Source organism: Enterococcus sp. AZ088, from assembly GCF_051714845.1.
Taxonomy (GTDB): domain Bacteria; phylum Bacillota; class Bacilli; order Lactobacillales; family Enterococcaceae; genus Enterococcus; species Enterococcus faecalis.
Genome location: NZ_JBIOSQ010000001.1, coordinates 1,391,161 through 1,621,846 on the forward strand (window position 1 = coordinate 1,391,161; position 230,686 = coordinate 1,621,846).

General features: G+C 37.8%; 215 protein-coding genes, 3 pseudogenes and 2 riboswitches (2 of these 220 running past the window's edge). Of the genes and pseudogenes, 32 read left to right on the plus strand and 186 right to left on the minus strand.

All coding sequences use genetic code 11. The annotated features are described in order from the left end of the window. Positions 1 to 38: the end of a catalase gene (locus tag IGL17_RS06865; RefSeq protein ID WP_016618373.1), read on the plus strand. The gene continues 1,399 nt to the left of window position 1, outside the view; only the last 38 of its 1,437 coding nucleotides appear in the window; its start codon lies off the left edge, out of view; the stop codon is at positions 36 to 38. Between the two features lie 213 nt (positions 39 to 251). On the opposite strand, the gene IGL17_RS06870 is transcribed toward IGL17_RS06865, so the two are convergent. The 4 genes from IGL17_RS06870 to IGL17_RS06885 all read right to left on the minus strand — a co-directional run bounded on the left by IGL17_RS06870 (position 252) and on the right by IGL17_RS06885 (position 6,590). Then, positions 252 to 1,685: a cryptochrome/photolyase family protein gene (locus tag IGL17_RS06870; RefSeq protein WP_016618372.1), complete on the minus strand. Its 1,434-nt coding sequence runs from the start codon at positions 1,683 to 1,685 to the stop codon at positions 252 to 254. A 132-nt stretch (positions 1,686 to 1,817) separates the two neighbouring features. Then, positions 1,818 to 2,699, minus strand: a complete 882-nt coding sequence (locus IGL17_RS06875) for a helix-turn-helix domain-containing protein (RefSeq protein ID WP_002394463.1) — start codon at positions 2,697 to 2,699, stop codon at positions 1,818 to 1,820. Between the two features lie 272 nt (positions 2,700 to 2,971). Next, on the minus strand, positions 2,972 to 4,900 hold the full coding sequence (locus tag IGL17_RS06880) for a sucrose-specific PTS transporter subunit IIBC (RefSeq protein WP_016618371.1): 1,929 nt from the start codon (positions 4,898 to 4,900) through the stop codon (positions 2,972 to 2,974). 16 nt (positions 4,901 to 4,916) lie between these two features. Then, on the minus strand, positions 4,917 to 6,590 hold the full coding sequence (locus tag IGL17_RS06885; RefSeq protein WP_016618370.1) for an alpha-glucosidase: 1,674 nt from the start codon (positions 6,588 to 6,590) through the stop codon (positions 4,917 to 4,919). Positions 6,591 to 6,832: 242 nt separating this feature from the next. Between IGL17_RS06885 and IGL17_RS06890 the strand changes: the two genes are divergently transcribed. After that, positions 6,833 to 8,293 carry a sucrose-6-phosphate hydrolase gene (locus IGL17_RS06890; protein WP_016618369.1) on the plus strand — a complete coding sequence of 487 codons (1,461 nt, stop codon included), beginning with the start codon at positions 6,833 to 6,835 and terminating at the stop codon, positions 8,291 to 8,293. An 18-nt stretch (positions 8,294 to 8,311) separates the two neighbouring features. Next, on the plus strand, positions 8,312 to 9,292 hold the full coding sequence (locus IGL17_RS06895) for a LacI family DNA-binding transcriptional regulator (protein WP_016618368.1): 981 nt from the start codon (positions 8,312 to 8,314) through the stop codon (positions 9,290 to 9,292). 59 nt (positions 9,293 to 9,351) lie between these two features. On the opposite strand, the gene IGL17_RS06900 is transcribed toward IGL17_RS06895, so the two are convergent. From IGL17_RS06900 to cls, 4 genes are all read right to left on the minus strand, one after another. Next, positions 9,352 to 9,513 (minus strand): hypothetical protein, encoded by a 162-nt coding sequence (locus IGL17_RS06900; protein ID WP_002361843.1) that lies wholly within the window; start codon positions 9,511 to 9,513, stop codon positions 9,352 to 9,354. A gap of 108 nt (positions 9,514 to 9,621) precedes the next feature. Continuing rightward, positions 9,622 to 11,031 carry a glycoside hydrolase family 1 protein gene (locus IGL17_RS06905; protein WP_010707573.1) on the minus strand — a complete coding sequence of 470 codons (1,410 nt, stop codon included), beginning with the start codon at positions 11,029 to 11,031 and terminating at the stop codon, positions 9,622 to 9,624. Next, positions 11,031 to 12,911, minus strand: coding sequence for a beta-glucoside-specific PTS transporter subunit IIABC (locus IGL17_RS06910; protein WP_010707572.1), 1,881 nt, complete (start codon positions 12,909 to 12,911; stop codon positions 11,031 to 11,033). The genes IGL17_RS06905 and IGL17_RS06910 overlap by 1 nt, the downstream gene beginning before the upstream one ends. A gap of 282 nt (positions 12,912 to 13,193) precedes the next feature. Then, entirely contained in the window at positions 13,194 to 14,654 is a 1,461-nt protein-coding gene (gene cls, locus IGL17_RS06915) for a cardiolipin synthase (protein ID WP_002381891.1), read from the minus strand. A gap of 180 nt (positions 14,655 to 14,834) precedes the next feature. Between cls and IGL17_RS06920 the strand changes: the two genes are divergently transcribed. After that, entirely contained in the window at positions 14,835 to 15,386 is a 552-nt protein-coding gene (locus IGL17_RS06920; RefSeq protein ID WP_002361848.1) for a DUF2179 domain-containing protein, read from the plus strand. Positions 15,387 to 15,444: 58 nt separating this feature from the next. On the opposite strand, the gene IGL17_RS06925 is transcribed toward IGL17_RS06920, so the two are convergent. The 29 genes from IGL17_RS06925 to IGL17_RS07065 all read right to left on the minus strand — a co-directional run bounded on the left by IGL17_RS06925 (position 15,445) and on the right by IGL17_RS07065 (position 44,808). Further along, positions 15,445 to 16,329, minus strand: coding sequence for a DUF1803 domain-containing protein (locus IGL17_RS06925; protein ID WP_016618367.1), 885 nt, complete (start codon positions 16,327 to 16,329; stop codon positions 15,445 to 15,447). A 71-nt stretch (positions 16,330 to 16,400) separates the two neighbouring features. Then, on the minus strand, positions 16,401 to 17,327 hold the full coding sequence (locus IGL17_RS06930; RefSeq protein WP_002360265.1) for a manganese-dependent inorganic pyrophosphatase: 927 nt from the start codon (positions 17,325 to 17,327) through the stop codon (positions 16,401 to 16,403). Between the two features lie 95 nt (positions 17,328 to 17,422). After that, the gene (gene pflA / locus IGL17_RS06935) at positions 17,423 to 18,187 is read right to left on the minus strand and encodes a pyruvate formate-lyase-activating protein (protein WP_002357530.1); all 765 of its coding nucleotides are present in this window, start codon (positions 18,185 to 18,187) and stop codon (positions 17,423 to 17,425) included. Between the two features lie 76 nt (positions 18,188 to 18,263). Next, positions 18,264 to 20,510 carry a formate C-acetyltransferase gene (gene pflB, locus IGL17_RS06940; RefSeq protein ID WP_002357529.1) on the minus strand — a complete coding sequence of 749 codons (2,247 nt, stop codon included), beginning with the start codon at positions 20,508 to 20,510 and terminating at the stop codon, positions 18,264 to 18,266. 289 nt (positions 20,511 to 20,799) lie between these two features. Next, positions 20,800 to 23,262, minus strand: coding sequence for a DNA topoisomerase IV subunit A (gene parC / locus IGL17_RS06945; protein ID WP_010823694.1), 2,463 nt, complete (start codon positions 23,260 to 23,262; stop codon positions 20,800 to 20,802). Between the two features lie 12 nt (positions 23,263 to 23,274). Continuing rightward, positions 23,275 to 25,332: a DNA topoisomerase IV subunit B gene (gene parE, locus IGL17_RS06950; protein WP_016618366.1), complete on the minus strand. Its 2,058-nt coding sequence runs from the start codon at positions 25,330 to 25,332 to the stop codon at positions 23,275 to 23,277. Between the two features lie 204 nt (positions 25,333 to 25,536). Then, positions 25,537 to 25,965 carry a CoA-binding protein gene (locus tag IGL17_RS06955; RefSeq protein WP_002365680.1) on the minus strand — a complete coding sequence of 143 codons (429 nt, stop codon included), beginning with the start codon at positions 25,963 to 25,965 and terminating at the stop codon, positions 25,537 to 25,539. An 87-nt stretch (positions 25,966 to 26,052) separates the two neighbouring features. Then, entirely contained in the window at positions 26,053 to 26,496 is a 444-nt protein-coding gene (locus IGL17_RS06960) for an ethanolamine utilization protein EutQ (RefSeq protein ID WP_002357522.1), read from the minus strand. Between the two features lie 2 nt (positions 26,497 to 26,498). Beyond that, positions 26,499 to 27,608, minus strand: a complete 1,110-nt coding sequence (eutH, locus tag IGL17_RS06965) for an ethanolamine utilization protein EutH (RefSeq protein WP_016618365.1) — start codon at positions 27,606 to 27,608, stop codon at positions 26,499 to 26,501. 12 nt (positions 27,609 to 27,620) lie between these two features. After that, on the minus strand, positions 27,621 to 27,884 hold the full coding sequence (locus IGL17_RS06970) for a EutN/CcmL family microcompartment protein (RefSeq protein WP_002369365.1): 264 nt from the start codon (positions 27,882 to 27,884) through the stop codon (positions 27,621 to 27,623). Positions 27,885 to 27,896: 12 nt separating this feature from the next. Next, positions 27,897 to 28,496, minus strand: a complete 600-nt coding sequence (locus tag IGL17_RS06975; protein WP_010707565.1) for a TIGR02536 family ethanolamine utilization protein — start codon at positions 28,494 to 28,496, stop codon at positions 27,897 to 27,899. Between the two features lie 14 nt (positions 28,497 to 28,510). Continuing rightward, entirely contained in the window at positions 28,511 to 29,146 is a 636-nt protein-coding gene (gene eutD, locus IGL17_RS06980; RefSeq protein ID WP_002357516.1) for an ethanolamine utilization phosphate acetyltransferase EutD, read from the minus strand. Positions 29,147 to 29,149: 3 nt separating this feature from the next. Beyond that, positions 29,150 to 29,719 carry a hypothetical protein gene (locus IGL17_RS06985; RefSeq protein ID WP_016618364.1) on the minus strand — a complete coding sequence of 190 codons (570 nt, stop codon included), beginning with the start codon at positions 29,717 to 29,719 and terminating at the stop codon, positions 29,150 to 29,152. A gap of 67 nt (positions 29,720 to 29,786) precedes the next feature. Further along, entirely contained in the window at positions 29,787 to 30,077 is a 291-nt protein-coding gene (locus tag IGL17_RS06990) for a BMC domain-containing protein (protein WP_002357513.1), read from the minus strand. Positions 30,078 to 30,200: 123 nt separating this feature from the next. Beyond that, on the minus strand, positions 30,201 to 31,679 hold the full coding sequence (locus tag IGL17_RS06995; RefSeq protein ID WP_002357511.1) for an acetaldehyde dehydrogenase (acetylating): 1,479 nt from the start codon (positions 31,677 to 31,679) through the stop codon (positions 30,201 to 30,203). Continuing rightward, positions 31,670 to 32,188: a BMC domain-containing protein gene (locus IGL17_RS07000; RefSeq protein ID WP_002366723.1), complete on the minus strand. Its 519-nt coding sequence runs from the start codon at positions 32,186 to 32,188 to the stop codon at positions 31,670 to 31,672. The genes IGL17_RS06995 and IGL17_RS07000 overlap by 10 nt, the downstream gene beginning before the upstream one ends. Positions 32,189 to 32,201: 13 nt before the next feature. Beyond that, positions 32,202 to 32,855, minus strand: a complete 654-nt coding sequence (eutL, locus tag IGL17_RS07005) for an ethanolamine utilization microcompartment protein EutL (protein ID WP_002357509.1) — start codon at positions 32,853 to 32,855, stop codon at positions 32,202 to 32,204. A gap of 13 nt (positions 32,856 to 32,868) precedes the next feature. Then, positions 32,869 to 33,780 carry an ethanolamine ammonia-lyase subunit EutC gene (gene eutC, locus IGL17_RS07010; RefSeq protein WP_002363986.1) on the minus strand — a complete coding sequence of 304 codons (912 nt, stop codon included), beginning with the start codon at positions 33,778 to 33,780 and terminating at the stop codon, positions 32,869 to 32,871. A 17-nt stretch (positions 33,781 to 33,797) separates the two neighbouring features. After that, entirely contained in the window at positions 33,798 to 35,162 is a 1,365-nt protein-coding gene (locus IGL17_RS07015) for an ethanolamine ammonia-lyase subunit EutB (protein WP_002357506.1), read from the minus strand. A 17-nt stretch (positions 35,163 to 35,179) separates the two neighbouring features. After that, complete coding sequence (eutA, locus tag IGL17_RS07020; RefSeq protein WP_016618363.1) at positions 35,180 to 36,628, minus strand: ethanolamine ammonia-lyase reactivating factor EutA; 1,449 nt, start codon at positions 36,626 to 36,628, stop codon at positions 35,180 to 35,182. A 66-nt stretch (positions 36,629 to 36,694) separates the two neighbouring features. Then, complete coding sequence (locus IGL17_RS07025; RefSeq protein WP_002357504.1) at positions 36,695 to 38,128, minus strand: sensor histidine kinase; 1,434 nt, start codon at positions 38,126 to 38,128, stop codon at positions 36,695 to 36,697. Next, positions 38,129 to 38,701 carry an ANTAR domain-containing response regulator gene (locus IGL17_RS07030; protein WP_002357503.1) on the minus strand — a complete coding sequence of 191 codons (573 nt, stop codon included), beginning with the start codon at positions 38,699 to 38,701 and terminating at the stop codon, positions 38,129 to 38,131. Positions 38,702 to 38,728: 27 nt separating this feature from the next. Further along, positions 38,729 to 39,076: an ethanolamine utilization microcompartment protein EutS gene (gene eutS / locus IGL17_RS07035; protein WP_002345864.1), complete on the minus strand. Its 348-nt coding sequence runs from the start codon at positions 39,074 to 39,076 to the stop codon at positions 38,729 to 38,731. A 159-nt stretch (positions 39,077 to 39,235) separates the two neighbouring features. Next, on the minus strand, positions 39,236 to 40,366 hold the full coding sequence (locus tag IGL17_RS07040) for a 1-propanol dehydrogenase PduQ (RefSeq protein ID WP_002363992.1): 1,131 nt from the start codon (positions 40,364 to 40,366) through the stop codon (positions 39,236 to 39,238). Positions 40,367 to 40,658: 292 nt separating this feature from the next. Beyond that, positions 40,659 to 40,808: riboswitch (adenosylcobalamin (AdoCbl) riboswitch) on the minus strand. 44 nt (positions 40,809 to 40,852) lie between these two features. Continuing rightward, the gene (locus tag IGL17_RS07045; RefSeq protein WP_016617361.1) at positions 40,853 to 41,434 is read right to left on the minus strand and encodes a cob(I)yrinic acid a,c-diamide adenosyltransferase; all 582 of its coding nucleotides are present in this window, start codon (positions 41,432 to 41,434) and stop codon (positions 40,853 to 40,855) included. Continuing rightward, a complete protein-coding gene (locus IGL17_RS07050; protein WP_002363995.1) occupies positions 41,431 to 41,874 on the minus strand; it encodes a EutP/PduV family microcompartment system protein in 444 nt (147 codons plus the stop codon). Before IGL17_RS07050 ends, IGL17_RS07045 begins: the two co-directional genes overlap by 4 nt. A gap of 141 nt (positions 41,875 to 42,015) precedes the next feature. After that, positions 42,016 to 42,783 carry an ABC transporter ATP-binding protein gene (locus IGL17_RS07055; protein ID WP_010707556.1) on the minus strand — a complete coding sequence of 256 codons (768 nt, stop codon included), beginning with the start codon at positions 42,781 to 42,783 and terminating at the stop codon, positions 42,016 to 42,018. Further along, on the minus strand, positions 42,780 to 43,787 hold the full coding sequence (locus tag IGL17_RS07060) for a FecCD family ABC transporter permease (RefSeq protein WP_002360246.1): 1,008 nt from the start codon (positions 43,785 to 43,787) through the stop codon (positions 42,780 to 42,782). Before IGL17_RS07060 ends, IGL17_RS07055 begins: the two co-directional genes overlap by 4 nt. Beyond that, a complete protein-coding gene (locus IGL17_RS07065; protein ID WP_002384486.1) occupies positions 43,780 to 44,808 on the minus strand; it encodes an ABC transporter substrate-binding protein in 1,029 nt (342 codons plus the stop codon). Before IGL17_RS07065 ends, IGL17_RS07060 begins: the two co-directional genes overlap by 8 nt. A gap of 118 nt (positions 44,809 to 44,926) precedes the next feature. After that, positions 44,927 to 45,086, minus strand: a riboswitch (cobalamin riboswitch). Positions 45,087 to 45,291: 205 nt separating this feature from the next. Between IGL17_RS07065 and plsY the strand changes: the two genes are divergently transcribed. Further along, the gene (gene plsY / locus IGL17_RS07070; RefSeq protein ID WP_002360243.1) at positions 45,292 to 45,921 is read left to right on the plus strand and encodes a glycerol-3-phosphate 1-O-acyltransferase PlsY; all 630 of its coding nucleotides are present in this window, start codon (positions 45,292 to 45,294) and stop codon (positions 45,919 to 45,921) included. Between the two features lie 41 nt (positions 45,922 to 45,962). Here plsY and IGL17_RS07075 read toward each other — a convergent pair whose 3' ends face one another. The 12 genes from IGL17_RS07075 to IGL17_RS07130 all read right to left on the minus strand — a co-directional run bounded on the left by IGL17_RS07075 (position 45,963) and on the right by IGL17_RS07130 (position 58,964). Continuing rightward, on the minus strand, positions 45,963 to 46,838 hold the full coding sequence (locus IGL17_RS07075) for an aldose 1-epimerase family protein (protein ID WP_002363997.1): 876 nt from the start codon (positions 46,836 to 46,838) through the stop codon (positions 45,963 to 45,965). 33 nt (positions 46,839 to 46,871) lie between these two features. Beyond that, positions 46,872 to 47,654: a GTP-sensing pleiotropic transcriptional regulator CodY gene (gene codY, locus IGL17_RS07080; RefSeq protein WP_002357492.1), complete on the minus strand. Its 783-nt coding sequence runs from the start codon at positions 47,652 to 47,654 to the stop codon at positions 46,872 to 46,874. Positions 47,655 to 47,674: 20 nt separating this feature from the next. Beyond that, positions 47,675 to 49,078, minus strand: coding sequence for an ATP-dependent protease ATPase subunit HslU (gene hslU, locus IGL17_RS07085; RefSeq protein ID WP_002408464.1), 1,404 nt, complete (start codon positions 49,076 to 49,078; stop codon positions 47,675 to 47,677). 14 nt (positions 49,079 to 49,092) lie between these two features. Then, positions 49,093 to 49,641 carry an HslVU peptidase proteolytic subunit gene (hslV, locus tag IGL17_RS07090; RefSeq protein WP_025193364.1) on the minus strand — a complete coding sequence of 183 codons (549 nt, stop codon included), beginning with the start codon at positions 49,639 to 49,641 and terminating at the stop codon, positions 49,093 to 49,095. Positions 49,642 to 49,669: 28 nt separating this feature from the next. Beyond that, positions 49,670 to 50,569 carry a tyrosine recombinase XerC gene (gene xerC / locus IGL17_RS07095; RefSeq protein WP_002357488.1) on the minus strand — a complete coding sequence of 300 codons (900 nt, stop codon included), beginning with the start codon at positions 50,567 to 50,569 and terminating at the stop codon, positions 49,670 to 49,672. A gap of 211 nt (positions 50,570 to 50,780) precedes the next feature. Next, a complete protein-coding gene (trmFO, locus tag IGL17_RS07100) occupies positions 50,781 to 52,088 on the minus strand; it encodes an FADH(2)-oxidizing methylenetetrahydrofolate--tRNA-(uracil(54)-C(5))-methyltransferase TrmFO (RefSeq protein ID WP_002357486.1) in 1,308 nt (435 codons plus the stop codon). A 107-nt stretch (positions 52,089 to 52,195) separates the two neighbouring features. After that, the gene (gene topA / locus IGL17_RS07105) at positions 52,196 to 54,274 is read right to left on the minus strand and encodes a type I DNA topoisomerase (RefSeq protein WP_002357484.1); all 2,079 of its coding nucleotides are present in this window, start codon (positions 54,272 to 54,274) and stop codon (positions 52,196 to 52,198) included. 184 nt (positions 54,275 to 54,458) lie between these two features. Next, a complete protein-coding gene (locus IGL17_RS07110) occupies positions 54,459 to 55,112 on the minus strand; it encodes a CPBP family intramembrane glutamic endopeptidase (protein WP_016617358.1) in 654 nt (217 codons plus the stop codon). Between the two features lie 90 nt (positions 55,113 to 55,202). Further along, positions 55,203 to 56,066: a DNA-processing protein DprA gene (gene dprA, locus IGL17_RS07115; RefSeq protein ID WP_002393384.1), complete on the minus strand. Its 864-nt coding sequence runs from the start codon at positions 56,064 to 56,066 to the stop codon at positions 55,203 to 55,205. A gap of 60 nt (positions 56,067 to 56,126) precedes the next feature. Then, positions 56,127 to 56,894 (minus strand): ribonuclease HII, encoded by a 768-nt coding sequence (locus IGL17_RS07120; RefSeq protein WP_010823704.1) that lies wholly within the window; start codon positions 56,892 to 56,894, stop codon positions 56,127 to 56,129. Between the two features lies 1 nt (position 56,895). After that, positions 56,896 to 57,747: a ribosome biogenesis GTPase YlqF gene (gene ylqF, locus IGL17_RS07125; RefSeq protein WP_002357480.1), complete on the minus strand. Its 852-nt coding sequence runs from the start codon at positions 57,745 to 57,747 to the stop codon at positions 56,896 to 56,898. A 275-nt stretch (positions 57,748 to 58,022) separates the two neighbouring features. Further along, positions 58,023 to 58,964 carry a 2-dehydropantoate 2-reductase gene (locus IGL17_RS07130; RefSeq protein ID WP_002374778.1) on the minus strand — a complete coding sequence of 314 codons (942 nt, stop codon included), beginning with the start codon at positions 58,962 to 58,964 and terminating at the stop codon, positions 58,023 to 58,025. 176 nt (positions 58,965 to 59,140) lie between these two features. Between IGL17_RS07130 and IGL17_RS07135 the strand changes: the two genes are divergently transcribed. Then, on the plus strand, positions 59,141 to 60,031 hold the full coding sequence (locus tag IGL17_RS07135) for a LysR family transcriptional regulator (RefSeq protein ID WP_010775861.1): 891 nt from the start codon (positions 59,141 to 59,143) through the stop codon (positions 60,029 to 60,031). Between the two features lie 8 nt (positions 60,032 to 60,039). Here the strand turns inward: IGL17_RS07135 and IGL17_RS07140 are convergent, their stop codons facing one another. From IGL17_RS07140 to ptb, 8 genes and pseudogenes are all read right to left on the minus strand, one after another. Then, positions 60,040 to 61,092, minus strand: coding sequence for a PTS sugar transporter subunit IIC (locus IGL17_RS07140; protein WP_002384478.1), 1,053 nt, complete (start codon positions 61,090 to 61,092; stop codon positions 60,040 to 60,042). 143 nt (positions 61,093 to 61,235) lie between these two features. After that, a pseudogene (locus tag IGL17_RS07145) lies at positions 61,236 to 62,171 on the minus strand (dihydrolipoamide acetyltransferase family protein); the annotation flags it as partial. 192 nt (positions 62,172 to 62,363) lie between these two features. Then, positions 62,364 to 62,534 (minus strand): annotated as a pseudogene (locus IGL17_RS07150) (biotin/lipoyl-containing protein); the annotation flags it as partial. A gap of 23 nt (positions 62,535 to 62,557) precedes the next feature. Then, positions 62,558 to 63,544 (minus strand): alpha-ketoacid dehydrogenase subunit beta, encoded by a 987-nt coding sequence (locus IGL17_RS07155; RefSeq protein ID WP_002357475.1) that lies wholly within the window; start codon positions 63,542 to 63,544, stop codon positions 62,558 to 62,560. A gap of 21 nt (positions 63,545 to 63,565) precedes the next feature. Further along, positions 63,566 to 64,558 carry a thiamine pyrophosphate-dependent dehydrogenase E1 component subunit alpha gene (locus IGL17_RS07160; RefSeq protein WP_016618359.1) on the minus strand — a complete coding sequence of 331 codons (993 nt, stop codon included), beginning with the start codon at positions 64,556 to 64,558 and terminating at the stop codon, positions 63,566 to 63,568. 10 nt (positions 64,559 to 64,568) lie between these two features. Continuing rightward, on the minus strand, positions 64,569 to 65,978 hold the full coding sequence (gene lpdA / locus IGL17_RS07165; protein ID WP_010713372.1) for a dihydrolipoyl dehydrogenase: 1,410 nt from the start codon (positions 65,976 to 65,978) through the stop codon (positions 64,569 to 64,571). 5 nt (positions 65,979 to 65,983) lie between these two features. After that, on the minus strand, positions 65,984 to 67,066 hold the full coding sequence (buk, locus tag IGL17_RS07170) for a butyrate kinase (protein WP_002360224.1): 1,083 nt from the start codon (positions 67,064 to 67,066) through the stop codon (positions 65,984 to 65,986). 18 nt (positions 67,067 to 67,084) lie between these two features. Beyond that, positions 67,085 to 67,906: a branched-chain phosphotransacylase gene (gene ptb / locus IGL17_RS07175; protein ID WP_016617354.1), complete on the minus strand. Its 822-nt coding sequence runs from the start codon at positions 67,904 to 67,906 to the stop codon at positions 67,085 to 67,087. A gap of 282 nt (positions 67,907 to 68,188) precedes the next feature. On the opposite strand from ptb, the gene IGL17_RS07180 reads away from it, so the two are divergent. Then, positions 68,189 to 69,223, plus strand: a complete 1,035-nt coding sequence (locus IGL17_RS07180) for a YdcF family protein (protein ID WP_016618358.1) — start codon at positions 68,189 to 68,191, stop codon at positions 69,221 to 69,223. A 59-nt stretch (positions 69,224 to 69,282) separates the two neighbouring features. On the opposite strand, the gene IGL17_RS07185 is transcribed toward IGL17_RS07180, so the two are convergent. Then, a complete protein-coding gene (locus IGL17_RS07185; RefSeq protein ID WP_002357468.1) occupies positions 69,283 to 70,005 on the minus strand; it encodes a TraX family protein in 723 nt (240 codons plus the stop codon). Positions 70,006 to 70,109: 104 nt separating this feature from the next. After that, positions 70,110 to 70,862 (minus strand): DUF7006 family protein, encoded by a 753-nt coding sequence (locus IGL17_RS07190; protein WP_016618357.1) that lies wholly within the window; start codon positions 70,860 to 70,862, stop codon positions 70,110 to 70,112. Between the two features lie 196 nt (positions 70,863 to 71,058). Here IGL17_RS07190 and IGL17_RS07195 point away from each other — a divergent pair, with 196 nt between their 5' ends. The 4 genes from IGL17_RS07195 (at position 71,059) to IGL17_RS07210 (ending at position 73,998) form a co-directional block, all read left to right on the plus strand. Next, entirely contained in the window at positions 71,059 to 71,853 is a 795-nt protein-coding gene (locus tag IGL17_RS07195; RefSeq protein ID WP_002360217.1) for an SDR family NAD(P)-dependent oxidoreductase, read from the plus strand. 128 nt (positions 71,854 to 71,981) lie between these two features. Further along, the gene (locus IGL17_RS07200) at positions 71,982 to 72,410 is read left to right on the plus strand and encodes a MarR family winged helix-turn-helix transcriptional regulator (protein WP_002374757.1); all 429 of its coding nucleotides are present in this window, start codon (positions 71,982 to 71,984) and stop codon (positions 72,408 to 72,410) included. Between the two features lie 10 nt (positions 72,411 to 72,420). Then, positions 72,421 to 73,383: a ring-cleaving dioxygenase gene (locus tag IGL17_RS07205; protein ID WP_033596522.1), complete on the plus strand. Its 963-nt coding sequence runs from the start codon at positions 72,421 to 72,423 to the stop codon at positions 73,381 to 73,383. 12 nt (positions 73,384 to 73,395) lie between these two features. Beyond that, positions 73,396 to 73,998, plus strand: coding sequence for an alpha/beta hydrolase (locus IGL17_RS07210; RefSeq protein ID WP_002361880.1), 603 nt, complete (start codon positions 73,396 to 73,398; stop codon positions 73,996 to 73,998). A gap of 220 nt (positions 73,999 to 74,218) precedes the next feature. On the opposite strand, the gene IGL17_RS07215 is transcribed toward IGL17_RS07210, so the two are convergent. The 12 genes from IGL17_RS07215 to IGL17_RS07270 all read right to left on the minus strand — a co-directional run bounded on the left by IGL17_RS07215 (position 74,219) and on the right by IGL17_RS07270 (position 83,316). Then, positions 74,219 to 75,187, minus strand: a complete 969-nt coding sequence (locus tag IGL17_RS07215; protein WP_002394481.1) for an NADP-dependent oxidoreductase — start codon at positions 75,185 to 75,187, stop codon at positions 74,219 to 74,221. Between the two features lie 113 nt (positions 75,188 to 75,300). Continuing rightward, entirely contained in the window at positions 75,301 to 76,032 is a 732-nt protein-coding gene (locus IGL17_RS07220; protein WP_002357455.1) for a hypothetical protein, read from the minus strand. A 1-nt stretch (position 76,033) separates the two neighbouring features. After that, positions 76,034 to 76,888 (minus strand): ATP-binding cassette domain-containing protein, encoded by an 855-nt coding sequence (locus IGL17_RS07225; protein WP_016618354.1) that lies wholly within the window; start codon positions 76,886 to 76,888, stop codon positions 76,034 to 76,036. Continuing rightward, positions 76,885 to 77,253: a GntR family transcriptional regulator gene (locus IGL17_RS07230; RefSeq protein WP_002357453.1), complete on the minus strand. Its 369-nt coding sequence runs from the start codon at positions 77,251 to 77,253 to the stop codon at positions 76,885 to 76,887. Before IGL17_RS07230 ends, IGL17_RS07225 begins: the two co-directional genes overlap by 4 nt. 148 nt (positions 77,254 to 77,401) lie before the next feature. Beyond that, complete coding sequence (locus tag IGL17_RS07235) at positions 77,402 to 77,851, minus strand: hypothetical protein (RefSeq protein WP_016618353.1); 450 nt, start codon at positions 77,849 to 77,851, stop codon at positions 77,402 to 77,404. Between the two features lie 114 nt (positions 77,852 to 77,965). Further along, on the minus strand, positions 77,966 to 78,520 hold the full coding sequence (lepB, locus tag IGL17_RS07240; RefSeq protein WP_192190024.1) for a signal peptidase I: 555 nt from the start codon (positions 78,518 to 78,520) through the stop codon (positions 77,966 to 77,968). An 18-nt stretch (positions 78,521 to 78,538) separates the two neighbouring features. Continuing rightward, positions 78,539 to 79,981, minus strand: a complete 1,443-nt coding sequence (locus IGL17_RS07245; RefSeq protein ID WP_016618352.1) for a S41 family peptidase — start codon at positions 79,979 to 79,981, stop codon at positions 78,539 to 78,541. Between the two features lie 87 nt (positions 79,982 to 80,068). Further along, a complete protein-coding gene (locus tag IGL17_RS07250; RefSeq protein WP_002364020.1) occupies positions 80,069 to 80,287 on the minus strand; it encodes a YozE family protein in 219 nt (72 codons plus the stop codon). Between the two features lie 5 nt (positions 80,288 to 80,292). After that, positions 80,293 to 80,808 carry a peptide-methionine (S)-S-oxide reductase MsrA gene (gene msrA, locus IGL17_RS07255; protein ID WP_002357448.1) on the minus strand — a complete coding sequence of 172 codons (516 nt, stop codon included), beginning with the start codon at positions 80,806 to 80,808 and terminating at the stop codon, positions 80,293 to 80,295. Between the two features lie 16 nt (positions 80,809 to 80,824). Next, positions 80,825 to 81,478 carry a YpmS family protein gene (locus tag IGL17_RS07260; RefSeq protein WP_016618351.1) on the minus strand — a complete coding sequence of 218 codons (654 nt, stop codon included), beginning with the start codon at positions 81,476 to 81,478 and terminating at the stop codon, positions 80,825 to 80,827. After that, a complete protein-coding gene (locus tag IGL17_RS07265; RefSeq protein WP_002365717.1) occupies positions 81,471 to 82,370 on the minus strand; it encodes an SGNH/GDSL hydrolase family protein in 900 nt (299 codons plus the stop codon). The genes IGL17_RS07260 and IGL17_RS07265 overlap by 8 nt, the downstream gene beginning before the upstream one ends. Positions 82,371 to 82,473: 103 nt before the next feature. Beyond that, on the minus strand, positions 82,474 to 83,316 hold the full coding sequence (locus tag IGL17_RS07270; RefSeq protein WP_002357444.1) for a DegV family protein: 843 nt from the start codon (positions 83,314 to 83,316) through the stop codon (positions 82,474 to 82,476). A gap of 131 nt (positions 83,317 to 83,447) precedes the next feature. Between IGL17_RS07270 and trhA the strand changes: the two genes are divergently transcribed. Together trhA and IGL17_RS07280 are read left to right on the plus strand one after the other, a co-directional pair. After that, a complete protein-coding gene (trhA, locus tag IGL17_RS07275) occupies positions 83,448 to 84,101 on the plus strand; it encodes a PAQR family membrane homeostasis protein TrhA (RefSeq protein ID WP_002357443.1) in 654 nt (217 codons plus the stop codon). Positions 84,102 to 84,294: 193 nt separating this feature from the next. Then, positions 84,295 to 84,492 (plus strand): hypothetical protein, encoded by a 198-nt coding sequence (locus IGL17_RS07280; protein ID WP_002360203.1) that lies wholly within the window; start codon positions 84,295 to 84,297, stop codon positions 84,490 to 84,492. 106 nt (positions 84,493 to 84,598) lie between these two features. Here IGL17_RS07280 and IGL17_RS07285 read toward each other — a convergent pair whose 3' ends face one another. The 9 genes from IGL17_RS07285 to IGL17_RS07325 all read right to left on the minus strand — a co-directional run bounded on the left by IGL17_RS07285 (position 84,599) and on the right by IGL17_RS07325 (position 92,125). Next, positions 84,599 to 85,111 (minus strand): adenine phosphoribosyltransferase, encoded by a 513-nt coding sequence (locus IGL17_RS07285; RefSeq protein WP_002357441.1) that lies wholly within the window; start codon positions 85,109 to 85,111, stop codon positions 84,599 to 84,601. Between the two features lie 2 nt (positions 85,112 to 85,113). Beyond that, entirely contained in the window at positions 85,114 to 87,426 is a 2,313-nt protein-coding gene (gene recJ, locus IGL17_RS07290) for a single-stranded-DNA-specific exonuclease RecJ (protein WP_010707541.1), read from the minus strand. Between the two features lie 154 nt (positions 87,427 to 87,580). Beyond that, positions 87,581 to 88,048 (minus strand): LapA family protein, encoded by a 468-nt coding sequence (locus IGL17_RS07295; RefSeq protein WP_002357439.1) that lies wholly within the window; start codon positions 88,046 to 88,048, stop codon positions 87,581 to 87,583. A gap of 16 nt (positions 88,049 to 88,064) precedes the next feature. After that, positions 88,065 to 88,853, minus strand: a complete 789-nt coding sequence (locus IGL17_RS07300) for an SDR family NAD(P)-dependent oxidoreductase (protein ID WP_010823712.1) — start codon at positions 88,851 to 88,853, stop codon at positions 88,065 to 88,067. Continuing rightward, positions 88,854 to 89,795 (minus strand): ribonuclease Z, encoded by a 942-nt coding sequence (rnz, locus tag IGL17_RS07305; RefSeq protein ID WP_002360200.1) that lies wholly within the window; start codon positions 89,793 to 89,795, stop codon positions 88,854 to 88,856. A 214-nt stretch (positions 89,796 to 90,009) separates the two neighbouring features. Beyond that, complete coding sequence (locus IGL17_RS07310) at positions 90,010 to 90,576, minus strand: hypothetical protein (RefSeq protein WP_002357436.1); 567 nt, start codon at positions 90,574 to 90,576, stop codon at positions 90,010 to 90,012. A 120-nt stretch (positions 90,577 to 90,696) separates the two neighbouring features. Then, a complete protein-coding gene (locus IGL17_RS07315) occupies positions 90,697 to 90,942 on the minus strand; it encodes a KH domain-containing protein (protein WP_002357435.1) in 246 nt (81 codons plus the stop codon). 11 nt (positions 90,943 to 90,953) lie between these two features. Further along, the gene (gene rpsP / locus IGL17_RS07320; protein ID WP_002357434.1) at positions 90,954 to 91,229 is read right to left on the minus strand and encodes a 30S ribosomal protein S16; all 276 of its coding nucleotides are present in this window, start codon (positions 91,227 to 91,229) and stop codon (positions 90,954 to 90,956) included. 146 nt (positions 91,230 to 91,375) lie between these two features. Continuing rightward, a complete protein-coding gene (locus IGL17_RS07325; protein ID WP_438760101.1) occupies positions 91,376 to 92,125 on the minus strand; it encodes a GNAT family N-acetyltransferase in 750 nt (249 codons plus the stop codon). A 141-nt stretch (positions 92,126 to 92,266) separates the two neighbouring features. Between IGL17_RS07325 and IGL17_RS07330 the strand changes: the two genes are divergently transcribed. Continuing rightward, positions 92,267 to 92,821 (plus strand): NADPH-dependent FMN reductase, encoded by a 555-nt coding sequence (locus tag IGL17_RS07330; protein WP_002357432.1) that lies wholly within the window; start codon positions 92,267 to 92,269, stop codon positions 92,819 to 92,821. Positions 92,822 to 92,938: 117 nt separating this feature from the next. Next, positions 92,939 to 93,694, plus strand: coding sequence for a MerR family transcriptional regulator (locus IGL17_RS07335; protein ID WP_016618348.1), 756 nt, complete (start codon positions 92,939 to 92,941; stop codon positions 93,692 to 93,694). A gap of 74 nt (positions 93,695 to 93,768) precedes the next feature. Here the strand turns inward: IGL17_RS07335 and ffh are convergent, their stop codons facing one another. The 3 genes from ffh to IGL17_RS07350 form a co-directional block, all read right to left on the minus strand. Beyond that, a complete protein-coding gene (gene ffh, locus IGL17_RS07340) occupies positions 93,769 to 95,187 on the minus strand; it encodes a signal recognition particle protein (RefSeq protein WP_002360194.1) in 1,419 nt (472 codons plus the stop codon). 4 nt (positions 95,188 to 95,191) lie between these two features. Continuing rightward, entirely contained in the window at positions 95,192 to 95,530 is a 339-nt protein-coding gene (locus IGL17_RS07345) for a putative DNA-binding protein (protein WP_002357429.1), read from the minus strand. An 83-nt stretch (positions 95,531 to 95,613) separates the two neighbouring features. After that, positions 95,614 to 96,078, minus strand: a complete 465-nt coding sequence (locus IGL17_RS07350; protein ID WP_002357428.1) for a DUF523 domain-containing protein — start codon at positions 96,076 to 96,078, stop codon at positions 95,614 to 95,616. 162 nt (positions 96,079 to 96,240) lie between these two features. Here IGL17_RS07350 and IGL17_RS07355 point away from each other — a divergent pair, with 162 nt between their 5' ends. Continuing rightward, positions 96,241 to 96,951, plus strand: coding sequence for a response regulator transcription factor (locus IGL17_RS07355; RefSeq protein ID WP_002360193.1), 711 nt, complete (start codon positions 96,241 to 96,243; stop codon positions 96,949 to 96,951). Beyond that, a complete protein-coding gene (gene pnpS / locus IGL17_RS07360) occupies positions 96,948 to 98,723 on the plus strand; it encodes a two-component system histidine kinase PnpS (RefSeq protein WP_010713362.1) in 1,776 nt (591 codons plus the stop codon). The genes IGL17_RS07355 and pnpS overlap by 4 nt, the downstream gene beginning before the upstream one ends. 41 nt (positions 98,724 to 98,764) lie before the next feature. Here the strand turns inward: pnpS and IGL17_RS07365 are convergent, their stop codons facing one another. The 4 genes from IGL17_RS07365 to IGL17_RS07380 form a co-directional block, all read right to left on the minus strand. After that, positions 98,765 to 99,655, minus strand: a complete 891-nt coding sequence (locus IGL17_RS07365) for a phosphate ABC transporter substrate-binding protein PstS family protein (protein ID WP_002357425.1) — start codon at positions 99,653 to 99,655, stop codon at positions 98,765 to 98,767. Between the two features lie 110 nt (positions 99,656 to 99,765). Next, positions 99,766 to 100,944 carry a pyridoxal phosphate-dependent aminotransferase gene (locus IGL17_RS07370; RefSeq protein ID WP_002365726.1) on the minus strand — a complete coding sequence of 393 codons (1,179 nt, stop codon included), beginning with the start codon at positions 100,942 to 100,944 and terminating at the stop codon, positions 99,766 to 99,768. Between the two features lie 161 nt (positions 100,945 to 101,105). Continuing rightward, a complete protein-coding gene (locus IGL17_RS07375; RefSeq protein ID WP_016618347.1) occupies positions 101,106 to 103,796 on the minus strand; it encodes an alpha-mannosidase in 2,691 nt (896 codons plus the stop codon). Between the two features lie 11 nt (positions 103,797 to 103,807). Next, a complete protein-coding gene (locus IGL17_RS07380; protein ID WP_002357422.1) occupies positions 103,808 to 105,097 on the minus strand; it encodes a glycoside hydrolase family 125 protein in 1,290 nt (429 codons plus the stop codon). Between the two features lie 156 nt (positions 105,098 to 105,253). Here IGL17_RS07380 and IGL17_RS07385 point away from each other — a divergent pair, with 156 nt between their 5' ends. Beyond that, positions 105,254 to 106,300: a GntR family transcriptional regulator gene (locus IGL17_RS07385; RefSeq protein WP_016618346.1), complete on the plus strand. Its 1,047-nt coding sequence runs from the start codon at positions 105,254 to 105,256 to the stop codon at positions 106,298 to 106,300. 156 nt (positions 106,301 to 106,456) lie between these two features. On the opposite strand, the gene IGL17_RS07390 is transcribed toward IGL17_RS07385, so the two are convergent. The 16 genes from IGL17_RS07390 to IGL17_RS07465 all read right to left on the minus strand — a co-directional run bounded on the left by IGL17_RS07390 (position 106,457) and on the right by IGL17_RS07465 (position 123,996). Beyond that, the gene (locus tag IGL17_RS07390) at positions 106,457 to 107,386 is read right to left on the minus strand and encodes a LysR family transcriptional regulator (RefSeq protein ID WP_002361904.1); all 930 of its coding nucleotides are present in this window, start codon (positions 107,384 to 107,386) and stop codon (positions 106,457 to 106,459) included. 18 nt (positions 107,387 to 107,404) lie between these two features. Then, positions 107,405 to 108,118: a carbonic anhydrase gene (locus IGL17_RS07395; protein WP_002394492.1), complete on the minus strand. Its 714-nt coding sequence runs from the start codon at positions 108,116 to 108,118 to the stop codon at positions 107,405 to 107,407. 182 nt (positions 108,119 to 108,300) lie between these two features. Then, complete coding sequence (gene pyrE, locus IGL17_RS07400) at positions 108,301 to 108,933, minus strand: orotate phosphoribosyltransferase (RefSeq protein ID WP_002357418.1); 633 nt, start codon at positions 108,931 to 108,933, stop codon at positions 108,301 to 108,303. A gap of 1 nt (position 108,934) precedes the next feature. Further along, positions 108,935 to 109,648: an orotidine-5'-phosphate decarboxylase gene (gene pyrF, locus IGL17_RS07405; RefSeq protein ID WP_002365730.1), complete on the minus strand. Its 714-nt coding sequence runs from the start codon at positions 109,646 to 109,648 to the stop codon at positions 108,935 to 108,937. Beyond that, entirely contained in the window at positions 109,638 to 110,576 is a 939-nt protein-coding gene (locus IGL17_RS07410; RefSeq protein ID WP_016618345.1) for a dihydroorotate dehydrogenase, read from the minus strand. Before IGL17_RS07410 ends, pyrF begins: the two co-directional genes overlap by 11 nt. Continuing rightward, positions 110,573 to 111,364 (minus strand): dihydroorotate dehydrogenase electron transfer subunit, encoded by a 792-nt coding sequence (locus IGL17_RS07415; protein WP_016618344.1) that lies wholly within the window; start codon positions 111,362 to 111,364, stop codon positions 110,573 to 110,575. The genes IGL17_RS07410 and IGL17_RS07415 overlap by 4 nt, the downstream gene beginning before the upstream one ends. A 107-nt stretch (positions 111,365 to 111,471) precedes the next feature. Further along, positions 111,472 to 114,654 (minus strand): carbamoyl-phosphate synthase large subunit, encoded by a 3,183-nt coding sequence (carB, locus tag IGL17_RS07420; protein WP_025193363.1) that lies wholly within the window; start codon positions 114,652 to 114,654, stop codon positions 111,472 to 111,474. Then, on the minus strand, positions 114,654 to 115,733 hold the full coding sequence (locus tag IGL17_RS07425; protein ID WP_025190545.1) for a carbamoyl phosphate synthase small subunit: 1,080 nt from the start codon (positions 115,731 to 115,733) through the stop codon (positions 114,654 to 114,656). Before IGL17_RS07425 ends, carB begins: the two co-directional genes overlap by 1 nt. Before the next feature lie 2 nt (positions 115,734 to 115,735). After that, entirely contained in the window at positions 115,736 to 117,019 is a 1,284-nt protein-coding gene (locus tag IGL17_RS07430) for a dihydroorotase (RefSeq protein WP_016618342.1), read from the minus strand. Between the two features lie 8 nt (positions 117,020 to 117,027). Beyond that, positions 117,028 to 117,954: an aspartate carbamoyltransferase catalytic subunit gene (locus IGL17_RS07435; RefSeq protein WP_002357411.1), complete on the minus strand. Its 927-nt coding sequence runs from the start codon at positions 117,952 to 117,954 to the stop codon at positions 117,028 to 117,030. A gap of 13 nt (positions 117,955 to 117,967) precedes the next feature. Then, on the minus strand, positions 117,968 to 119,248 hold the full coding sequence (locus IGL17_RS07440; protein WP_002357410.1) for a solute carrier family 23 protein: 1,281 nt from the start codon (positions 119,246 to 119,248) through the stop codon (positions 117,968 to 117,970). Positions 119,249 to 119,264: 16 nt separating this feature from the next. Continuing rightward, positions 119,265 to 119,804 carry a bifunctional pyr operon transcriptional regulator/uracil phosphoribosyltransferase PyrR gene (gene pyrR, locus IGL17_RS07445; RefSeq protein ID WP_301280621.1) on the minus strand — a complete coding sequence of 180 codons (540 nt, stop codon included), beginning with the start codon at positions 119,802 to 119,804 and terminating at the stop codon, positions 119,265 to 119,267. Positions 119,805 to 120,142: 338 nt separating this feature from the next. Continuing rightward, on the minus strand, positions 120,143 to 121,048 hold the full coding sequence (locus tag IGL17_RS07450) for an RluA family pseudouridine synthase (protein WP_002371061.1): 906 nt from the start codon (positions 121,046 to 121,048) through the stop codon (positions 120,143 to 120,145). Continuing rightward, positions 121,035 to 121,511 carry a signal peptidase II gene (lspA, locus tag IGL17_RS07455; protein WP_002360174.1) on the minus strand — a complete coding sequence of 159 codons (477 nt, stop codon included), beginning with the start codon at positions 121,509 to 121,511 and terminating at the stop codon, positions 121,035 to 121,037. Before lspA ends, IGL17_RS07450 begins: the two co-directional genes overlap by 14 nt. Before the next feature lie 5 nt (positions 121,512 to 121,516). Further along, a complete protein-coding gene (locus tag IGL17_RS07460) occupies positions 121,517 to 122,221 on the minus strand; it encodes a CBS domain-containing protein (RefSeq protein ID WP_002360173.1) in 705 nt (234 codons plus the stop codon). A 104-nt stretch (positions 122,222 to 122,325) separates the two neighbouring features. Beyond that, positions 122,326 to 123,996 (minus strand): formate--tetrahydrofolate ligase, encoded by a 1,671-nt coding sequence (locus IGL17_RS07465; protein WP_010828819.1) that lies wholly within the window; start codon positions 123,994 to 123,996, stop codon positions 122,326 to 122,328. Positions 123,997 to 124,174: 178 nt separating this feature from the next. On the opposite strand from IGL17_RS07465, the gene IGL17_RS07470 reads away from it, so the two are divergent. Then, a complete protein-coding gene (locus IGL17_RS07470; RefSeq protein ID WP_002357404.1) occupies positions 124,175 to 124,381 on the plus strand; it encodes a cold-shock protein in 207 nt (68 codons plus the stop codon). A 104-nt stretch (positions 124,382 to 124,485) separates the two neighbouring features. Here the strand turns inward: IGL17_RS07470 and IGL17_RS07475 are convergent, their stop codons facing one another. Beyond that, on the minus strand, positions 124,486 to 124,947 hold the full coding sequence (locus IGL17_RS07475; protein ID WP_002357403.1) for an EbsA family protein: 462 nt from the start codon (positions 124,945 to 124,947) through the stop codon (positions 124,486 to 124,488). A 100-nt stretch (positions 124,948 to 125,047) separates the two neighbouring features. Between IGL17_RS07475 and IGL17_RS07480 the strand changes: the two genes are divergently transcribed. Continuing rightward, on the plus strand, positions 125,048 to 125,455 hold the full coding sequence (locus tag IGL17_RS07480) for a ribonuclease HI family protein (RefSeq protein ID WP_002357402.1): 408 nt from the start codon (positions 125,048 to 125,050) through the stop codon (positions 125,453 to 125,455). A 129-nt stretch (positions 125,456 to 125,584) separates the two neighbouring features. Here the strand turns inward: IGL17_RS07480 and ybaK are convergent, their stop codons facing one another. The 8 genes from ybaK to IGL17_RS07520 all read right to left on the minus strand — a co-directional run bounded on the left by ybaK (position 125,585) and on the right by IGL17_RS07520 (position 133,192). Beyond that, the gene (ybaK, locus tag IGL17_RS07485; RefSeq protein WP_002382387.1) at positions 125,585 to 126,100 is read right to left on the minus strand and encodes a Cys-tRNA(Pro) deacylase; all 516 of its coding nucleotides are present in this window, start codon (positions 126,098 to 126,100) and stop codon (positions 125,585 to 125,587) included. Beyond that, the gene (gene aroD / locus IGL17_RS07490; RefSeq protein ID WP_010820865.1) at positions 126,097 to 126,858 is read right to left on the minus strand and encodes a type I 3-dehydroquinate dehydratase; all 762 of its coding nucleotides are present in this window, start codon (positions 126,856 to 126,858) and stop codon (positions 126,097 to 126,099) included. The genes ybaK and aroD overlap by 4 nt, the downstream gene beginning before the upstream one ends. A 155-nt stretch (positions 126,859 to 127,013) precedes the next feature. Further along, complete coding sequence (locus tag IGL17_RS07495; RefSeq protein ID WP_016618341.1) at positions 127,014 to 128,798, minus strand: ABC transporter ATP-binding protein; 1,785 nt, start codon at positions 128,796 to 128,798, stop codon at positions 127,014 to 127,016. Continuing rightward, positions 128,798 to 130,549, minus strand: coding sequence for an ABC transporter ATP-binding protein (locus tag IGL17_RS07500; protein ID WP_016618340.1), 1,752 nt, complete (start codon positions 130,547 to 130,549; stop codon positions 128,798 to 128,800). The genes IGL17_RS07495 and IGL17_RS07500 overlap by 1 nt, the downstream gene beginning before the upstream one ends. A gap of 197 nt (positions 130,550 to 130,746) precedes the next feature. After that, positions 130,747 to 130,965, minus strand: a complete 219-nt coding sequence (locus IGL17_RS07505; RefSeq protein ID WP_002357397.1) for a YneF family protein — start codon at positions 130,963 to 130,965, stop codon at positions 130,747 to 130,749. A gap of 193 nt (positions 130,966 to 131,158) precedes the next feature. Continuing rightward, positions 131,159 to 132,052 carry a deoxyribonuclease IV gene (locus IGL17_RS07510; RefSeq protein ID WP_033624266.1) on the minus strand — a complete coding sequence of 298 codons (894 nt, stop codon included), beginning with the start codon at positions 132,050 to 132,052 and terminating at the stop codon, positions 131,159 to 131,161. Positions 132,053 to 132,062: 10 nt separating this feature from the next. Next, positions 132,063 to 132,530: a DUF1801 domain-containing protein gene (locus IGL17_RS07515; RefSeq protein WP_016618338.1), complete on the minus strand. Its 468-nt coding sequence runs from the start codon at positions 132,528 to 132,530 to the stop codon at positions 132,063 to 132,065. After that, positions 132,530 to 133,192 carry a YdeI/OmpD-associated family protein gene (locus IGL17_RS07520; protein ID WP_016618337.1) on the minus strand — a complete coding sequence of 221 codons (663 nt, stop codon included), beginning with the start codon at positions 133,190 to 133,192 and terminating at the stop codon, positions 132,530 to 132,532. The genes IGL17_RS07515 and IGL17_RS07520 overlap by 1 nt, the downstream gene beginning before the upstream one ends. A gap of 436 nt (positions 133,193 to 133,628) precedes the next feature. Between IGL17_RS07520 and IGL17_RS07525 the strand changes: the two genes are divergently transcribed. Continuing rightward, complete coding sequence (locus tag IGL17_RS07525; protein WP_002393362.1) at positions 133,629 to 133,919, plus strand: hypothetical protein; 291 nt, start codon at positions 133,629 to 133,631, stop codon at positions 133,917 to 133,919. Between the two features lie 255 nt (positions 133,920 to 134,174). On the opposite strand, the gene tyrS is transcribed toward IGL17_RS07525, so the two are convergent. Then, positions 134,175 to 135,437: a tyrosine--tRNA ligase gene (tyrS, locus tag IGL17_RS07530; protein ID WP_010707516.1), complete on the minus strand. Its 1,263-nt coding sequence runs from the start codon at positions 135,435 to 135,437 to the stop codon at positions 134,175 to 134,177. A 184-nt stretch (positions 135,438 to 135,621) separates the two neighbouring features. On the opposite strand from tyrS, the gene IGL17_RS07535 reads away from it, so the two are divergent. Further along, complete coding sequence (locus IGL17_RS07535) at positions 135,622 to 138,036, plus strand: transglycosylase domain-containing protein (RefSeq protein ID WP_016618336.1); 2,415 nt, start codon at positions 135,622 to 135,624, stop codon at positions 138,034 to 138,036. A gap of 104 nt (positions 138,037 to 138,140) precedes the next feature. Here the strand turns inward: IGL17_RS07535 and ccpA are convergent, their stop codons facing one another. After that, positions 138,141 to 139,142, minus strand: a complete 1,002-nt coding sequence (ccpA, locus tag IGL17_RS07540) for a catabolite control protein A (protein ID WP_002357319.1) — start codon at positions 139,140 to 139,142, stop codon at positions 138,141 to 138,143. 214 nt (positions 139,143 to 139,356) lie between these two features. On the opposite strand from ccpA, the gene IGL17_RS07545 reads away from it, so the two are divergent. Then, entirely contained in the window at positions 139,357 to 140,460 is a 1,104-nt protein-coding gene (locus IGL17_RS07545) for an aminopeptidase P family protein (RefSeq protein ID WP_016618335.1), read from the plus strand. Between the two features lie 120 nt (positions 140,461 to 140,580). Here IGL17_RS07545 and IGL17_RS07550 read toward each other — a convergent pair whose 3' ends face one another. From IGL17_RS07550 to hprK, 6 genes are all read right to left on the minus strand, one after another. Beyond that, complete coding sequence (locus IGL17_RS07550) at positions 140,581 to 141,168, minus strand: YtxH domain-containing protein (RefSeq protein ID WP_002381831.1); 588 nt, start codon at positions 141,166 to 141,168, stop codon at positions 140,581 to 140,583. A 15-nt stretch (positions 141,169 to 141,183) separates the two neighbouring features. Further along, positions 141,184 to 141,615, minus strand: coding sequence for a DUF948 domain-containing protein (locus tag IGL17_RS07555; protein ID WP_002357316.1), 432 nt, complete (start codon positions 141,613 to 141,615; stop codon positions 141,184 to 141,186). Positions 141,616 to 141,792: 177 nt separating this feature from the next. Further along, positions 141,793 to 142,689: a UTP--glucose-1-phosphate uridylyltransferase GalU gene (gene galU, locus IGL17_RS07560; RefSeq protein WP_002357314.1), complete on the minus strand. Its 897-nt coding sequence runs from the start codon at positions 142,687 to 142,689 to the stop codon at positions 141,793 to 141,795. 11 nt (positions 142,690 to 142,700) lie between these two features. Next, a complete protein-coding gene (locus tag IGL17_RS07565) occupies positions 142,701 to 143,723 on the minus strand; it encodes an NAD(P)H-dependent glycerol-3-phosphate dehydrogenase (RefSeq protein ID WP_016618334.1) in 1,023 nt (340 codons plus the stop codon). A 68-nt stretch (positions 143,724 to 143,791) separates the two neighbouring features. Further along, a complete protein-coding gene (gene lgt / locus IGL17_RS07570) occupies positions 143,792 to 144,625 on the minus strand; it encodes a prolipoprotein diacylglyceryl transferase (RefSeq protein WP_016618333.1) in 834 nt (277 codons plus the stop codon). Positions 144,626 to 144,642: 17 nt separating this feature from the next. Then, entirely contained in the window at positions 144,643 to 145,578 is a 936-nt protein-coding gene (gene hprK / locus IGL17_RS07575; RefSeq protein ID WP_002357309.1) for an HPr(Ser) kinase/phosphatase, read from the minus strand. Between the two features lie 209 nt (positions 145,579 to 145,787). Between hprK and IGL17_RS07580 the strand changes: the two genes are divergently transcribed. After that, positions 145,788 to 146,750: a GIY-YIG nuclease family protein gene (locus IGL17_RS07580; protein ID WP_002365747.1), complete on the plus strand. Its 963-nt coding sequence runs from the start codon at positions 145,788 to 145,790 to the stop codon at positions 146,748 to 146,750. 34 nt (positions 146,751 to 146,784) lie between these two features. Here IGL17_RS07580 and IGL17_RS07585 read toward each other — a convergent pair whose 3' ends face one another. The 16 genes from IGL17_RS07585 to IGL17_RS07660 all read right to left on the minus strand — a co-directional run bounded on the left by IGL17_RS07585 (position 146,785) and on the right by IGL17_RS07660 (position 162,916). Further along, positions 146,785 to 147,141, minus strand: a complete 357-nt coding sequence (locus IGL17_RS07585) for a phage holin family protein (RefSeq protein WP_002357307.1) — start codon at positions 147,139 to 147,141, stop codon at positions 146,785 to 146,787. Further along, on the minus strand, positions 147,141 to 147,464 hold the full coding sequence (locus tag IGL17_RS07590; RefSeq protein ID WP_002357306.1) for a PspC domain-containing protein: 324 nt from the start codon (positions 147,462 to 147,464) through the stop codon (positions 147,141 to 147,143). The genes IGL17_RS07585 and IGL17_RS07590 overlap by 1 nt, the downstream gene beginning before the upstream one ends. Positions 147,465 to 147,538: 74 nt before the next feature. Further along, positions 147,539 to 149,140: a daptomycin-sensing surface protein LiaX gene (gene liaX, locus IGL17_RS07595; protein ID WP_002360155.1), complete on the minus strand. Its 1,602-nt coding sequence runs from the start codon at positions 149,138 to 149,140 to the stop codon at positions 147,539 to 147,541. Between the two features lie 209 nt (positions 149,141 to 149,349). Beyond that, positions 149,350 to 150,027 (minus strand): phosphate signaling complex protein PhoU, encoded by a 678-nt coding sequence (gene phoU / locus IGL17_RS07600; protein ID WP_002357304.1) that lies wholly within the window; start codon positions 150,025 to 150,027, stop codon positions 149,350 to 149,352. A gap of 14 nt (positions 150,028 to 150,041) precedes the next feature. Further along, the gene (gene pstB, locus IGL17_RS07605) at positions 150,042 to 150,800 is read right to left on the minus strand and encodes a phosphate ABC transporter ATP-binding protein PstB (protein WP_002357303.1); all 759 of its coding nucleotides are present in this window, start codon (positions 150,798 to 150,800) and stop codon (positions 150,042 to 150,044) included. Between the two features lie 10 nt (positions 150,801 to 150,810). Next, positions 150,811 to 151,620, minus strand: coding sequence for a phosphate ABC transporter ATP-binding protein PstB (gene pstB, locus IGL17_RS07610; protein WP_002357302.1), 810 nt, complete (start codon positions 151,618 to 151,620; stop codon positions 150,811 to 150,813). Between the two features lie 16 nt (positions 151,621 to 151,636). Further along, positions 151,637 to 152,521, minus strand: coding sequence for a phosphate ABC transporter permease PstA (gene pstA, locus IGL17_RS07615; protein WP_002357300.1), 885 nt, complete (start codon positions 152,519 to 152,521; stop codon positions 151,637 to 151,639). Beyond that, positions 152,521 to 153,441 carry a phosphate ABC transporter permease subunit PstC gene (gene pstC, locus IGL17_RS07620; RefSeq protein ID WP_002357299.1) on the minus strand — a complete coding sequence of 307 codons (921 nt, stop codon included), beginning with the start codon at positions 153,439 to 153,441 and terminating at the stop codon, positions 152,521 to 152,523. Before pstC ends, pstA begins: the two co-directional genes overlap by 1 nt. A 122-nt stretch (positions 153,442 to 153,563) precedes the next feature. Next, complete coding sequence (locus IGL17_RS07625) at positions 153,564 to 154,418, minus strand: phosphate ABC transporter substrate-binding protein PstS (RefSeq protein ID WP_438760109.1); 855 nt, start codon at positions 154,416 to 154,418, stop codon at positions 153,564 to 153,566. 175 nt (positions 154,419 to 154,593) lie between these two features. Then, positions 154,594 to 155,478 (minus strand): permease-like cell division protein FtsX, encoded by an 885-nt coding sequence (gene ftsX / locus IGL17_RS07630; RefSeq protein ID WP_002360154.1) that lies wholly within the window; start codon positions 155,476 to 155,478, stop codon positions 154,594 to 154,596. Beyond that, positions 155,471 to 156,157 (minus strand): cell division ATP-binding protein FtsE, encoded by a 687-nt coding sequence (gene ftsE, locus IGL17_RS07635; protein ID WP_002361935.1) that lies wholly within the window; start codon positions 156,155 to 156,157, stop codon positions 155,471 to 155,473. The genes ftsX and ftsE overlap by 8 nt, the downstream gene beginning before the upstream one ends. Positions 156,158 to 156,262: 105 nt before the next feature. Continuing rightward, positions 156,263 to 157,364 (minus strand): peptide chain release factor 2 gene (prfB, locus tag IGL17_RS07640; protein ID WP_438760111.1). Its coding sequence is split into 2 segments (ribosomal slippage): positions 156,263 to 157,291 and positions 157,293 to 157,364, totalling 1,101 coding nucleotides; the frame shifts between segments, so codons are not numbered across the junction. 76 nt (positions 157,365 to 157,440) lie between these two features. Continuing rightward, positions 157,441 to 159,978 carry a preprotein translocase subunit SecA gene (gene secA, locus IGL17_RS07645; protein WP_002381826.1) on the minus strand — a complete coding sequence of 846 codons (2,538 nt, stop codon included), beginning with the start codon at positions 159,976 to 159,978 and terminating at the stop codon, positions 157,441 to 157,443. Between the two features lie 255 nt (positions 159,979 to 160,233). Then, entirely contained in the window at positions 160,234 to 160,785 is a 552-nt protein-coding gene (hpf, locus tag IGL17_RS07650) for a ribosome hibernation-promoting factor, HPF/YfiA family (RefSeq protein WP_002357293.1), read from the minus strand. Positions 160,786 to 160,923: 138 nt separating this feature from the next. Then, positions 160,924 to 161,610: a ComF family protein gene (locus IGL17_RS07655; protein ID WP_016618332.1), complete on the minus strand. Its 687-nt coding sequence runs from the start codon at positions 161,608 to 161,610 to the stop codon at positions 160,924 to 160,926. Continuing rightward, positions 161,600 to 162,916 carry a DEAD/DEAH box helicase gene (locus IGL17_RS07660; RefSeq protein WP_016616882.1) on the minus strand — a complete coding sequence of 439 codons (1,317 nt, stop codon included), beginning with the start codon at positions 162,914 to 162,916 and terminating at the stop codon, positions 161,600 to 161,602. Before IGL17_RS07660 ends, IGL17_RS07655 begins: the two co-directional genes overlap by 11 nt. Positions 162,917 to 163,187: 271 nt before the next feature. Here IGL17_RS07660 and IGL17_RS07665 point away from each other — a divergent pair, with 271 nt between their 5' ends. Beyond that, entirely contained in the window at positions 163,188 to 163,904 is a 717-nt protein-coding gene (locus IGL17_RS07665; protein WP_010707508.1) for an AAA family ATPase, read from the plus strand. Between the two features lie 324 nt (positions 163,905 to 164,228). On the opposite strand, the gene IGL17_RS07670 is transcribed toward IGL17_RS07665, so the two are convergent. Both IGL17_RS07670 and IGL17_RS07675 read right to left on the minus strand, forming a co-directional pair. Continuing rightward, positions 164,229 to 164,564: a PTS sugar transporter subunit IIB gene (locus IGL17_RS07670; protein WP_025193362.1), complete on the minus strand. Its 336-nt coding sequence runs from the start codon at positions 164,562 to 164,564 to the stop codon at positions 164,229 to 164,231. Between the two features lie 120 nt (positions 164,565 to 164,684). Next, the gene (locus IGL17_RS07675; protein ID WP_002357286.1) at positions 164,685 to 164,972 is read right to left on the minus strand and encodes a DUF7662 domain-containing protein; all 288 of its coding nucleotides are present in this window, start codon (positions 164,970 to 164,972) and stop codon (positions 164,685 to 164,687) included. 69 nt (positions 164,973 to 165,041) lie between these two features. On the opposite strand from IGL17_RS07675, the gene IGL17_RS07680 reads away from it, so the two are divergent. From IGL17_RS07680 to IGL17_RS07695, 4 genes are all read left to right on the plus strand, one after another. Beyond that, complete coding sequence (locus IGL17_RS07680; protein ID WP_002410598.1) at positions 165,042 to 165,776, plus strand: YigZ family protein; 735 nt, start codon at positions 165,042 to 165,044, stop codon at positions 165,774 to 165,776. Next, the gene (locus IGL17_RS07685) at positions 165,766 to 165,999 is read left to right on the plus strand and encodes a DUF2829 domain-containing protein (protein WP_002357284.1); all 234 of its coding nucleotides are present in this window, start codon (positions 165,766 to 165,768) and stop codon (positions 165,997 to 165,999) included. The genes IGL17_RS07680 and IGL17_RS07685 overlap by 11 nt, the downstream gene beginning before the upstream one ends. Positions 166,000 to 166,061: 62 nt before the next feature. Next, positions 166,062 to 166,847 (plus strand): 3-oxoacyl-ACP reductase, encoded by a 786-nt coding sequence (locus tag IGL17_RS07690; RefSeq protein ID WP_016618330.1) that lies wholly within the window; start codon positions 166,062 to 166,064, stop codon positions 166,845 to 166,847. A 145-nt stretch (positions 166,848 to 166,992) separates the two neighbouring features. Further along, positions 166,993 to 167,514: a QueT transporter family protein gene (locus IGL17_RS07695; protein WP_002385866.1), complete on the plus strand. Its 522-nt coding sequence runs from the start codon at positions 166,993 to 166,995 to the stop codon at positions 167,512 to 167,514. Between the two features lie 39 nt (positions 167,515 to 167,553). Here IGL17_RS07695 and IGL17_RS07700 read toward each other — a convergent pair whose 3' ends face one another. The 14 genes from IGL17_RS07700 to IGL17_RS07765 form a co-directional block, all read right to left on the minus strand. Then, positions 167,554 to 168,288, minus strand: a complete 735-nt coding sequence (locus tag IGL17_RS07700; RefSeq protein ID WP_010775890.1) for a TIM44-like domain-containing protein — start codon at positions 168,286 to 168,288, stop codon at positions 167,554 to 167,556. A gap of 20 nt (positions 168,289 to 168,308) precedes the next feature. Continuing rightward, complete coding sequence (locus IGL17_RS07705) at positions 168,309 to 168,638, minus strand: DUF1648 domain-containing protein (protein ID WP_010713335.1); 330 nt, start codon at positions 168,636 to 168,638, stop codon at positions 168,309 to 168,311. Positions 168,639 to 168,766: 128 nt separating this feature from the next. Continuing rightward, complete coding sequence (gene purD, locus IGL17_RS07710; RefSeq protein ID WP_016618328.1) at positions 168,767 to 170,014, minus strand: phosphoribosylamine--glycine ligase; 1,248 nt, start codon at positions 170,012 to 170,014, stop codon at positions 168,767 to 168,769. Between the two features lie 18 nt (positions 170,015 to 170,032). Continuing rightward, entirely contained in the window at positions 170,033 to 171,619 is a 1,587-nt protein-coding gene (gene purH, locus IGL17_RS07715) for a bifunctional phosphoribosylaminoimidazolecarboxamide formyltransferase/IMP cyclohydrolase (RefSeq protein WP_016618327.1), read from the minus strand. After that, positions 171,571 to 172,143 (minus strand): phosphoribosylglycinamide formyltransferase, encoded by a 573-nt coding sequence (gene purN, locus IGL17_RS07720; RefSeq protein WP_016618326.1) that lies wholly within the window; start codon positions 172,141 to 172,143, stop codon positions 171,571 to 171,573. Before purN ends, purH begins: the two co-directional genes overlap by 49 nt. Next, positions 172,140 to 173,171: a phosphoribosylformylglycinamidine cyclo-ligase gene (gene purM / locus IGL17_RS07725; RefSeq protein WP_016618325.1), complete on the minus strand. Its 1,032-nt coding sequence runs from the start codon at positions 173,169 to 173,171 to the stop codon at positions 172,140 to 172,142. The genes purN and purM overlap by 4 nt, the downstream gene beginning before the upstream one ends. Before the next feature lies 1 nt (position 173,172). After that, positions 173,173 to 174,612, minus strand: coding sequence for an amidophosphoribosyltransferase (gene purF / locus IGL17_RS07730; protein ID WP_016618324.1), 1,440 nt, complete (start codon positions 174,610 to 174,612; stop codon positions 173,173 to 173,175). Next, positions 174,588 to 176,807: a phosphoribosylformylglycinamidine synthase subunit PurL gene (purL, locus tag IGL17_RS07735; RefSeq protein ID WP_016618323.1), complete on the minus strand. Its 2,220-nt coding sequence runs from the start codon at positions 176,805 to 176,807 to the stop codon at positions 174,588 to 174,590. The genes purF and purL overlap by 25 nt, the downstream gene beginning before the upstream one ends. Next, positions 176,804 to 177,478: a phosphoribosylformylglycinamidine synthase subunit PurQ gene (purQ, locus tag IGL17_RS07740; protein ID WP_016618322.1), complete on the minus strand. Its 675-nt coding sequence runs from the start codon at positions 177,476 to 177,478 to the stop codon at positions 176,804 to 176,806. Before purQ ends, purL begins: the two co-directional genes overlap by 4 nt. Beyond that, positions 177,479 to 177,730 (minus strand): phosphoribosylformylglycinamidine synthase subunit PurS, encoded by a 252-nt coding sequence (purS, locus tag IGL17_RS07745; RefSeq protein WP_002357271.1) that lies wholly within the window; start codon positions 177,728 to 177,730, stop codon positions 177,479 to 177,481. Between the two features lie 13 nt (positions 177,731 to 177,743). After that, positions 177,744 to 178,457: a phosphoribosylaminoimidazolesuccinocarboxamide synthase gene (gene purC / locus IGL17_RS07750; RefSeq protein ID WP_016618321.1), complete on the minus strand. Its 714-nt coding sequence runs from the start codon at positions 178,455 to 178,457 to the stop codon at positions 177,744 to 177,746. 151 nt (positions 178,458 to 178,608) lie between these two features. Beyond that, a complete protein-coding gene (gene purK, locus IGL17_RS07755) occupies positions 178,609 to 179,733 on the minus strand; it encodes a 5-(carboxyamino)imidazole ribonucleotide synthase (protein ID WP_016618320.1) in 1,125 nt (374 codons plus the stop codon). Next, a complete protein-coding gene (gene purE, locus IGL17_RS07760; protein WP_002365766.1) occupies positions 179,726 to 180,214 on the minus strand; it encodes a 5-(carboxyamino)imidazole ribonucleotide mutase in 489 nt (162 codons plus the stop codon). Before purE ends, purK begins: the two co-directional genes overlap by 8 nt. A 172-nt stretch (positions 180,215 to 180,386) precedes the next feature. Then, the gene (locus IGL17_RS07765; RefSeq protein WP_002366818.1) at positions 180,387 to 181,253 is read right to left on the minus strand and encodes an SPFH domain-containing protein; all 867 of its coding nucleotides are present in this window, start codon (positions 181,251 to 181,253) and stop codon (positions 180,387 to 180,389) included. A gap of 149 nt (positions 181,254 to 181,402) precedes the next feature. Between IGL17_RS07765 and IGL17_RS07770 the strand changes: the two genes are divergently transcribed. Next, a complete protein-coding gene (locus tag IGL17_RS07770; RefSeq protein ID WP_438839742.1) occupies positions 181,403 to 182,278 on the plus strand; it encodes an NAD(P)H-hydrate dehydratase in 876 nt (291 codons plus the stop codon). Between the two features lie 97 nt (positions 182,279 to 182,375). Here IGL17_RS07770 and IGL17_RS07775 read toward each other — a convergent pair whose 3' ends face one another. From IGL17_RS07775 to IGL17_RS07790, 4 genes are all read right to left on the minus strand, one after another. Next, positions 182,376 to 184,016, minus strand: coding sequence for a peptide ABC transporter substrate-binding protein (locus IGL17_RS07775; protein ID WP_010819432.1), 1,641 nt, complete (start codon positions 184,014 to 184,016; stop codon positions 182,376 to 182,378). A 62-nt stretch (positions 184,017 to 184,078) separates the two neighbouring features. Continuing rightward, a complete protein-coding gene (locus tag IGL17_RS07780) occupies positions 184,079 to 184,399 on the minus strand; it encodes a cupin domain-containing protein (RefSeq protein ID WP_002365769.1) in 321 nt (106 codons plus the stop codon). 133 nt (positions 184,400 to 184,532) lie between these two features. Beyond that, positions 184,533 to 185,552: a branched-chain amino acid aminotransferase gene (locus tag IGL17_RS07785; RefSeq protein WP_010707490.1), complete on the minus strand. Its 1,020-nt coding sequence runs from the start codon at positions 185,550 to 185,552 to the stop codon at positions 184,533 to 184,535. A 190-nt stretch (positions 185,553 to 185,742) separates the two neighbouring features. Beyond that, the gene (locus IGL17_RS07790) at positions 185,743 to 186,195 is read right to left on the minus strand and encodes a DUF2188 domain-containing protein (protein ID WP_002361962.1); all 453 of its coding nucleotides are present in this window, start codon (positions 186,193 to 186,195) and stop codon (positions 185,743 to 185,745) included. A 178-nt stretch (positions 186,196 to 186,373) separates the two neighbouring features. Between IGL17_RS07790 and IGL17_RS07795 the strand changes: the two genes are divergently transcribed. Then, the gene (locus tag IGL17_RS07795) at positions 186,374 to 186,985 is read left to right on the plus strand and encodes a lipoprotein (protein ID WP_002382413.1); all 612 of its coding nucleotides are present in this window, start codon (positions 186,374 to 186,376) and stop codon (positions 186,983 to 186,985) included. A 46-nt stretch (positions 186,986 to 187,031) separates the two neighbouring features. Here the strand turns inward: IGL17_RS07795 and IGL17_RS07800 are convergent, their stop codons facing one another. The 17 genes from IGL17_RS07800 to IGL17_RS07880 form a co-directional block, all read right to left on the minus strand. Next, a complete protein-coding gene (locus tag IGL17_RS07800; protein ID WP_010825302.1) occupies positions 187,032 to 187,676 on the minus strand; it encodes a DUF998 domain-containing protein in 645 nt (214 codons plus the stop codon). A 120-nt stretch (positions 187,677 to 187,796) separates the two neighbouring features. Further along, positions 187,797 to 188,951 (minus strand): AI-2E family transporter, encoded by a 1,155-nt coding sequence (locus IGL17_RS07805; RefSeq protein WP_010708161.1) that lies wholly within the window; start codon positions 188,949 to 188,951, stop codon positions 187,797 to 187,799. A 240-nt stretch (positions 188,952 to 189,191) separates the two neighbouring features. Beyond that, on the minus strand, positions 189,192 to 193,166 hold the full coding sequence (locus IGL17_RS07810) for an endo-alpha-N-acetylgalactosaminidase family protein (protein WP_438760120.1): 3,975 nt from the start codon (positions 193,164 to 193,166) through the stop codon (positions 189,192 to 189,194). A 150-nt stretch (positions 193,167 to 193,316) separates the two neighbouring features. Then, positions 193,317 to 193,724, minus strand: coding sequence for a PTS sugar transporter subunit IIA (locus IGL17_RS07815; RefSeq protein ID WP_002419866.1), 408 nt, complete (start codon positions 193,722 to 193,724; stop codon positions 193,317 to 193,319). Between the two features lie 19 nt (positions 193,725 to 193,743). After that, entirely contained in the window at positions 193,744 to 194,553 is an 810-nt protein-coding gene (locus IGL17_RS07820) for a PTS system mannose/fructose/sorbose family transporter subunit IID (RefSeq protein WP_002357254.1), read from the minus strand. Next, positions 194,540 to 195,439 (minus strand): PTS mannose/fructose/sorbose/N-acetylgalactosamine transporter subunit IIC, encoded by a 900-nt coding sequence (locus IGL17_RS07825; RefSeq protein WP_078126752.1) that lies wholly within the window; start codon positions 195,437 to 195,439, stop codon positions 194,540 to 194,542. The genes IGL17_RS07820 and IGL17_RS07825 overlap by 14 nt, the downstream gene beginning before the upstream one ends. 13 nt (positions 195,440 to 195,452) lie before the next feature. After that, positions 195,453 to 195,932 carry a PTS system mannose/fructose/N-acetylgalactosamine-transporter subunit IIB gene (locus IGL17_RS07830; RefSeq protein ID WP_002361968.1) on the minus strand — a complete coding sequence of 160 codons (480 nt, stop codon included), beginning with the start codon at positions 195,930 to 195,932 and terminating at the stop codon, positions 195,453 to 195,455. After that, a complete protein-coding gene (locus IGL17_RS07835) occupies positions 195,929 to 197,743 on the minus strand; it encodes a glycoside hydrolase family 35 protein (protein WP_016618312.1) in 1,815 nt (604 codons plus the stop codon). Before IGL17_RS07835 ends, IGL17_RS07830 begins: the two co-directional genes overlap by 4 nt. Positions 197,744 to 197,775: 32 nt before the next feature. Continuing rightward, positions 197,776 to 198,717: a hexose kinase gene (locus tag IGL17_RS07840; protein WP_078126751.1), complete on the minus strand. Its 942-nt coding sequence runs from the start codon at positions 198,715 to 198,717 to the stop codon at positions 197,776 to 197,778. A gap of 15 nt (positions 198,718 to 198,732) precedes the next feature. Next, positions 198,733 to 199,728, minus strand: coding sequence for a tagatose-bisphosphate aldolase (lacD, locus tag IGL17_RS07845; RefSeq protein WP_002357245.1), 996 nt, complete (start codon positions 199,726 to 199,728; stop codon positions 198,733 to 198,735). 22 nt (positions 199,729 to 199,750) lie between these two features. Next, complete coding sequence (gene agaS, locus IGL17_RS07850; RefSeq protein WP_010707482.1) at positions 199,751 to 200,923, minus strand: SIS domain-containing protein; 1,173 nt, start codon at positions 200,921 to 200,923, stop codon at positions 199,751 to 199,753. Between the two features lie 11 nt (positions 200,924 to 200,934). Beyond that, positions 200,935 to 201,666 (minus strand): GntR family transcriptional regulator, encoded by a 732-nt coding sequence (locus IGL17_RS07855; RefSeq protein ID WP_002360115.1) that lies wholly within the window; start codon positions 201,664 to 201,666, stop codon positions 200,935 to 200,937. A 385-nt stretch (positions 201,667 to 202,051) separates the two neighbouring features. Beyond that, a complete protein-coding gene (locus tag IGL17_RS07860; RefSeq protein WP_016618310.1) occupies positions 202,052 to 202,954 on the minus strand; it encodes a glycosyltransferase family 8 protein in 903 nt (300 codons plus the stop codon). Continuing rightward, the gene (locus tag IGL17_RS07865) at positions 202,944 to 203,789 is read right to left on the minus strand and encodes a glycosyltransferase family 8 protein (protein ID WP_010823749.1); all 846 of its coding nucleotides are present in this window, start codon (positions 203,787 to 203,789) and stop codon (positions 202,944 to 202,946) included. Before IGL17_RS07865 ends, IGL17_RS07860 begins: the two co-directional genes overlap by 11 nt. Positions 203,790 to 204,289: 500 nt before the next feature. Continuing rightward, positions 204,290 to 206,350, minus strand: a complete 2,061-nt coding sequence (locus tag IGL17_RS07870) for an LTA synthase family protein (protein ID WP_002361977.1) — start codon at positions 206,348 to 206,350, stop codon at positions 204,290 to 204,292. Positions 206,351 to 206,391: 41 nt separating this feature from the next. Then, positions 206,392 to 207,780 carry an MFS transporter gene (locus tag IGL17_RS07875; RefSeq protein WP_002391405.1) on the minus strand — a complete coding sequence of 463 codons (1,389 nt, stop codon included), beginning with the start codon at positions 207,778 to 207,780 and terminating at the stop codon, positions 206,392 to 206,394. Positions 207,781 to 208,161: 381 nt separating this feature from the next. Further along, positions 208,162 to 209,016, minus strand: coding sequence for a LysR family transcriptional regulator (locus IGL17_RS07880; protein ID WP_016618306.1), 855 nt, complete (start codon positions 209,014 to 209,016; stop codon positions 208,162 to 208,164). A gap of 391 nt (positions 209,017 to 209,407) precedes the next feature. Between IGL17_RS07880 and IGL17_RS07885 the strand changes: the two genes are divergently transcribed. Continuing rightward, a complete protein-coding gene (locus tag IGL17_RS07885; protein WP_002360106.1) occupies positions 209,408 to 210,238 on the plus strand; it encodes an MBL fold metallo-hydrolase in 831 nt (276 codons plus the stop codon). Positions 210,239 to 210,385: 147 nt separating this feature from the next. On the opposite strand, the gene sprE is transcribed toward IGL17_RS07885, so the two are convergent. From sprE to IGL17_RS07950, 13 genes and pseudogenes are all read right to left on the minus strand, one after another. Continuing rightward, positions 210,386 to 211,240 (minus strand): serine proteinase SprE, encoded by an 855-nt coding sequence (sprE, locus tag IGL17_RS07890; RefSeq protein ID WP_002364098.1) that lies wholly within the window; start codon positions 211,238 to 211,240, stop codon positions 210,386 to 210,388. Between the two features lie 48 nt (positions 211,241 to 211,288). Then, positions 211,289 to 212,821, minus strand: a complete 1,533-nt coding sequence (gene gelE, locus IGL17_RS07895; RefSeq protein WP_080008737.1) for a gelatinase GelE — start codon at positions 212,819 to 212,821, stop codon at positions 211,289 to 211,291. Between the two features lie 234 nt (positions 212,822 to 213,055). Next, positions 213,056 to 214,399 (minus strand): sensor histidine kinase FsrC, encoded by a 1,344-nt coding sequence (gene fsrC / locus IGL17_RS07900; protein WP_016618304.1) that lies wholly within the window; start codon positions 214,397 to 214,399, stop codon positions 213,056 to 213,058. Next, positions 214,396 to 215,124 (minus strand): quorum-sensing system protein FsrB, encoded by a 729-nt coding sequence (fsrB, locus tag IGL17_RS07905; RefSeq protein ID WP_002377181.1) that lies wholly within the window; start codon positions 215,122 to 215,124, stop codon positions 214,396 to 214,398. Before fsrB ends, fsrC begins: the two co-directional genes overlap by 4 nt. Positions 215,125 to 215,212: 88 nt before the next feature. Beyond that, positions 215,213 to 215,944 (minus strand): response regulator transcription factor FsrA, encoded by a 732-nt coding sequence (fsrA, locus tag IGL17_RS07910; RefSeq protein ID WP_078126749.1) that lies wholly within the window; start codon positions 215,942 to 215,944, stop codon positions 215,213 to 215,215. 418 nt (positions 215,945 to 216,362) lie between these two features. Next, a complete protein-coding gene (locus IGL17_RS07915) occupies positions 216,363 to 218,312 on the minus strand; it encodes an amidase domain-containing protein (protein WP_016618301.1) in 1,950 nt (649 codons plus the stop codon). Between the two features lie 81 nt (positions 218,313 to 218,393). Then, positions 218,394 to 224,021, minus strand: a complete 5,628-nt coding sequence (locus tag IGL17_RS07920; RefSeq protein WP_438760127.1) for a TIM-barrel domain-containing protein — start codon at positions 224,019 to 224,021, stop codon at positions 218,394 to 218,396. A 504-nt stretch (positions 224,022 to 224,525) separates the two neighbouring features. After that, positions 224,526 to 224,921, minus strand: a complete 396-nt coding sequence (locus IGL17_RS07925) for a hypothetical protein (RefSeq protein ID WP_016618299.1) — start codon at positions 224,919 to 224,921, stop codon at positions 224,526 to 224,528. Positions 224,922 to 224,968: 47 nt separating this feature from the next. Then, positions 224,969 to 225,985 (minus strand): alcohol dehydrogenase AdhP, encoded by a 1,017-nt coding sequence (gene adhP, locus IGL17_RS07930; RefSeq protein ID WP_033624264.1) that lies wholly within the window; start codon positions 225,983 to 225,985, stop codon positions 224,969 to 224,971. Between the two features lie 208 nt (positions 225,986 to 226,193). Continuing rightward, positions 226,194 to 227,174 (minus strand): DUF916 and DUF3324 domain-containing protein, encoded by a 981-nt coding sequence (locus IGL17_RS07935; RefSeq protein WP_016616293.1) that lies wholly within the window; start codon positions 227,172 to 227,174, stop codon positions 226,194 to 226,196. Between the two features lie 98 nt (positions 227,175 to 227,272). After that, positions 227,273 to 227,824: a hypothetical protein gene (locus IGL17_RS07940; protein ID WP_002357217.1), complete on the minus strand. Its 552-nt coding sequence runs from the start codon at positions 227,822 to 227,824 to the stop codon at positions 227,273 to 227,275. Further along, the gene (locus IGL17_RS07945; protein ID WP_016618298.1) at positions 227,817 to 228,176 is read right to left on the minus strand and encodes an LPXTG cell wall anchor domain-containing protein; all 360 of its coding nucleotides are present in this window, start codon (positions 228,174 to 228,176) and stop codon (positions 227,817 to 227,819) included. The genes IGL17_RS07940 and IGL17_RS07945 overlap by 8 nt, the downstream gene beginning before the upstream one ends. Beyond that, positions 228,152 to 230,686 (minus strand): annotated as a pseudogene (locus tag IGL17_RS07950) (bacterial Ig-like domain-containing protein) (it continues 125 nt past the right edge of the window). Before IGL17_RS07950 ends, IGL17_RS07945 begins: the two are co-directional and overlap by 25 nt.

Sequence of the window (230,686 nt, forward strand, 5' to 3'; positions counted from 1 at the left end):
GAGCACGTGTCGCACAAGCAATTAATCAACAAGCATAATTTATATAACGTACGTGACAAAACCAGTCTAGATAAACTAAGGACTGGTTTTGTTTGCTTTTCAATGCTTTTTACTCTACTTTGTATAATGTATATTATGTAAACTAGAATAAAATAAAAAAACTTTAGCCGATAAATTGCACCTCTCTTTCGACTAATTAATTTACCCAACTAACCTTACAAGTTGTTTGCTAAGCTAGTTGGGTTTACTGTTTATTTAAACCTTGGATTGTTCATTTCTTGATGAATTTCTTTGCTCGCTTCATATAGAAACAATGTTTGTTTTTTACTTGATGCATAATCGACAATGGGTTTTGGATAATTTTCTCCTAAATGTACATGATATTGCGTTTGTAAAGCTTCGTTCATTAGATTTGGTTGATGAATATACTTTTGTGGCACTTGCTTAAGTTCTGGAACATATTTTTTGATGAACTGGCCGTCATTATCAAATTTTTTTGACTGGATAATTGGATTAAAAATCCGAAAATACGGGACAGCGTCCGTTCCTGTCGAAGCAGCCCATTGCCAGCCACCGATATTATTGGCGGCATCATAATCAATCAACATTTTTTGAAAGTATTTTTCACCCCAACGCCAATCGATGTGTAAATTTTTAACTAAAAAAGAGGCAGTAATCATTCTTAAGCGGTTGTGCATCCAACCAGTTTGATTCAGTTGTCGCATTGCGGCATCAATTATAGGGTACCCCGTCTCCCCTTTTTGCCACTTGACAAACATTTCTGGGTCATTTGTCCATTGAATATAACGAAATTTTTCTTGAATAGCTTCCTCTTTTTGTTGTGGAAACGCACTATAGATCATATTGTAAAAGTCACGCCAAGCTAATTCTTTTTTGAAGGTTTCTTTACTTAAGCTAGAAGGCGCAGATGCAAGCTCTTGCCAAATGGTGCGAATCGAAAGCTCTCCCGTTCTTAAAAAAGTAGACAGATGACTCGTTTGATCCTGATAAGGAAAATCACGCTTATTTTCATAGGATTGAAGTTTTTGATCAATAAAAGTATTTAAGCACCTTCTGGCTGTTTTTTCGCCGATACTATAGTGTTTTAAAGGAATCCTCGCAATCTGTTCACGATAAGCTGCCTCCTCTTCTGGAAAAAGACACGCACTAAAAATTTTTTCAGCTGTATAGGAAACAGGAATCGGTGTTTCTTTAGGCGCCTCTTTCCATTTATTGTAATAGGGCGTAAACACTTGGTACTTACTGCCATCGTTCTTCTTAATTTCTTCAGAGCCATGCAAATAGGCATCTTGAAAAGAGAAAGACTGAATATTATTTTCTTCAAAAAAGCGCATAGCTTGCTGGTCCCGCTTTGCCCCAAAGCCACAAGTATCTTCATTAAAATAAATGGCCTGCCAATCGGGTAATTTGCGTTTCAAACGTGAAAATAAATCTAATGGTTCGCCGACCATGATTTGTAAATGTGCCTCTTGATCGATTCGTTCTTTAAACGAGGCTAAACTTGCAAAAAAAGCGTTATGATTAGCACTTTCTTGAATAAATTGTTGAGGATTCATTTGGAATAATAAAATCAATTCATCAGCTGCAGAATTTTGTAACGCGTGTGCTAATGCTTTATTATCTTGTAATCGTAAATCACGTCTAAACCACATTACTCTTTTCATTTTTAAATCCTCCTAAATACTTCGTCTTGCTTATCGTAACCGTGACTGCTGATTTTTAAAAGCAACTTGCCTAGACTTTTCAAAAAGCCGATAAAAACTGGGTTTTCAGCTTTTATCGGCTTTTTGATTAAATTAATAGGAAATATTAAAAGCTTTCATATCTTTCTCAATATATTGTAGGACTTCTGTATTGCCAAAAAATTGTGTAAAATAATAGGCTTGACGATAGTCATCGGCTGTGTCTTCCCCGAGCATTTGTTTGTTAAAGGCTTTTTCATATAAAAGATAATCTAGCAAATAAATGGAGTGTTTGTCACGACAAATCTGAATCCCTTTTTCGCTTAAAATGACACTTTTTTGGTAATCTTTTATTTCCGAGTAGAATTTAGCAGAATTATAATAAATTCTACAGCGCTCCAAGGAACATTCTAATTTAAATTGTTCCAATTCTTGTAATGATTTTTCGTAATACACTTGCGCTTTTCTCATATCTTTTTCCAGTTCATATAGCGTACCTAGCGCATTCAGGCTTAAAATGTTGTAAATATTGACTTTACGGTCAATTTCCGCGCCCCGGTATAGGTAAAACAAGGCCTCTGCTTTATCTTTTTTTCCTAATAAACAAGTAATTCCCTTATAATATAACAATTTAGTCGTTAGTTCATTATTAGATAAGATAAGACCTTCAGGCACTTCTTGTAATAAATTGTAGGCCTCTAAGTGAAATAACCGTAAAGATAAATCCTCGACTTTGTTTAGTAGATTTTCAATTTTCTTTTCTTCAGAAATCATCATACATTCTTCTACTTCTAAATCTAATCGGAGGCAAATAGATGAGAAAATATCTAAACTGTCACATAGATTACGGTTTTCAATATTACTAATTGTTGCTTGCGTACAGATGCCGTTAGCCAGCTCTGATTGTGTGATTTTTTTAAGTTTTCTCGCTTGTTTTATTTTGTCTCCTGCTACCTTCACGAACAGACCTCCACTTGTATTATTATGTAAATTCATTAAAAAATGTTATACTTTGATTATCAATTAAAGGAGGTACATGCTATGTTTGATTTACTTGCATTATTGACTGGAACATCAACTTATGGCAACGTTCCCCATGTTTAATTAGTCAATGCGTGTCAAGTATGGTCTTCCATACTTGGCATGTTTCCTTTAAAACTGACTCAATCATACTACAAACGGATAGACAAATACAACCGAAAATCATTGGTTTTTTATTAAGAAAAAGAACAGCAAGAAGTGATAACTACTTCTTGCTGTTCTTTTGTTTAGTTAGGTGTATTTAGATTTAAAATGATTTGTTCCGGCGTAATTTCATTATGATCTGACATCATTGGCTCTACGCTTAAATAACTTGAAGTATTTGTAATGATAACCATGACAGTTGAGTCAAGCCCAGCTTCTTTAATGGCTTTTCGATCGAACGTTCCTAAAAGATCTCCTTTTTTAACACGGTGACCTTGGGTTACTTGTGTCTGAAAGACCTCCTGCCCCAATGTGACAGTATCAATTCCTATATGAATTAATACTTCAGCTCCTGCGTCCGTTTGGATACCATAAGCGTGCCCAGTTTCTGCAACCAAGTTTAATAAACCATCTGCAGGCGCGTAAACCTTGTTCGCTGTTGGCATGATTGCTAAACCTTTGCCCATCATCTCGCTTGAAAATACTGGGTCATTAACAGCAGTAAGATTCATGGCGTAACCAGTTACCGGAGAAAAAAGTTGTTCATCTAAGGTGTTATGTTGCATTTCAAAGACTTCGCGTTCTTCCTCTTCGATTACTTTATCTGAAATTAAAACCTCTTGTGGAATTGCAAATAGACTGGTTAATGCATAACATACACCGACAGATAAAAGTGCGACTAATAAATAGATCACTAATTGATGTGCACTATAGATATACATTAAGAAAGAAGGAATAACGGCTAATCCATAAGAATTTGATTGAATATGAAAAATAGCTAAGATTGCTCCGCCTAAACCTGACGTAAACAAGACACATAGCAGCGGTTTTAAGTTCCAACGAATAAGTAATCCAAATAACACAGGCTCACTAACTCCAAATAATTGAGACAACATAGAACCAATGGCTGTCGACTTCACTTTGCTATCTTGCGCTTTTTTCGCAAAGGCTAAACAACTGCCAACGTTGGCAAACCCATACATGGCACATATTGTAATCAATGCATTAAATCCTGTATTTGCTAATAATGATGTTTCTACCATAGTTAGTGTATGATGAATACCAATCAAAACCATTAAAGGATATGAGGCACCAATCACGAAACCACCTAGTCCTAAGGGCAACCCAATCAACCATTGGACAACATCTACCATGCCTAACTCAACGGTGTGCAAAATTGGGCCAATACCGAGAATCATGATTAAAAAAGTAATTAACATAGTCATAAAAGGTGTAAAAATTTGATCGAGAATATTCGGCATCTTTTTTCGGAAAAAAAGTTCAATCTTTGCGCCAATTATACCAGCAGCAATTGCACTTAAAACGGAACCTTGTGCACCGACAACTGGGATAAAACCAAAAGCCATAATAGCTTTCACGCCAGAATCTGGTGTTGCAACTGCATAAGCGTTTGGTAAAATGGGTGATACCATCATTAAACCAATAACAATCCCGATTACAGGCGTCGCATTAAATGCTTTAAAGGTAGACCAAACAATCAAAGCTGGCAAAAAGGCAAAGACGGTATCTGTAATGACAGAGACAATTTGTTGAAAGCTTTCAGGAATATTGGCTACACTTGCTCCGAATAATTGTAAAAAAGTGTCGTTAAAAATAACACCTTTTAACCCTAGGAACAATCCTGTTGCTGCAATTACTGGAACAATTGGAATGAATATTTCACTTAAAATGCGCATTGTTTTGCGCATGCCCGTTTCATTATTTTTTAAAATTGCTGTTTGCTCTGCTTTTGACACAACATTGATTCCAAGTTTTTCTAGTTCATCATACACTTTAGTCACAATACCAGTTCCTAAAATCACTTGGTATTGACCACCATTATAAAAAACACCCTTGACTAAATCGATTTTTTCTAGTTGTTTACCATCTACTTGTTCGTGGTCCTTCAAAATAAAACGTAACCGCGTTTGACAATGGGTGACCGATATAATGTTATCCATACCGATTAATTGAATAATGTCTTTGGCTGCCTGCTGATAATTTTCTGCCATGTTATACTCCTCCTAGCTACTCATTTATAGTAATCAATAGTCCTTGATAGTTTTTTAATAATGTTCCCTGCTGAACTAACTGCTCTCGTTCTTCAGACTGTGTATCAAAAATAACTGTGCCCTTAACTAAATAATGAGGGATTGGAGCCGCCTCACCAAAATTAAAAAAGGCGTAAATCGTTTTTTCATTTAATTTGCGTTTATAAGCAATAACATTATCTGGAAGATTTGATAGTCCCTCAAATGTTCCATAAAGTAAGATGTCTGTATAGGGACTCTTTTGACGAAATGCAATCATCCGCTTATAGAAATGAAAAATACTTTGACTATTTTTTATTTCTGCTTTGGCATTGATTTCTTTATAATTATCCACCATTCCTAACCAAGGTTTGACGCTTGAAAAACCGCCATACATAGAATCATTCCATGGAAAAGGCGTGCGGGCATTGTCTCGACTACGCAAATTGACAAGTGACAAGGCTTCTTTGGGCGTAAATCCTTCTTTTATTGCTCGATAGTATTGATCAATGCTAGAAATATCATCGAATTCATCAATCGAACCCCTTTCAAAATTGGTCATTCCTAATTCTTGTCCTTGGTAAATAAAAGGAGTGCCCCTTAAAAAGAAATACATGGCGCCGAATGTTTTAACCGCATTTGGCTGTTGAGCCTGTTCTTTTAAATATTTCGTTGTCGCTCGAGGTTGATCATGATTTTCGATAAAATTTGCACTCCAACCAGCCTCTTGCATGGCTTCTTGCTGTTTGAAAATTAATGTGCGTAAATCATTCCAAGACCAATCGATTCTATAAAACCATTCGCTTCCTGATTTCACATCCAAATCAGCCCATTTGAAGTCAAAAATCATGTCGAAATACCCTGTTTCTCCAATAAATTCTGATAAATTTGGATAATTGACGCCGGCCGCTTCAGCAACTGTGACAATATCAAAACCAGCAAAAGCTTTTTCTTTTAACTCGTTCAGAAAGTCACTCATTCCTGGCATATTTCTACTCGCTTTTGTTACTTTGGCTAATTGATCTGCCCCATCAGCAGGTAAGTTTGTCCAAGTCAAATCTTTCTTAATAAAATTAATCGCATCTACACGAAAACCAGCAATTCCTTTGTTTAACCAAAAACGGATCATTTGATAGATTTCTTTGCGTAGTTCAGGATTTTCCCAATTTAAATCCGGCTGTTTTTTATGAAAGGCATGAAAGTAGTAGGCATCTTCCCCAGGTAATTTTTCCCAAACACTACCACCGAAGTTAGAACGCCAATTTGTAGGTGCTTCTCGTCCTTCTTTTATAATATAAAAGTCTCGAAAACGACTTTGAGGATTTTTTAAAACATCTTGAAACCAAGCATGCTCATCAGATGTATGGTTTACCACCAAATCTAAAATAACTTTTATGTTTCGTTTTTTTGCTTCTTCAATGAGTTCATCGAAGTCTGCCATTGTACCAAAATCGCTAGAAATACCATAATAGTCTGAAATATCATATCCATTGTCAGCCATTGGCGACGGGTACATTGGACTCAGCCAAATCAGCGTAATTCCTAAATTTTCTAAGTAATCCAGTTTTTGAATAATGCCTTGTAAATCACCAATTCCGTCATTATTACTATCCGAAAAGCTACGTGGATAAATTTGATAGGCCACTTCTTTTTGCCACCAATTTCTGTTCATTCTGGTTCTCCTCACTCTTAAACTAGTCCTGTTAATTTTTTCTGTAACCGTTTTTACATTTTGTATGATACTCGTTTTTGCGTAATATGTCAAACGTTTATCATAAATAAATGTAAATTATAATATTATTTTGATTTAAATAGATTTATATATGTTATACGTTTGACTTTTTTCTAATTTGTTTATACTATTAGACTAACTACTATTTTCTAATAAAGGAGACATTACTTATGTCAAGCATCATGAACCAATGGACTGATGAATTACGTTATGCGCCTTATTCTTCTTGGACATCTGCTCACCTCGAAAATCTAACTTCTATTATCGCGCAATCTAGTTGGCGTTTTAAGTATCATATTCAACCACAGACAGGACTACTAAATGATCCCAACGGTTTTTCGTATTTCAATAACCAGTGGCATTTATTTTATCAAGCGTTTCCTTTTGGGAGTGTTCACGGACTAAAAAGTTGGGCCCACTTAACTTCCTCCGACTTAATTCACTGGGATTATGAAGGAATTGCCCTTTCTCCCGACTCTGAATATGATTCTCATGGCGTCTATTCAGGCTCAGCTTTACCAATAGATAACCAACTATGTTTATTTTATACAGGAAATGTTCGTGATCAAACTTGGCAACGATTTGCATATCAAAATATTGCATGGCTGAATTCTTTAGGTGCGATCACAAAGGAATCAACACCATTCCTACCAATTGACCCCAATTATTCTTCCCATTTTCGTGATCCGATGGTATTTCCTTATCAAGAAGGACTTGTTTTATTAATTGGTGCTAGTGATTTAAATGGACAAGGAAAAATTGTGGTCTATTTTTCTAAAGATCGAAACGTACACAATTTTCATCAACTTGGCGAATTGACGTTCACCGACCAAGAATTAGGCTACATGGTTGAATGCCCCAATTTGGTATTTATTGATGGCCAGCCTGTCTTATTATTTTGCCCACAAGGTCTATCTCCATCTGTAAAAAGTTATCAGAATATCTATCCGAATATGTACACATTGGCTGAAACGTTTGATTTGGAGAATCTTTCTTTAGTTCAGGCTGGACCTTTTGAAAATTTAGATGAAGGGTTTGATGTCTACGCCACTCAAGCCTTTAATGCGCCAGATGGTCGTGCACTTGCGGTCAGTTGGATTGGGTTGCCAGAAATCACTTACCCAAGTGATGTGGAGGGTTGGGCAAATGGCTTAAGTCTGGTTAAAGAACTCACAATTCACAACGGGAAACTATTTCAATATCCAGTTTCTGAAACAGAAATGCTTCGTCAATCCGCCACTACTTTATCAAATGGCTGCCATTTTTTATCTACTGCTTCTTTTGAATTAGAAGTGGATATTCCCAAAAATGAGATTGCTTTTATTCGGCTTTTAGCGAACGAAACGGGTTCAAAAGGACTTTTAATTACAATTGATACGATTCATGGTAAAATAACCCTTGATCGAACATTTGCTGGCCAACCTTTTGCTGAAAAGTATGGCACAATTCGTGAAACTAAAATTAGGAAAAATAAGTCAGTTCAGTTAACTATTTTTGTTGATTGCTCTGTTGCAGAAATCTATGTAAATAAAGGTGAAAAAACGATGACTGGTCGCTTCTTTCCAGATAAAGCGCAACAGTATCTTCATCTATCCAAGACGGCAAAAGCTTGTTTTTATGAGCTGGAAAATACGAATAATTAGGAATGATGGTGAATTTTGATGGTGGTTAAATTAACGGATGTAGCAAAGCTTGCTGGGGTGAGCCCGACAACGGTAAGCCGCGTGATTAATAATTATGGTTATCTTAGTCAAAAAACAATTGATAAAGTTCATCAAGCGATGGAAGAATTAAATTATCAACCTAATGGATTAGCCAGAAGCCTCCAAGGAAAAAGTACGCAGCTGATTGGTTTAGTCTTCCCTTCTGTTAGTCATCCATTTTTTGGTGAATTAATTGAAACACTGGAAAGAAAGCTCTTTGTTCAAGGATATAAAGTGATTTTATGTGATAGTGAAAAAGATCCAGAAAAAGAGCGCGCCTATTTACGAATGCTCGCTGCAAATAAAGTGGACGGTGTAATCACTGGTAGCCATAACTTAGCTATTAACGAATATGAAAATGTTTCACTACCTATTGTTTCCTTTGACCGTTTCTTGGCACCTGGCATTCCAATTGTCTCTTCGCAAAACTTTCAAGGGGGCCAAAAAGCCACTGAAGCCTTATTTGCAAGTGGTGCACAAAAGATTGCAATTATTACTGGTGCTAATAACACAGGCGCACCTAGCGATTATCGATTGGCTGGTTATAAACAAACAATGGAAAAATATGGCGCAGAAAAAACGATTCTACAAATTGATAATGGGACCTCAACAACATTAAAAAATCTAGAAATCGAACGTTTGCTTCAAAATAAAACTGTAGACGGCATCTTTTGTACAGATGATTTGACAGCAATTACAGTTATGAATATTGCTCAAAAATTGAAGATATCCATTCCTGAAGAATTAAAAGTAATTGGTTATGATGGGACAAAATTAATCAAAAGAATTGCCCCTCAACTATCAACCATTGTGCAGCCGATCGACGAGATGTGTGACGTTATGATTGACTTACTGCTTCGTAGAATGATGGATCCTGATGTTGCACTCGAGGAAAATTATCCTATTCCGATTCAGCTATCATTGTCTGAATCCTGTTAAAAAAGACACCTGAAAAGGTGTCTTTTTTTATTCTTAATTCCTCATTTGCCTATTTTCCCTTAATTCCAAAGCACAGAGATTAAATAATACAACAACATGATCCCTACAAATACACCGAGCATTAGTAAAACATACCACCAATTTTTGGCGCTATAGGTTTCATTTTTATCTTTTTCGGTTCGTTTCCCGGCAGCCCATTTCCATAAATCGTAATTATTCATCTCTCTCACCACCTTTAATGGGTTTATTAACTTAAATCTAACACGGAATGAGAGAACTTGAAAACAAAAGGATCACCCACTTATGCAATGGATGATCCTTTTTGTGCACTATTCTTCTGGTAACCCATTATTTTTAATCACTGATTGGTACCAATAAAAACTATCTTTTTTAATGCGTCGTAAATCTTTTAACTCATGGTCTTCACGATTGACGTAAATAAAACCGTAGCGTTTTTTGAATCCTTGATGAGAACTTAAAATATCCATGACCGACCAAGGGCAATAGCCAAACAACTCAACACCGTCAGAAATAGCCGCATGACAAGCAGCAATATGGTCATGCAAATACGCAATTCGATAGTCATCATGAACTTTTCCGTCCTCTGTTAGGCGATCTGGTGTGCCTAAGCCGTTTTCTGTAATGATTAACGGTAAACGGTATTGACGATAATAATCATTTAAAACTAAACGTAGACCAGTTGGATCAATTTGGGCACCATACTTAGAGGTTTTTAAATGTTGATTTTTTTCGATTTTGAAATAACCGTATAGATCAAAATCAATGTCCTTTTCTTTCGTACCCAATGGGTGTTGCTCATCTGTCGGTAAATAGCTAGCAACTAACGTCCGATAATAATTAAGGGCGATAAAATCTGGTTTAGCGGCTTTCAGAATTGCTTGATCTTCTGGCTGTGTTTCGGGATAAATGCCGCATTTGGTTAAATACTCTTGATAGTAACCAGGGTATTCGCCAAAACAATACATTTCTAGAGCATAATTCGTTTTAAAGTTATCATTCATACGAGCCGCCCAAACATCTTCAGGCTTATTGGAACTAGGATAAGTCATCGTTGAGGAAACAGAGGGACCGACTTTTCCCCCAGCGACCAATTGGTGACAATCATTCGTCGCTAGCGCATGGGCAACAAACATATGGTAATCCATTTGTGCACGAATTTTTTCAACATTTTCTGGTGCAACATCGTACATATTCATTCGTTCATCAACACGAATCATTAAGTTTTGTTCGTTTGTAACTTGCCAATTTTTGACTCGATCACCAAACGCTTGATAACAGACTTGCGCATAGCGTTGAAATGCAGAAACGCAGCGACGATCAACCCAACCATTGTATTTTTCCACCAATGCAAAAGGTAAATCAAAATGATAAAGTGTGACAAACGGCAAAATATCGTTTTCTAAAAGTGTATCAATGACGGCATTATAAAAATCGATGCCGGCTTGATTGATTTCGCCATCACCTGTTGGAATGATTCGTGCCCATGAAAGAGAAAAACGATAGGTTTTTAAGCCTAATTCTTTCATTAACGCAATGTCCTCTTTGAAATGATGGTAAAAATCGCTGGCGACTTTCGTGTCTGCTTGTACAGCTGACTTTTTAAAAGAATTGTAATCAGCGACTGTTAGGCCTTTGCCGTCCTCATTCCAAGCGCCCTCAATTTGAAAAGCGGAGGAAGAAGCGCCCCATAAAAAATCGTTCTTAAATTGTTTAACCATTAGTTTTGCTCCTTTACTTGCATGAAAAATAAATTTGTTTGTGGTGTAATCTCTGTTTGTTTGGTTGTCTCAATTACAGCCATTTCCGCAGTATTTGTTACGATGACTAAGACGGTTGGATCATAACCAGCAGCTTGGATGATTTGTTTATCAAAAGAGAGCAGTTTTTGTCCTAGTCTGACCCTTTCTCCTGCTTTTACGAACCTCTCAAATCCTCGTCCTTTTAATTCGACTGTATTGATTCCAATGTGAAGGAGGATTTCAGCACCATTGTCTAACTTTAAGCCAATTGCATGATGAGTTGGATATAAAGCCGTCACTTGCCCATTTCCTGGTGAAACAATTTGTTCCTCTGTCGGATAAATAGCTAGCGTTTTTCCCATTTGTTGAGAAGCAAAGACTTCATCGTTGATTTGGTCTAAAGATACGAGTTGTCCTTGAACAGGTGCTTGAATCCGTTGTTTTTCTTTGACTGTCCCTGCCTCTGCCTTTAAGCCGGGTTCTTGACGTGACTCGTCAAGCGGTAAATCATTAAAGCCTAGAAAAATCGTTAATAGAAATGCACCAAAAAAAGCAATGCCACAACCTAATAAATAACAAATAAAGGCTTTACTTCCTGCTTCTGCGTAAACTGGGATGGTCAAGAGTCCTTGATTAGCGAAGGCTGTCCCATAGGAGCCGCCCCAGCCCATTAAGGCCCCACCTGCTGCTCCGCTAGCCACCGCATAAATCATCGGTTTTTTTAGCCGCAAGTTTGCACCATAAATGGCTGGTTCTGTGATACCAAATAATGCAGTCACTGTTGCAGAGGCAGCAACAGCTTTCAAGTCTGTATTTTTTGTGCGGACAAACACGCCAAATGCGGCGCCCGCTTGAGAAAAGTTTGCTGCACCAGCAAACGCTAGCAAATTTTGCCGTCCTGTTCGAGCGACATCATTAATCCCAATTGGCACAAGCCCACGGTGAGCCCCAAAAATGACTAAGACACACCAAATTCCGCCGATAAAACCGCCTAACAAGATGGGACTCAAATTCATTATATAATAATACAACCAATTCACGCCGTCACCTAAATAAATCCCTATCGGTCCAAATAATAATAAAGTGGCTGGAATCATTAAAAGTAATGATAGCGTAGGAACCATAATAATTTTTAGAACTTCTGGAATAACTTTTTCCAAAAAGCGTTGCACATAAGCTAACATAAAAATTGCAAGAATAATAGGAATTACTGTGGAAACGTAATTGGCTTTGGTCACATGTAATCCAAACAAGGTAACCGCTGATTCTTCAGTCATTAATGAAACGATGGTTGGATAACATAAGGTGGCACCAATTACCATGGCGATATATTCGTTTGTTTTGAAAACCTTAGCAGCTGAATAACCTAAAATAACTGGCATAAAATAAAAAAGTGCATCGGAAGCGGCGCTTAAAATAATATACGTATTCAAAGGTTTTAAATCGACCTGGTAAAAATTGTTTGCGACCATCACAGCAATAGCTAGAATTCCTTTTAACATGCCAGAAGCGGCAATTGCTGGTACGACAGGCGTGAAAATCGCGGCAACAGTATTTAAAATTCGATTGCCTAATGAATTTTTTTCTTTTGTAGATGTTTTGGTCGTAAGTTGCTGAGCCAACAAAGGTTCTAGAGCATTATAAACATGCGCGACTTTATTGCCTAAAACCACTTGATACTGCCCGCCACTTTCAACAACAGAAATGACACCTTCTGTTTGTAGTAAGGCTTCTTTGTTCGCTTGTTTCGTATCTTTCAATATGAAACGCAATCGTGTATAACAATGTGTGACATCCACGATATTGTCTTTGCCACCTACGTCTTTCAAAATTTCTTTTGCTATTGCTTGGTAGTCCATGATGACCACTCCTTATCTATAAAATAACAGCTCAATAAAAAAGATCAAATCACACATGCACGTTTCAGCAAACACACTCAATATTTGCTCGTCGTGAATGTCCCTTTGATCTGATCTACGTAATAACTATGTTTCTCACGATAGAATAGCTGATTGAATTTATTTTTAATTTACCATTATTTAGAGGGATTATCAATGAATTAGGTAGACAAACTCAGTGTTTTGTTACTAAAATCAGCAGTGAAAATAGTAGTTTACTACATTCACTGCTGATTTATTTGATTACAAGACTGGGGACAACAAGCGTGAAAAGTTTTGCTTGAAGCGTAGCCAGTACCCTTGTTTTTTAATTATCTCGTCGGTTAGTAAGACACTTTTTTCTATATCTTCTTCAAAGACTTGCGCTAACATCCACGCAATGTCAGGATTGTAAATAAACGTACTTACCTCAAAATTCAATGAATAACTGCGAATATCTTGGTTTGTTGTGCCAACCATAGCTAATTCATCATCAATCACCATTGTTTTTGCATGAATAAACCCACTATCATAAATATAAATTTTAATGCCGCGTTTGTGTAAGTAATTCGCGTAATATTGTGTTGCGCGGTAAATAAAGGGATGGTCAGGCATACAAGGAATCATAATTCGCACGTCGACACCTGAACGAACCGCCACTAACAACGCATTAATCATACTATCGTCAGGGATTAAATACGGTGTTTGAATCCAGACACTCTTTTCTGCAGAAAAAATCATCCGAACAAACCCGCTTTTCAAAATTTCTTCTTCTGAATCAGGACCATCTGAAACAACTTGTAAGGACAAATGCTCCACTTCATGATCTTCTGGTAATTTAAAATATTTTTCATGATACGTCATACGTTCTTCAGGATATTTGACTGAAGCATTCCAATCCATGATAAATATCTCTTGCAATGAAAATACGGCCGTCCCGACCAAACGAATATGGGTATCTCGCCAGTAACCAAATTTTTCGGTGACATTCAAATATTGATCCCCAACATTGAACCCGCCGGTCCAGCCAATTTTCCCATCGATGACAACAATTTTCCGATGCAAGTGATAATTTAGACGTGTTTTACGGATCATATCGCGAGAAGTAATAAAGGGAGCTACTTTTCCTCCAGCGTCAACGTAACGAGCAAAAAACTTTTTATTTGCGCCGGGTGAACCCCAAGGATCGTAAATTAAGTAAACTTCCACGCCTTCATGCAACTTTTCGATTAATACATCTAAAAATTGATTGCCAATCGTGTCATTAAAAAACGCATAATATTCCACATGAACGGTTTCTTTCGCTGCACGAATATCTTCAAATAATGCTTGGAATTTTTCTTGGCCATCTGTGAATAATTGTAAACTATTTCTTTTGGCCAACGGTGATGCGTCCATATTCCGGAAATAACGATTTAAAACTTTCGCATCATAAAGTAAATCATAACGTTTATCGCGCCCTGCTTTTTTGTTATCGATGTCCACTTTTTCTTTAATTCGTTGAACCATTTGTTTTTCATCATCAGACAATTTAAAAACTTCTTGTCCATCGATACCCCGCCCACAGAATAAGTAAATAATAAATCCGATACCAGGCAAGAAAATCAACGTCATCATCCATGCTAAAACGCTGGAAATACTACGAGGTTTTCTAAAAACAGTAATTAAGGCAGCAATAACGTTAATTACTAATAAAAATAACAAAATCCAAACAAAAATTTTCATCGCTTACCTCCTTCTTACTTCATACTAAGATTATATCAAATAACAGTTAAATTAGGCGAATAATATGAGCGAGTATTCAAAAAAGAATTCATTTCTATAAGTGTTTCGCCTTTGATTCTCAGTTTTTCTGTACTATAATGAGGGCTAGATGTAAAGATTTTGAAAAGAGGTACTTATTTTATGGTCGTTGATTTGAAAATGTTAGCTATGATTTTTATCATTAATTTTGCATATATTACCTTAAATACTATTCGTTTTATGTTAACGATGAAAGGTTATCGGGTTATTGCACCGCTGGTTAGTATGGCTGAAATAACAATTTATGTCTTAGGGCTAAGTATGGTTCTGAATCGGTTAGACAATCCTTTAAATTTACTTGTTTATGCGCTTGGTTACGCTGTTGGCATTAGTGTAGGAATTAAAATCGAAGACTATTTGGCCTTGGGTTATATTATGGTATCGGTTATCCTCCCTTCTACTACTGAACAATTTCATTTACCAGAAACACTTCGTGAACACGGCTATGGTGTTACACAAAGTGTCGCCTACGGACGCGAAGGAGAACGAATGGTTTTAGAAATCCTTTCCCCAAGAAAAAACGAACGTACATTGTACAAATTAATCAATCAATTAGAGCCGAGAGCATTTATCATTTCCTATGAGCCTAAGTTCATTTCCGGTGGTTTTTGGACGAAAAAAGTTCGCAAAAGAAATGACGCCATTTCTCACTAAGAAGCGGCGTCATTTCTTGTTATTGATTTTTAGTTTACATAATAAAATTATCGTAACTTTAATTTATTCTAAGATAACTTAGAGAGTTCGTACCTAGTTGCTCAATCAATTGTTGCATAAAAACTAAGCGTTCGATGGCCGATCGGTTAGCAATTTTTTCATAATAAAATGCTAGAATATCCGACTGTGCTTCTAAAGGCTCAGCTTGTTCCGTTGCTACTGGTAAAAGGAGTTTTAAGTGGTCCTGGTCAATCGTAATCACTTGGGTCAAGTGCAAACTTTCTTGAAAAATATTAGGCACAGTAATGACTTTGCGGCCTCGCAGAGCTTGTTTAATGACTCTTCTCGCTTGCGAAAGATAGTATTCAAGATTTACGTCCCCTAGCAAGTCATATAAAGCGCTGAAGGCTTCTGGCAAGGATTGCTCTTTGCCCAAGTAATCAAAATAACGAGGCATTGTTGGAACCTCTGTCTTTTCTTTTTCAAGCGTAATTATAGATAGTTGTGCCGAGGCCAATCTTTGTTTTTGATAAAATGAGGGGCCACCGCTCACGCCAAAAAAATAGTCTTCCTCTTCTGGAAACACTTGTGGCCAAAAAGATTCAGCTAGCCAAAATAATTGCTCTGTTACAGTTCCTTTAAACTTAGGAAGTTCGTCTTCAGCCAAGGTCAAACTCGCAACTTCAGCTGCCGTATAAATAGGAAAATTCAAACGATATTGACGATTTTCCCGAATGATTAACTGACAATCAATCATTTCTGATAAAAATTGTTCTAACTTGGCTTCTGTTGCAAAGGCCGCTTTTAATTGTCTTAAAATGATTCTTTCTTCCCGATGTTCATACATAAAAGTAACAAGAGGGAAAAAAAGTGATTGGTTGAGCAAATGATTGTATTGTTTCGTTTGTTGCGGAGAATGATAGTAAATTGCTAAATCATTCATGTTAACGCCCCTTTACTAGTGAAGCGCCTAAGCAACAAGGAATTTATCGCGTTGCTTAGGCGCTTACGGTTTTAGTTAAAGACTTCTGTTAATTGTGGTACTACTTGTTTTTTACGAGAAACAACGCCGGGTAAGAACGCACGATTGTTAACTAATGTTACATTGAACGCTGCTTCAATTTTGGCTTGTTCCGCACCAATCGCTAATAATTCAGAATCACTGTCTAGGATATTCGTAATAATTAAGACAAACAAGTCATAATTATTGGCTGCATTTTCTGCGGCCATAGCTGCTTCTAATTCAGCTTGACGATCTAAAACTTCTGCTAAGTCGACGGTATTTACTTGGGCAACGCGAACTGTTTTGCCGTTCATTGGGAAGCTCTTAGCATCTAAATCTAAAAGAACTTCAGCTGATTTATCGCTTAAGTTTGTTCCTGCTTTTAATAAGTCAAGACCATAGCCTTCTAAATTGATTTCAGCAATATCAGCTAGGGCGTGCGCTGCATCGATGTCTTCTTGTGTGCAAGTTGGTGATTTAAATAATAATGTATCAGAAATAATCGCTGAGACCATCATACCAGCAATTTGAGCTGGAATTGTCACGTTATTTTCTTTAAACATTTTATAGATGATTGTACTGGTACACCCTACTGGTTCTGCACGATAATACAATGGATCTGCTGTTTCGAAGTTGGCAATCCGGTGATGATCCACTACTGCTAAAATGTTTACTTCAGCGATATCTGAAATGCTTTGTTGGAATTCGTTATGATCCACTAACATGACTTGGTTTGTTTCGCTAGCTGCTTCAGTGACAACACGTGGTGCTTCAATATTGAAGTAATCTAAGGCATATTGAGTTTCTTCACTTGGTGTTCCTAAAGCGACAGCTTCTGTCTCTTTTCCTAATTCTTTTTGTAAGTAAGCAAAACTAATTGCTGCTCCGATAGCATCTGTATCAGGATTTTGGTGTCCAAAAACTAAAATTTTTGACATAATACACACTCCTTGGTTTTGATTCACTCTTAATGATAACAAAAAATAGAAAAGAAACAACAAAAAAATTGTCTTCTTTTCTATTTTTTCGTTTGTTAACGTGCTAGATAACCTTGATAGTCCTCGACATGTAGTAGTTTTTTCGCATTTTCAACACGGTCATTTTTAGGAGGCTCAATTCCTTCTAATGGATAAGGAATACCTAGTTCTTCCCATTTGTACTTGCCCATCGTATGGTAAGGAAGCACTTCAACTTTATCTACATTGTTTAATGTTTTTATGAAGGCATCCAGACGGATTAAATATTCGTCGTAATCACTACGTTGAGGCACCAATACGTGGCGAATCCAAACAGGTTTGTCAATTTCAGATAAATAGGTAGCCATCTCTAAAATATTATCATTTGATTGCGTTGTTAACAGTTTATGCTGCTCGTTATCAATATGTTTGATGTCGAATAAGAGTAAATCTGTGTACTTCATCAATTCATCAAATTGACTAATGAAGGGTTCTTCCCGAGTAAAAGGTTTGCCACACGTATCTAAGGTGGTATGAATGCCTTGTGCTTTGGCTTTTTTAAATAAATCGATTAAAAAGTCCATTTGCAATAGCGGCTCACCACCACTGACAGTGATACCACCCTTTTCGCCCCAATAAGAGCGAAAACGTAATGCTTCCTCTAATACTTCGTCAGTCGTCACCACACGACCACCGGAACCAATTTTCCAAGTATCTGGATTATGACAGAATTGACATCTCATGCGACACCCTTGTGTAAATACGATAAAACGGACACCTGGGCCATCAACGGTACCAAAATTTTCTGTTGAATGAATTCTACCTGTAACTGGTGTTGTCATAATGATCCCTCTTCTTTCAAACGAAAAGGATGACACGTTAAATGTCACCCTTTCAGTTAAATAATGTAAATGTTTTTTATAGTCTGTCGTGTGAAGTTCTTGAAATAACGTCTGCTTGTTGTTCAGGAGTTAAGTCACGGAATTTCACGGCATATCCAGATACACGGATAGTTAAGTTTGGATATTTTTCTGGATGTGCTTGTGCATCTAATAATAATTCGTTTGTAAATACGTTTACGTTTAAGTGGTAACCACCTTTATCGAAGTAGCCATCTAATACGTTACGTAAGTTGTTAATTCTTGTGTCGTCGTCTTTACCTAAACCATTAGGGTTGATGGTTTGTGTATTAGAAATACCATCTAAAGCGATTGTATATTCTAAACGAGCTGTTGAGTTTAATGAAGCTAACAAGCCATTTTTCTCACCTAAGAATTTACCGTCTTGATAACTTGGGTTCGCACCTGGTGCAAGAGGTTTGCCGGCACGACGTCCGTCAGGCGTGTTCCCTGTTGCTTTACCATAAACAACGTTTGAAGTGATTGTTAATAATGAAGTCGTTGGTTTAGAGTTACGGTATGTGTGTTGACGTTTAATTTGTGTCATAAAGTAATCTAAAATCCAGTTAGCCATTGCATCGGCTTCTTCGTTATCATTTCCGTATGTTGGGAATTCTTTTGTTGGTACATAATCAATTGCCATACCATCTTCGTCACGGATTACTTCTACTTCACCGTGTTTAATTGCCATGATACTATCAGTCGCATGAGAGATTCCGGCAATACCAGTTGCGAATGTCCGTTGTAAATCAGTATCCATTAAAGCTAATTGTGGTGCTTCATATGCATATTTATCATGCATGTAATGAATAATGTTTAATGTGTTAACGTACAATTCAGCTAACCAGTCTAAGATGTCTTTATAGCGTTCCATGAATTCGTGGTAATCTAATTTGTCACCAGTCATTGGACGATATTTTGGTGCTACTTGCATTTTAGTTTTTTCATCGACCCCGCCGTTAATTGCATAAAGAACAGCTTTCGCTAAGTTCGCACGAGCGCCGAAGAATTGCATATCTTTACCCATAACTGTTGCAGAAACACAACATGCGATTGCGCAGTCGTCAGAACCCCAGTTTTCACGTAATAAGTCATCGTTTTCAAATTGGATAGATGAGCTTTCTTTCGCGATTTTAGCTGCATATGTTCTGAAGCCTTCTGGTAAGTGAGAAGAATATAATACAGTTAAGTTAGGTTCTGGAGATGGTCCCATGTTTGTTAAGGTGTGTAAGATACGGAAGTCATTTTTGGTAACTAATGAACGACCGTCAATACCCATACCAGCAATAGATAATGTTGCCCAAATTGGATAACCAGAGAATAATTGGTTGTATTCTGGTGTCCGTGCAAATTTAACCATACGTAATTTCATGATTAAATGGTCAATCATTTCTTGTGCTTCAAATTCAGTGATTAAACCTGCTTCTAAGTCACGTTGGATATAGATATCTAAGAATGCTGAGATACGACCAATTGACATTGCCGCACCATTTTGAGATTTAATGGCACCTAGGTAACCAAAGTATAACCATTGGATTGCTTCTTGCGCATTTGCAGCAGGACGAGAAATATCGAAACCATAAGAAGCAGCCATTTGTTTTAAGTCATTTAACGCACGGTATTGTTCAGAAATTTCTTCACGTAAGCGAATAACATCGTCTGTCATTTCTTTGTTACCAGTGTTATCATGATCTTTTTTCTTTTGTTCCATTAAGTAGTCGATACCGTATAATGCGATACGACGATAGTCACCGATAATACGGCCACGGCCATAAGCATCTGGAAGACCAGTAATGATTTTGTTTTTACGTGCTAAACGCATTTCAGCTGTGTAGGCATCAAAAACACCTTGGTTATGTGTTTTTCTGTATTCTGTGAAGATTTTTGTCATTTCTTCGTCAGTTTCATAACCATTTGAAACTAAGGCATTGTTCGCCATTTTAATACCACCGAATGGCATAAATGCTTGTTTTAATGGTACATCTGTTTGTAAACCGACAATTTTTTCTTCTTCTTTGATTAAGTAACCAGGTTCATGTGACGTAATAGTTGCTGGGATATCGCTATCCATGTCATAAACGCCATTTTTTTCATGTTGGATTTCAAATAATTCTTGTAGTTTTGTCCATAATTTGTCAGTGCTCGGAGCGATTGGTTCTAAGAAACTGTCGTCGCCTTTGTACTCTGTGTAGTTGTTTTGAATAAAATCACGAGTGTCAACGCTTGTTCTCCATTTGTCGCCTTTAAAGCCTTCCCATTGTTTCATGAAGTGTTTGCCTCCTTAGTTAACTGCTACTTGATTGTATGTAACAGCTTTATGTGATTAGTATAACACATAACCTTTTAGATGCAAGCGTTTTTTTATTATTTATTGCACTTTCTTAATAAATAAATGGGGAGAAAAGATTCTAAATGCTGATATATAAACATTTATACTTGTGAAAATAAGAACGATTTATAGTTGTTATCACTTGTGAAAAATGTACTTCTGTATTAAAAACAGCAGCCATCTGTATTAATACAGATGGCTGCTGTGGAGTTATTTATAACACAGTTTAGTTTGTTTGTTCTTCTTCAATCACTGCAGAATGCATCTCGTGGACTTCCATTACTTGGCCATCTTTTTGTTCATCGATGACAAAGGAACCGTTGGATGTTCGTTCACTGATTGGATAGTTTTTCGACTGAATAACTTCTTGTGTGCCTTTTTGCGTAGTAACTAATAAATCTAAATCGGTACTTTCAGACATAAAGACAACACGATGTGGATTTTTCTTCAATTCCCGTAAGACCATTAATCCACGTTTTGCTCGTCCTAATTGTGTTAATTCTTGGGCTAACATGCGTTTAACACCGCCACGTTGGGTAACGATGACAATCGGTGTATCCCCTTCAGAATGAACCAGCAAACCATTAACGACATAATCGTCTTCTTTGAGGTTCATTGATTTAACTCCAGCCGCTTTACTACCCACGACTGGTACTTCATATAATGGATAACGTAAGCCAAAACCGCGATTGCTAACGAGGAAAACATCCAATAAGTCTTGATCATTTGTTAAATAAACATTGGTAATTTCATCTTGGTCTGATTTTAATTTCATACAAGATGTCGGGCGGCTCTTATAAGTGCGCCAAGGCTCAAAATCAGCCATTTTGGTTTGTTTAATCATGCCAGCTTTTGTAATGAAAACAAAGGTTTTTGTCGGACTTAACTCTTTATAAGGATATACAGCAATAATCGATTCATCGATAGCAAGATTTAAAATGGTTTGAGAAATATGTTCGCCAATTTCTTTCCAGCGTAAATCTGGCAACTCATGGACGGGGCGATAGATCATATTCCCTTTATTTGTTACTAGTAAAAGATGATCTAATGTATTGACTTCGCCAGCATATAGTAAAAAGTCGCCTTCTTTCATGCCGATTTCTTCTGGTTTTGATGCTGTATAAGAACGAATACTACTCCGCTTGATATAGCCTTCGTGCGTCACGGTTACGACCACGTCTTCCTGCGCAACTAACACGGCTGTTTCAATCTTGATTTCTTGGATTTCCTCTTCAATTTGAGTTAAGCGTGGATTACCATATTGCTTTTTAACTTCGCGAAGTTCTTTTTTCATGACTGAGAATAGTTCTTTTTCATTGTTTAAAATGTTCAATAACTCAGCAATTTGTTGTTCTAAAGTTTTCGCTTCTTCTTGTAAATCAGTAATATCCGTATTGGTTAAACGGTATAGCTGTAAAGTAACGATTGCTTCAGCTTGTTCTTCAGTAAACGCATAGTCGGATACTAAGTTCTTCTTCGCATCTTTTTTATCTTTACTGCCACGGATTGTTGCAATCACTTTATCTAAGATAGACAATGCTTTAATTAAACCAGCAACAATATGCTCACGTTTGCGAGCTTTGTCCAACTCAAATTGACAACGGTTAATGATAACTGATTTGCGATGCGTAATGTAACTTTCTAAAATCCGTTTTAGTCCCACTTGTTGCGGGGTCATGTTGTCGATGGCTACCATGTTAAAGTTGTAATTGATTTGCAATTCAGTGTTTTTAAATAGATAATTTAAAATACCTTCTGCATTGACATCTTTTTTTAGTTCAACAACAATTTGCAAGCCAGTTCTGTCACTTTCGTCACGAACTTCGGCAATGCCATCTACTTTTTTATTTAAACGGATTTCATCCATCTTCTTCACTAGCGTTGCTTTGTTGACTTCATAAGGAATTTCAGAAATGACAATTTGTTGTTTGCCGCCTTTTAAGGGCTCAATCTTTGTCTTCGCACGTAAAATTACTTTACCACGGCCGGTTTCGTAGGCTTTTTTAATTTCTGCTTTTCCTTGTAGGATCCCACCTGTTGGGAAATCTGGTCCTGGAATGTATTCCATTAATTTCTCTAAACTTGCATTAGGATGATCAATTAAATACACAGTTCCATCAATGATTTCCGCTAAATTATGCGTAGGAATTTCTGTTGCATAGCCTGCTGAAATCCCCGTTGAGCCATTTACCAATAAATTAGGATATTTGGCTGGTAAAACAGTGGGTTCTTTTTCTGTATCGTCAAAATTCCAGACGAAATCGACGGTACTTTTGTCGATATCTTTTAACAACTCACCACTTAACTGTGATAAACGAGCTTCTGTATAACGCATCGCCGCTGGTGGGTCGCCATCCATACTTCCGTTGTTTCCATGCATTTCAATTAGTACTTCCCGTAATTTCCAGTCTTGACTTAGACGCACCATCGCTTCATAAATACTGCTGTCGCCATGGGGATGATAATTCCCCATAATGTTTCCGACAGATTTTGCTGATTTACGAAAGCCTTTATCAAAGGTATTGCCATCTTTATTCATTGAAAAGAGAATGCGGCGTTGTACTGGTTTTAGCCCATCTCGAATATCTGGTAGGGCCCGTTCTTGAATGATGTATTTGGAATATCTTCCAAAACGATCGCCCATTACTTCTTCAAGGGTTAATTCTTGAACTTCTTGGCGTTTTTCCAAAATTGTCACTCCCTACTCTATGTCAAACAAACTGATTTCAGTGTCATCGGTTTGTTCTGCTTCTTTTGTTTTTTCCGCATCTAAAAGACTTTCTCCTGTTGGTGCAGAAGTGTCTTCTTCTGAACGATCTAAAATACTGCCATCTTCTTCCAACGTAAATTGAACATGTTGCTCAATCCATTTTCGACGAGGTTCGACTTTGTCGCCCATTAATGTGGTCACACGGCGTTCTGCTTGAGCTGCATCATCAATCCGAACACGAATTAAGGTTCTAGTTTCAGGATCCATCGTTGTTTCCCAAAGTTGTTCTGCATTCATTTCCCCCAGACCTTTATAGCGTTGGAGCATATAGCCTTTACCAACTTTATCAATCACTTCTGCCAATTCACCATCGGTCCAAGCATACTCAATGACTGATTTTTTTCCAGTTCCTTTAGAAACTTTATAAAGAGGTGGTAAGGCAATATAGACTTTGCCGACTTCAATTAATGGTTTCATATAACGATAGAAGAACGTTAATAGCAACACTTGAATATGGGCACCATCGGTATCCGCATCGGTCATGATGATGATTTTATCATAATTACAATCTTCAATTGAAAATTCAGGACCAACGCCTGCGCCAATCGTATAGATCATAGTATTGATTTCTTCATTTTTCAAGATGTCTTGCATTTTCGCTTTTTCCGTATTAATGACTTTTCCTCGTAGCGGTAAAATGGCTTGAAATTTCCGGTCGCGTCCTTGTTTTGCTGAACCACCGGCCGAGTCTCCTTCGACAAGATATAATTCATTTTTCTTAGGATTTCTGGATTGAGCCGGGGTTAATTTTCCAGAAAGTAACGATTCGCCTTTTTTCCGTTTTTTACCGTTCCGGCTTTCTTCACGAGCTTTGCGAGCCGCTTCGCGGGCTTCACGGGCTTTAATCGCTTTCCGAATTAATGATTGACTCATTTCACTGTTTTCTTGTAAATAGAAGCCCATTTGTTCGCCTACGACGTTATCGACAACGGTTCTTGCTAAAGGTGTGCCTAATTTCCCTTTGGTTTGACCCTCGAACTGTAGTAAGTTTTCTGGTACTCGAATTGAAAGGACAGCTGCTAAGCCTTCACGGAAGTCGCTACCTTCTAAATTTTTATCTTTTTCTTTTAATAGTCCTACTTTACGTGCATATTCATTGTACGCCTTCGTCATTGACGTTTTCATACCGACTTCGTGGGTACCGCCATCTTTTGTGCGGACATTGTTAACGAAAGATAAAACATTTTCAGAATAGCCATCGTTGTATTGGTAAGCTAATTCAACTTCAATACCTTCTTTGGCTCCTGAAAAATAAACAACGGGTGTTAATGTATCTTTTTCTTCATTTAGATAGGCAACAAATTCTTTAATGCCTTCTTCGTAGTGGAAGACTTCTTCTTTGGGTTCTTCCCCACGTTCATCCGTTAAAGTAATTTTGACGCCTTTTAATAAGAAAGCTGATTCTCTCAAACGTTCTGCTAAAATTTCGTAAGAAAAATTTGTCGTAGAGAAAATGGTGTCGTCAGGTAAAAAAGTAACGGAGGTGCCGTTGCGTTTTTTTGTTTTGCCGATTTTTTTTAAGGTACCAAGTGGTTTACCGCCGTCCTCAAATCGTTCCATGTATTCTACGCCATCACGAACAATATGAACTTCTAACCACTTAGATAAGGCATTAACAACACTGGCACCCACCCCATGGAGTCCGCCTGAAGTTTTATAGCCACCTTGGCCAAACTTACCACCCGCATGTAAGACAGTAAAAATTACTTCTACTGTTGGGATACCAGAAGCATGCATCCCTGTTGGCATTCCGCGGCCAGAGTCTGCAACACAAATACTATTATCTTTTTGGATAGTTACGTTGATTTCATTCCCGTAGCCAGATAACGCTTCATCGACTGCGTTATCGACAATTTCATAGACTAAGTGATGGAGTCCACGGCTATCGGTTGAACCGATATACATACCAGGTCTTTTCCTCACTGCTTCCAATCCTTCTAGGACTTGGATAGAGGCATCATTGTACTCATTGTTAATTTTTTTAGCCAAAGAAAAAACTCCTTATACTTAGATTCTCGTTTAGTTAATAAGCGTACATTAACTATTTCTTAAAGAATTAGAAGAAGAGTGAGCGGGTTTCTTGCGTTTTCCGTTCGCTCCTTCTAAAACCATCATTACAATAATACTCTATCTGGGTCAAAAAAAAAAGAGCTTTCCGTTCAGGACGCTCTTTCTTTATAAAATTACACGTGTTTATTCAGCATCTGCCATTTTTGCCAATTCAATTTTAATACAACGGTCCATAATAACTTGACGACCTTCATTTAATAACAAGTTCGCTGCCTCTTCGTTTTCCAAACCTAGTTGGGCCCAAAAGACAGGCGCTTCTGTTTTCAATGTTTCTGCGGCCACTTCTGGCAAAAATTCACTCCGCCGAAAGACGTCAACAATATCAATCTTTTCAGGAATCTCTGTTAATGTCCCATAAACCGTTTCGCCAAGCACCGTTTCACCTTTTAAAACTGGATTGACAGGTAATACACGATAGCCATGTTGCTGTAAAATTTCCGCAATTTTGTAACTCGTGCGGTCGGGCTTGTTACTCAAACCAACCACCGCAATATTTTTTGCTTGTTTTAAAATATCAAAAATTTGATTTTGACTTGGATTCTCAAATGTCATTCACTCAACCCCTTTTTTCGTTCTTATTTATTATAACGCTGAGTAAAGGGTTTTGGCAAAATTATTCTCTGACTGCCGGTAAAATAATTATTGGCTTTGCCAATCTGCTGGATAAGTCACGTAGACAAAGCGGGCATCACCCGTCACTGAAAATTGAATTTTGCTACTTTTCGGGATTAAAATAATTTCGCCGGCTGTTGCAGAAATTTTACGTCCGTCAATCAGTATATCTAGTTGTCCTGAAATAATATAATCAATTTCATCGTATTCCAATGTCCAGTCGAAGGTAGTATCTTTCATCACCATTAAACCGCAACCAAGGCGCGGGCTTTCTTCTAAAGAAAACAGATCTTTTGTGTAAACAATGTCCGCTGGGTTGCCTGTATCTAAACGATCGTCTTCTGTTACGTCAATTTCGGGTAATTTGATGGACATAATTCCACTTGGATCCACTTGTTTAGTCGGCATTAATTTTTCTGTGACAATTTGTCGAACAAGCGTTTCAATCATTTCACGATTTAATTCTGTCATATTTACACCTCATTATTCACTTCTGTTTCGGGTTTTCCTAGCATTCGGTTTGCCATAAAGATAGCCACAAAAATGGCGGTAATCCCTCCAACTAATTTTCCAACAATCATTGGAAAAATCATTTCTTTTGCTACGCCTGCAGTAAAACCAAGGTGGTCACCTAAAACGAAAGAAGCCGAAACAGCAAAAGCGATATTAATAATTTTTCCTCGATTATCCATGTCTTTTAACATTTGGAACATGGGAATATTGTTAGCTAATGTAGCAACCATTCCTGCAGCCGCTACTTCATTCATTCCTAAAACTTTTCCTAGTTTCATCAATGGTTTATTAAAGACTTTCGTAATCACAGCTACTAAACAGAAAGCGCCAGCTAAAGTTAAAGCAATCCCGCCAACGACTTCAATTCCTTCAGTAACTGGTGCAATGCCAGGAATCACTGTAATTCCTAATAATAGTTGAATCGCCCCGACAACTAAACCAAAGATAGCGACAATCACTACGCCTTGACCAAAAATTTGGAAGCCTTTAATCATGCCTTTTGGCGCTAACCATAAACCTAAAATAATTAAAGCGGCAACAATAATAATTGGAATTAAGTTAGGAATAATCAATGACAATGGCATGCCAGCTGTTAAACCACCTGCTAATAAACCAAAAGGAATTGTAATAATCCCGCTCAAAACACCTGTTGCTAAGAATTGTTGGTCGTCTTTTTGGATAATGCCAAGCGCTACTGGAATTGTAAAGACTAACGTTGGCCCCATCATTGCGCCTAAGATTGCCCCCGCAAATAAACCAGCTTGTGGATCATTGGCTAATTGTTGCGCTAACGCAAAGCCACCCATATCATTAGCCAATAAGGTTGTGGCAAACATTGCTGGATCAGCCCCTAGTAATTCATAGACAGGAACGACAATCGGACTTAAAAGATTGGCTAAGACAGGCGCTAAAGTGATAATCCCTACCATAGAAAGCGCTAGAGAACCCATAGCCATAATCCCTTCCTCAAATTGCTCCCCTAAACCTAGTTTGTTGCCAATACATTTATCGATTCCTCCAATAATCATGAAAAGAACCATAATATACATAATAATTTCATTAATGCTCATGTCTCGTCCTCCCTATTCTTCCTCTGTAGAATCAATGACACCAACAATCATTGCATCAATTGGGACATTTGAATCTTCTGCCGAAATACGGGCAGCATTGCCTTGACTAATTAACACTTTGTCCCCGACACCAGCTCCAGCGTTGTCAGCAGCAATTAGAAATCCTTGCTTTTCGTCCTCTTGATTCAAAATATCAACCATCATAAATTTCCAGCCATTTAATTTTTCATCTTTTCTTGTTGACCAAAGGCTACCAGTCACTTTTCCTAAAAGCATCGTTTTTCCTCCTTACGTCAGCAATTGATGTTTCCGAGCATAATCTGTCGCTAACGGGGTTAAATAGGCATTTTTACTTAAAGAAACACCTGCTTCTGTCATTCTTATCAATTGTTTTTCAGTAATGTAGGTTCGTTTGGTCTCCGCCAAAGAACGAAGTTGTTTTTGACAGGCCGCCTGAAACACAGCGTAATTTTCTGAATCATGATAAAAAATCAGCCCAAACTGTTGGCACATGTCCACGTTTTCCTGAATCGTTTGTTTCAAACGATACTTCAATCGGGAATTTTTAGTCACTGAAGGTATTGGGGTTAAAACCAATACCGGCTTACCTTCAAATAAGAATGCTAAGATGTTTTTGACTAATTCATCCGTTTCCTGTAAATGCGCAATCGCGTTTACTTGGGAAATCGTTAGCCTCTTTACAACCAAACCTCGTGCTAGCTTCTGCTCCTTGGTTACCCAATTTACATCAGGAAAACGAACAAACATTTCTTCAGGAAATGCTTCTTTTGCTTCTGCTAAAGCCACTGAATAAGACGACGACAGCAATTGTTGGCAAATTCGATCAGTAATCTGTTGAATCAAATTTTCCATTTCAGAAACGTTCATTGTCCTTCCTCCTTTTACTTAAGAATATAGCCACGAGCTCCTTTGGTTAAGCCGCAAGCGTTGGCTTCATCGTAGTCAATATGCATGTACGTTGCAAATCGCGGACTGATTCGCACAACTACATCATCAAAGATTAACGGACGTGTGCCTTCCACTTTGACTTGCACAATTTGGCTATTGCTTACTTTATTTTTCAAGGCGTCTTCGGGTGTCATGTGAATATGACGTTTGGCAACAATTAAGCCGTGACTTAATGTCACAACTGCTGATCCGTTCATCAGCGTGACACCTGGTGTCCCTTCTGTCTTGCCACTCTCTCTAACTGGGGCGTTAATTCCTAAAATACGTGTATCCGTCATAGAAACTTCAACTTGTGATTCGCTACGTTCAGGGCCTAAAATAACCACATTTTGAAAAAGTCCTTTAGGTCCAGCAACCGTAATTCGTTCTTTACAAACGAACTGTCCAGGTTGTGATAAATCTTTCACTTTTGTTAGTTGATATCCTGGTCCAAATAATGCATCAATCTCTTGACGAGACAAATGAACATGTCGGCCAGAAGCTTCAACTTCAAAAGTATTTTGTTGTTGTTGCTGAATTCGTTTAACAACTTCTTCAACAATTTCATTCATTGAATCCAATTTGTTCATCTCCTAGTTTCGTGATATTTCAGCCATGGTGCTAATTAATTCTGTAGCCCAAGATTGAAAAAGGCCGAACAGTTGTGATTCTCCTTTTAACTGGAGAATAATTTTATCTAGTTGTAATTGAATTTCTTTTGAGGAATAGCGCCATTGTCTCTGTTGGTTAGTTAGAATAGTTACCTTTGATTCCAAAATGACTGGTTCCATTACAAGCGACTGTTCTAAAATAAATTTCTCTAACCACAGTTGTTGTTGTTCGAAATATAACCAACCTTCTGTTGATAACGCTTCATTCGTTAAGAAAGGCAAATACAATAGATGGCTTAAGTGCCGAATCTCATAAATTGTTTCTTTTGATAAATGTTCTTGTTTTTGTTTTTGTGAGGAGGCCTTCACTGAATGAACCTCAGAAAGCAATGGGATTGTTGAAGAGAAGCTGCTATTAATCCGATGCTCGCGTAGATAGCTTTTGGCGGCTGGCGTCAGAAAACTGCCTACAGGAAACACAAAATCCGTGCCATCTTCTAGTTCTTTTTTTAGCCTTTTGATGCGAAGCATATCTTCTGTAATAACTGTCATAACACCCCTCCTCAATGAAAGTTTAGGACAGAAGTAATGAACCTACCTCTGCCCCAAAAAATCAAAATTATAATTCAGTTGTTGCGTGTGGTAAAATAGCGTCTACTTCTGTATGTGGACGTGGAATTACATGGACAGATAATAATTCGCCAACACGTTCTGCTGCGGCAGCACCAGCATCTGTTGCTGCTTTCACGGCACCAACGTCACCGCGAACCATTACTGTAACTAAACCGCCACCGACTTGTTCTTTTCCAATTAAAGTAACGTTTGCCGCTTTCACCATTGCATCGGCTGCTTCAACAGCACCTACTAAACCACGAGTTTCGATCATTCCTAAAGCATTTGTACTTGACATTATAATTTCCTCCTAAGATGTATGTTTTATTTTTAAAAATTTGGGACAATTAGCAATTTGACTTAGGTCCCAAACCCTAAATCCAATAATTCATTTGTTTTACTCTTACTCGCTCGTTTCTTGTTAGTTTAAGCGAGCTAAAACTTGAGCCACCACGGCATTTACTAGTTCTTCTTGATTGGTTGTTTCGCAAGAAGTAGCCACAGATGTGGTTGATGTTTGACCAAATTCTTGACGAATCTCTTCTAAATCACGCACGCCATATGCAACACGACGTAAATTGAACAGATTTTCAACCCCAATATTATCAGAAGTTGAGCTGCCACCAACTGCGCCACAGCCAAGTGTTAATGCTGGCACTAAGTTAGTTGAAGCACCAATGCCGCCAAGTGTACCAGAGGTGTTAACAAGCAAACGAGAGACGGGTTTTCTTAAGCCAAATTCACGAATGACTTCTTTGTTTTCTGTGTGAATACCCATCGTATGACCCGCACCTTCACCTTTCAAAATTTCAATTGATAACGCGCAAGCTGCTTCCCAGTTTTCAACTGTATAGAAAGCAATAATCGGTGCCAATTTTTCTCTTGAAAATGGATATTTCAAGCCTACATGTGTTTCCTCGGCAACAATTAAGCGGCGATCTTTTGGAATAGATAAACCAACTAATGAAGCAATATGTTGAACGGAACGACCCACGATTTGCGGGTTCATTGTACCGTTTGGTCGTAAAATAAACTTAGCTAATTTGTCGGCTTCGGCTGGACTTAAGAAATACGCGCCCTGCTTAATTAACTCTTCTTTGACCGCTTCACGGTTGACAGTTTCAACAATAATTGATTGTTCCGATGCACAAATTGTACCGTTATCGAAAGTTTTTGAATCCATTATTTGTTTCACTGCATGAGGAACATTTGCGCTTCGTTCGATGTAGGCTGGTCCATTACCAGGCCCAACACCGATTGCTGGTGTTCCAGAAGAGTACGCTGCTTTAACCATTGCGTTTCCACCAGTAGCTAAAATTAAATTTGTTTCTTTATTTTTCATTAATTCGCTGGTCGCTTGCATGGTTGGCGTTTTGATGACCGAGACACAACCTTCTGGTGCCCCTGCAGCAATAGCCGCTTTTTGGATAATTTCTACTGTTTCAATAATCGATTTCAACGCATTGGGATGTGGTGAAAAAACAATGCTGTTGGCAGCTTTTAATGAAATTAATGCTTTGTAAATGACTGTTGATGTCGGGTTGGTAGAAGGAATTAATCCTGCAATTACACCAACTGGGACAGCAATTTCAGTGACTTTTTTGGCAGCATCATCATGGATCACACCAACTGTAGCTTTGTCCTTCATTTCGTCATATACTACTTTTGAAGCGAAAGCATTTTTGATGATTTTATCTTCATAGATACCAAATCCTGTTTCTTCATTGGCCATTTTCGCTAACTTTTCTCGTTGGTTAAACGTAGCCTCTGAAACTGCTTGGACAATCGCATCGATTTGTTTTTGCGAAAATGTTGCTAATACTTGCTGTGCCTCTTTGGCTTTTCTGATTAAATTTCTTGTTTCTTGGATGGAACGTAAGTCTTTATCTACTAATTCCACTCGTCTTCACTTCTTTCTATTTCCGCCATGATTGCTTGAATTAAAGCTTCTTTATTGGCAAATTTAATCTCACTTTTCTTTAAACTACTTAGGTTCATTTTGTAGGCTTGTTTGCGTAAATCAACCACGCGTTGTGTTTCTAATTTTTGGCGTATGCCAGTGTGTTCTTCCGAATCTGGTGTTTCAATCTCTTCTTCAATTACTTCTACTTGTTCCATCGGTTCAGGTGCTGACTTGGGTTCTGGATCTGATAAAATCACTTCCGTTTGAGCATCAACCCGTGAGATCACATGATGAGCAATTAAACAATTTAATTCTTTAGCTACTTCCGTTCCTACTTCAACGGCAGCTTGAACCGCGGCAACGTCACCAATCAGTTCCACAGTTGTTAAACCGCCATTAATAATTTCAGCTTTTAACAAAGTAACGTCGGCGGCTTTCAATGCCGCATCGGCCACACTAATGGCACCTAAAAATCCTTTGACTTCGACCATTCCTAATGCTTTCATTCAGGTCACATCCTTAATAACTCAACGGATTGTCAGCGATATTTTGAATGACTTGTTCAAACGCACTGCAAGCAGCTTTACATGCAGATTGACTACCTGTCAATAAGGCACCGCCAAAGTTCGTTTCAGAAGGTGGGCCATAAAAGACACCCATTTGAACATCGGCAGCTTTCATTGCTGCATCTAAGCCAACCATTGCTTCTAGCGGTGGTGCAATCAGATAAGCAATCGCTTCACCTTCAGGAATATTCGCTTGTTCAGATAAAAAGCTACCCGTTCTTGATACTACATGTGCAAAATAAACAATACTGTCATCTTCGTTAGCACTATAGAAGCTGGCTTCTTCTTCAATGACTTGCGTAATGACACTCAAGCCACTATTGACTTCAGCAGGACTCGGACCAGCAATAATGCCAATCACTTCACCGGCTAATTTGGTTGAAGCATTTGCTGCGCCAGCATACATACTTTTACCGTAAACTACAGTAACATCGGCGGCTTTGGTTGCTTCATCTAATGCAACATAAGTGACATCATCACAATCGGAAGTAACAATTCCTAATGAGCGATGTTCTGGTTTCAATGATAATTCTTTTGCTAATGCCGGATCGACATTGGGAATGACTTTCATACTTAGGACATTTGCGCCTAGACGATCATTTTTCATGAGAAATCCTCCTTTATTCAGCTTCTTTTAAATCAATACCAGATTTTTTCTTGTCTAACATTTTTTTGATAATTTCGGCAATGTAGGCCCCTGCTTCAACAGCCGGTGTCCCACCTTTGTGAATATTTGAAATAACTGTCCGCCGTGCTTCTGGCATACCGACAGTTGGTTTGTAAGCAATGTAGGCACTCATAGATTCAGCTGTTACTAAACCAGGACGTTCGCCAACTAGCAAGCAAACAACATCAGCGTCAGTGATTTCACCAATTTTATCCATTGCTGGCACGCGACAATATTTAACAAAAACTACATTGTCGAAATCTAAGTTGTACATGTTTAATCCTTGTTTAATTGCTGGCAGGACTTCTTTAATATTCGCTTCGATAGCAGCTGAACTAAGGCCATCCCCTACGACCATTTGGATTTTGGCTTTTGGTGTCGTATTTTTCCGAATGATTTCACTATTTTCTTCATCAAATTGACGACCATAATCTGGACGTGTTAAATATTCATCTTTACTGTTACAGATTGTTTTTGTAGAAATAAAATTCATTTCTTTTACCAAGTCTTCACTTACGTCTGAAAAGACCGCATCTTGTGCTGCCGCATGGTCTGCTCGGAAACGTAATGTTGAACTAGTCATATAACGCGTCCCTGCACGACCAACGCCTAAACGAGCTGGCGAGAAAGCTTTCATTTTTAATAGTGCTTCAGGATCTACGGCATTTTTCAATAGTAATTGTTTACGTAAATCTACTTCAGTAATGTCAGGAATTAGGCCTTCTTCAATTTCTGTCGTTTCAGTGACGTGTGTTGTGACTGGTTTTTCTTCAGCAGTCACAGTGGCAGTCGAAACCGCTTGATTGTCAGCGACCATTTCTGTTAAAATTCCGGCAATCATTTCTTTTAATTCTTTTTCGTTCATTTGTATTCTCACCTCGTTTATTTAATAAATACAGATGCATCGCCAGCGCGACTTGTTAATTTTCCGTTTTCCATTAAGCCCATTTTTTCCATCCATTCTTCAAATTCTTTAATTGGACGTAAGCCTAATGTTTCACGAATCGTCGCAGTTTCATGGAACCCAGTTGTTTGATAATTTAACATGACATCATCGCCATGAGGAATCCCCATGATATACGTACAACCAGCTGTTGCTAATAACATTGCTAAGTTTTCCATATCATTTTGATCAGCTTTCATATGGTTGGTGTAGCAGACATCACAGCCCATTGAAATTCCAGTTAATTTGCCCATGAAATGATCTTCTAAACCAGCGCGGATGACTTGTTTTGAATCGTAAAGATATTCTGGTCCAATAAAGCCGACAACGGTATTTACAATATACGGATCAAATTTTTTGGCTAAGCCATAACAACGCGCTTCCATTGTCACTTGGTCTGCGCCAAAGTTCGCTTCAGAAGAAAGTTCTGAGCCTTGACCTGTTTCAAAATACATCACATTAGGACCAGCTGCTTGACCACTGTGAAGCGCTAAATCTTGTGCTTCAGCTAAAATTTCTGCATTTAAACCAAATGCTGTGTTCCCTTTTTCTGAACCAGCGATGGATTGAAAGACTAAGCCAGTTGGCGCGCCTTGTCGCATGGCTTCCATTTGTGTCGTTACGTGAGCAAGCACGCAAGTTTGTGTTGGAATTTCCCATTCACTGCGGAACTCTTCAAATTTGTTTAAGATCCGTTTAACACTTTCTGTAGAATCATCAACAGGATTCAAACCAATTAAGGCATCACCGGCGCCATAAGAAAGACCTTCCATAACTGATGCCATAATGCCATCGACATTATCGGTTGGATGGTTCGGCTGTAAACGATTTGAAAAAGTTCCGGGACGGCCAATTGTTGTGTTGGCGGTTTTTTCAATATTGATTTTTTTTGCGCCAACAATTAGATCCATGTTGGACATTAATTTACAGACAGCAGCAATCATTTCAGAAGTGAGTCCACGGGAAATTCGTTTGATATCAAAATCGGTTGTTTCCGAAGATAAGATAAATTCGCGTAATTCTGCAACTGTCCAATGTTTAATACTTTCAAAAATTCGCATATTGACTTGGTCAATAATAATGCGTGTCACTTCGTCTTCGTCATAATCAACAACGGGATTGTTAAACAAGTCATTTAAGGACAATTCCGATAAAACGACTTTCGCTGCCACGCGTTCTTCGGCTGAATTAGCAGCTACGCCAGCTAACTTGTCGCCAGACTTTTCTTCATTGGCTTTGGCTAAGACTTCTTTAACGGATGTAAATTGATAGACTTTGCCAAATAGTTTGGTTTTTAAAATCATCTTTGTGTCGCTCCTTTTTAATTAAATACTAAGGTCTTAACAATGACTGGAAGGACGGCTCCTTCTGCCACTGGTAAACCGATATCTACATAATCACCGTTTTCTACTTTGACCGAATCAAGACAGATAAACGGATAGTCTTTTGGCAGATGGGCACTTAAGGCATGCCCTAAAGCTTTCGCCATGTCTTCATCCACCATAACAATAATGGGAATTTGTTCAGCAACTAAACTAGCTAATCCTTCCACAATCCCTTGACCATAGCGTTGAATATCAGCAAATGTTGGATTGCTCATGCCTCTAATTGCTAGGGCAATCTGGGGTGTTTCTTCAATACGATGCCAATTGAGTTTTTCTTGGATTCGCTGGCCTAATTCTGTCACAGTAAGGGTTTCATCCTCTTGCGCTAATTTTAGAATTGGGATATTTTTTATCGGCAAAATTTGCTCACGATAAGCGATCGTGCTTCCGCTAATTTCAGCAGTATGTGAACCTGCTCCGACGACCGTCGCTCGGATTGTTTCTGCGCTTTCTAAGACTTCTTTTTCCGAAAAAATCAGTGACTTTCTCAAGTATTTCCCTAAAAGTAAGCCGATGTCCCCATATTTAAAGAGATTCGTACTTGTCGTATTTAAGCAATCAGCCACACCACCAGAAAATGTTACAATTGGTAATTCCTCACCTTTTCGTAGTGGATGGTTGGTTACTAATAACTGGTAGAACGGACTTTGTGTCCCCAAGCCAATGCTATTTTCTAACACGGCAACTAATTCCGAAATAATTGGCAGTAAGTTTTGTTCGGTGGCTTGGTCACCAAGGTGCAAGGTTAGCCCTTTTTTATTTATAATTTCTTGAATCTTCGGAGCTATATAGGTGATTTTTTTTTGTTGATCTAATTTAATTAAGCGTCCGCCAATGTCAAAACAAGCCGTGTCAATCACTTCACCATCTTTAAAGACAGCTAAATTTGTCGTTCCACCACCAATGTCTAAATTAACCACTGGTTTGCGTTTCGTTTCAGAATAAGTTTGAGCACCAGCGCCTTTCCCGGCAATGATACTTTCTAAATCAGGTCCAGCCGTAGCAACGACAAAATCACCTGCATAGCCACTAAGTGCTCGTAGCACATTGTTGGCATTGCTTTTTCGAGCAGTTTCACCTGTGATAATTACCGCACCCATTTGAATATCTTGTTTATGAATGTCTGCTTGGCGATATTGCTCCGCTACAAACGCTTTGATAGGTTCAGCATCAATTTCTGATTGGTTAAGTAAGGGTGTAAAGATAATGTCACTTCGGTAAATGACTTTTTTATCAGAAATGCTGATACGTGGTACTGTAAACGCAGAGGCAAAATTTTCAACAGTTAATTCTGACAAGACTAATTGGGTTGTAGACGTCCCTAAATCAATCCCCACGGTTAAAAGTGTTTCTTTCGACATCGCCTGACTCGCCTCCTTTTGCATACAAAAAGGCACTTAAAGAATCGTTAGAAAATTTCTTTCTACTTTTCTTTAAGCGCCTTTGCTTAATCAATGAACAACATCACTGGTGTTCTGTTCGAAATAGAAACAGGTTTTAGTTCCCTGTTTATTGGATTCAATTGTAATTTTTCCTTTTAATTTATCTTTTACGTAGCTTTTGACAATCATCAAACCTAAACTGGTCTCGTTACTTTGATGAACGTCATAGCCTTTACCATTATCTGTAACAGTAATGGTAATCATTTTATTATCTAATGTTCCACTAAGTTTAACAACGCCACTTGTTTGTGGCTCAAATGCATGATCAAAAATGTTTTGTAATAGTTCGTTGACAACAAGGGAAATGGTGACCATTTGTTCGCTAGAAACCATAATGGCTGGATCAACATCCATCATCATCTCAATGGGTTGTGCGCCTTGAAAAAGATGTCTAAAATTATACATCACTGCTTCCAATGTTTGCCGTAAAGCAACGTCATCTTTGACTTGTTTTGACAGCAATTCATGGGTGGCTGCAATCGCCATAATTCGATTGACACTTTCATGAAGGACTTTCTTTGCTTCGGGGCTTTGCGTTCGCCGTTCTTGAATACGCAATAAGGAAACCACCGATTGCAAGTTATTTTTAACACGATGATGAATTTCACGAATCGCAACAGATTTGGAAATAATTTCCGCTTCTTTTTCTTTAAATTCTGTATTGTCTTGAATAATCATAATCAGTTGTTCTTCTGATGCCAACCACACTTTCCGAACCTTAAAATAATAATTAAGGTAAGTCGTTTTGCTTTCAATTGGTTGATTACTCATTTTATATTTCATTTGATACAACACATATTCAAAAGTTGTATAATCGATGGACAAATTGTCATAGCTCATTCCAATGATATTGTCCCGATAACCAAGTTTGCGATAAAGCTCTTGTGCATTGTGATTGGTAATTAATAAGTGACCCGCCGCATCAAAAATTAAAACGGCTTCTGCCAATTGATCAATAAATAATGCGTCGACTTGACTAGTTGATTTCGCTACTTTTGCTAACTGGCAGTTATTTAGCTCCTCTTTTTGTAAGTCCGCTTGAATCTCTTCATCTGCCGCAATCTCGACAATGATGACACCAATCGTTCGATGTTCATTGCGAATGGGATAGATATTTTGCTTAATCAAACGATTTTCCTGAGTCACTGCTAACAAACCAATGCTATTTAAGCTAGTCTGCATGGTACGCAGAACACCAGGTTCATTTTTTAATAAAGCTTCCATCCCGACGACATCTCCGCTATATAAAGAAGTTGTCTTCGCAGGCGGCTTATGATAAACGACTAGTGCTTGCTGTGACATTTCCTTATACACATCAATAAAAACATCTGCACTTTGATAGAGTGTCGTCGAAGAAAGATAACGTGCTGTACGTTGTAATTCTTTAATGTCTGATTCTGAAAGATTGGTATATTGGTGACATAATTGCTCTAATCGTTTCATTTATTCATCATCCATTACAATCAATTCTGCAATTTCACTCATACGTGCGCGTTTGTTCATACTTAACGTACGCAACATTTGGTAGGCTTCTTCTTCCGATATATGATTTTCTTTTACAAGAATACCTTTGGCTTTTTCGATAATTTTACGTTCTTCTAATTTTAAACTTAATTTATCGATTTGATTTAGTAACAGCTGCGTTTGTTTGCCTCGTTCAATGCTCATTTCAATTGTAGGTATTAATGATTTTTCGTCTAGAGGTTTAACTAAATAACCCAGTGCACCTAATTTTTTAGCCTTGTCCGTATTTTGTACGTCACTGTATGCAGATAAAAAGACAATACTACTGGCTAGTTGGTCTTGAACAATTTTTTTACCTGCTTTTAGACCATCTAAAATTGGCATTTGAATGTCCATTAATACTAGGTCAGGTTGTGTTTTTTTACATACTTCAATTGCTTCAAAACCATCAGCTGCTTCACCGACTACTTCGTACCCTGCTTCTATCACAATATCACGAATATCGAGTCTCGTAATAGGTTCATCATCGACTATTACAATTCGTCCATCCATTTTCTTCACGCCCTTGTCCTTTCAACGCTATGTTCTGGTAATTTTACAAGTTACAGAAAAGTTTAAAATCTGTTGTAAACCTTCAATCACCGCTTGTAAGGCTGCTTCCACTGAGCTTACGTCACCAGAAATGACTACCGATCCAGAAAAACGATCAATAAAACCGATTTGGATATCTCCGCTTTTAGTCGCAATATCAACAGCGATAATTGCCGCTTCGCTCGGAGTGATTGTCAAAATACCTAGTGCATTGCTGGTGCCTTCTGGCAATCCTAATTTTGTATAAATTTCTTTATTAGGACTAGCAATGATGTGCGCTAACGTTACTTGTTTCCCAGGAACATATTCTTGAATCATTCGTTGTTTTTCTTCCAACCAGACTCGCTCCTTTAATTTAGCAAATAAAAAATCCTCAATAAAAAACGTAAAGGTTCCACTTTCGCTTTCTACTAAGGAGCTTCTTTGCTCTTAAATTTTGAAGCACGCCGTTGTGCTACCCACATTATATGTTATCGATTTCATCCTGTCAATCGCTTATAAGATAGAATTTAAAATTTTTGTCACTTCTGCTGCTGTTGGTTGGACAGGATTTGTTTTGGTGCAGCCATCCATCAATGCGCCTTCAGCTATTTTTGGGATCGCAGCTTGGACTTCTTCTTTTGGTAAACCATAGTCACTAAAAGTGGCAGGCATGTTTAATTTTTGACGGAGTTGCTTGATTTGTCGAATAAATTGTTGAACACCAATCCGTGCATTAGTTGTCTGTGTATCATTTAGACAATTTGCTAACTGCGCATAACGTTTAGCTGTTGGTTCGTTGGTGACTTTGCCATTCGCTAAGCCACTGTTATATGCAATGACTTCAGGTAAGAGCATTGCATTCATTCGTCCATGTGGCACATGTAAACGCGCACCTGCCGCATGAGCAATGCCGTGATTCAAGCCTAACGAAGTAACATTAAACGCCATCCCTGCCATACATGAAGCTAAATGCATATTTTCACGAGCTTGTTGGTTGCTACCCTCATTAAAGGCTATTTCTAAATTGTCGAATACCAGGCGAACGACTTTTTCGCACAACGCATCTGAAATCGGATTTGCTTCTGTTGAAACATACGCTTCAATAACATGCGTTAAGACGTCCATTCCTGTATCCGCTGTGATTTTTGGTGGCACACTCATCACTAAATTTGTATCTAAAATCGCAATTTCTGGTTGAATTTCATCCGTTACAAGCGGGATTTTGGTGCCAGTTTCTGCAACCGTAATCACTGAAAAATTCGTAACTTCTGAACCAGTTCCACTAGTTGTAGGAACCGCAATAAACTCAGCAATCTGAGTTTGCAAAGTACGTTTGCCAAAAAATTTCATTGCTTTGGCCGCATCAATAGCGGATCCCCCACCTAAAGCTAATATCGTATCTCCTTGAAATGCCGCTAACTGCTTAATTCCCGCAGCAATCTTATCAATTGGTGGATCGGGGATGATGTCACTAAAAATTTGCCATTCACTTTTTGTTAAATGCTTTGTCACTTCATTCACAAATCCAGAGTCAACCATGAATGGATCTGTGACAATGAAAACACGTCTATCATGAAGTGTTTCCAAATTGGCTAATGCGCCTTCTCCTACCCATAGTTCGGTAGGGAAATGAATTGTTTTCATCTCAATTCCTCCTTAATAAAATACAAAAAGACACTTCAAACAAACGAAAAATCATCTGTCTGAAGCGTCTTTGCTTCCTTATGTATACGCCATTGTACACGAAACCTTATCCATAGAGTACAACGCCTTTAATTAATTGTCAATAAAAAAAGGGAATATAGCAGTACGTCATTGTACCTGAAATCTCCTTCAACATTGAAAGACCAGCCCAAAATTCCCAAAAGCACTTCCTCGTGCCATTAATTGGATTAATACAAATATCTTGGGCTGGATTTTCAACACAAGCGTTGTTAAGAAACATCCTGTTTTGCCTCGAAACAGCATGCCCAATAATGAAAAAATGAAAAGACCTGACTTAAAAGCAACCTTGCTTCTTCACAGTGGCGGGACCGTGCCAGATTCTCACTGGCTTCCATTCATATTTTTCATAAAATATTCGTTTAATCTATCTGAAATTTACCATAAGTTTTTTAGAAAAGCAACTGTTTACAATCCATCTTCTTTAATTTTGTGGAAAACTTTTTCGCTTCGTTCATAAAAAACATCAGGTCGTTGTGCTTGAACATTTAAATAGCGAGCCAACGCATAAAAATAATCTGATAAACGATTGGTAAAAATCAATACCTCTTCGTTAATTTTGGCTGTCCAATTTAAACGAACAATGATGCGTTCTGCGCGCCGTGCAATCGTCCGAGCCACATGAACCATACTGGCTGCTGGGGTTCCGCCAGGTAAAATAAAACGATCAATATCTGGTGATTGTGCAGTGTAGAAATCAATCCGCTGTTCTAGCCAATGCACACTTTCCTTTTGTAATTTAAATGGTCGTTGTGCTTCAATCGGTGTTGACAAATCTGTTCCCGCATCAAAAAGTAAATGTTGTAAAGCTTCTAGTTCTCCTTTAATTTCTTGATTTTCTTGTGGAAGTTGGCTGATAATATAGCCGACCCAAGAATTCAATTCATCAATCGTTCCATAACTTTCAACTCGATCAGAATCCTTAGCGACGGTTGAGCTGCCGACTAATTTCGTCATTCCCTTATCGCCAGTTTTTGTATAAATTTTCATTCTGCTTCATCCTCCTCTAAATAATCTACTAATTCTTGCAAGCCAATTTTTTCAACAGAAGAAATTTCAAAAATTCTTGTTGCACCCGCACTTTTTAATTGTTGCCGAACAATCTCTAACTGCTGAGAATCTTGTGCTAAATCAATCTTGGTTAAAATACCAATGATTTCTTTCGGGAAAATACTACCAAATCCTGGTGAAAAAACTTGTTGTGTTTCTACAGCACTTTGAACCAAACCAATCACATCTGCTTCTGCCGCTGTGACGTTTAACGCATTATAATATTGTCGATGCAAAATAAACTCGCCCGGTGTATCAATCATTTCTGTATGAAATTCCACCGCCTGTGTTTTATCATAAATTAATTCTTTGCCTTGCAGAGCTTGACATAACGTGGTTTTGCCACAACCGATAGCTCCCATTAAAATGATTCGTTTCATCGCTACCTCCATAAAAAAGGAGCCCAAAGCAAGTACCATCACGTACTTAGTCTTGGGCTCCTTTGCCGATTTGTTAAAACACGCCATTGTGTTTCTGATTCTTTGCCTTTATCTTACCTGTTTCCAAAAAACTTGTCAAAATTATTGAATAGTTTCCCAAACTTTATGTTGTTTCTGAAAATAGGAGACAATATCTGTTTCAAAAATTGTTTGTAAAAATTCTTTGGAAGCCAACGTTTGAAAATCACCTTGCGCGGCCACTTTCCCTTGCTTCATAAACACAATTTTTTCACTTAGCGTTAACGCTAAACGGATATCATGAAACACCCCGATTAACGTTTTCCCTTCTTGCGCACTCCACTCATTTAACTGCTGAATCAATTCTTGTTGATACCGAATATCCAAATGATTATTGGGTTCATCCAATAAAATAATTTCTGGATCTTGTACAAATAATTTAGCCAAAAATACTCGTTGTTGTTGTCCTCCTGAAAGCTGATTGACAACTTTATCTTTTAAAGGCAATAAACCCGTGCGTTCTATATAATAAAGGACTCGTTCTTTTTCTTGTTTAGAAACAATAGGTAAAAAACGTTTTGCTTGTTGTCGATACGCCCCCATCAAAACTGTTTCGTAGACCGTATAATCAAAAGCAACTGTCGTGAATTGACTCATCATCGCTACTTTCGTTGCCAATTCCTTCCGCTTTTGTCCATGAACTTCTTGACCATCAATTAAAACAGAACCACTATAAGGGACAAGTCCGGCAATCGTTTTTAAAAGTGTCGTTTTACCGCAACCATTTGGACCTAAAATACAAGTTTTACTACCTGTCGGAAAAACGAGGGAAATATCTTTTAAAATGGGGGTTTGTTGGAGTGTTACAGCTGTTTTTTTTAATTCAATCATGCAGCAACGCCCCTTTTTTTAAAGTAAATATACAAGAAGAATGGCGCTCCAATCAAGGCTGTTACGGCCCCGATGGGAATTTCTCTTGGTGATAAAATCGTGCGGGCAATTGTGTCCCCTAGTACCATGATGGTCCCACCTAAGATTGCTGAACCGGGAATCAGCCAGCGATGAGTCGCCCCTAGATAGCGACGGACAATATGTGGCGCTATTAAATCAACAAAACCAATCACACCGACAAATGAAACCGCACTTCCTGCTAGTAAACTAGCCAAAAGAATAATGCGTAGTTTTGCTGTTTTGACTTCTACTCCCGCTAACATCGCATGTTCTTCTCCTAAGCCAAGAACATCCAATGCGTTGGCATCAAACCAAAGAAACAAACTGCTGACAAGCAAGATTGGACAATAAATAGCAATTTTTTGCCAATTACTGCCAGAAAAACTACCCATTTGCCAAAAGACTAATTGTTTCAAATAATCTTGGAAAAGTGCTGTAATCAACGTCAAAATAGCACCGACAAACAAGGTCATAATCATCCCCACTAAAACAACTGTTTGATTAGACATTTGACTATCCATTGTTTGCGTAAATAACAAAACTAAAAAGACCGTTGCTAAGCCAAAGATAAAACCAGTTAAAGGCAATAAAAATGCCCCTAAAATCGAAGCAGTTACTCCAGTTACCATGATTAACGCAGCGCCTAAGGATGCTCCCGCTGATACGCCCAAAGTATATGAAGAAGCTAAAGGATTACCTAAGAGTGATTGCATCACCGTGCCACTTACTGCTAAGCCTGCGCCCACGAGATAGGCCATCACGACACGCGGTAACCGTACATTCCAGATGATTCCCTCTAAAATCCCGTCTTCTGAAACCGTCTTTTTCACTAAAATTTGAAGCAAATCCGTTAACGAAATCTGAACACTTCCAATTTTAATACCCAAAAAGAGCATGCTCATACTGATCAAGAGCATCAGTATGAGACACGTTTTTTTACTCATCTTTTAAATCCTTGTATTCCTCTGGATAAACAGCTTTTGCCATTTGTTTTAATGCTTTGGTAATGTGGTTATTTGGTAAAGAGCTAGACATGTTATCGATTTCGAAAACTTCTTTGTTTTGAACTGCAGGAACGTTTTCCCAGTTTTTACGAGCTAAAATTTCTTTGGCGGGATCTTTCATATAGTTAACATTGGTTAAAATGACTTCTGGTTTTGCAGCAATGGCCGCTTCTTCTGTCACTGGTAACCAGCCTTTTTCATTTGCCAAAACATTTTTTGCCCCAATTGTTTCAATCATTTCATTTAAAAATGTCCCATTACCAAAACTATAAATGTCTGGTAAGGCAGCCACTTCAAACAAAACAGTTTTTGGTTTTTTAATAGTTTTCCCAATTTTCGCTACTTCGTCGATTTCTTGATCCATTGTTTTGATTAACTTTTGTCCTTTTTCATGTTCAGATAAGCTATCCGCGATGAATTGGACGTCTTCTTTGATTGCTTTGATACTTGTACTAGTGGGGATATTAACGACTGTAATTCCAGCATCTTCCACTTGTTTCCAAACACTTTCTGAGCTAGCTAAATTGATGTCATTCACATAAACAATTTGTGGTTTCAAGGCAATCAATTTTTCGGCATCGACAGCCATCATATCCATTTGTGGTAATTTTTTTAAATCAGTCATCATTGTACTACTTTGAGTATCAACTGCGATTAATTGGTCGGTTTTACCTAAGTCTTCAATCACTTCTGTTGTTGATGGTACTAGGGAAATAATTTTGGTTGCTTCTTTGGGTAAAGTAATTTCTTTGCCGCTACGGTCTTTGGTTGGTAACGTTACTTCTGTTTTTTCAGAAGAGGTAGTTGCTTTCTTTTCCTGTTTACCACATCCTGCTAAGCCAAGTGTTGCTACTAAACCTAAAGTCATCATTGTTAAAGTAAATTTTTTCATTTTTTCATCCTCGCATTCGTCTATTTTATTTTGGGGAAAATTTTCTGAAATGAACCTCCTTTGTCTCAACGTCAAAACAATACAAAAAAACCACTTTTTTCTCCAATAGAAAAAAAGCAGTCACTTAACTATGCTAATGATATACTCAGCCAGTTATCTTCAAAGCCCCTTCTTTTTCCTACAAAAGAATGATTAGACTTATCAAGCCGGTATCCTGACTTAGCTTCTTCTTACTCCCAATCCTTCCAGAATAATCTGTGGTCTTATTGGTTTCATCCACCATACAGTAGGTAGGTCTGTAGAGGATTCGCACCTCTTTCCCTGACACTTCATAAGTACATATATATTGTATCTTCGTTGATAACTAATTTTCAAACCAGTGATTAGACGTCTTTGTCTAATGACACACATTTATTATAACGGTTATCAACCATTTGTCAACGCTTCCTCAAGCAAAAGAAAAACTTTTCTTGTTTTAGTTATTAGACGTTGTTCCGTTTTTCTATTCATGATAAAATAAATCCTAGTTTGAATAAGAAAGAGGTTAACTTGATGAAAATCGTCATTTTGTTACTTGTTGCCTATTTATTAGGTTCGATTCCCTCAGGTGTTTGGATTGGTAAACTTTTCTTTAAAAAAGATATACGCCAATTTGGGAGTGGGAATACAGGAACAACCAATACATTTCGTGTCTTAGGGAAACCTGCCGGAATTACGGTATTATTAATGGATATCTTGAAAGGAACGTTAGCCACTTCATTACCCTATTTGTTTGGTTTACAAGGCGTGAACCCACTCTTCTTTGGGGTAGCAGCTGTTTTAGGGCATACCTTCCCTATTTTTGCCAATTTCAAAGGTGGTAAAGCCGTAGCCACTAGCGCTGGCATGTTATTAGCATACAGCCCCACATTTTTTATTTATTCTGCTCTTATTTTTGTGATTTGTCTGTATCTAACCAGTATGGTGAGTTTAACAAGTATGATTAGCGCTGTACTAATTACACTTTCTACTATTATTTTGCCTTTCACTGTCCCAGCTATTTTACCAACATTTAACTGGTTATTAACCGTGATTGCGATTGCTTTGACTACTTTTATCTTTGTCCGTCATCGTGAAAACATTCAGCGAATTAAAAATGGAACAGAAAGTCGCCTCTCTTTTGGCTTACGTGCAAAAAAATAAAGAAAAAGGCTGTGAACAAATAATGTTCACAGCCTTTTTCTTTATTTTACACTAATCATATACTGTGTTTTAAATAGTTCGTTAGCTGGTAACTTATTGATGCCAAATTTTTCAGCAAGTTGGCCAGTTGCGTCGACAGCATCAGCAATCCCGCACCAAGGTTCGATACAGACAAAAGGCGCTTCTTTCGGTGTCGGTGACCAAATCCCCACAAAAGGCATTTCTGGATAACTCAAAGTGACTTGATGGTCACTTTCGTCTGTGGCAATCGTAATTGCTGTTTGACCTTTTGTTTCAAAAATCATTGCATCATTTTCAAATAATTGATGCGTTAAGTCAAAGCTGGTATTCGTTTGGGCTAGCGTTTTATTCGCTAAATCAATAAACGGGCCTGCTAAGGGAATTTGTGTCCGTGATTTTTTAGGTGAAAAACTTAGATAATAATCTTCAAACGTTAGTGAAGATTCTAAAGGTACATTAAAGGCTGGATGACCACCAATCCCAAAATACATCTCTTCTTTCCCTGTATTTTCTACTTGGTAGTTTACAGTCAATTCTTGGTGTTCTAATGTATAAGTAATCACTAGTTCAAAATCAAAAGGATACTTCTTCTTGGTTTCTTTTGTTGATTTTAGTGAAAAAGAAACTTCTTCTCCACCTTTTTCAATCACATCAAATACTTGATCACGAGCAAAACCATGTTGAGTTAAATGATACGCTTGATTTTGGTACATATACGTATCTTCTTTTAGACGACCGACAATCGGAAAAAGTACGGGCGCATGGCGGGCCCAAAATTCAGGATTTCCTTGCCAAATATATTCAATGCCGGTTTCTTTTGATTGTAAACTTACTAATTCTGCTCCTTCTTCAGCAAATGTTGCGATTAGAAATTCATTTTCAATTTGTACAGTCATTGCGTTGTCCTCCTAGTTGATACGAGCAATTGCTTATTTTTCCAATTCTTTAATAAATTGTTGATTTAACACTTTTAAATAAGTCCCTTTCATACCAAGAGAACGTGATTCAATAATTCCAGCTGATTCTAATTTTCTTAAGGCATTCACAATTACGGAACGAGTAATGCCTATTTCATCTGCAATACTTGAAGCAGTTAAACGACCTTCTTCGCCATCTAAGGCTTCAAAAATGGCATGGACGGCTTTTAATTCACTATAGGAAAGAGTGTTGATGGCCATTTGCACGGCAGTCGCACTGCGAACTTCTGCTTCAATTGTTCTGGATTGATGATACAAAATTTGCATGCCGACAACGGTCGCACTATATTCAGCTAACACTAAATCATCCTCGTTAAAGGATTTTTCAACACGCGCTAAAATAATCGTACCCAAGCGTTTGCCAGCACCGTACAAAGGCACAATAGTGGTTAACCCAAACGGATACAGCTCTCGTGATTCAAAAGGAAATGCAGTTAAATCACTATCTATTGGAATATTGGCTTCGGTTACTTTGAGCATATCCACGGCCTCGGTGTATCCTTGAGGAAATTTTTTCTCTTTAAACATATTTTTGATACGGGCATTATTAACATCTAATTTTTCAGTATACCCCAACAAATCCCCTGAACTGCTAATAATATACGCATTACTTTCTAAAATATCCCCTAAAATCATTGCCATTTTGTTGTACGGAAGTTCTGCTTGTACGTCAAACAAATTATTTTTTTGCAAAAGCTCGTTCACTTGACGTGTTTTTTCTAATAATGTAGCCATCTTTTCTCCTCCAGCCTTTTTTATAAGATGTAACGACTTAAATCTTCATTTTGAACAATGTCATTCAATTTTTCATTGACATATGCTTCGGTAATCGTAATTTCACCCATTTGCATATCTGGTGCTTCATATAATAAATCTTCTAATAAACGTTCTAAAATTGTGTGTAAACGACGCGCCCCAATATTATCTGTATCACGGTTTACATCATAAGCGATGTGTGCTAACCGTTCAATTGCTTCTTTTGTAAAGATGACTGAAACATTTTCTGTGCCAATTAATGCTACATATTGTTTAATTAAAGCATTGTTTGGCTCGGTTAAGATACTTACGAAGTCATCCGCCGTTAAATCATCTAATTCAACTCGAATTGGGAAGCGACCTTGTAATTCTGGAATCAAGTCACTTGGTTTTGACAAGTGGAAAGCACCTGAAGCGATAAATAAAATGTGATCTGTTTGTAAAGGACCATACTTCGTGTTAACTTGGGAGCCTTCAACAATCGGCAAAATGTCTCTTTGTACTCCTTCACGAGAGACTTCGCCCGAATTTTGTTGGCTTTTAGAGGTGATTTTATCAATCTCATCGATAAAAATAATTCCGCTTGATTCAGCTAAACGAATCGCTTCACTATGAATATCAGCATCATTGACAATTTTTGCTGATTCTTCTTTCACTAATAAGTCTTGTGCTTCTTTCACCGTTACAGTACGTTCGATTTTTTTCTTCGGTGACAGAGCGCCTAACGTTTCATTTAAGTCGATGCCCATTTGTTCTAGGCCATTGTTCATAGCTGGCATCGTTTTCTTCGGTTCTTCAATTTCAATTGTTACTTCACGATTATCTAATAGACCTTTTTCCAGCTGTTCCAAAATTGTTCGGCGATTCGCTCGAATATCTTCCGTTACTTCTTCTTGTGCTTCTTGCTGTTGCTGAGCCATGTTAAACATGTTCATCATTTGTTCAAATTGATTACCGCCAGCCTGTTTTTGTTCTTTTTTAATTCCAGGCACTAATACTTTGACTAAACGTTGATTGGCCTTTTTCAACGCTTGCGCATACACGCGACTGTATTGTTGTTTTTCAACAATTTGAATCGCATTTTCTACTAAATCCCGAACCATTGATTCGACATCCCGACCGACATAGCCTACTTCTGTAAATTTGGTTGCTTCAACTTTTACAAAAGGCGCATTGACAATTTTTGCGAGACGACGAGCAATCTCAGTTTTACCAACACCTGTTGGTCCAATCATTAGTAAGTTTTTAGGCGTAATATCTTGTTGCATATTTTCTTCTAATTGCAAGCGACGATAGCGGTTACGTAAAGCTACCGCCACTGATTTTTTGGCAGCTTGCTGTCCAACAATATATTGATCTAGTTCTTTGACTATTTCTTTTGGTGTTTTGTTTAATTCATTCATGGATTTTCCCTCGCTTATAATTCTTCTACAATGATATTATGATTCGTAAATACACAGATATCTGCAGCAATATTTAAGGCATTTTTAGCAATCTCTTTCGCTGGCATTTCTTTATCACCAAAGTTTTTCATGGCTCTTGCAGCGGACAAAGCAAAATTACCGCCAGAACCAATTGCTAAAATACCATCGTCTGGTGTGATGACTTCCCCAGTTCCTGAAACTAAGAGCATTTCTTCCTTATTCATCACAATCAGCATAGCTTCTAATTTTTGCATAGACTGTTGTGTCCGCCACTCTTGGGCTAACTCAACCGCAGCTCTCGTTAAGTTTCCGTTGTATTCATTTAATTTTCTTTCAAACTTTTCTTCTAATGTAAAGGCATCTGCCACACTTCCTGCAAAACCGACAACGACTTCATCATTGTAAATACGGCGCACTTTTTTGGCTGTACCTTTCATAACGACAGATTCGCCCATTGTTACTTGGCCGTCACCAGCCATTGCAAATTTTCCATCTTTTTCGACTGCACAAATTGTTGTAGAGTGAAATTGTGATTCAACCATTATTGTTCCTCCTAGACGTTTACCTCCATTATGCACGAGGATGAAACGTTCGATAATTTTTTTGTAAACTTTCTTTTGTCACATGCGCATATATCTGAGTTGTTGATAAATTAGCATGTCCTAATAATTCTTGAACTGTCCGCATATCGGCGCCATTATTTAATAAGTGTGTCGCAAATGTATGGCGTAACATGTGGGGATGAATTTCCGCATTTAATGAACTTTTTTTAATTAGTTGGTTTAAGACATATTCAATCCCTGTTGGCGTGATTTGTTCACCATGATGATTAACAAAGACATACGGATGCTTTTTTTGATATTTTGTCATTAATAGCGCGCGGCCATTCTCTAAGTAATCCTTTAAGGCGTCTTGTGCAAATGAACCAAAAGGCACATAGCGATCTTTATTTCCTTTTCCGTGAACCAATAAAACAGAAGCTTGAAAGTCAACTGCGTCCACCGTTAAGTTCGCACATTCACTGACCCGAATGCCAGTCCCATAAAGAACTTCTAGCAACGCTTGATTTCTCAAATCAAGAGGTTGCTCCCCTTGTGCGCTCTCAAATAATGCATCCATTTCTTTTTCATAAAAAAAACGGGGCAACCGTAACTGTTTCTTTTTCATATGAACATAGGAAAAAGGATTCTCTTGGATTGCTTCATTTTTTAATAAGAATTGATAAAAAGAACGCAAACTGGCAATTTTTCGACTAATCGAATTACGGCTATATTCCTGATCGTACAATTCGCTCAAATAAGCCCGAACATCCAAATGTTCCACAGTCAAATAATTGTCATTACCTGAAGTCTTTAAAAACGAAAAAAAATGTTGTATATCTTCTTGATATGCTTTTTTTGTTTTTTCTGAATAGCCTCTTTCGACAATAAGATAACGAGCAAATAACTCAGGCCAATTCTTTTCTTCCATGTGATAGCCCTCCTCATTCGATTACAAAGTAACTTTAGCATAACCTTTTTCAAAAGACAATTAAGTTGTCAGAATTTAATCAATATTTCTAAATATGTTCACAATTTTAACTATTCTTTAGCTTTTGTTATTTTTTTCTAAAAATTAAAAGACTGAGTATCATCGCATTTCTTAGCAATGATGCTCGGTCTTTTCTCATATTTTTTCTAATTTAGTCTAAAGATTGGATAACTTGAGCTTGGACATCTAAGGCCCGATTAGCAATTGCTTCATAGCGTTCTTTTTTGTCACGAATTCGTTCAGGTAACTCTGGGAAAAGCCCAAAGTTTGCATTCATTGGTTGGAAATGTTTGCCTTCTGCATGTGTAATATAATAAGCCATACTTCCTAAAGTCGTTTCGCGAGGGAATTCAATCGGCTCTTCCCCTTTGGCAAGACGAGCTGCGTTAATACCTGCAAGTAAACCACTTGCCGCGCTTTCAACATATCCTTCAACACCAGTCATTTGTCCAGCAAAAAACAGATCGTCACGTTTTTTTGATTGGTAGGTTGGTTTTAGCAACTCTGGAGAATTCATAAAACTATTACGGTGCATGACGCCATAGCGAACAAATTCAGCATTTTCTAATCCCGGAATCATACGGAATACTCGTTTTTGTTCACCCCATTTTAAATGCGTTTGGAAACCAACAATATTGTATAAAGAAGCTGCAGCATTGTCTTGACGTAATTGAATTACAGCATAAGGGCGTTTACCTGTTTTAGGGTCTTCTAGTCCGACAGGTTTCATTGGGCCAAACAACATGGTTTTAATGCCACGTTGCGCCATTACTTCGATGGGCATACAGCCTTCGAAAAACTTCTCTTTTTCAAACGTGCGTAAAGGAACCACTTCTGCATTGACTAGTGCTTCATGAAAAGCATTGAATTCTTCTTCAGTCATCGGACAGTTTAAGTAAGCCGCTTCGCCCTTGTTATAACGAGATTTTAAATAAACTTTATCCATGTCAATTGTTGATTTATCAATAATTGGTGCTGCTGCATCGTAAAAATAAAAGCCTTCAGAACCATTAAATTCTTGAATTTTTTGAGATAAGCTTTCAGAGGTTAAGGGCCCCGTTGCAATAATTACAATCCCTTCCGGAATATCAGTGATCTCTTCATTTTTGATTGTAATTAATGGATGACTTTTAATTTTTTCAGTGATTGTTTCAGAAAAAGAATCACGGTCAACTGCTAAGGCGCCGCCAGCTGGTACAGCGGTTTGATCTGCACTACCAATAATGATTGAATTTAAACGGCGCATTTCTTCTTTCAAAACACCTACCGCATTGGTTAAACTATTTCCACGTAATGAATTAGAACAAACTAACTCTGCAAAATTTTCTGTTTGATGCGCTGGTGTCTTTTTGACAGGGCGCATTTCATATAAATCAACTGGTACGCCAGCATTGGCCACTTGCCATGCCGCTTCACTTCCGGCTAAACCGGCACCAATAATTGTGACTTTTTTTGTCATGTATAAAAATTCCTTTCTATGTCAAGAAGTTAAGAGCTGTCTCTTACAAACTCAATTCATTTTACTAAAAGAGAAGACCGAAGTAAATTCTTCGGTCTCAATTTTTCTTATTTTTGGACGTTTTCTTCATAATCGCCATTGATACAAACGACTTGTTTGCCGCCTTTAACTTTTTTCTCTACTAAATATTGCCCACATTTTGGACATGGCCGGCCTACTGGTTTGTCCCAAGAAGTGAAGTCACACTCTGGGTACCGACTACAGCCATAGAAAATTCGATTTTTCTTTGATTTGCGTTCGATAACTTGTCCTTCGTGACACACAGGACACGTCACGCCAATTTCTTTGACAATCGCTTTTGTATTCCGACAATCTGGGAAATTACTACATGCATAAAATTTCCCGTAGCGACCCAGTTTAATCACCATTGGATGTCCACATAGTTCGCAGTCAAAGCCTGCTGGTTCATCTTTAATTTGGATTTTTTCAATTTTTTCTTCGGCATTTGTTAATTCTTTTTCGAAGGGCTTGTAGAAGCGATCGACAACTTCAACCCATTTTTCTTGGCCTTCACCGACTTTATCTAGGTCCGTTTCCATTGTCGCTGTAAAATGTGTATCGACAATTTGTGGGAAAAACTCTGAAACTAGGGAATTCACAATTTCACCTAATTCCGTTGGTTCAAACCGTTTATTGGTTAGCTTCACGTAATAACGCCGTTGAATGGTTTCTAATGTTGGCGCATATGTTGATGGTCGGCCCACACCATTTTCTTCTAAAGTCCGGATTAACGTGGCTTCACTAAAACGAGCCGGTGGTTGAGTAAAGTGTTGTTTCGGTTCGATATCGACCGATTTAACAACGTCACCTTCCACTAATTCAGGTAAAATATTTTCCTTGTCTTCTTTACCATCATCGCGTCCTTCAACATATACTTGCATAAACCCTTTAAATTTCACTTTAGAGCCATTGGCAATAAACGTTACGCCGTTTTGTTGAAGCGTGACCTTCATGGTATCTAAAATCGCTGGTGTCATTTGACTAGCAACAAAGCGCGACCAAATAAGAGTATATAATTTTAATTGATCTTTATCTAAATACTTCTTCATTTCATCAGGTGTTCTTAAAACGCTTGACGGACGAACCGCTTCATGGGCATCTTGTGCACCTTGCGTATTTTTTGCTTTGCGGCCGCCATGTGCTGAGAACTCATCTCCGTAGGTCTTTTCAATGAATTCAGCAGCTTCTGCTTTGGCGGAATCGGCAATTCTGGTTGAGTCTGTACGCATGTAGGTAATCAGCCCCACAGTGCCTTGTTTCCCTAAAGCAATTCCCTCATACAATTGTTGCGCAACCATCATGGTTTTACGGGTACGGAAATTTAATTTACGTGCCGCTTCTTGTTGTAAACTACTGGTTGTAAAAGGTAATGCAGGATTACGTTTCCGTTCTTTTTTCTCAACTTTTGTAACATCGTAATCTTTACCGTCAATTCGAGAAGTGATTTCTTTCACCGCTTCTGCATTTGGTAATTTTTTCTTTTTACCATCTACGCCCCAGAAATTTGCTTTGAATTTCTTGCGACCTTTTTGGAAATTCCCATCAATGCTCCAATATTCTTCAGGTTTAAATTCTCGAATTTCATTTTCTCGATCAATAATCATTTTTAAAGCAACAGATTGCACACGACCAGCACTCAAACCTTTTTTGACTTTACGCCATAAAATAGGACTAATCGAGTATCCAACTAAACGGTCTAAAATGCGCCGTGCTTGTTGTGCATCAACTAAATCAACGTTGATGGTTCTAGGTTCTTTAAATGCCGCTTTTACTGCTTCTTTAGTGATCTCATTGAATACCACACGGTTTTTATCTTTTAAATCAAGGCCAAGAAGATAAGCTAAATGCCAAGCAATTGCTTCACCTTCTCGGTCCGGATCGGCTGCGAGATAGACTTTTTCAGCTTTTTTTGCAGCCGCTTTTAAACTTTTGATGACATCGCCTTTTCCGCGAATCGAAATATAATGAGGTTCATAATTATTTTCAATATCAATCCCCATTTTACTTTTTGGTAAATCGCGAATGTGACCAACACTGGCAACCACCTTGTAGTTTCTTCCTAGATATTTTTCAATTGTTTTGGCTTTGGCAGGTGATTCTACAATCACGAGATATTTATAGGCCATTCAATTAGCTCCTTTCGTGTTCGCTTTCCTACTATATAATATATGTAAAAAACGCACAAATCGTAATACATCATATGCTATATAGAATAGGTTTGTCAAGACTAGGCTTTCTAACATTTCTGTCATTTCTGTTTGACTGTCCGAATTTATAAATAAAAAATGCCTATGATTTATAGATTTTATCCTAAAGCATTAAAATACCCAAAACATTCCAAATAAAATGAGTCAAGACAGCAGCTTCAAAGCGACCCGTGCGTAGATAGACCCAACTTAACGCTAAACCCATGCCCCAATAAATAATAAAACTACCTATATCTGTGGGCGTGTGCACAAGTGCAAATAAAATAGAAGAAACGAGTATGCCTATTTTTGAAGCTGGCTTGAAAAACGCTTGAATCCCGACACGAAAAATTCCCTCTTCGAAAATTGGCCCAATCACACCTGCAAAAATAAGTATAAGCCCTTTAGGAATGGCTTGGACAATTTCTTCAACACTTTGTTGGTTAGAGGTCGTCTCTAGTCCTTCCAGACGTAATAAGAAATCACCAAGTATTCCCACACAAAAGATTATCACCAAACCTAACAAGACCACTGGCAAGGTTTCTTTGATTCCTAAAAAAGTCCAAGTTATGAGCTTTTTCTTTTTCAAAAAAGCAACAAATAGATAGACGAAATAGGCACCAAGTCCAACAGCCACTAATCCACTAACAAAGCGAAACCAAAAATTTTCTGTAGAAAATTGAACAAGTGAGACCATCATCAAAGGAATTTGATCCAAAATCAAAAAGCCCAGTAGCTGCATACCAAACAACCATCTTTTTCTAACAACCGTTTCCATTTAGACACTCCTAACTACCAACCAAAAGATTAAAATCTGATTAAATAGTACCGAAGTGAACGTAGGTTGTCAATTCACAATTAGTAAAAGTCACAATTCTTCACAAATATCATCAATTGTCTGAACACATTTAGCGCCGTCCTGAATTAATTCATGGCAGCCTGTTGAAAAAGACTGGAAAATACTTCCCGGTACGGCAAATACCTCGCGCCCGTAATCCATCGCCGCTTGTGCAGTAATTAAAGAGCCACTATTCTTACGAGCTTCCATCACGCAGACCCCTAAAGATAATCCAGCAATAATGCGATTACGTGCAGGAAAATGATATTTTTTCGGTCCACTCCCATTCACATATTCTGTTAAAACAAGCTGATTCTGCTTCATAGTTTGCTGTAATTCTTTCTTTTCATACGGATAATATACATCTAATCCAGTGCCTAAAATTCCAATTGTCTGACCCCCGCTCTGGATGGCCATCTCATGGCTACGACTATCGATACCTTTGGCAAGACCGCTGACGATTGTGAATCCTTCTTTGACTATTTTAGGAACCAGAGCTTCAGTCACTCTTAACCCATATGAAGTGGCATAGCGAGCGCCGACGATGCCAATTTTCCTTCTGCTTAACAATTGTAAATTTCCTCTATAAAAAAGAATTGCTGGTGGATTATAAATTTCTCGTAATAATTTAGGATAGACGGCATCTAAAATTGTCATAAATTGGTGTTGGCATTGTCGTATATATAACGCTTCACTATGAATCGTATGGTGTAACCAAGATTGTTCAAATAATTCACGATATTTCTTGATTTCAGCGATTCTAATAATTTCTGTACTGGAAAAATCAACACGCTTTTGTGCGATAGCTTCTTGTAACACTTTTAAGATACCTAAATTGCCAATTCCTTGGCATACCGCTAATTTAAATAATAATTGTCGTTGTAAAATTTCCAACAAAAAACACCTCTTTCACATCTTCTTAAAATAAGAATACGTAAAAAAAGTGTTTTATTTTTAAATCATATCTTTTATTGGCGCAAACGTACGTCGATGAATGGGAGTTACACCGTATTTTTCTAACCCGAGAAGATGTTCTTTTGTTCCATAGCCTGCATTGTTTTTAAATCCATATCCAGGATATAATTCATCATATTCTTCCATTAATCGATCTCTTGTTACTTTTGCAATAATACTGGCTGCTGCAATCGAAATGGAGCGTGCATCCCCTTTAATCAAACTTTCTTGTGGTTGGGGAACGTCTAACTGCATTGCATCAATTAACAAATAATCTGGTGCAAAAGCTAAATCGTCAATTGCCATTTTCATCGCTTGTTTAGTTGCTTGATAAATATTAATTTGATCAATGACTCCTTGATCAGCGATACCTAACCCGATAGCGACAGCCTGTTCTTGAATCTGGTTATATAACGTTTCCCGTTTTTTAGCAGATAGCTTTTTTGAATCATTTAAGCCTAATAATTGACAATCCTTCGGTAAAATAACTGCAGCTGTCACAACAGGACCAGCTAATGGTCCGCGGCCTACTTCATCAATTCCCGCAATTAAACGATGGCCTTTTTTATAGGCCGCTTCCTCAAATTGACTCATTTCTTTAAAAAGTTGCCACTCTTTTTCTTTGGCTAACTGGCGACGTTCCCATTGTTTGATCGCTTGTTGCACTCCTGAACGTTCATCTTCTCGCCAGCTTGCTAATCGTTCATCGGTTGCATCAGTGACCGTTAACAGCGCTTCTTTGATTACCTGAATCGACTCTTTTGCCATGTTATTCGTCTCCTAGTTCTTCCCAGCGGTCCAAAGTATACGTACCTAATTTTCCACTGCGAATTTCTAAAATAATCATTTCGCTGGCTCGATTATAATCATCTCTAAAACCACGTTTTTGGCTAATTAACATCAACTGTTCTGGGGCAGGTAAAAATAGCTCTTCCTCTGTTAAACCATATCGTTCCGTTAAACGTTGTGGATAAAAACGTGCAAAAAATTCTAATCCATAAATCGCCAAATCATCTAAATGCAATAATTGATCTTTTATAGCGCCAGTTAAAGCTAATTTTTTCCCAATTTCTTCATCTTCAAATTTTGGCCAGAGAATTCCTGGTGTATCCAGTAATTCCAATTGGGAACCAGAGCGTAACCATTGTTGGCCTTTTGTCACGCCTGGCTTGTTCCCAGTTTGCGCAATTTTTTTTCCGACTAAACGATTCATTAAAGTTGACTTACCAACGTTGGGAATCCCAATACACATTGCGCGAATCGCACGCGGTTTCAAGCCTTTCGCCTGTTCACGAGCCAATTTTTCTTTTAACGCTTCCTTGGCTGCTGGCACAATTTTATTGATTCCTTTATTTTGTTGGGCATTGATGACTAGGGTTTGGTATCCTTTCTTTTGAAAGTAATGTTGCCATTTTTTATTTTGGTCGTTATCTGCTAAGTCCCCTTTATTTAAAAGGACTAATCTTGGTTTTTGTTGGACAATTTGGTCCATCATTGGGTTACGGGAAGAAAGCGGTAACCGCGCATCAACTAGTTCAAATACAATATCGACATATTTGATTTTTTCAGAAACTTCTCTTCTTGCTTTGGCCATATGGCCGGGAAACCATTGAATGGTCATAATCTGTTCAAATCCCTTCTTTAACACATTGTTTCTTTGATTCAATTCTTCAACGAGTCCTGTGTTCCGCGTAGATTCTTGCGAAAAAACACCTTCTCTAGTTTAACATATTTTTCACGGATTTGATTTATTTTCTGCAGTGTTCTTTAAAAAACAAAAAGGCTGAGACAAACTCACTTTGGATTTTGTCTCAGACTTATACACTGGCAAAGTATAGAAAGAAGTAGGTCAAGCTCTTCTCAAGCCTGACTCAAGAATATTTCTGTTTTTACTCGTTATTTCGCATGAAGTAAATTTTCTTTACAATGAATTAACTCTGTTAAAAACTGACAGTACGGTGTAGCAATCCCATAAGCTTTCCCTTTGCGAACAATTGCTCCATTGATATAATCAATTTCGGTTAAACGATGATTGGTTATTAAGTCCTGATACATCGATGGATGGTGCAAACCAATTGTTTCTCGATTATAACACGAGCGGATTTGTTGAAGAACTGCTTGTTTATCTAACGTAACTTGTTCCGCTTCAGCGACTGCTAAAAATTCATTAACTATTTGTTGAACAATTTGATCTGCTTGCTCTGTTTCGCCAAAGTCTGCCATATTACAATCCAACAAAGTACATAAACCATTCATTGTTCCATTTACACAGGCCTTCTTATAAATGGATGATAAAATATTCTCAGAATAACGTGCATTTAAGCCAGCGTTATTTAATACCTTAATGACTGCTTCTGCTGCTTGTTCACTTTGCGCTCCTAAATTTTGTAAATCAATAGAACCATTGCCAAATAATTTTACTTTGCCCGGTCCTTCTAACCCAGCGGTCCACATTGTGTTTCCTAATAAAATATTTTCGTATGGCACGTATTTTTTGATAATATCTTCGTGCCCAATTCCATTTAACAAGCATAAAACTTTCGTATTTTTATTAAGGAAATGTTCTAATGCTTCAAGCATTCCTTCCAGTTGCATTGCTTTTGTAAATAGAATAACTAAGTCTGCTGTAAAATCGATGCTTGCTACTTCTGTCTGAGGATAGATAGGAATTTTAGCGGTCACCACTTCGCCATTAAAATCAGCAACTAACCCGTTTTTTCTTATTGCTTCAATATGTTCTGGCCAACCATCAACAAAAATAACGTCATTTCCTGCTTGATGTAACATTAGTCCAAAACGACTGCCCATAGCGCCAGCACCTGCGATAATAATCTTCATTTCTTTTCCTCCGTTCAATTTTTTATTTTTAGGTAAAAATCTGCTAAGAAAATCTCTATCTCTTACTTTTATAGCAATAAAAAGGCAAAACATATGTTATATTATAAGTGATCTATTTGTTATTTTTTATCCAAGCACATTTGTGTAAGCGCTTTTAAAAAGAAAGGGAGTTTCTGATGAATATTCAGCTTTTAAAGTACTTCATTGAAATTGTTAATACCCGCAGTTTATCGGCGGCCGCTCGCAATTTATTTGTCACCCAACCAACACTTTCTTTAGCATTGAAAAAAATGGAATCTGAGTTAGGCACAGCGTTGTTTGATCATTCTGATCAACCGTTTCAATTAACCGATACAGGTCTTTATTTATATGAACATGGCCAAGAAGTTGTTTTTCAATTCGATCAATTGGTAACAGATATTCGTGAAATGAACCAGAAACCAGTTAAAAAGCAATTGCGTTTAGGCTTAACTACTTTATTTGCTGTACAATTTATGAAAGAAATTTCACGATTTTTAACAACCCATCCACATGTGAATTTAATATTACAGCAAGATGGCTCGCCAAAATTACAAACGATGTTAGCAAATAAAGAAATTGATATGGGGCTAATTTCTTTCCCAAATACCTTACCTGAAATTATTCATATTGAACCTTTAGAAACGACTACCAAAGGCTACCATGTTTATGTCGTGGTACCAGAATCAAATCCTCTCTCTCAACATGAAAAATTAACTTTTAAAGATTTGAAAGATCAACGATTTTCATCGTTAAGTGATAATTTTATGATTGGTCGCCTACTACTAGATCGGACTCGGAGCTTCGGTTATGAGCCGAATATCATTTTGCATAACGATGATTTACAAGTACTTCTTTATAGTTTACAAAAAAATAATTCGATTTGTTTGCTACCGATTGAATATTATGAAGTGGGAAAAAGTCAGGGACTGAAATGGATTCCTTTAAAAGATAAGTTTGACTATTTCCCCATCGGCATTGCTTTGCGCCGCGATTTTAGTATGACAGAAGATGTTAGAGATTTTATCCAAATCATTAAAGAAAATTAATGGATAGCCTAGCCTTGATAAGCAAAGACGACTTTACTATCATAAAGTTTCAACACTTTTTCAAATAAGAATTTTGAGAATAAACCCGCGACAATTGGAACAACAAACCAAGAAAAGAGTAAAGGTAAGATCCCTAAGCCCGCATCCAATGAAGCAAGTGGCCCCACGAGTCCAACCAAGCCAAATCCAGCCGATTGTGGGGTTCCTGAAATGTTGAATAGAACCACAGGAATTGCTGAAATAGTCGCTGTAAATAAACAAGGAATTAAAATAATTGGGTATTTAAATAAGTTAGGCATCATCATTTTCATACCGCCCAAAGAGACAGCCAGTGTCACTCCCGATTGGTTGACATTCCAAGAATTAATCACAAGAACAACAGTTGTGGCTGCAATTCCCATTGCGGCAGCACCTGCAGACAAGCCATTCAACTGAATCGCCAAACCGATTGCCACAGTAGTGATTGGTGAAATAATCAGTGCAGCAAATGAACAAGCAATTAAAATACTCATGATAATTGGCTGGAAATCAGTAAAATTGTTAATCACTTTACCAATGGCGACCGTGATCTGTGTCACATATGGGTAAATCAACATGCCAAACAAGCCTGCACCTACTCCAACAACGATCGGTAAAGCAATGATTTCCACTGAACCGAATTTTTTATCGATGACTAATAAAAGTAAGACTGCAACAGAAGCGGTAATCATAATATTAATGATGTCACCAGTGCCTGCACCAATAAAGCCTTTCACTTCTGAATTAAATTTAATCACGCCAGAGCCAGCAAATGCTGCACCGCCAGCAATCATCATTTTCTGTGGCGTTAAGCCAAATTGAAAAGCAATCAGTCCACCAATAATTAAAGGGGTGGCTAGTTGGAAAATTTGCGCCGCATGAATAATCATTTCGATAATCTTGTATTCTGCAAAATATTTTAAAATGGCTCCTAATACAGCATTGGGAATTAAGGCGATAATGGTGCCGGAAGCTGTTCCAGCTAACACTTTGTTAAAAAATATTCTTGGGGTTAATTGAGCATCCAGTTTATCAGTGGGCATTTTCAACACTCCTATTGATTATTTTTGTTTTTTTTAAACAAGTTTGAGAATGATTGAACTTTCTATTAGATAAAGAGCAGCCTCAAAGAAGAGCGCTTATTTCTTTGAGGCGCTTTTTATTTAACTAAAGCAAGGAACGATTTTTAATATACATCCGTATCCGCATTATATTTCGCTAAATTATCTTTAACATCTCGCAAGAACTTACCTGCTTGTTGTCCATCTAAAATTCGATGATCAATAGAAAGACATAAATTAACCATATCTGCCACTTTAAAGCCTCCATCTGCGGTTGGCACAAGGCGTTTATTAATTGACTCTACTTGTAATATCGCAGCTTGTGGATGGTTAATAATTCCCATCGATTGGACGGAACCTAGTGTTCCAGTATTATTAAGAGTAAAGGTCCCTCCTTGCATTTCTTTGCTTGCTAGCGTTCCTTGTCGGACTTCTTGTGCCAAGCGATTGATTTCTTTAGCTAGCCCTGCAATCGAATAGTTATCCGCTTGTTGAATCACTGGCACGTAAAGATGCTCGTCTGTCGTTACAGCTATGGATAAATTAACATCTTTATGATAAATAATTGAGCCATCATCCCAAGATGTATTGATTTTTGGATTTTTCTTTAACGCTTGAATGACTGCTTTGGCAAAAAATGGGAAGAAGCTTAGAGACAGGCCTTCTTGTTGTTTAAATTCATCTTTTAATGAATTTCTAAGTTGGACTAAGTTGGTCACATCCGCTTCCACCATTAACCAAGCGTGAGGGATTTCGTTGACACTTTGGACCATTTTTTTAGCAATTGCTTTACGTACAGGATCTGCAGAGACAATTTTATCTGTGGCTGTTTCAGTTGGACTAGCTGTTGCGGCGCTTTCATTTTGCGAAGCAACTGGCTCCTCTGAAATTGAAGGGCTAGTTCCTGGACTCACTGTTTTCTCAGGTGTTCTTGCCTGTGTTGGTGTAAAGTTTGTGACATCTTTTCTAGTAATCCGACCATCACGACCTGTCCCTGTAACTTGTGTTAAATCAATCTTTTTTTCTTGGGCAATTTTAAGGACTGCTGGGGAATAACGACCATTATTTTTTTGATGGGACGTCGCAGTGCTTGTTGTTTCAACCGTTTCATGTTCTTGTGCTTGTTCCGCACTTGCTTCTTTCACTGGTGCTAAAGTAGCTTCTTCTGTTTTTTCGGTTGTTTCTTCTGTCTCTAACGTCATCACCGCTGTTCCGATGGGCACATCTGTATCTAGAGAAATCAGAAATTCTTTTACTACACCATCAAAATCTGATGGGACTTCCGTGGTGACTTTATCAGAAACGACTTCCATTAAGGGATCATAACGTTTCACTGAATCTCCTGGTTTAACTAACCATTGGACAATGGCTGCCTCTGTGACACTTTCGCCTAGATGAGGCATTTTGATTTCTTTTGTGGCCATTTATTTTTTCCTCCTTGCTTCAATTAAAATTCTGCTAATTCTTTCATTGCTGCTAATACTTGCTCTTCATTGATTAAAAATTCTCTTTCTAAAGGTAATGCATAAGGCATGCTTGGACAATCAGGTCCTGCAAGTCGTTGAATCGGTGCATCTAAATCAAAGAGAGCATCTTCTGAAATCATTGCCGCAATTTCACTCATCACGCTGCCTTCTTTATTGTCTTCTGTTACGAGTAAGACCTTCCCTGTTTTCTTAGCTGCAGCTACTAATGTTTCGCGATCTAAAGGATATAATGAGCGAACATCGACGATTTCGGCATCAATTCCTTCAGCGGCTAGTTTTTCCGCCGCAGCTAAAGCTAATTGCAAGGTCATGCCGTAACTAATCACGGTTAAATCACTACCCGTTCTAACGACATTGGCTTTGTCAATTGGTACGATATAATCATCTGCAGGCACTTCATCTTTTAGTAAACGATATAAACGCTTATGTTCGTAAAAAATGACTGGATCATCGGAACGAATCGCTGCTTTAATCATCCCTTTTGCATCATAAGGATTAGAGGGGGTCACCACTCTTAATCCTGGTTGTCCACAAAAAACTTTTTCTGTAGACTGAGAATGATACAGCCCACCACGAACACCGCCGCCATAAGGTGTCCGATAAACGATTGGCGCAGTCCAATCGCCTTTTGTTCTATAGCGCATTGTCCGAGCCTCTGATAACAATTGATTGGTTGCAGGCAAAATGTAATCCGCAAATTGAAATTCACCAATTGCGCGATAGCCCATTAAACCTAAGCCGACAGCTAAACCACCAATTAAGCCTTCTGTTAACGGTGTATTAAAACAACGCTCGTCACCGTATTTAGCAGCCAAGCCCTTTGTTACACCGAACACGCCGCCTTTGTCGCCGCCGACATCTTCTCCAAAAATAACTACTTTTTCATCACGAGCCATTTCTTCAGAAATTCCTAAGTTAATTGCTTCTAAATAAGTCATCTCAGCCATTATATTTCTTCTCCTCTTCTCTTATTTTGCATACACTTCTTCTAAAATTGATGTCGGTACAGGATCTGGCATTGCTTCTGCTTCATCCGTTGCTTGATTGATTTCTGCACGAATTTCTTCATCAATTTTGGAAATGTCTTCGTCTGTTAAATAGCCCTCTTCTAATAATTGTTTTTCAAAAAGCTTCACTGCATCGTTCTTTTTCATCTCTTCAATTTCTTCTTTTGAACGATAAACAGATTGATCATCGTCAGCGGAATGAGAAGTCAAGCGAGAAACCATTAATTCAATCAATTTTGGTCCTTTTTTCTCGCGAGCCGCTTTTACTGCTTCTTTAAATGCTAGATAGACTTCAGTAAAATCACTACCATCAACGGTTACACCTTCAAAGCCATAAGCTTTCGCGCGATCGGCCATTCGTTTATTGGCATACTGTTCTTCAATTGGGACAGAAATCGCATATTCATTATTTTCAACCACAAAAATGACTGGTAATTTTTTTACGCCTGCAAAGTTCATAGCTTCTTGGACTTCTCCTTGATTGGCAGAGCCTTCCCCAGTGGTGGTCAATGCAACAAAATCAGCTTTTTGAAGTTGCGCTGCATAACCAACACCTGTCGCTAATGGCATTTGTGTACTTACTGTTGAAGAGAAGGAAACAATATTATGCTCTTTTGAACCATAATGATTCGGCATTTGACGACCATGGGAAGAAGGATCCGCTTCTTTTCCAAAAGAACCCATTAAAATATCTTTGGAGGTCATGCCCCAAACCAAGCACGCGGTCATATCACGATAATATGGTAAAAAATAATCTTTTTGAGGATCAAAAGCCATCGCCATCGCTACTTGTGCAACTTCTGCCCCTTGACCAGAAATATTGAAAGAGGTCTTACCAATCCTTGTTAATTGCCACAACCGTTCGTCTAAACGACGTCCTCGTAGTACTTGACGATATGCCTGAATCAATTCTTCTTTTGATAAACCCGATTTTTTAAGCGTTTTCATTTTCATCAACCTTTCTCTATTTGTGAATCGCTAAGCCATAAGTATCTAAAGCTGCTTCTTGCAATACTTCTGTCATTGTTGGATGCGCGTGGATTGCTTCACCAATTTCAATGGGCGAGGCATCTAAATACATGGCAGTACTTGCTTCGGCAATTAAATCCGTGACATGTGGCCCAATCATAGAAACCCCTAATAAATCATCGGTCTTCTTGTCACGAATTACTTCTATAAAGCCATCTGTTTCTCCATAAACAAGTGATTTACCATTACCATTAAAATTAAAGGTGCCAATCACTACTTCTTTATCTTCTGGTAAAGTTTCTCTAGTATAGCCGACACTTGCTATTTCAGGATTTGTATAAACACCTCGAGGCACGTTTGTATAATTTAAAGGTTCCACTGTCTCGCCTAAAAGATGCTGAACAGCTAACTCTCCTTCTTTCATAGCCACATGGGCTAGTTGAAGTGTATCGATACAATCACCAATCGCATAAATATGTCCTTCTGTGGTTTGATAAAATTCATTTACTTCAATGCCTTTGTCAGTATATTTCACTGAGGTATTCTGTAACCCTAACTTATTGATATTGGGTTGACGACCAATTGCTACCATGACTTTGTCAACAGTGAGGCTTTCTTGTCCTGCAACTTCTACTTGAACCTTTTGTCCAGTAACTTTCGCTTCTTGGACTTTGCTACCTAATAAAATGTTAATTCCTCGTTGCTCTAAACGTTTCTTTAATTCTTTAGAAATTGTTGCACTTTCATTTATAAGTAACCGATCCAAAAATTCAATGATAGTTACGTTGACACCTAAACTATTTAATAAAGAAGCCCACTCGACACCAATAACGCCACCACCAATAATTGCAATTGATTCTGGTAGCTCTTCTAATTCAAGCATCCCATCAGAAGATAAGATAAATTCTTCATCCAGTGGCAAATTAGGTAACGTTTTAGGACTAGAGCCTGTCGCAATAATGACATTTTTAGGAACGATAATTTCTTCTTCTCGTGTTGGATCATTAAACGTAACTGCCACTGCGCCAGAGACTGGTGAAAAAATGGAGGGACCTAAAATCGCACCTTCGCCTGCTAAAATTTTGATTTTATTTTTCTTGCATAAGCCTTCAACACCTTTGTGCAACTGCTCAACAATTCCTTCTTTTCGTTGTTGTATTTTAGAAAAATCAATGGACGCTGCCTCTGTTTCAATCCCAAAAGAAGCCGCTTGTTTTAAGGTATCAAAAACCTCTGCGCTTCTTAATAAAGCTTTTGTAGGGATACAGCCTTTGTGCAAACAAGTGCCACCTAATTTGTATTTTTCAACAATTGTGACATTTAGCCCTTTTTGTGCGGCTCGAATTGCTGCTACATAGCCTCCTGTTCCGCCACCTAAAATCAGTAAATCTGTTTGTTCCGCCATTTTGATCACTCCTGCTCAATTTTTGCTTCACTATAATTTAAAGCTTGTTCTTCCCCTGTTAATACTCGATTGACGCCTTCATATAAAGCAGCCATCTCCATTTCACCTGGGTAAACCTTAATTGGTGCAATCCAAGTGACTTTTTGACTAATTTCTTGAACAACGGTTTGCGAATAGGCTGCGCCCCCTGTTAAAATAATTGCATCAATTGTGCCTTCAAGAACCACGGCCATCTCGCCAATACTTTTTGCGATTTGGTAACACATTCCTTTTAAATAGTAATTTGCTGTTTGATCACCTGCAGCTATTTGTGCTTGGATATGCCGTAAATCTGTTTCACCTAGGTATGATTTAAGGCCGCTATTACCCGCAATTAGCTTTTTCACTTGGCTAATCGTTAACTCCTGTTCAAGTATCCATTGCGCAAATTCAACGAGCGGTAAGGCACCACTGCGTTCTGGCGTATAAGGACCTTCACCATCAAGCCCATTTACCACATCCACCATGCGGCCTTTTTGATGCGCCCCCAAGCTAATGCCCCCACCTAAATGAACAACGATAAAATTGCTTTGCTCATATGTTTTCCCTAAATCCTCAGCGATTTTTCGAGCGACCGCTTTTTGATTTAAGGCGTGACCAACGCTACGCCGGTGAATGCCTTTTAATCCGGAAATCCTGGCTAATGGCTGTAGCTCATCTACAACAACAGGATCGACAATAAAGGCTGGCACGTGATATTTTTCTGCAAACTCATTAGCTAAAATCGCCCCTAAATTTGAAGCATGGGTATTAAAGCGTTCTGTCCGCAAGTCTTCTAGCATTTGTTGATCGACAAGATACGTACCGCCAGGAATAGGCTTAAGCAAACCACCACGCCCCACGACAGCGGCTAATTGTGTGATGTTATGTGTTTCTAAAAATTCCGCGATCATTTGTTTTCGAAATGGTGTTTGACTGACAACATTTTCAAAAGGTGCCAATTCTTGGACGCTATGTCTAAGAGTTTCTTCCGCCAAGCAATCATGATTAGCAAAAAGCGCTAACTTCGTGGAGGTCGAGCCAGGATTAATAACCAATACTGTTTCCATTTTTTTCTGCTCCTTTTTTTAAACTTGTCTCATGGCAAATCTTAATGAATGGAATTTGCTTTCTGTTGAATCGCTTCTAGATGTTAAAACGACTGGGACTTTTGTGCCAACAATCGTTCCTCCCACTTTGGCGTGCCCAAACAAGGTTAATGATTTGTATAAACAATTTCCAACATCAATAGTTGGGACCACTAAAATATCTGCATCCCCCATGATAGGACCGCTGTAACGTTTATGCGCAACCGCTTCTTCAGAGGTCGCTAAATCAAGCGAAAGTGGCCCAAAAACCGTAGCCTCTTGTTGACCATTAAAATGTGCCGTGACTTCTTTTGCTAAAACAGACGAAGGCATTTTAGGATTGAAATTTTCCGCTGCGCTTAACAAAGCAATTTTCGGGTGATGCAATCCCAATTTTTGGGCGACTTCTTTAGCATTTTCAACAATTTCAATGAGGGTTGCTTGAGTGGGAGCGATATTCATCGCACAATCGGTTAACAAGAAGGTTTTTCCTGCAGGCAGCTCCACCATTGCTACATGGGAAAGAATCGGTTTATTTTTTAATTGATGCTCACTTTTCAACATTTCTTTTAGTAATGTGTGGGTCTGAATAATTCCTTTCAATAAAATTTGTGCTTGACCAGTTGCAACTAAACTGACAGCTTCCTGTGCTACCGTGGCCTCATCTGAGCAATGAACATATTTCCAGAGATTTTCAGTATCAAGATTTTCATTTGTATCAAATACAATAAACTGCAATGGTTGCTCGGCTTCTTTTAGTGCTTTTTTAACTAGCTGTAAAATCTCTGGTTGTGAACCTCCTGCAATTGAAACAGTGATCATTTTCTCACCTCATTTTTTCTTCTTTACACTTTAAATCTACCTCAGTATGTAAGCGCATACAAATTGTTAATTTTTATGTCCTTATTAATATTTTTTATAGAGAAGGAAAAGCTTAGTAAATCAAGCTTTTCTTTCTCTAAACAATTGTTATCTAATTTACTTTTCATGAAAAAACTTCTTTTCTAAGAATGAAAGGAAAACTTATGCTTCGGCACAGCTGTTTATTTATGTCAGATCCTAAAGCATGTTATACTTTAGATACTTATTTTTAGGAGGAATTAAATGGCACTACTACTATTCTTTTTGTTTATCGCCCTACTAGGATTTGGTATATTAAAAATTAATAACCGCAGTATCCTCGGCGGTATCACTCTGGCTTCTGGCACCTTATTGTCATTAGTCACCTTACTATTTATCGGACTAGACAAAATTTATTTACATTTTAAGAATGGCGACCTAATTACTTTGGCCATTGCTTATCTATTAATTCCCGCTGTGTTTATCGGCATTTGCCTTTACTTTATTTTTAACTCACGTACGATGCAAACGAAAGAAGGCAAAAGTGTCACGGCTAAATTGTCTGCTGGCCTAGGGCTGAACTTATTAATTGCTTTACCCGCCTTTCTATATTTATTATCAGTTGGCACAGCGCAAATACCTTATGTGCTTTTTCTGTTCTTACTTTTTCTATTGTTAATGGATCTTTTGCTGACCTTTCTATTTGCTGCTTACGTCTTGTATTCATGGATGTACCAAATGATTCCTTTAAAAAAAGCGGTTGATTATATCATTGTTTTAGGTTCGGGAATTCGTAGCGAGGAAGTACCTCCACTTTTGAAGAGTCGGTTAGATAAAGGGATTGAATATTATGAAAAAAACCCCACCGCTAAAATTGTAGTCAGCGGGGGTCAAGGTCCTGACGAACCTGTGGCCGAAGCTTTCGCAATGAAAAAATATTTGCTTTCACAAAATATTCCTGCAGAAGCAATTTTGATGGAGGACCAATCCACAACCACTTATGAAAATATGTTGTTTTCTAAAGCAATAATTCAGGCAGATTGGCAAAAGATGCCGTCTGATTCTAAACAACCCTCTGTTATTTTTTCAACAAATAACTATCATGTCTTACGAGGAGCTATGTATGCCCATCGTGTCGGCTTAAAAGCTGAAGGTGTCGGGGCGCCAACTGCCTTATATTTTTTACCAACTGCTCTAATCCGAGAATACATTGCCTTACTGGTTCATGATAAGCGAATTGTGCTTTTTGTTTTTCTACTTGTCACTCTTCTTTTAGGAATCAGTATCTTACCCATCTAAAAAAACAGCGACTCACATTTTTGTGAGTCGCTGTTTTTATTCTTTTAATATAAAAAGGTTTAATGAACGTAATTGGCTATCAATGCAATCAGCCATAAATGAAGCGGATAGAATCCGTAAAATAAATATTTGAAAAATGGTGCTTTGCTTCCTCTCTCACCATTGTAAAGCGATATAAATGGTAACACAGTGATAAACATAAAATCAGAATTATAAGCTAACATTTCAATTGTCGTTGGCCAATCTCCCAACCATTGAAAACTTGTAACTAAGAAAAAGAGCGCTAATGCACCATATAAACAGTTCCGTAAGACAAGTCTCTTTCTGGCTAAATACGTAATCAACATAAAAGGTAACATCACAATGCCACCTTCAGCAAACATTGCTCCTATTCCTAAAATTGCTAATATACTAATCAATAAAACAATTTTTAAACTGATTTTTGGCATCTCTAGCATCGCTTTTGTCACAATTAACATACTGACACCAAGGGCTAAGGTGAAGAAAATATTGTTGTGAACAGCAACAGCTGGATTATTCACTAAATGATTTAGAAGCGTATTTCCAACAAACATGATTGCTGCCCAAATATACAAACGACCATTGTAACGATAAACATTCCGTGTATAGTTGAACCCTTCTACAGCCATGTAACCAAAAAATACACCGACACAACGAGTAATTACATGAAAAATCAGTGCCCATTCTGGCGGAACAAAATAACTAATATGGTCAAGAACCATTAACCCCATCATCAATAACTTTAAGCGATTTGCGTTCATGAATCGTCTCCTTTATTTTTTCTACAGAAACTATCATATCTTTTTATATAACAGAAAACAACGAACATTCTTGTTAGATTCAACCATTCTTTTTGTCACTTCCGTTAAACTTGGTACCGCAAAGATAAGTCTTCAAATAAATAATGTTGGTATTTAAATTGTTCAAAATGAATTTTTCGAATTTCTTGCTTAATGGCTATTAAGCATTCATCGACCGTCATCAATGATTCTTCTTTCAGAAGCGCCTCTTCTATTAATAATTTGCATTGGCAGTCAATCAATAAAAGTTGACTATAGAATGTGTAAAATGTTTCTTTATTTAATTTTTCAATCAAATTTTTAGCTTGATTCTGCAGCTTTTGATAACATTTGGTCAATTTTTGATAATCCATTAAATCAACTAACTGACCTTGTTTTAACATGTTACTAAAGTCTAAATCCCAAAGTATTTCTTTAGTCGGCTGTTGCAATAAATAATACATAGAATGACTACTAATAATTTCAGTGGTCGGTTCTTCAATTGTTTCATAAAAAGTCACAAAATATTCTCGCTCAATCACAGTAATAATTTCTTCTTCTGAAAGCTCACAATCTTCTAAATTTTGATAGAATATCAATAATTTAATCCGCTCATCTATTTTATTCAGCGAAGCGACTAATTCAGGAAAAAGAACCGACTGACAATTCTCTACTAATTCTCTTGCCTTATTTTGTTCATTTTTATAAAAGCTGTATAACTTTTTCCGCTGTTTTAACGAGTTTAATAAGTTATCGGGTATATTCCAGTAATATTGTTTCTTCATAGCATTCCCACTCTTCTTTTTTATGTACAATTTTACAAAATTGGTCTTAGCCAATTTCGTCTCTAGTTATTCTATCAAAAAAGTGACGCTTTTTTACTGACAATAATTACTCGTTTTACGCCCAAAAAGTGAAAACTCAGCTGTTAAGTAATTATTGGGGCTTGTTTCTCGCGGGCCGAAAAAACTTTTTCCTTTTAAAAGTCCAGAAAAAGACCTACACTAGAGATAGACAAACGTTGGAGGGATTTAAATGGATTTACACTTAACGAATAAATTAGCATTAATTACTGGTTCAACCAAAGGAATTGGCAAAGCAATTGCGATTGAAATGGCTCGTGAAGGGACCGATGTCATTATCAATGGGCGCAATGAAGCCGAAGTAATCAAAGTTGTTGAAGAAATACAAACAATGTTTCCAGACACTCATCCTCAAGCAGGAACTGCCGATATTTCCATTGAAAGTCAACGAACTACTTTACTTGAAAAATTCCCTAAAGTCGACATTTTAGTGAACAATATGGGGATTTTTGAGCCAATGGAATACTGGGACATCGATGACGCCACTTGGGAAAAATTTTTTACTGTGAATGTGTTGTCAGGCAATGCATTAGCAAAAGCTTATCTACCTAAAATGCTTGCACAAGATTTTGGTCGCATTATTTTCATCGCTAGCGAAGAAGCGGTGATGCCTTCTGGCGAAATGCCCCAATATAGCATGACAAAAACGATGAATCTTTCCTTAGCTAAAAGTTTATCCAACTTAACTGTCGGCACACATGTCACCGTTAACACGGTTATGCCTGGCTCAACCCTTACCGAAGGTGTAGAAAAAATGTTGGAAGATATGTACGCTGATTCAGACATTCCCAAAGAGGATTGGGAAAAAGATTTCATGAAAAATCATCGTTCTCGTTCACAAATCCAACGGCTCATTCGACCAGAAGAAATTGGTCGTTTTGTTACCTTTGTGGCCAGCCCGGATTCTTCTTCATTCTCAGGCGAAGCCTTAAGAATCGATGGCGGCTTAGTTCCAACGATCTTCTAAATTAAACAAAAAAGACAGCCAGCAAAAATTCACATTTTTTGCTGGCTGTCTTTTTAAGCATATTAATTGATTACTTACCAAAAGTAAGTTATATTTATCTCGAATTCGAAATAAAAAGAGGTGAAACAATGACCCAACAGCAAGAAGCTTTAAAAGCCTATATCGGTTTATTAAGAACCAGCCATCAACTAGAGCAACTTGCCAAGCAAGATGTCACTTGTTATGACTTAAACATTACAGAATTTTCAGTGTTAGAGCTGTTACTCCATAAAGGTCCTCAGACCATCCAAAAAATTAAGGAGAAAATTTTAATTGCTAGCAGTAGCACCACTTATGTTATTGACCAATTACATAAAAAAGGCTATGTAACGCGCACCCCCAGTGAAAAAGACCGACGCATTACTTACGTTGAATTAACAGAAGCTGGAAAAACATTAATTAAAGAAATTTTCCCGACGCATGCAAAGCGAATTGCAGAAGCATTTGAACAACTCTCTTCCGAAGAATTAACACTTCTTCAAAAAACTTTACGAAAAATAACAAATGAAACGAAATGAGGAAATAATGATGAAAAAAGAAGATCAATTATTAGGAATCCACCACGTTACAGCTATGACAAGTGATGCAGAAAAAAACTATCACTTCTTTACGGACGTTTTAGGGATGCGTTTAGTCAAAAAAACAGTGAATCAAGATGATATCTATACTTACCACACCTATTTTGCCGATGATTTGGGTACACCAGGTACAACCATGACCTTTTTCGATTTTCCCAATAACCCTAAAGGATTAAAAGGAACCAATACAATTTCAAGAACAGGGTTCCGGGTTCCTTCAGATGCAGCTTTGACTTATTATGAAAATCGCTTCAATGAATTTGCTGTCAAACACACAGGTATTTCTGAAGAATTTGGCAAAAAAGTCCTTCGCTTCTGGGATTTTGATGATCAAGCGTATCAATTAATCTCTGATGAATTAAATCAGGGCGTTGCAGCGGGCACCCCTTGGAAAAAAGGACCTGTCCCTACAGAATTTGCGATTTATGGCTTAGGACCTGTCGAAATAGCTATTTCCTATTTTCATGAATTCAAAGAAGTCTTTGAAGAAATTCTAGGCTTTCACGTAGTGGCACAAGAAGGCAATCGCTATTTACTAGAAGTTGGCCAAGGTGGCAATGGTGCCCAAGTCATTTTGGTAGACGATGATACTAGCTCACAAGCGCAACAAGGATATGGTGAAGTACATCACGTTGCATTCCGCCTAGCGGATCGTAAATCACTTGGGACTTGGCAAGCGCTCTTTGATCATTTAGGCTTACAAAACTCTGGCTATGTCGATCGTTATTACTTTGAATCATTGTATGTTCGTATTGGGCATATTTTAGTCGAATTAGCCACCGATGAACCAGGATTTATGGGGGATGAACCTTACGAAACATTAGGAGAAAAGTTATCTCTTGCGCCATTTTTAGAAAACCGTCGTGAGTATATTGAGAGTGTTATCAAGCCTTTCAATACAAAACGAGCCTAAGGAGGAAAAAACATGCATTCAATTTTTAAAAAAGGACATCCTGAAGCACCTGTCTTTGTGCTACTTCACGGTACAGGTGGTGATGAAACATCTCTCCTACCAATTGCCCAAGAACTAAATAAACAAGCTACTGTGCTAAGTATTCGTGGTGATGTTTCAGAAAATGGAATGAATCGTTATTTTAAGCGCCTAGCGGAAGGTCATTATGACTTAGAAGATCTAGAAAAACGCGGCGAGGCGCTTCATAAGTTTATTCAACAAGCCGCTAACGAGCATCAATTTTCATTGGATAAAATTATTTTTATTGGCTATTCAAATGGGGCCAATATCGCTATTCAATTATTGCTTACTCATCCCGACAGCTACCATCAAGCTGTCCTCTATCATCCCATGTTTCCTGTTGAATTGACCAATCAACCAGACTTGACCGACACTTCTGTTTTATTATCTCTAGGAGAGCATGACCCGATTGTCCCACTTCCTGAGAGTATGCGTGTGATTCAATTATTTCAGAATCATGGAGCAACCGTACAAGAGGTTTGGACACAAAGTCATCAATTAACTTATCAAGAAATTAAGGAAACACAAACTTGGTTGGCACATCTGTCCTCTTAACAAAAAAGTGAGGTCGGGACAGAACCGTTTAGCTCCGAGAAATAAGAAGAAATTTCCGAAAATTGCTCTTTAATTTTTGGAGAATTTCGGCTTATTTCCGAAGGAGTTAGTTCTGTTCCCGCCGTTTATCAGGTTTTGAGCCTGGGACAAAAATCTCTTTGGATTTTTGTCCCAGGCTCACTTTTTCTATTTTAAGATAATTCACTGTCTGAGCTTCTTTTTATTCTGCCATTTGAACAACTATTTTACCAACTGCATGGTGCGTTTCACTGAGTGCATGTGCATCATAAATCCCTTGTCTAGAAAAAGGGAAAACTTCACCAATAATTGATTTCACTTTTCCAGCTGCCATCAAATCAGCAATTTTTTGTAATTGTTCTCCATTTGGTTGAAGCCAAATACTTTCAGCAGAAATATTTTTTTCGGCTGCCAATTGTTTATCTTCAATGCCCACAATTGAAACAAGACGACCTGTGTTTGGTTTTAAGACGTCAAAACTATTTTTTTGAACCTCACCACCCATTGTATCAAAGACCAAATCAACATCAGCTAATACCTCTGCAAAATTCGTTGTATGATAATCAATCACTTCATCTGCACCAATTTTTTTCAGTAAGGCATGATTTTTTGCGCTAGCGGTCGTGATGACATGTGCGCCCGCTTCTTTTGCTAGTTGAATCGCATAAGTACCGACCCCACCTGCACCAGCATGAATTAAAACAGTTTCTCCTTCTTTAAGGTGACCATGATCAAACAATGCTTGCCAAGCGGTTAAACCAGCCAACGGAACGGCAGCCGCTTCTTCAAAGCTAATTGTTTCAGGGATTTTTGCTAATAAATGATCATCCACAATCGTTACTTCTGCATAGGTACCAAAACGAGTGGTTTCAGGACGAGCAAAAACTTTATCGCCAACTTGCCAATCCGTTACTTGACTCCCCACCTCTGTAATCACACCAGCGACATCCCAACCAAGAATAATCGGAAAGGACCAATCAAACATCTGTTTTAAATATCCTTCACGCAATTTCCAATCAATCGGATTAATTGATGTCGCGTATTCTTTTACCAACACTTGATGTTCCGATAATTCTGGCAGTGTTACTTCTGCTTCTTCAAGTACCTCTTTACTTCCGTACTGATTAATCACAACAGCTTTCATAAACCAACTTCCTCTCATTTGTTTCATTTTTCACACTTTTAGTATACGCCTATTGCCTTCTTTTTATATAAGAATATGCTTTAGTTAAATTGAGAGAAAGTGTATTCATTATTAATCTCGATCTGTTTTAATTTAATTAGTTATGCATTTACGCGTTTAATTTCACGATGTTTATTCAATAAATAGGCCAAACCAAGATTAATGCCAACAAAGCAACTGATTGTCAGAAGAAGTGGTAGGACAGTAAAACCAGTGGATTGATAACCAACCATTGCTTGCAAGACATGGAGCATTCTCAGGCGCATTGGTGCCCCCCCTAATTGTGCAATCGTGCCCAGTAAAATAGGAATCATTAATAACAGCAATAAAACAATGAGTTTTTTTACGCCATCTATCCGATCATTAAAGACACCTGCTAACAAGCCAAGTGAGCCGCTAAGCATTAGTAAGATAAAAAAGAGCAACCACGACATGAAAAAGTTTCCTTGCGCATAGACATCAATTAATTTCATTGATAATTGAAAATGAGAAATGAAATTGCCGCTAAATACTTTAATCAGTACAAGTACAGCCAAGGATCCAACCAAAGATAAAATAGCATTACTTACAAAATTCACCAAAAAAATCGTCCAGCGGGAAAGCCCGTTTTGAATAAACAGTTTAAAATCTGTGTTTACCCCTAAAAATGATAGTATCCCCATAAAAACCAGACAAGGAATTACTGCATCAGAGCTGACAGTATTTACGTCGTTAGAAAAGAGCAAGCCAATAAGAGGAAAAAGAATGCCGAACAAAGCATAAAAGCCAAAATAAATTGCTAAAGAACGGACTTGATAAATAACACGATACTGCAAAGCTGTTTTAAATTTCATTTTACTTTTCCTTCTTTCTATTGGTTAATTGTACAAAATATGTTTGTAAATTTAGCGGCGCAATTTGAACCTCTGCTTTTTCAGTCGGCAAGTCGCCGTACACGTAAGCCGTAACTGCTCCACCTAAAGTGTCCATGCCTAAGATTTCCAATGACTGAGTATAGCGCTCTACTTGTTCTTTCGGCCCAGAAACAATGCGACCGTTTTTCAAAATTGTTTCAATAGATTCTGCGCGAATCAATTTTCCTTGATCAATGATGATAATATCTTCTAATAAATTCGCAATTTCTTCAATCAAATGGGTGGAAATCACAAACGTACGGGGACGTTCTTGGTATGTCTCAATTAAATAAGTATAAAATAATTCCCGATGATTGGCGTCTAAACCTAAGACTGGCTCATCTAAAAAAATATACTCACAGGGGACGGATAGCGCCACTATTAGTTTAGCAATACTCCGATAACCAGTTGATAATTTTTTGAATGTCTTTTTGCCATCTAAATCAAAATCGCTTAACATTTGTTCGGCTAAAGACCAGTCAAAGGATCCATAAAAACCTTCAGTCGTTTTAAAAATATCTTTAATTTTTAACTGAGGAGGAAATAAATTATCTTCACTCATTAAGTAAATATGATTCAAAGCAGCCTCATTATCGGTCACTGTTTCTCCCGCCAATTTAACGGAACCTGAAGTGGCAAAACTTCGATTATTTATGATATTTAATAACGTACTTTTACCAGCCCCGTTTCTGCCTAAGAGCCCATAAATCGTTTCTTTTTCAAAAGTAATTGAAATATTATCTAGTGCTTTTTTTTGATGATATTTTTTACTTACTGATTCCACCCGCAAACTCATGCGTCATACCCTCTTTCAATTAGTTGTTTTAATTGTTCAGCTGTGATCCCTAATTTTTTGGCTTCGGCGACAACTTCTAAGACTTCTTTATTTAAAAATTCTTCTTTCCGTGCACTTCTTACTCTCTCTTGAGCGCCTGGTAAGACAAACATGCCAATCCCCCGTTTCTTTTCAATCAACTGTCGTTCTACTAATAAATTCATTCCTTTTAAAACGGTGGCTGGATTGATTTGGTAACTTTTTGATATTTCTGTGGTTGAGGGAATTTGTTCGCCTTCTAAGTAAGCGCCATTAAAAATTCCTTCGGCAATCTGATCGGCTACTTGCTGAAATAAAGGCTTTTCCCCCGAAAAATTAAATTCCATTTTTACACCTCGCTTAAACGGTTAACTACTTATGTAACTAACTATATATCTTAGAAATTCTTTTGTCAACAAAAAAACCATTGTTTCCAAAGAAATTTTTCTTTGAAAACAATGGCGATACTTTTGAGTTTATTGAATGGTTTCGTTCTTATAGGGTTCCATTGTATAACAATTCATCGGTTGTTTCGTTGACAATTTTTAAGCGATTTTGTTTTTTTATCAAAATACTTTTATAGGTCGTTCCTGTAGCCTTTTCTTCCATCACAAGAATGCGTTTATACTCATTATCAGTGACTTTCTTAATCGTTGTTTGATTCAAGGACGGAATTTTTTCTTTTAGCGTTTTTTCTTCCGCCAGACCTTTTAAGATTTCTGATTCTGTAGTGGAACTTGTGGATTTACTAGAATCGCTTGATACACCTTCGTTATTAGACGCACTTTCAGATGGCTTGCGACTTGATTCGGTTACTTTAGGCTGTGATGATTCACTGGTATTGGTTGAATTCATTTGGGTTTGGGTTTGATTCCCACATGCACCAATTAGCAACCCAACGCCTAAGATAGAGCTTGCTAAAATAGTTTTTCTAATCATTTGCATGACCTCCTACATCTATCATTACTTTAACCTTAACATTTTTCAGCTAAGAGAACAATTTTTCAGATTAGAAAAGACCACTAGTCGTTATTTAAATAAACGAACTAGTGGTCTTACTTATTTAGGAATGATCTTCATATGAGTGAGTGGGTAATAAACAAATTGTGCTTTCCCTAAGATTTGATCTGCATGTATTGCACCAAAAGAACGGCTGTCTTTGGACATACGGCGATTATCACCAAGTACAAAATAGCTATCTTTAGGTAATTTTTCTTGCATTAACAATTCTTTTGAATCAAAATTCGTAGTGTAAGGCATCGTTTCATGATCTTTTTTTCTGTTTTTAATTAAATAGGGTTCAGCGATTGGCTGATTATTGACATATAATTGATCGTTTTCGTAACGCACAGCTTCTCCTGGTAAACCAATCACACGTTTAATCAGAATCGATCCTGTGTCTGTTTTAAAGACCACCACATCAAACCGTTTAATGGCGGAGAATTTTTCCATCACAATCATATCTCCTTGATTCAAGGTTTTTTGCATGGAATGGCCATCCACCCGAACAGGAATCAGGAAAAATCCTCTTAAAATAAAAACGGCTACGATTGCTGGTACTAAGATTTTCAGAAAGTACATTAAATACCCAACATAATCACGTTTCTTCTTCAACTTCGTGCCACCTTTTTTCTAGTTTTTTTGAATTTCCTTGACTGCTGTATCGTAAGCAGCGTCATTTTCAAGAATTAATTTACCTAAAGTGGCTTCAATTTTTGTGGCTGTTTCATTGTCGATTTCTCCAGTTATAGGCAAGCCATTTTTCTGTTGAAGATCGCTAACCGCTGCTTTTGTTTCTGCGGTGTAGTTTGCATTGTTTTCATCAACAGGATACGCTAATACAGCTAAAATAGCATTTAAGTTCTGAATATCTTCAGATTGATCTCCTTCTTTTAGCGTTTTATCGCGAGGAATCAATTTTAAATAGGCATACTCGGGGTAATCAGCTTTGATGGTTGGTTCAATTCCTTTTTCGTTGATCCATTCGCCTTTTGGTGTTAACCATTTTAAAACAGTCAATTTTATTTCGGTTTGGTCATTTAAATCCTTCACCGTTTGGACCGTTCCTTTGCCAAATGTTTTCGTTCCAATTAATGGGACATTCGCAGATTCATGCAGTGCTGCAGCAAAAATTTCGGATGCACTGGCACTATTGCCATCAATGATAACTGCAACAGGTTCTTTTACTTTAAAGCCGTCGTCTAATTCTTTGGAAGCAACTTCTTTCATCGTACGTCCTTTTTTGTCTTCAAATTGAACAATTATTTCGCCATTTTTTAAAAACATACTGGCCATTCGCTCTGCTTGATCTAGCAGTCCACCAGGATTTTGGCGTACATCAATTACAAAGGATTTAGCTCCTTTGTCTCGTAAATTCGTGATTGTTTCTTTCAATTCCTGATATGTTTTTTTACCAAAGGACGTAATTTTAATCGAGCCAATTTGTGCATCTTTTTTGTCTAACTCACCTGTCACTGTTTTAACGGGAATTTTCCCACGTTTGATTGAGATATTTTTAGTTTCTCCCTCTCTTTGGATAGTCAATTCAACGGAAGTTCCTTTTTTACCTCGGACTTTTGAGACGACTTCTGCTAGTTTCATCCCTTTTGTAGCTGTACCATCAACTTTTTCAATAATATCGCCTTCTTTGATTCCCGCTTTTTCAGCTGGGGAATCTGCTACAGGGGCCTCTGCTACAACTGGTTCGCCATCTTTCATTGTCATAGTGGCACCAATTCCTTCAAAATCGCCAGATAAGCTTTCGTTTAAATCATTGGCAGCAGATTCATTTAGATAAGTTGAGTATGGATCTCCAATGGCTTCAGACATGCCTTTTAAGGCGCCTTCAACTAATTCATTTTTATCTACTTCACCTACATAATTGGTACTAATTTCATTATATAAATCCTGCACTTTGCTTAAATCAGCATTGGTAATTGCCCCTTCTTGACTCATCTTTTTAACACGATGATCAAAATAAATATAACTACTTCCTCCAGCTAAAAATGCGACACAGAGGAGCGAAATAATATATTGATAAAAAGGAACAGTTCGTTTGTTCTTCATAGATTTCATCTCATTTCTAACAAATTCGTCACTACTTTTGTTTACTATAACATGAATGAAAAAAGAGGAAAAGCTTTGTTTGCTTTTCCTCTGGATTTATTTATTGTTTTCAAGGTACTTTTCCCATAACTCATCAAAGATGTCCATGTTGCTTAAATAGTCAGCATTCATTTCTAAATAAGAAGAAAGTTCATGATAATCCTCGGTTTGTTTTGGAAACTGAATATCTTTGGCCGCTTCATTGGCAAAATCAGTTTCAGAATCTTTAGCCGGACCTTTTAATGTCATTAAGTAATGGTAAAAGCTTCGTCTCATGTAAATTAGTCACTCCATTTTTCTTCAATAAATTCACTTCTACGTTGATGGGACAATCCATAACGCAAAGCGTCTTTTTTATAAAAGTCTTGATGGTATTCTTCAGCAGGATAAAATGGTGCTGCTGGCTCGATGGTGGTAACAATTGGTTCTGTAAAACGGCCACTATTAGCTAGACGTTCTTTACTTTTCTCAGCAATTTCTTTTTGTTCTTGGGAACGATAAAAAATAACTGGCCGATAATTATCGCCGCGGTCTTGAAACTGACCGAAAGCATCAGTAGGATCTGTTTGTTGCCAATAAATATCCACTAATTGTTCGTAAGAAATAATCGCTGGATCAAAAGTGATTTCTACTGCTTCCGTATGGCCTGTTGTGTGTGTTAGAACCTGTTCATATGTTGGATTAGGCACGTGCCCACCTGTATAACCCGAAACAACTGAGATAATCCCTGGTTGTGTATCAAAAGGCTGCACCATACACCAGAAACAGCCGCCTGCAAAAATTGCTTTTTCTTCCATCTCTAACACTCCTTTTTTATTTCTCTTTTGGCAAGTATATATTCATCCGAATGTCATCGTCAACTAAATTAATCTTTTCTGCTCGAACAAATAGACCATTTTGCATTCTAAACTGATCTAAACGTAATAAAACAGTTTGATCATCTGGATTGATTTCAACCCATTTAGGTAGTTTGTAAGAACGTTTAGCAAATTTCAATACTTCTTTAATTGGCAAGCCTAACGTTCCTATAGATAAACTTTTTGCTTTTAATTGTACATTACCATTCGCCATCACGTAAGGATCAAAATATAAGTAAAAAGGAATGTCATGCCCTAACACCTGAAATGTTCCATTTAATAAAGCATCATTTTCTAAATAAAATTTATATTTGATCTCCGAACCTTTTTGAAAGTCGGCTAAATAAAAGTCAATCAGTTTGTTCACTTGTTGTTTTTTTGACTGAATGGTGACGACTGGCTCGCTTTCTTTTTCAACAATTGCTGGTATTTTCTTTAAATCTGGTTCGCGAACTTGTGTTGCTCGAAATGTCACGAAAGCTACACTACCAATGATTAAACCCACTAGAACAAGAAAAGCGATTTTCCAGGGATTTCGTTTAAGATTGGTTGGTTGTGTCTTTTTAATTGATTTACTTGTTTTTGGCTTTTCTTCATTCATTTTATTCACTACCTTCTGATTTGGTTATCCATTCTTTCTCTGTCTTGACCATTTCATCCCGGACAGCTCCGGCCATAATTTGGTAGCCAAGATTATTCGGATGGAAGCGATCTTCTTCATATAACAAATTGTTTAAATCCTCTTTGCTAGCACTACTTCCTGTAGTTTCTGAGTCACCACCAGTTACGCCAACTTCATCGCCACGACCTTTATAGAGTAAATCATTGATAGGAATGAAATAGGCTCGTTTTTGTTCTTGAACCATTTCTTCGGTTGCTTGATTCCAATTATCAACGATTTCTTGCATTTCTGTAATTTCGGAAAAGTTTAAGTAGAAGGGATTGTAAATTCCTAAGACATAAATAGGGGCCTTCTCGTTGTACTCTCGGATTTCTTCAAGTAATCGTCTTACTCGGCGTTGATAGGCTTTTTGTGGACGATTGAACGAGCTGACTTTCAAGTCGAAAATATTACTACTAATTACTTTCATTAAGTCATTTCCACCAACCGTTAGCGTAATCACGTCCGCAGAGGCAAGGCCCTTTTGAATTTCAGGTTTCTCTTTGATTCGTTTTAAAATTTGATCACTACGATCCCCATTTTTCCCGAAATTGTCTGTTTGAACACCGTTCAAGTTGTAGTGTTCTTTTAAATCATCTGCCACAATAGGAACAAAACCTCCACTATTCGTCAAATCGCCAATTCCTTCAGTTAAAGAATCACCGATAGCTGTATAATGAATGACTTCTTTTTGATTTTTTTGAGCAGTTGTGGCCACTTTCTCTTGCTTTAATAGTGGCTTTGCTTTGGGGATGGCCACACTTAACAATGTAAAAACACCTAGCGCAATGAGGATAGGTGTTAAGACGGTCAGCAAAATATGCTGTGTTTGTTTTTTCATCTTCGTCACTTCCTTTTAAATAAACCAACAAGAAATTTTCCTTTTCTTGTTAGAAAGAGGTTGCGTCTACTCATTTAAGAGCGAGACCCAACCTCGTTATTTCTTAGTCTGTATAGTACATAATAGCAAAGGCATTTTTTCCTGTATGTGTTGCAATGACTGGATTCGTATGTAATACGGGAATATCCATGTCTTTAAAGATTGCTTGTAATCCTTCTTTGAATCCATTTGCTAGTTCTAGCCCATCCGCATGAGAAATGCCAATTTGTCGAACATTTGGAATCTTACTTAATTCTGATTTCAATTCGTCAAACCATTTATTAAACGTTTTAACGCCGCGGCCTTTCGCTACAGGGATCAATTCCGTATTTTCAAAGTCCATGACAACTTTCATATTAAAAATGTTTGATAATAATCCTGTTGTACGGCTGATTCGTCCACCTTTAACCAAATTATCCAATGTTGAAATGCCAATGTATAATTTAGTATTTTGTTTGACGCGTTCAATTTCAGCTAAAATTTCTGGAACACCCGCTCCCGCTTGTGCCAATTTTGCTGCTTGAATGACTTGGAAAGACAAACCTTGGTCTGTAAAATCGCTATCAATCACCGTTACTTTACTTGATGATAAGTTGCTAGCTTGACGGGCCGCTTCAACCGTTCCACTTAAGCCTTTTGTCATGTGAATCGAAATTACTTCACTGCCATCTTCACCTAAGCGATCATATAATTCTACAAATTCACCAATTGGTGGTTGACTGGTTTTGGGTAAGGCCTTCGCATTAGCCATCATGTCCATAAATTTTTCGCCTGGCAAATGATCATCATCTGGATAAACAACGCCATCAACCATAATTGATAAAGGCATCATATGGATATTTAATTCATCTCTAAGACTTTTTTCCATCGTACATGAAGAATCCGTTACGATTTTAACGTTTGTCATAAATTTATCACTCTTTCTTTAAAAGGAACCTGTTTTCATGGTAGAATACCATTAAACGGTTAATTATCTAGTTATAGTATAACAGACACTGCCGAATTTTTCATCAAATTAAAATAAAGGAAGTGAATTTATTGGAAAAAACGCATTTCTCAAAAAAATACCTAATCGTGAACGAAGTCTTAAATGCAGTTACACATGGCATAGGCGCAGGTTTAAGTATTGCTGGCTTAGTCATTTTACTTGTTAAAGGGGCTCGTTTAGGCTCACCAATTCACGTGGTATCTTATGCTATTTATGGCTCCATGTTGATTCTACTTTTTTTATCTTCAACGTTATTTCATAGTTTAATTTTTACAAGAGCCAAAAAGGTCTTTCAGGTCTTCGATCATAGTTCTATTTTCTTATTGATTGCTGGCAGCTATACGCCGTTTTGCTTAATTAGTATTGGCGGTTGGTTAGGTTGGACCTTGTTTAGTTTAGTCTGGTTAATCGCCATCGTCGGTATTGTCTATAAATCCCTCACGTTGCATAAACAAGAAACAGTGAAAAACATTTCAACGATTATTTATATTGTTTTAGGTTGGCTCTGTATCATCGCTGCTCGTCCGTTATATGAATCTCTTGGGTTTACAGGAACAGCGTTATTGGTCGCAGGGGGCGTGTCTTACACATTAGGTGCCGCCTTCTATTCATTGAAAAATGTGCGGTTTATGCATGTAGTTTGGCACTTGTTCGTCATGCTTGCAGCGATCCTCATGTATTTTTCTGTTCTCTTTTATACGTAATCACAGCACAATAAGAACACGATGCTCAAAGCATCGTGTTCTTTTATTGCCCTAAATCTCTTTATTATAAAGGATTATTCTTCTTTTCGAATTATTTTAACATAAATTAGTAGAAAAGACTTTACAAAACAAACATACATTCGTATAATAGCAATACGAACACTAGTTCGAATCAAATGAAGAGGTGATACACATGGAAGCAATTCGTCGTGTTGGATTTTTATTTTTTGTATTGGTTATAGGTATTTTTTTGGGAACATTAGGATTACGTCTTGCTTTTATGATCGTGACGCCGTTATTTATTCTTTGGTTTATGTCATGGGATGAGAAGCGTTATACACGTACACGTAAACAACAGCAAGCAAGATACGTTTATCGTAAGTTCCCTTAATAAATAATAAAACGGTGTGTTCCCCCCAAGCTATGCTCCGTTTTTATAAATATGTCAAAGAAAGAGCGAAGGATTAAATTCCTTCGCTCTTTCTAATTAAATTAGATTAGTATTCCATTAAGGTAACAATATCGTAGCCATCAATTTTATCGCGGCCATGTAAATCCATTAATTCAATTAGGAACGCACAACCAACCACAATACCACCTAATTGTTCGACTAATTCGATGGTTGCTTTAATTGTACCACCAGTTGCTAGCAAGTCATCACAAATCAAAACACGTTGACCTGGTGTGATGGCATCTTTGTGCAACGTTAATGTATCTGAACCATATTCTAAGTCATAAGTCACTTCGATGGTTTCACGAGGAAGTTTTCCTTTTTTACGAACCGGAGCAAAGCCAACCCCTAGTTCATAAGCCACTGGACAGCCGACAATAAAGCCACGAGCTTCCGGTCCTACAACCATATCAATTCTTTTTTCTTTCGCGTAATCCACGATTTGTTTCGTTGCTTCACGGTAGGCATCCCCATTAGCCATTAATGGAGAAATGTCACGGAACACGATCCCTTTCTCAGGATAATCTGGAATGCTTGCAATGTAATCTCTTAAATCCATTTTTATTTGTCCTCCTCATTCCACAGCCATTGTTGTATTGTTTGACAATCACTGTAAAGTAGAAATTCTTCTGTTTTTATTTTTTTCAATCGTTGTTGGTACACTTGACTTTCAGTCAATGGTCGATTGTCGGGTTTCTCAATACTGTTTAAAACACCGCTTTCTATTGTAACAAATCCTAAGTCAAAAAACACCTGTATCATGAAAATTAATAATTTTTCTTGGATATTTAAGTAATTTGCCACCTTCGATAGCTGGGAACGTAGATTTACTTCTTTTTGCTGCAAAATAAATTTATACAATGTTGCAAATTGTTCACGTGAAGCCATACCGTTTAAATAAGCTTCTTCTGGTGAAATAAACATCATGTATATACGTTGTATCTCAGTTGCTTCAACAATTTCTTTAACCGTGATTGATTCCACAGGACAGTCGACAAAAACCAGTTGTTCGATTTGATTTTGAGAAACAGCTTCCACCAATTCTTCTTGGTTTGACCAAACAATAATATTAGCGGTTGGATCTGAAATGAATTTTTGATTTTTTTCATCAAACAAAAGATAAGCTGTTGCTTCTGAAGGAATTGGTTTCGTTTGATTATTTTTGCCACGAAAATCAAATAATTGTCTTCCAGATACAGCAAAATCAGTCACCATTAATTGTGGTTTCTTACGACCATTCCATTCATTGATGGAAAGTTGGCCTGCCACATCGGCGGTTCCTTGTGCTAGTTCATCCGCTTGAGGCCCCATTTGAAAAGCAATTGCATCCAATTGTGCCCCTTCTTGATTCATTTGAAATTTCAGATGTGTATTATCTGCACCAATTTGCCGAATTTGCGTAGGCGTGATTTCCTTAAATACAAAAGTTGGCACAGTATTATCAGTCCCAAAAGGCGCCAAAATACGCAATTGATCAATAAAAGCAGTCGTTGCCTGCGAAACCGCTAAGCTCTCACTAATAAGTAACTCTTGTCCATTAGCCATATCAATTTGATTTTTTTCAATAAAGTGTGCCAAATGTTCTTGAACAAAAGGAATATTTTCAACAGGTAAAGTCATTCCCGCTGCCATATGATGCCCACCAAAATGAGTGAATTGCTCACGCACTTCGTTCAACGCCTCATAGAGATTCAATGCGCTAATGCTACGTCCAGAGCCTTTAGCGGTCGTACCAGATTCATCTATTGCTAAAATAATGGTTGGTTTCCCCGTTTCTTGCATAATGCGGCCCGCGACAATCCCTAAGACGCCTTCATGCCAGCCTTGTTTCGCTAAAATATGGACCGGCGCATTCGGGTCGATTAAATCCAGCGCTTCTTTGGCAATCGTCGTTACAATGTCTTTTCGTTCATTGTTTTGTTGATCGATATATTTAGCGATTTCCAGCGCTTGTTCTTCATCAAATGTAGTCATCAATTCAACACCTGGTGCGGCTTCCCCTAATCGACCTAATGCGTTTAAACGAGGTCCAATGGTAAAGCCAATTGATTCTTCTGAAACAGCTTCCTTTTTCACACCCGCTTCTTGTAATAAAACGTCTAAACCAATTCGATCACCAGTTTGAATCATTTGAAGGCCCATTTTGACAAACGTTCTATTTTCATCGGTTAATGAAACCAAGTCAGCAATTGTCCCAATTGCTACCAAATCTAATAACTCAATTGGCAATTCACCAAGTAACGCAGTAGCGACTTTGAAAGCCACACCAACACCAGCTAAATCTCCAAAAGGATAGTCACCTTGCGGATGTCTAGGGTGGACAATCGCAAAGGCTTCTGGTAATTGTTCAGGCAATTCATGATGGTCAGTAACGATTACATCTACCCCTTGAGCCATAGCGTAGCTAATTGCTTCATGTCCGGCTACACCATTATCAACGGTTACAATTAATTGGACTCCTTGTTCAATTTGTTCAGCAAATACGTCTTTATTAGGTCCATATCCATGAACAAAACGATTCGGTAGAAAGTACTGAACCATGCCACCGACTAATTCGATTGCTTCTTTCATAACCGTGGTACTAGTGATGCCATCTGCATCATAATCCCCATAGACAAGGATTTGTTCACCCGCTTCGACGGCTTGCTGGATACGGGCTACCGCTTTCTCCATATCATGCATTAAGAACGGATCATAAATATCTTCGATAGTCGGATGTAGAAACTTACGTAATGCTTCTTCTGTCCGGATATTGCGGTGCCATAAAAGTTGGCCAATTAATGGATTAATTTCTTCTTTTTTTAATTGTTCTATAAATTCTACAGGTAATTCTGTCTTTGTCTGTAACTGCCATTGATAGTTTGATTTTTTCACGACGTCACTCCTAACCAAGTAATTATAGCAAAATTTTTCCAAAAACTAAAGAAAGCATTTTTTTAAATCTGAGAAAAAAACTGTGATATCTGTTAGATAAATAGCAGATATCACAGTTTTATTTTAAAAGAAACTTAGTGATAAAGTCTCTTCCTTATTTTTGTTCCTCTTCATTCACACGAGGTTTCACATAACGATCAATACGACTACCTGACACAGGCGTGGCATCTACTTCTGTGTTTGATGTTTGTTCGTTGACCACTGGTTCTGCGACTTGTGGTGCTGCCGCTTGTTTGGCTTGCAAATCAGCCAATTGATTATCAAATGAACGTTGAACTTTTTCCGTTTCTTCTTTGACTAATTTATCCATATCATTTTTATAAATATCCAACTCTTTTTGTACAGCTTTTAATTCTTTACGTTGGTTCCAAATAGTGGTTGTGGAGGTTAGTAACCCAACTAGTGCGCCAATAATTGCAGAACCTAAAATAATTAAGATTAACGGTCCACTAATTTTAGTAAAACCAAAGTTTACTGGAACAGCTTGATTATTTAAAACAGCAAAAATAACAACAATTAAGACCAACACAAGGCCCAAAATAACACGCCATTGATTTTTCATGACTTGATCGACTCCTTTATTTTTTATTTAAAATATTTCCCGCTATGAAATCTCCTAAATGTGGAAATAATGTATAAAAGCGGGCAGCCGCTTCCATGACAAATGGACGATTAATCTCACGTCGAGAAGTCCCCATACTCCCAACCACTTCTTTCGCTAATTTCGTAGGGTCTAAAACAATTTTATCCACCGCAGCTAGATAAGTGCCTGTCGGGTCCGCCTTATCAAAGAATTCTGTTTGGATTGGTCCTGGATTGACAGTCGTTACTGCTACACCCAACGGTTTCAATTCTAAACGTAAAGCATTTGAAAAACCTAACACAGCAAATTTCGTTGCAGAATAAACGGTTGATTTAGCTGTAGCCATCTTCCCAGCCATTGAAGCAACGTTGATAATATGTCCTTGCCCAGCTTCAATCATTTTAATAGCTACTTTTTGAGTAAACGTCATCATTCCTAGAACGTTGACATCAAACATTTGGCGTGCAACAGCCAAGTCAATTTCAACAAAATTTTCAAACAAGCCAAAACCAGCATTGTTGACTAAAACATCTATAGGACCAACTTCTGCTGAAATAGCTTCAACCACACGTTCAACACTTTCTGGATCGGCAATATCTAATTGATAAGAAAATGCTTCTCGTCCGCTTAAAGTGGCACACTGCTCGCGAACTTTACCAATCAAATTAATTCTGCGGGCGCAGACAACGACGACCGCTCCTTGTTTAGCTGCTTCATAACAAATTTGTTCACCTAAACCAGCTGAACCTCCAGTTACGACAACGACTTTATTTGTTAAATCCATCTAAGCTCCTCCTTCATTGGCAAATGGAATCTCAATGATATCCATATCTTTCACGATTTTTGTATTGGGGAAAATTTCTTGGGCTTCTTCTTGAAGCTGATAGGCCTCTTTGGTTAAATAACGGGCACTAATATGCGTTAAGATAAGTTGTTTTACTTGCGCTTCTTTTGCAACTTCAGCTGCTTGTTGACTGGTTGAGTGGAAGTAGGCTTTTGCCATTTTTGCTTCGTGTTTATTAAACGTACTTTCATGGACTAAAACATCCGCTCGTCGTGCTAAGGTTACACTATTTTTAGTTTTGCGAGTGTCTCCTAAAATCGTCACGATTCGTCCAGGTTTACGCTCTCCCACAAACGCTTGTCCATTAATTTCCTGTCCATCAAAAACAATCGTTTCACCACGTTTGAGTTTGCCATACAATGGCCCAGAAGGAATCCCTAAAGCTTGAAGTTTCTCTACTTGTAATTCTCCTTCATGCGCTGCTTCCTCAATTCGATAGCCAAAGCTCGTGATGCCATGGTCCAAGATATTACAGCGAACAGTGAATTGTTTATCTTTAAAAATAACGTCATTCTCTTTCGTTAATTCAATAAATTTCAGTGGATAGGACAACCGCGATTGCGAGACCCGTAAAGAAGTCTTGACAAAGTCAGCAATCCCAACTGGTCCATAGATTTCTAAAGGTTCTGTCCCGCCCTGAAAAGAACGACTACTTAACAAACCAGGTAAACCAAAAATATGATCCCCATGTAAATGTGTAATAAAAATCTTTTCAATTTTTCTTGGGCGAATACTACTTTTTAAAATTTGCAATTGAGTCCCTTCCCCACAATCGAAGAGCCAAACTGCATTTCGTTCATCTAATAATTTCAACGCAATTCCTGTGACATTGCGATGTTTTGCTGGTACACCAGCGCCTGTTCCTAAAAATTGTATTTCCATCTGCTACCATACTTTCTTTTAAACTTCCTTTTTATTTTAGAAGAAGTTTGCTCCTTTAGCAAATAATAATTTATCTATTTTCTCAAAGTTTTCTTCTTAGTTTACCGTATTTTACGATAAAATAACAAAAAATTAGCAAACTACCATAAAAAACCGTGATTTCTTAGTATTTTAAAAGACTGTTTCCCTTTATTCAGAAAACAGTCTTTGATCCTTATTCTTCTTTCGATGTCGCTTCTTTATGTTGTTCTTTTTTTGCTTGCCACGATTGTTTCGCTTCATTTGCAACTTCGTTCGCATCGTTAATTTCTTGTTGGACTTCCTCTAAATCAAGCCGCGTGATTTCGCCACCTAAGTCAAACATAACCAATTGGTTGAGCGGACGGTTGTCTTCTTCTTCTGCAATTAATAACAATCCCGTTTGTCCTTCATCAATCTTTTGAATCACATGTTCAAAAACCGTTTGTGCTTCTTGAATTTCTTTGGCGTCTTTGCTTGCACCATACATACTTCCAGCAAACCAGCCAAAAAGAATGCCCAGAGGACCACCTAATATGCCTACTAGCATCCCAATCATGCTATCTTTTGATGTATGATTGTTGCCTGTAAAATCGATAAAATCATTGATTTTAAATTGATGCTGGCCATCATTAACATGCGTAACAACCGCCATTTGCTCACCTTTAAGCTGTCTTTCTGCCTGCATCTTTTTTATTTCGGAAAATGCTTGGTACGATTTACTTTCAATATCAAAGTTCATAATGATAATTCGTTTTGCCATACAAATCGCTCCTTTATTCTGGATACATCTATTTTAGCAAGAAAGGCCTGTCTCTAGCAATGAAAACTTTTTGGTTATGTATAAAAAAAGAAGATAGCTAGGCTACCTCCTTGTTAATGCTTATTTACCATCAAGAATATTTAAACGGACCTTTTTCGGACCATCGATACGTACACTATAAACAATTGTCCGAATTGCTTTTGCAACACGCCCTTGTTTACCAATGATACGTCCAATATCTTCTTTGGCCACAGTCAAATTATACTCGAGGAAATCAGTTGATTCCTCAATTTCTAATGAGACTGCTTCAGGTTGACTGACTAACGGACGGACAATAGTTAAAATTAACTCTTTCACATCTGCCATATTCAATCACCTTATTTCTTAACGTTTTTAGCTTCATGATGTTTTTTCATAACGCCTTCTTTTGAAAGGATGTTACGAACTGTATCAGAAGGTTGCGCACCTTTAGATAACCAATCTAAAACTAAATCTTCTTTTAAAACTACTTCTGCAGGGTCTTTCAAAGGGTTGTAAGTACCTACAGTTTCGATGAAACGTCCATCACGAGGAGAACGAGAATCAGCTACTACAATACGGTAAAAAGGACTCTTTTTAGAACCCATACGTTTTAAACGAATTTTAACTGCCATTATTAAATACACCTCCATTAACTTAATCACAAGAGTTAGTTTAACAGATTAACAACAACCTGTAAAGAGTTTTTTCTTGACACCTTTACTTTTTTTCAATTTTTTTAGCCAATTTGCAGGAAAACAAACGAAATAATGAAGAATTTTTACAAAATTTGATAATAGTTGTACTGGTTTCTCACTTGAAAGCCTTCTGTTTGATAGAGATGAAGCGCTGCTTGATTTTCTGTTTCAACTTCTAAAAAAATAGTCGCTGAGGCTGACTTTTCTAAAATCATTCGGAGCGCAGACTGTAACACTTGACGGCCAAGACCGCGACCTCGTTGCGTTTTTGTCACAACAAAGCCATAAATCCCCCATTCGTTTTCAAAATGATCCAAACGTAGCGTGGCTAAAAGTTGATTGTTTTCTTTATAAATAAGTGTTCGTTGAAGGTCCTCCGGCAAAGGCGTACCTTCGAGTAACCTAGCCAAGGAATCCAAATCAGCCACTTGTGGTCGGAGAAGTGTCAGCTTCGCCAACGCCTGTGAGTAAGTTTCTCTTTGAAAAACCAGATACTGTTCTGAAAAAGCTGGCACAATTCCTTGTCTATTAAAATAATTCAGGCCAACAGATTGCTTGTCGTCCATCACGAGAAAGACTTCTTTCATTCCCCACAAAGCTGCTTGCTTTTCGAGTTCTTGAACAAGTTCTTCAAAAAATGGTCCTACATTTGGCGCAACAATCGTCGCTTCCAAGGTTTCCCCATCAAAACAATACCCTACGATATACGCTTGTATGGTTTGTTCCAATTTATAAAAAGTTCCTTGTTTAATCATTTCCTTGTTTCTTAATTCAGTCAATGTTTGTTTCTCCAACGGTGTTAACTGTCGGCGCCAATTTATTTTTTTATTCAAGCAGTTGCTCCTTTACTCATCCTTTTACTAGCTATTATACGTGAAGTTACGAAGTTCAACAATGTACAAGGATAAAACGTTTGCGCTTTTTTTGAAAAAGTACTATCATAAAGTAAGTAAAAGAAAAATGGAGGGATTTACATGACAAAAAAAATTGGTATTTTTGTAGGGAGTTTAAGAAAAGATTCATTTAACAAATTGGTAGCAAAAACAATGGCGGACTTATTTCCAGCTGATTTCGAACCTGTTTTTATTAACATTGGTGATTTAGAATTATACAATCAAGATTTGGATGATGAAGGAACCCCCACCGAAGCTTGGACAACATTCCGTGAAGAAGTTAAACAAGTAGATGGCGTAATGTTTGTAACACCAGAATATAACCGTTCAGTACCAGCTGTTTTAAAAAATGCATTGGATGTCGGTTCACGTCCGTATGGCGAAAGCGTTTGGGATAAAAAACCAGGACTTGTGGTGAGTGTTTCACCAGGTGCAATTAGCGGATTTGGTGCGAACCATCATTTAAGACAATCATTAGTCTTCTTAAATGTTCCAACTTTACAACAACCTGAAGCCTATATTGGCGGTATTACGAACTTAATTGGTGAAGATGGTAAAATTATTGATGGCACTGTTGGCTTCTTACAATCAATTGTAGATGCTTACGTGGATTTCTTTAATCGCTTAACTGCCTAATTGAATCAATCGAGAAAAAGTGAGGCAACTTTTTACAGGTTGTCTCACTTCTTTTATTTTTTTGCTTGACCTTCTCGTTACGTAAAGGTTTATGATAGATTTTGTCAGGAGGAATGAATGATGGAATATACAATTAAAAAAATGGCTTCACTATCTGGCGTCAGTGCACGGACGTTACGATATTATGATGAAATTGGTCTTCTTCAACCAGCCAGAATTAATTCTTCTGGTTATCGAATTTACGGGCAAGCCGAGGTGAATCGTTTGCAACAAATTCTTTTTTACCGTGAATTGGATCTGAAACTAGATGAAATTAAAGAAATTTTGGAGCAACCTGACTTTAATGTTGAACAGGCTTTATACGAGCATCAGCAAAAACTATTGGAAAAGCGCAATGAAATTGATCGTCTTTTAGCCTCTGTTCAACAAACCTTACACCATTACAAAGGAGAGATAAACATGTCAGATCAGCAAAAATTCGAAGCATTCAAACAACAACGAGTTCAAGAAAACGAAGAAAAATATGGTAAAGAGATTCGGGAAAAATATGGCAACGAAACGATTGAACAAGCCAACAAAAAATATTTAAACTTGACGGAAAAAGACATGCAAGTAATGCAGAACGTGGAAAAAGATTTATTTTCTAAGTTAGCCATGTATCAAAAATCACCCAAGTTGACTAGTCAACTTGCGCAAGAAATTTTCCAATTACACAAAGATTGGTTAATGTACTCTTGGTCAAGCTATTCGCCAGAAGCACACAAAGGGTTAGGCCTTATGTATGTTGGCGATGAACGATTTACGTCATATTATGAACAACACGGTGCTGGTTTTGCCGAAGCATTAAACGCAATTATCCAAAACTACGCTTAAACAGAAAGTGCGCCATTAGTCTCTTCGACTGATGGCGCACTTTCTGTTTCTTCCAATAATTAACTAAAGCCTGTTTATCTTTTTTTCTTTTTCTTCTTTTTGTTTTTCTTCATCATACGATTCATGGCCATTTTACCTAGCTTGCCTTTAACGCCGCCACCTAACATTTGATCCATACCAGGAATGTTCATATCCCCTTTGGACATTTGTTGCATCATTTTTTTGGATTCTTTAAATTGTTTAATCATACGATTGACTTCAACCACACTATTTCCTGAACCAGCTGCAATTCTGCGGCGGCGACTAGGATTTAATAGATCAGGATTTTCACGTTCTGCAGGGGTCATTGATAAGACCATCGCCCGTTTCCGTGCCACATCTTTTGGATCGACTTTGACATTTTCAATACCAGGCATGTTACTCATTCCAGGGATCATTTTTAATAAGTCTTCAATCGGTCCCATGCCCATAACTTGATCCAATTGCTCAATGAAATCGTTAAAGTCAAAACTGTTTTCTTTCATTTTTTGAGCAAGTTCTTCTGCTTTTTTCTCATCGTAATCTTGTTGCGCTTTTTCAATTAGCGTCAACATGTCCCCCATACCTAGGATACGACTCGACATACGATCGGGATGGAAAATTTCTAAATCGGTTAATTTTTCACCAGAACCGACAAATTTAATCGGAGCGCCCGTTACTGCCCGAATTGACAGTGCGGCCCCCCCACGAGTATCGCCGTCCATTTTGGTAATAACAACCCCAGTAATTCCAAGCTGTTCATTAAAACTATCTGCAACGTTGACAGCATCTTGCCCCGTCATCGCATCAACAACTAACAGAATTTCATTGGGATTAGCCAACTCTTTAATTTGTTTCAATTCGTCCATTAAAGCTTCATCAATGTGTAAACGGCCGGCCGTATCAATTAAGACATAATCATTTTTCTTTTCTTTTGCTAACGCTAACCCTTGACGAACAATTTCCACTGGATTAGCATCTGTTCCCATATCAAAAACGGGAACTTCTAATTGTTGACCTAAAACCTTCAACTGATCAATCGCTGCTGGACGATAAACGTCACCAGCGATTAAAAGCGGACGAGCGTTTTCAGTTTTCATTAAGTGTTTTGCTAATTTACCAGTAAAAGTTGTTTTACCAGCCCCTTGTAACCCTGTCATCATAATCACTGTCGGGATTTTTGGAGATTTATTCAGTTCAACCGTTTCTGAACCTAACGTTTTCGTTAATTCTTCATCAACAATTTTTACAATTTGTTGGGCTGGTGATAAGCTTTCTAATACTTCGACTCCTACTGCCCGTTCTCTGACGCGTTTTGTGAAATCTTTGACCACTTGTAAATTAACGTCGGCTTCTAATAAAGCCAAACGGATTTCTCGCATCATTTCTTTTACGTCGGCTTCGGAAACTTTTCCCTTACGACGGATTTTACTCATTGCCTGTTGTAGGCGGTTTGTTAAACTCTCAAAAGCCATAGTTTCATTCCTCTATTTCTTGAATTTGTTCAATATATTTTTTGATTTCACTATCTTTGGGATAAGTTTCTTGAACATACTGCTGTAGTTGTTCAAGATATTCTTTCCGTACAACATAGTTTGAATAAAGATGTAACTTTTTTTCATATTCTTCTAAAATTTTTTCGGTTCGTTTAATGTTATCATAAACCGCTTGGCGACTAACCTCATATTCTTCCGCAATTTCTCCTAAAGAAAAGTCATCAGCATAGTAAAGCTCCATATAATTCATCTGCTTTTCCGTTAATAATGTCGAATAAAATTCAAATAACGCATTCATGCGGTTTGTTTTTTCCATTTCCATGAGCCGTGCTCCCATCTTCAATCCCTTATAGGTTACCGATTTCATAGGGAATAGTCAATCTTTTTTTACTAAGTTTTTACCTTTTAAAAAGAAATGTCCGCAAGTTGCCATGTTTCTTCAGAATAAACGGTCATTCCTTGTTGAATAAAATAAGCAGTTGCGACTCCAACTCCAGCTTTTTTAATGCCAGAAAATTGTCCATCATAAATCAGCTGGCTGCCACAGCTAGGACTTTTTTCTTTCAAAATCAAGGTTGTAATTTGTTGAGTTTTTAATTTTTGATACGCGCGTTGTGCCCCTGCTTTAAACGCCTCAGTGACGTCTTCCCCGTTATCCGTATATACATACGCAGTATTCGCCCAAACATCAAAGCCATCCCCGCCAATGATTTCTGCTGGCGGACGTGGAATAGGCAACTCTCCTAAAACTTCGGGACAAATCATTATTGCTTTTCCATTAGTTACAAGTTGTTTTAACGCTTCTTGTTCTTGAGATTTTCCATCATAACGGCAACAAATCCCACCTAAGCAACTACTAATACCAATCATTCGCTTCTCCTCATTTCATTTCTCTATTATACCATGAGTTGACTTTTCTCAAAAGTAGCATTCTCGCTTACTTTAAAGTACGTTCTTCCTCTAAAAATATGTTAAACTAATAATAGTGAAATATACACTTATTTTCAGAAATTTCTTGAAGGAGTTATGTAAATGAAAAAAGTTCTTGTCGTCGATGATGAACCATCGATTTTAACTTTGTTAACCTTTAATTTGGAAAAAGAAGGCTATCAGGTGACTACTTCCGAAGATGGTAAAAACGGCTTCGAATTAGCTTTGTCTAATCAATATGATTTTATAATTTTAGATGTAATGCTTCCTGGTATGGATGGCTTAGAAATTACCAAAGCACTTCGTCGAGAAAAAATTGACACGCCTATTTTGATTTTAACTGCCAAAGATGAACAAGTAGATAAAATCATCGGCTTGGAAATTGGGGCAGATGATTATTTAACAAAACCTTTTAGTCCCAGAGAAGTCCTAGCACGCATGAAAGCTATTTTTCGTCGTTTAAAACCTACCACGACCGAACCGCTTCAAGAGGACACACCTAAAGCTCCGCTTGTGATTGGCGAGATTCGTGTGGATGAACAAAATTATGAAGTTTTTGTGCGCAATCAGCCCATTGAACTAACACCGAAAGAATTTGAATTACTCGTTTACTTTATGAAACGCAAAGATCGGGTCATTAATCGGGAAACCTTGTTGGAACGAATTTGGCAATATGACTTCGCTGGACAAAGTCGCATCGTCGATGTCCACATTAGTCATTTACGTGATAAAATCGAGCCCGATCCCAAACGGCCCGTTTACTTAGTAACTGTCCGTGGCTTTGGCTACCGTTTTCAGGAGCCAAAACGATGAAAAAGAGACTGCGGATTGAATATTTTTTAGTTGCGGCAGTCATGCTTTTATTATTTGTCGGGAGTATTGCAGCGACCAATTTTTTCTTTCAAAAAGAAATGGTTGCTCAGCAAGAAACCTATTTAAGAAGAAAAAATACCCTTTTAACAGACCAGTTGCCCCCTTCCGTTTTCGAAAAAGGGCAACTGACAAACCAACAACAACTCCTTGTCACCCATGCGTTAGATGATGCAGAAGAACGGGTAACTTTGTTGCAAAAAAATGGTACCGTCTTTTTTGACAGCAGCCAAAATGAACCGCTAGAGTCGCACAAAAAACGACCTGAAATCGCTGCGGTTCTATCAGGAGCTGCCTATGGTTCAGCTTTACGAAAGAGTAAAACGTTAAATAAAGAACTTCTGTACGTTGCCACGCCTGTTTTAAAATCAGGAGAAATCGTTGGTATTATTCGGATTTCGGAACAAACTGCGCTATTTTCTAAAAATATCCAATCTTTTCGTCGCTATATTATCTTTACATTTGGCATCTTGTTCCTACTAATTACCTTGTTTATCTTTTTATTGTTACGGCAAAAAAATCAACCGCTAGTGACCGTCTTACCGATTCTGAAACGAATGCTTAAACATCCAGATGAAAATCGATCCATTATCCAGCAATCTTCTGAATGGAATGAACTTTACGAAACTATTAACTTACTGAGTCAACAAGTAAGTCAAACGTATAAAGCGTATACGTCTGCGGATGAGCAATTTCACGAACTTTTAGATGAGTTGATGATTGGTGTCTTTATCATTGATACGCAAGGACGGCTTCGTCTGTTGAACCCTAAAATGCAGGAAATGTTAGGACTCTCTGCTAAAAATATGCAAAGCAATTATCTTGAAGTGATTCAAGACGCCGATTTGATTCATTTAATCCATCAAGTCGTCGCTGAAAAAAACAGCTTACATCAAGAAATCACTGTGACACAAGGACCAACACCTTTACGCTTAGATCTTTCTCTTCGTTACTTGGATGATCAAAGCGCCAATGATTATCAAGTATTAGGAATTGCCTATGATTTAACGCGCGTTCGCCAACTAGAAAAAATGCAAAAAGATTTTGTATCAAACGTGTCTCATGAATTAAAAACGCCTGTCACTTCTCTTTTGGGCTTTACCGAGACACTCATAGACGGTGCCAAAGAAGATCCGGAAGTCCTTGATCAATTTTTGCACATCATGCAAAAAGATGCCCAGCGTCTGCAACAATTAATTCAAGAAATTTTAGAACTTTCTCGGGGCAGCGCAACAATTCCTTATGCAGAACAAGAAATTACTTTAGAAAAATTTATTACAGAAATTCTCGGCTCTTATCAGCAACAATTGGTAGCAAAACAGCTGAAAACAGTCGTTCATGGTCTGCCAGAGAGCCAGTTTTTCACCAAATACGAATTGTTTTATCCAATCGTGAAGAATCTAATTGAAAATGCCATTCAGTATTCCCAAGAAAATGGTCAGATTACTATTTCTTATGCTATAGAAAATCAGCAATTACGTTTATCTGTTCAAGATACTGGCATTGGCATTAGTCAAAAAGACCAAGAACGGATCTTTGAACGGTTCTATCGTGTCGATAAAGCACGTAGCCGTCATTCTGGTGGCACCGGTCTAGGTCTAGCTATTGTCCAAAATTACACAGAATTATTAGGCGGTAAAATCGCCATTGATAGTCACCTAGGCTTAGGGACCACTTTTACAATCACCTTGCCTTTAACAAAAAAAGAAGCCTAAAAAAACTCAGCCAATCCTGTTTATTGGCTGAGTTTTTTTGTTTATTTTTCAGTTACTTTTCCATTTACATCACGTTCTACTTGCATGTCTGTGATGGCTAAATAACCTAAGTCTTTGACAATTGTTTTTTGAACATCATCGGTGACCATATAGTCTAAGAAGGCTTTTACTTCTTTATTAGGCTCCCCTTTTGTATACATATGTTCATAAGACCAGATTTTCCATGAATTGTCTTTCACGTGTTCTTCTTTTGGTTCAACACCATCAATGCTTAAGGCAACAGTGGAATCATCCATATAAGAAAAAGCTAAATAGCTGATTGCTCCTGGTGTTTGTTCAACAATTTTACGAACTGTTCCCGAAGAATCTTGTTCTTGTGATTGAACTGGTTTAGCTCCATCTAAGCCCCATTTTTCAAATGTTGCTCGGGTGCCACTTCCGTTTGCGCGGTTTATTACGACGATTTCTTGATCTTTGCCGCCCACTTCTTTCCAGTTTTTGACTTTGCCAGTAAAGACATCAATCAATTGTTGCTTCGTTAAATTCTTCACGCCGACTTCTTTGTTGACCACTGGTCCCATACCAACCACGGCCACCCGATGATCGACTAATTTAGAAGCATCCACGCCATCTTTCTCTTCGGCAAACACATCGGAATTTCCAATGGTCACTGCGCCATCTGCAACTTGCGAAAGTCCTGTTCCGCTGCCGCCACCTTGGACAGAAACTGTATAATTAGGATGTTCTTGTGTAAATTGATCTTTCGCAGCATCTACTAACGGTTGTAAAGCGGTGGAACCAACAGCGACAATTTTAACTGGTTTGTTACTATCCGCTTCGCTGGATTTTTCAGTTGTGCCTCCTTGAGCTCCGCACCCAGTTAATAATAACCCTAGACTCAGCATAGTTGCTGCAATTACACGTTTTTTCATCTTTGCACTTCCTTTTCAATTAGTTACAAGTTTAGTCTACCAAGACTCTGTTAATTCTGTTTCAATTAAATGTAAATAAAAGGTAAAGGTGTGTAAAGAATCTATAAAGGCTAGTGCGTTACGCGTTGTGTCGCCATGTAATGTGCAATTCGTTCCATGGCCGTTGTTAATTTATCCATATCGGACGCATAACTAATTCGGACGTATCCTTCTGCTTCTGGACCAAAAGAAATACCTGGAATCAACGCTACTGCTTCTTTTTGCGCTAAATCAATACAAAATTTCATAGAATCTTGTTCATAACCAGTAGGAATCTTAGCAAAAATATAAAAGGCGCCATTTGGACGCGCAACCTCAAACCCCAATTGAGTCATCTGTTCATAAACAAAATCGCGCCGTTTCCGATACTCTTCTTTCATAATTTCAGCATCATGCATTCCTTCGATTAAGGCACGAACAGCCGCTTTTTGAGACACTGTTGCAGCCGCAGTAACTAAATACTGATGAACTTTAATGATCTCCGCTGTTAAAATCGCTGGTGCAAAAATAAAGCCAATCCGCCAGCCTGTCATGGCATGTGATTTCGACAAACCGTTAATTAAAATCGTTTGGTCACGTAACATTTCAGCAATCGAAACATGACTCTCATCATAAGTTAACTCACTATAAATTTCATCGCTGATCACAAAAATGTCGTATTTTTTTAGAACATCAGCAATTGCTTGCAACTCTTGGCGGTTATAGGTGACACCAGTTGGGTTGCTAGGATAATTTAAAATAATTGCTTTGACTTGTTCCCCATGCTCGGCCATTGCCGCTTCAATCATTTCAGGGGTCAAGACAAAATCGTTGTCTCGTGTATCCAAATATACCGGCTCCGCCCCCGCCAATGTAATAATTGGTTCATACCCTGGGTAAATAGGTGCTGGCAAAAGCACTTTGTCACCTTGTTCTAAAATTGCTAATAACGAAGCTGAAATCGCTTCTGTTGCTCCAACTGTTACTAAAATTTCTGTCGCAGGCTGGTAAGTCAAATGATACTTTTCTTTCATAAAATAAGCGGCTGCTTCACGGACATCTAATAAACCAGACATCCCTGTATAATGAGAAAAATTCGCATCAATTGCTTCTTTGGCTGCTTTTTTGACATGCTCAGGTGTGTTAAAATCTGGCTCTCCTAGCGTTAATTTTAAAATACCTTCAATTCCTGAGACTTGTTCGTCAAATTGACGAATTAAAGAAACAGCAATTTTATTTACTTGACGATTAAAACGATTGGTTAAATCCATTTAGCTTCACTCCTTCAGTTGACGTTATAGTAGCACAAATTGACCGTAAAATGAATGATTTTCTCATTGTTTCGCTAGATTTTTATTATAAATATCTCAAAAAAACGACAGAGAAGAAAATAGGAGAACTTTGTCCTTTTCAACAAAGTTCTCCTATTTATTTATTTTTCGAAACGCCATGTCCGAATTTCAAACGGACGTAATGGTGCATCAACTTCTATCGCTGGTGTCAACGGTTCTTCTAATACATTTGTTAAACAAGTCGCTGGTTGTGTCTCTTTGTGAAGTTCACAAGGAATATTTTGCGCTGTTAGATTAAAGCCACGAACGACTAAATGATTTGTTTGCTCTTGACGTTTAACGGCTGTCCAACCAATTGGTCCTTCTGCCGTTGTCAAATAGACATGGTTCGGTGCTAGTTTACCTTCATGACGCGCAGTAGTAGCTGCAGTAAAAGGAATTTGTGCACTATAGGCTTGTTGATACGTAGCAAAGCGTTCTTCTGGTTTTCCATGCAATGACAAACCATATTTAAAGGTATATTCTCCTTGGCATTGTGCTTCTGGTGTCGCAAAATAGCCCCAATCACCTAGTTCGCCAACACAACGAATTAATGTGACCGCAATGGTTCCATCTGCTAAGACTTCATACTCATTTAAGCCTTCATTGAAGATAGTCACGCCTTTGTTTTGGTCATGAACATTCACAAACGCTTGTTGGTGCTGCGGGTTTGTTGGATTTTCCCATGTGTCGCTTACTTGATTTGGTCGTGTCACGACTTCATAAATACTATCCGCTTCATGTGTTTCTGTGACCATGCCAGTTGGGAAAAGCACGCGTAAACGATGATCTTTGATTTGATTATTAATGGTTGTTTCAAAGAACAATTGGTTACTTTCTTTGATCATTGTAACCACTGTCGTTATTTCGAACGGGCGAAGCGTCGTTGAACGTTGTGCTTGGCGTTCTCTAAACTCACGAACAGCCTTTTGTTCTTCTTCTAATCGTTCCTCTGCTGCAACTGGTAACATGACGGTTTGTTTAATTTGATAACTTGCTTTTACAGGGGAATTTTCTTTATTCGTGATTTCAGCCGTTACATTTTCAGTTGTAATTCCTTGGTCTTCGGTCGGTTTGAAAAAGATATATTCATTCCCAATGTCGCCAGTATCTTCAAATGTTAACAATTTTGAAAATGTTTCTCCTGTTTTTTTGTCAGCAATGGTTAAGCTACCATTGTTTTCAATTTTCACTTGAATAAATTCGTTTTCCATTTCATTTGTTGCTGGTTGAGCCAAAAGACTTCCTTCAAAAGCTTTCGTTTTTCCTTGAATCAATGCAAAGCTATCCCAAGAGAATGGCGCCATTTCTTTGACAGATAATTCGACCGTTAAGTATTTAGCCATGTACGGTTGACGGAAAGCATCTTTAGGTAAATCGTAACCAAAACGAACATCTTCTTTGACAATACGGCTTGCAACGGCTTTTCCAGTTGGATCAATCACTTGATAATCTGGGGTGGCTTTTTGTTTTAATTCATGATAAAGATCTTCAGGTTTTCCTGTATAAAATGGCAATCGTTCAATCTCCACTTCCACAGTGACAACCTCCGTTTTCTGATAGCCACTAGTATTAAATAAAACAAACGGGTGCGCTTTTTCTGGGAAAACACTTGTATCAATTGCTTCTGTTAATTGTCGTGTTGCTTCATCTGCTAAGAAATGCCCGACATCATTGGCATTTTCAAAGCGAGTCATCATGCCTCGGTGAACCTCGTCGACAGAACAGCCACAAATACTATCGTGCGGATGGTTTTGAAGCAATGTTTTCCAAGCATAATCAAATTGGTCATGTGGGTAGTCGCCAGTTACTTCGTAAGCCATCGCTGCTAAAGGTTCTGCGATATTTTCTAATTGGCGTTGGACTTTTGTGTTCCACTGTTTTAAATAGACGCGAGCAGAAGAAGTATTGGCTAATGTGTACCAGCCGTCCGTTTCTTGACTCGTTAATTCGCCTGTTACTGTTCCTAAATCTTCTGGTAACTCCTCTTGAACAGCTTTCAAATAGTCATCGAAATTGGAATGAATAAATTCATATTCTGGGAATAGTTCATTGGCTAAAGCGATGGCCTTAGTAATATCTCTTTGTACCGGTTGGTGGTCGACCCCATTCATCATCAATAAATGGTTTGTGGAAGCGTAACGTTCCACATCAGCCAATTTTTGTTTCCAAAAAGCGATTGCCGCTTCTTTTTCTGAAGGAATTTCGTTCCCGTTACTATACCAGTTTGCAAAAAGCAAGCCGAAAATTTTGGTTTGGTCCGGACCTTCCCACCACATTTCAGAATATTGTGAGCTATAGTCGCTTTCTAAGACTTGATTATCAAAGCCAATCGGTTTCACCCCGCGTCCAAAGGCAGCCGCAGGCAGATTTGCTAATTGCATCATTTGAGGCGTTTGACCCATATTCCCAAATGTATCCGGGAAGTAACCTAATTGAACTGGTGCTCCCCATTTTTGACTTTCTAAATGCCCAATCAGCATGTTTCGAACATTGGATTCAGAGCTAATTAAAAAGTCATCTTGTAAAATATAAAATGGTCCGATTTTTAGTTTGCCTGCTTGGACAGCTTTTTTTACAGCTTCTTTTTTCTCTGGGCGAACTTGTAAATAGTCGTCTAAGATAATCGTTTGTCCATCTAAATGGAAACTGTTAAACTCTGGATCATTTTCAATTAAATCTAATACATTATCCACTAATTCAATTAAGCGCATATGATGTTCTTCATAAGGAAGATACCATTCACGATCCCAATGACTATGGGAAACAATATAGACTTTTTTCTTTGTCATCACTTTTCCTCCTATTTTTCCACTCGGATGTCAAAATAATCCATAACTAATTCACAAAACATCATATTAGCCCATGAAAACCATTCTCTTGTATAATTTTCAGGATTATCTACGTCAAAACCTTCATGCATCAAATGAGTCCCCGCATCTGTGGCAACTAATAAATCTAAAATTCGTTCTTTTTCTGCTTTATCTTTGGTTGTCATTCCTTCCATTGCTAAAGCAATCGGCCACACGTAATTTTCTGGTGTATGCGAGCTACCAATCCCTTTCGCGTATTTGCCTTCATAGAAGTAAGGATTTTCTTTACTTAATAAGGTTTGACGCGTTGTTAAATATTGTTCATCCTCTGTTGAACAATAACCCAGATAAGGGGCTGCTACTAAATTGGGAACATTACTGTCATCCATCACGCTTGCATTGCCTAAGCCATCCACTTCATACGCATAAATCGTTTCGTTATTTTGATTTTTTGTTCGTCCAAATGTTTGAATGCCTTCTTCAATCTCTTCTTGTAATTTTTTAGCAATCGCCACAATCGTAGCATCTTCTAAAACATCAGAGAAAATTTCTTGAATATAGCCTAAAATTACGACTGCAAACATATTAGAAGGAACTAAGTAACCATATTGGCAGGCATCATCACTAGGACGGAAGCCTGACCATGTCATCCCTGTTTTGCCAACTGGCGTTCCTTTCCCTGCTTCAACCAACGTATCTTCTTGACGCCACGTATCTCGTTCAAATAAATAAGGTGACTGTGCGTGATCTTGTTCTGTTGTGAAAACGTTGAGAATTTTTTTGACGCCTTCCACAAAATCTGAATTAAATTGTTCGGTCATCCCAGTATTTTTATAAAGTAAATAGGCTAATTGGACCGGGTAACATAATGAATCAATTTCATATTTCCGTTCCCAAATCCAGCCATTCATTTCGGTCTTATCAGTTTGATGGCCTGCATGATTATCTGTTTCATTAAACGCATTGGCATAAGGATCAATGCAAATATAACGAAACTGGCGTTTAACCAAACCAGCAATCATTTGAGCAAGGTCTTCGTCTTCTTTCGCAATCACTAAATAGGGACGAACTTGTGCTGTTGAGTCTCTCAACCACATTGCTGGAATATCGCCTGTTAATAAAAAGGTAGTACCATCTTCTTGACGTTTCACTGTTGTTAGTAAAGTATTGGCAAAGGCCGCCTGAAAGTTTTTTGCCCAATCTTGATGTGCTTCACCGCATTTTTCTGTAATTGTCTCCATAAATGTTGCTACGGATTTTGGAACTTCTGTATAAACCATTCTCGTCACCTCTTAAATTTGATATATCATTTCACAATTGAATTATAGCGTTTACATTTCACTTTGTCTAGTGATTTCGATCATTTTTTTCATTTTAAAACCAATTAATTTATGGTAAACTATAAATAAGATATATCTTATTGTGAGGTGAAATGAATGAAGCAACCATTATATCAACAAATTATTGATTATTTACAAAATGAAATTGATTCAGGGCGATTGCCTGTTGGAGCGCAAGTGCCTACCGAAAAAGAATTATCGGCTCAGTTTAACGTCAGTAGAATTACGTCCAAACGAGCGCTAACTGAGTTGGAAACGCAAGGCGTAATCCAACGTCACCAAGGAAAAGGAAGTTTTGTTCAAGCACCAAAGCATCCTCTTCATACCTCTTTAAATAAAGTTCTTTTTTTATTGCCATTTGCAGACGATTTATCAGTAGGAAATTTCTATAGCGGTTTGGCCCCTACTATTCAAGCAGCTGGTTTAGAAGTCTTTATGACCTCGCCTAATTTTTTGAGAGAGAAAAATGCTGCGGACATTGTGAATGAGTTTGCCGGGCTTGTCTATTATGCTGCTACTAGTAATGACTACCTCGACTTACTGTTCGAGTTGGCTTTGATGAATTTTCCAGTCGTTGTCTTGGATAAAAAGATCCATGATTTGCCTTTTGCAACCATTCAATCAGACAACTTTGCTGGTGGTAAAACAGCAACCGAACGCTTAATTGGCTTAGGACATACAAAAATTGGATATATCCTTTCAGGAAGTCCGGCCCTACAATCCGTTCGGCAACGTTATTTAGGTTATCTCCAAGCTTTAAAAGAAGCCAATCTGGCGTTTCATACAGCAATCACGGAAACCAATCTCTTAGATGAACACAACTTTAAACAGTATTTTGAGGCGCACCAACTCACAGCCGTGGTCTGCGATAATGACTTCAGCGCGTTACATTGTTTACGAAACTGTAAAAACATAGGTATTCATGTGCCAAAAGAATTATCGATTATTGGTTTTGACGATATTCAAGCAGCAGCATTTGTCGAACCGCCATTAACAACCATGGCGCAAGACTTTAAAGAAATGGGAAAACTAGCTGGCGAAGTGTTATTACAAACGATGCAACAAGATCTTCAAATCATAGAAGACATTCAAGTGCCTGTCACATTAATTGAAAGAGAAACCATTTCTACTGTTTCAAAATGAGCCAAAAAAGAAGAGCGTGGGACAAAAATCACTTTGGATTTTTGCTCCACGCTCAAAAACTAATAAACGGCGGGTACAGAAGCAACTCCTTCGGAAATAAGCCGAAATTCCTTCTTATTTCTCGGAGTTAAACACTTCTGTCCCGACCTCTTCTTTTTATTCCTTAGTGCTAAATGTTTTGGTATCTACCTCTTTTTTAAACAACGCTTTTAGTTCTTTGATAAAGTAGCGACCAATTGGACTGATTTCCCGATTTTTGGGAAAGAGTAAACAAATACGATTTTCCAAGGCTGGCGCCAATGGTACTAACCGAATTTCTTTCTTCGTAAAACCCGTTACGACACCTGAACCAGAAGCATAAGCATTGGTTTCTACCAACAAATTCATTAAAGTTCCACGATCCGTAGTATGAATGACCGATTCCTGTTCAGGAATTTCAACTAAATCTTCAGAAAAATAGGAAAAATTGCTTCCTTCTTGATTAAAGCGGACTTGTGGATAGGGAACTAATTCCTCTAAATGAATTTCTTTTTGCTTGGCTAAAGGATGATGATTTCCTAAAAAAATGTGTGTATTAAAAGTACTAATTACCTCGTAGGCTAGATTAGCTTGTTCTAAATACCGTTCAATACTGACACTATTTTGTTCATTTAAATAAATAATCCCCAACTCACTGTGAAATCCTTTGACGTCTTCAATTACTTTTAAGGTCGTGGTTTCAAAGACACGAAAATCTTTATATTGATCCCCATACTTTTTAAGAACTTTGGCAATTACCTCACCTAAAAAATCGTAATGTTGCGAAGAGATGGAGAATCGTTCGCTGGTCACTGTCTCGCGATAGCGATTTTCCAATAACTCCATTTGAACTAAGACTTTCTCTGCTTGTTCTAAAAAAACCATTCCTTCTTCTGTTAAAAAAGCGCCCTTATTGGTACGTAAAAAGAGGGAAATCCCTAGTTCTTCTTCTAATTCCCGAATACTATTTGACAAGCTAGGTTGTGTAATAAATAGTTTTTTGGCTGCTTCCCGAAAACTCCCATTGTTAGCTATGGCAGCAACATACTTCATTTGTTGAATATTCAACACTTTTTCCTCCACACACTAATCATTTGAAAAATAAATCTTACGCCCATTCAACGGCTGAAGGGGCCGATTGTTAAAGGCCAACATTCCTTCCTTGATCTTATTTAAAAAGGCTTGATCCATTTTTTGAATGGTATCAAATACAAACCATTTCACTGGACCCTTAGTTGGCGGTGTTGTTAACGAGCCTACATAATGGTAGTGTAGACGCTCCTCTGGTAAAAAGATTGACGGATTAAACCATTGTTGGTGCGTGCCGTTTTCCCAGTCCATCGGATGATTCGCTTCTGAAAAACGATTTTCTTCCTCTGTGATGGTAAACAGGCAACCGACAACTAAATTTTCGCCAGCATCGTTCATATGAACCAAATGGAATTCTAGCGGATACTGCTTTCCCGATAGCAAATGTTCGCTAGGCATATGAAAATGGATATCGGTTAAATGATACGCAACATTTTCAAACATTACGTAACTTTCCGTATTTGGTGGTACAAAATGAAACGTATTTTTGAATTCCTTTTCAGTGAATTCTTCTTTTTTATAATGAAACGTAATCTGAGAATTTATTGTCTCAGCACTTTCTTTTTCTAAAGCAATTGGCGATTGATAAGCAAACTTAGCACCTTCTGCAAACCAGTCACATAGCGTATGCCAATGTTCTGGTCCATCGTTGCCTGTATAGCTCCATTCAACGTCCATATTTTTTATTTTTTTCATACACTCTTCCTTCATTTCCACATAGTAATCAGGTAAAACTCATGTTAAAACTCTATCCTAACATCTTTTCTACGTCAAACAAAAGAACTTAGATCATTACGCTCCTCGGCAAATGACCTAAGTTCTCCTACCGTTAAATCTGGTTACTTAAAATGACACTAAAAATCAGACGACAAGAACTATCTTTAGTTCAACGGTTATTTGCCCCAGTTTTCAGGATCTTTTTTCCATTCTTGTAATAAGGTAACATCTTTTTCTTCGATATAGTTTGCTTCTAATGCAGCATCAATTAAAGTTGAATAATTGGTTAACGTTAGTAACGTCATCTGTTTATCTGCAAAATTTGCCGTTCCTTTGGGTAACTCATAAGTGAAGATTGCCGCAACGCCTAAAACCGTTGCTCCTTCACGTTCCGCCGCTTCTGCCGCTTCTAACACGCTACCGCCTGTTGAAATTAAATCCTCGATAACTACCATTTTTTGTCCTTCAGAAATTCGGCCTTCAATTTGATTCCCTTTGCCGTGATCTTTGGCTTTACTGCGGATATAAACCATTGGTAATCCTAAAATATCGGCTACCCATGCCGCATGTGGAATCCCTGCGGTAGCTGTCCCAGCAATCACTTCGACTTCTGGGAAAGTCTCTTTAATTTTTGCCGCTAAGCCTTCTGCAATTTCTTTACGCACAGCAGGATAACTCATCGTGATACGGTTATCACAATAAATCGGGCTTTTTATGCCACTAGCCCAAGTAAACGGCTCATTAGGGTTTAAAAATACCGCTTCAATATCTAATAAATCTTTGGCAATTTTTTTTGCTACTTTTGTCATGTTACTTTCCGCTCCAGTCTTTTTTGATTTCTTGATAGGCTTCATAAGGATTTTCTGCTTGGGTAATAGGTCGGCCAACAACGATATATGTGGACCCGATTTCGCGAGCATGTTGCGGCGTAACGACCCGTTGTTGGTCACCTACTGCACTTCCTGCTGGACGAATACCAGGTGTTAAACAAATAAACGTCTGCTTGGTTGCTTCTTGAATACCACGTGCTTCTAATGCTGAACAAACCACGCCATCCAGACCCGCTTTTTCCGCACATTTAGCATAATGAATGACACTTGTCTCTAAAGAAACGTTGATTAATTGATCATGGTGCATCTCTTCTTCACTAGTAGAAGTCAACTGGGTTACAGCAATTAACTCAGGAACCTTAGCGCCTGGCTGAGTCCCTTTGATTAGACCTTCCTTAGCTGCTTGCATCATTCGAACGCCCCCTGCTGCATGGACATTGGTAATGGCAACGCCTAATTTTGCTAAATTTGTCATCGCTTTTTCCACAGTATTCGGAATATCATGTAATTTTAAATCCAAGAAAACATCGTGCCCTTGTTCTTTAAGCCAGCGAACAATCGCTGGTCCTTCTGCGTAAAAAAGTTCCATCCCCACTTTAACAAACAAGGCTTCTTCCTTAGGGAATTTTTCTAAAAAAACAGCCACTTCTTTTTGCGTGGGAAAATCTAACGCAATAATTGGTCTATCGTGCATTTTGCTGCTCCTCTCTCACTTCTTTAATTAATTGTTCCAACGATTCAATACCTAACTCTTCCATTCGCTTAGGTAATCCGTCAATCAACTTCGGACAAATGTATGGATCTGTAAAGTTGGCCGTACCAACCCCGACAGCGCTAGCACCTGCCATGAACATTTCCAAGACATCGTCCACTGTTTGAACACCGCCCATTCCAATAATTGGCAACTGAGAAACACTGGCGACTTGTCGGATTAAGCGAATAGCAACAGGTTTAATGGCTGGTCCAGATAGTCCACCAGTTTGATTGGCTAAAATAGGTTTTCTCGTTTTTAAATCAATGCGCATCCCTAGCAATGTATTAATCATAGAAAAACCGTCTGCGCCCCCTGCTTCAATTGCTTGGGCGATCGGCACAATGTCCGTTACGTTTGGTGATAGTTTAACATAAATCGGAACAGAGGCGACTTTTTTGACTGCTTGTGTTAATTGAAAAGCAACCTCTGGATCTGTACCAAAAGCTATGCCGCCATGTTTCACATTGGGACAGGAAATATTCAGTTCAATTGCTTTGACGTTAGGCGCTTGCCCAATTTTTGCGCAAACAGCCACATAGTCCTCTTCGCAAGCACCTGCAACATTTGCGATAATCGGTAAGTTAGGGTATTTTTCTAATTTCGGTAATTTTTCTTGCATTACCACTTCTAAACCTGGATTTTGCAATCCAATGGCATTTAGCATACCACTGAGTGTTTCAGCTACACGTGGTGTGGGATTTCCATATCGTGCTTGGGGCGTTGTTGCCTTAATCATAATTGAACCTAATTGATCAAGGTCATAATAGTTAGCATATTCTTCCCCGAACCCAAAGCAACCACTGGCGGGAATAATTGGATTTTTTAATGTTAAACCTGGAATTGAAACGGCTAAAGGATTTTTCATCATAAGATAACCTCACTTGCTTTAAAAATCGGACCTTCATCACAGACCTTGACACTTTTTTCTCCAGTAGTGTCTCCTTTTTTATGGCAAACGCAGGCATAGCAAGCCCCAATTCCACAGGCCATCCGTTCTTCTAAAGAAAGGTAAACGTGTGGATGTGTTGGAAATAAAGAATCAATTGCTTTTAACATACCATTCGCACCGCAAGCATACACTGCATCAGGGATCCGTCCTTTTGCTAACGCTTCTGACAATAAACGGCCCACGTTGCCATGAGCGCCAAACGAGCCGTCATCTGTGGCAAAATGTGTTTCTCCTAATGCCATAAATTCTTGTTGGTAATAAGCAACCTCTTTTGATGCATAACCAAGAAAATGAATCACTTTCACGCCTTTTTCATTGAGTTGTTTTGATAATTCATACAATGGGGGAATCCCGATTCCTCCGCCAACGATAAAAGCAGTTTGACCAGCTGCTACGGTAGTTATATCAAAGCCGTTTCCTAAAGGACCTAAAATATCTAATTGTTCACCAGCCTTCATGGTGGCAAACACTTCCGTTCCAGCGCTTTCGACTCGATAAATCAAACGACAGGTTTCATTCGAATGATCAATTTGGTTGATGCTAATCGGTCGCCGCAAAAGTAAATCTGCACGCGGAACCTTGATATGCACAAACTGTCCAGGTCGTGTCATCTCTTTCACTAACTCGCCTTGTAAGTCTAACTGATAAATCCGTGGCGCTAACTGTTTTTGAGCTACAATGGTCATCATTTCTTGCTTTCTCTGCATCAGTATCCTTCACTCCTTTATTCTCTGATTCCCCTATAAATGATTTTCTATTTCTTCGTAAAAGAATCTGGAACAGTCCTCCTCAGACGATTGTTCCAGATTTTTGCTTAAATGGCTTCTGTCGTAAAGGCTCTTGATTCTAAAACTTTTAAAATCGCATTCGCTGTGTCAAGTGAGGTAAACAATGGAATCCCATGTTCGACTGCTTCCCGACGGATTGAAAAACCATCTTGGTTGGCACTGGAACGATTTTTATCCATAGTATTGATTACCACTTGTGCATTCCCATTACGAATGACATCCAGCACGGTTTCCCCTTCAGGATTAGAAATTTTCGTCACTTTCTTAACAGGCAACTGATGCTTCGCTAAAAAGTCAGCGGTTCCTTCCGTTGCGGCTAAACTATAGCCAATTGCTGAAAAACGCTTAGCAATTTCTAACGCCTCTTCTTTTGTTTCATCAGCAATGGTGAAAAGTACAGCTCCATAACTTGGCAAATGCAAGCCAGATGCTTCAAAGGCTTTATACAAGGCTTTTTCTAAATAATAATCACTACCCATAACTTCCCCAGTTGATTTCATTTCAGGCCCTAAGTACGTATCTACTTTTTGTAGTTTCGTAAAGGAGAATACAGGGGCTTTCACATGAACTTGTTTACTTTCAGGATATAATCCATCTTGATATCCTAGGTCAGTCAATTTCTCACCAAGAATCGCTTTTGTAGCAACTTGGGCCATCGGAATCCCTGTGATTTTACTTAAGAAAGGAACTGTTCGACTCGCACGAGGATTCACTTCAATCACATAAACACGATTTTCATGAATAACAAATTGAATATTCATCATGCCTACACAGTTTAAACCAAGTGCCAGTTTTTTTGTATAATCGGCAATCGTTGCTTGAATTTCTTGAGAAAGATACTGCGGTGGATAAACCGCCATTGAATCACCAGAATGCACGCCAGCTCGTTCAATATGTTCCATAATCCCTGGAATTAGTACTGTTTCACCATCACAAATGGCATCAACTTCACATTCCTGTCCCAATAAATAGCTATCAACCAAGACAGGATGTTCTGGAGAAGCTTTGACTGCATGTCGCATATAATCTTCCAAATCCTTTTGATTTTCGACAATTTCCATTGCACGACCACCTAAAACATAACTTGGACGCACTAAAACGGGATAGCCGATACGATCAGCAATCACGACTGCTTCTTCTGCACTTGTGGCCGTATCTCCTGGTGGTTGAGGAATCGCTAACTCTTGCAAAGCTTGTTCAAATAAATCACGATTTTCCGCACGATCTAAATCTTCAATCGTTGTTCCAAGAATTTTAACGCCTTGTTTTGTGAGCGGCTCAGCTAAATTAATCGCTGTTTGTCCACCAAATTGGACGATCACGCCAATCGGATTTTCTAAATCAATCACATTCATGACGTCTTCTAAAGTTAATGGCTCAAAGTATAATTTATCAGAAACAGAGAAATCTGTTGAAACTGTTTCAGGATTACTATTCATAATAATTGCTTCATAACCAGCCGCTTGGATCGCTTTGACAGAATGAACCGTTGCATAATCAAACTCGACCCCTTGACCAATGCGAATGGGACCAGAACCTAATACTAGTACAGAAGGCTTTTTCGAAACATTGCTTTCGTTTTCCACTTCATACGTGCTATAAAAATAAGGCGTGTGTGATTCAAACTCTGCAGCACACGTATCCACCATTTTATAGACGGGCACAATTTGATTGGCTCTGCGGAAGTCAGCGATAGCTTGTTCTGTTTGTCCCCAAAGTGCCGCAATTTTCCGATCAGAAAAACCATTTTGTTTGGCTTCTTTCAAGACAGCTACGTTGTCCACGTGACTTTCAAGGGCTGTTTCAATTTCGATAATGTGTAAAAGTTTATCCAAGAAGAATAAATCAATTTTCGTTAAACTTTGTAATTCTTCGATGCTATATCCTCTGCGAATGGCTTCTGATAAGTAGAACAATCGATCATCTTGCGCATGGACTATTTTCTTCGTTAATTCCAGATCACTGACATGACTTAGTTCTGCTAATTCGTTGTGATAAGCACCAATTTCTAAAGAACGCACTGCTTTTAATAAGGATTCTTCAATATTGCGGCCAATTGCCATGACTTCCCCGGTTGCTTTCATTTGCGTTCCTAGTTCTCGAGCACCTTTTTCAAATTTGTCAAAAGGCCAACGAGGAATTTTGGAAACAACATAGTCCAAAGCCGGTTCAAATTCGGCATAAGTGGTTCCAGTAACTGGATTTTTCATTTCATCTAATGTTAAACCAACAGCAATTTTTGCGGCTAACTTCGCAATGGGATACCCTGTGGCTTTACTAGCAAGTGCAGATGAGCGAGAAACACGAGGATTCACTTCTATCACATAATAATTAAAGCTATGCGGATCCAAAGCTAATTGAACATTACAGCCACCTTCAATTTTTAATGCACGAATAATTTTCAAAGACGCATCTCGCAACATTTGGTATTCATAATCTGATAAGGTTTGACTCGGAGCAAAAACAATCGAATCCCCAGTGTGAATGCCGACAGGATCAAAGTTTTCCATGTTACAAACCACAATCGCATTATCAGCCGAATCACGCATCACTTCATATTCAATTTCTTTAAAACCAGCAATACTTTTTTCAATTAAACATTGTGTAACTGGTGATAATTTCAGACCGTTTTCAGCAATTTGGCGGAGTTCTTCTTCCGTATCACACATGCCGCCGCCTGTTCCACCTAAAGTAAATGCGGGACGAACGATAATTGGATAGCCAATTCGTTTGGCAAAAGCCACGGCTTGTTCCACCGTATTGACAATTTCACTTTCTGGAATCGGTTGTTCTAATTCTTCCATCAATTGTTTAAATAAATCACGGTCTTCCGCTTGGTCAATCGCACTGAGCTTTGTTCCTAGCAATTCTACATTTAGCTCATCTAAAATTCCTGATTCCGATAATTCCATCGCCATATTTAATCCAGTTTGACCACCTAATGTTGGTAGAAGAGCATCAGGACGTTCTTTTCGCAAAATTCTTGAAACAAATTCTAAAGTAATCGGTTCAATATAAACATGATCCGCGATTTCTTTATCGGTCATGATGGTCGCTGGATTTGAGTTTACTAAAACAACTTCATACCCTTCTTCTTTTAGCGCTAAACAGGCTTGTGTGCCTGCATAGTCAAATTCTGCTGCTTGTCCAATAATGATTGGTCCTGAACCAATCACCATGATTTTCTTAATGTCCGTTCGTTTTGGCATTAGTTTTGCTCCTTCCATGCATCCATTAATTCCATAAATTCGTCAAATAAATGAAGACCATCGTGCGGTCCTGGAGCCGCATCTGGGTGATATTGCACAGTAAAAGCAGGATAATCTCGATGACGCACGCCTTCAACCGTTCCATCATTGACTTCCACGTGGGTCACAAGTAATTTTTCTGGATCAATTGTTGCTTCATCCACGGCATATCCGTGATTTTGTGAAGTGAAATCAATGCGTCCTGTTGCAATTTCTCGTACAGGATGATTCAAACCGCGATGTCCAAACTTCATCTTATACGTATCCGCACCATTCGCTAATGAAAATAACTGATGACCTAAGCAGATGCCGAAAATTGGAACTTTTCCTTGGATTGTTTGAATCATTTCAATAGCTTCAGGTACATCTTTGGGATCTCCAGGCCCATTTGTCAACATGACACCATCGGGACTTAATTCTAAAATCTCTTCGGCCGTTGTATTATAAGGCAACACAGTTAAGTTGCATTGCCGTTTTGATAATTCTCGCAAAATACTATGTTTCAACCCGAAATCAACGACGACTACATTACGCCCAATACCTGGACTCGGATAAGGCTTAGTGGTGGAGACTTGTGCCACTTGATTTTTCGGCATGACTGTCGCTTTTAATTGATCAAACGCATGCGGCAAATCATCCACGGCATCAATGATGCTCCCTTTCATTGTTCCAGCTGATCGTAATTTACGAGTCAGTGCACGCGTATCAATTCCTGAAATTCCCGGAATCCCTTTGCGCTTTAAAAATTCATCCAAGGTCATTTGTTGACGCCAATTTGAAGCAACCCGCGCATGCTCTTTAACAATGACACCTTTACAGGTTGGTGCAATGGATTCATAATCATCTCGGTTGACCCCGTAATTTCCAACTAATGGATACGTAAAAGTAATCATTTGTCCATTAAAACTTTGGTCAGTAATTGCTTCTTGGTAACCTGTCATGCCAGTAGTAAAAACAACTTCTCCTACTACATTGCCTTCTGCACCAAACGCTTTTCCTTCAAATACTGTTCCGTCTTCTAAAATCAATAACCTTTTCAAACCTACTGCGCCTCCTCCGACCAAGCTAATGCTCCGTCAACAAATGTCATAAGTGTCTTTCCTTTGACTGTCCACCCTGTAAATGGTGTATTGACAGCCATTGATTCAAATGCTTCTGCATCAATTGGTGCAGCTGTTGCTAAGTCAAAAACTGCAATATCTGCTGGTGCACCAATTGTTAGTGTTCCTGCGTTTAATCCAAAAATTTCTGCCGGTTTCTCTGCCATCCAATCAATCACTTGTTCTAATGTGAAAATGCCTGTTTCGACAAAGTTCGTATAAATCAATTGGAAGGCCGTTTCACTACCGACAATACCAAAAGGTGCGTTTAAAAATGATTGTTGTTTTTCTTCTAAACCATGGGGCGCATGGTCGGTAGCAATACAATCAATCGTGCCATCTAACAAACCGTCAATCAATGCTTGTCGATCTGCTAAACCACGTAATGGCGGGTTCATTTTCCAAAACCCTTCGTCACCAGGAATATCCTCATCGACTAAAATTAAATGGTGTGGCGAAACTTCGGCTGTTACGTGAATCCCTGCTTTTTTAGCATCCCGAATAACGCGCACGCTTTCTTCTGTTGAAACATGACAAACATGATAATGAACGCCTGTTTCTTTTGCTAAAGTAATATCCCGAGCAATTTGTGAAGCTTCCGTTGCACTTAAAATCCCTGGTAGGCCTAATTTCTTAGAAACTTCTCCTTCATGCATCACACCACCAAATAATAAAGATTCATCTTCCGTGTGCGCAACAAGTGCCATATCTAATGCAGCCGCTTCTTTCATGGCTAAGTACATCGTTCCTGCCGTTTGGACACCAACACCATCATTCGTAAATGCAAAGGCGCCCGCTTCTTTTAAGGCCTTCTGATTGGTTAAAACTTCACTCCGTAGCTCTTCTGTAATGGGGGCATATTGTAAAACTTTCACGACTGCATCTTTTTGAATTAAGTCGTAAACCTCACTTAATTTTTCAGCCGTATCTGGTACTGGATTCAAATTGGGCATTGCGCAAACCGTAGTAAAACCACCGCGAGCAGCAGCTTTACTACCCGTTTTAATCGTTTCTTTATACGTAAAGCCTGGTTCTCTAAAGTGAACATGCACATCGACCAAGCCTGGCGTGATTAGTTGCCCGTTCGCATCAAACACTTGCTCAAAATCTGCTTCGTCAAACGATTCCCCGATTGCGTGAATCACACCATTTTCTAGCCAAAGTGCTGCCTCAATCAATTGATTCTCTTTTTTGATGATTTTTCCATTCTTAATTAACGTCTTCATTTCTCCACCTAGGCCTTTCCATGTAAAATTGCTTCTAAAATTGCCATGCGCATAAAGACTCCGTTACTCATTTGCGCGACGATTCTTGATTGCAGACTTTCCACTAATTCATCTGCCAGTTCAACATCCCGATTGACTGGCGCTGGATGCATAATAATTGCGTGTTTCTGTAAACGAGTTGCCCGTTCGTTGGTTAAACCATATTCCAAATGATAGCCTTCTTTTGAAAAACTTTCCTTACCATCATGACGTTCGTGCTGCACGCGCAGCAACATCATCACATCGACTTTTTCAACAATTTCATCTAATGGCACATATTGTCCATAGACATCAAACTGATGATCGTACCACTCTTCTGGACCTGAAAAATAAATTTCAGCGCCTAAACGGTTTAATAACTGCATATTTGATTTAGCAACGCGAGAATGTGTAATATCTCCCACAATCGCCACTTTCAAGCCTTCAAATCCACCAAATTCTTCATAAATAGTCATCAGATCCAATAAACATTGTGTAGGGTGTTGTCCACTCCCGTCCCCACCGTTAATAATAGAACATTGAATCGTTTTACTTTGAATCAATTCATCGTAATAATTTTCTTTACCATGACGAATGACTGCTACATCTACACCAATTGCCGACATCGTTAGTACTGTATCGTATAACGTTTCTCCTTTTTGAACAGAACTTCTACTTGCTTCAAACTCAATCACTTCTAAGCCTAATTTTTTCTCAGCTACCTCAAAACTTTTATGTGTTCGAGTACTATTTTCAAAAAACAAGTTTGTTGCAAAATATTGACGTTCTTCTGGGTGCCATTTTGCCCCCTGTTTAAATTCTCCTGCGCGACGGATTAACCCCATGACTTCACGGTCGGTTAAAGCCTCAGCAGTTAAAAGATGTTTTAAACTAATTCGTTCAGATGTAATAATCATTCGTCCAGTCCTCCTACTGTTCTTCGCTACGTGCGTTTTCCGGTAAAATTAAATTCAAAACAATTCCTAAGACGGTTGCTAATGCCATTGAAGACAATTCAAAGGTTCCTACTTTGAAGACTAAGCCACCAATGCCGATGACTAAAATTACTGAAGCAATCAATAAATTCTTTTTCTTATCAAAATTAATCTTATTATCGATTAAGATTTTCAAACCACTTGCGGCAATCACACCGAACAAGACGAAACTAATTCCTGAAATAACTGGTCCTGGGATACTTAGAATCAAGGCACTTAATTTTCCAACAAATCCTAAAGCTACAGCGAACACCGCGGCTCCACCAATCACGAAGACACTGTGTACTCTTGTAATTGCCAGCACGCCGATATTTTCACCATAACTTGTAACTGGCGGTCCACCAACAAAACCTGCTACAATTTGCGCTAAGCCATCTCCCATTAAAGTTTTAGATAAGCCTGGGTCTTGGAAAAAGTTGCGCTTGGTTAATTTATTCAAGACCATTAAATGACCAATATGTTCTGTCATTGTTACAAAAGCAATTGGTGCCATTGTTGTAATGGCATTTAAATACAATTTCGGTTCATACTGAACAAAAGGTACTTCAAAATTCGGTAAAGCAAACCAAGCAGCTTCTTTTATAGGGGTTAAGTCAATAATTCCGAAAGCTAAAGCGACTAGGTACCCACTGACAATTCCCAAAAGAATTGGAATTAATCCTAAGAAGCCTTTGAAAAACATGTTGTAAAAAATGGTTAAGCCTAAAGTAATCAAGGCTACGGCAATATATTTAAAATCATAAACGTTGTTGTTATACATTGCGTTATTTGCGGCATTAGCTGCCAAGCCTAAACCGATAACCATCACGACAGGTCCTACAACGATAGGCGGTAAAATTTTATCCAACCAGTCGGAACCAATTTTTTTAATGATTAATGAAACGATTAGGTATACCAAGCCGGTTGTCATAGCACCTTGGGCAATGGCTGGATAACCATCACTCTTCATTAACATCTGCATCGCTGCAATAAAAGCAAAGCTACTGCCAAGATAGGCGGGGATTTTTCCTTTTGTAGTAATCAGATAGACCATTGTTCCTAATCCTGAACTGACTAACGCAATCCCTGGGTCAATTCCCACTAAGATTGGTACTAAAACCGTTGCACCAAACATCGTAAATAAATGTTGTAAACTTAGGCCAACCCAGTGAAAAGCTTGCGGTCTGTCTTTAATATCTAAGACTGCATCCTCATTTCGAAATTCTTTTTCTGACAACGTTGTTCACTCCTTTTTATTCGTTTCCTTTACTGATCATAATACGATCTGCGCCGTCACGCTCTTCCATTTCCACAATAATTTCCTCAGTTTTTGATGTTGGAATATTTTTTCCTACATAATCGGCACGAATCGGTAATTCCCGATGCCCACGATCTACTAAGACTGCTAAAGAGATTTTTCTCGGACGACCTAAATCCATAACAGCGTCCATCGCAGCACGAATGGTCCGGCCCGTGTACAAGACATCATCTACTAAAATAACTTCTTTACCTTCAATTGAGACTGGTACGTCAGAAGAATGTAATTCAGGTTCCTCCATATCTTTCACATCATCACGATACAAAGTAATATCTAATTCACCAACTGGCACGTCAATATCTTCTAATTGTTTTAAGCGTTCGGCTAGACGTTGTGCAATGTATATCCCACGCGTTTTAATTCCTACTAAAACAATGTCTTGAATTCCTTTGTTTCTTTCAATAATTTCATACGAGATTCGAGTAAGCGCTCGTTTCATTGTGACTGCGTCAACAACTTCTTTCTTTGGCATAATAATTTCCTCCTCATTTCTTTTTTATCTACGTCCTCGCTGTCTTGGGGTCAGCGATTCTTCCTTCAATTGAGCAGCTGAAAAATAAGTGGATTTTTATTGAAATTGTCCTGTTATTTTTTCCAACAAAAAATCCTCCTACCCGTATGAGGATAGGAGGATGTTGGTTACAGTTTAAAAAGGTACAAGGGTACCATGTAGCCCACACAACTTACTAACTAAGCGCACCTAGTGTTCTTTTGCATGATTCCTTCTTAGCCTCACGGGACTAAACTTAAAGGTTACAGTTATTTAGTTATTTTTCTTCTTAAAAAAGAGTTTACCTCTTCTTCAGAAAAAAATCAATGATTATTTCTTAATTGGTGTAAAGTTTTTTCAAAAACTTCTGGTAAAGGTGCTTCAAAGACTAATTGTTCACCTGTAGTAGGATGTGTAAAGCCTAATAACTTCGCATGTAAAAATTGTCCATTGCCAGGCAATGTTTTTTTCGGTCCATATAACGGATCTCCAGCTAATGGATAACCGATATATTTCATGTGAACACGGATTTGATGTGTCCGGCCTGTTTCTAGTTGTAATTCAACTAAGGTAAATGCATCAAAACGCTCTAAAACAGTAAAATGCGTGACTGCTTCTTTACCGCCTTCAATGACCGCTTGCATTTTGCGGTCAACCTTGGAACGACCAATAGGCGCATTTATCTCTCCCTTATCGTGAGGAATAACACCGTGGACCAAGGCAACGTATTTACGTAACGATGTTTTTTCTTTTAGCTGTTTCGCTAATGATTCATGGGCTTGATCATTTTTAGCCACCATCAATAGCCCCGAAGTATCTTTATCAATTCGATGAACAATTCCCGGTCGCACCACATCATTAATCGCCGATAAGTGATCCGCATGATGAAGTAACGCGTTCACTAATGTACCATTGGGATGCCCTGCCGAAGGATGAACAACCATGCCTTGAGGTTTGTTGACGACAATCACATCATTGTCTTCATAAACAATGGTCAAAGGAATATCCTCTGCTACCATATCTAGAACTTCTGGTTCAGGAATTGTTACCACAATTTCATCGCCTGCTGTAACTTTGTAATTTGCGCGGACCGTTTCACCGTTAACTGTTACGTGTTTTTCTTTTAACCATTGTTGAATTTGCGAGCGAGAATGATTGGGTAAATGTTCACTTAATACTTTGTCAATCCGGCCTTTTTCTGTTTGAATCGTTACGTTAATTTGTTCCATTTTTGCCTTCCTTTGCTGCTTTTTCATCTAAAATCAAATAAATAAATATACAAATAACGCCGACCACTAACGTACTATCTGCAACATTAAAAATAGGAAAATTCATAAAATCCGTTTGGAGCATGTCCACCACGTAGCCTAAACGTACACGATCAATAAAATTCCCAATGGCACCTGCTAAGACAAAAGATAAACCTACAGAATACCAGATACTTTTTTTATAATTCTTAATTAATAAATAAATAATCACGACACTAACAATTACTGTGATGACATAAAAGAATATCATCTTTCCTTCTAATAAGCTCCAAGCAGCTCCGGTATTTCTTAAATGGGTCAGCGACAAAAATCCAGGAATGAATTCTTTTGTTTCACCCAAAGAAATGTTTTGGACCGTCAAATATTTGCTCCATTGGTCAAGCCCTACTAATAAAGCACTGATTAAAAAATATACTACTAACAATCGCGTCATTCCTTTTCTCTATGAATACTTGCTAAATCTCTTGGTCGAACAATGCCTACTAACTCACCATTAGGATGGCCACTTTTACTAATAAGCACAGCTTCTAAGCGTGGCTGCTCCCGAAACATTTGTTCAACTTCAAAAACGGTTGCTTCAATTGAAACAAATTGATAGTTGCTGCGTTTATAATTTGATGCCAACAATTCTCGCACCGTTCGGTTGGCAATGTGAACTTCGCCTTTGGTGCTCTCAATGGCAAACCATACACCAATCCCTCGAACCGTGATTAATCCTTTAAATACACCTTTTTCATAAATCGGAAATTGAGAATATTGTTTTTTTGCAATAATCGTTAATAACGTTTCTAAAGAAGTGGTGATTTCAAAAGCTGTAACACGTTTCGCAAATTTAGGCACTACTTTTTCTGGTTTTGTTAAAGCTTGTTCAATCGTTTCAATTCGTTGAACTGCCCATTCGTTTGGCTCTGCAATTACAAAATCATCAGCAATTCGCTCATGAACGATGGCATTTCTTAACTGAGCCATTTGAAGCAAATCCTCTTCAAATTGAGCAATCTGTCCTTTTTCTTTTCGGGAAAGACGTCTTGTCATTTCACTGAATCCCATATTGACAGGATTGTTCAGTCTCTCTCTCATCCACTTTTCAATGCGATTAAAGTGTGCTAAAAATGTATCTGCTCGTTCCCCCATAGTCGTTGCTCCTTATAATAAACTACGCAATAAATTTCCGTCATTATTTTTTATTGAGCTACTTTCAAGTATATACTAAAAATAGGTCTCAGGAAAGAGTGGCTTTAAAAGAGACCGCTCGCTTGACCCGTTTCGTCCACATCCATATTTAACGCAGCAGGAACTTTCGGCAAGCCAGGCATCGTTAAAATGTCACCCGTTAACGCCACGATAAACCCTGCACCGATTTTTGGAACTAGCTCACGAATCGTAATCGTAAATCCTTCTGGCCGTCCTAATTTTTGAGGATCGTCAGAAAGTGAATACTGTGTCTTCGCCATGCAGATTGGTAATTGATCCCAACCATTTTTTGTAAAGTCTGCAATTTGCTTTTGTGCTTTCGGAGAAAAAATCGCCTGTTCCCCGCCGTAAATCGTTTGTACAATGGCTTGAATTTTTTCTTCAATTGTTTGGCGAGGGTTATATAAAGGTTGAAACTGTTTTGTATTGGCTTCAATCTCTGCTACTACTGTTTTCGCTAGATTCGTGCCACCTGCGCCACCTTGCGCCCAAACACTTGTTAACTCGACGGGCACGCCTAACGTTTGGCAGGCTTCTTTCAACAGTTGAATTTCCTTCTCTGTATCCTGTGTAAATTCATTAATTGCAACAACTACTGGTATATCATAACGTCGCATGTTTTGAATATGTTTTTCTAAGTTGGCAAAGCCTTTTTGTAACGCTGGTAAATTTTCTTCTGCTAACTGATCTTTCGCTAAACCGCCATGCATTTTCAACGCGCGAATCGTTGCCACAATCACAACGGCATCGGGTGCTTTTCCTAAAGAAGGTACTTTAATATCTAAAAATTTTTCGCCACCTAAGTCACCACCAAAACCCGCTTCTGTTACGACATAATCCCCTAGATGCAAAGCCGTTTTTGTCGCTAAAATACTGTTACATCCATGAGCGATATTGGCAAAAGGACCACCGTGAACAAAAGCTGGAGTTCCTTCAATCGTTTGAACTAAATTAGGTTTTAAGGCGTCTTTTAATAATAAAGTCAGCGCACCTGCCACGTTTAAATCTTTAACCGTCACCGGCTCTCTTTGGTCATTATAGGCGACAATAATCCGACTTAAGCGTTCTTTTAAGTCCGTTAAATTTTGTGCTAAACAAAGAATCGCCATAATTTCGCTCGCCACAGTAATATCGAAACCGTCTTCTCTTGGTACACCTTGGAAAGGACCGCCTAAACCAACAACGACCTGTCTGAGCGCACGATCATTTAGATCCACTGCCCGTTTCCAAATCACCCGCCGAGAATCAATCTTTAATTCATTTCCTTGCTGTAAATGATTATCTAGTAACGCAGCTAAGGCATTATTGGCTGTCGTAATCGCATGCATATCACCAGTAAAATGCAAATTGATTTCTTCCATTGGTAATACTTGTGCGTAACCGCCACCTGTTGCGCCACCTTTAATCCCCATCACAGGACCTAATGATGGTTCTCTTAGGGCAATAACTGTTTTTTTATTGATTTGATTTAATGCATCTCCTAAACCAATGGTCACGGTTGATTTTCCTTCTCCTGCTGGCGTTGGATTAATCGACGTAACGAGGATTAATTTACCTTCTGGTTTCGCTTCTAAGGATTGAAGCGTTGGAAAATCTATTTTCGCTTTGTATTTCCCATAAAGTTCGAGCGAATCTTCTGAAAGACCGATTGTTTCGGCAATCTCTTGAATAGGTTTTAATGTTGCTGCTTGTGCAATGTTAATATCTGTCTTCATAACGGACCCCTTTTCAATTCTTTATCGTCTTTGTGACACATTGTTTCTTTTAAATTATAGCTTGTATTGAATAGAATGGCTAGAATAACCTTTTTTAAACAACCCAACCATTGACGTTTGGTAGCCTTTTCTCGTATAATGAAAGTGTCTTTACAAATCTAAAAGGAGCGTGAATTGGATGCAAAAAGGAATTGTCAAATGGTTCGATAACAGAAAAGGTTATGGTTTTATCGTTTACAACGAAGAAGATGAGATTTTTGTCCACTTCACTGCTATAGAAGGTGACGGATTCAAATCACTTGATGAGAATCAATCTGTAGAGTTCGAGATAATGGAAGGCAATCGTGGGCTACAAGCAGCACATGTCAAAAAAATAGATAACTAAAAAAGCTGAACCAACAACGCTTTGCTCCAAAAAGTAAGTAAACGTAGCGTTTGTTTCAGCTGATTATTTTAAGATTTTGAGAGTGGGTCACCAGTCGTTTCGACTTATGACTCACTCTTGTTTTTTTCTTCTTTTTTATGAAGGCCCAAAGAATGATCTTCTGCTACCTTCAATTCAGGCTTTTTTACCTTAAGTGCCTCAAGAAATAACGGAATCGTTTTCTTTTTCATTAAAAAGACTTTTGAGCCTTCCTTAAATTCTGAGGAAAAAATTTCGATGCTTTTTTCATTGTAGGTTACTTTTTCTATCTGAGAAAGCGGAAGTGCTTTTTTGCGAAACCACAAAACATCTCTGACAATTAAAGATGTTTCTGTCATATTAAAAGACCGCGCAATTCCTAGATAAGCAAACACAAAAAATGGAACCATCACCAGATTACTAATCAAGTAAGGACCATTATTTTCCAATGCTAAAATTAAACTAATAAATAATATACAAAATGTGCAAGACCAGTAAATAATTGTTGATGCTAATTCTGGCTGCCAATAAAATTTCTGTTTTTTCATAAAGTGCCCTCACTACTTCTGGATCAACGCCGCTAAATTTAAATATGTTATAATAGTAACATACTTTTTTTAAGAACAAAAAGAAATTAGGAGTAATTTTATGTTAAGAATTTATGTAGATGCGGCAACAAAAGGCAATCCAGGTGAATCTGGCGGCGGTATCGTTTACCTCACCGACCAATCGCGGCAACAATTGCATGTGCCTTTAGGCATTGTTAGTAATCACGAAGCCGAATTTAAAGTGCTGATTGAAGCTTTAAAACAAGCGATTGCCAATGAAGACAATCAACAAACCGTTCTTCTCCACTCAGATAGTAAAATTGTTGTCCAAACAATTGAAAAAAACTATGCTAAAAATGAAAAGTACCAGCCTTATTTAGCAGAATATCAACAACTAGAAAAGAATTTTCCTTTGCTCTTAATCAAATGGCTACCTGAAAGTCAAAACAAAGCGGCCGATATGCTCGCACGGCAAGCATTACAAAAATTTTATCCCAATAAAAAGTAGCACTGTCTACTTAATGCTTTTCCTTTATTAATTTGATAATTAAACACGTGGAGCAAAAATCCCTAGTGATTTTTGCTCCACGTTTAAAAACAGATAAACGGTTCTGTCTCGACTTCTTCTTATAGCCACTTATTCTTTTGTCGTTATTTCCGCAAATTGTCCATTGGTTAGCGAAAGGATTGCTTCAGGAGCTAATTCAATTTGCATGCCACGTTTGCCTGCAGAAACAATAATTGCAGAATATTGTTGAGCTTCTTCAGCCAAATAGGTGGGAAATTGTTTTTTCATCCCAATTGGTGAACAGCCCCCACGAATATAGCCTGTGGTTGCTTCTAAATCTTTTAAGTGAAGCATTTCTACCTTTTTGTTGCCACTAGCTTTCGCTAATTTTTTCAAATCTAATTCTTGATTACCAGGAATGACAGCCACGACTGGACCTGTTTTATTACCTACTGTAACCAAGGTTTTAAAAATTCGTCCTTTTTCAATACCTAAACTTTCAGCGACACTTTCTGCACTTAAATGATCTTCACTCCAAGCGAATTCATATTCTTTATATGGTACTTTATGTTGTTCCACCATGCGCATCGCATTCGTTTTTTGTTGTGTTTTTTTCTTTGCCACTTTTTTCACCTTCTGAATCACTTGTTTTGTTCGAATGTCTTTAAATAATTTCTTAATACTTGTACGGATAGTTGGCCTGGTGCAGACGCTTGCTGGGCTGAGCCAAAAGTTAGTGCCGACCCGAACAGTTGACCTGTTACGCGACTAATCATCCCTAACTGTCCCATTGACATAGTAACGATTGGGACGGATGCATAATGGGTGTACATTTCATTGGTTGCTGAAAGTAACGTAAGTACATCTGTCGCATCTCGTGGCATCACAGCTATTTTACAAATATCCGCCTGACGCATTTGCATTTGGCGTAACCGCGCGACAATCTCCTCTTGCGACGGTGTTTTCTGAAAGTCGTGATTACAGAGAACAATTTTAATCCCCGCCTTTTTAGCTTCGTGAATTAACGTATCTGCCGCCAGCGGATTCGCAAATAATTCAATATCTAATAAATCCAACGCACCCTTTTTCACTAATTCATGATACAAAGCAAAATAATTTTCCTCAGAAAAAGCCATTTCGCCGCCTTCTTTTTGTGTACGAAAAGTTAACAATAACGGTTTTTGCCCCAACCGTTCCATTACTTGTTGTGAAAGATTACATACATCGGAAAAATCAGCGACATTTTCATAATAGTCTAAACGCCATTCCACCAAATCACAATCTAGTGTTTGGCTCGCCGTTGCTTCGGCCAAAATATCCTCGGCTGTTGGAGCAACAATGGGCACCACAATTTTGGGATTCCCTTCACCTATTCGCACATTTTTGACTATAACTGGCTTCACAGTTCCACCTAACTTCCTCGTTTGTTTTTCTCTCTTCATATCATACCATTTCTATTCTTTTTTGCAATTTAAAGAGCTACAAAGACACCTAGAATTAGGAATTTCCTAACACTAAATGCCTTTGTTTGGGTTATTTAACTCTTTCTGTTGTTACGTTAAACTTCCGTACTTTGTAACTGATACATATCCGCATAAAGGCCACCTTCTGCCAGTAACGTTTCGTGCGTTCCTCGTTCTACAATCTGCCCTTTGTCTAAAACTAAAATCAAGTTTGCATCACGAATCGTCGAAAGGCGATGCGCAATCGCAATTGTCGTTCTCCCTTGACGCATTTTGGCTAATCCTTCTTGAATCAATCCTTCTGTTTCTGTATCAATATTAGCGGTTGCTTCATCTAAAACTAAAATTTTGGGATCAGTCACAATCGTTCGTGCAAACGAAATTAATTGACGTTGCCCGCTAGAATAACTCGCTCCTCGTTCAATGACTTTCGCATGATAGGTATTGGGTAACGTGTGAATAAATTTATCTGCCTGAACAAATTCCGCAGCCTGTTTAATTTGTTCATCTGTAATATTGGGATTCAGTAAACGGATATTTCCAGCAATATCTCCATAAAACATGAAAGCATCCTGTAATACCAAGCCCATCTTTTCCCGTAATTCTGTCATGGGAAAATCACGAATGTCTCGATCATCAATTAAAATCTGCCCTTCATAAAATTCATAGAAACGCATGAGTACATTAATAATTGAACTTTTACCACTTCCTGTATGACCGACTAAAGCGACGGTTTCCCCGGGATTTGCGACAAAGCTAATATTTTTCAATACTTCGTTTTTGCCGTCATAAGAAAAAGTAACATTGCGAAATTCAATTTTCCCGCGGATAATTTCCCCATTCGCACCTACTGATTGTTGCGGCGTTAATTCTTCCGTATCCATAATTTTTAAAATACGGCTACCTGCGACAATCCCATCTGTAAAGATACTTAGGAAGTCCATCATTTGTGTCATCGGATTAAAAAAAGCTTGGACATACGTTACAAAAGCATAAATCATCCCCGCTTCAACAGGTGAATGTAAAGCATCGATGCCAAACATAGTTAAGGCCAATGCAATCGCCAACGTATACAACAAATTAATGATGGGACTTAATAATAACGAATTCATACGAATCATTGCTACTCGTGTTTTTAAATAGTCATCATTGGTTTCTTCAAATTCTTTTTCCAAACGCTTTTCTTGGCGAAATTGTTGAATGATTTGCATACCAGAGATGTATTCATTTAGTTTGGTGTTTAATTGACTTAATTTTTCCCGCATACTGCGATATAATTTTGAACTAAATTTTTGGTAATACCAAATTACAACTAATAAAATTGGCAAGAAAATTAGACAATAAAATGAAATTTCTGGACTGAGTTGAAACATTGCAAAAAATGACGAGATTACGGCAAAAATTCCTGTAATCACCATTAAGAATACATACCAGAATTCAAACAATGTTTCTGTGTCATTTGTAACACGAGACACCGTCGAACCCGCTGGTGTTTGATCAAAATAACGCATACCTAAAGTGTGTAATTTTTCAAATAATTTCACTCGTATATATTGATACGTTTTTAAAGAAGCCATCGAATACAAATACCATTGGAAAAACCAAACAATACTTTTGACAATGACACCAAAAAAATAAATAGCAGCAAAAGTTAGAATCACCTGCATTGTAGCAGTTTTAGGCGTTAAATAATTATCCATAAAAACTTGAATGACTCTAGGCAAAAGAATATTGATAATTGATAAGCCAAACGCAAAGAGAATAGCTGTGTAAAACATGCGTCGAAATGGTTTGGCAAAACAAAACAAACGCTGAACAATCGTTAATTGTTCTTTCATCGGTAACTCTCTGGACCATTCGGATTGATACTTTTCTTCCATTAACTCTCACTCCCTTCAATTTTCGCTTCTAATTGCTGTTTTTCCCACATCCGCTGATACCAACCATTCTGAGCCAGTAACTCTTGATGCGTCCCCCGTTCAATAATTTTCCCTTCATCCAACACTAAGATTTCTTTGGCATGCATGACACTACTTAAACGATGCGCTGTAATGATAGTGGTTTTTTCTTGGCGCGTTTCTTTTAGATTTGATAAAATCGCCTCTTCAGTCTTCGCATCGACTGCAGATAAGGCATCGTCTAAAATTAACAATTCTGGTTCAACAATCAAGGCCCGTGCAATAGAAATCCGTTGTTTTTGTCCTCCAGAAAGCGAAACGCCACGTTCCCCAACCATTGTGTCATAGCCTTCAGGGAATGCTTTAATTTCTTGGTTAATAAATGCTAATGCTGCCGCTTGTTCAACTGCTGCTTGTTCCAAGTCTGGTTTAGCAAAACGAATGTTATCTCGTACCGTCATGGAAAAGAGAAAATGGTCCTGTGGCACGTACCCCATTGCACCCATCAATGCATCTAATGTGTAATTTTTAATGTTATGTTTTCCAAAGGAAATCGTTCCTTGGTATTGGTCATATTCACGCATCAACAATTTCAAAATAGTGGTTTTACCAGCGCCTGTTTTGCCAACAATCCCCAAGGTTTCTCCTTCTTGCAACGAAAATTGGATATTTTCCAACGCCACCGTCTCTTCTTTTGGATAAGAAAAAGAATCAATCTTCATTGAAATTGTCCCTTGCGCCATTGTTTTGATGGCATCTTTTCGTTCGATAATATGCGTTTTTTCATGCAATAATTCGTTCACACGATCGTAACTAGCATTCCCACGTTCCAACACATTAAATAAGCGCCCAATCGCAAACATTGGCCAAACTAGCATCCCAATATAGGCAATGAAAGAGACCAACTGACCTAAACTAATCGTTCCTTCCATGATGAAACGACCACCAATAATAATTGTCAAAACATAAGAAACACCAATAATCAGCGTAATAAAAGGATCAAACAGTGCATCTAAAAAGTTCGTTCGTTTATTTTTGACGATAGCATCATCAATTTTCTCTGTAAAATCAGCAAGATCTTCTTTTTCTTGCCCAAATGTTTTAATGACTTTAATTCCAGTGATACTTTCTTGTGTTTTATCATTAATCGCTGAAAAAGCAGCTTGTGAATCTCGAAAGGCATCATGCAACTTAGAACCTAGAACTCGTGAAGTGACGGCTAATAAAGGCAGCGGTAATAAAGCAATTAATGTTAAGCGCCAATCGACAAATAGAACCATTGCGATAATCGTTGTTCCTCCCGTAATCACAGAGTCGGCAAACGTTAAAATCCCAGCTCCAGCAACATTTTGGATGGCATTTAAATCATTGGTTGCATGCGCCATCAAGTCACCTGTCCGATATTTCTGATAAAAGATGCTATCCATTTTTGTGAAATGATGAAATAATTGAGTCCGTAGCTCTTTTTCCAAACGAGCCGCACTCCCCCAAATATGCATCCGCCAAATATAGCGAAAAAGATATTGGGCAAGCCCAGCACCAATCAAGAGTGCAACCCACACGATAATTTTCGTTAAGCGAATTTCTTTGTTAACGATTTCATCTACAACGACGCCAATAACTTTGGGCGGGACTAATTGAACAAGAGCGACCATCATTAATGAGAAAACCCCAATAATATAACTTTTTTTCTCTTGCTTAAAAAACCAGCCTAATTTTTTGAATATGGACATTCAGTTGTCCCTCCTTTTACTTTGTTGTTCTACGAAGACTACTTTCGAGCTAGAAGGTTTCTTCGTTATTGTTGTTTTTGATTAAACGTTTCGCTCTTTTCCTCCTAGATTATCCTATTCTCCCGCAAAACAACAAAAAAACGGACTGAAAATCAGCCCGTTTTTACACTTATTCATGATTACCTGAATAACCTTTACTATTTTCCTTGGTTTTTCATTTGTTGCATCATTTGTCTAACCTTTTTCTCTGACGGTTTTTGACCCATTGATGCCATCATCATGCGTAACATATCCTCATTAACGGGAGGATTTTTTTTGAAATAATCTTGCATATATTTGCGTGCAAGGAAAAAGCCCCCTGCAGCGCCTACTAATAAAGCGATTACTGCGATTAATACTACCCAACCTGTTGCCATTGAAACTCTCTCCTCTCCGTATAGTTTTGCTCTCAATGAATTATTTTACTAGAAATAGCAAAAAAAGAAAAGTTCTTTTTGCGGGATTTCTCTTAAATAATGAAAAAAGTCTGATTTTTTTGCAAAATAGTGATTAAAAGTCAAAAATATACGCTCTTAAATGTCAATAGGACCTTTAAGAGCGATTGTTGCTTTAGTTTTGTCCTTGAATTTTTTCTAATAATTCTGGATCAAATGTTTGATTTTTTAACATCGCAATTTCAAAGCCGTAAGGGGCCTTTTTATTTTTTTTGTCTTCTCCGACATAAGGTGTTTCTAAAATTTTTGGTAAAGCAGCTAATTTTTCATGGTGAACCACACCGTTTAAAGCTTCAAAACCAATAGTGCCAAAGCCAATATTGGCATGACGATCTTTATGTGAGCCCATAGGATTTTTAGAATCATTCACATGAATAACTTTTAAACGATCCAATCCGATAATTTTATCAAATTCAACTAATACGCCATCAAAATCATCTTTTACATTATAACCTGCATCATTAATGTGGCAAGTATCCAGAGTGACAGAAAGTTTATCATTTAGCGTAACTCCGTCAATAATCGCAGCTAGTTCATCAAACGTACGGCCAATTTCGGTTCCTTTACCAGCCATTGTTTCTAAAGCGATTTGAGGGGTTTGCTCTTTCCACAAGACTTCGTTTAGACCTTTAACAATTTGTTTAATGCCGGCTTCTGGACCTGCACCAACATGCGCACCTGGATGTAACGTGATTTGCGTTGCTCCCAACGCTTGTGCTCGCTCAATTTCTTGACGCAAAAAGTCTACGGCAAAACCGAAATTTTCCGTTTTAATTGTATTACCTAAATTAATAATATACGGGGCATGAACGACGATATTACTTAAATTGTGTTCCTTCATAAAAGCTTGCCCAGCTTCAATATTCATTTCTTCAATCGGTTTCCGGCGCGTGTTTTGTGGCGCACCTGTATAAATCATAAAGGTTGTTGAGCCATAACTAGCCGCTTCCTCGGCAGAGCCTAATAGCATTTTCTTGCCACTCATACTAACGTGTGATCCTAATAACATGTGGTTCCTCCTAATAATTCTTCTTTTTCTTTTGGTAGTGTTGATACTGTTGCAGCCATTCTTCAAGCGTGATTTTTGTTACTAATTCGCCAATTAGTTCATAGGGTATTCGCTTAGGATTAGTGAAGCGAAGACAACTTTTCCCCATGTTTAGATTTGTTGACACTTGTTCCTGATAGGCTTCTTGAAACCAACTTCGGACGGCTTCATTTCCTATTAATCCCATGTGATATAAAGCTACTTGCCTTTTAGTAGCGCCTAAGCTGATAAATGGTAACGGTTCATCACCACGGTTAAGATAGCCTTCTGGAAATACTGAAAGCGGCACAACAAAGGTTGGCATGCCATATTGCATTGTTAATTCAAATCCTGCTGGCAAATTTTGCGAAACGACATCTAATACTTGCTGATAAGCAATTCGCCAGTTTGGTTCAACTGTTTCGATGTATGCTGTAACTGTTTCAATTGACTGCGCCATTATTTCTTCCTTTGCTGATAAAGCGCTTTGGTTTTATAGCCTTCTTTTAAAATGACTAACATTTCAGTTTGCCGCTTTTTCCGTGTCTCCGCTCGCTTTGCACTAAATACATACCGCGCCCACTCTTTTTGATAACCAGGCGTTAATGCAGCGAATGTCGCTGCAGCAGCTGGTTCTGTTTGTACCAACGCTTCAATTTCTGGTAAATATTGAACATAATCCCCAACAGCAGAACTGGTCTGATTCTTCGCTGGCTTTTTAAGAACATTCTTCATGCCGACAACCGTAAAAGTCTCATCTAAACTAACCATGCGATTAAATTTTAAGGTTGAGCCTTTAATATACCCATCTGTCTCGTTTACTTGTAATGTTGGAAAAATTTCATCTCGGTGGACAAAGGTTGGATACATTTTATTGCCTTTTTTCGGATAAGCCACATATAACAACCCATTTTCTACTAAATGTTGACCTTCGATCACCATTGAAACAATCTCTTGAAATTCCGCCATCGTTTTCACGAATGCAAAAATCAGCTCAACTGGTCCTGAGGGTAATTGCTGCGCGGCTGAAGCAAATTCAGATAGATACTCTGCCTGTGGTCTATTTAAAATAACTGGGTGCTGATACTTCGTTAAGTTTAACTTTTCGACAATTGATTTCATAACCTACTCCTTATAGCGACTGCACTTTTTATTCTAGCATAGCACAAGTTATCTGTAATTGAATATGCCCAATAGTAAAAAAGAGTTTTTTGTAACATTTGTCCTTTTGATTTTCAGCTTTTTATTTCAATACTATCTTGACAAAGGACTTTTCTTACAGTCCTCCTTATTGTTGATACAACAATACCCACCCATTACTTTTTTAATATAGTCTATAACAAATTTGAATTTTTATTGTAGACTTTTGTGAACATTGATATACTATCTTTATCGTCTATATGCTTTAACCAATACTTTTCCTTAATGAATCACCATAGAGAGGAATAATAGTCTAACTTTATTAGTGATTAACACTTTGGACATTCACAAAAAGCTTGAAGCAATAAATATATTAGCAATAATAATTTTACTGGAAAGGTGGTGAAATAGAGTGGGAATGTTTACAAAAGGACAAAAAAGTGCTGCAGAATCTATTTATCAAAAAGAAATAAAAAAATTTTTAAAACCTAAAGATGGTTTAACTCATCTAGTTATGGTAAATAGTTTTAGTAAATGGATTAATCAAAATTTTGGCTGTGAGGACAAATACACTACGCAAATTGATGAAATAATATCTTCTATGCAGTTAGATGGTTATGAAATTGTTGATATAAAAATTGATTCACTACAAAATCAAGGTCTGTCAGGATCTATGGAAGGTTTCCATACAGTAATATTATACAAGTAAGGATTGGCTATCTGTAGTGAGACTTAAAAATTAGACAGAATACCGACCAGAGAAACTTGGTCGGTATTTTTATATAATAAACCGTTCAAGATAATGTTGGTGACTATTGATTCTAGTACTATAAGCAAAACTTTATAAAAAGACTTGCTTACATTAAGGTAAACAAGTCTTCCTAAAGCAAAATATTAAGCTAGTATTAACTGTTAACTATTATTTTTAATTTATAAACCGTATAAGATTGAAGTTCACAGTGTTTTAGTATTTTAACAAGAAATATTTTTTCTTACCGCGACGAATCACAGTAAATTGTCCTTCAATTTTATCAGTTTCTGTCAATTCAGCTGCTAAATCTTGTCTACGTTCTCCATTGACGTAAATCGCTCCATTTTGAACATCTTCACGGGCTTGACGTTTGGATGGTTCTATTTTTGAGGTAACTAATAAGTCGACTAAACTTAATTGATCCTCTGGTTGCACCTCGTACGTTGGTACATCTTTAAAGCCTTGTTTAATTTCTTCTGCTGTTAAGCTTTGGATATCTCCGCTGAACAACGCTTCTGAAATTTTAACCGCTTGATGATAGGCTGCTTCACCGTGGACTAAAGTAGTCACTTCTTTGGCTAACGCTTTTTGCGCAGCACGTTGACCTGGGTTCGCTGTAAATTCTTCTTCAATTGTTGTAATTTCATCCAATGTTAAGAAAGTAAAGTATTTCAAGAATTTCACGACATCACGATCATCTGTGTTAATCCAGAATTGATAAAATTCATATGGCGAAGTTTTTTCCGCATCTAGCCAAACTGCGTTTCCTTCTGTTTTACCAAATTTGGTACCATCTGCTTTTGTAATTAAAGGCATAGTTAAGCCAAATCCTTGAACTTCTTGTTCTCGGCGTAATAATTCAATCCCTGAAGTAATGTTTCCCCATTGATCACTGCCGCCTAATTGCAATAAACAACCTTCTGTTTCGTACAATTTCAAGAAATCATACGCTTGTAATAATTGATACGCAAATTCAGTATAAGAAATTCCTGTTTCGATTCGGCGTTTCACGCTTTCTTTACTCATCATATAGTTAATTGTAAAGTTTTTTCCCACATCACGTAAGAAATCAATTAACGAAAGCTCTCCAAGCCAATCATAGTTATTTGCTAGAATCGCTGGATTTTTTTCATCTTCAAAATCGATAAAACGTGACAACTGGCCTTTAATACTTTCAGACCAAGCTTTCACTGTATCAAGTGTGTTTAAACTACGTTCTGCATCTTTGAATGATGGATCACCAATCATGCCAGTTCCGCCACCAACTAAAGCAATGGGCACATGGCCATTTTGTTGGAAACGACGTAACATAAGAATTGGCAGTAGATGCCCGATGTGTAAACTGTCTGCCGTTGGATCAAAGCCGATATATAATTTAACAGATTCTTCATTTAATTGTTTTTGTAAGGCTTCTTCATCTGTGACTTGGTAGACCAACCCACGGGCTTTTAATTCTTCAAAAAAAGCTGAATTCATGATTTTCCTCCTATAGTAAAACATAATAATAGATCAAATTCCCCTATTCATAGTAACCGATTCTGTCACACTTGAAAAGTCAAAAAATGAGATTTCCCTATTTTCTCTTAAGTTTTTTCAACAAAAAATGGCAATTGGTGTAGAAACTATTCATAGAAGCTTTTTTTTGCTATAATAACACAGAATGTATCATTTTATTGAGGTGAAGCTTTTGAAAAATAATTCAAGTAACAATAAGCAAAAACCAACGACCTCTTCTGGCGGCAATGTCTTTTTACTTATTTTAAATGTCATTATTCGCGTTTTTCAGTCATTAGTGGTTTTTGGGGTTATTCTGATTGTCTTAGGTGGCTCTCTTGGCTTAGGTATCGGAATGGGCTATTTTGCTTTTCTAGTTGAAGATACACAGCCCCCAACGAAGGAAGAATTGCAAAAAGAAATCAGTGATATTACCGAAGTGTCAAAAATGACTTACGCAGACGGTACCCCGATTGCTAACATCAAATCAGATTTAATTCGGACACGAATTAATGGCGATCAAATGTCTCCATTGCTAAAAAAAGCCATTATTTCAACAGAAGATGAATATTTTGAAGAACATCATGGGGTGGTACCAAAAGCGCTAGTTCGAGCGTTGATTTCTGATGCGACAGGTATCGGCGGTTCTTCGGGTGGTTCAACATTGACTCAGCAATTGGTCAAGCAACAGATTTTAACTGACGAAACGACTTTTAAACGGAAAGCCAACGAAATTTTATTAGCTTTACGTATTGAAAAATACTTTTCTAAGGACGAAATCGTGACAACTTATCTAAATGTCTCCCCTTTTGGTCGTAATAACAAAGGTGAAAATATTGCAGGCGTGGAAGAAGCAGCCAAAGGACTCTTTGGTAAAAGTGCCAAGGACTTGAATCTCCCTCAAGCGGCCTTTATCGCAGGACTTCCCCAAAGTCCCATTGTTTACACGCCCTATACTAACACTGGTGCCTTGAAAGACGATTTGTCTTTAGGAATGAAGAGAAAAGATTTTGTTCTTTTCAGTATGTACCGAGAAAAAGCTATTTCGCAAAAGGAATATGAAGAAGCCAAAGCTTACGACTTGAAAAAAGACTTTTTACCAACTGAACAGGCCAATGTCAATACAGAAGGCTATCTATACTACACGGTGTTAGATAAAGCAGTTGAGATTGTCATGGATTTAGATATGAAAAAAGCTAAAGTTAATCGTGATGATTTAGATCAAGTTGGTTTAGATCAATATGAAGAACAAGCACGTCGCGAAATCCAGTCGCAAGGCTATACAATCCAATCGACCATTGATCAGAATATTTACAACACGATGCAAACCGCTGTCGCAAATTATGGTTATTTGCTTGATGATGGCACTGCAGATGTCAATGGGAATACAATGATTGAAACTGGCAATATTTTAATGGATAACGCTACTGGTCGTATCCTCGGTTTTATCGGCGGCAGAAACTTCGATATTAATCAAAACAACCATGCCTTTAATGCCGATCGTCAAGTTGGTTCTACGATTAAACCAATTTCTGTCTATGGCCCTGCGATTGATCAAGGACTCATTGGTTCTGAAAGTCGTCTGGCCAACTACCCAACGACTTATGCTGATGGTACAGAATTTGTTAATTCCACAAATGTGGATTTAAATCAATTCGTGACTGTTCGAAATGCCTTGAATTGGTCTTTCAATATCCCTGTCGTTCATGTTAATAATGAGCTAAGGAAAAAAATGGGTGATGATAATTTCTCTTACAATCACTACTTAAGTAAAATGAACTATCCAGCTTCAGATGCTTGGGCTTACGAATCTGCGCCATTGGGTTCAGTAGAAACAAATGTTGTAACACAAACAAACGGCTTCCAAGCGCTTGCTAACAAAGGTAAATATCAAAAAGCCTACATGATTGAAAAAATCACAGACAATAGCGGGCATGTGGTCTACGAACACAAAGATGAAGGAACGCAAGTTTATTCACCGGCGACCGCTTCTATTATGAATGACTTGTTGCGCTCAGTGGTGGATTCTGCGAATACGACAAAATTCAAACCAACATTAGCTGGCTTGAATCCTCATTTAGCCAGTGCTGATTGGGTCGGAAAAACTGGGACAACTAATGACTATAAAGATTCATGGCTGATTGTCTCTACCCCGACTGTGACACTAAGTTCTTGGTCAGGACATGATCTACCAGCGCCAATGACGACGACCAGCGGCGACAATAACGGGAATTATATGGCGAACTTAGCTAACGCGCTGTACTATGCGAATCCAGAATTGTTTGGCATTGGTCAAAAATTTGAATTAGACCCAAGTGTCATTAAATCAAAAGTTTCTGAATTTACTGGTGAAAAACCTGGCTCAATTACCTATAATGGTGCCAAGTTCAACACACCTGGCAAAACAACGACTTCATACTATGCCAAAGATGGTGCACCACAAAGTACCTATAAATTTGGGATCGGTGGAACAGACAGCAATTACGCTTCTTACTGGGGAAATCTTGCTCCACGTGCCACTACAAATAATAACAACAACAATAACAATAAAAACAACGATAATAAAAAGAATAATAATTAACTCGCTAAAATGAGCCAGAAAACGTATTTTTCTGGCTCATTTTTAGGTATCAAAAAAAGGCTAAACTAAGAGTTACCGCTCTTTGTTTAGCCGTTTAATTCAATTTATTTTGTTGAACCTTTTTGATCAATTCCATAAGGTAAAACAACTGTTTTTTCTTCAATTTCTTCTTTGTTCATTAGTTTTGTTAATAAGCGCATTGACACGGCACCGATATCATATAAAGGTTGTGTAATACTTGATAGACGTGGACGAGAGACTTCTGTAAGCAATGAGTTATTGCTTGTAATGATTTCAAATTCTTCTGGAACTTTCACACCAGCATCTAGCATCCCATCTAATAAACCAATCGCTAGCTCATCATCTGTAACAAAGGCAGCAGTTGCCCCACTATTACGGACACGCTCAGCCAAATTAATGCCTGCTTTAAATTTATATTCAGATTCAAAAACTAAGCCTTCATTATAAGACAAGCCATTTTCCGCTAAAGCTTCTTTGTAGCCTTTCATCCGGTTTTGACCATTAATTGGATCGATTAATGCACCACTAACAAAAGCAATTTTTTTGTTCCCATTTTTCGCTAAAGTCGCTGTTGCATCTTTCGTTGCTTCTGTGTAATCAATATTAACGCTACCGACTTGTTCATCTGGATCAATTGAACCTGCTAAGACAACAGGTGTTTTTGAACGTGAAAATTCACCACGAATATCATCTGTAATGCGATGACCCATAAAGATAATCCCATCTACTTGCTTGGCAAGTAAATTGTTTAATACAGTAACTTCTTTTTGATCGTCTCCATCTGAATTAGCTAAAATGATATTGTATTTATACATTGTAGCCACGTCGTCAATGCCACGTGCTAATGAAGCAAAAAATGCATTACTAACATCTGGAATAATGACACCCACTGTTGTCGTTTTTTTGCTTGCTAAACCACGTGCGACTGCGTTAGGACGGTAATCTAAGCGATCAATCACTTCTAAGACTTTTTTACGCGTTGCTGGTTTTACATTGGGATTACCATTGACAACACGAGAAACAGTAGCCATAGATACATTTGCCTCTCTAGCAACATCATAAATTGTAATTGTTTGTTTTTCCATGTTTCTTCTCCTATAAATATGAATTTGTTCTCATTTTCTGAAAACACTGTTTACATTTCTTTCCTAGCCTAGAATATCAAAATTCTTCTATTTTTGCAACCGTTTTATCGTTTTTTCATGAAAATTTACTTTCCATTTCAAAAGGAACTTTTTGTCATTTCATGTTATGATAGTACTGTGATTCACTTCAGAATAAAAGAAAGAAGGATGTTTTATGAATCAAGAAAAAATTACCGATTTAAAAAATTGGATGCACCAAGAAAAGATTGACTTCACTTATATTAGTGATCCTGGTCATATCGCTTACTTTTCCGGTTACGAAAGCGAACCTCATGAGCGCGTGTTAGCTTTGTTTATCGCTGCGGACGACCAATCATTTTTATTTACACCTGCATTAGAAGTCAAAGATGCCGAAAAGAGTAGTTGGACTTATCCCGTTTATGGTTATTTAGATAGCGAAAATCCTTGGGAAAAAATTGCGGCTTTATTAAATAAACGGACACAAGGCACACCACGCTTTGCTTTAGAAAAACAAGCTCTTTCTTTAGCTCGTTTCGATCAATTGAAAACCTATTTCCCAGCTAGCGATTTTTCGCATGATGTTACGCCTTTAATTGAAAAACTTCAATTAATTAAAACAGAACCTGAAATTCAACGTTTACTAGAAGCTGGTAGTTGGGCGGATGTCGCTTTTGAGATTGGCTTCAAAGCAATTCAAGCAGGCGTTGCGGAACAAGAAATTGTTGCAGAAATCGAGTATCAATTAAAACGTCAAGGTATTCGCTCAATGAGTTTTGATACGTTAGTCTTAACAGGAAAAAACGGAGCTAGTCCTCACGGGGTACCTGGCGAAACAAAAATTGAGCCCCATGACTTAGTGCTATTTGATTTAGGTGTCGTTCATAATGGCTATTGTAGTGATGCCACACGAACAGTCAGCTACTTGGAACCTTCTGATTTCCAAAAAGAAATTTATGGAATTGTTTTAGAAGCACAATTAGCAGCAACTGAAGCGGTGAAACCTGGTGTTACAGCAGGCGAATTAGATGATATTGCTCGAGGTGTAATCACAAAAGCTGGTTATGGTGAATATTTTAACCATCGCTTAGGCCATGGCATTGGAACCACTGTCCATGAATACCCATCGCTGGTTCATGGCAATGATTTAGTCATTGAAGAAGGTATGTGTTTCTCTATTGAGCCCGGTATTTACATTCCTGGAAAAGTAGGCGTTCGTATTGAAGATTGTTTACACGTAACGAAAACAGGCTCCGAACCATTCACTAAGACAACCAAAGAATTGCAAATTATTCAATAGCATAAAAATAAAATGAGGCCATCAGTCAACCGGACTGATGGCCTCATTTCTAAATTTTAAGGTAAGCCGCTGAACAAAAGCAACACGATCCGTTGCTAACTTTCATAAGCTAAACGCTTGTTACCCTTTAAATTCTTTTTTTACGTCTTTCGCTGCATCTTTAACATCTTCTTTTGCTTCTGCAGCTTTTTCAGGAACATCTTTGGTGGTTTCTTTTGCTTCATCGACACCAGCAGAAACAGTTTCTTTGGCTGCTGCCGCAGAATCTTTAACGTCAATATAGATATCTTCTGCTGCATCTTCGGCAATTTCACCTAAATCTTCTGCGTGATCTTGAGCATCGTCAGCTGCTTTTTTAAATTGATCAGATAAATCACCTGTTTGTTTTTTAAAGTTATCAAGCATGTCGCCAGAAACACCTTGTGCTTTATCCAATGAATCTTTTGTTTTTTCTTTGACAGAACCTGCCAAATCAGAGGCTTGATCTGATAAAACGCCGGCTTTTTGTTTTGCGATTTCTGTTAATTCTGTTCCTTTTTGAACAGCATAATCTGTGTAATCTTGCGCTTTGTTTTTTAAATCATCTGTTTGATTTGATAAATCATCACGTAATTCTTTACCTGATTTTGGTGCAAGTAATAATGCGGCAACGGCTGCTGCTGTTCCACCAATTACTGCTCCTAAGAAAAATCCGCCTTTTTTAGCCATAAAAATCTCCTCCAATTAGTTATTTGTTTTTTTATTTTTTGAACGCATTGCTCTAAAAGCAGAACCGCCTACTTTACTCACTAAACCAGCTTTCGCTGTGCCTTTCCCTACGGTTCCTACCTTCGTAATCAAATGTTTACTTGAGGTGTTCAATTCAGAGACACTTTCGCTTAAATCAGCAACGGCCGTAAACAACGGATCAATCGTTGCCACTTTTTGATTCACATCTGTTAATAGTTCATTACTTTTAACAAGCAAGCCTTCCACTTGGCGACTCAATACATTCACATCGCTAGTCACGACTTTGATTGTTGTATTTGTTTCATCAATTGTATCTTCAATTTTTGAAACAACTTGAGAAACTTTATATAACACAAGTACTAAAAAGATGACTAAAACAACAAATGCTACCGCTGCAATTAAGGCAGCAATTTCCCCACCTGACATATCATTACTCCCCTCTGAAATTTTATTTATAATCTTAGGATAACACCAACTTATATTTTTCACAACTCATAAAGCTAAGAATGACAATTTATTTTATAAAATTCTCATGCCCTTTTCTTTAAGAAAAAAAGCGTAAAATTTCCTTCTAACGAATTGAAATTTTACGCTTATTTTTATTTATTTTTCTTTTGGTTGCTCTTTTTTCGCTAATTGAGCACCTAAATTAATAATGTATTCTCGTAAATTATCTTTTACTTCTGGATGAGTCAAACCATATTCAATGCTTGTTTTCATAAACCCAAATTTATCGCCAACGTCGTAACGTTCTCCTTTAAACTCACGAGCAAAAACGCGTTGTGTTTTATTTAAAGTGTCAATCGCATCTGTTAACTGAATTTCGTTACCAGCGCCTGGTTTTTGATTTTCAAGTACATCAAAAATTTCAGGGGTTAATAAATAACGGCCGATAATCGCTAAATCACTTGGTGCTTCCTCGGGTTTTGGTTTTTCAACAAAATTCTCGACATTGTATAGTCCTTTTTCGATTTCTTTTTCTGGGTTGATAATACCATATTTTGAAGTATCTTCATGGGGTACTTTCATTACCGCAATTGTCGAAGCATGTGTTTGTTCGTAATCATCCATTAATTGTTTCGTTAATGGTACTTTATCTTCCATTAAATCGTCGCCTAACATCACGACAAAAGGTTCATTGCCAACAAATGCTTTCGCTTGTAAAACAGCGTGTCCTAAGCCTTTCGGATGGGATTGACGAATAAAATGTAAATTAACATCCGTTGTTTCTTCGACTAATTTCAATAAATCGGTTTTATTTTTTTCTTTTAAGTTATTTTCTAGTTCAACATTTGAATCGAAATGATCTTCAATCGGACGTTTGGCTTTGCCTGTCACAATTAAAATATCTTCGATTCCTGAAGCTAGTGCTTCTTCTACGATAAATTGAATCGTTGGTTTATCAACAATCGGTAACATTTCTTTTGCCATCGCTTTGGTAGCCGGCAAGAAACGTGTTCCTAACCCAGCTGCTGGAATAACTGCCTTTTTAACTTTCATCTTTTTTCCTCCTAAAAATCAAGTGTAAATTCGTTTTCGGTTTTGCCATCGCGCAACATGATTTCTTTTGCTGCTTGTTGTACATCTTCGTCATTGTACAAGACATTGTAGATTGTTTCTGTGATTGGCATTTCGACTTCTAGTTGTTGTGCCAATTCATAGGCTGCTTTAGTTGTTGAAACACCTTCCACAATCATGCCCATGTTTTCTAAGACTTCATCTAACTTATGGCCTTTTCCTAATAAATTACCCGCACGCCAATTTCGAGAATGGACACTTGTACAAGTAACAATTAAATCCCCAACACCACTTAAACCAATAAATGTTAATGGGTTTGCTCCCATCGCAACCCCTAAACGACTAATTTCTGCTAAACCACGAGTCATAATTGCCGCTTTGGCATTATCACCAAAGCCTAAGCCATGAATCGCTCCGGCGCCCAAAGCAATAATATTTTTTAAGGCCGCCCCTGTTTCTACACCAATCACATCATCATTCGTATAAATTCTAAAGTAATCATTCATAAACAACTCTTGCACATACACAGCGTCTGCTAAATTTTCGCTTGCTGCTGTAATGGTTGTAATGTCATGAACAGCGACTTCTTCTGCATGGCTTGGACCAGATAAAACCACAATCCCTTGCCGTTTTTCTGCTAGAATCTCTTCCGCTATCACTTCTGAAATCCGCTTATGTGTACCTTGTTCGAGCCCTTTACTTGCATGAATAATAATTGGTTTTGTTTTTAAATATTGGGCCACTTCTTGTGCTACTGAACGAATGGCTTTAGTTGGTACCACAAACAGTACCGCATCCACATCTACTAAAGCAGTGGCTAAATCAGTGGTTGCCTGAATTGAAGTAGGTAAGATTAATTCTGGTAAATAATGTTTGTTGGTATGTTTTGTATTTATTTCATCGATTTGCTCTGGTTTATTTCCCCAAATACAGACCTCGTGTCCATTTTCGGCTAATACTTGAGCTAAAGCTGTCCCCCAGGAACCTGGTCCTAAAACAGCGACTTTTTGTTTCATCGGTGAAACTCTCCTTTCGCTAAACAACGTTGCTTCTCTAGTTTACCATATTCTTCGATCAAGTTGGATTAAGAAGTTGTTATTTTTTTCTTTTGTTTCTCCCGATTGTAAAATTTCAAATTGGGATTTCTTCTACGAACGATCACAATAACAATTGCTGCCACGAACATCACTAAAGACAACAATTGTGAGACACGAATATTACTAAACGCATACAAACTGTCCATCCGTAACCCTTCGATGAAGAAGCGGCCGAAAGAATACCATATTATATAACCTAAAAAGACTTCGCCTTCTTTTAAAAAGTGTGGCTTTTTGCGTAATAACACTAAAACGATAAAGCCTAAAACATTCCAGACAGATTCATATAAAAATGTTGGTTGATGATACGTTCCGTTGATATTCATGTTATCAATGATAAACGATGGTAAATGAAGATTTTCTAAAAATTGTCTGGTGGTCGCTGGCCCATAGGCTTCATGATTCATAAAGTTGCCCCAGCGACCAATTGCTTGCGCTAAAATCACACTTGGTGCGGCAATATCTAAAAAAGTCCATGTAGAAATGAAACGATGACGCGTAAAGAAAAACAGCGCCAGTCCCCCACCAATAAGACCACCATAAATCGCTAAGCCACCATTTCGAGTAAAGAAAATTTCAATCGGATTGTCTACATAATCTTGCCATTGAAAAGCGACGTAATACAAGCGCGCGCCAACAATTGCTGCAGGTAATCCCCAGAGCATAAAGTCAAAGACATCATCTTCTTTTAAACCAACACGAACGGCTTCACGACTACTTAGCCAAACAGCTAAAGCAATCCCTGAAACAATAATAATTGCATACCAATAGACGGGAATACCGAAAAGGCGAAATGCAATTGAATTTACTTGAGCTAACATCATCACATCTTCTCCTTCTATTCTCCTGAATTTTCTTCAATCAAACGGGTTAAGCGCTCTTCGAACGTTTTTGTTGCATCATAGCCCATTGTTTTCGCGCGGAAGTTCATTGCTGCTACTTCAATGATAATGGCCACATTTCGGCCGGTCTTAACAGGAATACGAATCTGAGGGACATCAACGTTAGCTATTTCAACCATTGCATCATCACTACCAAGACGATCATATTTCTTGTCTTTTTCCCATGCCTCTAAATAAACGACCAATTGAACTTGCATAAAGCCGCGGACCGCACTAGCTCCAAACAGGTTCATGACGTCAATAATTCCGATACCACGAATTTCAATTAAATGCTGCAAAATTTTTGGTGGCTCTCCAACCACGGTTAATTCATCTTGCTGATAAACATCGACACGATCGTCTGCGATTAGCCGATGTCCACGTTTAATAAGCTCTAAAGCTGTTTCACTTTTACCAATACCGCTATCTCCTTGGATCAAAACACCAAGTCCATAAACATCAACTAAAACCCCATGGACACTTGTCCGAACAGCTAAACGGCCATCTAAATAACTGGATAGTTCCCCTAGTAAACGGGAAGTTGAAATCGGTGAACGTAATACAGAAACCCCATTTTCTTTTGCTGCTGTAATTAATTCTTCGGGGATTTCTAGTCCTCTGGATACTATAAAGGCTGGAGTATCTTTCGCACATAAACGGCGCATCACTAATAAACGCTCTTCAGGCATCATTCGTTCCGCAAAGGTAATTTCTTTGCTCCCAAATAATTGTAAACGGTCATGGGAATAATAATTAAAATACCCAGTTAATTCTAAACCTGGCCGGGAAATTTCACCAGTTTTAATTGTTCTATTTAAGCTTTCTTCATCTCCGTATACTACTTCTAAAGAAAGATTTTCTACCAGTTGATAAATCTTTACCACTTCTGTCATATCGAATGTCAGTCCTTTCTGCTACTTGTTATATTTTATCATTTAAAAATACAAGTTTCTAGCTATTCACTAGATAATTCCTAGAATTATCATATTTCAAAAAAATGAAACTATTTTTCAGTGAAATTACCTATGCTATTTCTGTTACTTGACTATTTCAGAAAACTTTGTATACTTGAAGCCGATCCTTTTAAGAAAAGAGGAAACTTATGAAAGAATATTTAAAGGAAAAAGCCCATCAATTACCGTTAACACCGGGTGTTTATTTAATGAAAGACGCAACCGACACAATTATTTATGTGGGTAAAGCCAAAAAATTAAAAAATCGCGTGTCGAGCTATTTTATTAATAGTAATCAACATTCTCGAAAGACGATGCGTTTAGTCAAACAAATTATAGACTTCGATGTTCTCCATACTGACACAGAATTGGATGCACTCCTCCTAGAATGTCAACTGATTCAACAGTATCGGCCGCGCTACAATCGCCAAATGAATGCTTATGAACAATATTCTTATGTATCGGTAGCCGTTAATGAGCGGCAATTAGAGATTAAACTCTTAAATATTCCCACTAAAGAGAACTGTTTTGGTCCTTATTCGATTCGCCGAAAATTAAACCGTTTAAAAATAATTTTGGATAGTATCTACGATCTCGTCCCAACCAACTATTGGCATCAAACCTTTCAAAAAGAGAGTGCCATTCCGACCGAACTATTTCAACAAGAATTGTTCGACTTTTTCCATAATCAAGGACGAGAACCAATCAAACGAATTGCTCAACAAATGCAAGAAGCTGCTGAAAAACAAGCCTTCGAAAAAGCGGCAAAACTCAAAGAAGATTGGCTCTTTCTGACGCGCTTTGCAAACCAAAATCAACGAATTAGTCAAGCTAACCAACGAGATTGGCAACTGATGTGGTTACCTTGTCAGAAAAAAATCAAATACTATTTAATTTACCAAGGCTTGGTGGTAGCAACACGTGTTGTAACTAAACAAACGTTTCAAAAATATTCACCGCTTGAACTAGCAAAAAAAATCATGCCCAAAAAACCACCGAAAACAATCGAACATTATTCGAAGCAACAAGTTGATTTTTTAAACATTTTATATGGCTATATCAGCCGCCATCCAGAATGTCACCTAGAAAATTTAACCATCGAAAAAGCCTGAAGAACGCATTTTATGCTACGTTCTTCAGGCTTTTTTATTCATATTTAGATAAATTGTGATCCGTAACGATCGTATTGACAATTGACATAATTACAGCCATTAGCACCGCTGCCCAAAAACTTGAGAAGCCAAAGTTCATTTCCCCCACAAAAAACGAGGTCATTTGTAAAATCGCTGCATTGACGACAAAGCTAAATAGACCAAACGTTAATAAAGTAAATGGGAGCGACAAGATTGTTAAGACTGGTTTCACCAACATATTTAGGATTGAGAGAACAAAGGCGGCAATAATTGCAGGCATTATGCCTCTCACATGAATCATGCCAGGAAAAACAACTGATAAAGAAATGAATGTCAGTGTATTAACAACCAATCGCTGAAAATATGTCATTAAAAGTCACTCCATTCGTCATCATCAATTTTTTCCGCTTCTTTACGTTGCTTTTTATTGGCAGCATAAGGATTTTCATTGCGAACATTTCTATTATAAGGATTTTGATGGCCGTAGCCGCGATCGCTTCCTGTTCTTCCAGAAGGGATCAAGACTGCTAAGGCAATGTATAAGAGAATGCCTGGAAATCCTGCTGAGAAAAAGCTGAGCAAGACATAAACGACACGAATAATTGTTGGGTCAATTCCTAGCCAATCAGCAATCCCAGCTAAGCTTCCTGTTAAAACCACGTTATTCGGAGATTTTGTTAGTTTTCTTTTCATATGTTTTCACCTCGTCTACTAAATTTTACACTAGAAAGGCTGATTCGTCAGCCCATCTAGCTTAAAATTATTAATTATTTATCCGTATCTTTTAGGAAAATACTTCCCGTTGTTGTAGAAGCATTAATTTGAGCCATTGATTCTTCCAGTACACGTCTAAAATGTAATTGTTGATTGCCGCGATCTTTCTTTTCACGAACAACTTCAATATCTGTTAAACGGCTGTTAATACTACCTAAATTCGTTTTCACTTGCCCTTCAACGCCTAAGTCATTTGGCAAGGCCAACTTGATATTCCCATTTGCAGAGCTTGCTTCAACACGGCGAAGCGTTTTTTCTTTAGCTGTAATGCGGATATCTCCATTAATCAGAGAAACACTTAGACTTTCTGGTGCCGCGGAAATAGACACATCACCATTGACTGTTTCAATAATGTTATCTAAAATCGTTCCTTCTAGGACTTTAATTTCACCATTCACGCCTTCAATTTCTAACATAGTTGCATCAATTTTTTTAAACGTAATCGTCCCATTCGTTGATTTTGTGTAAACATCTTTCGCTGTTAACTCTTCTACTAAGACATTTCCGTTTAATAATTTAACAGATACATGATCGTAAGTGCGTTTTGGTAAATAGAACGTTAAATCTGCTTTCACCCGTTTGTTTGGCACTTGGAAAGAAATTGTTTCATCATCCACATCAATGTCACTTCGTTCTAAGAAAGCTTCCATTGGTGAATCTCCTGCCATTTTACCATATAATTTGATTTTTGCTTCGACTTTCACATCTTCTTGATCCCAAGTTTTGAAAACTACGGTACCATTTGCTACCTTGACATCAATTAAACTTGCTTGTGGATTTGGATAGTTAAACTCATGTTCAAACTTAGTTGTTGCCACACCAGGAACTTTCATTTTAATGTCTTTCCATTCCACATTATCATTCATGGTATCACTGAAAGAATTAAATGTTTTTTTCAAGAATTCTCCCACTTGGCCGCCAACTTCGGCAACTTTGCCGCCGACTTGGTTAAAGGTGTCTGTGGCTTGATCTTTCCACTCTTCAGAGAATTGAGAAGAAACTTTTTCTTTTGTATCATTCCATTGACCTTTCCATTGTTCTTTACGAATGTTTTTTAGTTCTTCTTCCAGTGCTGTTTTTTCAGTACTTTGAGTCGCTAATTTTTCTTCTAATTGTGCAAGTAAAACGTGCAAGTCTTTTCGTTGAACTTGTTCATCTTCTGTTAATGCATCTAATTCTTCTTTTGTATCTAATGTTCCAATTTCTTCTGCGACTTCTTTAATTTCTTCTTTGATGCCGGCAATTTCTGCGTTGACTTCGTCCAATTCAGCCGAAGCACGATTGGCTTTTGTTGCTAACTCATCAAGAATTCTTTCTAAGTTTTCACGATCTTTTTCTGCACTGTCCTGTGTATTTTCTTCAAACGAATCAACAGTAGGTCCTTCTGATTCGCCTTTTTCTAATGCATCCATTAAATCTGCGACTTGATCTTCTTTATTTGTTGTTCCAATATTTTGTGTATCAACTTTTTCAGCAGCTTTTTCGATTTGTTTTTCATCTTTTTCAGTTGCCATATTTTCTAATAAAATTAACGCTTCTTCTGACGTTAGAATACCTTTTTTCACTAATTCTAATACGCGTTCTCTTTCTTTCATGGATATTGCCTCCTTAGCAAATTTTTCACTCAATAGTGTTTTCCTTACATGCATTATTATGCCTTGTTTTTGATCATTTGTCATAGGACTTAAGAACGATTTCTTCTCATTAGTAAGGACTAGTTTTATAAAATCAGTTCATTTTACGTTAAAAAAACTAGGAATTGGTCTAAAAAAGGCCGTCTCCTAGTTTTTTTTATTTGTTTATCTTAAAATTGTTCGTCACGATTACTATTCAATTCGGTAATTTTACCAGTTGCCAAGTAAACAATCCACTCACAAATATTTGTGACATAGTCGCCAATTCTTTCCAAGTATTGTGCCACATGTAGATAATCAGTTCCGCTAATGACCGTTTCTGGATTAGCTTTCATTGCTTCTACGGCATGTTTGTAAATACTATCGAAATATTCATTAGTACGATCATCCATTTGTGCAATCATTCGTGCATCTTTTTGATCCGTTTTAACATAGGCGATTAAAACATTATCCACCATTTTTTTCACATAATCAGACATATCTGAAATTTCTTTTTCGATTTCAGGAATACGTGTTTCTCCTTTTAAGCGAATCGTTGATTTAGCAATTGAAACGGCATGGTCCGCCATTCTTTCTAAATCCGAACTAGCTTTCATAACAGTGATAATCATACGTAAGTCTGTTGTAACTGGTTGTTGTAACGCAATCATTTCAAAACTCTTTTTCTCAAGTTTGACTTCCATATCATTAATTTCAATATCGCGATCAATCACTTCTTGAGCCAATTTTTTATCATGATTAATATATGCCTTCACGGATTTATGGACGGCACTACTAACCATCATACCCATTTCATAAAATTGATTGTGCAGATTTAATAGTTCTTCTTCAAATTGTGTCCGTAACATTCTTTTTCCCCCTTTTAACCAAATTTACCAGAAATGTAATCTTCTGTTTGTTTTTCTTTTGGATTTAAAAATACTTTTTTCGTGTCATTAAATTCAATTAAATCACCTTGTAAAAAGAAGGCCGTTTTATCAGAGATCCGTGATGCTTGTGACATATTATGTGTCACCATAATCATGGTATATTTCTCTTTTAATGTTAACAGCATGTTTTCAATTTTACCACTAGAAACTGGGTCCAAGGCGCTAGTTGGTTCATCTAATAAAATAATATCTGGTTCCACAGCTAAAACACGAGCGATACAAACCCGCTGTTGTTGTCCACCAGAAAGTGAAAGTGCACTTTTGTGAAGTTTATCTTTGACATCCTCCCAAACGGCAGCTGCTTTCAAACTGGTTTCAACTGCTTCATCTAAGACTTGCTTGTCTTTGACTCCTTTTAGGCGCAAGCCATAAATCACATTTTCATAAACCGAAAATGGAAATGGATTAGGTTGTTGGAAAACCATCCCAATTTCTTTACGTAATTCAACGTTATCTGTTTTCGGTCCATAAATATCTTTTCCTTTATAGACAACACTTCCAGTAATAGTTACATCTGGAATTAAATCATTCATACGATTCAAGCAACGTAAATACGTTGATTTCCCGCAACCAGAAGGACCAATCATGGCAGTTAATTCTCCTTGATTAAAAGTTAAATCAATGCCTTTCAATGCTTCTTTTTTCCCGTAATATAAATGTAAATCTTTTGATGAAATAATTTCTTTGCCCATCTTGCTCCTCCTAACCAAAATGTCCTGAAACGTAGTCTTCCGTTGCTTGAATTTTTGGTCGTGTAAAGATTTTTCTTGTATGGTCGTATTCAATGACTTTGCCCATATAGAAGAAAGCTGTATAGTCACTAATCCGCGCCGCTTGTTGCATGTTATGTGTCACAATGATGATCGTGTAATCATCTTTTAAATTCACTAACGTTTCTTCAACCGTTCCTGTTGAAATCGGATCTAACGCGCTTGCCGGTTCATCTAACAATAAAATATCTGGTTTCATCGCAATTGCCCGAGCGATACACAAACGTTGTTGTTGCCCACCAGACAGAGCTAAGGCGCTTTTGTTTAAGTTATCTTTCACTTGATCCCAAAGTGCGGCTTGCTTCAAACTTGTTTCAACGATTTCATCTAATTTTTTCTTATCCTTTTCACCATGCTGTTTCAATGCGAATGTGATATTTTCATAGATAGATTTACTAAATGGATTGGGCCGCTGAAAAACCATGCCAATGCGTTTTCTCATTTCGTAGACGTCAACTTCTTTCGTATTGACATCGACATCTTTATACATGATTTTTCCAGTAACACGTGAATTGGCAATGCCATCGTTCATACGATTTAGCGAACGTAAATACGTGGATTTACCGCAACCAGAAGGTCCAATTAAGGCGGTTATTTTGTTCTTTTCAAATTGTAAATCAACACCTTTGATAGCTTCATTGTCCCCGTAAAAGACATGTAAGTCTTCCGTGTGTAACGCAATCGGGTCTTTTTGGCTATCTAGTTGAAGTAAATGGGTATCATTTAAATTGTATTCTTTCATGCTAATTCCCCTAACATTAAGCTGATGTCATTCTCTTATAAAGACGGTTGCCGATAAAGCGAGCGCCGAAATTGAAAAGTAAAACTACTAAAATTAACACAGCGGAGGCACCTGCTGAGACCGCAGCGCCATCTGGCATCGTTCCTTCGGTATTAATTTTCCAAATATGCACAGCCAACGTTTCCGCTTGACGGAAAATACTAATTGGACTTGAAACGCTCAATGGATTCCAATTACTGAAATCTAAGGCAGGTGCGCTTTGTCCTGCTGTATAAATTAGCGCAGCGGCTTCACCGAAAATCCGACCAGAACTCAAAATAACACCTGTCAAAATTCCTGGTAACGCTTCTGGCAAAATAACTTTTTTAACTGTTTCCCAACGTGAAAGACCTAAGGCTAACCCCGCTTCACGCTGTGTATAATGAATGGCTTTCAAAGATTCCTCAACATTTCTAGTCAATAATGGTAAGTTAAAAAATGTTAATGCTAACGCACCTGATAAGATTGAAAATCCATATCCGATTTGTACAACGAAAATCAAGAAGCCGAACAGCCCCACAACAACGGAAGGCAATGAACTTAAAATTTCAATCGAGGTACGAATTAAATCAGTTAACCAATTCTTTTTCGCATATTCCGATAAGTAAATTCCAGCACCCAATGAAATTGGAATACTAATAATCATTGTAATCAATAGTAAATATAGTGAGTTAAAAAGCTGAATACCAATCCCACCACCAACTTGATAGGCTCTGGATGGTTGTGTTAAAAATTCCCACGAAATATGTGGAATTCCTCTAGCTAAAATGTAAATCAGTAAGGCCGCCAAAATTAAAACAATGACGCCAGATACGGCATATAAGATACCTGTTGCGATTTTATCTGCTTTTTTTGCATTCATTATTTTAAGGCTCCTCTCTTACCGATAATTCGGATAACAATGTTGAATAGTAAAGACATCAACAATAGAATCAAGGCTAAAGACCAAAGAACGTTGTTTTCAACTGTTCCCATAATCGTATTCCCAATCCCCATTGTCAAAATACTTGTTAGTGTCGAAGCTGGTGTTGTCAAACTAGTTGGCATCACAGCTGCATTTCCGATTACCATTTGGATTGCTAAGGCTTCACCAAACGCACGAGCCATACCAAAGACAACCGCAGTTAAAATACCAGGCACAGCTGCCCGCAAGACAACTTTATAAATCGTTTGCCAACGCGTAGCACCAAGCGCCAACGACGCTTCACGATAATGTCGAGGTACAGCTTTTAATGCATCTACGGTCATCGTAGTAACCGTTGGTAAAATCATGACAAATAGCACAAACGTACCAGCTAAAATACCGAAGCCAGTTCCGCCAAAGATTGAACGGACAAAAGGAACAATGACAGATAAACCAATAAATCCATAAACAACAGAGGGAATCCCTACAAGTAATTCAATAACTGGTTGTAAAAATTTCGCTCCTTTTTTTGGTGAAATTTCTGTCATAAAAACAGCCGCTCCAATCGCAAATGGCGTCGCAACAATCGCTGACAAAAACGTTACAATAAAGGAACCCGCAATCATCGGTAAAGCCCCAACCATGGGTTTACCGTCTGCGCCGATATCACTTGGGTTCCAGTTTGTTCCAAATAAGAAATCAAACACGTTAATCTTATCTTTAAAGAATGTAGCAAGTCCTTTACTTGCAACAAAATAGAAAATTGAAACAACCACTGCTACAATTAAGGCAATACATAGGAAACTAATAAATTTCCCTCGTTGCTCCATCTTGGCTCTTTTCGATTTTGTTAATAATTTTTTCTGTACATCTTCCAAGAATATTTCCTCCTCAAACAATCCAACTTTTACAGATAAAAATAGTGTACCTTTTTTACATCAATTTGTTTTTAATAACATGTAAATTTTATGTTAAGTTTGTAAATTTTGTGTTAAGAGAATTATTTAATGACATTTCCTTGCCAATCCCGTTCAATTTCCATTTTCGAAACAGGAATATACCCTAATTGACCAATCACACGTTCTTGGATATCATCTGACAACATAAAGTCTAAAAACTCTTTGGTTAAATCACTTGGATTTTTACGAGTGTACATGTGTTCATAAGACCAAATAATCCATTTATTGTTCATTACATTTTCATCTGTTGGCTGAACACCATCAATACTTAACGTAGCTACTTCATCAGTAACATATGAAAATGCGGTATAACTAATCGCTCCTGGTGTATCAGAAACAATGGAACGAACCATGCCGCTGGAATCTTGTTCTTGCGCACGAATGGCTGTTTTATCTCCCAAGACCCACTTTTCATAAGTAGCGCGCGTACCACTACCGGCCGCTCTGTTCAAAATAACAATTTTTTGGTCTTTCCCGCCAAGTTCTTTCCAGTTTGTTACTTCACCTAAAAAGATTTTCTTTAAATTTTCCATTGAGATATCTTTGACACCGACATTTTTGTTAACGATTGGTGTAATCCCAACGACAGCAACTTTATGATCAATTAAGTCTTCCGCTTTGATGCCCTTTTTCTCTTCTGCAAATAAATCAGAATTACCAATGTCTACCGCGCCAGATTGGACTTGACTCAGACCTGTTCCGCTTCCGCCACCTTGGACATTAATAAATCTTCCCGGATTTTGGCTTTGATATTCCTCACTCGCTGTCTCTACTAATGGTTGTAAAGCTGATGAGCCTACCGCTGTGATGGATTCACCACGATCAATCCATTTTGCACATCCTGTTAAAGTAAGTATACTTGCCAAACCAATAAATAATAGCAATCTTTTTTTCATCGATTCATTATTCCTCCAATTAATTTCAATCTATTCTATTTTACCATTATATGTAGGACTTGAAAATTATAAGTTATCAATTTGTTGGTACAACTGAGAAAACTCTTAAATTAAATAACAAGTATTTTAAAACTAAAACAAAAAAAACTCTCCAAAATGGAGAGCTTTTTTTCGTTTAAATTTTCAAGAAACGACGCATTGAAATAACTGAACCTAGTGATCCAATAATCATTCCTGTTGCAATCATTAATAGATTAACTTTCCAGATAAAATCTTCTGGACGAATTAATGAATAATTCGAACGCAATAACTGCGGGTTAAACATGTTATAAACTTGATGGTAGCCTAACGTCATAATGATGACTGGCACGATTGCGCCAATCAACCCAATCCAAGCACCTTCTAAGAAGAACGGCCAACGAATGAAACTGTTTTTCGCTCCTACAAGACGCATAATTTGGATTTCTTTTTGACGAGATAAAATCGTAATCCGAATGGTGTTGGAAATTAAGAACACTGCAACGAATAAAAGTAATGCAGCAGCTGCTAAGCCCCAAGTTCGAACGGTTTGAGCGATTTTAAAGATTTTGTCTGAGTTTACACCACCGTAATCGGCTTTAAAAACACTTGGGAATTTAGCTGCTTGTTTCGCAATATCTTTCGTGTCTTCTGGTGTTTTCGCACGGACATAATACACATCGTATAATGGGTTACTATCGCCTTCGAAAAGATTCCAGGCATCCCCCATTTGTTCTTGGATTTTTTTCAATTGTTGATCTTTGTTTGAATAAGAAATATCTTCAACATTGTCTAATCCTTTAAGTTGTTTTTCTAATGTTTTCATTTCATTTTGTTTTGTACCAATATCGACAAAAACTGACACTGTCACGTTTTTTTCGACATCATCAGCAAGTTTCGTTGCATTAAAAATAACGCCCATAAAAATACCAACTAAAACTAATGTAATTGTAACCGCACTTGCTGAGGCAACAGTCATCCAACCGTTCCGTTTTAAACTTTTGATACTTTCAAATAAATGAGAAAAGAATGTTCTAATCATCGTAGCCGTATTCTCCTTCCACTTGGTCACGGATAATGCGACCATTTTCAATGGCAATAACACGGTGACGAATCGTATTTACAATTGTACTATTATGCGTTGCCATCACGACTGTTGTTCCTTGTGCGTTAATCCGGTCCAACAATTTCATGATTTCCCATGAATTCTCTGGATCTAAGTTTCCAGTTGGTTCATCGGCAATTAAAACTTTCGGTGTATTTACGATTGCTCGTGCAATGGATACCCGTTGCTGTTCCCCACCAGAAAGTTCGCTTGGAAAAACACGTACCTTATGTTTTAGACCGACTAAATCTAAAACTTCCATCACGCGTTTTTTGATTTCGCGAGGACGTCGTCCGATAACTTGCATCGCATAGGCCACATTCTCATACACAGTTTTCTTTGGTAATAGTTTATAGTCTTGGAAAACGATGCCGATTTCACGACGTAAATAAGGAACTTCTTTATTTTTTATTTTCATTAAATCATGACCTGCAACTGTCAAATTACCTTTTGTTGCTTTTTCTTCACGATACATTAATCTAATAAAGGTTGATTTCCCTGCACCTGAGGGACCAACCACATAGACGAACTCGCCTTGGTCAATCTCTACTGAAATATTTCGAATCGCTGTTGTACCATTCGAATATTTCTTCATTACATCTTTCATTTCAATCATGGCGTTCTCTCCATCTCTTTTTTCTTCAATCCTACTCATTATAACATGTCAATATTGCAAACTTCTTGCATTAAGTTACATTTTTATTTCAATTTAATGAAGAGCTTAACTTAAGCGCTGTTTTAAGTAGGCATCAATGAAATCATCAAGGTCCCCATCCATCACAGCTTGTACATTGCCGGTTTCGTAATTTGTCCGATGGTCTTTGACCATTGAATACGGATGGAACACGTAAGAACGGATTTGTGAGCCCCAGCCAATTTCCATTTGTTCACCACGTAAACTTGCTGCTTCTTGGGCTTTCTTTTCCATTTCCAATTGATATAATTTGGCTTTTAACATACTCATTGCTTGCTCACGGTTTTTTAATTGAGAACGTTGTGCTTGGCTTGCGACAACGGTACCTGTTGGAATATGTGTGATTCGAACAGCCGATTCTGTTTTATTAATATGCTGACCACCGGCACCACTTGCTCGATAGGTATCAATTTTTAAGTCATCTGGATTGATTGCAATCTCTATTGTATCGTCTAATTCAGGCATTACATCAACTGAACAAAACGAAGTATGACGGCGTTTAGCGGAATCAAAGGGCGAAATCCGCACAAGACGATGGACACCTTTTTCAGATTTTAGGTAACCATAAGCATTGTAACCTTTGATTAATAAGGTGACACTTTTAATCCCTGCTTCATCTCCAGCTTGGTAATCCAACGTTTCAACTTGGAAACCGTGACTTTCTGCCCAACGTGTATACATTCGTAAAAGCATACTTCCCCAATCTTGTGATTCAGTACCACCGGCACCAGGGTGTAATTCAATTAGGGCGTTATTATGATCATATGGCTCATTTAGTAGTAAGGATAGCTCATACGTTGTTAAACGTTCTTGCAAGAGATGAATTCTTTCTTCCAATTCTTCTTGAATCTCTGCATCATATTCTTCTTGTTGTAATTCAAACATCACCGTTAATTCGTCCAGTTCCTCAGAGAGCTGATGAAATTGTTGATATTTTTCTTTCAAACTATTGGTTTCGTTAATTAGCTTTTGAGCCGTTTCTGTGTTGTCCCAAAAACCAGGTTCTCCCATCCGATTTTCCGCCTCGGCAATGTCTTCTTCTAACTGGTCTAAGTCAAAGAGACCTCCTGAAGCTAGTAATTTTTTGTGTCATTTCGTCTAATAATGTACGAATTTCTGGGTTTTCCAAAATGATTCCTTCTTTCTCTTTATGGTAAAAAGAGCAAAGGCGGGACAAATTGCCCCACCCTGCGTTTTTTCTTTAATTAAGCGTTTCTTCCATGACAATTTTTGAATTTTTTGCCACTTCCGCATGGGCATAAATCATTACGGCCCACTTTTTTATCTACACGCACAGGTTGACGCTTCGCACTTGTGTTGCTTTGTGCAGCTGCATCTTGTTCTGTTTCTGGATGTTCCGCTTGTCCTTGAGCTACTTGCTCACGTTGGACATTTTGGCGAATTTCCGATTTCATGAATAAACGTGTTACTTCATATTCGATTGAACCCACCATATTGTTATACATAGAATAACCTTCTGTTTGATATTCTACTAATGGGTTGTTTTGACCGTACGCACGTAAGCCGACAGATTGGCGTAATTGATCCATTGCATCAATGTGATCTGTCCATTTAGTATCGACAACACGCAAGATGACTACTTTTTCAAATTCTAGCAATTGTTCTTGGCCATTCAATTGTTGAGATTTTTCTTCAAATACTTCTTGCGCACGTGCCACTAAGTAGTCTTTGATTTCTTCAGCTGATTTATTTTCTAAATCTTTTTTAGAAATCGTATCTTCATGGACAAGTGTTGAGGCTGCAAAATCGACAATCCCATCTAAATTCCATTCTTCTTTTTCTAATTGTGTATGGCTATCCACCACTCGGCCAATCGTCCGTTTTACCATGCCCATCAATACATCAGACAAGTCATTTTCTTCCATAATTACTTCTTGTCGTTGCGCATAAATAACTTCACGTTGCTCGCGCATCACGTCATCGTATTGTAAGACATTTTTACGTGTGTCATAGTTATTTCCTTCCACACGTTTTTGAGCAGACTCTACTTGGCGAGTAAACATTTTACTTTGAATAACTGCATCTTCTTCTTGCACATTCATTCGTTCTAAGAATGTTTTAATTCGTTCTGAACCAAAGCGTTTCATTAAGTCATCTTCTAAAGATAAATAAAATTGTGAAACCCCTGGATCCCCTTGACGTCCTGCACGTCCACGCAACTGATTATCAATACGACGTGACTCATGACGTTCTGTCCCGATAACCGCTAGACCACCTAGTTCAAGTACACCTAAACCAAGTTTAATATCCGTTCCACGACCAGCCATATTTGTTGCAATTGTAACTGCGCCTTTTTGACCGGCATTCATAATGATTTCGGCTTCTTTAAAGTGATTTTTCGCATTTAATACTTCATGAGGAATTTTAGCTGCGTTTAATTTATCCGAAAGTAATTCTGACGTTTCTACCGCAACAGTCCCCACCAACACTGGTTGTCCTTTGTGGTAACGTTCTTTAATATCTTCCACCACTGCATTAAATTTACTTTCTAAGGTTGGATAAAGTAAATCTGGACGATCGTCACGGATAATTGGACGATTGGTTGGAATTTGAATGACTTGAATATTGTAAATTTCACGGAATTCTTCTTCTTCTGTTTTAGCAGTACCAGTCATCCCGGCTAGTTTTTTGTACATCCGGAAGTAGTTTTGGAACGTAATCGTCGCCATTGTTTTTGTTTCATCTTCAATTTCGACGCCTTCTTTTGCTTCAATCGCTTGATGTAAGCCATCAGAATAACGACGACCATCCATGATACGACCAGTAAATTGGTCAACAATTAAGACTTTATTGTCTTGAACCACGTAATCAATGTCTAATAACATGATATAGTTTGCCCGTAACGCTTGATCTAAATGGTGCGTTAATGCTGTATTTTCAATATCGTAAAGGTTATCCAATCCAAAAGTTTGTTCAGCTTTTTCAATACCTGCTTCTGTTAAACCAATTGTTTTAGACTGAATATCAATTTTGTAATCTTCGTCTTCTTTTAAGCGTTTGACAAAATTATCGGCACGTGTATAGAGTGCTGTCGATTTTTCAGCTTGTCCAGAAATAATTAATGGGGTTCTTGCTTCATCAATTAAGATTGAATCCACTTCATCGACAATTGCATAGTTTAATGGACGTTGAACCATTTGGCTGCGATAAACAACCATGTTATCACGCAAATAGTCAAATCCTAATTCGTTATTTGTACTATAAGTGATATCACAGTTATATGCTTCACGTTTTTCATCAGAAGATTTAGAGTTAATGTTTAAGCCAACGCTTAAGCCTAAGAAATTATATAATTCTCCCATTTCGTTAGAGTCACGGGTTGCTAAGTATTCATTAACTGTAACAACGTGTACTCCTTCGCCAGATAGTGCATTCAAGTATACAGGCATTGTGGCAGTCAAGGTTTTCCCTTCACCTGTTCTCATTTCAGGAATGTTCCCGTCATGAAGCACAATCCCACCCATTAATTGGACACGGTATGGGAATAAACCTAGTACTCGTTTAGCAGCTTCACGGACAACCGCAAACGCTTCTGGTAATAGTTCGTCTAAGGTTTCCCCTTTTTGATAACGGGCTTTAAATTCATCTGTTTTTTCACGTAATTGTTCATCGCTTAGTTGTTCCATTGCACTTGCATGTGCATCAATTTTATCGGCGATTTTTTCTAATCGTCTTAATTCTTTTTTATCGTTTTCGATCATTTTTTTCAAAAAATTTGCCATTGGTATCTGTGTTCCTTTCAATTACCTCTTTTTATTTTTGTATCCTTTTTGTACAAGAAGCACAATCTATCCGTTTTATTTTATCATTACTTGACGAGAAAGAAAACCATTTCTCTCTATTTTGCAGACATTTTCCTTTAAAAGAGGAACTTTTAAAGTTATTTTATGTATTTCTTTATTTTTTCTTTACTCCGTGCTTTAAAGATGTTTAAAGAGCTGAAATGCACGAAAGCATTTCAGCTCTTATTTTAAGCTTTAGTCTGTTTCAATCAAGCCATATTTGCCATCTTTACGACGGTAAACAATGCTTGTTCCATTTGTTTCAGCATCTTCAAAAATAAAGAAGTTATGTCCTAACATGTTCATTTGTAAAACAGCTTCTTCACTGTCCATCGGTTTTAATGATAGACGTTTTGTACGAACGATGTCTAATTCTGAAGGTGTTTCTTCTGTTTCTTCACCAACTAAGAAGACAGCGGCTTTTGTATTGTTACGTCCTGTTTCACGAGATTTTCTGTTGATTTTTGTTTTAAATTTACGAATTTGTCGTTCTAATTTATCGACAACCAAATCAATACTTGCGTATAAATCAGGTGACGTTTCTTCAGCTCGTAAAACTAGATAAGGAAGAGGAATAGTAACCTCGACTTTGGCTGTTTTTTCAGTGTACACTTTCAAATTCACGTGAACCGTTGCTTCAGGTGAATCGCTGAAATATCTTTCTAATTTACCGACTTTTTTCTCAACATAGTCTCGAATCGCTTCGGTTACCTCGATATTTTCTCCACGTACATTATATCTAAACATAACAATTACCCCTTTCATCTACCAGTAAAGAAAAGATTAAAGGACCACTCTTTAATTCCCTTCTTCTTAATTTCATTATATCGAATAATCTGGGTTTTGCCAACAAAATAGTCATCAAATTTATGAATTCTTTTCTTTTTACCGCGCGAGAGTAAACGTATTCAAACTTTTAGGATAACAGTTATTGATAACAGCAGCTGCGTGGAAAAGAGTTCGTCCAGTGGTATAGATGTCATCCACCAAAATAATAGAACAATTTTTTAATTTTTTTTGGTTTTCTTTTTGGATGGCAAATGGTTGTTGCAACTGCATCCTTTCCTTTCTAGTTTTCTTAGATTGCGGAACATTTTCCTCTTTTCTAATTAAAAAAGGGCTGTACGGAACATCAGCCGCTTCTAGTAAGCCAATTACTTGGTTGAAGCCTCGTTCTTGCATTCGCTTTTCGGATAAGGGCACCGGAATAATATAGTCCGCAGATTGTTGCTGAAAGTAAAAGTTGATTTCCTCGTTAAAACACATTCTTAAGCGATAGTCTCCTTGAAATTTATAGCGTTCCATCCACTCTTGCATTCCTTCATCATAATGAAACAACGCTGCATTATGAAAAGAATACTCTGGATAAAGCAGCTGCCACCTTCGACAATCAAAACAATAGCGTTCTTGGCTGACTCGACTACAGCCAAAACAAGTGCCTATCATTGGCAGTTTCTGGAACTTTGCTTGGCAGTGCTGGCAAAGTGAAGGCCTCGCCCATTTTTTAAAACGTAAGAGCATTTTTAATGTTATCTCCAAACGAATGGGCTCTGCGCAATTTTTACAATCCATCTAACATCCCTCGTTTGCTAGCCAAGCGATTCATTTGCTTTATTTGCCGAATCGCCTCTTTCATATCTCTTGTTTCCCCATCATGTAAAAATAAAACTTCGCCGTAATTGAATTCTTGTCTTCGATCGACTCGGCCCGCAATTTGGACAAGTGTTGAAGAAGTGAAGACTCGATGATTAGCACCATAAACAATAACTGAGACTGCATCAAAAGTCACACCACGTTCTAAAATGGTTGTAGTGATCAAAATATCCGTTTTCTGCTGACGCATTGCTTGAACTTTTTCTAGGCGAAGCTCATCACTACCATAAACGGCGACAACTTCTTTGTCGGAAAATCGCTCAGCTATTAATGCATGCAATTGGTGAATTAATGAAATGCTTGGGCAAAATAGTAAAACTGAATTACGCACCAATAAACGTTTCAAATGATGTGCAATGATTTTAATATTTTTGCTAGAAAGACGTTGCCACGACTGAACCCAAAATCGGCGTGGCACAGGTAATGGCCTACGGTGATATCTTGCTGGCAAAATACTGGCTGCTAACTTTTTTTGCTGTAAAAGCTTCCGCAATTCTTTCGTAGGCGTTGCTGTTAAGTACACCAAACTACTTCTTTTTTTTCGTGCGTTACGCACTCCATAATAAAGATGTTCGTTATTAACAAAAGGAAAAGAGTCGACTTCATCAACGATAAGTAAATCAAACGCTTGATGGAATTTCAATAATTGATGCGTGGTGCAAATCACTAGTTTCGTGTAGCGATATGGTTCTTGACTGTTTCCATGAAGTAAAGCAATTGCTTCATGAGGAAAAACCGCTTGGATTCTGGGAAACAGTTCTAAGCAAACATCGACACGCGGCGAAGCCAGCGCAATCCGCCCCCCTTCTTGTAAGGTTTGGTGTAAAACAGCAAATAACATTTCTGTTTTGCCTGCACCTGTAACTGCCCACACTAAGCGATTCTCTCTTGCTTTTGCTGTCTCACAAAGTTCAACCGAGATCGCTTGCTGTCCCTTTGTTAATTGTCCAGACCACTCAAAAAAGACAGTTCTTGGGCTATTGGGCCTTTCTGGTAAATGACAAAATTTTTGACAAGAAGTCACACGGCCTAATTGAATGCACGCATGACAGTAGTATACATTTGTCGCCAGTCTGTTTTCTTTTTTGGATACGACTTCCCCGCACCGCTGACATTGAATTGTTAGGGGGGAACGCTCTAACATTGTTGGTAAATAAACCAGTTTTGTCTGTATTGAAGGTTCTGTTTCTTCAATAATTATTTTACGTCCATGCAAATCTTCCATGTTAACCACCTCAATTATAAAATACGCATTTCTCTAGCTTTTTTACGAAAAAGGAAATCTCCCACCGTTATCTTTCTATTCTTATCTAGTCGTTACCTACTAAACAAACTCTTGATACGCTTTATTGTTTACACGAATCTTCCACTTTCGACTTACCTATATGCAGATTTTTTATAACAAATTTATCTACCTTTAAAGAAAAATTAATGTTAAAGTATATCTAGTAATCCAAGCTTTAATTTGAAAAGACTAGACAGGAGCAAGCTTTATCATGGAAAATATTTTTTTAAAAAGACTAGAATTCAAAGCTTTTGAAGAAGATTCTGTTTTTTCAAAAATTGAAGGGCTGAATAAATTTAATTCACTAAATTTTAAAAAACCTATTACTTTTTTTTCAGGTGAAAATGGAACTGGAAAATCCACTTTATTAGAAGCAATCGCAGTCAATTGGGGATTTAATCCTGAAGGCGGTAGTATTAATTTTAATTTCTCTACAAACGATACTCACTTGGATTTACATAATTATTTAACTGTTGCAAAAAGTGTAAAGCGTGCTACGGATGGCTTCTTTTTAAGAGCTGAAAGTTTCTACAATGTTGCTACATATGCAGAAAATATAGACTTAGATTTTTCTGAATATGGCGATAAATCCCTACATCATCAATCACACGGCGAAAGTTTTTTGAATCTGGTGAACCATCGGTTTAGAGGAAATGGTCTGTACCTGTTAGATGAACCTGAAGCGGCTCTCTCACCTCAACGCCAACTAGCCTTAATGATATCTATAAAAAAACTAATTGATGAGGGGTCTCAGTTTATTATTGTCTCTCATTCACCTATATTACTTGCAATGCCTGACTCACAAATTATTTCTTTTGATAAAGATAGTCCTTTAGAAATCACGTATGAAGAAAGTATGCCTTATGAAATAACCTCATTATTTTTAAACAACAAAAACAGAATTCTCTCTCATTTATTTGCTGAATAAGTCTGTTATTCGAAATGCTTATGCCATACTATAATGACTCGTATATAATAATATTGTTAATCATTCTTTGAATTACTACTTTCAGACTACGGAAAAAGGCGTTCATTATTCAGAAAATAGATTGTTAAGTATGTTTTTTTAGTATCTAGATTAAAGTAAAAAATTAAAGACAGTTGTCTTTCTCTAGCTCACAGGACTAATTTCGGCTCTATAATTTATGGAACTGATAAACCAGAATGACTGTTTCAGCTCAATTCCAATTAACTAAAGTCATAAAAAAAGACAAGTTGCTTTTTCGAAGATTCTCGAAAAAACAACTTGTTTTTACTCTTTTTTATCTGCTTGTGCTAACAAACCCAAGGCTTGTTCCAGCACTTTTTCCCCGTTCATTAAGCCGTAATCAGACATGCTAATGACATCTGTTGGGATACCTTTTGGTGATAGACGCTTTTCAAAATCACTCTTCATATAACGAACTTGTGGACCTAACAATAACACATCGACTGGATTATTTTCTAAATTTGTGTCTGCTTCCGATGCAGAAGCCGCAAATATATGGGCATCTAAGCCTTGATTAAATGCTGCTTTTTGCATTTTTGTAACAAGTAAACTAGTACTCATTCCTGCGGAGCAAACTAACATAATTGTTTTTTTTGACATTTTAACAGCCCCTTTTACCATTGCCTTTTTCAATTTTCAACATTATCTATTAAAAATATTATAGTGTAAAGTTAATTTTTGTCAATCATTCTTGTTTTTTAAAGCGGATACAATCTTGGTTTAAACGTACCATGCTGACTTCAGCAATTTATTAAATACCACATATTCTTTTTCCAAATTCACTTGAACTACTTGGTAACTCGCATTCAACCAACCATAAGCGCCCTTTTCTGGATGCTTATAATCGTTCGCCCACCAATCGACATCTGTCTTAGCAGTTTTTGGTAAACCAGAATGAGGGAATAACAATTCATCAAACTGAGTAAAGGTCAAAGTAACTTGGGAACCGCCATTCGTTTTCAAATAATGAGTAATTGTATCATATTTTTTCTGTCGTGTATGTACCATTTTCCAGCGCCTCCCTTTTCTCTATCATACCTTATTATAACGTTTTTTTCCAAAAATCTCACAAAAAAGATGAGAGAAAAAGTTGCTATTCAGTTGATTCTTTTTTATACTGACTTTATTACGAGAGAAAAGGATGCCCATATGTTAGAAAGCTATATTACAGTCAAACAAGATGGTTTCAGCGAGATTGAAATCAAGAAATCGCGGTTTATCTGTTCTGTAAAGCGCGTAACATCAGAAGAAGAAGCAAAAGCCTTTATCGCCGCAATAAAAAAAGAACATTGGAAAGCCAATCATAATTGTAGTGCTTTTGTTATCGGCGAAAAAAATGACATTCAGAGGAGCAGCGATGACGGCGAACCTAGTGGCACTGCTGGTGTTCCAATGCTGGAAGTCTTAAAGAAAAAAGAGTTAATCAACGTAGTGGCTGTTGTCACTCGTTATTTTGGCGGAATAAAATTAGGCGCTGGTGGTTTAATCCGAGCATATAGTCATGCTCTTTCCCACACTTTAGATGAAATTGGTTTAGTCATTGGCAAATTGCAACAAGAACTATTGATTACGATCGCCTATCCTTTATTAGGAAAAGCCCAAGCCTTTTTAGAACATAGTCCCTACACGCTTAAAGAAACTATTTACACAGAGTCTATTCAGTTAATTTGTTTAGTAGATGAACAAGCAACAGAAACATTTATAGCTGAAATGACGGATTTACTTAACGGTCAGTTGACAATTGAAAAAGGCGCAACAAGCTATCACGAACTACCATTTAACGAAAAAGGAGCACAAGCAAATGACATTTGAAGAAGTATTGCCACAGATTAAAGCAGGAAAAAAAGCCGTACGTAAAGGCTGGAGCGGTTTCGAACTTTTTATTGAATTACGTGATGAAATTGGCACCTCCGAAGGTGAATTTTTACAAGTTACCCCGTATTTTTTAATCAAAACTTCTGATGAAGGCTACAGCATGTTTTCACCAACACCTTGTGATGTCTTAGCAGAAGATTGGGTGATTGTTGAAGCATAACTACACACATAAGGTCTGGCAGATTACGGCGATTGCTCGTTCTTCCAGACCTTAATTTTTAAATGTTTAAAGGAGTTTTTCTTATGCCAAAAGAATTTGAAACAAAACGGGTGCTTGTTACTGGTGCAGCTTCAGGGATTGGCCAAGCACAAGCAATTGCCTTTGCTGAGCAAGGTGCTGAGGTTATTGGCATCGACCTAAACGAAACGGGGTTAAAACAGACAGCCGCACTGGTTAATCCAGATTCTACTAAGCCATTTACTTATTTTGTCGGTGATGTGTCTTCTCCCTCATTTGTGCAAGCCACGATGAAACAAATTGTGAAAGACAACGGCCAAATTGATATTTTATTAAATACGGCAGGTATTTTAGATGATTATCGTCCTTCTCTAGAAACTTCGGAAGCTTTATGGGATCAAATTTTAGCAACCAATTTAAAAAGTGTCTTTTTAGTGACCAATGCTCTATTACCTTATTTCCTCCAACAAAAAAAAGGAGTAATCGTTAATATGGCATCTATCGCCGGCTTAGTAGCTGGGGGCGGCGGCGCAGCGTACACTGCCTCCAAACACGCAATCATCGGGTATACAAAACAACTTTCCTACGATTATGCCAAATTAGGCATTCGAGCAAATGCGATTGCGCCAGGTGCCATCCAAACACCCATGAACGCAGCTGATTTTGTAGGAGAAGGTGAAATGGCTACTTGGGTAGCACGTGAAACACCCGCGGGCCGTTGGGCGCAGCCACAGGAAGTAGCAAAACTTTCATTATTTCTAGCTAGTGATGACGCTGATTATATCCATGGCACAGTTATGACCATTGATGGTGGTTGGACCATGAAATAAAAAGACTTTACAGAGTGTCTGTTCTTCAGTAACATGTAACACAGTGAGACAACTCACACCATAACACTTCAGTTGGCTTTATTGCCCTTCCTTTGGTTATGGTTATCACTAAAACACGTCGTTGTTTTATAAAGGAGAATCTTAAATGAATCATTCATCAAATCCACAAACCAGTACGTGGTCAGCTACGGCGTTGGCTAAAATGGCGCTGGTTACCGCTTTGTATGTTGTTGTCACTGTACTTCTCGCTCCGCTTAGTTTTGGTCCGATACAGCTTCGTCTTGCCGAATTATTTAATTATTTAGGCGTTTTTAACAAGCGATATATCTGGTCCATTACGTTAGGGGTTGCGATTGCCAACACCGCTTCGCCTCTTGGTATCATCGATATAGTCATCGGTAGCGCTGGAACGTGTGCAGTCTTATGGATTGCCTATTTTGCGACAAAAAATCAGCAAAATTTATTGATTAAACTAATGCTGACGGCCATTCTTTTTGCTTTGTCCATGTTCACTGTCGCCGGACCCTTAACGTTCTTTTATCAGTTACCTTTTTGGTACACATGGTTGACCGTTGGACTTGGTGAACTTCTTTCAATGACCGTCGGCGGTATCCTGATTTACGTATTAAATAAAAAAATACAGCTTGTAAAACGCATCGAAGAATAAACAAGCGCTTGGGATTTAAACCCCAAGCGCTTTTTAGCACTATCCTTTAGGTTGAATGAAGTCTGCTTGCCATTTTCCAAGAGATGGATTGTAATCAAAATACCAAAGTTGTGAAAAATATTGTTTTTGATGCTTGTATCCCGATAAAACACAACCGCTTTGAGTATCTTCCTCGTAGTCAATACAAGAAAAATGAAGCATCAGTGAAAAACTGTTTTCACTAATAGGATGATAATTCGAAGCTGGCGCTACTTTCACTTTTTTTACATGATTTCTGATGCCCGCTTGTTGATTTTCTTGTAATACTGCAAGATGTTTTTGATAAAGTTTTTCTGTATAGTTATCTTTGACTACAGACAAGTTTTCTTGATCCCACGCTTGTTGTATTTCTAAAAACGTTTGTTGTATTTCTTTTAAGAGTGCCTTTTTTTCTTTTGATGTTCCAGGTAATGCTGCCCACATTTCTTGAAAAGCGCCTTCATCGACTGGTTGATTTCTGCGGCGTCTTTGCCAAATCATCGCGCCCCCAAAAAGAACAAAAAACACTGTTGAAATTAAGCCTTCCAGTGGCGTTGTGTTGCTGGTCCCAGTCTCGTTATGATGAACATAACTTCTTGATCCATCACCGCTTGGCGAAAAACCATTCGAGGGATTACCCCCGCTAGGACTTTCTACACGTCCACCGCCGTAGCCACCAGCTACAGCCGCTGCTTGATTAGGCCATAAACAAAAGGCCATGGCACAACCCACAAAAACCAAAATTAACTTTCTCATTTTCTCACCTTTCGACCCCTTCAAACCAACAAATGAATAAATAGACGCAGAATACTAAACAAAGCGCCAAGATTAACAATGATTAATAATACCTTCAGCCATCTGCCATATGGTTGTACTGATTGATAACTTCGTTGATAAATACTCAAGCCAAACAGGACCGCTGGCCACATAAATATACTAGATCTTGGACCAAACGAATTACCCTCGCCCCAAAAATTCACATGAATGGGCACATGAGCTGGTAAATCAGGATAAAACACCGCACTTAATAACAGTAAACTAACTGCCAAGACACTTGTAACAATAAATAACCCCTGACTAACTTTTTCAATCTGCTTCTCTCTCATTAATTTAGCTTTCTCCTCTAGTTTAATGATGGATATACTTTCAGTTTATGCCTCCCTATCTGAATTTGCAATAAAAAAAAGACAAGGAAACATTCGATTAAATGTCCTTGCCTCTGTTTTTGAAAATCCTAAATCAAGCCTTTCACACCTATATCTTTTCGGTAGTACATTCCAGGAAATGAGTAATTATCCAATGTTTGATAAACTTTTTTGCGGGCTTCTTCAAGAGTCGAAGCAGTTGCTTCTGCTAAAAAGATTCGTCCGCCAGCCGAAACCAGAGCCGGTTCTGAACGAGTTACCCCTGCATAATAGATGGTTTCACCAGACATTTCGGGCAATGGTAGATTTGTCTTGTATTGATTAGGATAGCCTTCTGCTGCTACAACAACACCAACACTCGCTAACTCATTCCATACAATCGTTGGTTGCTCTTTCGCCAGCAATGAAGAAATTATTTCTGAAAGGGGACTCTCTAAACGGGCCAACACAACTTGTGTTTCTGGATCCCCAAATCGAGCATTAAATTCAATAACCTTGGGGCCAGTTGCTGTTTGGATTAAACCAGCATATAAAATCCCTTGAAACGGACGTTTTTCAGCCACCATTCCTTTAGCAGTCGGTTTCAGTACTTGGCTAATGGCTTGCTGAACCGCTTCTTCTGGGATCTGAGGCACTGGTGTGTAAGCACCCATCCCCCCTGTATTCGGACCAGCATCCCCATCGAAAATCCGCTTATGATCTTGAGCAATCACCATCGGATATACCTTCTCATTAGAAACAAAAGCCATTAAGGAAAATTCTTCTCCTTGCAAAAATTCTTCGATTACAACCGTTTGACCGCTTACTCCAAATTGTTGATCCTCCATCATCGCAACTAGCGCCCGTTTTGCGGCTGCTTTTGTTTCGGCAACTACTACTCCTTTTCCAGCTGCCAAACCATCCGCCTTAATAACAATTGGTACTCCTTGCTGTTCAATATATTCTAAGGCAGGTGCCAAACGTCGAAAGACCCGATATTCCGCCGTTGGAATCTGGTATTTTTGCATAAAATCTTTCGCAAAACTTTTTGAACCTTCAATAATTGCAGCTGCTTTTGTCGGGCCAAAAATCAGTAATCCCGCTGCTTGAAAGGCGTCTACAATCCCTTCAATTAATGGCGTTTCTGGTCCGACGAATGTCCAATCAATCTGATTATCCTTCGCAAATTGAATTAGTTCCGTTTGCTGCTCTTCACTGATAGGTACGGTCCGAATATTATCACCACTCATACCAGGATTACCTGGTGCACAATAAACAGTCTTGACTTTGTCTTCTCGCTGTAATTTTTTGGCGATTGCATGTTCACGACCACCACGCCCAATCACTAATATATTCATCGGTTTCTCCTTTAAAAATTAATGTTTGAAATGACGAGTCCCAGTAAAAATCATCGCAATACCATAATGATTCGCTAGATCAATTGATGCTTGATCTTTAATGCTCCCGCCTGGCTGAATAATTGCTTGAATGCCATGTTGTGCAGCATATTCCACGCTATCTGCCATGGGGAAAAAGGCATCACTTGCTAAGACGGCCCCTTGTAATTTTCCAGCTGCTTGGGCTTGATCAACTGCAATTTTTACTGACCCAATTCGATTCATTTGACCAGCGCCAATCCCCACCGTTTGGCTTTCATTGGCTAAAACAATAGCATTTGATTTTACATGCTTGACTGCTTTCCAAGCAAAGTTCAATGCGTCTCTTTCAGCTGGTGTGGGTTGGCGCTCTGTAACAACTTGCCATGCTTGGTCATTTTCAACAACTGTATCCTGTTCTTGAATTAATAACCCACCCATAACAGAAACTAATTCCATCGCTTTTTTTTCTTGAGCATGAAAATCTAACGTTAACAAACGAAGATTCTTTTTCTGAGATAACAGTGCCAGAGCTTCTTCCTCAAAACTAGGCGCAATAATTATCTCTAAAAAGATTTGATGCATTTCAGCCGCAGTCGCTTGGTCCACTGGACGATTCAAAACAACAATGCCACCAAAAATTGAAACTGGATCTGCTTCAAATGCCTGACGATAGGCTGCCAAAATCGTTTTTCCTGTTCCAATTCCACATGGGTTCATATGTTTAACAGCGACAACCGTAGGTTCTGTAAACTCGCTAGCAATCCGGAGTGCTGCATCAGCATCTCGAATATTGTTATATGACAGTTCTTTGCCATGAAGTTGTCGAGCGGAAGCAATGGATAGTGATACAGGTACAACGGATTGATAAAAGGTGGCCTGTTGATGGCTATTTTCACCATAGCGCAATGTTTGCTTGCGTTCATAAGTAAGCGTCTGTTTCTCTGGTTCAGTTTCACCCACTTGCGTCGTTAAATAGTCAGCGATAAGCGCGTCATAAGCAGCGGTATGACGAAAGACTTTTGCTGCTAATCTTTTTCTAGTGGCTAACTGGCTAGTTCCAGTGCTGCTAATTTCACTTAATACCTGTTCATAATCACTAGGATCAACCACTGCTGTTACGTCTTGATAATTTTTTGCCGCTGAACGTAACATGCTAGGACCGCCAATATCAATCATTTCAATCGCTTCTGCTTCAGAGATCGCTGGTTTTAAAATTGTTTCTTTAAATGGATAAAGATTCACTACTACAAGGTCAATAAATTGAATGCCTTGTTCAGTCAGTGCTTTTTGATGCGCTTGGTTTCCCCTTTTTGCCAAAAGTCCGCCATGGATATTCGGATGTAACGTTTTGACACGGCCATCTAACATTTCTGGAAAGCCAGTGATGTCGTCAATAGCAAGTGTCGGTACCCCCGCTTCTTCTAAGACACTCCTTGTACCCCCAGTGGAGATAATTTCAAAACCATTTGCAACTAAGCCTGCTGCAAATGTTGTCACTCCTGTTTTGTCTGAAACGCTAATCAATGCTCTTTTGGTCATTTCATTGTCTCCTTTACAATTTGTGAAATTATTTTTGGGTACCATTCGTGCTCAAGAGCATGAATTTTCTCTGCTAATGTGTCCACTGTATCTTCGGTATCAATCTTGGTGGTTGTTTGAAAAATAATCGGTCCTGTATCAACCCCAGAGTCAACATAATGGATAGTGATTCCTGTTATTTTCACTCCATAATGAAATGCCTCTTCAATTCCGTGAAGACCTGGAAAACTAGGTAACAGAGAAGGATGAATATTGACGATTCTCTTTGGATAAGCCTCCAGTAAAGTCTTGCCGATAATTCTCAAATAACCAGCTAACACGATTAAATCGATCTGATGCTCTTTTAAATGTTTCAATACTTGTTCTTCATACTGCCCACGAGATGGAAAATCAGATGGCGAAAAGCAAACAACGGGAATCTTGCGCTTTTGGGCACGGGTCAATACATAGGCTTCAGGCTGGTCACAAAAGACTAAGCTCAACTGCCCTGCAATTTTTTTCTGGGAAAAAGCTGCAGCAATCGCCTCAAAATTGCTACCATTGCCAGATGCAAAAACAGCTATCTTCATAAGGCTTCCTTAAAAATAACGGCTTTCGTTTTCCTAGGTACCAAACGACCAATTTCAAAAGCTTCTGGCAAAAGCTCCTGAACTTTTTCAACATGCTCTGGACTCACCGCTAAAATCATCCCTAAGCCCATATTGAAAATTTCATACATTTCTTCAGATGGAATTTCACCATATTTTTGAATCAATTTAAAAATTGGTAGCACTGGCCAACTATTTAATTGAATCTCTGCAGCTAGTGAGGAAGAAAACATTCTTGGTAGATTTTCTAAAAACCCGCCGCCAGTAATATGCGCAGCCCCATGCACGAGTCCTGCTTTTAACAATGGCAATAATTCCTTCACATAAATTTTTGTTGGTGTTAATAATTCTTCCCCTAACGTTTTGGGTGCCAATTCTGGAAGCTCGTCCGTTGTTTTAAACAAATGTTTCTTAAAAAAAACATTTCTTACTAAAGAGTAACCATTAGAATGAAGACCACTTGAAGGAAGACCAATCAAGAAATCGCCTTCTTTTACGTTACTTGGAGTCAAGAGTTGACTTTTCTCAGCAATACCCACGGCAAAACCAGCCACGTCATAAGCATCTGCTTCATACATATCAGGCATTTCAGCTGTTTCGCCCCCAATTAAGGCTGCATTCGCCTCACAACAGCCAGTCGCAACACCCGCAACAATTGCTTCAACTTTAGCTGGATTAACGGTCCCTAACGCTAAATAATCTAAAAAATATAACGGTTCGGCGCCTTGTGCGACGACATCATTGACACACATTGCTACACAATCAATTCCGATTGTCTCGTGTCTCTGTTCTTCAATTGCCAAGAGTAACTTTGTGCCTACGCCATCCGTTCCTGATACCAAAACTGGTTCTTTAAGCTTGTAACTACTTAAATCAAAACAACCACCAAAACCACCAAGCATGCCCAACGTTCCCGTCCGTTGTGTCTTTTGGCTATGCTTTTGAATTCGTTCCACTACTTCGTATCCTGCCTCAACATTTACGCCAGCTTTTGAATAGGCATTTTCCATGTCAATTCCTCCTAGTTTCTTTTTTCAAGGATGCTTGATATTGTTCTTCATAATCATACAAAGGCGTTGGATAGTCTCCATTAAAGTAAGCCATACACAGCCCAGAATAAGGAGCATCATAATTTAATTGAATCCCATCAATCAGCCCTGCTTCACTCAAAAAAGCCAGCGAATCTGCGCCAATCTGCTCTTTGATCTCTTCAATTGAATAGTTTGCCGCAATTAGTTCGTCCCGCGTCTGTATATCAATGCCATAAAAACACGGATATTTTAATGGTGGTGAAGCAATTCTGACATGAACTTCTTGCGCTTCTGCTTCTTTTAATAAATGAATAATGCGCCGAATAGTGGTCCCGCGAACAATCGAATCATCTACTAAAACGACTTTTTTTCCTTTGACCACGCCACGAACTGCCGATAGTTTCATTCGGACACCTTGTTCTCTTAATTCTTGTGTCGGCTGGATGAACGTTCGAGCGACATATTGATTTTTTACTAAACCTAGTTCGTAAGGTATCTGTGCTTCTTCTGCATAGCCGCTAGCTGCAGACAATGACGAGTTCGGTACCCCAATTACCATATCAGCTGCGACTGGACTTTCGATTGCCAAGTTCTTTCCCATTCTTTTACGAGCTGTATGCACATTAACTCCAGCAATATTTGAATCTGGTCGTGCAAAATAAATATATTCCATTGCGCAAATCGCCGGTTGGACTTCCGTAGTGAAAACCTCTATTTTCAAGCCTTCATCAGAAATGATGACTACTTCACCAGGCGCCACATCTTGAATAAAGCGAGCCCCAACTGTTTCTAATGCACACGTTTCGGATGCCACAACGTACGCCCCATTGTTCATTTGTCCGATGGAGAGAGGGCGAAAGCCGTTGGGATCCAGTGCAGCAATCATCATCGTTTCTGTTAATAAAAGATAAGCAAAGCCACCCTTAACCAAATTCAAGCTCTCTTTTAATTTATCGAGAAACGAGGCAGCAGTGCTTTTTCGAATCAAGTGCATTAAAATTTCAGTGTCTGAATTGGAATGAAAAATAGCGCCTTCTCTTTCTAGTTGTTTTCGTAAACGCTTGGCATTTGTCAAATTGCCATTGTGTGCTAACCCAATTTGACTATCATAAAATTTAAATAAAAATGGCTGAATATTATCCACGCTACCCGTACCAGCGGTTGCATAGCGTACATGACCAATAGCCGCCGTTCCTTCTAACGCATTCAGTTGTTCTTGCTTTTGGAATACTTCTGCTAATAAACCTAAATCACGGTGGCCATCTAATTCCCCAGAATTGTTCGCCACAATTCCCGCGCCTTCTTGGCCTCGATGCTGCAAGCTGTGTAAGCCAAAATAGGTCACGTGTGCCGCATCAGGATGACCCCAAATACCAAAAATACCACACTCTTCATTTAAGCTTTTTGCTTCATAAGACATGGAATCGCATCCTCCCATAAGGCTTTGGCTTCTTTTGTTGAACAATTGATCACATCATCTAACGCATGGATGACCAAACCAGTTTCAGTCACTTTCCCAATATGTTTTGCTTTTTTTCCGATAAGTGCTTCAAATGCTTCTTGATGCTGGGGACTAACTGAAAGAATAAAACGGGATTGCGTCTCCGCAAATAGATATTCTTTTTTTAATGGCAGTGTCACTTGTAGCCCCAGTTCGTTGGCAAAAGCCGACTCGGCTAAAGCAACGGCAACACCGCCTTCAGCGCAATCATGCGCGCTAGCAACTAGGCCTGCTTGAATTGCTTTTAAAACTAATTCTTGGTTTGCTTTTTCCTCTTTTAAATCAAATGAGCGTAATTGCCCTTCAATTCGACCCAGTTGCATTTTTTGAATTTCTGAGCCGTTAAAATCTGCGTGGGTTTCACCGATGAGATAAATTAAGTCATCCACTTGTTTAAACGCTTGTGTGGTAATTTGTGAAACATCTTCAATCACGCCCACCATGCCGATCATTGGCGTTGGATAAATGGCTTGACCATCTGTTTCATTGTAAAGAGAGACGTTCCCTGAAATCACGGGTGTTCCTAGCTGACGGCAGGCTGCGGCGATTCCATCCGCCGACGTCCATAATTCCCAAAAACTTTCTGGTTTATCTGGGGAACCATAATTCAAGCAATCAGTGATAGCCAAAGGTTGTGCTCCACTTGCTACAATATTACGGGCTGCTTCTGCAACCGCAATTTGCCCACCAATTTCAGGATTTAAATACAAATAACGGCTATTACAATCTGTCGTCATCGCTAAGGCTTTATTGGTGCCCCGCACTCTTAAAACAGCTGCATCACTTCCTGGTTGCACCACTGTATTCGTTTGTACTTGACTATCATAGGTTTCGTAAACTGATTTTTTCGATGCAATCGTTGGCTGTTGCAATAGGCGTTTTAATAATTCCGTGCTATTCGTAATTTCTGGAATGAAGGGCGCTAATTTTTTAAAAGCACGCATCCGTTCTGGTTCTTGATAGGCTTTCTGGTAAACAGGTGCTTCTTCTGCCAAAGCATCTACTGGTACATCTGCGACTATTTTGCCACCGTGAAAGACACGATACTGTCCATCATCTGTTACGGAGCCAATCGCTACCGCTTCTAAGTCATACGTTTGAAACAATTCACAAACTTGCTGTTCTGCTCCTTTTTCCACACAGATTAACATCCGTTCTTGGGACTCAGACAAGAGCATTTCATAGGGGCTCATCTGCGTCTCTCTCTGCGGAACTTTATCTAGCTCTAGAATCAAGCCTGAACCTGCTTTTGATGCCATTTCAGCACTTGAAGAAACCAAGCCAGCCGCCCCCATATCTTGGATACCGATTAAAATATCTTGATGATTTTTGATTAAATCAAGACAAGCTTCCAATAATAATTTTTCCATAAACGGATCACCTACTTGTACCGCAGATCGTTGCTGTTCTTCACCTTCACTAAATTCTTCTGAAGCAAAGGTCGCACCATGAATTCCATCTCGTCCTGTTTTTGCACCTACGTAAAGAATGCTATTTCCGACTCCTTTTGCTTGGCCTTTTTGAATCTCATCATGACGAATCAATCCCACACACATAGCATTAACAAGTGGGTTTCCTTGATAACATGGCTCAAAAGCAATTTCACCGCCAACGGTTGGAATACCAATACAATTTCCATAACCGCTAATCCCCGCCACAACTTCTTGAAACAAATAACGTGTTCGTGCATCCGTCAGTTCGCCAAATCTTAGCGAATCCAGTAAAGCAATCGGCCGCGCCCCCATACTGAAAATATCGCGAATAATTCCACCAACGCCTGTAGCTGCTCCTTCGTAAGGTTCTACTGCAGAAGGATGATTATGGCTCTCTGCTTTAAAAACAACAGCTAATCCGTCACCAATATCGACAATCCCAGCTCCTTCACCAGGGCCTTGAAGCACTTGTGGCCCTTCCGTCGGAAACTTTTTTAAAACGGGCTTGGAATTTTTGTAAGAGCAATGTTCACTCCACATCACGGAGAATAAGCCAGTTTCTGTATAATTAGGTTCTCTTTGCAAAATGGTCTCAATCTGATGATATTCTTCATCTGTTAGTCCCCATTCTGTATACAACCGTGTCTCCTTGATTTCTTTTGGTGTTGGTTCATTCATCATTGGCTTAATTCCTTTCCAAAGTTTTTAATGATTGAAGCAAAAAAGCTGCGTCCATCTGTTGAACCTAACAATTCTTCCATCGCTCGTTCCGGATGAGGCATCATTCCTAGAACATTGCCCCGTTCATTACAAATACCAGCAATATTCGCAAGACTACCGTTCACCTTTTCTTGATACGTAAAAACAATTTGGTTCTTTTCTTTCAGCTCTTTCAACGTTTTTTCATCACAATAGTAATTCCCTTCGCCATGCGCTACTGGTAAATGTATCGAAACATTTTCAGGATACTCGCTTGTAAACTTTGTGTGCGTATTCACTTTCAATGGGACACTTTTACAAATAAAACGAAGCGAATCATTTCTTAACAACGTACCAGGAAGCAAGCCAATTTCTGTTAAAATTTGAAAGCCATTACAAGTACCAAAAACCATTTTGCCTTCTGTAGCAAAGCGAATCACCTCATTGATAATTGGCGAAAACCGAGCAATTGCACCACAACGTAAGTAATCGCCATAAGAAAAACCGCCCGGCAATAACACGCCATCAAATTTTGCTAAAGAAGTGGCATCGTGTCGGACAAATTCTGCATCGACGCCCATCACCTCTTTGACAGCCCACAATAAGTCTGCATCACAATTAGATCCTGGAAAAACAATCACTGCCAATTTCATTTAAATTTCCTCCAAAGATAAAATTTCAAAACGATAGGATTCCATATTTACATTGGCTAATAGTTGATCACAAATTTGTTCAATTTTCTCTTCAATTGCTTCTGTCTGCTGGACGTGCATTTCAAAATACTTACCGACACGGATTTCGGCTACTTCTGTAAAACCAAGCCGATGGACTGCTTCCTTAACCGCTTCACCTTGGGGATCCAAAATTGATTCTTTATACGTAACATAGACTTTGACAAAATACATACGCGCTTCCTCCTCAATTAGCTGTTAGTAAACGTTGTAAAACTTCTTCATATACAGGAACTATTTCTCCTAATTCACGGCGATAAACATCTTTATCCAGATGTTCGTTTGTGTTTAAATCCCATAAACGACAGGTGTCTGGAGAAATTTCATCTGCCAGTAACAATTGATTGGCCTTCGTCCGACCAATCTCGATTTTAAAATCGATCAAACAAATATTGAGGCGTTGAAAGAGTTGACTAAGCGCCTGATTAATTTGTAAAGCCAATGCTTTAATCTCCACAATTTCAGCAGGAGTGGCTACTTTTAGAAATTGAATATGGTCTTCGTTAATAAAAGGATCATCCAGACGATCTTCTTTGTAATAAAATTCGATAATGGGCGTCACTAATTTAGTGCCCTCTTCAATCGCTAAACGCTTTGAAAAACTTCCTGCCGCATAATTACGTACGACAACTTCCAAAGGAATCATTTCTACGGCCTGAATTAATTGTTCGTGTTCAGATACTTTTTTGATAAAATGATTGGGAATCTTTTGTTGCTGTAAATGTTCAAAAATTAGACTAGTGATTTGATTATTTAAAGCGCCTTTCCCAAGAACTTTGTCTTTTTTTTGACCGTTTAAAGCTGTTGCTTGATCAAGATATTCCACAAAAAGAACCGTTGCATTTTCTGTTTGATACAACTTCTTCGCTTTTCCTGTATACACAAGTGCTTTCTTTTCCATTCTTTCCCTCTTCTCGTTAGCTTCATGAACCCTATTCTTTCTAACTCAGCTGATTTACATCAGTTAAAAACTTACATTAGTTATAAAAAAACAATAATCGTTCGTGTTTGTCGAATGTAAAAATAAAAAACTTGCTTGGAGCAAGCATTTATTAAGTTACGTTCCAAATACCAACAGTCTCAATTTCCTTTAACGTTTCTGATAAGCAAGGTGTTGTAATGGTGACGTGGCCCATTTTTCTGCCAACTTTTGATTCGGCTTTTCCATAGTAATGGACTTGCCAAGTGGGTTTTGACGTGCATAACTGGTAGCTTTTTTCTAAGTGTTCACCTAAGAGATTCACCATAACCACTGGTTGAAGTAACTGGGGTAACCCAATGCCCCAATTGCTAATCCCTCGAATATGCGCATCAAATTGACTAAATGAGCAAGCTTCAATAGAGTAATGACCTGAGTTATGAGGCCGTGGCGCTAATTCATTGACGTACAACTCTTCTGAATCCGTTAAAAACAGTTCGATAGCTAAAACCCCAGATAAATTTAATTCCTCAGCAATGTGTTGCGCCAATTCCGCTGCTTTTTGTTGCACATTCTCAGAAATTCGAGCTGGCACAATTGATTCATGCAAGATATTCTTTCGATGAATGTTTTCAGATGCAGGAAAGCTTTGGTAACCATGCTTATTCCCTACAACGATGATTGAAAGTTCTTTAGTGAAAGGCACCCACTTTTCTAATTCACAAGTAGCGTTAGCTAATAATTCAGTCGCTTGGGAGAAATCCTCTTCGCATTTTAAGACGACCTGTCCTTTTCCATCGTATCCACCTTGAATAGTTTTTAAGACACATGGAAAACCAATCTTTTCTGTTGCTTGTGGCAGCTCTTTCTGACTTTTCACTTCCGCAAAAGGGGCAATCTTACAGCCAATCGATTGAAGAAACGTTTTTTCAAGCAATCGATTTTGAGTAATTTTTAACAATTCTGTTCCTTGTGGCAACTTTTCTAGTGGAATGGCCTTTTCTAGGGAGGCCACTTCAATATTTTCAAATTCATAGGTGATCACATCGCATAACTCTGCTAGTTCAGTTAAAGCAGATATCTGATCAAAGGCTGCCACAATTTGACGGTCAGCTACTTGACCAGCTGGACTATTGAGCGTTGGGTCCAACACAATCATTTGGAAACCCATTTTTTTACCACTCATGACTAGCATTCGCCCTAATTGTCCCCCACCTATAATGCCAATAGTTGCTCCGACTTTTAAGGGTTTATTCAAGTTGTTCCCCACTTTCCATAACCGCTTTTTCCAATGATTGTCGTCTTGCTTGGATTCTTTCTGCTAACTGTAAATCATCAATACTTAGTATTTCTGCAGCTAATAACCCAGCATTGGTAGCACCTGCTGAGCCAATCGCAGTTGTTGCTACAGGAACTCCCCCTGGCATCTGCACAATAGACAACAGTGAATCAATACCGTTTAATGTTCGTGTTTTAACTGGAACACCAATGACAGGTAAGGTTGTCTTTGCAGCTACCATCCCTGGTAAATGGGCCGCTCCACCAGCGCCAGCGATAATAACCTTCAATCCTTTTGTTCGTGATTCCTCTGCAAAACGAAACATCAAGTCAGGGGTCCTATGTGCTGATATCACTCGTTTTTCATAAGGAATTTTCAACTCTTCCAACACAAGACAAGCAGCTTTCATCGTTGCCCAGTCTGAGGTACTTCCCATAATCACAGCGACTAATGGTTTCATGAATGTAATAACTCCTTCCGCCTTTTTTCACTGTTATTCTAACAATGAGAAAAAGAGATGTCAAAGAAAAACCGAAATATTATATATTAAGATTATATAATGTTCGTGTTTACCAAAAAAAGAGCCATCGGAAAGATGACTCTTTTTTGCTATTTTTAGCGTTGCTTCCTCTTTAAGAAGAAACATCGCCTGTATTAATAACTGGTTGTGTGCCCTTATCAGTAATGATTGAGACTAGTAAATTATTAATAAGTTGTACTTTTCGTTCATCGGTAAAATTAATTTCTTGCCCTTCTTCGATCTGTTCTAAGGCCATTTGTGTCATGCTTACCGCACCTTCAACAATTGTTTGTCGAGCCGCTAAGATTGCTTTTGCTTGCTGTCTTTGCAACATGGAGCTAGCTATTTCAGTTGCATAAGCTAAATGATTCAACCGTGTTTCGATAACCTCTACACCAGCCACTGCTAAGCGTTCTTGCAATTCTTTGGTTAACTCCTCGGAAATTTGTTCGGTATTTCCTCGCAGAGTTACATCATTATCTGAAAAAGTGTCATAAGGATATTGTGTTGCTACATGCCGGATTGCCGTTTCGCTTTGAATTTCCACAAAGTCTTGATAATAATCGACATTAAATAACGCCTTAGCTGTATCGACTACCCGAAAAACGATGACCGCAGAGATTTCGATTGGATTCCCGTCAGAGTCATTGACTTTTAATAGAGAACTATTGAAATTTCGTACTTTCAAAGAAATGTTCATTTTTTGCGTAAATGGAATGGTAATAAACAACCCATTTTCTTTAATCGTACCTAAGTAGCGACCAAAAAATAAAATAGCTTTCGCCTGATTGGGACTAACAATGGTTAAAGAACTTAAAAATAAAATAGCCCCAATTAACAAAATAATACCTAAAACTACAAGAACTCCATTGGTATGACTCGCTCCATAAATAAATAAACCAATTCCCGCAATTAAAATAACTAATAAGCTCGCAATTCCTACGTAACCACTCATATAAAATGTTTTTTTCTCTTCCATCTGTTTCACTCTCCTAACTCATTTATCTGGTCCTTATTATACACCTCATTGCCTTCAATAGAGTAACTTTTAACATTAAATAAACTGATTTTTTCGGGGCTCTTGTAGTATACTGAGAACAAAGAAATCCCAAGAAAAGGAGTGATAGAATGCGCTATTTAAGCAAGGATATTTTAGAGGAAGTCATCACTCAACGCCCCTCCGACTCTTATAAAAGTAATTTTGGGCGTGTTGTATTAATCGGAGGAAACCGACAATATGGCGGAGCCATCATCATGAGTACCGAAGCGTGTATCAATAGTGGCGCTGGTCTCACCACTGTGATTACTGATGTTAAAAATCACGGGCCTTTACATGCAAGATGCCCAGAAGCGATGGTCGTGGGCTTTGAAGAAACAGTCCTTCTGACGAACGTCGTAGAGCAAGCGGAGGTTATTTTAATTGGTCCAGGTTTAGGCTTAGATGCTACTGCACAACAAATATTAAAGATGGTACTCGCCCAACATCAAAAACAACAATGGTTAATTATCGATGGCTCAGCGATTACCCTGTTTAGCCAAGGCAATTTTTCCCTTACCTATCCTGAAAAAGTTGTTTTCACACCTCATCAAATGGAATGGCACCGTTTGAGTCACTTACCTATCGAGCAACAAACACTGGCAAATAACCAGCGCCAACAAGCAAAATTAGGCAATACGATTGTTTTAAAAAGTCATCGCACCACAGTTTTCCACGCAGGAGAACCTTTTCAAAATACAGGTGGCAACCCTGGGATGGCTACTGGCGGAACTGGGGATACCTTGGCTGGCATCATTGCTGGTTTTTTAGCTCAGTTTAAGCCGACAATTGAAACCATTGCTGGCGCCGTCTACTTACACAGTCTCATTGGAGATGATTTGGCCAAAACTGACTATGTTGTTTTACCAACGAAGATTAGTCAAGCCTTGCCGACATATATGAAAAAATATGCCCAGCCCCACACTGCACCTGATTCTGAACTATTAGAACAGAAGCGTTCGAGATAAAACCCGAAAAGGCTAAATGGTGACAAATTTTGGGTTAAAAAGCAGGATTTAAGCCTGGGCCGAAAATCAAAAGCGATTTTCAGCCCAGGCTCTCTTTTTATTTTTCCTTATAAACATTTTTTAACGTTAATGGAGCGCCAAAGGTATGAAAATTCAAGCCTTTGACTTTATCATTTTGCAGGACTGTTTGTTCATTTTGGCTAAGTGGAATCATGCCAGCAGTCGTTTCAATCACTTCTTTTTCAGCCGCAATCAGTGTCGCCCATCTTTTTTCTGGCTCTAAGGCATAGGTTGTGGCTGCTTCATCTAATAATTTGTCATAGACAGGGTTCTGATAATTGCGATCATTGCCCTTGTATAAAGTCATCAGGGTAGAAATAGGATCTTGATAGTCTGGTGTCCAATAAATTAAGAATAAATCATAGTCGCTTTCTCGCCCAAAGTTCAATGCAGCTTCCGTTGGCAATACGGTTAGCTCTATTGTCAAACCAGGAAACAGTTCTTGTAGCGAGCCTTGCAAACTTTCACCAATTTTTTTGTAAGAACCATCATCTGTTACCATCAATTCAACGTTAACCTTTTCTCCTAATTCTGCTTGTGCTTTTTTCCAATAACTTTGCGCTTTTTCTTTGTTATAAACCATTAAATCACCTGCTTCTTGACGAAAATCGAGGCCCGTTGTGGGATTCGCCACAAAGCCTTCCGTGATTGCACCATGTAGCGCTTTAGAACCATCTGCAATAATATTATTGACTAGATTTTCTTTATCTATGCCTAAAGCCAACGCTTTACGCAGGTTTTCGTTTGCAAGCGGCGTTGCTTGCCCTTTCCGTTTTTGATTTAAGCGCAAATAGTTCATTGTCGCTGTTGGATACGAATGATACAACGTATTATTTTTATTCTGTTGCGCCAGTTCACCACTTAGTGTAGCCACATCTAATTGTCCATCTTCAAAAAGATTCAATGCAGTAGATGTTTCTTTGATAACCGTATAATTGATAATGTCTGAGCGCACGTTCTGACGATCCCAATAGCGATTATTTTTTGCTAGTTGCCAGTCCATCTTTGTTTGTTGCCAATCTTTTACCACAAACGGACCATTATAGACGACTTTATCACTAGCAGTTCCATAGTCCGCACCAAATTGTTCGACTACTTTTTGATTTTGCGGGAAAAATGTAGGAAAAGCTAATAAGGACGTAAAGTACGGTTTTGGCTCTTTGAGCGTCACTTTTAATGTATAATCATCCACAGCTGTGACACCAAGTTCATTGGGTGCTAATTTCCCAGCTGAGATTTCTGCACCATTTTGAATTGTTTCAACGATGAGGAAGCTATAAACAAAGCCATTTTTAGGATCAATCATTTTTTTCCAAGCATATTCAAAATCATGCGCTGTGACAGGATCATCGTTACTCCAAACCGCTTCTTTTCTCAAAGAAATCGTGTAGGTTTTTCCATCTTCTGAAATCGTCGGCAATGCTTTTGCTACGGCTGGTACCAATTGGTCTTGTTCATCTAAACTATATAACCCTTCAAACGCTGCTGTTTGGACAATAGCATCTGGAAAATCCAATAATACAGAGGTGTTGAGCGTTGTTAATTCTGAAGGTGACATCAGTTGAACGGCTTCTTTGGTATTTTTCTGTTTCTTTTTATTTTCATTTTTATTGGTACACCCAGCTAAAAATCCTACCAATAAAATACAAACCATTGTGATTTTTAAATACTTTTTCATCTTCTTTCTCCTATAACTCTTCATTTTTTTATGCTCTTACTTACAGAAAGACAGCTCCCCTTTTATTTTGTCCTTTCCACAAGCATCCAGACAACGACCGCTGGCTCCAACCCATCATTATAATTAATGTGCCCCTCACCAGCTTCAATTAATTGGGCTTGTCCAGCTTTTCCAACTAAGTCTTGACCATCTTCTAAAATCGTATGTGCTTCGCCAGAAATCACATAAGAATATTCATCCTGTTCATGGCGAGCATATCCAGCTAAAGGCCGTTTTTCACCAGGTTGTAATGTAATAATGCCCATTTGAACTTGTGCATTTGGTTGGTTTTCTTTATCAAAAAAAATCGTCATTTCTTCTGATTCTGCTGATTTAATAAGCAATAGCTTCCCCTCCTTTTTTAAATCTTGTATCTTCCATTATTCCTTTAAATAGAATCAAAGTCAATCTTTTTATAGAAAATTCTGAATATTCTACACAAAAAAAGAGAGCATGAATTCTCTCTCTTTTGTCTCTTTAAACTTTTACAATCCAGCCTTCTGGCGCTTCTTTGTCACCAAACTGTATGCCAACCAGTTCATCATATAGTTGCTTAGTCACTGGTCCAACTTCCGTTTCACTATAAAATACATGGAAATCTGTGCCGTTTTGAATCCCACCAATAGGAGAAATAATCGCCGCTGTGCCACAAGCACCCGCTTCGGAGAAGTCCGCTAATCGATCAATGTAAACGTCTCCTTCAAGCGCCGTCATCCCTAAACGTTCTTTTGCTAGCGTCAATAATGAATATTTAGTAATACTTGGTAAAATAGACGCTGATTTCGGCGTAATAAAAGTACCCTCTTTGGTTATGCCAAAGAAATTAGCTGCACCAACTTCTTCAATTTTCGTATGCGTATACGGATCTAAATAAATGCAATCACTAAATTCTTTCTCATGTGCTTCTGCACCTGGTAAAAGACTAGCTGCATAATTGCCCCCCACTTTAGCGGCCCCAGTTCCTCGACCCGCTGCTCGATCATATTCAGAAACGATAAAGTTGGTGGGTGCTAAACCATTTTTAAAATACGAACCAACCGGCACGCAAAAAATAGAAAAAATGTATTCTTTGGCAGGTGCTACGCCAATATTATCGCCGACACCAATCATATAAGGGCGAAGATACAACGTACCGCCCGTTCCATATGGCGGTAAATAAGCAAGGTTGGCTTTCACCACTTCTTGGCATGCAGAAACAAAGGTTTCTACTGGTACTTGTGGCATCAGTAGACGCGCACAACTTTTTTGTAGCCGTTTGGCATTTTCATCTGGACGAAACAAATTGACAGAACCATCTGCACATTGATACGCTTTTAATCCTTCAAAACATTGTTGGCCATAATGTAGAGCAGGCGAACCTTCACTAATCGTTAACTGATTGTTATCTGTTAGCGTGCCTTCTTCCCACTTGCCATCTCGCCAATAACTAATATAACGAAAGGGCGTTTTAATGTAAGAAAATCCTAAATTATTCCAATCAAGATTGGCTTTTTCCATTGTCGTAGCACCTCAATTATTTTGATTTTTTATCTTAATTAGTGTAATTGTACCCACCAAAAACTAGAAAAGCAAGCCTTATTCTCATTCTTAACTTTTGTTATTTTTTCTTACTTGTCCATTTCTCCCTCACCAAAAAACCTTGATAGCCGTTTCTTGAATTGCAACGGAATATCAAGGTTTCGAAAAATTATTCAGTATACTCTTTGGTTTCTTGTAACGTACCATCTTGCTTATAGATTTTCAGCTTTGTTTGCTTATTCCGAGCAATTTCTTGAGCTCGTTCAATCGCCTCTTGTTTGTGGGTAAATGTATTACTTGCTTTTTCAGCGCTGTCTGAAATCACCAACCATTGGTCGTCTTTATATTTAACGTTGACAGCCGCCGTTAATAATTTCCCCGCATGTTTATCCTGTTTATGCGAATCTTGTTTCGTAGGATTTGCTTCTTGTTCGAAGGCCTTTTTGTCTGCTGCACTTGCCTCTTGATACCATTTCTCCGCTTGACTAATCGCAATTGGAATGGCGCGATCATCAGGGTAGCCATCCGCAAGCAACGCATTGCCAATATCTATCGCTTTTTTCCGAATCAAAGGTGCTAAATTTTTCATTGATGTAGGATAATCATTCATATTCCAAGGCATCAAAATCTCCTCCTAAAATTCTGTCTATTAATAGCTTACTACAGAAAAGGAACATTTGAAAAAGAAATGATTACTTTGAATATTTCCTGAACCTTCTTGAGAGAATAAGCCTAATTTCCCATTAGCCAAACTTCTCAATCTTTGAGTGTATGATTACTCATTTCCCTTTGAATCAGTTATGATAAAGGAAGAAATAAATAAATTTTTTGGAGGGATTTTCATGAAAATGTCTAAAGTACTCACCACTGTTTTGACGGCAACTGCTGCTCTTGTGCTGCTTAGTGCTTGTTCATCTGATAAAAAAACAGATAGTAGTTCTAGTAGCAAAGAAACAGCTAATTCAAGTACAGAAGTAGTCTCTGGTGCTTCAATTAGTGCCAAGCCTGAAGAGCTCGAAATGGCGTTAAGTGATAAAGGAAATTGGATTGTCGCAGCTACTGACAATGTCACTTTTGATAAAGAGGTAACAGTTGCTGGTACTTTCCATGATAAGGGGAAAGATTCCAACGATGTCTATCGTAAATTAGCGCTTTATTCTCAAGATGATAATAAAAAAGTAACTGCTGAATATGAAATCACGGTTCCTAAGCTAATCGTTTCTTCTGAAAATTTCAACATCGTTCACGGGACTGTCAAAGGTGATATTGAGGTGAAAGCAAATGGCTTTACTTTAAATGGTACCAAAGTTAATGGCAATATTACTTTTGATAAACAAGAATACAAAGATTCTGCTGACTTAGAAAAAGATGGTGCCACTGTTACTGGTGAAGTCACCGTAGCCAATAATTAAGTTATTACCAGACAATTTTAACTAGTAAAAAACCAATGACAAATGTTCAATCAAATTTGTCATTGGTTTTAGTTTGTAAACACAGTGCCAGCATTGGTAGATAATTACAAAATGAACTCACTCTTTGCCATAAGCCTAAATAATTAAATGGTTTTACCTGTTGCAACTGTGGAATCCTTGCTAAGCCATATAAGCCGGCTGCAAGCATACATAAAATAAACAAAAAGCCAAAAAGGTTTTTATTTTTTTGCGAACCGTCTTTACTATAGATAATGGTTAAGACGCCCGATAATAACAAAAAGCCTGTATAACCGACTGCTGATCCTCCGTTATGAAGCGCGGCAGCAACTGTGCCAGCACTTGAAGTGTTTACGCTGAAGAGACCACTGAAAATACAATCAAATAAACCATAAGCGCCAATCATTGCCACTACTAACCAAGCACCTTTTTTCGTTTTTCTGGAAAAAATAGCATAAATCCTAGGTAAACTTGCTAACATCAACATTCCCGCAATGATAGTTAACCGATTAAAGGTTTCCCTAACTGGACTATTCACATCACCTAATAAGCTAATTACTTCTGTCAATTGATTGTAACCTTGATCTTTGAATCCGACATAATAAGGTGTAAAAAAATCAAGTAAGACCCCTAAAACTAAAAAATAGCCGCCATATTTTTTTAAAAACTGCATCTATTCACCTCAATTTTGATTTTCTATTTACTTCAAGTATAGCATATCAAAAATTCCAAATAATGAAACTTTCTTTCTCACTAAAAAACTTTTCGTCAACGCGAGACGAAAAGTTTTACTTTAGGATTCAATAGAATCTACAATCTTATCATTTTCTTTTGATTCATTTAGCCACTCCGAGACAATAATTTTAATGATTGCAGCAACAGGAACTGCTAAAAACATCCCTAAGACGCCGAAGTACGCTCCCCCAATCGTGATTGAAACAATAATTAAAATCGGATTGACATTTAGGGCATCTCCCATAATTCGAGGACCAATAATATTGCCGTCAATTTGTTGTAAAATTAATAAAACTAGTAACACCGTAATGGCTTGAGTAACACCACCTGTGAAAAGCGTAATCACACCAGCAACAATTGACGCAAAAATCGAACCAAAATAAGGAATCATATTACAAATACCTAATAAAATCCCCAAAGTCACAGCAAATTTCACATTCAAAATACTTAACAAAATCGTTGATGAAACGCCAATTATACAAGCATCAAGAAATTGGCAACTGATAAATTTATAGAAAATTTTATTCGTTGTATTTAACCAGGTTTGTGTTTGCTTGTACACTTTTTCAGACAGCAATTTGTGGGCGGCCTTTTCAACAAATGTCAAAATAGATTGCTTAAATACCAGCGCATATATTGAGATAATCAACGTTAAAAATGCATTTAAAAAGAATGAGGAAACATTTTTAGTCAACGTTCCTAATGAAAATAACGCTTGTGTCCATTGATTTAAAAAACGTTCCGGCGACAAATCTTTAAGGACACTATTTAAATATTTTTCAATCGCGGCTGTTTTTAAAATCCCTTTATCTTCTAAACTCATCACAAACTGAACCATGTGATCATAAAAAGTGGGTAAAGAGTTTGCTAAATCTACTAAATTACTAATGAGTAGCGGAACGATATAGTTTAATGTCAAGACAAAAATAAACAAAATAATCAGGTACAAAAGGAGTACACTCAAGCCATGTTTCGCTTTTTTAACGACTGGTAAAGGTACTCTTTCTAGTAATACCTCGATTTTTTTCTGACTTCCACTCAATAAATAAGCAATCACGAACCCAGTAATGAATGGGGATAAGATGCCTAACAAACCCGAAACACTATGGACAAAGTGCTGATAATTCGTGATTAATAAATAGCCAACGATCAGCGCCATTACAAATAAAAAGCGGACAACCCAGTAATTCCAATCAACATTGTATTTCTTCAATCACTTCACCTCTAAATAAATTATGCCTATCATTGTAATTGTAAACGATTTGTGGCAAAAGGCAAGTTTGTCCATTCGTTCTTGATGAAATACACAAAGAAGCCTGACACTTTAAAAAATGTGTCTGTTTATTCTGCAGTATAAAAATGAGGCACTAGACCTTGCTTCTTTTCATAAAAGAAGCAACTTGGGCTACAAGTACGTTTAACTTGTAGCCCAAGTTGCTTAGATAGACTAAATTTATTTTTTCGATTCCACTGTGACCGTAAAGTTATCCATAATGAAATCTTTATCGGCACCTGTTGTAAAAATACCAAACGTAGTATTTCCTGAAGCATCCCCAATTATTTCTGCTTCATAATGCTTGGTTTGACCATCTGCTGCTGTCGAAGTCAACTCACCGACTGGCTTAAAGTCATTGTTATTTTTCAACTCCCCATTAATGGTCCCAGCAGTAAAGACATTTTCACCATCAGTTTGATAATCAAATTGGACCGTATATTTCTTGTTCGGTTCAAATTTAATATTTTGCGGAATTGTTTGAAGCATCAAACCTGCTCCTTGTTTATGGGCTTTCAAGGACCAGTTGCCTTCTAATACATCTGAAACAAGGTTTCCATTCCAACCATATTGTGTGTAAGGTTCATTTCTTTCTGATAAATGAATCCGTGGATCTTCTACACCACCAGCTGAGCCTTTAACAAACGGATATAATCCAACTGCTTGTGTGTCTTCAAAATCTTGCTTAATAACTGTTTGTTTGTCTGGGTTCATGATATCCGTTTGACGCTCAACAATTCGTAAATCATCAAATTTTGTAACGGAATTGCCTTTATCAACCGCTAACGTCACCGAGCCTTTTTTTGCATTATCTGGGATTTCAAAATCAATTCGCATATTTTGCATATACTGCGGATTTTTCCTGCTTGTATGGTTAATATCTGCCTGAATATAGTTTTGGGCAACCGAATTATTCACTGTCCGCGTATATTTTTTACCACCAATTTTAACAGTTACTGTGGCTTTACGATCATGTGTTTCTGTGTTTAGATACAAACTATATTTTCCTGGTTTAGGAAGATTGATGTCTTGTTTGATTTCGGTTCTTTCTTTTTCTGAACTAAAGACATAATCACCGTTAGCATCTTTTTTAACCTCTCCATCACCTCGGAAAACTTTCCAGTTATTTTTCAAGGTATTGGCTTCATTAAATCCAGGATCTTTAAATGGTGTTCCTGTTCCAAATGTCATCGGTTCAATACTGTCAGGTTCAGCAATGACATACGGTGTATTAGCCTCGGATTGGATGGTCACTTGGTTATTTGTAGTGGCAATTGTGCCTTTGTCAATACGCCCTTGATCTGTTAATTCATATAAATGTAAATTCGTTTTTCCTTGCATTTTCTTATCCAATGACCAAGTGCTGGTACCGCCTTTTGGATTCCAGTGATATAGTTTGTCTTGACCATTGACATTCCAAGGCAGTAGATACGCATCACCTTTTAGAACTTCTGTCTCATTTAACGTAATGCTTCTTGGCGAATTAGCATCTGCTTGAGTAACGGTCACTTTTTCAGCACCGTTCGCTAATTTAATCGTGCCATAGATTTGACCATCTTCTGCTGTTGTAGTTTCCCAGTTTGTAATTTGGTAATGCTGTAAGAACTTAGTTGGGACATTAATGGCAAAAGTTTTTTGGCGATAGGTATTAAAATTGGTTTTACCCACCCAACCTTCATAGGCTTCAAATTCAGCTCCACCTAACAAAGGGTTGTCGGAAATAATCCAAGTGTCTTTTTGGTGATTCCGAATAAAACGAACGATTGTACTGTTAAAGCCTTTCGTTGTTGTACCGCCGTAATCTTTTTCTGCAGACCAATGGTTCCAAACCGAATCATACTCTAAAGCATTCGGAAATTCATTGGTTGTAAACCAACCGAGTGAATTAATTTCTTTACTTAGTTGACGACTTGCCCAACCTGATTCGCCTTGGTTGCCCCAAACATCAACATAAATATAATCTAGATTCGGTGCTTTTTGTTTTAATTCTTTAAAGCGCTCATAGCGACGACCACTAAATGCATCGGGTCTTTGTTTAATAAAATAAGACGGATCTAACCAATCCCAGCCACGCTTCGTTGGATCAACTAATTCCTCATTAAATCCTTTTGCTTCTGGGTAAGACTCGGTGTCATTAATATGCACACCGAAAACGGCATTTAATTTATGGCCTTCATCAATTAATTGATTCAACGCTTGTTCCCCACCAGGTCGCTGACCAATAGCACCATAATCTGGATGCGCAGAATCATGTCCTTCATTTTGATACCCTTTTAGTAAATTCATTTGTCCTAATCCATCTGTTAAATTGTAAATGCGTTTTGATTCGTCTAACGTCACTAAGAATGGGTTTGTCGCCTGACTAGCAAAGTTAAAAGGAATCCGTTGGTTGACTAATTCAGGGACTTTTTCCGCGCCCATTGGGTTATTCATAATTGAACGGAACCCAATTGCCGCATCTTGCCAATCCACCCGCTTGTCGTCATTGCTATCTTTTGAGAATTTAACTTTCACTTCTGGCGTTTCCCCAGTTGTGTAATCTTCCGGTGCATCAAATGGTCGATAGGTCCATGCCCCACTTGACAAGGTTGTTACAAAACCAGTCGCCGCTTCTTTTGTTTGTTTATGGATTCGATTGTTGTCACTACCATCGACAGAGCCGTCTCCATAGGCGTTCGTCCAAAAACTTGCAGCATAATTTGCTGTATTTAAGAAACCGTACATATATTTTTTCGTTTCTTCTTGACTAGTTGTAGTTAAATCTTGGATAGTATCACCATTTTTATTTCCGTTATTTGCATTTGTCCCAGTATTCATCACAACGCCAGAAAAAGTCGCCCCTTCATCTGTACTATTGACAGAAATCAAGCCTTGATTTGGAATTGAAATTGTGTGTATTTTGGTTCCTTCTTCACGAATATCTGAGAGTTTCATAGCTAATTCTTGGCCTTCTGAAACAGTCAATGTCGTTGTGAAACGCAGACCAATTTCTGGGACAGCTACGTTATAAACGGCTTGATTTGCTTCACTCTTCTGTTTTTCAGCAGTTGCTTTATATGCTTTGCCATCAATCATTACTTGGTCAATTTTCTCGTGTTGGCCATTAAAAATCACTTGATTACTCTGAGGGTCTTCGTAGCGAATAATTCGTGGAAATTGTGGATCAACCACGGCTGTTAAATCTGCAGAAGAGATTTTGTCGCCTTTTTCAGCTTCATTGGCTTTAGCAACAACAACGCTGGCTTTTGCTTTGATGTTTGTATTTTCCAAAGTACCGTCGACTTCAAAAGTCCCTGGTTCTTTGTATGCATCAGGATCGATTTCATCCCAACGGACTGCTTCATTGGCTTCTTTACCAGTATTATAGGTCACTTTTACTTGTTTCGGTAATTTTGGTGCGACACCAATTTTTGTAAAAACTTTGACTGGCGCAATTTGTGTCACTTCTGGCACAATTTCTGGAATGCTATCTACGGGGCCATTTTTAAAATAGTCATAATTGACAATTTTTTTGTCGTACCACAAACGGACACCCACATGTCCGGCTTCTGTTGGAATTTTGTCTCCGTTGGCCAAAACAGGTTCTCCTTCGTAAATCAACGTGGTGTTAAGCCAGATAGTAATTTTTTCACCAACATAACGTACTTTCAACAAATAATTCGTATCTTCATTTAACGTTGGCCCAGAAATCGAATCATTCCACGAATTAGGGCTTTCAACTAACCATTTGCCATTCGCGTTATAGCCTACAAAAACCCAGCTATCTTTGGTATTACCACGTATAATCACACCCGTTCGACCGCTTCCAGCAGTGTATTTAAACTTTGTTTCTACTTCACCATCAGCTAATTTAGGGGAATCTAAATTTAAAGATACGGCATTATTACCTGCTGCTGCATCTCGTGAAATCGCCAATGACTCTCCTGCTAATTCTCGATTTGTTTTACCAATCACATCTTGCCACTCACCAATTTTCCCTCCTGGAAAATCAGATTGCCACAATTTTTCCTCTGTTGCGGTAGGTTCCACCATTGATGAGCTTGTTTCAGTGCTGCTGTTTGTTGTTTCTTCTGCAGACGTACTTAATGGTACTAAAATCGTTGCGCTTGCCAATAGTGTCAATGTACTAAATCGTTTTATTTTCCCATGTTTCATCTGATAAATCAGCCCCCTAACATTTTTTGAACACGCTTTCATTATTAGCAATTAAAGGGGCGTTCCAAAAATAAATTCTTTTATTTTTGGAACGTCCATCTCTAAATCATTCTCTTAAAAACTTTGATTACTTACGACAACAAGTCAGAATTATTCATCCTCGTCATCTACTGCAACATTTAGCAGCAATTCGTTGACTTTCACAATACTTTCTGCTGATTCATTAACATAGTCACCTTCGATCGCTAATAAACTTGCATTTACATAGCTGATAACCATCGGTAAATTCATCCCAGTATATAAGTCAAACGAAGCACCTTGCATAATTTTTTTAGATAAAATATTACAAGGTGTCCCCCCTAATAGATCAGCAAAGACAACAAAATCTTCTAACGATTCCGTAATCGCTTCAAATTTTTCTAAAAAGTCAGCTTCACCTTCTTCTGGTAATAAAGCAACAGTGGAAATTGTTTCTTGCGGTCCCATAATCATCTCCGCACTTTTTTTCAATTCCTCGCAAAAACGGCCATGACTTACTAAAACTAAATGTTCACTCATCGATTTTCTCCTGTCTTACTTATTTTGAAATAACACCTAACGCAGACAATGCGACACAGACAATTAATACGATAAAAATGGCTTTAGTAGACGTCATATTCTTTTTACCTAGCATCCAATAAACGCCACCGACAATTCCTGCAGGAAGTAGACGTGGTAAAATCATATCCAAGTTATTTTGCATGTTAAGTGTTACATCCCCAATACTTGGTGCCCATGATAGTTTGACATTAACCATTGTTGCCACTAAAGCGCCAACCATGAAGACCCCTAGTAAAGTTGCAGCATCTGTTAAGGCAGTTAAGCGGTGTTGCATAGTTGTTACCAAAGAAATTCCTTCGCGATACGCAAATTCCAATTGTTTCCAACGGAAGACCATCACGGCAATTTGAGCAACAATCCAGATAAAGATACCAGTTGGGTTACCATTAATCGCCATGTTAGCAGCTAGCGCCCCAAAAATAGTTGGAATTAAAGCTGCGAAAATTGAATCCCCAATTGCTGCAAACGGTCCCATTAAACCAGTTTTCAAACCTGAAACTGTTTGTTTTCCAGCAATGCCTTCTTTTTCTTCAATGGCCAAATCGATCCCTGTAATAATCGTATTAAAGAAGTTTGAAGTATTGAAAAATTGCGTGTGTGTTTTCATCACTTCTTTTAATTCAGGCGTATCATCCCCATAAATTTTACGCAATTGTGGCAAAATCGTATACAAGTAACCTGATCCTTGCATTCTTTCGTAGTTCCACCCTAATTGGAAAGTAAACAAGCTTCTGCGATTAATTTGTTTAAAATCTTCTTTCGTCAATTTATAATTAGATTTCGTCATCTTCAATCTCTCCTTCGTCTGAATCATTCGCTGCATGTTCTTTTTTTGCTGCTGGCCCACTCGGAATCATTTGACCATTTTTGTAGCTAATTGCGGCTAAAGCGAAACCAATTAAAGCGACTGCTAACATTGGTAGTGCGTTAAATACACCACTGAAGTCTTTCACAACGCTCGCAACAGATGTTCCTAAAAGTTGTATGTTTGTAAAGATTGTTCCTAGTAAAGCAGTTACAGTGAAACCAAGAATTAAATAAGGGAAATGTTTTTTCACTGGTAAGTAACGTAGTAAAATTGCAAAACCGACCGCTGGTAAGACCGCCCCAGCAACAGACAAGCCATCACCTAACCATTTCAAATCGCCATTTAGGACAGATACAACTTTTTGTACTAAACCACCACCAAAAGCAAGTGCTAAGAAGACTGGAATCATTCGAGAAAGAGACCAAGGTAAGGCACCCATTAAGAAGTTACGTTCAATTCCTTTGTAGTTCATATCTTCGACCATTTTATCAATCCGATGTGCAAAGTAGGTATTCGCAAAACGAGCCAAAATGTCTAATTGAATCATTAAACTAGCAACTGGTACTGCAATAGCAGCGATTGCTTGTTCAGGGTTCATTCCTAAAGATACAGAAAATGCTGTGGCAAGAATCGTACCTGAGTTAGCATCAATTTTGGAGGCACCCCCGAAAGTCCCAACTCCTAATACAGTTAATTGCATGCTTCCACCAATAATAAGTCCTGCTTTAATATCCCCCATCACTAATCCTGCAAAAAGACCTGCAAACACTGGCGCACTTAATGAAGAATAAATTTGTAATTCATCTAAAATTTGGTATCCTGCGTATAATGTTAATAATAAGATCTGCCACCATAAGATATTCATTTTTTGTTCCCTCCTATTTTGTTATCAAACTCATAAAGTCTTCCGCTTTGTCACTTGGCACCATTTGAGCAATCAGATGGACACCTTTAGCATTTAACTCTTTAAAAACCTCAATATCTTGATCGACCACATTGATTGACTTAGTAATCGACCGTGTTTCGTTTGTTTGAGACATGTTCCCAACATTGATTTCTTTAATCGGCACCCCAAGTTCTACTAGTTTTAATAAACGATCTGGTTTCCGTACCACAATTAGTAAACGTTGTGAGTCGTATTTTCCTGCTAAAATATTTTGAGCAGCTTTTTCAACTGGTAACACGCTTAGTTTCACGCCAGCTGGTGTTGCTAATTTCAAGCCACTTTTTTCAATGGCATTCCCTGCAACTTCATCATCAACGACCATAATTCTGGAAATATTCAATTTTGTCGCCCATAAATTTGCCACTTGTCCATGAATCAAACGTCCATCAATTCTTACGCCAATAATACTCATTGTAATCCCTCTTTCATTTCTTTATATAGTGGTTCTTTTACTAACTGAATTTCTGGTTGGTACGTTCCTTCCGTTTCAAAAATGACGATCTCATTTTGCCCTTCTTTTAATAATCCTTTGGGAATATATAAGGAAAGCGTGGGACCAACATTCCAGAAACGACCAAGATTGGTTTGGTTAACAAAAACAATTCCTTTGCCGAATTTAGAAACATCAATAAATGTATCTTTCACTTCTGCTAACTCCACATGATACTGGTAAAAGCTTGGTTGATCAGGTTGCCATTCTCTTGAATAGTCTACCTGTTCACAGCTTGTCATAGGTAAACAATATTGTTGCCATTGCGTCATAAAATGTAAATCTGCCATGACACCCGTTCGAATCCCTTTTTTCTGAGTATCTGCAAATAGTTTATGCCCGTAATTGACACGACCCATATTTTCCATTAAAACATCGATTTGATTATTCTCTTGCGGCAGTGTAACGTAAATATCTTCACCAATTTCCGTTTGATATTGCGTTGCTTGATGTACCTGATTGACAAATAATTGCAGACGATCACGACCGTCAATCACTCTTAGCTTTTCTTCTGCAGCATCTTTTTCAATGCTTGTTCGGTAAAGAAGATAGCCTGTATTTTGTCCTAATTGTTCCATGGTTTGCGGATAAACGCTGACCACTGGCTGACTAATCGTTTCTAAAGTCGCAAACAAACTCACTTTGTTGGTTAAAGGAATTGCTGTTTGCGCAAAAGATTCTTTTACTAATGGTTCAGCTTGTGGTAACGCAGGGTACTCTTCGTGAAGCATTTTTTGTAACGCAAAATACTTTTCGGTTGGGTTCCCTTGTTCATCAAGTGGCGCATCATAATCATAGGAAGTGATTTGTGGTAAATCAATGGTTCCTCGTGCGGAGCAGCCATTCATAAACCCAAAATTGGTGCCGCCATGAAACATATATAAGTTGATACTGCCTAATGCTAATGCTTCTCTAACTGATTCAGCCAATTCTTGCGGATCTCGTTTAATAATTGGCTCTTTCCAACGATTAAACCAGCCATCCCAAAATTCCATACACATTAACGGCCATTTTTTACCATGTTCTTCAAAAAAGGCTTGCATCATACCGAAATTTTCTTTGGCTTTTGAGCCAAAATTCCCAGTTACTAAAATATCATCTTCAATCATGCTGCCTGCCCGCAATGTTGCGCGCCATGGCCCGTCAGAAGTAAAAAATGGTGCTGTCACGCCGCGTGCAATCATCAAATCGCGAATCGCCCGTAAATACGCTTTTTCTTCGCCAAATGAACCATATTCGTTTTCGATTTGAATCATTAAAATATTGCCACCGTTAGCAAGTTGATGCGGAACAATTTTTTCCATTAAAACATCATAATATTCCGCAACATGCTTTAGATAGGTTGGATTATTCGAACGCATCCGTCCTGGTTCATTTAATAGCCAGGCTGGAAAACCGCCAAACTCCCATTCTGCACAAATATAAGGAGACGGCCGCACAATCGCATATAGTCCAAGTTCTTGTGCTAATTTTAAAAAGCGCTCCAAATCTAATATTCCCTCAAAATGAAATGTTCCTTTTTGCGGTTCATGTAAATTCCATGGCACATAGGTCTCAACTGTATTGAAGCCTAAAGCTTTCAAGTTATAAAGTGAATGATACCAATCTGAGGGATCTACACGAAAATAATGAATGGCGCCTGATAAAATTTTAAATGGTTGACCATTTAAAAGAAACTCCTCTTTAATTTCAAATCTGTCCACATTGCCACCCTTTCTAGTAAACGCTTTCAATTACTGGATAATTGCTAAATAAAGAAAGCTCTTTATTTAGCAATTTCAACTACTTGGATGTTCATAAGATGTTTCTTCACGTTCTCTACGTCTACATGCCCAGTCATTCTTTCTTGGGCATTAGCCATTCCAGCCGCCATGCCCCATTTTAGCAGTTCGGCAGCTGGGGCATCCTTGGCTAGTCCATATGCAAGACCAGCAATGGTTGCATCTCCTGAACCAACAGGATTTTTAGCTTGAATCGTTGGAATTTTTACACGATAGAATTGATCGTGATGTTTGGCAATTGCACCATCTTTTCCTAAAGATATGACAATCCATTCAATTCCCGCAAACATTGGTTTTGTTAAAGCTGTTTGTACAGCTGTTAATGGATTTTCTGAAAAATCTTGCTCTAGCAATCCTTCTAGTTCCTCTAAATTAGGTTTAATTAAATACGGTTTCCATGATCCTTGAAGAACTTGCCTTAAACTATCACCAGAAGTATCTAGTAGTACTTTAACCTCTTGTGCGTGAGCTTTTTGAACTAATTCTTGATAAAAATTTGATGGTAATCCTTTCGCTAAACTGCCAGAAATTGTGACAATTTCTGCTTGCTTAATTAATTGATCGAAATTTTCAAGGAAGTTACTGATTTCTTCTGGGGAAACAGTCGGTCCAGCTTCTAAAATTTCAGTTTGATTCCCTTCGTGCAAAATCGCAATCGAATCACGTGTTTCTTCTTTGATTGACGTAAATGCTTGGGGGATGTTTGCTTTCTTTAACTCGTTTGCAATAAACGCCCCATGAAAACCACCAAGAACGCCGGTAGCTATAACATCTCCACCTAAATCATGAATAACGCGAGTGACATTTAGTCCTTTGCCACCAGGGGTTTTGGTCACCTGACTGGTCCGATTAACGGTATCAAGCTTTAGATGATCTAATAGGTAGGAGATATCAATTGACGGATTCATTGTTACTGTTACTATCACAGCTATGCCTCCCAATTACCCTTCGTTTACTTGAACTTTCGCATGCCAAGAGCTGGCGGTTGCTGCGATGACTTCATTTAAACTTTCAATGTTTTCTCGGCCTTCTGTTTTTAACCAATCACAAGCCGCAGTTTCTCCTGCTTCAACGAAAGGTTTCACGCCATTTTTCCACGTAGCACGGCCACATAAAACACCATTAAATGTTGAACCAGCTTCTTTAGCGAAACGTAGTGTTTCTTGGAATAGCTCTGTTGAGACACCGGCACTTAAAAAGATAAATGGTAAATCAGTGGCTTGACTTTGTTCTAAGAAATAATTCGCCGCTTCCTCTTTTGTATACGCTGTTTCAGCCGGCGCAAAACCTTCTACAAAATTCATATTAACTGGAACTTCCACTTTCAATACATCTACTTTATATTGGGGTTTAGAAAATTCTTTCATCATTTCATTCACTTTATGCGGTTTAACTTTTGCATATTCTAAAGAAGTTGCATCTGCTATTTGTGCATCATAAGAAACTAATTCTAAGTAAAATGGTAGGTCTTCTTCTGCACATTCACTCCCTAAGCGTTCAATAAATACATGTTTTTGATGATTGATTTCTGGATCCTCATCCACATCATAGTAGAGTAAAAATTTAATCGCATCTGCGCCTTCTTCTTTCAAGCGTAAAACAGACCAATCTGCTAGTAAATCAGGCAATCGTCCCGGAGTTGTTGCATCATAGCCCGTTTTTTCATAAGCGAGTAACAATCCAGCCTCGGTATCGCGTGCTTTTGCAGCAGGCAATCCATATTCTGGATCCAATAAAATGGCGGACGCATAAGGTGTCAATTCTTTCGAGACTAATTCTTTAAACGTTTCAATTTGGGCATCAGTTGGCTCTACATCTAGCGCTTTGATCATTTTTTTCAAGGCACCTCGTTGATCAATGGCTAATGCGCTAATGATTCCTTCTTGGGTTGACAAACGATCCATTGCCGCTTTTTTTCCAGCTGTTAACGTAAGCATAGTTCCTCCTCCAAATGTTGTATTATTTATAGTCATAAATCGTTACACCTTTAACCACACGATTCACTGTACCTGTCGGTGAAGGGGTATCCGGTTTATTTCCAACTTTAATAGATGTTAAAAGTGCGACTGTTTGGGCTACCATGATATCTGCTAATGCTAAATAGCCATCAGGTAATAGAGCAGTTTCTGCGGAATATTCAATAGTTGAACCTGAGAAATTACGTTTGCCAGGTTGAGCAATCGCAAAAACACCCGCCGCAATTTCGTCACCGTGAACTTCTTCTAAGATATCCAAGTCATAATCTCTTGTGTATGGTGTATTATTAACAAAACCAAACATTATTGTTTTTTCATTAATAAATGATTTTGGTCCATGACGGAAGCCCATAGAAGAGTCAAAAATTGTGGCAACTTTACCGGCTGTTAGTTCTAAGATTTTTAATTGCGCTTCTCTTGTCAAACCAGCTAAACTTCCAGAACCAACATAAACAATTCGTTCAAAATCAAGGTTAACAATTTCATTTAATTCTTCTTCACGGGATAGCACTTCTTCACCTAATTTAATTAGAGCGGTTACATAATCTTGTTTTTGCTCAAAAGCTGTTTGATCAAAGAGTAGTAATGTACCCAAGGTCATGCAAGAAAAGCTACCAGTCATCGCAAAACCACCATCATTGGAACGTGTTGGCATTAAGAATAAAAAGCTGTTTTCTTCTTTTTGGCTTATTTGTGCCAGTTGTCCTTCTTCGGCACAAGTAATCGCTAAATGATGAATTGTTTCAACCACTTGATTAGCTACTTCAACTGCCGCTAAACTTTCAGGACTATTTCCACTTCTTGCAAACGAAACTAACAATGTTGGTTCGTCTTTAATCAGATAATCTTCTGGTTTGGCCACAATATCCGTTGTCCCAATACTTTCGAATGAAAAGGCTTGTGTGTCGCCGTGTGCTCGGAGATAAGGTACAACCGTATCACCGACATATTGTGAAGTCCCTGCTCCTGTAAAAATTACTCTTGTGCGTTTTCCTTGCGCTTTGGCTTGGACTTCTTTTAAAAAGTTTTCCAAAGCTGTTTGATTTTCATAATAAAGTGTCACGGTTTCTTGCCAAAGCTCAGGTTGCTGACGAATTTCACGTGTTGTGATTTCCGCTCCTAGTTGTTCTAGTTCTTCTTTTTCTGCTGTAAACATACTTAACTCTCCTAACTATTCCGAATATGGCGTATCTGATAATGAAATTGGTCTGCTCGTGCCACACTCAACGTAAATTCAATAATTTCATTTTTCATGTTATATGTCTGCCGTGCTAAATGAAGGACTGGCGCTCCTTCTGGAATCATCAATAATTTGGCATCTTCTTTTGACGCAATGCTAGCGTATAATTCTTCATCAGCTAAACGAACGGTTTGCTTAAAATCTTCCGAAAATAGATCATATAATGGCTTGCTACGTAGTAATTGATCCGTGAGTGATAAGAAAAATTTCACAGGCAAGTATGTGTCTTCAACCATTAATGGCTCGTTATCAGCAATCCGCAACCGACTTAATTTAAAAACTGCCTCTCCTAACGAAAGATTCAAATGCTGACAAATAAATTTATCCGCTTCCAATTTTTCGAAGGATAATATACGGGTATGTGGTTTTCGACCCAGCCCTTTCATTTGTTCTGTAAAACTATATGCGCCAGCTAAATCAGCGGCCTCTTTTTTTATATCTGAAACAAATGTTCCTTTGCCATGACGACGATAGATGGAACCTCTATTTTCTAGTTCTTGTAGCGCTAACCGGACCGTCGTCCGACTCACTCCATATTGTGCAGTCAATTCACGTTCAGAGGGCAACTTGTCATGAGGAATCATGCATGTTTCGATTCGTTCCTGCAGCAAATCAACAAGTTGATGATACAAAGCTTTGTTTTTAAAGGCATTTTCCATAACTTTCTCCTTTACCCTAACTGGTTATAACCACAAACCAATAGTACGGTGGTTTTTTTTATTTTGTCAATAAAAAGTATTAATAAATATCTTCATACCGCTATAACCTTGAAATGATAACGTTTACATTTTTTTATTTTTCTTTATTGTAATATTTTTTTCCTCAAGAAATCATTTTTTTATAAAAAACCATCCTTAAATATGATACCAGTTGATGGTTTTATTTTAAATAGACAAAAAAGAGTATGAGACAAAAATCACTTTAGATTTTTGTCTCATACTCAAAATCTGAAAAACAGTTCTATCCCGACTTCTTCCTTTCTATTGTTTGGTTCTGGCAACAACTAACAAGTAACTGATTTTACGAAATCCATGACAATATTCATTATTGAGCATATTCAATCCTTCTGCTAATTTTCGTATAAGATAAATATTGATTGAATGTGTTGACACAACGAAAGGCCGTCCTATTCGCATATTGATCATAATAACGCTTGGTATACCACTGAAATTCTTTCGTCCAAGGTTTGACATGACCAGTAAAGTGGATAATGGATGGTGCTCTTCTCGTTTCGTCATATTGTCTTTCTCCATAAATAGTTGGATGTTTTTTCGCTTTTGACAGAATATAGCCTTGGGCGTTCCACTTAGGATGCAACAAGGTCCAACGGTCGTGTAAAACCGCATTCAATGCATCTTGATCATGGAAACGTAATTTATCTGGATTTTCTTCAATAAATCTTAAGACTTTAGTGGTTACATCTAAATTCAACCATTTTTTAACATCGATTAGCAACAAGCCTGAGTTAAAATAACACATAGATTCTGCAGGAATCGCCATTTTTTCCAAACGTTGATGGAACCCTGCATCTTCAACAGCGGCGATGATATTTTCACCTAAATCAACTGTCCATAATTTTGCGACATCATCTAAGGCAATCATGTCACAATCCATATACAACAGCCGTTCGATCTGGCTTCCTCTAAACAACTCTGGAATAGCAATCCTGTAGTAAGCTGTTTTGGGAATTCGTTCACTGGTTACAACATTTTTGAAAAAATGGGGGTTGATTTTTAAAAATGTTAACTCTGCATTGAGTTGGGTATGTTTAATCGTAAAGTACAATAGTTGCTTGCTTTCAAAATTGATATTGTCATCAATTACATAAAAATGAACAGCTGCCGCTGAAGGACTATTTTCTAAAATTGAAACAAACATAGCAGCAAGATGCGGTACAAAGTTGGTATTGCAACAGGAGACAATCGCTAATTCTTTTCTATTTTCCATTTCTTGCACCTACTTTCTTTAACTTGTTTAGATAAAGAGCTGTATAAGGATGATTTTCTAACGTATTCCAAGGTTTATCGTGTCCAGTAAAATGAATAATCGCTGGCTCTTGATTTCCCGCTGTATATAATTTTTGATAGGCTTCATTAGGCGCTTCATGACGATTAAAAACTAAAGACGTCTGCATATTCCATCTTGGTTCTAGAGCTAGCCAATCTTCATAAAGAACAGCGTTTAAAGCATCTTGATCATGATAAACTATGCGGTCCCCATTTTCTTCTAGATACTGAATTGTTTTTTGCGTGATTGCTTTCTCGTTCCATCGGTCAATATCAATAATCATAACTCCTGAATTAAAATAATAATCGGAGGAATCGATGCCCAAACGTTTCAAGGCATATGCTTGACCAGGATCAATAACCGCGCCAATCGTTTGGTTCACTAATGGCGTATCATACAACTGGACAATATCATCTAAAACAAGCGTATCTGCATCTAAATAAAGAACCTTTTTATAGCTATATTTTTGTAAAAGTGACGGTAAAGAAATGCGTAAGTATGCGGTCGTTGTAATATGATCACTCACTAAAAAATTTTGATACACTTCTTTGTCTGCTGTTAGAAATTCAACAGTTGCATTTTGTGAGTTACTACTAACCGTTTCTCGGAGTGCTTTTTTGCTAGATAGCGACAGCCCATCATCAATCACATAAAAATGAACAGATCTCTCCGCATGACAATTTTCTAAAACAGTTGTCATCATTACATTCAAATAAGGAGCATAATTTTCGTCTGAAGCTGTCACAATTGGCACAATCTTCTGATTTTTTCTCATCAAAACCACTCTCCTCTTTTATTTTTATAGCTAAGTTCCTATTCAGAATAGGCCCTGAAAAACTTATCTGCAAATCATATGCTCATTGTTTTATAATATAATTATAATAAAAATATATTTTATGGCTATAAAATAATTTTGTTTTCCGTTAACAACTATAAAAAAAACAACATTTCTCTTACTTTATCCTCAAAAATACTATTTATTTAATACTTGTTTTACTAATTTTTTTATCTAAAAATCCGCCTGTTGTATTTTCTGTTGATGATAATTTTAAAATGTACAGCGAAACTTAATATAAATTCTAAACTGACTTCTTACTCAATAAAAGAGCGAAAAAGCCTGGGACAAAAATCACTTTGGATTTTTGTTCCAGGCTCAAAACCTGATAAATGGCGAGAACAGAACCAATTCCTTCGAAAATAAACGGTTCTGTCCTGACCTCCTTCACTTCATATATGATTCTCTTTCCCTTCCAAAAATTATCCTTCTTAAATGATCTATGGCGTAGTCGGATAATTTTGGACTGTCGTTTGATTGCCATTTTGACTAAACAAGCTAGTTGATTGTGCATTTTTTTGTTTTTCTACTTCTAAGACTTTGTTTTTTTCAAAAGCCACATCATAGTTGTAGTCCTTTGGTTGCACTTCTTGGAATCCTTGTGGTTTATAAAAACGTAAAAGGTTTTCCTGATTTAATTTGTCAGATAAACTTAACGATTTTTTCACCCAATCGTTATCTTTCGTGACTTCTGCTTTTAAATCTGCTGGAACTTGGTCTAATTTTTTCCCTTGATTATTGTAGATTTCCCCACCTAGATAAGAAAATTGAGGCGTTACAAAATCGCCATTTCTAAAAGGAACCACTTGTTTATATTGAGGAGATAAAAGGTCCGTGCCAAAATGGATATAATTTTTATCATCGACACCTAAAAGATGGTACAGTGTCGGTAAAACGTCAATTTCCCCACCATATTCGTGCATGATTTTCCCTTGCGTATAGCCTGGCATGTAAAACATCAAAGGTACTCTTTGCAATTGCGCATTGTCATAGTTTGTCCACGTTTTTGGATCGCGGTTGAAAGCTTTACATAAGTCCTTGTTGTTTGCATCTGAAATACCGAAGTGGTCACCATAAATAACAAAAATAGAATGATTGTATAAACTTGTTGTTTGCAAGTAATGGAAAAATTGTTCTAGCGATTGATCCAAATAGTGCGCTGTTCGAACATAATCATCCACAATCGAATTGCCTGTGTTCAATTTAGGAAACGGGAAGTTTTGGTCATCCGTATAATAAGGGGTATGATTGGTCACAGTTAAAAACTTCGCATAGAATGGCTGCTGTAAATGTTCAAGCTCACTAGCTGATTCACGCAACAATTGTTTATCTAAAATACCGTAACCTAGCATTTTGTCATCTTTTGAAAAATATGACCGATCAAAAAAGTATTGATAACCTAAGTTTTTATACACATGGTCTCGATTCCAAAAACTCCCCACATTTCCATGGAAAACAGCGGTTGTATAGCCTTTTTGTCCTAAAACAGCGGGAGCCGCTTCGAAAGTATTGTCTGATCCTAATTGTGTAAAAAGAGAGCCTTGCGGGAGCCCGAATGTTCCTGTTTCTAACATGTTCTCCGCATCACTCGTTTTTCCTTGCCCTACTTCATGAAAGAAATTATCAAAACTGATTGTCGCTTTGTTTTGATAGAGCTGATTTAAAAACGGTGTAACCTCTTGGCCTTGGACTTTCATATTAATCAAAAATTGTTGAAAACTTTCTAAATGAATCACAAATACATTTTTTCCTTTGGCAATCCCGGCATACTGCGGATTAAGCGGTAAATTGTTTTGCTTGGTAAATTTCATGATTTCAGGTAATTCGTTTGAACTAGCTTCTGCTCTTACCTCATTTGACATGGCTGTTTTGACACCATCGATGGCTGTGAATGCATCCAAGCCAAGATATTTTACAATATAATTACGATCAAAAATTCTTTGAAGCAATTGAGGACGATCGGTTTCGCTTAAAAATAAGTTAACCGAAAAGAGCAAGACACTTAAACAACTAATTGAGATCGCCAATCTTCTGTTGATAGGTTTGGTCACAAAGACTTGATGATTCCGTCGCTGTTTAAAAGAGTAAAATACCAAAACGAGCAGCACTAAAGTATCTAGCCAATAAAAGACATCGTGGACTCTCATTAAAGCAAGTAAATCACCAGAAATCCCTTCTGAAACTTTTGAAAAGCCAAAAACAGATTGGATGGTAATAAAGTCAGTGAATTCACGATAAAAAATAATATTCAAATATAAAATTAATGTATTTAAAACATTTAAAAGAGTTAAGCTAAGCATAAATGTTTTATGCTTTTTAAAATACAAACTAAAACCAAATAATAACAGCGTAGTAGCAACTGGATTGAACCATAAAATTTCTCGCTGGAGACTGCCCTTAACGCCCAATGAGAAATCTAGGTAATACGCCAGAATCGTTTTTGCCCAAAAGAGTAAAACAAAAAATAAAAAGAGTCCTAATCGGTTATTTATTTTTTTCATCTAAGTTTGTCTTCCTTTCCCTTCAAAAAAATCTTGATTTGTTAAAAATAAAACCTAACTCTGCGCAATGACTTTTTCGCTAGCGGAGAATTGGATAAATAACTTAAAAAGATAATCGCAATGGCGCAACATCCAAATAAAAGCCATACGTTTGTAAAAGGTGTTCGAGTAAGCGAACTAGTAATAGGCTTTGTAATTAAAAGACTTGGTAGCGCAACCCCTAAAGAATTGCCAATTTGCTTACATGTCACCGCAATGGCTGCTGCCGTTCCTGACTGAGAAAGTGGCATTCCTTCAATCGCTGTAATGGTAATCGGTGAATTTAACATCCCAAACCCAATGCCTAAAAAGATATAAATAATAAATAAAATAATCATAGGCGTTGTTTTAGTTACAAATAATTGTAAAAAGCTAACAGCCAACATTGAAATACCACAAAGCATAATAGGACGTTTCGTCCCTATTCTCCCTACCATTTCGCCGGCTCTCGGTGCAACAAGAAAACTAACAAAAGCCAAAGGAATGGTTGATAAGCCAGCTTCCAACGGGCTGAAGCCTCTCATTTCTTGCAAATATAGCGTGTTTAAAAATAAATAGCCGTTATATATGATGAAGCCAAAAATAGCTAAAAAAGAAGCCGATGTAAATGGAATAGATAAAAAGAAACGCGGGTTGATTAACGGATTGTCAATGTTATATTCATAAATAAAGAAAATGACAATGGCTAAACAGCCGATTATCCCAGTACTTAAAATATCTGGCGCGAAAAGCCCTTTTCTAGGTAGTCCGATAATGGAATAGATAGAACTAAATAGAAAAAGAATCATCAATGCTTGACCAACAAAATCATTTTTCGCCGTTTTCTCTACTTTTGACTCAGGTACAAACTTTTGTGTAAGGATAATTGCCGCAGCAATGATCGGTACATTTACAAAAAAGACATACCGCCAGCTAAAATAAGAAACAATTAGTCCGCCAATAATCGGGCCCATGCCTAAGGAAATCCCTGTAACAGAGCCCCACAAGCCAATTGCTTTCGCTCTTTCTAACTTTTCGGTAAATACCTGTGTAATAATAGACATTGCTACCGGATTTAACATAGAACCGCCAATCCCTTGCAACATGCGAAACGCGATCAATTGCCCTGGGGTTTGCGAAATCCCACATAGGAAAGACGCTAAACCAAAACAGGCTAAGCCCAATTGAAGGACTCGTTTACGGCCAATTCGATCTGCTGTAGACCCAGACAACAATAATAAGGATGCTACCATTAAAGTGTAGCCATCTGTTACCCACTGTAATGTAGACAGATTCGTGTGAAAATCACTTTGAATGGATGGTAACGCCACATTGACAACCGTAACATCCATGGTCACTACAAACAAACTCATGCAACAAGTATACAAAATAACTTTTTTTCTATCGATCATAAAAACAGTCCTTTCTAGCAACTACATAAAACAGGAAAAGCAACAATGACACTTAAACTTCTAACGACACAGTTATCGCAAGTACTCACGTATCAACAGTTCTTTATATTCCTTGCCATTTAGTTATTTTATATTTAAAAAAGTAAATCTTTAGATAGCCAAACTATACACCAGAACCCCTTTAAATTGAACCGTAATAGATACGATTTATCGATTCTTAAGTTATTAAATAATTGAACATTCTGTTCAGAAATATCGAACAGCCCCATAATTGAGCATCTCTTTTAAACAATGAACAACAAAAATAGCCTTATCCGCAGCAGAAGTAAATCTAAGCGAATAAAGCTATTTTTGATAACTATTCCAAAGTAATTTTAATGGCTAAGTCTCTAGCAACTTTTGTAAAGTTGCCTTGATTTGACCAGGTTGGACAAAAACCGAACTGGAAACATTTCGGTATAAATAAAATTTTTGTTTTCGTTCAATCGGTAAAAAGAAGAGTTTAGAATCAATTTCCTGCAGTTGTTCTTTCCGAAGAGAGATTACCGCATAAACTCCTTTACTTTTTTCAATGAGACGAGTAAGCATCAACGTATCGTAGCAACAAACAAGCGGACTTGTTAATTGCAACATTTCTAGCACACTCTTGGTAGCTTCTAAATGATCTAAGTGATGAGGCAAAAATAGAAATGGATAGTTGGTCAAACAGCTGAAGCCTTCTTCCTCAATTTCTTGTTTAATTTCTCTTGAAACACAAAGATACATTTTTAGTTCAATTAATTGTTCTTTCTTTAAAACTGGACTATTCACATCTGCAGAAGTAATCACAAAATCCAACTCATGATTCTCCAATTTATTCAATAACTCAAACGATGAACCATGGTAACATTCCCAAAAACGATTCAGTTGATCCCCATTTTCTGTCACTTTATACATCAAGGACGTATTTCCAAAACCTAAACGCATCACTGGATTCTCAATCATTTCATGCAAATTAAGTTTCATTTTCTTGGCCTCGTTTAAAATGATATATACAGATTGGACGATTTTATCACCATAGGAATTTAACGTCAAAGAATTCCCGTTACGGTCAAAAAGTAAATGGCCCAATTCACTTTCCAAATCTTTTAATGACGCACTTAAGGTTGATTTACTAACATGGAGTTCAGAGGCTGCTTTGGAAATACTATTATATTTTGCAATGGTATAAAAATATTCTAATTTTTCAATAGTCATCTTTTGTCATCCCTTTTATTCAAATTCATTTGCCCACGCAACCTGTTCAAAACACGCCTCACTCTTTATCAATAGCGTAGTTATTTTTGCTCTAATAAGCTATGTCCATCTTGTTATTTTTCTATAACTAATAGTAGATGAATATGAAAGTGCCTTTGGTAAAACTTTTTCTCGGAAATAGCATGAACATTCGCAACAAATTCAGCTTATTAAAAAAGGCGTCTAGCTTTTTCTATTTTACGCAAATTTACTTAAGAAATTCCATTTCAATTCTTCTCTAAAAAAGGTAAGATGGACACAACAAATGCTTCAGTTTCCATGCCCATTTACTTTAAGGTTCAGCGTTATCTGCTAAGTATGAAGAATGTCAAAGAAAGGTTAGGTACTCCCAATGAAAATCAACTATTTAGGTACGGGTGCAGCAGAACGGATTCCAGGAATTTTTTGTAATTGTAAATTATGTAAGTACGCTCGAGAGAAAAAAGGACGAGAAATTCGTACACAAACTCAATTAATTATTGATGATGTCCTGCTGATTGATTTTCCAGGGGATTCTTATTTACACTTGTTGCAGTATGACTTGTGTTTTGCAGACTTTGACTCTTTACTAATCTCTCATTGGCATTCCGATCATTTTTACGGCGAGGATTTGGCTTATCGAATGTCTGGTTATGCATTAGATATTCCCAATCGTTTAACTGTTTACGGAAATGAAGCAGTTAAGACGTTTTATCAGCGCGCCTTTGATTTAGAAGGTCGCCAAGACGATACCCGATTACAGTATCAGGTTATTCAGCCCTACAAATGTTTTACTATTGCGAACTATACGATTTATCCCCTTCCTGCACAACATGGAAATTTCAGTGAAGATTGTTTTATTTTCGTTATAGACGATGGTAAAGATGCTTTTTTATCCACCCATGATACAGGTTACTTTACGTCAGAAATGTTTGAATATCTTGAAAAGAGCCACTTACTTCTTAGTATTGTTTCTTTAGATTGTACTAGTCAAACAAACGAAACTGGCAATAGTCATATGAATTGGGAAGAAAATTTAAAATTAATTGCAGAATTAAAAGAAAGAAAACTCGTCACAGATAAAACGATTTACGTTGCCAACCATTTTTCTCACAATGGCGGCTTGTCTTATGCGGAGATGGCGGCTTTATCTCAAAAGCATGAAATCATTACGAGTTATGATGGTTTAGAAATACTAACTTAATCGGATTATTTGCCTTCTTTTCAGCACTATTATATGCTTTTAACCGATAATTACAAGGTACTTTTATCGTAACTTACACTATCTTAAAAAACAAAAATACTCGAAATTTCCTGTGATTCTGGAAATTCCGAGTATTTTTATGGTTCTTTACGCTGCTGGCACAGCGGATAAACGTTTATTTTCTTCTTCATTCACTCGATTGACAATAAAGTTATAATTCACTTCATTTAGTCTTTGACCATGGTTTCCTGTTTGCTTAATGCCGCCATTGGAATGAACACCAACTACTTCAAACTGAGCATTATAGATTGGTGAACCAGATTGACCACCGGTTGTATCGATATCATAAAATAGTAATGGATTTTCTAAGTCTGTAAAGTTAGATGTAAACAAATCATTTTCATGAGACCATTGCGTGTGGTTTTTCTCACCTGGATAGCCTGATATTGTGACATGGGTATCTGAAGATTCAAACTTTTTCAAAACAAATGGCGTTAAAATTTCTCCCAACTCTGGGCCATCTGGACGATCGTTTTGTTTGCCGACAGTCACGACCGCAATATCCGCATTCGGGGAAAAAGCTACATCAATCACTTTGAATTTGCCAAATGGTGTCGCACTGCCATCTCGACCTGGATAAAACCAAGCATCATCTTTGGCATTCGGATTTAATACTTTGGCATTCTTAAAACTTTCAGCCACATGATTATTGGTGACAATTGTATTAGTTCCAACAACAAAGCCTGTTCCTAAAGAAATATAGCCTGGTTTACTGGCAGGGGAAATGATTCTTCCGATTGACGCAAAAGGCGCTTCGGTTGTATCTGCCACTTCTTGCCTTCTGTCTTCAGGGTCCAGTAACGATCTTTTTTGTCGTGAATGACTTTCGGCAGGAACGATATACTCTTCTGCATTTGCAGAGAGGCTAAAACCGGCTATCAAAGTTACTAAAATCAGAAACAAAAAACCAGCACTAATTTTTCGTATGGAGAACTTTTTCATAAGATTATGCCACTCCTTATCCATTTTTATTTAATTGAGGAATTTTTTTCATTCATTGACCAGAACAGATTCACTTGGTTGGTTTACCTGAATGTCTTCTTTAGCTCCGATTCCAGCAGAGTTAAAGGCTGCTGACACCACTGAAGCTGCTTCATCGCCATATTGAACTTTTGCAGCAGCAAGCATCGCATCACGAGCATCACTGAATTGTGCTTTAGGTGTTAAGTAATTTACTAACGAGCTGTAGAAAATAGTCTGTGCTTTTTCAATGCCTAAGTTCTGGATAATGGTGTAACCAATCCGATTAATAATTCCACTGTTATAATGAACACCGCCTTGATCATAATAAGGCGTTCCTTTATACCGTGCTCGATCGTCGTATTGAGCCATGGTTTCTGGTTGTCCGTGTTTACTTGGCGTTTGTAAATTTCGAATACCTGTTTTTCGGTCAACACTCTGAGTATCCGCACCAATTTCTGGATTAGATGCACCCGAAATAATATAACCCATCAAATCAGAATAAGATTCATTCAACGCACCTGATTGTCCTAAATATTCTAAACCGGCAGTATGTTCCGTCACACCATGTGTCATTTCATGACCAACTACATCTAAAGAGGAAGCATACGTTTTTCCTGTTGGTGTACTTGTTTCACCATAACGCATTGCTTTTCCATCCCAAAAAGCATTGTCATAAGCATCTGGATGTTGTTCATCAACAACTGACAAGATGGGCATCCCTCGATCATCAATACTGTGTCGTTGGAAATGATCTTCATAATATGTTTTCACAAATTTTCCATGCGTATAGGCGTCAATAGCATTCTGATTTAATGTCGCTAGTGATGGCGCTTGAATAATAGAATAATTATTTTTGCCATCAACTACTGCATGGTAAACCCCTGTGTTATCCGTTCCGTGTAAAGCAATTCCCGTATTGCTTTTTTCAACTGGTACATTAAACGTTACTTGAAAAGAGTTTTTTAACGTTACTTCACTACCGACATGTTCCGTTAAATCTTGTTTTTCCATAATTGTTCCATCTGTAGCGTTCACTTTATAAACCAATGATACGGGGTCACCAGTTGGTGAAGAAGTTACTCTGACTTTATAAAATAATTGCCCTTCATTATTTACACGTTTGTCAATAGCTAAAAAGACAAGATCTTTAGTTTCTGGATTATCAGAAGCAACAATTTTTTTAACTCCTTCTTCACCGATTGCATCAACCGATTGAATTTTCACAACTTGATCAACTGGATTTCCTGTAACACTTGTTACTGCACCGTTTTTATCTAAATGAATAATCACATTATCTGAATCAACAGTAACGCCTTCCGTTTGCTTTTCTAACTTAAGATGCTTCATCCCCCACGCGTCTTCTTTTCGATCTACAACCGTATATTGTTCAGCAGCTGCCTCAGAAATTGCCTCCTTTTCCAACTTCGATAAAACTGTTGAAACTTCACTTTCTGAATAAACTTGTTCTTCTGCGGCTACAAAAAGTGAAGAAAATAGACATGAACTTCCAACAAAGATGCCTGTACCTAAAATGTATAAAATTTTATTTCCCTTCATCAAACAATTAACTCCTTCCCCAGTTTCCTTTTATTTCTTTTCCCAACAAAAGTATTGCTTTATCCTCCCTAATTTTTCCCGTTAAACGACCGCCCCTTTCCCTGCGTAAATATTTGTTGCTATTTTCATTATAGACAACTACCTAACCGGCACTATCTAAATTCCTTAATCAGCCGACATTTTTCCCTGTATTGCCCCTCATAACTCAATACCATAGCAAAAAAGTTGTTAACAAATTCATTCGTTAACAACTTTTTTACTGTTATGATTTTTTTCAATAATTAAATGTTGAGTGACCGCTCCTTCATTGAAGGACGTTTGCAAATCAAATTGATCTGAAAAATCAACAATTTCTTTTACATATAACAATCCCCAACCGTGCTCTTCTGGGTTACTTTTAGAACTAAATTTGGTTTTCTTCATAACCTTAAAATCAAATTCGGCTTGGACACTATTTGTTATCACAAACTCTTGTGTTTCATTTTTATTGAAAATTGAGATAGCGAACATTTTCAATTCTGATTTTGCACTGTTTTCAATCGCGTTATCTAATAGAATAGCCAACAAACGAATCACAACCATTAAGTCGATTGATGTATCAAGAATAAATACTTCTGGCACATCAACAATCACTTTTAGTTTTGCTTGCTTTGCGGTATTAATTTTCATACTTATGAGTGCCTTAAGTTCCATATTTTTCAAACGATTTAACTTCATAAGTTCAAATTCTTCATTATCAATAATTTTTTTGGTTGGTGCAATCGTTTCTTCATAAATTCTTTTGATTTCCAAAATATCTTCGTATGAAATAGCAATTTGTAAACTATACAATAAATTTTTATAATCATGACGAAACATCGCTAGCTCTTCGTTAATGGATTCTATTTTTTCAGTATAAATCGTTAAATTATTCAATAATTGAGTGTTGATACGTTGTTCTTCCAAATAAGCTTCAATGACTAAGCCAATCAGAATTAAAAATAAACCTACACTTATTAATAACTCCAATTTAGAACTATTTACCGTGACAAATCCTCGCATAAAGTCAGGTGAAATCTCTGGCGAAATCAAAAACACAAAAAGTAACAACAGAATCAACAATAAAAGTAAACAACCAAAAAAAATTCGGCTATTTTCTAACACACGATTTAATCTTAAAAAAACACTATTGGGAATTTTTAAAGCAATCCAGATATTTATAAGCAACAGAAGAACATTTGAGGCAATCCATAATAATTTATTTTGATAAATCTGTTGAAAAAAAACACTTAAAATCGTTTGCTCCGTGTAATTGATAAACGAAACCATAAGCAATGTAAAAACGGATAAAAATATCGCTTTAAAAATTGAGAACCTCTTTTTGTGAATGAGTAAAAATCCTGTAAAAATAACGACTGTCAGCGCATAAATCAACCAAGAGTAGCCCAACATTAATGCCGCAAACGAACAAAGATTAATGACAATAAGCAATGAAAGTAACGGTATTTTACATTCAATCTTGATCAATGTTACTCGTAAAAAGACAAAAACGATAAAGCTAGATACAAGCAAAACATTAGTAGCTAATAACGACAAAATCATTTTTCAATATTCTTTTTAGGTTTTTCAGTTTGTCCCATCCATTGTCCAAATATATTGGGCGAATTTTGATTTAATCTAGGCTTAGTTCCCACACCATCACTGACTTTTGCAACTCTTTTTTCAATAACATTTTTAATTATTTTTTTACCAAATTTCATAAAAACACTTCCTTCAATTAAATTTTTTGTTACAGGGAGTATCATCAGACCTTGGATGACGAGACCGTAGAGTATTACTGAAGCAATCTTTTCTTTGACAAACAGACTACATAAAATAAGTAAACACACCCTTATAAGGCTTTGCTTTTTGAGCACGTTTAAATCAGATGGTTGAACAGGTTCAATTGCTGTTCCTTGTGGCGCATACCAATAAAATAATACAACTAAGAGGCAAATCAATAGAATTTTATAAATAAACGGTAAGCTCACAGAAGAATTTTTCAATACAAATGGTATGGCGACATAGATAACAATGCTTTCTAGACGACAGAGCCATTTAGTTTTTGCATGCCATCCACCTGCGACAGGCCGTAAAAAAATCAGTACGACGTATACAATAAAGGTTTCGCTTAACGTCCCAAATAAAACTGATAAAATCAGAATCATCAGAAAATTAAATAAGCCAGAAAAATAAACGGTTAGATAATACTTTGTCCATTGTGTTTTTCCTGATTGATCTTCCTGATCCATATCCATAATATTTTTTAGAATCCAATCGATTAGCATATCGCCCTCCTCTTCAAGTATTGCACTAAATTATAACGAATATAGCGACTAATAGATAGATAATTCCTTAATTAGTCATTATCCCTCCCTAAGTAAGAAATAGTGCCTTGACCTGAGTATAATATCTTCTTGAGACTGGTACTTCCGTTCCGTCTCTCATAGTTAAAAGATGCGTTTTATAATTTAATTTTGACGCATATTTTTTATTGATGATGATTGATTGATGGACTCTAATCAAATCTGGATGCAGTTGTTCAATTTTTGATAACGTTCCATAAAATTCTCTTTTAAAATTTTTACCAACCATTGACACACGATGATCGTATTCCGTTTGAAAGAAATAAATATCATTAATATCCATTTTTATAGAAGACGCTTTTAAGTTAATGATAATATATTCACTTTTTGTCTTTATATTTTCTTTTTGTTGAATATATGCATCGACACATGTTTCAACTTCTTTTTGGAAATCTAGAAAATCCACGTTCTTTTGAATAAATTGAAGAGCTGAAACCATATATTTGTAGGAAGTTAAAACTAATTCTGTGTGAGTAGAAATAAATACAATCAGACTTTCACTGTCTGTTTTTCTGATTTCTTTAGCAACCTCAAATCCTGCCTGGATATGATTGTTCATTTGAATATCTAGGAAAAAGATATTTAGTTGGGCGTCCTGGTGTGCCACTTGTAATAATTCATCTGAACGTGAAAATAAATGGATTGTTTCATTATAAATATTTCTTGCATGTAGGATATTTGTTAACAATGCTTCTAACGCTTTTGCTTGAATAATTTGGTCTTCTAATATATAAATAGCCATTTGTTCACTCATCCCTTTCTCAAGAAGATATAAAATTACACAACAAAAGACAAATGATTATAATGTTCAATCAATTTATACACCAATAAAAGAGATAAAAAATTGATTGTCTGTTAGTATATTCACATAAATTTAGTATAGCGATTTCAGTAGTTTCCTGCAAACAAAAACATAAAATAACAAAGCATCAAGAAAGAGTACTTTGGACTATTCATCTTTTGCTAACGAATCATGAGGACTATTGTCTCTTCGTTGATGAAAAACAAAGAATCAACCGCCAAACTGTTCTTGTCATTTTATACATGACAAAATCAATTCATTGGTCGATTCTGGTTATTTTAATTTGTTAGTTCACACATGGATCATTGTGCTAATTTTTTACTTAAAAATCCACACTTCTTCCTGTTGAATGAGTCGCTTAAGCGCCAATGTAGGTCACGCCACTACTATAAGCAATTGCATTAGGTAAGACACGATACGAAATCGTTTGATCATTGATGACATTGCTTTCAGAAATAATGATTCCATCAGAAGTGACCGCTTCAACAAAAGCAACATGTCCATATTGATTATCTGCGCCAGCAACTCCTGGTTGGAAACTAATCGCACGACCAGCTTTAGGCAATGAACTAACTTGATAGCCTAATGCACGTCCTTTTCTTCCCCAGTCACTGCCATTTCCCATAAATTCATCCAAAGAAGTGCCCAACTGTTTGAAACGATTATAGACATACCACGTACATTGGCCCACGGGATAGCTACCACTTCGATTATAATTGATCCCATCATAGACTGGAAAATGCATTTGTTGCTGTTCCGCTTCCGACAGCTCATTTTTAGATTGGATAATCAAACCGTCCACTGTTTTTGGTAAATCAAATTGGGTTAAGTTATAAACCGCAATTAACGAATTTAATTTATTATCGTATTGCTTGTCTGTTGCATATTTACCTGTTAAAAAACGTGTTGCTTGAAGGTAGTTTTTGGCTTCCGAACGCCACGCTGGTTTATAAAAATCTTGATTTCCGTCAATCCCTTGTCGGAGTAATTGAACATAATCTTGCAGTGAGTCATTATAGCCACCGTAATCACGAAACCCAGCGGAAATTGTATAAAGTTGGCCCCTCTGATCAGCCTCTTTTGTTGAAAAGCTAACACTATTTCCTTGGAACGAACCTTTCACGCCAAAGAGATTATAATAAGGTTCTTTGGCTAGTTGACTTTCGCCAGAGCCACTTTCTAAAATAGCCTGAGCTATCATCACTGATGCAAAAACATCGTATTTTTCGCCAAGTTCTCTGGCTGTCTCACCAATTTTTTTAATAAACGCTGTGGTTTGTTCTGACTTCTGCATTTCAAATGACGCACCATATGTTGCTAAAACTTCTTTACCATACTCCGTTAATGTGAACTCCTTAAAAGGATTAGTCACTACCAAGCGTTTTTCCTCTTTTGAGTCTGGTTGTTGTTTGGCAGTATAGATATTCTCTAACTGACCAATTACTTCTGGTTCCTCTTTAGAATCCGCTTCCGCTGCGGCAATTAAATATTTTCCTTGGCCAAGATAAACACCATTTTGAAGCGTTTTTCCTTCAGCTGTTTGCCAAAAAATCAGATCACCAGGTTCTGCCTCCTCTATAGAACGAGCTTTACCAAATGTCATTTGTTCTTGCGGCGTACTGCCAATGTCTATTTTAAATAATTGTTGGTAAATTTTTTGGGCAAGGAAACTACTGGTCAATGCTTGCTCCGTCAAATTAAATTCTTTTTTTGTTTTCCCAACGTGTCTTAATGCTTCAGCCACCACAACTGCCCGTTTCTTTTCGCCAAAAGACGACAACAGTGGAAGTTCGTAGCCTTTTAAATTTGAGGAAGCGATTTCATCTACTTTGAGGGACGGATTTAACGATACAGCCTGATTTTCTTCAACAACGTTATTGGTGGCTTCAGGAACTTGAATAGGTTCTTCAGGTTCTTGCTTGGTCACAGGAACTTGTGGTGGTTGCGATTGTTCAACAGGCTGCGTGATTTCTGATGATACCGTTGGCTCTGTAGGTCCTTTTTTTGTTTCAGAATTAGTATTTGTGGTTGTCGTTTCTGTCGTTGAATGACTCGTTGATTCGGTAGTCGTATCGGTAAAACTACTTGATTCAGATGACGAACTACTAGTGGACGTTGTCGATGTAGCAACAGTTGTTTCGGTTACTTTTTCTTCCGAAGTAATTGTCGTTTCCGAGGACAGAGCTGTTTGTAGCGAGCTACTTGGTAATTCTGCAGCCAACGTAACAACTGGAGCGACTTCCAAACTCAGAAGAACGAGAATACTTGTTAAAACAAGTAGTTGATTCTTGATTTTCTTTCTTTTCATTCGTAAAAATCCTCTCCTATTACTTACTTGCGCATTTGCACACTGTTTTTGTACAAATGCGCCTTGTAAGTTAATGATACGCTAATTTTGGTCTTTTTTATTTTTGAAGAATAATTTTCCTAAACCAATACTTACTATCAATAGAAAACCACTGATTGACCAGATTGGCGAAACAACTTCATTTGCTTTTGGTAAAGTACCAGAAGTGATGGTTTTCGTTGTCGTTCCACCTGTTGCCGTGCCCTTTCCTGGACTGTTTACGCCACCAGTCCCGCTAACCGTGCCATGATTTCCATTGTTGCCTGTAGAGTTGCTACTGATTGGCTCTTCTGCCATTGCTTCAATGGCTTGTGCTAAAACATTTAAACATTTGTCCACAGCTTCTTGCGTCGCACTTGGGTCCTCAACAAGTGCTTTTGCTTGTTTAATTGCTTCAGCTAAAGCTTCTTGCGATGCTTTTGTAAATTGTTTTCCTGCTTTAGGTTTCAAGGTTTCTGCTTTTTGAAGCAGTTCTCTCAACTTTGTTTTATCCGCTTGAAGGACTTGTTCCTCTAAACTATCCAAAGCAGTTTTTACATTTTTTTCAGCAGTATCAATTTGTTCTTGCCGAGCATTTTTATCAGCTAAAATCCCTTCCGCTTGGTCAATTGCTTCAGTTAAGCGCGCTTTAGACTCGCTGGTAAATTCTTTTCCGGCAGATGGTTTGATTGCTTTTGCTTTGGCTATCATTGCCTCTAAGGCTTTTTTATCTGTAACTAACGCTTCTTCTTGTAACCCATCAATGGCACTAGTTAATTCAGCAACCGCTTCCTCAATCATTTTTTGATTAGCTGCTGGGTTTTTCAATGTGTTTTTAGCTGCTAAAAGCGCTTTTTGTAAATCTTGTAACGAGGAGGCAGTAAATTGGTGCCCTTCACTTGGAGTGACTTGCTGCGCTCGTTTGACAACTTCTTGTAATTGGTCTTTATTTACAAGTGGTACTTCTTTTAATTGAGCCATTGCAGTTTCCAATGCGTTTAGAGCCTCAGAGACTTCTTCTTTTGTCGCCGTTTCTTTCGCTACGATTGCTTCAGCCGCTTGAATTGCTTCTTGCAATTGTTTTTCTGTTTCTTTTGTAAATTGGTATCCTTCTTCCGGCTTTCTTCCTCGGGCTTGAGCGATTTTTTCTTTTAAGGTTTCCTTATCAACGGCGACGGGTTGTTCTTTTAATTGTGCAATTGCTTCACGCAATGTTTTAGTCGCTTGGTCTATTTCTTCTTGGGTAACTTTTTCTTGAGCAAATACTTTTTGAGCTGCTGCTAATGACTCTGCGAGAACTTTTTTAGTTTCTTCGGTGAATTCTTGCCCATCACTTGGTTTCTTCGTTAGCCCCTCTTGAATTGCTTTTTCTAAATCAGCTTTATTCGCTACATCAGGCATTTTTTCCAACTGTTCTACAGCCTTTTTTAGGTTTTCCACAGCAGCAGAAACGTCTGTCTGTGTGGCTTGTTCATTGGCTAGAACAGCTACTGCCTCATCTAAGACTGGTTTAAAAATTGCCCAAGTTTCAGGCGTATATTCTTTTTCGACACGTGCTTGATTTAGCGTAATTAGCGCTTGTAATAACTCTTTATCTACTAGCTCTGTGGGCTTCACTGTTACAGAAAAATCTGAAAGTGTGGCTTGTTGGAATCCTTGGCCTACTAATAAGCCTTGACTCATATCAAATTGTAATGGCTGCTCAACAGTTGTCGCACGTTTTACGCGAGTTGTTTCTTTTACTTTAACTTTAAAGGTAACTAAGTCCATTGAACCATTTAACAATTGTTTATTTCCTTGATTACTAAGAACTAAATACAGATTCTCCACATCATTTGAATGTTTCCGATATTTAGAATAATTTTCCATTTGTTTTGTATTATTCGTGGTTGCAGGCTGACCGACAAGTTCAAATTTGCTAGAATCAAAGGACATTTTTGTGCTTAACGCATTAATGTTTTTTAAGTCTTGACCTTTAAGTGTAAAGGTTAATGTATCGCCAGGAAGATAGGTATCCTTGCCATTTTCATTAACCACAGCAAGGGATAAACCGCCCGCAATTTCTTCGACATCAGGTATCTCAATTCCGCCATCTAATTGTCGTAAAACATAACTGATATCATAAGCATCAATTACCCCATTTTTATTTAAATCACCTTTTTCAACATAGCCATTAAAGTCACTGTCCACCGATTCTAAGCCTGTATAGTTTCGATAACTCGTTGCATCATTTTCATCAATCGTTCCATCGTTAGTAATGTCTCCATGTAAGATTCCTTCTGTTCCTGGTTGTTTGTAAAAGAGCATCTCACGACCAGAGCCAAAATTACCCACCGATTTTAATACCTTCATTTCAACAAAACGATACGCTTGGTCCTTCGTTTCAATGGTTTTTGTCAAAGCATCTTGCTTCCAGTTAATAGGTTCTGAAAACTCTGTCCAATTAGCTCCATCTTTCGACGTCCGATACTGGAGTTGCAAAATATTTCCGTTGCCGGCATTGTCTCTTGGCAAGTATTCAATTTTATCCATTTGATACTCCGCACCAAGATCAAATTTTAAAGACAAGAAATTTCCATCACTTGGATTAGCGATGCCGGTTGACCAGTTCGTATGCCAACCTGTACTCAAATCTTTATCTGTTAATTTCTTCAATTCTGCGCCTGGTTGTTCTGGTAAATTACTTGTTGCTTTGACTTGATTAATTGTTTCTTTATAGGGATCATCTTGTGTTTTTCCTTTAATCGGTTCACTCCATTCAGAGACCCCGTTTTTTCCAACAGCTCGAACTCGAAAAGTATGTTCGCTTAGGAAGGAAAATCCATCAAATGTTGCTGTATTCGTTTGAATATTTCCGAAAACAGTCCCGTCACGCTCTACTTCATAGCTTGTTGCCTCAGTTATTTGATCCCATTGAAGAGTCAAAGAAGATGGCGTTGTTTTTTCTTCATTGATTGCGACATTTGCCGGAATAGTTAACTGGTCATCGACCGTTGTATTTCCTCCGTCAACCGTTCCTTTATTAATGAAACCTTTGACAGTTATTTGAACATCTTTGGCGGTCACAGATTGTTTCGCTAGTTTTACTGATAACGCTGATTGGTTCAGTTTTTCTCCTGAAGCTTCAGAAAGATACTGATTCACTTGGAATTCTTTATCAAAATAATATAGATTTGTGCCAGCTAAAAATTCTTCTTTATTAGCTGCTTGTTTCAAGGTTACTTCTGTTCCCCCCACCATTGCTGTTACGCTTTCGGGCGCTTCTGAAGCTAGCAAATCAAGCGTGGTGCTTCGTTCATCAACAAAGCCTTTGTAACTTCCTTTTGTCGGTTCGATAGTAACGGTCAGATCCCCTTTTTCGTTTGATTTAGGGCCTTGACTATTTATTTTAGTCGTAGCTGATTGCCCAGCTTCATAACTAGTTGAAATTCCGTCATCTTCATACATATTAAAAGAAGTGGCGCCATTTGGATAAATCAAGAAAGATCGTTGACCCCGTTGGATTTCCTTTGGATTGTTGTTTGGATTCGTCATTGGGATAATACTGCCATCTTTGACGAAAACAGGCACCTTCCACAGCGGTGTTTTTACTCCATTTAAGACACGGCCACCTTGATATTTTTCGCCTGTAAATAAGTCAACCCAGACTTGTTTTTCATCTGGTAAATAGATTCCATCACGGATTGAATTTCCTGCCTCATCTTGATTGCCATTATAAATTGGGGCAACGAGTAAATTGGGTCCCCACATATATTGGTATTGAGAATCTTTTGTATATGCTGTTCCTTCATTAGGAAATTCTAAAGCCATGGCCCGTACCATTGGTAGTCCATCAACTGATTCCTTGGCAATACTGTAGTTATAAGGCATCATCATTGATTTTAATTTTAGATACGCTCGGTTCAAATCTGTGGCTTCTTGATCAAAAGCAAATGGCGTTTTTGGATTGGAGCCCCAGCCGTCCATATTTAGCTGCACTGGTGTAAAAGTTTTCCATTGGAAATCACGTATGTTGACCTCTTTATTTTTTCCACCAAAAATTCCATCCATATCTGAACCGACATTTGGTTGTCCAGACAACGAAGTCCCGATATATGTTGGGATATGGAAGCGAATATATTCCCATTGACCACCCGTTTGATCGCCTGTCCAAATACCAGCGTGCCGTTGGGTTCCGGCCCAACCATCTAATGAAACAATCATCGGACGAACTGCGCCGTCTGTTTCTTTTACAAAAACATTCGCGGCATCTTCTACACCATTTAAGCCAAAGGAATACCCATACCCGACCCACGCCACGTCAGTTTTGAGGGCTTTAACACCAGCGACACTAACTTCTTTCGCAATATCCCGTTCTCCTTTTTTAGGATTTTTAGGATCAGCTGGATGGAGATTAGATTGAGTCCATAGCCCCACTTCAACACCATTTGCTTGAGCATAATCAGTAAATTCTTTTAAGTTTTGTACATCGCCATCCAATGAATCTGTTTGACCATAGCCAGCACCGTAGCCGTCATTTGGCAAGAACCACCCTAACGGCATATCGTTTTTCTTATATCGATCAATAACTGCGCGTGCAGAAAATTGATAATTCTCTTTTTCTCCATTTAAAGATTCTAACGTGCCATTTAAGTTTCCTAAATCGCCTGGTTGGTATTCTTTGTAAAAATTACCATCTTCAAACTTAACTGCTCCCGCGGTTCCTTCTGCTACTTTCACCCAATAGTCCCGATTATACGCGTTTAAATGTGCTTCATAGAACCCGTATTCTGGCATCAAAGCTGGTTTCCCAGTTAATTCATAGTAATCTTTTAAAATACCTGCTGAGGAATCATTAAAGAAATAAAAAGCATCAAAATCTGTTCCTTCGTGCGTTGTTGTGGTTGTTTGTGGATCATGACTGCCAAAATCATAGTTGCCAGGTTTCCATGTATTTCGAACAACGCCATACCCTGCAGTTGACCAATAAAATGGGTTAGGCGATGCTACTCCGCCATCTACCCAATTGTTCGTATTGACAATCTGGATAGCTGTTCCTTTGTGCGTAAATCGACCATTTTGAGTTCCTCCGCCAAAATAATTTTCTTGACTACTTTGTTTTAACGTTTGTGTAGCTTTATCATTTTTAAAGGATAGCGGAGCGGTTTCTTCTAAAATGACTTGATTCTTTTTCTTGTCTAGAACCTTCATTAAAGCGCTTTCTTTTTCGAATATAATTTTTAAACCATTATTTTCTAGAATAAATTGGTTTCCTGAATCTGTGACGTTCGTTTGCTCAAAGGCTTGTGTACCATAGTCGGCCATTGTTTTAGCCGTAATTTTCGCAACATGCTTTGGATCATTTGGCGTTGGATATTCTTCAAATTTACCAGTTGGATCTAGATGATAGCGAAAAAGATGGTCGTTTAAAATACTAATTTGTGCTTTTTTTCCAGAAGCATACGTAATGACAAAGTTTTTCTCCGCTTTTTCAATCGACACAATTGCTCCGACTGACGTTGCTGAATCAGCTACGTCTTCTTTTGCTGTTTGCTCTTGCGCATCAACCACTTGAGAATCCATCGTAACAAACGAATGGAACGCCAATACAGACGAACTCACTAATAAAAATGTCAACCAGTGCTTTTTACCGTAAATTTTTTTACCCTGATACTCTTTGTTCATTTTTTCCTCCTTAAAATTGCTCCCCATAGAATAGTTCCGACACAATTACTCACAAAATCCAAAACCCAACAAAGTTTTATCCAGATGAAAAGTCATAACGATTTTCTTAGTTTACTGAGACTGTTAGAAAGTCAGTTTCAGTAACCCCTCCATAAACACATCCTTTCAATAAATTATTAAATGAAAACAATCTATTTTCATCTTATATAAAAATTTTAGTACAGAATCACAATTCCCTGATGAATGCGTTTTCATTTATTGACTACCAATTTTTCACTTTTTTAATAACATAATTATCGTATGATGGTTTTTTTGTGTTTGTCAACGGTTAATTATAGCAGCCACCATTAACAAGTATTAACCCTTGATAAACCTGTTAATTCACTTATAATGATGATTTTATTGCGAAAATATCCACATCAGAAAAAGAAAGACTTTTTTCAAAAATCTAATACCTGTTGCTCAAATTTAGTCTATTTAAAAATATTAAACACCCTCCTGCTCAGCAAGAGGGTGTTGATTACTCGTTTTTTAGTGATTGATTTGACTTGCTGGTGTGAAAAGCAAACTAATGATGATGCCAACTATCAGTACCGCTAGCAATATAAAAATTAACTTTCCAAACCGGTGATAGGGATTGATCGAAAGCCCAATTCCATAAACTTTCGGAACCCATAAAGGAGGCCTTGGATTATCTTTTTGATCTTTATAGGCTATCTTTAAAATCTGCCACGCAAAATACAACAATGGTAAAACCATAATTACCCCAACTATACCTAGCCATTTTGCTAATAAGTCACTAGTATGCAAAAGACTGATTGTCAGAATTGGTACAAACAAAAGAATAAAGCTAATTGTGGCTCCCACTTGTGCTTGCTTAAGCAGTCGTCTCTCACGGAGAGTAAGATTCGCAAACATTCCATCCATCCTTTCATGGTTTTCAGATTAAATCAACGAATCACTAAAAAACTAAATTAACTGCGAAAATCAATGACCATTCGCCCGCGAATTTTTCCTTGTTCCATTTCTTCAAAAATAGCATTAATTTCTTCTGGTTGGCGTGTTTGACAAACAGGAACAACTTTTCCTTCTGCACCGAATTGGAAAGCTTCTCTTAAATCTTGACGGGTTCCAACTAACGATCCGACTACGTGAATGCCATCAAGAACAAGACGTGGAATAGATAAATCCATTGTCTCAACAGGCAATCCAACGGCGACAACCGTTCCCCCCGCACGGACTGCATCGACTGCGCCATTAAATGCTGATTTAGCTACCGCAGTGACTACTGCTGCATGGACACCGCCAATTTCTTTTTGAAGTTGTGCAGCAAAATCAGGATCTTTAACTGGACTAATTAAAAGATCCGCACCCATTTCTTTCGCAAAAGCTAACTGATCATCATTCACATCAACAGCTACCACTTTGGCATTAAAGACATGCTTGGCATATTGTAAAGCTAGATTACCTAGCCCACCTAATCCTGAAATCATTAGCCATTGACCTGGACGAATCCCAGATTCTTTTATCGCTTTGTAGGTTGTTACCCCTGCACAAGTAATAGAGGAAGCTGGCTCTGATGCTAAATTTTCTGGCACTTTCACTGCATAACCGTCTGTGACGATGCATTCTTCGGCCATGGCACCATCAACTGTATATCCAGCATTTTTTACTGAACGACAAAGCGTTTCTCGACCAGAAGTACAATATTCGCAATGCCCGCAGCCTTCATAAAACCATGCAACAGATGCACGATCACCAATTTTTAAACTAGTAACGTCTTTTCCAACCTCCGTCACAATCCCAATTCCTTCGTGACCTAAGGTACAACCGCTAACATCGCCAAAATCTGCATTCTTAACGTGTAAATCCGTATGACAGACACCACAGACTTCCATTTTCAACCGCGCTTCATTATCTTTCAATGGACGCGATTCTTTTTCAACAATTTTTGTTGTTTTTCCTTTTGCTGCGACAATTGCTTTATACATGGTTCTTTCCTCCTTGTTTCTATTGTGAATCATTGAACAATAATAATATAATACTACTTTCCAAAATAAGGAACACCAATGACTTGCGTAAATTAACGCTAATTTGACAGTTTATCCTTGCTAGACAGCCCTTCTTCCCTTATATCATAGATAATTCATACTGGCATGATTTTTTCTGCATAATTGTCAACTATTTTAAAGGCAGGTTTTACAACCTCATTTTTCCCTTCTTTTTTCCCAAGATATAGCAGACGGTACCTAAAATAACTAGAATTAAAAAGGCCATGAGGTACTTAAGCCAGTGAAGGTTTTTGACTTTATGATCAACAGAACGCTTATTATACTGATCAGCTTGCTTTTTGTTTATCGTGAAATCTTTTGAGAACGTCCAGCTCCCCTCATGGTTTTTCAACTTAATGGTATAGGTATAGTCTCCAGGTTTAAACGAATCTTTCAGTAAAATAGGCAGGTCAAACCTTGTGTTTGGTGCAAAACTCAGATTATTTTTCTTTTCGTGAATGATCGTTTTGTTTGTTCCTTTTTCTTTAACAAAAAAATCTCCTTCGACTTTTGACAATAACTTCCGCTGTGGATTTTTAATTTCCATCGAAACAGTATTGTGGCGGTTAATTTGCCCAATTTTAACAGAACCACTTTCTAATTTTGCAGGTATGGTCTCTGCTGTTTCATTCACCCGAATAGCAATCGTATGCATATAAACATTTTGAATCCCACCCTTGCTTTGGTCCCCAGCTATCTCTACAGGTCGAATCGTCACTCCACCTAATAAAATTCCTGAGAATAACTTTTCTGGCATCGTTATTTGAAAATCAATCGTTTGTGATTGTTTACCAGGAACACTAATATCCTTCCTATTAGGACTAATCAAATCACTAAGTACCAAACTCATCGATGGATCTTTTTCAAAGCTACTTTTTGTATAGTCAACTATCCCATTACTATTTGTTGTTGCTGTATTTACCTGAACTTTAAATTTTTGAGGGTTCGGCGTAGTATTGGTTATCGTTAATTTGAATGTATCTTTTTGTTTCGGAGTTAATGTCATATCAAAAAAATTACTGGTTTTGTTATTTTGAGTTGCTCCGAAAACGGGTGTGACTGTATACGCATTCGCATTGTCAATTGTTGCTGAACTATTGGTATTAGACGGCTCTGCCCAGGCACGCATCGCTCCACCTAAACAGAGAATAGTCAATATAAAAAGTATCTTTAAAATTCTTTTCAATTTATCTGCCTCGTTTTCTTACATCGTTTTATGTTAAATTCTTAGGCGGGTGCTCCATCGATGGCATTCCAGACGATGGTCCCAGAGTAGGTATTTGCAGCAATACTTTTAGGTATATTTAACGTTGCATTTAAATCGGCTGTCGTGACAGTGTCTGATAAACGGATATCACTTTTATCTAGCGAAATAATGGTTGAAGCATCTGTGGTTAAATCAACGCCCGTAAAGGTACCTTTTTCAGAAGATCCGTCAGGTTTTTTAGTGTCTAAATGAAGTGTCATTCCGTCTAAGCCAGTGACACCTTTTCCTTTATCTTCTAAATTCGCTGTCAGATACCAACCTGTATTCGTTGTCCCACGATTATCATTAATGATAAGTTGTGACTTGCTTTGATCTGGTTGCGTATGATCTTGGCCGTCTTTTGTCACCGTCCCAAAGTTAATTTGTGCTAATGGTGTAATGGTTAATCCGCCACCCAAAACCGACACATTCGCTGTGGTATTGGTATTATCAGCCGCATTCACAGTTTGTTGTCCAATTAAAAAAATCCCCGTTCCTAAAGTGACAGTTAAACCAATTATTTTTTTATTCATTATTTTTCCTCTTTTCTTTATAAAGTCCGACGATTAATGTACCTCCGAGTACCACGATCCCTAAAAGCGTCTCTTGAGACGTAATCTCGTTTGTTTTTGGTAAAAAATTAGGTTGTCCTCGTGAAGTTGGCATATCGTTAGTCTGCGGTATAAGCTCATTGGGATGTGGAACAATATCCTCACTCTCTTTCACTATTACCATGACTTTTGTGCCAGCTTGTGCGTCAGTTGTCTTGTCTTCAGCTTGTGCTTGAATTGGCAAACCAAGAATAAAGGCAACAAACAATAAATCATAGATAAACCATTTCACAGCTATTCCCTCTTCCCTTACGGTGTTGCTTCTAAGTTCCAAATTAACTGAGCTTCATATTTATCAGCAGGTGTGACTTTTGAAATAGTTAATGTGGGCAATAATTGTAATTTCGTCAAAACTTTTTTATTTTTGATAGATTGGTTACTTACATCCGCTACTAATTGTTGCTCATCGTTAACCATAATATTTTGCTCAGTTGTTACATAATCGACTGACTTTGGATTTAGCGTGAGATCAAGCCCTGCGTCTTTCCACGCTTGTGTTTTCTGATCATTTAAATTATAGGCTACTTCAAGCTGCCAGCCAGTTGTCCGATTAGGATCCCCCGTATCTTCAATGTTCATCTCACAACTTTTTAATGTCTGTGTTTGATCTTGGCCATTAAATTTTACGTTCTCAAAAGGCATTAGTTGTTCAGATAAGTGATAAAAGTCTAGACGATTAGAGTAATAGTAGGTCCAATCAACAGTAACACTTTTACTAAAACCTACTATTTTAGAGATATCATAAGTAATTCTATAGATGCCCGCTACTTCATCGTTTACCTGCTTAGGCGTATAGCGAATCGTTATCTTACTATAAGGAATGGACTGTCCATCATTATCTGTTGCACTATCAAAAAGACGTTTTGGATCGAAGGGCGTCCCTACAGAAAAGCTGCCGTTATGTGCACCAATATGAGCTGAAGAGGGAATGACTTCTAGTGCAGTCTGCGCCTCTAATCCTAGGTAGTTATAATCAATTTCATATTTACCAACCACTTTTGTATCCACCGCATCTACTGGGACCTTTTGCTCTCCGTCCAGTTTATATATGGTGACACTTACGTCTCGAAAATCACCTTTTTTACCATCTGGTGTTTGTAGGCTAGTCACTTCACTTTCTGGTTGCCATTGAGTATATTGATAAACCGTATCTTGAGATTTAACTTTAATTTGCGCTTGATCAATGTGTACAGCTAAACTTTTCTCATTTGAGTAGCTTTTAGATGTATCATCAACATCAAGAATTCTAAATGTTAATGTGTAATCTCCTGAAGTTGGTAAAGCATCTGCTAAACAGTTAAAACTAACGCAATCATCTGTGACTGGTAAATTTTTTAAATCTTGCTCCCCAATTTTATGAAAATCAGTTTGGGCAGCACCTGAAACTTTTTCTTCAATCTGAACTTTTCTAGTTGTCGGAGCCTTAACGGTTAGTTCTACTGGTATCTTTTGTTGCGGGTGAAATGTTGTTTGACCTTTAACAAAAGCTGCCCTTTCTAAACTTGGCACTTGGTATGGATCTGTTGTGACGCGCATATATGTTTTATCTGTGGGCTCTGAAGAATCCGTTCCTGGCGGATTGACTAACGGCAGCCCACAACCATCTTTGCCACTAAATAAATAGGTTGTTAACCCGTTTTGTTGTTGTGAAGAGACATTCACATTGGCCTTAGGATCAACTGTGTGAGTATGAAAATTAACTACACGCGCAAACCGTTGAGCAACATACCCATCTGTCCAATTAAGCGGATTGTCTTGTCTTTGGTTCATCGTAAACTTTGGTGATAAAAAATCCCCTGGTAACATCGTTTTGCTTTCAGGTATTTCAGGATATTTAGAGGCATCTTGGGTATTGTAATTGGATAATGGATTGTCTTTATCGCCGCTGTCCCATGGCGAGATATAAGAAGACCAAGTAGCCACTTTCCCAGTGATTCCAGTGATAATTTGATGATTCAAATTATTTGGATCTTGCTTTGCTGCTGCCGCTAAACTTGTCGCACGTAACCACATATCCGAACTAAACAATAGCCAATTATGATTAACCGTATTCGTTGTATCTGATTCGTAAGTTCGACCAAAAAAATCTGCCGACAACGAAAATTGATCACTTTCAGTACCATCTGACAAAACATTTGATACTGGTAAGCGATGTTTCGTTAAATTTTTATTGAGGGAATAATCCTTTGAATCGCCATCCTTCATTAAAGTAGCAACATCTAAATCAAAATGAAGTTCAAATTTTATGGCCGATTTGTCAGGTTCATGTCGCCAAATTTCATAAAGTTTAGTAAAAGAAAAATTAATAGTGTCCCCCCGTTCACAAAACATCACCTGATGCTCAGTATCAATTCCGCTATAATCTTGATCAGGATCACCCCATCCCGGTGAACCATCTTCTGAAGAACCGTTAAACGTCCGCATTCCTTTTGTGTTAACAATTGGTATTTGTGTGTTTTTTTGTCCACTAATTGAATAAAAATTTTCTGGATTATCCGCAAAAGCCTTGTCATAAGCCGCTTTAAAATTATCTGCACTTATATTTTCTGGCAAATGAAACATCAGTCCATATTGCATTCCTACAGTACCAAAAGAAAGAAACTTCAATGCTTCTGTATGAGAAGTGTCCACTGTTCCGTATAATTTTACGTGTAATTTTCCTCCAAATGATCCATCAGGACCACCACCACCGTCATGGCTTATCTCCATTCCATAAGGTAAATCAGTTCTCAAATCAATGGCTATCCCTCCCGCTTGATAGAGCGAAGCTGCCTCGCATTCTTG

What these genes read in the sequence shown, in the direction of transcription:
- IGL17_RS07810 (WP_438760120.1), bottom strand. Translation starts at nt 193,166, where the DNA reads ATGAAACATGGGAAAATAAAACGATTTAGTACATTGACACTATTGGCA.
- IGL17_RS07815 (WP_002419866.1), bottom strand. Translation starts at nt 193,724, where the DNA reads ATGAGTGAACATTTAGTTTTAGTAAGTCATGGCCGTTTTTGCGAGGAA.
- IGL17_RS07515 (WP_016618338.1), bottom strand. Translation starts at nt 132,530, where the DNA reads ATGGCGCAGTCAATTGAAACAGTTACAGCATACATCGAAACAGTTGAA.
- IGL17_RS07135 (WP_010775861.1), top strand. Translation starts at nt 59,141, where the DNA reads ATGAATATTCAGCTTTTAAAGTACTTCATTGAAATTGTTAATACCCGC.
- hprK (WP_002357309.1), bottom strand. Translation starts at nt 145,578, where the DNA reads ATGACAGAAGTGGTAAAGATTTATCAACTGGTAGAAAATCTTTCTTTA.
- IGL17_RS07665 (WP_010707508.1), top strand. Translation starts at nt 163,188, where the DNA reads ATGGAAAATATTTTTTTAAAAAGACTAGAATTCAAAGCTTTTGAAGAA.
- carB (WP_025193363.1), bottom strand. Translation starts at nt 114,654, where the DNA reads ATGCCAAAACGAACGGACATTAAGAAAATCATGGTGATTGGTTCAGGA.
- rpsP (WP_002357434.1), bottom strand. Translation starts at nt 91,229, where the DNA reads ATGGCAGTTAAAATTCGTTTAAAACGTATGGGTTCTAAAAAGAGTCCT.
- adhP (WP_033624264.1), bottom strand. Translation starts at nt 225,985, where the DNA reads ATGTATAAAGCAATTGTCGCAGCAAAAGGAAAAACAACAAAAATTGTT.
- msrA (WP_002357448.1), bottom strand. Translation starts at nt 80,808, where the DNA reads ATGGAAGAAAAAGCAATTTTTGCAGGCGGCTGTTTCTGGTGTATGGTG.
- purS (WP_002357271.1), bottom strand. Translation starts at nt 177,730, where the DNA reads ATGTATTTTGTCAAAGTCTATGTTACGTATAAAGAATCAATTTTGGAT.
- agaS (WP_010707482.1), bottom strand. Translation starts at nt 200,923, where the DNA reads ATGTTTACAGCAGAAAAAGAAGAACTAGAACAACTAGGAGCGGAAATC.
- fsrC (WP_016618304.1), bottom strand. Translation starts at nt 214,399, where the DNA reads ATGATTTTGTCGTTATTAGCTACTAATGTTTTGCTTGTATCTAGCTTT.
- IGL17_RS07675 (WP_002357286.1), bottom strand. Translation starts at nt 164,972, where the DNA reads ATGGTACATACACGACAGAAAAAATATGATACAATTACTCATTATTTG.
- IGL17_RS06985 (WP_016618364.1), bottom strand. Translation starts at nt 29,719, where the DNA reads ATGACAGTTATTACAGAAGATATGCTTCGCATCAAAAGGCTAAAAAAA.
- fsrA (WP_078126749.1), bottom strand. Translation starts at nt 215,944, where the DNA reads ATGGCTATTTATATATTAGAAGACCAAATTATTCAAGCAAAAGCGTTA.
- IGL17_RS07765 (WP_002366818.1), bottom strand. Translation starts at nt 181,253, where the DNA reads ATGGAAGAGAAAAAAACATTTTATATGAGTGGTTACGTAGGAATTGCG.
- IGL17_RS07315 (WP_002357435.1), bottom strand. Translation starts at nt 90,942, where the DNA reads ATGGCAGATGTGAAAGAGTTAATTTTAACTATTGTCCGTCCGTTAGTC.
- IGL17_RS07535 (WP_016618336.1), top strand. Translation starts at nt 135,622, where the DNA reads ATGTATCATTTTATTGAGGTGAAGCTTTTGAAAAATAATTCAAGTAAC.
- IGL17_RS07335 (WP_016618348.1), top strand. Translation starts at nt 92,939, where the DNA reads ATGATGGAATATACAATTAAAAAAATGGCTTCACTATCTGGCGTCAGT.
- lacD (WP_002357245.1), bottom strand. Translation starts at nt 199,728, where the DNA reads ATGCTTACGTTAACAGCTGGAAAAAAAGCGGCAATGGATCGTTTGTCA.
- liaX (WP_002360155.1), bottom strand. Translation starts at nt 149,140, where the DNA reads ATGAAAGAAAGAGAACGCGTATTAGAATTAGTGAAAAAAGGTATTCTA.
- IGL17_RS07660 (WP_016616882.1), bottom strand. Translation starts at nt 162,916, where the DNA reads ATGGAAGATTTGCATGGACGTAAAATAATTATTGAAGAAACAGAACCT.
- IGL17_RS07270 (WP_002357444.1), bottom strand. Translation starts at nt 83,316, where the DNA reads ATGACAAACGTTAAAATCGTAACGGATTCTTCATGTACGATGGAAAAA.
- IGL17_RS07050 (WP_002363995.1), bottom strand. Translation starts at nt 41,874, where the DNA reads ATGAAACGAATCATTTTAATGGGAGCTATCGGTTGTGGCAAAACCACG.
- IGL17_RS07670 (WP_025193362.1), bottom strand. Translation starts at nt 164,564, where the DNA reads ATGTCAAAAAAAACAATTATGTTAGTTTGCTCCGCAGGAATGAGTACT.
- IGL17_RS07130 (WP_002374778.1), bottom strand. Translation starts at nt 58,964, where the DNA reads ATGAAGATTATTATCGCAGGTGCTGGCGCTATGGGCAGTCGTTTTGGA.
- IGL17_RS07200 (WP_002374757.1), top strand. Translation starts at nt 71,982, where the DNA reads ATGACCCAACAGCAAGAAGCTTTAAAAGCCTATATCGGTTTATTAAGA.
- IGL17_RS07480 (WP_002357402.1), top strand. Translation starts at nt 125,048, where the DNA reads ATGTTAAGAATTTATGTAGATGCGGCAACAAAAGGCAATCCAGGTGAA.
- IGL17_RS07030 (WP_002357503.1), bottom strand. Translation starts at nt 38,701, where the DNA reads ATGGATGGACGAATTGTAATAGTCGATGATGAACCTATTACGAGACTC.
- IGL17_RS07160 (WP_016618359.1), bottom strand. Translation starts at nt 64,558, where the DNA reads ATGAAAATGAAAACGCTTAAAAAATCGGGTTTATCAAAAGAAGAATTG.
- IGL17_RS07860 (WP_016618310.1), bottom strand. Translation starts at nt 202,954, where the DNA reads ATGGAAAATAGAAAAGAATTAGCGATTGTCTCCTGTTGCAATACCAAC.
- IGL17_RS06920 (WP_002361848.1), top strand. Translation starts at nt 14,835, where the DNA reads ATGGTCGTTGATTTGAAAATGTTAGCTATGATTTTTATCATTAATTTT.
- eutD (WP_002357516.1), bottom strand. Translation starts at nt 29,146, where the DNA reads ATGAACAAATTGGATTCAATGAATGAAATTGTTGAAGAAGTTGTTAAA.
- IGL17_RS07505 (WP_002357397.1), bottom strand. Translation starts at nt 130,965, where the DNA reads ATGGCAACAGGTTGGGTAGTATTAATCGCAGTAATCGCTTTATTAGTA.
- IGL17_RS06870 (WP_016618372.1), bottom strand. Translation starts at nt 1,685, where the DNA reads ATGAAAAGAGTAATGTGGTTTAGACGTGATTTACGATTACAAGATAAT.
- IGL17_RS07430 (WP_016618342.1), bottom strand. Translation starts at nt 117,019, where the DNA reads ATGAAGACGTTAATTAAGAATGGAAAAATCATCAAAAAAGAGAATCAA.
- hslU (WP_002408464.1), bottom strand. Translation starts at nt 49,078, where the DNA reads ATGAATGAATTAAACAAAACACCAAAAGAAATAGTCAAAGAACTAGAT.
- IGL17_RS07830 (WP_002361968.1), bottom strand. Translation starts at nt 195,932, where the DNA reads ATGAGTATTATTGGCGTAAGAATTGATGGACGTTTGATTCATGGACAA.
- hslV (WP_025193364.1), bottom strand. Translation starts at nt 49,641, where the DNA reads ATGGTTGAATCACAATTTCACTCTACAACAATTTGTGCAGTCGAAAAA.
- topA (WP_002357484.1), bottom strand. Translation starts at nt 54,274, where the DNA reads ATGGCCTATAAATATCTCGTGATTGTAGAATCACCTGCCAAAGCCAAA.
- rnz (WP_002360200.1), bottom strand. Translation starts at nt 89,795, where the DNA reads ATGGAAATACAATTTTTAGGAACAGGCGCTGGTGTACCAGCAAAACAT.
- IGL17_RS07790 (WP_002361962.1), bottom strand. Translation starts at nt 186,195, where the DNA reads ATGCCTTGGAATATGAATGATTATCCTACATCAATGAAAAATTTAGCA.
- IGL17_RS07300 (WP_010823712.1), bottom strand. Translation starts at nt 88,853, where the DNA reads ATGGATTTAACAAATAAAGTCGTTGTCGTAACTGGAGGTTCAGCTGGT.
- IGL17_RS07110 (WP_016617358.1), bottom strand. Translation starts at nt 55,112, where the DNA reads ATGGAAACGGTTGTTAGAAAAAGATGGTTGTTTGGTATGCAGCTACTG.
- pstB (WP_002357302.1), bottom strand. Translation starts at nt 151,620, where the DNA reads ATGAAAGAATACAATTTAAATGATACCCATTTACTTCAACTAGATAGC.
- ptb (WP_016617354.1), bottom strand. Translation starts at nt 67,906, where the DNA reads ATGATCACTGTTTCAATTGCAGGAGGTTCACAACCAGAGATTTTACAG.
- purE (WP_002365766.1), bottom strand. Translation starts at nt 180,214, where the DNA reads ATGAAACCATTAGTCGCTGTGATTATGGGAAGTACCTCAGACTGGGCA.
- IGL17_RS07510 (WP_033624266.1), bottom strand. Translation starts at nt 132,052, where the DNA reads ATGTTATTAGGATCACACGTTAGTATGAGTGGCAAGAAAATGCTATTA.
- IGL17_RS07295 (WP_002357439.1), bottom strand. Translation starts at nt 88,048, where the DNA reads ATGAAAAATCAATGGCGTGTTATTTTGGGCCTTGTGTTGGTCTTAATT.
- IGL17_RS06960 (WP_002357522.1), bottom strand. Translation starts at nt 26,496, where the DNA reads ATGACAGAATTAAATCGTGAAATGATTGAAACGCTTGTTCGACAAATT.
- lgt (WP_016618333.1), bottom strand. Translation starts at nt 144,625, where the DNA reads ATGTTAGCTCAAGTAAATTCAATTGCATTTCGCCTTTTCGGTATTCCC.
- IGL17_RS07940 (WP_002357217.1), bottom strand. Translation starts at nt 227,824, where the DNA reads ATGAATAAAAAAATAATTGGTTTAACTGTCACTTTAGGAACGGGGATT.
- fsrB (WP_002377181.1), bottom strand. Translation starts at nt 215,124, where the DNA reads ATGCTAATCGATTGGATTCTAAAAAATATTATGGATATGGATCAGGAA.
- IGL17_RS07525 (WP_002393362.1), top strand. Translation starts at nt 133,629, where the DNA reads ATGTTTACAAAAGGACAAAAAAGTGCTGCAGAATCTATTTATCAAAAA.
- purQ (WP_016618322.1), bottom strand. Translation starts at nt 177,478, where the DNA reads ATGAAATTGGCAGTGATTGTTTTTCCAGGATCTAATTGTGATGCAGAC.
- IGL17_RS07205 (WP_033596522.1), top strand. Translation starts at nt 72,421, where the DNA reads ATGAAAAAAGAAGATCAATTATTAGGAATCCACCACGTTACAGCTATG.
- IGL17_RS07015 (WP_002357506.1), bottom strand. Translation starts at nt 35,162, where the DNA reads ATGATTTTAAAAACCAAACTATTTGGCAAAGTCTATCAATTTACATCC.
- IGL17_RS07545 (WP_016618335.1), top strand. Translation starts at nt 139,357, where the DNA reads ATGAATCAAGAAAAAATTACCGATTTAAAAAATTGGATGCACCAAGAA.
- purF (WP_016618324.1), bottom strand. Translation starts at nt 174,612, where the DNA reads ATGTCTTATGAAGCAAAAAGCTTAAATGAAGAGTGTGGTATTTTTGGT.
- IGL17_RS07055 (WP_010707556.1), bottom strand. Translation starts at nt 42,783, where the DNA reads ATGATTGAATTAAAAAAAACAGCTGTAACACTCCAACAAACCCCCATT.
- lpdA (WP_010713372.1), bottom strand. Translation starts at nt 65,978, where the DNA reads ATGGCGGAACAAACAGATTTACTGATTTTAGGTGGCGGAACAGGAGGC.
- IGL17_RS07250 (WP_002364020.1), bottom strand. Translation starts at nt 80,287, where the DNA reads ATGAGACGAAGCTTTTACCATTACTTAATGACATTAAAAGGTCCGGCT.
- IGL17_RS07800 (WP_010825302.1), bottom strand. Translation starts at nt 187,676, where the DNA reads ATGCAGTTTTTAAAAAAATATGGCGGCTATTTTTTAGTTTTAGGGGTC.
- IGL17_RS07475 (WP_002357403.1), bottom strand. Translation starts at nt 124,947, where the DNA reads ATGAAAAAACAGAAATTTTATTGGCAGCCAGAATTAGCATCAACAATT.
- IGL17_RS07820 (WP_002357254.1), bottom strand. Translation starts at nt 194,553, where the DNA reads ATGACGAAATCTAATTATAAATTGACGAAAGAAGATTTTAAACAAATT.
- tyrS (WP_010707516.1), bottom strand. Translation starts at nt 135,437, where the DNA reads ATGAATTCAGCTTTTTTTGAAGAATTAAAAGCCCGTGGGTTGGTCTAC.
- secA (WP_002381826.1), bottom strand. Translation starts at nt 159,978, where the DNA reads ATGGCAAATTTTTTGAAAAAAATGATCGAAAACGATAAAAAAGAATTA.
- IGL17_RS07880 (WP_016618306.1), bottom strand. Translation starts at nt 209,016, where the DNA reads ATGACTATTGAAAAATTAGAATATTTTTATACCATTGCAAAATATAAT.
- eutH (WP_016618365.1), bottom strand. Translation starts at nt 27,608, where the DNA reads ATGAGCATTAATGAAATTATTATGTATATTATGGTTCTTTTCATGATT.
- eutC (WP_002363986.1), bottom strand. Translation starts at nt 33,780, where the DNA reads ATGAACGAAAAAGAATTAAAAGAAATGATTGCCGGAATTTTAACAGAA.
- trmFO (WP_002357486.1), bottom strand. Translation starts at nt 52,088, where the DNA reads ATGACAAAAAAAGTCACAATTATTGGTGCCGGTTTAGCCGGAAGTGAA.
- IGL17_RS07550 (WP_002381831.1), bottom strand. Translation starts at nt 141,168, where the DNA reads ATGGCTAAAAAAGGCGGATTTTTCTTAGGAGCAGTAATTGGTGGAACA.
- IGL17_RS07685 (WP_002357284.1), top strand. Translation starts at nt 165,766, where the DNA reads ATGACATTTGAAGAAGTATTGCCACAGATTAAAGCAGGAAAAAAAGCC.
- IGL17_RS06890 (WP_016618369.1), top strand. Translation starts at nt 6,833, where the DNA reads ATGAACCAATGGACTGATGAATTACGTTATGCGCCTTATTCTTCTTGG.
- IGL17_RS07590 (WP_002357306.1), bottom strand. Translation starts at nt 147,464, where the DNA reads ATGAAAAGAAAACTAACAAAATCTCCGAATAACGTGGTTTTAACAGGA.
- pstB (WP_002357303.1), bottom strand. Translation starts at nt 150,800, where the DNA reads ATGGGCAAAGAAATTATTTCATCAAAAGATTTACATTTATATTACGGG.
- IGL17_RS07655 (WP_016618332.1), bottom strand. Translation starts at nt 161,610, where the DNA reads ATGGATTGTAAAAATTGCGCAGAGCCCATTCGTTTGGAGATAACATTA.
- IGL17_RS06970 (WP_002369365.1), bottom strand. Translation starts at nt 27,884, where the DNA reads ATGCTTTTAGGAAAAGTGACTGGTAGCCTTTGGTCAACAAGAAAAGAT.
- IGL17_RS07140 (WP_002384478.1), bottom strand. Translation starts at nt 61,092, where the DNA reads ATGCCCACTGATAAACTGGATGCTCAATTAACCCCAAGAATATTTTTT.
- IGL17_RS07375 (WP_016618347.1), bottom strand. Translation starts at nt 103,796, where the DNA reads ATGACAAAGAAAAAAGTCTATATTGTTTCCCATAGTCATTGGGATCGT.
- eutL (WP_002357509.1), bottom strand. Translation starts at nt 32,855, where the DNA reads ATGAAAAATGATCGTCTAGGCGCAAATGTCCTAAGTATGAAAGTCATT.
- IGL17_RS07885 (WP_002360106.1), top strand. Translation starts at nt 209,408, where the DNA reads ATGAAAATCAACTATTTAGGTACGGGTGCAGCAGAACGGATTCCAGGA.
- IGL17_RS07285 (WP_002357441.1), bottom strand. Translation starts at nt 85,111, where the DNA reads ATGGATTTAAGAGATTACATTGCAAGCATTCCAGATTATCCTGAGAAA.
- purD (WP_016618328.1), bottom strand. Translation starts at nt 170,014, where the DNA reads ATGAATATATTAGTGATTGGGCGTGGTGGTCGTGAACATGCAATCGCC.
- IGL17_RS07220 (WP_002357455.1), bottom strand. Translation starts at nt 76,032, where the DNA reads ATGAAATTTAAAACAGCTTTGCAGTATCGTGTTATTTATCAAGTCCGT.
- hpf (WP_002357293.1), bottom strand. Translation starts at nt 160,785, where the DNA reads ATGTTTAGATATAATGTACGTGGAGAAAATATCGAGGTAACCGAAGCG.
- IGL17_RS07155 (WP_002357475.1), bottom strand. Translation starts at nt 63,544, where the DNA reads ATGGCTGAGATGACTTATTTAGAAGCAATTAACTTAGGAATTTCTGAA.
- IGL17_RS07555 (WP_002357316.1), bottom strand. Translation starts at nt 141,615, where the DNA reads ATGTCAGGTGGGGAAATTGCTGCCTTAATTGCAGCGGTAGCATTTGTT.
- IGL17_RS07825 (WP_078126752.1), bottom strand. Translation starts at nt 195,439, where the DNA reads ATGAATATCTTATGGTGGCAGATCTTATTATTAACATTATACGCAGGA.
- IGL17_RS06990 (WP_002357513.1), bottom strand. Translation starts at nt 30,077, where the DNA reads ATGTCAAGTACAAATGCTTTAGGAATGATCGAAACTCGTGGTTTAGTA.
- IGL17_RS07410 (WP_016618345.1), bottom strand. Translation starts at nt 110,576, where the DNA reads ATGATGAAAAATCCTTTAGCCGTTTCAATTCCAGGTTTAACATTAAAA.
- IGL17_RS07225 (WP_016618354.1), bottom strand. Translation starts at nt 76,888, where the DNA reads ATGAGTTTGCGGGTGGAATCAGTAAGTAAAAAATATCATCAAAAAAAA.
- IGL17_RS07025 (WP_002357504.1), bottom strand. Translation starts at nt 38,128, where the DNA reads ATGAAACGATTAGAGCAATTATGTCACCAATATACCAATCTTTCAGAA.
- IGL17_RS07435 (WP_002357411.1), bottom strand. Translation starts at nt 117,954, where the DNA reads ATGATTATTACATCTGAACGAATTAGTTTAAAACATCTTTTAACTGCT.
- buk (WP_002360224.1), bottom strand. Translation starts at nt 67,066, where the DNA reads ATGGAAACAGTATTGGTTATTAATCCTGGCTCGACCTCCACGAAGTTA.
- IGL17_RS06955 (WP_002365680.1), bottom strand. Translation starts at nt 25,965, where the DNA reads ATGACATTTGAGAATCCAAGTCAAAATCAAATTTTTGATATTTTAAAA.
- IGL17_RS07120 (WP_010823704.1), bottom strand. Translation starts at nt 56,894, where the DNA reads ATGGCAAAAGAGTCGATTCAGGTAATCAAAGAAGCGCTGTTAACGGTC.
- purM (WP_016618325.1), bottom strand. Translation starts at nt 173,171, where the DNA reads ATGGAAAATGCCTATTCAAAAGCTGGCGTAAATGTTGAGGCAGGATAC.
- xerC (WP_002357488.1), bottom strand. Translation starts at nt 50,569, where the DNA reads ATGGAAGAAAAGAATTGGCCTGAGTTATTTGCTCGTTATCTTATTGTC.
- ftsE (WP_002361935.1), bottom strand. Translation starts at nt 156,157, where the DNA reads ATGATTGAAATGAAAGATGTAATGAAGAAATATTCGAATGGTACAACA.
- ffh (WP_002360194.1), bottom strand. Translation starts at nt 95,187, where the DNA reads ATGGCTTTTGAGAGTTTAACAAACCGCCTACAACAGGCAATGAGTAAA.
- IGL17_RS07235 (WP_016618353.1), bottom strand. Translation starts at nt 77,851, where the DNA reads ATGCAAATGATTAGAAAAACTATTTTAGCAAGCTCTATCTTAGGCGTT.
- IGL17_RS06905 (WP_010707573.1), bottom strand. Translation starts at nt 11,031, where the DNA reads ATGGTTAAACAATTTAAGAACGATTTTTTATGGGGCGCTTCTTCCTCC.
- IGL17_RS07865 (WP_010823749.1), bottom strand. Translation starts at nt 203,789, where the DNA reads ATGAGAAAAAATCAGAAGATTGTGCCAATTGTGACAGCTTCAGACGAA.
- IGL17_RS07045 (WP_016617361.1), bottom strand. Translation starts at nt 41,434, where the DNA reads ATGAAAATTTATACAAAAACTGGCGATAAGGGAATGACGAAATTAGTC.
- IGL17_RS07680 (WP_002410598.1), top strand. Translation starts at nt 165,042, where the DNA reads ATGAGAGAAAAAGTTGCTATTCAGTTGATTCTTTTTTATACTGACTTT.
- IGL17_RS07210 (WP_002361880.1), top strand. Translation starts at nt 73,396, where the DNA reads ATGCATTCAATTTTTAAAAAAGGACATCCTGAAGCACCTGTCTTTGTG.
- phoU (WP_002357304.1), bottom strand. Translation starts at nt 150,027, where the DNA reads ATGTTACGGACACAATTTGAAGAAGAACTATTAAATCTGCACAATCAA.
- pyrE (WP_002357418.1), bottom strand. Translation starts at nt 108,933, where the DNA reads ATGACAAAAGTAGCAAAAAAAATTGCCAAAGATTTATTAGATATTGAA.
- IGL17_RS07855 (WP_002360115.1), bottom strand. Translation starts at nt 201,666, where the DNA reads ATGGAAAATGCCTTTAAAAACAAAGCTTTGTATCATCAACTTGTTGAT.
- IGL17_RS07565 (WP_016618334.1), bottom strand. Translation starts at nt 143,723, where the DNA reads ATGAAACAAAAAGTCGCTGTTTTAGGACCAGGTTCCTGGGGGACAGCT.
- pstA (WP_002357300.1), bottom strand. Translation starts at nt 152,521, where the DNA reads ATGAATGCAAAAAAAGCAGATAAAATCGCAACAGGTATCTTATATGCC.
- IGL17_RS07580 (WP_002365747.1), top strand. Translation starts at nt 145,788, where the DNA reads ATGAAAGAATATTTAAAGGAAAAAGCCCATCAATTACCGTTAACACCG.
- IGL17_RS06975 (WP_010707565.1), bottom strand. Translation starts at nt 28,496, where the DNA reads ATGAACGTTTCTGAAATGGAAAATTTGATTCAACAGATTACTGATCGA.
- IGL17_RS06900 (WP_002361843.1), bottom strand. Translation starts at nt 9,513, where the DNA reads ATGAATAATTACGATTTATGGAAATGGGCTGCCGGGAAACGAACCGAA.
- codY (WP_002357492.1), bottom strand. Translation starts at nt 47,654, where the DNA reads ATGGCTACATTATTAGAAAAAACACGTCAAGTGAACGAGCTTTTGCAA.
- pyrF (WP_002365730.1), bottom strand. Translation starts at nt 109,648, where the DNA reads ATGCACGATAGACCAATTATTGCGTTAGATTTTCCCACGCAAAAAGAA.
- IGL17_RS06910 (WP_010707572.1), bottom strand. Translation starts at nt 12,911, where the DNA reads ATGGACTACCAAGCAATAGCAAAAGAAATTTTGAAAGACGTAGGTGGC.
- IGL17_RS07245 (WP_016618352.1), bottom strand. Translation starts at nt 79,981, where the DNA reads ATGAAATCTATGAAGAACAAACGAACTGTTCCTTTTTATCAATATATT.
- IGL17_RS07770 (WP_438839742.1), top strand. Translation starts at nt 181,403, where the DNA reads ATGCGCTATTTAAGCAAGGATATTTTAGAGGAAGTCATCACTCAACGC.
- IGL17_RS07870 (WP_002361977.1), bottom strand. Translation starts at nt 206,350, where the DNA reads ATGAAAAAAATAAATAACCGATTAGGACTCTTTTTATTTTTTGTTTTA.
- IGL17_RS06875 (WP_002394463.1), bottom strand. Translation starts at nt 2,699, where the DNA reads ATGAATTTACATAATAATACAAGTGGAGGTCTGTTCGTGAAGGTAGCA.
- IGL17_RS07345 (WP_002357429.1), bottom strand. Translation starts at nt 95,530, where the DNA reads ATGGAAATGGAAAAAACAAACCGCATGAATGCGTTATTTGAATTTTAT.
- IGL17_RS07185 (WP_002357468.1), bottom strand. Translation starts at nt 70,005, where the DNA reads ATGAACGCAAATCGCTTAAAGTTATTGATGATGGGGTTAATGGTTCTT.
- cls (WP_002381891.1), bottom strand. Translation starts at nt 14,654, where the DNA reads ATGAAAATTTTTGTTTGGATTTTGTTATTTTTATTAGTAATTAACGTT.
- eutA (WP_016618363.1), bottom strand. Translation starts at nt 36,628, where the DNA reads ATGCAAAAGGAGGCGAGTCAGGCGATGTCGAAAGAAACACTTTTAACC.
- IGL17_RS07795 (WP_002382413.1), top strand. Translation starts at nt 186,374, where the DNA reads ATGATAAAGGAAGAAATAAATAAATTTTTTGGAGGGATTTTCATGAAA.
- IGL17_RS07705 (WP_010713335.1), bottom strand. Translation starts at nt 168,638, where the DNA reads ATGAGAGAGAAGCAGATTGAAAAAGTTAGTCAGGGGTTATTTATTGTT.
- ylqF (WP_002357480.1), bottom strand. Translation starts at nt 57,747, where the DNA reads ATGACCATTCAATGGTTTCCCGGCCATATGGCCAAAGCAAGAAGAGAA.
- IGL17_RS07265 (WP_002365717.1), bottom strand. Translation starts at nt 82,370, where the DNA reads ATGAAAAAACAAACACAGCATATTTTGCTGACCGTCTTAACACCTATC.
- IGL17_RS07355 (WP_002360193.1), top strand. Translation starts at nt 96,241, where the DNA reads ATGAAAAAAGTTCTTGTCGTCGATGATGAACCATCGATTTTAACTTTG.
- IGL17_RS07380 (WP_002357422.1), bottom strand. Translation starts at nt 105,097, where the DNA reads ATGGTTTATACAGAAGTTCCAAAATCCGTAGCAACATTTATGGAGACA.
- IGL17_RS07495 (WP_016618341.1), bottom strand. Translation starts at nt 128,798, where the DNA reads ATGGAAGAAAAGTATCAATCCGAATGGTCCAGAGAGTTACCGATGAAA.
- IGL17_RS07000 (WP_002366723.1), bottom strand. Translation starts at nt 32,188, where the DNA reads ATGAAAGCATTAGGAATGGTCGAAGTCAAAGGATTTTTAGGTGCCATT.
- IGL17_RS07195 (WP_002360217.1), top strand. Translation starts at nt 71,059, where the DNA reads ATGGATTTACACTTAACGAATAAATTAGCATTAATTACTGGTTCAACC.
- IGL17_RS07370 (WP_002365726.1), bottom strand. Translation starts at nt 100,944, where the DNA reads ATGGATTTAACCAATCGTTTTAATCGTCAAGTAAATAAAATTGCTGTT.
- IGL17_RS07925 (WP_016618299.1), bottom strand. Translation starts at nt 224,921, where the DNA reads ATGGATGGAATGTTTGCGAATCTTACTCTCCGTGAGAGACGACTGCTT.
- IGL17_RS07460 (WP_002360173.1), bottom strand. Translation starts at nt 122,221, where the DNA reads ATGGGGGAACGAGCAGATACATTTTTAGCACACTTTAATCGCATTGAA.
- IGL17_RS07280 (WP_002360203.1), top strand. Translation starts at nt 84,295, where the DNA reads ATGGAAGCAATTCGTCGTGTTGGATTTTTATTTTTTGTATTGGTTATA.
- IGL17_RS07310 (WP_002357436.1), bottom strand. Translation starts at nt 90,576, where the DNA reads ATGGCAAAACGAATTATCATTATGAACTTTGATATTGAAAGTAAATCG.
- IGL17_RS07585 (WP_002357307.1), bottom strand. Translation starts at nt 147,141, where the DNA reads ATGACATATTTTCAGCGATTGGTTGTTAATACACTGACATTCATTTCT.
- IGL17_RS07920 (WP_438760127.1), bottom strand. Translation starts at nt 224,021, where the DNA reads ATGGGGAGCAATTTTAAGGAGGAAAAAATGAACAAAGAGTATCAGGGT.
- IGL17_RS06895 (WP_016618368.1), top strand. Translation starts at nt 8,312, where the DNA reads ATGGTGGTTAAATTAACGGATGTAGCAAAGCTTGCTGGGGTGAGCCCG.
- ftsX (WP_002360154.1), bottom strand. Translation starts at nt 155,478, where the DNA reads ATGATTAGAACATTCTTTTCTCATTTATTTGAAAGTATCAAAAGTTTA.
- IGL17_RS07040 (WP_002363992.1), bottom strand. Translation starts at nt 40,366, where the DNA reads ATGAAAACAATTCATTTCCCTACCGAACTATGGGTAGGAGAAGGCGCA.
- IGL17_RS07875 (WP_002391405.1), bottom strand. Translation starts at nt 207,780, where the DNA reads ATGATCGATAGAAAAAAAGTTATTTTGTATACTTGTTGCATGAGTTTG.
- purN (WP_016618326.1), bottom strand. Translation starts at nt 172,143, where the DNA reads ATGAAGATAGCTGTTTTTGCATCTGGCAATGGTAGCAATTTTGAGGCG.
- IGL17_RS06930 (WP_002360265.1), bottom strand. Translation starts at nt 17,327, where the DNA reads ATGTCAAAAATTTTAGTTTTTGGACACCAAAATCCTGATACAGATGCT.
- IGL17_RS07695 (WP_002385866.1), top strand. Translation starts at nt 166,993, where the DNA reads ATGAATCATTCATCAAATCCACAAACCAGTACGTGGTCAGCTACGGCG.
- IGL17_RS07625 (WP_438760109.1), bottom strand. Translation starts at nt 154,418, where the DNA reads ATGAAAAAAAGATTGCTATTATTTATTGGTTTGGCAAGTATACTTACT.
- sprE (WP_002364098.1), bottom strand. Translation starts at nt 211,240, where the DNA reads ATGAAAAAGTTCTCCATACGAAAAATTAGTGCTGGTTTTTTGTTTCTG.
- IGL17_RS07690 (WP_016618330.1), top strand. Translation starts at nt 166,062, where the DNA reads ATGTTTAAAGGAGTTTTTCTTATGCCAAAAGAATTTGAAACAAAACGG.
- pflA (WP_002357530.1), bottom strand. Translation starts at nt 18,187, where the DNA reads ATGACAACACCAGTTACAGGTAGAATTCATTCAACAGAAAATTTTGGT.
- IGL17_RS07500 (WP_016618340.1), bottom strand. Translation starts at nt 130,549, where the DNA reads ATGTCCATATTCAAAAAATTAGGCTGGTTTTTTAAGCAAGAGAAAAAA.
- IGL17_RS07785 (WP_010707490.1), bottom strand. Translation starts at nt 185,552, where the DNA reads ATGGAAAAAGCCAATCTTGATTGGAATAATTTAGGATTTTCTTACATT.
- IGL17_RS07935 (WP_016616293.1), bottom strand. Translation starts at nt 227,174, where the DNA reads ATGCGTGCCTGGGCAGAGCCGTCTAATACCAATAGTTCAGCAACAATT.
- IGL17_RS06880 (WP_016618371.1), bottom strand. Translation starts at nt 4,900, where the DNA reads ATGGCAGAAAATTATCAGCAGGCAGCCAAAGACATTATTCAATTAATC.
- IGL17_RS07470 (WP_002357404.1), top strand. Translation starts at nt 124,175, where the DNA reads ATGCAAAAAGGAATTGTCAAATGGTTCGATAACAGAAAAGGTTATGGT.
- IGL17_RS06885 (WP_016618370.1), bottom strand. Translation starts at nt 6,590, where the DNA reads ATGAACAGAAATTGGTGGCAAAAAGAAGTGGCCTATCAAATTTATCCA.
- IGL17_RS07215 (WP_002394481.1), bottom strand. Translation starts at nt 75,187, where the DNA reads ATGAAACAAATGAGAGGAAGTTGGTTTATGAAAGCTGTTGTGATTAAT.
- IGL17_RS07415 (WP_016618344.1), bottom strand. Translation starts at nt 111,364, where the DNA reads ATGCAGAGAAAGCAAGAAATGATGACCATTGTAGCTCAAAAACAGTTA.
- plsY (WP_002360243.1), top strand. Translation starts at nt 45,292, where the DNA reads ATGAAAATCGTCATTTTGTTACTTGTTGCCTATTTATTAGGTTCGATT.
- IGL17_RS07075 (WP_002363997.1), bottom strand. Translation starts at nt 46,838, where the DNA reads ATGACTGTACAAATTGAAAATGAATTTCTAATCGCAACATTTGCTGAA.
- IGL17_RS07450 (WP_002371061.1), bottom strand. Translation starts at nt 121,048, where the DNA reads ATGGAACAAATTAACGTAACGATTCAAACAGAAAAAGGCCGGATTGAC.
- IGL17_RS07385 (WP_016618346.1), top strand. Translation starts at nt 105,254, where the DNA reads ATGAAGCAACCATTATATCAACAAATTATTGATTATTTACAAAATGAA.
- purH (WP_016618327.1), bottom strand. Translation starts at nt 171,619, where the DNA reads ATGGTACCCAAAAATAATTTCACAAATTGTAAAGGAGACAATGAAATG.
- galU (WP_002357314.1), bottom strand. Translation starts at nt 142,689, where the DNA reads ATGAAAGTTAAAAAGGCAGTTATTCCAGCAGCTGGGTTAGGAACACGT.
- purC (WP_016618321.1), bottom strand. Translation starts at nt 178,457, where the DNA reads ATGGAAAAGAAAGCACTTGTGTATACAGGAAAAGCGAAGAAGTTGTAT.
- IGL17_RS07395 (WP_002394492.1), bottom strand. Translation starts at nt 108,118, where the DNA reads ATGAAGGAAGAGTGTATGAAAAAAATAAAAAATATGGACGTTGAATGG.
- IGL17_RS07700 (WP_010775890.1), bottom strand. Translation starts at nt 168,288, where the DNA reads ATGAGAAAGTTAATTTTGGTTTTTGTGGGTTGTGCCATGGCCTTTTGT.
- IGL17_RS07775 (WP_010819432.1), bottom strand. Translation starts at nt 184,016, where the DNA reads ATGAAAAAGTATTTAAAAATCACAATGGTTTGTATTTTATTGGTAGGA.
- ccpA (WP_002357319.1), bottom strand. Translation starts at nt 139,142, where the DNA reads ATGGAAAAACAAACAATTACAATTTATGATGTTGCTAGAGAGGCAAAT.
- IGL17_RS07350 (WP_002357428.1), bottom strand. Translation starts at nt 96,078, where the DNA reads ATGATTGGTATTAGTAGTTGCTTAGGTGGGATTTGTTGCCGTTATGAT.
- IGL17_RS07230 (WP_002357453.1), bottom strand. Translation starts at nt 77,253, where the DNA reads ATGGAATTTAATTTTTCGGGGGAAAAGCCTTTATTTCAGCAAGTAGCC.
- IGL17_RS07915 (WP_016618301.1), bottom strand. Translation starts at nt 218,312, where the DNA reads ATGAAAAGAAAGAAAATCAAGAATCAACTACTTGTTTTAACAAGTATT.
- pflB (WP_002357529.1), bottom strand. Translation starts at nt 20,510, where the DNA reads ATGAAACAATGGGAAGGCTTTAAAGGCGACAAATGGAGAACAAGCGTT.
- IGL17_RS07365 (WP_002357425.1), bottom strand. Translation starts at nt 99,655, where the DNA reads ATGAAAAAACGTGTAATTGCAGCAACTATGCTGAGTCTAGGGTTATTA.
- IGL17_RS07465 (WP_010828819.1), bottom strand. Translation starts at nt 123,996, where the DNA reads ATGAAGACAGATATTAACATTGCACAAGCAGCAACATTAAAACCTATT.
- IGL17_RS07330 (WP_002357432.1), top strand. Translation starts at nt 92,267, where the DNA reads ATGACAAAAAAAATTGGTATTTTTGTAGGGAGTTTAAGAAAAGATTCA.
- IGL17_RS07060 (WP_002360246.1), bottom strand. Translation starts at nt 43,787, where the DNA reads ATGAGTAAAAAAACGTGTCTCATACTGATGCTCTTGATCAGTATGAGC.
- IGL17_RS07520 (WP_016618337.1), bottom strand. Translation starts at nt 133,192, where the DNA reads ATGAAATCAATTGTCGAAAAGTTAAACTTAACGAAGTATCAGCACCCA.
- pnpS (WP_010713362.1), top strand. Translation starts at nt 96,948, where the DNA reads ATGAAAAAGAGACTGCGGATTGAATATTTTTTAGTTGCGGCAGTCATG.
- purL (WP_016618323.1), bottom strand. Translation starts at nt 176,807, where the DNA reads ATGATGAATGAACCAACACCAAAAGAAATCAAGGAGACACGGTTGTAT.
- IGL17_RS07180 (WP_016618358.1), top strand. Translation starts at nt 68,189, where the DNA reads ATGGCACTACTACTATTCTTTTTGTTTATCGCCCTACTAGGATTTGGT.
- IGL17_RS06925 (WP_016618367.1), bottom strand. Translation starts at nt 16,329, where the DNA reads ATGAATGATTTAGCAATTTACTATCATTCTCCGCAACAAACGAAACAA.